Source organism: Micromonospora sp. NBRC 107095 (assembly GCF_030269705.1).
Lineage (GTDB): Bacteria > Actinomycetota > Actinomycetes > Mycobacteriales > Micromonosporaceae > Micromonospora > Micromonospora parva.
The window spans coordinates 795446-1023021 of sequence record NZ_BSTU01000001.1 but is presented as its reverse complement, the minus strand read 5'-3'; the positions used below and the strand labels follow the sequence as shown (position 1 = coordinate 1023021).

At 71.0% G+C, this 227576-nt stretch carries 214 protein-coding genes, 3 tRNA genes and 5 pseudogenes (2 of these 222 running past the window's edge); 90 read left to right on the top strand and 132 right to left on the bottom strand.

The features are described from left to right. On the bottom strand, positions 1-600 hold the start of the coding sequence (gene thrS / locus QSK15_RS04880) for a threonine--tRNA ligase (RefSeq protein WP_285793073.1). Its footprint begins 618 nt before the window's first position; only the first 600 of its 1218 coding nucleotides appear in the window; its start codon is at positions 598-600; the stop codon falls past the left edge of the window. 502 nt (positions 601-1102) lie between these two features. On the opposite strand from thrS, the gene QSK15_RS04875 reads away from it, so the two are divergent. Continuing rightward, positions 1103-1723 carry a DedA family protein gene (locus QSK15_RS04875; protein ID WP_285793072.1) on the top strand — a complete coding sequence of 207 codons (621 nt, stop codon included), beginning with the start codon at positions 1103-1105 and terminating at the stop codon, positions 1721-1723. A gap of 134 nt (positions 1724-1857) precedes the next feature. Then, positions 1858-2493, top strand: coding sequence for a DUF998 domain-containing protein (locus QSK15_RS04870; RefSeq protein ID WP_285793071.1), 636 nt, complete (start codon positions 1858-1860; stop codon positions 2491-2493). Positions 2494-2532: 39 nt separating this feature from the next. Here QSK15_RS04870 and QSK15_RS04865 read toward each other — a convergent pair whose 3' ends face one another. Further along, complete coding sequence (locus QSK15_RS04865; protein ID WP_285793070.1) at positions 2533-3936, bottom strand: NAD(P)H-quinone dehydrogenase; 1404 nt, start codon at positions 3934-3936, stop codon at positions 2533-2535. A gap of 106 nt (positions 3937-4042) precedes the next feature. Between QSK15_RS04865 and QSK15_RS04860 the strand changes: the two genes are divergently transcribed. Then, entirely contained in the window at positions 4043-4498 is a 456-nt protein-coding gene (locus tag QSK15_RS04860) for a gamma-glutamylcyclotransferase family protein (protein ID WP_030328953.1), read from the top strand. 75 nt (positions 4499-4573) lie between these two features. Here the strand turns inward: QSK15_RS04860 and QSK15_RS04855 are convergent, their stop codons facing one another. The 4 genes from QSK15_RS04855 to QSK15_RS04840 all read right to left on the bottom strand — a co-directional run bounded on the left by QSK15_RS04855 (position 4574) and on the right by QSK15_RS04840 (position 8036). Then, a complete protein-coding gene (locus QSK15_RS04855; protein ID WP_285793069.1) occupies positions 4574-5533 on the bottom strand; it encodes a GNAT family N-acetyltransferase in 960 nt (319 codons plus the stop codon). A 61-nt stretch (positions 5534-5594) separates the two neighbouring features. After that, complete coding sequence (locus tag QSK15_RS04850; RefSeq protein WP_285793068.1) at positions 5595-6329, bottom strand: SCO6745 family protein; 735 nt, start codon at positions 6327-6329, stop codon at positions 5595-5597. Between the two features lie 104 nt (positions 6330-6433). Next, positions 6434-7399, bottom strand: coding sequence for a hypothetical protein (locus QSK15_RS04845; RefSeq protein ID WP_285793067.1), 966 nt, complete (start codon positions 7397-7399; stop codon positions 6434-6436). Between the two features lie 4 nt (positions 7400-7403). Then, positions 7404-8036 carry an MBL fold metallo-hydrolase gene (locus QSK15_RS04840; protein ID WP_285793066.1) on the bottom strand — a complete coding sequence of 211 codons (633 nt, stop codon included), beginning with the start codon at positions 8034-8036 and terminating at the stop codon, positions 7404-7406. A gap of 93 nt (positions 8037-8129) precedes the next feature. Between QSK15_RS04840 and QSK15_RS04835 the strand changes: the two genes are divergently transcribed. Then, complete coding sequence (locus tag QSK15_RS04835; RefSeq protein ID WP_285793065.1) at positions 8130-9092, top strand: DUF4349 domain-containing protein; 963 nt, start codon at positions 8130-8132, stop codon at positions 9090-9092. Here the strand turns inward: QSK15_RS04835 and QSK15_RS04830 are convergent. Both QSK15_RS04830 and QSK15_RS04825 read right to left on the bottom strand, forming a co-directional pair. Further along, on the bottom strand, positions 9049-10308 hold the full coding sequence (locus QSK15_RS04830; protein WP_285793064.1) for an amidohydrolase: 1260 nt from the start codon (positions 10306-10308) through the stop codon (positions 9049-9051). The two genes, QSK15_RS04835 and QSK15_RS04830, sit on opposite strands and share 44 nt — an antisense overlap. A gap of 459 nt (positions 10309-10767) precedes the next feature. After that, on the bottom strand, positions 10768-12351 hold the full coding sequence (locus QSK15_RS04825; RefSeq protein ID WP_285793063.1) for an acyl-CoA mutase large subunit family protein: 1584 nt from the start codon (positions 12349-12351) through the stop codon (positions 10768-10770). Between the two features lie 206 nt (positions 12352-12557). Here QSK15_RS04825 and QSK15_RS04820 point away from each other — a divergent pair, with 206 nt between their 5' ends. Both QSK15_RS04820 and QSK15_RS04815 read left to right on the top strand, forming a co-directional pair. After that, positions 12558-14627, top strand: a complete 2070-nt coding sequence (locus QSK15_RS04820; RefSeq protein WP_285793062.1) for a serine/threonine-protein kinase — start codon at positions 12558-12560, stop codon at positions 14625-14627. 48 nt (positions 14628-14675) lie between these two features. Then, positions 14676-16343: a phospho-sugar mutase gene (locus QSK15_RS04815; protein ID WP_285793061.1), complete on the top strand. Its 1668-nt coding sequence runs from the start codon at positions 14676-14678 to the stop codon at positions 16341-16343. 149 nt (positions 16344-16492) lie between these two features. Here the strand turns inward: QSK15_RS04815 and QSK15_RS04810 are convergent, their stop codons facing one another. Together QSK15_RS04810 and upp are read right to left on the bottom strand one after the other, a co-directional pair. Further along, the gene (locus QSK15_RS04810; RefSeq protein ID WP_285793060.1) at positions 16493-17170 is read right to left on the bottom strand and encodes a GOLPH3/VPS74 family protein; all 678 of its coding nucleotides are present in this window, start codon (positions 17168-17170) and stop codon (positions 16493-16495) included. A 72-nt stretch (positions 17171-17242) separates the two neighbouring features. Then, a complete protein-coding gene (gene upp, locus QSK15_RS04805; protein ID WP_285793059.1) occupies positions 17243-17875 on the bottom strand; it encodes a uracil phosphoribosyltransferase in 633 nt (210 codons plus the stop codon). 123 nt (positions 17876-17998) lie between these two features. Here upp and deoC point away from each other — a divergent pair, with 123 nt between their 5' ends. The 10 genes from deoC (at position 17999) to QSK15_RS04755 (ending at position 29869) form a co-directional block, all read left to right on the top strand. After that, positions 17999-18958, top strand: coding sequence for a deoxyribose-phosphate aldolase (gene deoC / locus QSK15_RS04800; RefSeq protein ID WP_285793058.1), 960 nt, complete (start codon positions 17999-18001; stop codon positions 18956-18958). Positions 18959-18964: 6 nt separating this feature from the next. Then, positions 18965-20395 (top strand): aldehyde dehydrogenase family protein, encoded by a 1431-nt coding sequence (locus QSK15_RS04795; RefSeq protein WP_285793057.1) that lies wholly within the window; start codon positions 18965-18967, stop codon positions 20393-20395. Further along, entirely contained in the window at positions 20388-21212 is an 825-nt protein-coding gene (locus tag QSK15_RS04790) for an aldehyde dehydrogenase family protein (RefSeq protein ID WP_285793056.1), read from the top strand. The genes QSK15_RS04795 and QSK15_RS04790 overlap by 8 nt, the downstream gene beginning before the upstream one ends. A 522-nt stretch (positions 21213-21734) precedes the next feature. After that, positions 21735-22208 carry a BlaI/MecI/CopY family transcriptional regulator gene (locus QSK15_RS04785; protein ID WP_285793055.1) on the top strand — a complete coding sequence of 158 codons (474 nt, stop codon included), beginning with the start codon at positions 21735-21737 and terminating at the stop codon, positions 22206-22208. 10 nt (positions 22209-22218) lie between these two features. After that, positions 22219-23124: a M56 family metallopeptidase gene (locus tag QSK15_RS04780; protein ID WP_279515128.1), complete on the top strand. Its 906-nt coding sequence runs from the start codon at positions 22219-22221 to the stop codon at positions 23122-23124. 284 nt (positions 23125-23408) lie between these two features. Then, positions 23409-24662 carry a cytochrome ubiquinol oxidase subunit I gene (locus QSK15_RS04775; RefSeq protein ID WP_285793054.1) on the top strand — a complete coding sequence of 418 codons (1254 nt, stop codon included), beginning with the start codon at positions 23409-23411 and terminating at the stop codon, positions 24660-24662. A 17-nt stretch (positions 24663-24679) separates the two neighbouring features. After that, entirely contained in the window at positions 24680-25687 is a 1008-nt protein-coding gene (locus QSK15_RS04770) for a cytochrome d ubiquinol oxidase subunit II (RefSeq protein WP_285793053.1), read from the top strand. Further along, positions 25684-27360 carry a thiol reductant ABC exporter subunit CydD gene (gene cydD, locus QSK15_RS04765; protein ID WP_285793052.1) on the top strand — a complete coding sequence of 559 codons (1677 nt, stop codon included), beginning with the start codon at positions 25684-25686 and terminating at the stop codon, positions 27358-27360. The genes QSK15_RS04770 and cydD overlap by 4 nt, the downstream gene beginning before the upstream one ends. Then, the gene (gene cydC, locus QSK15_RS04760) at positions 27357-29129 is read left to right on the top strand and encodes a thiol reductant ABC exporter subunit CydC (protein ID WP_352232161.1); all 1773 of its coding nucleotides are present in this window, start codon (positions 27357-27359) and stop codon (positions 29127-29129) included. Before cydD ends, cydC begins: the two co-directional genes overlap by 4 nt. Positions 29130-29197: 68 nt before the next feature. Further along, complete coding sequence (locus QSK15_RS04755) at positions 29198-29869, top strand: permease prefix domain 1-containing protein (protein WP_285793051.1); 672 nt, start codon at positions 29198-29200, stop codon at positions 29867-29869. Positions 29870-29891: 22 nt separating this feature from the next. Here QSK15_RS04755 and QSK15_RS04750 read toward each other — a convergent pair whose 3' ends face one another. Next, the gene (locus tag QSK15_RS04750) at positions 29892-30230 is read right to left on the bottom strand and encodes a PadR family transcriptional regulator (protein WP_285793050.1); all 339 of its coding nucleotides are present in this window, start codon (positions 30228-30230) and stop codon (positions 29892-29894) included. A gap of 159 nt (positions 30231-30389) precedes the next feature. Here QSK15_RS04750 and QSK15_RS04745 point away from each other — a divergent pair, with 159 nt between their 5' ends. The 3 genes and pseudogenes from QSK15_RS04745 to QSK15_RS32585 form a co-directional block, all read left to right on the top strand. Then, positions 30390-31346: a SatS C-terminal domain-containing protein gene (locus QSK15_RS04745; protein WP_285793049.1), complete on the top strand. Its 957-nt coding sequence runs from the start codon at positions 30390-30392 to the stop codon at positions 31344-31346. Positions 31347-31385: 39 nt separating this feature from the next. Beyond that, positions 31386-33095 (top strand): annotated as a pseudogene (locus QSK15_RS04740) (transposase); the annotation flags it as partial. 291 nt (positions 33096-33386) lie between these two features. After that, positions 33387-33857 (top strand): annotated as a pseudogene (locus tag QSK15_RS32585) (transposase); the annotation flags it as partial. A 239-nt stretch (positions 33858-34096) separates the two neighbouring features. Here the strand turns inward: QSK15_RS32585 and QSK15_RS04735 are convergent. From QSK15_RS04735 to QSK15_RS04720, 4 genes are all read right to left on the bottom strand, one after another. Further along, positions 34097-34690 carry a GTP-binding protein gene (locus QSK15_RS04735; RefSeq protein ID WP_007455465.1) on the bottom strand — a complete coding sequence of 198 codons (594 nt, stop codon included), beginning with the start codon at positions 34688-34690 and terminating at the stop codon, positions 34097-34099. Between the two features lies 1 nt (position 34691). Then, positions 34692-35069, bottom strand: a complete 378-nt coding sequence (locus tag QSK15_RS04730) for a DUF742 domain-containing protein (protein ID WP_030329021.1) — start codon at positions 35067-35069, stop codon at positions 34692-34694. Positions 35070-35167: 98 nt separating this feature from the next. After that, complete coding sequence (locus tag QSK15_RS04725; RefSeq protein WP_030329023.1) at positions 35168-35572, bottom strand: roadblock/LC7 domain-containing protein; 405 nt, start codon at positions 35570-35572, stop codon at positions 35168-35170. Further along, complete coding sequence (locus QSK15_RS04720; RefSeq protein WP_285793048.1) at positions 35569-39213, bottom strand: sensor histidine kinase; 3645 nt, start codon at positions 39211-39213, stop codon at positions 35569-35571. Before QSK15_RS04720 ends, QSK15_RS04725 begins: the two co-directional genes overlap by 4 nt. A gap of 502 nt (positions 39214-39715) precedes the next feature. Here QSK15_RS04720 and QSK15_RS04715 point away from each other — a divergent pair. Beyond that, a complete protein-coding gene (locus QSK15_RS04715) occupies positions 39716-40009 on the top strand; it encodes a hypothetical protein (RefSeq protein WP_285793047.1) in 294 nt (97 codons plus the stop codon). Positions 40010-40011: 2 nt separating this feature from the next. Here the strand turns inward: QSK15_RS04715 and QSK15_RS04710 are convergent, their stop codons facing one another. Further along, positions 40012-41085: an adenosine deaminase gene (locus QSK15_RS04710; protein ID WP_285793046.1), complete on the bottom strand. Its 1074-nt coding sequence runs from the start codon at positions 41083-41085 to the stop codon at positions 40012-40014. Positions 41086-41182: 97 nt separating this feature from the next. Here QSK15_RS04710 and QSK15_RS04705 point away from each other — a divergent pair, with 97 nt between their 5' ends. After that, positions 41183-42130, top strand: coding sequence for a putative RNA methyltransferase (locus tag QSK15_RS04705; RefSeq protein WP_285794333.1), 948 nt, complete (start codon positions 41183-41185; stop codon positions 42128-42130). A 2-nt stretch (positions 42131-42132) separates the two neighbouring features. On the opposite strand, the gene QSK15_RS04700 is transcribed toward QSK15_RS04705, so the two are convergent. The 3 genes from QSK15_RS04700 to QSK15_RS04690 form a co-directional block, all read right to left on the bottom strand. Beyond that, positions 42133-42813: a DUF4272 domain-containing protein gene (locus QSK15_RS04700; RefSeq protein ID WP_030329040.1), complete on the bottom strand. Its 681-nt coding sequence runs from the start codon at positions 42811-42813 to the stop codon at positions 42133-42135. Between the two features lie 110 nt (positions 42814-42923). Then, positions 42924-44204 carry a thymidine phosphorylase gene (locus tag QSK15_RS04695; RefSeq protein ID WP_285794332.1) on the bottom strand — a complete coding sequence of 427 codons (1281 nt, stop codon included), beginning with the start codon at positions 44202-44204 and terminating at the stop codon, positions 42924-42926. 141 nt (positions 44205-44345) lie between these two features. Then, complete coding sequence (locus QSK15_RS04690; protein WP_285793045.1) at positions 44346-45050, bottom strand: cytidine deaminase; 705 nt, start codon at positions 45048-45050, stop codon at positions 44346-44348. Positions 45051-45296: 246 nt separating this feature from the next. Here QSK15_RS04690 and QSK15_RS04685 point away from each other — a divergent pair, with 246 nt between their 5' ends. Continuing rightward, positions 45297-45791 (top strand): nitroreductase/quinone reductase family protein, encoded by a 495-nt coding sequence (locus QSK15_RS04685; protein WP_285793044.1) that lies wholly within the window; start codon positions 45297-45299, stop codon positions 45789-45791. Positions 45792-45845: 54 nt separating this feature from the next. Here the strand turns inward: QSK15_RS04685 and QSK15_RS04680 are convergent, their stop codons facing one another. From QSK15_RS04680 to QSK15_RS04630, 11 genes are all read right to left on the bottom strand, one after another. Continuing rightward, positions 45846-47126: an ABC transporter permease gene (locus QSK15_RS04680; RefSeq protein WP_285793043.1), complete on the bottom strand. Its 1281-nt coding sequence runs from the start codon at positions 47124-47126 to the stop codon at positions 45846-45848. 3 nt (positions 47127-47129) lie between these two features. Beyond that, positions 47130-48506 (bottom strand): ABC transporter permease, encoded by a 1377-nt coding sequence (locus QSK15_RS04675; protein WP_285793042.1) that lies wholly within the window; start codon positions 48504-48506, stop codon positions 47130-47132. Further along, complete coding sequence (locus QSK15_RS04670) at positions 48503-50098, bottom strand: ABC transporter ATP-binding protein (protein WP_352232173.1); 1596 nt, start codon at positions 50096-50098, stop codon at positions 48503-48505. The genes QSK15_RS04675 and QSK15_RS04670 overlap by 4 nt, the downstream gene beginning before the upstream one ends. 249 nt (positions 50099-50347) lie before the next feature. Next, positions 50348-51415, bottom strand: coding sequence for a BMP family lipoprotein (locus QSK15_RS04665; RefSeq protein WP_285794330.1), 1068 nt, complete (start codon positions 51413-51415; stop codon positions 50348-50350). Positions 51416-51692: 277 nt separating this feature from the next. Beyond that, the gene (locus QSK15_RS04660; RefSeq protein WP_285793041.1) at positions 51693-52034 is read right to left on the bottom strand and encodes a hypothetical protein; all 342 of its coding nucleotides are present in this window, start codon (positions 52032-52034) and stop codon (positions 51693-51695) included. A 69-nt stretch (positions 52035-52103) separates the two neighbouring features. Next, positions 52104-53474 (bottom strand): hypothetical protein, encoded by a 1371-nt coding sequence (locus QSK15_RS04655; RefSeq protein WP_285793040.1) that lies wholly within the window; start codon positions 53472-53474, stop codon positions 52104-52106. Positions 53475-53478: 4 nt separating this feature from the next. Next, positions 53479-53889 (bottom strand): hypothetical protein, encoded by a 411-nt coding sequence (locus tag QSK15_RS04650; protein WP_285793039.1) that lies wholly within the window; start codon positions 53887-53889, stop codon positions 53479-53481. Further along, positions 53886-54608: a glycosyltransferase family 2 protein gene (locus QSK15_RS04645; protein ID WP_285793038.1), complete on the bottom strand. Its 723-nt coding sequence runs from the start codon at positions 54606-54608 to the stop codon at positions 53886-53888. The genes QSK15_RS04650 and QSK15_RS04645 overlap by 4 nt, the downstream gene beginning before the upstream one ends. A gap of 167 nt (positions 54609-54775) precedes the next feature. Continuing rightward, on the bottom strand, positions 54776-55663 hold the full coding sequence (locus tag QSK15_RS04640; RefSeq protein WP_285793037.1) for a sugar ABC transporter permease: 888 nt from the start codon (positions 55661-55663) through the stop codon (positions 54776-54778). Continuing rightward, positions 55660-57297 (bottom strand): ABC transporter permease subunit, encoded by a 1638-nt coding sequence (locus QSK15_RS04635; RefSeq protein WP_285793036.1) that lies wholly within the window; start codon positions 57295-57297, stop codon positions 55660-55662. The genes QSK15_RS04640 and QSK15_RS04635 overlap by 4 nt, the downstream gene beginning before the upstream one ends. Then, positions 57297-58544 (bottom strand): sugar ABC transporter substrate-binding protein, encoded by a 1248-nt coding sequence (locus QSK15_RS04630; protein ID WP_285793035.1) that lies wholly within the window; start codon positions 58542-58544, stop codon positions 57297-57299. Before QSK15_RS04630 ends, QSK15_RS04635 begins: the two co-directional genes overlap by 1 nt. 196 nt (positions 58545-58740) lie before the next feature. On the opposite strand from QSK15_RS04630, the gene QSK15_RS04625 reads away from it, so the two are divergent. The 3 genes from QSK15_RS04625 to QSK15_RS04615 all read left to right on the top strand — a co-directional run bounded on the left by QSK15_RS04625 (position 58741) and on the right by QSK15_RS04615 (position 62029). Next, entirely contained in the window at positions 58741-59787 is a 1047-nt protein-coding gene (locus QSK15_RS04625; RefSeq protein ID WP_030329071.1) for a LacI family DNA-binding transcriptional regulator, read from the top strand. 32 nt (positions 59788-59819) lie between these two features. Beyond that, a complete protein-coding gene (locus tag QSK15_RS04620) occupies positions 59820-61451 on the top strand; it encodes a glycoside hydrolase family 13 protein (RefSeq protein WP_285793034.1) in 1632 nt (543 codons plus the stop codon). Between the two features lie 206 nt (positions 61452-61657). Further along, positions 61658-62029, top strand: a complete 372-nt coding sequence (locus tag QSK15_RS04615; protein ID WP_285793033.1) for a VOC family protein — start codon at positions 61658-61660, stop codon at positions 62027-62029. Positions 62030-62033: 4 nt separating this feature from the next. Here QSK15_RS04615 and QSK15_RS04610 read toward each other — a convergent pair whose 3' ends face one another. From QSK15_RS04610 to QSK15_RS04585, 6 genes and pseudogenes are all read right to left on the bottom strand, one after another. Further along, positions 62034-62471: a hypothetical protein gene (locus tag QSK15_RS04610; RefSeq protein WP_285793032.1), complete on the bottom strand. Its 438-nt coding sequence runs from the start codon at positions 62469-62471 to the stop codon at positions 62034-62036. 137 nt (positions 62472-62608) lie between these two features. Beyond that, positions 62609-62995, bottom strand: a complete 387-nt coding sequence (locus QSK15_RS04605; protein WP_285793031.1) for a GntR family transcriptional regulator — start codon at positions 62993-62995, stop codon at positions 62609-62611. Next, a complete protein-coding gene (locus QSK15_RS04600) occupies positions 62995-63921 on the bottom strand; it encodes a YihY/virulence factor BrkB family protein (protein WP_285793030.1) in 927 nt (308 codons plus the stop codon). The genes QSK15_RS04605 and QSK15_RS04600 overlap by 1 nt, the downstream gene beginning before the upstream one ends. A 92-nt stretch (positions 63922-64013) precedes the next feature. Continuing rightward, complete coding sequence (locus QSK15_RS04595) at positions 64014-64583, bottom strand: 2'-5' RNA ligase family protein (RefSeq protein WP_285793029.1); 570 nt, start codon at positions 64581-64583, stop codon at positions 64014-64016. A gap of 25 nt (positions 64584-64608) precedes the next feature. Further along, positions 64609-65634 carry a tryptophan--tRNA ligase gene (trpS, locus tag QSK15_RS04590; RefSeq protein ID WP_030329086.1) on the bottom strand — a complete coding sequence of 342 codons (1026 nt, stop codon included), beginning with the start codon at positions 65632-65634 and terminating at the stop codon, positions 64609-64611. A gap of 159 nt (positions 65635-65793) precedes the next feature. Then, a pseudogene (locus QSK15_RS04585) lies at positions 65794-66813 on the bottom strand (hemolysin family protein); the annotation flags it as partial. A gap of 248 nt (positions 66814-67061) precedes the next feature. Between QSK15_RS04585 and galE the strand changes: the two are divergent. Both galE and galK read left to right on the top strand, forming a co-directional pair. After that, positions 67062-67991, top strand: a complete 930-nt coding sequence (galE, locus tag QSK15_RS04580; protein ID WP_377619992.1) for a UDP-glucose 4-epimerase GalE — start codon at positions 67062-67064, stop codon at positions 67989-67991. Between the two features lie 174 nt (positions 67992-68165). Beyond that, positions 68166-69335, top strand: a complete 1170-nt coding sequence (gene galK / locus QSK15_RS04575; RefSeq protein WP_285793027.1) for a galactokinase — start codon at positions 68166-68168, stop codon at positions 69333-69335. 232 nt (positions 69336-69567) lie between these two features. Here galK and QSK15_RS04570 read toward each other — a convergent pair whose 3' ends face one another. The 8 genes from QSK15_RS04570 to QSK15_RS04535 all read right to left on the bottom strand — a co-directional run bounded on the left by QSK15_RS04570 (position 69568) and on the right by QSK15_RS04535 (position 77302). Continuing rightward, on the bottom strand, positions 69568-70881 hold the full coding sequence (locus QSK15_RS04570) for a sulfate adenylyltransferase subunit 1 (protein WP_285793026.1): 1314 nt from the start codon (positions 70879-70881) through the stop codon (positions 69568-69570). After that, complete coding sequence (gene cysD, locus QSK15_RS04565; RefSeq protein ID WP_030329095.1) at positions 70881-71792, bottom strand: sulfate adenylyltransferase subunit CysD; 912 nt, start codon at positions 71790-71792, stop codon at positions 70881-70883. Before cysD (QSK15_RS04565) ends, QSK15_RS04570 begins: the two co-directional genes overlap by 1 nt. A gap of 75 nt (positions 71793-71867) precedes the next feature. Then, positions 71868-72698, bottom strand: a complete 831-nt coding sequence (locus QSK15_RS04560; protein ID WP_285793025.1) for an inositol monophosphatase family protein — start codon at positions 72696-72698, stop codon at positions 71868-71870. A 131-nt stretch (positions 72699-72829) separates the two neighbouring features. Then, a complete protein-coding gene (gene pth, locus QSK15_RS04555) occupies positions 72830-73420 on the bottom strand; it encodes an aminoacyl-tRNA hydrolase (RefSeq protein ID WP_285793024.1) in 591 nt (196 codons plus the stop codon). Positions 73421-73514: 94 nt separating this feature from the next. Further along, complete coding sequence (locus QSK15_RS04550; protein WP_285793023.1) at positions 73515-74213, bottom strand: 50S ribosomal protein L25/general stress protein Ctc; 699 nt, start codon at positions 74211-74213, stop codon at positions 73515-73517. Positions 74214-74545: 332 nt separating this feature from the next. Further along, the gene (locus tag QSK15_RS04545) at positions 74546-75526 is read right to left on the bottom strand and encodes a ribose-phosphate diphosphokinase (protein WP_030329105.1); all 981 of its coding nucleotides are present in this window, start codon (positions 75524-75526) and stop codon (positions 74546-74548) included. Between the two features lie 58 nt (positions 75527-75584). Next, entirely contained in the window at positions 75585-77123 is a 1539-nt protein-coding gene (gene glmU, locus QSK15_RS04540; RefSeq protein WP_285794329.1) for a bifunctional UDP-N-acetylglucosamine diphosphorylase/glucosamine-1-phosphate N-acetyltransferase GlmU, read from the bottom strand. Between the two features lie 107 nt (positions 77124-77230). Further along, positions 77231-77302, bottom strand: a tRNA-Gln gene (locus QSK15_RS04535). Positions 77303-77616: 314 nt separating this feature from the next. Between QSK15_RS04535 and QSK15_RS04530 the strand changes: the two genes are divergently transcribed. Next, positions 77617-78582, top strand: a complete 966-nt coding sequence (locus QSK15_RS04530) for an acyl-CoA desaturase (protein ID WP_285793022.1) — start codon at positions 77617-77619, stop codon at positions 78580-78582. A gap of 224 nt (positions 78583-78806) precedes the next feature. Then, positions 78807-79505: a TetR/AcrR family transcriptional regulator gene (locus QSK15_RS04525; protein WP_285793021.1), complete on the top strand. Its 699-nt coding sequence runs from the start codon at positions 78807-78809 to the stop codon at positions 79503-79505. 6 nt (positions 79506-79511) lie between these two features. Here the strand turns inward: QSK15_RS04525 and QSK15_RS04520 are convergent, their stop codons facing one another. The 6 genes from QSK15_RS04520 to QSK15_RS04495 all read right to left on the bottom strand — a co-directional run bounded on the left by QSK15_RS04520 (position 79512) and on the right by QSK15_RS04495 (position 85526). Beyond that, a complete protein-coding gene (locus QSK15_RS04520) occupies positions 79512-79988 on the bottom strand; it encodes a DUF4383 domain-containing protein (RefSeq protein ID WP_285793020.1) in 477 nt (158 codons plus the stop codon). Between the two features lie 204 nt (positions 79989-80192). Beyond that, positions 80193-80648 carry a DUF4383 domain-containing protein gene (locus QSK15_RS04515; protein WP_285793019.1) on the bottom strand — a complete coding sequence of 152 codons (456 nt, stop codon included), beginning with the start codon at positions 80646-80648 and terminating at the stop codon, positions 80193-80195. A 101-nt stretch (positions 80649-80749) separates the two neighbouring features. Then, positions 80750-82555, bottom strand: coding sequence for an ABC-F family ATP-binding cassette domain-containing protein (locus QSK15_RS04510; protein ID WP_285793018.1), 1806 nt, complete (start codon positions 82553-82555; stop codon positions 80750-80752). A 118-nt stretch (positions 82556-82673) separates the two neighbouring features. Next, positions 82674-83624, bottom strand: a complete 951-nt coding sequence (locus QSK15_RS04505; protein WP_285793017.1) for a 4-(cytidine 5'-diphospho)-2-C-methyl-D-erythritol kinase — start codon at positions 83622-83624, stop codon at positions 82674-82676. An 86-nt stretch (positions 83625-83710) separates the two neighbouring features. Continuing rightward, positions 83711-84580, bottom strand: coding sequence for a 16S rRNA (adenine(1518)-N(6)/adenine(1519)-N(6))-dimethyltransferase RsmA (rsmA, locus tag QSK15_RS04500; protein WP_285793016.1), 870 nt, complete (start codon positions 84578-84580; stop codon positions 83711-83713). Between the two features lie 46 nt (positions 84581-84626). Then, positions 84627-85526: a TatD family hydrolase gene (locus QSK15_RS04495; RefSeq protein ID WP_285793015.1), complete on the bottom strand. Its 900-nt coding sequence runs from the start codon at positions 85524-85526 to the stop codon at positions 84627-84629. 129 nt (positions 85527-85655) lie between these two features. Between QSK15_RS04495 and QSK15_RS04490 the strand changes: the two genes are divergently transcribed. Further along, positions 85656-86903: a hypothetical protein gene (locus QSK15_RS04490; RefSeq protein ID WP_285793014.1), complete on the top strand. Its 1248-nt coding sequence runs from the start codon at positions 85656-85658 to the stop codon at positions 86901-86903. A gap of 43 nt (positions 86904-86946) precedes the next feature. Here QSK15_RS04490 and metG read toward each other — a convergent pair whose 3' ends face one another. Beyond that, positions 86947-88749, bottom strand: a complete 1803-nt coding sequence (metG, locus tag QSK15_RS04485) for a methionine--tRNA ligase (RefSeq protein WP_285793013.1) — start codon at positions 88747-88749, stop codon at positions 86947-86949. A 149-nt stretch (positions 88750-88898) separates the two neighbouring features. Here metG and QSK15_RS04480 point away from each other — a divergent pair, with 149 nt between their 5' ends. Then, positions 88899-89954 (top strand): hypothetical protein, encoded by a 1056-nt coding sequence (locus tag QSK15_RS04480; protein WP_502889478.1) that lies wholly within the window; start codon positions 88899-88901, stop codon positions 89952-89954. Positions 89955-89985: 31 nt separating this feature from the next. Here QSK15_RS04480 and rsmI read toward each other — a convergent pair whose 3' ends face one another. Then, complete coding sequence (gene rsmI, locus QSK15_RS04475; protein WP_377632706.1) at positions 89986-90825, bottom strand: 16S rRNA (cytidine(1402)-2'-O)-methyltransferase; 840 nt, start codon at positions 90823-90825, stop codon at positions 89986-89988. A gap of 140 nt (positions 90826-90965) precedes the next feature. Here rsmI and QSK15_RS04470 point away from each other — a divergent pair, with 140 nt between their 5' ends. The 3 genes from QSK15_RS04470 (at position 90966) to QSK15_RS04460 (ending at position 95059) form a co-directional block, all read left to right on the top strand. Further along, positions 90966-92627 carry a dolichyl-phosphate-mannose--protein mannosyltransferase gene (locus tag QSK15_RS04470; protein WP_502889552.1) on the top strand — a complete coding sequence of 554 codons (1662 nt, stop codon included), beginning with the start codon at positions 90966-90968 and terminating at the stop codon, positions 92625-92627. Between the two features lie 366 nt (positions 92628-92993). Beyond that, positions 92994-94277, top strand: coding sequence for a VWA domain-containing protein (locus QSK15_RS04465; RefSeq protein WP_285793009.1), 1284 nt, complete (start codon positions 92994-92996; stop codon positions 94275-94277). Further along, positions 94277-95059 (top strand): peptidase, encoded by a 783-nt coding sequence (locus tag QSK15_RS04460; RefSeq protein ID WP_285793008.1) that lies wholly within the window; start codon positions 94277-94279, stop codon positions 95057-95059. Before QSK15_RS04465 ends, QSK15_RS04460 begins: the two co-directional genes overlap by 1 nt. A gap of 44 nt (positions 95060-95103) precedes the next feature. Here the strand turns inward: QSK15_RS04460 and QSK15_RS04455 are convergent, their stop codons facing one another. After that, positions 95104-95373 carry a hypothetical protein gene (locus QSK15_RS04455; protein WP_285793007.1) on the bottom strand — a complete coding sequence of 90 codons (270 nt, stop codon included), beginning with the start codon at positions 95371-95373 and terminating at the stop codon, positions 95104-95106. Between the two features lie 192 nt (positions 95374-95565). Here QSK15_RS04455 and QSK15_RS04450 point away from each other — a divergent pair, with 192 nt between their 5' ends. Then, the gene (locus tag QSK15_RS04450; protein WP_285793006.1) at positions 95566-96222 is read left to right on the top strand and encodes a 4'-phosphopantetheinyl transferase family protein; all 657 of its coding nucleotides are present in this window, start codon (positions 95566-95568) and stop codon (positions 96220-96222) included. A gap of 46 nt (positions 96223-96268) precedes the next feature. On the opposite strand, the gene QSK15_RS04445 is transcribed toward QSK15_RS04450, so the two are convergent. Beyond that, positions 96269-97540 carry a ferritin-like domain-containing protein gene (locus tag QSK15_RS04445; protein WP_285793005.1) on the bottom strand — a complete coding sequence of 424 codons (1272 nt, stop codon included), beginning with the start codon at positions 97538-97540 and terminating at the stop codon, positions 96269-96271. 32 nt (positions 97541-97572) lie between these two features. Next, entirely contained in the window at positions 97573-98658 is a 1086-nt protein-coding gene (locus QSK15_RS04440) for a Gfo/Idh/MocA family protein (RefSeq protein WP_285793004.1), read from the bottom strand. Between the two features lie 69 nt (positions 98659-98727). Here QSK15_RS04440 and QSK15_RS04435 point away from each other — a divergent pair, with 69 nt between their 5' ends. Beyond that, positions 98728-99480, top strand: coding sequence for a hypothetical protein (locus tag QSK15_RS04435; RefSeq protein WP_285793003.1), 753 nt, complete (start codon positions 98728-98730; stop codon positions 99478-99480). Between the two features lie 61 nt (positions 99481-99541). Beyond that, a complete protein-coding gene (locus QSK15_RS04430; protein ID WP_285793002.1) occupies positions 99542-100141 on the top strand; it encodes a hypothetical protein in 600 nt (199 codons plus the stop codon). Positions 100142-100366: 225 nt separating this feature from the next. Here QSK15_RS04430 and QSK15_RS04425 read toward each other — a convergent pair whose 3' ends face one another. Next, positions 100367-100540 (bottom strand): hypothetical protein, encoded by a 174-nt coding sequence (locus QSK15_RS04425; RefSeq protein WP_285793001.1) that lies wholly within the window; start codon positions 100538-100540, stop codon positions 100367-100369. Between the two features lie 698 nt (positions 100541-101238). On the opposite strand from QSK15_RS04425, the gene QSK15_RS04420 reads away from it, so the two are divergent. Beyond that, positions 101239-101463, top strand: a complete 225-nt coding sequence (locus QSK15_RS04420; RefSeq protein WP_026268779.1) for a winged helix-turn-helix domain-containing protein — start codon at positions 101239-101241, stop codon at positions 101461-101463. A gap of 479 nt (positions 101464-101942) precedes the next feature. Here the strand turns inward: QSK15_RS04420 and QSK15_RS04415 are convergent, their stop codons facing one another. Beyond that, positions 101943-102569 (bottom strand): hypothetical protein, encoded by a 627-nt coding sequence (locus QSK15_RS04415; protein ID WP_285793000.1) that lies wholly within the window; start codon positions 102567-102569, stop codon positions 101943-101945. A gap of 915 nt (positions 102570-103484) precedes the next feature. Beyond that, on the bottom strand, positions 103485-103793 hold the full coding sequence (locus tag QSK15_RS04410) for a hypothetical protein (protein WP_285792999.1): 309 nt from the start codon (positions 103791-103793) through the stop codon (positions 103485-103487). Between the two features lie 265 nt (positions 103794-104058). Here QSK15_RS04410 and QSK15_RS04405 point away from each other — a divergent pair, with 265 nt between their 5' ends. From QSK15_RS04405 to QSK15_RS04385, 5 genes are all read left to right on the top strand, one after another. Next, complete coding sequence (locus QSK15_RS04405) at positions 104059-104493, top strand: hypothetical protein (protein WP_285792998.1); 435 nt, start codon at positions 104059-104061, stop codon at positions 104491-104493. A 47-nt stretch (positions 104494-104540) separates the two neighbouring features. Beyond that, on the top strand, positions 104541-105497 hold the full coding sequence (locus tag QSK15_RS04400; RefSeq protein ID WP_285792997.1) for a hypothetical protein: 957 nt from the start codon (positions 104541-104543) through the stop codon (positions 105495-105497). A 1092-nt stretch (positions 105498-106589) separates the two neighbouring features. Beyond that, positions 106590-108158: a replication initiator gene (locus QSK15_RS04395; protein ID WP_285792996.1), complete on the top strand. Its 1569-nt coding sequence runs from the start codon at positions 106590-106592 to the stop codon at positions 108156-108158. Then, positions 108155-108352, top strand: a complete 198-nt coding sequence (locus QSK15_RS04390; protein ID WP_285792995.1) for an excisionase family DNA-binding protein — start codon at positions 108155-108157, stop codon at positions 108350-108352. Before QSK15_RS04395 ends, QSK15_RS04390 begins: the two co-directional genes overlap by 4 nt. Further along, the gene (locus QSK15_RS04385) at positions 108352-109569 is read left to right on the top strand and encodes a tyrosine-type recombinase/integrase (RefSeq protein WP_285792994.1); all 1218 of its coding nucleotides are present in this window, start codon (positions 108352-108354) and stop codon (positions 109567-109569) included. Before QSK15_RS04390 ends, QSK15_RS04385 begins: the two co-directional genes overlap by 1 nt. A 12-nt stretch (positions 109570-109581) precedes the next feature. Here the strand turns inward: QSK15_RS04385 and QSK15_RS04380 are convergent, their stop codons facing one another. From QSK15_RS04380 to QSK15_RS04350, 7 genes are all read right to left on the bottom strand, one after another. Continuing rightward, positions 109582-110166: a DUF4304 domain-containing protein gene (locus QSK15_RS04380; RefSeq protein WP_285792993.1), complete on the bottom strand. Its 585-nt coding sequence runs from the start codon at positions 110164-110166 to the stop codon at positions 109582-109584. Positions 110167-110282: 116 nt separating this feature from the next. Then, positions 110283-110356, bottom strand: a tRNA-Ala gene (locus tag QSK15_RS04375). A gap of 287 nt (positions 110357-110643) precedes the next feature. Then, positions 110644-111420 (bottom strand): divisome protein SepX/GlpR, encoded by a 777-nt coding sequence (sepX, locus tag QSK15_RS04370; RefSeq protein ID WP_285792992.1) that lies wholly within the window; start codon positions 111418-111420, stop codon positions 110644-110646. A 206-nt stretch (positions 111421-111626) separates the two neighbouring features. Then, the gene (locus tag QSK15_RS04365) at positions 111627-112277 is read right to left on the bottom strand and encodes a GNAT family N-acetyltransferase (RefSeq protein WP_285792991.1); all 651 of its coding nucleotides are present in this window, start codon (positions 112275-112277) and stop codon (positions 111627-111629) included. A 126-nt stretch (positions 112278-112403) separates the two neighbouring features. After that, positions 112404-113717: a molybdopterin molybdotransferase MoeA gene (locus tag QSK15_RS04360; protein WP_285792990.1), complete on the bottom strand. Its 1314-nt coding sequence runs from the start codon at positions 113715-113717 to the stop codon at positions 112404-112406. Next, the gene (locus QSK15_RS04355) at positions 113714-114676 is read right to left on the bottom strand and encodes a UTP--glucose-1-phosphate uridylyltransferase (RefSeq protein ID WP_285792989.1); all 963 of its coding nucleotides are present in this window, start codon (positions 114674-114676) and stop codon (positions 113714-113716) included. The genes QSK15_RS04360 and QSK15_RS04355 overlap by 4 nt, the downstream gene beginning before the upstream one ends. A 9-nt stretch (positions 114677-114685) precedes the next feature. Beyond that, positions 114686-117082, bottom strand: coding sequence for a diguanylate cyclase (locus QSK15_RS04350; protein WP_285792988.1), 2397 nt, complete (start codon positions 117080-117082; stop codon positions 114686-114688). 85 nt (positions 117083-117167) lie between these two features. Between QSK15_RS04350 and QSK15_RS04345 the strand changes: the two genes are divergently transcribed. Together QSK15_RS04345 and QSK15_RS04340 are read left to right on the top strand one after the other, a co-directional pair. Further along, positions 117168-117845, top strand: coding sequence for a 5-formyltetrahydrofolate cyclo-ligase (locus QSK15_RS04345; protein WP_285792987.1), 678 nt, complete (start codon positions 117168-117170; stop codon positions 117843-117845). Next, positions 117842-118048 (top strand): annotated as a pseudogene (locus tag QSK15_RS04340) (FmdB family zinc ribbon protein); the annotation flags it as partial. The gene QSK15_RS04345 and the pseudogene QSK15_RS04340, both read left to right, overlap by 4 nt. A gap of 14 nt (positions 118049-118062) precedes the next feature. Here the strand turns inward: QSK15_RS04340 and QSK15_RS04335 are convergent. Continuing rightward, entirely contained in the window at positions 118063-118371 is a 309-nt protein-coding gene (locus QSK15_RS04335) for a hypothetical protein (protein ID WP_285794390.1), read from the bottom strand. Positions 118372-118889: 518 nt separating this feature from the next. Between QSK15_RS04335 and QSK15_RS04330 the strand changes: the two genes are divergently transcribed. Continuing rightward, entirely contained in the window at positions 118890-119210 is a 321-nt protein-coding gene (locus QSK15_RS04330; protein WP_285792986.1) for a hypothetical protein, read from the top strand. A 22-nt stretch (positions 119211-119232) separates the two neighbouring features. On the opposite strand, the gene QSK15_RS04325 is transcribed toward QSK15_RS04330, so the two are convergent. After that, positions 119233-119415, bottom strand: a complete 183-nt coding sequence (locus QSK15_RS04325; RefSeq protein ID WP_124863025.1) for a hypothetical protein — start codon at positions 119413-119415, stop codon at positions 119233-119235. Between the two features lie 240 nt (positions 119416-119655). Here QSK15_RS04325 and QSK15_RS04320 point away from each other — a divergent pair, with 240 nt between their 5' ends. Beyond that, complete coding sequence (locus tag QSK15_RS04320; protein ID WP_285792984.1) at positions 119656-120222, top strand: hypothetical protein; 567 nt, start codon at positions 119656-119658, stop codon at positions 120220-120222. A 36-nt stretch (positions 120223-120258) separates the two neighbouring features. Here the strand turns inward: QSK15_RS04320 and QSK15_RS04315 are convergent, their stop codons facing one another. After that, the gene (locus QSK15_RS04315; protein WP_285794328.1) at positions 120259-120741 is read right to left on the bottom strand and encodes a DUF2231 domain-containing protein; all 483 of its coding nucleotides are present in this window, start codon (positions 120739-120741) and stop codon (positions 120259-120261) included. A gap of 201 nt (positions 120742-120942) precedes the next feature. On the opposite strand from QSK15_RS04315, the gene QSK15_RS04310 reads away from it, so the two are divergent. Continuing rightward, positions 120943-121371 (top strand): Fur family transcriptional regulator, encoded by a 429-nt coding sequence (locus tag QSK15_RS04310; protein WP_285792983.1) that lies wholly within the window; start codon positions 120943-120945, stop codon positions 121369-121371. Positions 121372-121441: 70 nt separating this feature from the next. Further along, a complete protein-coding gene (locus QSK15_RS04305; protein WP_285792982.1) occupies positions 121442-122305 on the top strand; it encodes an oxygenase MpaB family protein in 864 nt (287 codons plus the stop codon). 15 nt (positions 122306-122320) lie between these two features. On the opposite strand, the gene QSK15_RS04300 is transcribed toward QSK15_RS04305, so the two are convergent. The 11 genes from QSK15_RS04300 to QSK15_RS04250 form a co-directional block, all read right to left on the bottom strand. Continuing rightward, positions 122321-123271 (bottom strand): RecB family exonuclease, encoded by a 951-nt coding sequence (locus QSK15_RS04300; RefSeq protein ID WP_377619884.1) that lies wholly within the window; start codon positions 123269-123271, stop codon positions 122321-122323. Positions 123272-123284: 13 nt separating this feature from the next. Next, a complete protein-coding gene (locus tag QSK15_RS04295; RefSeq protein ID WP_030329175.1) occupies positions 123285-123899 on the bottom strand; it encodes a MarC family protein in 615 nt (204 codons plus the stop codon). Positions 123900-123940: 41 nt separating this feature from the next. Beyond that, complete coding sequence (locus QSK15_RS04290) at positions 123941-124813, bottom strand: PHP domain-containing protein (RefSeq protein ID WP_285792980.1); 873 nt, start codon at positions 124811-124813, stop codon at positions 123941-123943. Positions 124814-124868: 55 nt separating this feature from the next. Next, positions 124869-126131 carry a hypothetical protein gene (locus QSK15_RS04285; RefSeq protein ID WP_285792979.1) on the bottom strand — a complete coding sequence of 421 codons (1263 nt, stop codon included), beginning with the start codon at positions 126129-126131 and terminating at the stop codon, positions 124869-124871. Then, complete coding sequence (locus QSK15_RS04280; RefSeq protein WP_285792978.1) at positions 126128-126925, bottom strand: SigE family RNA polymerase sigma factor; 798 nt, start codon at positions 126923-126925, stop codon at positions 126128-126130. The genes QSK15_RS04285 and QSK15_RS04280 overlap by 4 nt, the downstream gene beginning before the upstream one ends. 103 nt (positions 126926-127028) lie before the next feature. After that, positions 127029-127904: a PH domain-containing protein gene (locus QSK15_RS04275; protein ID WP_285792977.1), complete on the bottom strand. Its 876-nt coding sequence runs from the start codon at positions 127902-127904 to the stop codon at positions 127029-127031. Between the two features lie 6 nt (positions 127905-127910). Next, complete coding sequence (locus QSK15_RS04270; protein WP_007455302.1) at positions 127911-128069, bottom strand: hypothetical protein; 159 nt, start codon at positions 128067-128069, stop codon at positions 127911-127913. A 116-nt stretch (positions 128070-128185) separates the two neighbouring features. Then, complete coding sequence (locus QSK15_RS04265; RefSeq protein WP_352232159.1) at positions 128186-128863, bottom strand: DUF6758 family protein; 678 nt, start codon at positions 128861-128863, stop codon at positions 128186-128188. A gap of 79 nt (positions 128864-128942) precedes the next feature. Continuing rightward, a complete protein-coding gene (locus tag QSK15_RS04260; RefSeq protein WP_030329184.1) occupies positions 128943-129566 on the bottom strand; it encodes a TrmH family RNA methyltransferase in 624 nt (207 codons plus the stop codon). A 51-nt stretch (positions 129567-129617) separates the two neighbouring features. Then, on the bottom strand, positions 129618-130154 hold the full coding sequence (locus QSK15_RS04255) for a hypothetical protein (protein ID WP_285792975.1): 537 nt from the start codon (positions 130152-130154) through the stop codon (positions 129618-129620). A gap of 93 nt (positions 130155-130247) precedes the next feature. Beyond that, complete coding sequence (locus QSK15_RS04250) at positions 130248-130763, bottom strand: MaoC family dehydratase (protein WP_285792974.1); 516 nt, start codon at positions 130761-130763, stop codon at positions 130248-130250. Positions 130764-131311: 548 nt separating this feature from the next. On the opposite strand from QSK15_RS04250, the gene trxA reads away from it, so the two are divergent. From trxA to QSK15_RS04235, 3 genes are all read left to right on the top strand, one after another. Continuing rightward, a complete protein-coding gene (gene trxA, locus QSK15_RS04245; RefSeq protein ID WP_030329190.1) occupies positions 131312-131674 on the top strand; it encodes a thioredoxin in 363 nt (120 codons plus the stop codon). Positions 131675-131828: 154 nt separating this feature from the next. Next, complete coding sequence (locus tag QSK15_RS04240) at positions 131829-132269, top strand: hypothetical protein (RefSeq protein ID WP_285792973.1); 441 nt, start codon at positions 131829-131831, stop codon at positions 132267-132269. Next, entirely contained in the window at positions 132266-133243 is a 978-nt protein-coding gene (locus QSK15_RS04235; RefSeq protein ID WP_285792972.1) for an HTTM domain-containing protein, read from the top strand. The genes QSK15_RS04240 and QSK15_RS04235 overlap by 4 nt, the downstream gene beginning before the upstream one ends. On the opposite strand, the gene QSK15_RS04230 is transcribed toward QSK15_RS04235, so the two are convergent. After that, positions 133207-133626: a thiol-disulfide oxidoreductase DCC family protein gene (locus QSK15_RS04230; RefSeq protein WP_285792971.1), complete on the bottom strand. Its 420-nt coding sequence runs from the start codon at positions 133624-133626 to the stop codon at positions 133207-133209. The genes QSK15_RS04235 and QSK15_RS04230 overlap by 37 nt on opposite strands. 93 nt (positions 133627-133719) lie before the next feature. Here QSK15_RS04230 and QSK15_RS04225 point away from each other — a divergent pair, with 93 nt between their 5' ends. Beyond that, the gene (locus QSK15_RS04225) at positions 133720-134766 is read left to right on the top strand and encodes an Rv2578c family radical SAM protein (protein WP_285794327.1); all 1047 of its coding nucleotides are present in this window, start codon (positions 133720-133722) and stop codon (positions 134764-134766) included. A 19-nt stretch (positions 134767-134785) separates the two neighbouring features. Continuing rightward, positions 134786-135193 (top strand): CoA-binding protein, encoded by a 408-nt coding sequence (locus QSK15_RS04220; protein ID WP_285792970.1) that lies wholly within the window; start codon positions 134786-134788, stop codon positions 135191-135193. A 168-nt stretch (positions 135194-135361) separates the two neighbouring features. On the opposite strand, the gene QSK15_RS04215 is transcribed toward QSK15_RS04220, so the two are convergent. Further along, positions 135362-136558, bottom strand: a complete 1197-nt coding sequence (locus tag QSK15_RS04215; RefSeq protein ID WP_285792969.1) for an acyl-CoA dehydrogenase family protein — start codon at positions 136556-136558, stop codon at positions 135362-135364. Positions 136559-136735: 177 nt separating this feature from the next. Here QSK15_RS04215 and QSK15_RS04210 point away from each other — a divergent pair, with 177 nt between their 5' ends. Continuing rightward, entirely contained in the window at positions 136736-137272 is a 537-nt protein-coding gene (locus QSK15_RS04210; RefSeq protein ID WP_285792968.1) for a DUF4190 domain-containing protein, read from the top strand. Between the two features lie 27 nt (positions 137273-137299). Here the strand turns inward: QSK15_RS04210 and QSK15_RS04205 are convergent, their stop codons facing one another. After that, positions 137300-138205, bottom strand: coding sequence for an SDR family NAD(P)-dependent oxidoreductase (locus QSK15_RS04205; RefSeq protein ID WP_030329208.1), 906 nt, complete (start codon positions 138203-138205; stop codon positions 137300-137302). A gap of 118 nt (positions 138206-138323) precedes the next feature. Here QSK15_RS04205 and QSK15_RS04200 point away from each other — a divergent pair, with 118 nt between their 5' ends. Beyond that, positions 138324-138881, top strand: coding sequence for a DUF4190 domain-containing protein (locus QSK15_RS04200; RefSeq protein ID WP_285792967.1), 558 nt, complete (start codon positions 138324-138326; stop codon positions 138879-138881). Positions 138882-138956: 75 nt separating this feature from the next. Here QSK15_RS04200 and QSK15_RS04195 read toward each other — a convergent pair whose 3' ends face one another. Next, on the bottom strand, positions 138957-139913 hold the full coding sequence (locus QSK15_RS04195; RefSeq protein WP_285792966.1) for an HpcH/HpaI aldolase/citrate lyase family protein: 957 nt from the start codon (positions 139911-139913) through the stop codon (positions 138957-138959). A 128-nt stretch (positions 139914-140041) separates the two neighbouring features. Between QSK15_RS04195 and QSK15_RS04190 the strand changes: the two genes are divergently transcribed. Next, positions 140042-140866, top strand: a complete 825-nt coding sequence (locus tag QSK15_RS04190) for an SDR family NAD(P)-dependent oxidoreductase (protein ID WP_285794326.1) — start codon at positions 140042-140044, stop codon at positions 140864-140866. A 1-nt stretch (position 140867) separates the two neighbouring features. After that, positions 140868-141152 (top strand): putative antibiotic biosynthesis monooxygenase, encoded by a 285-nt coding sequence (locus QSK15_RS04185; protein WP_285792965.1) that lies wholly within the window; start codon positions 140868-140870, stop codon positions 141150-141152. On the opposite strand, the gene QSK15_RS04180 is transcribed toward QSK15_RS04185, so the two are convergent. After that, a complete protein-coding gene (locus tag QSK15_RS04180) occupies positions 141130-142083 on the bottom strand; it encodes a DMT family transporter (protein ID WP_285792964.1) in 954 nt (317 codons plus the stop codon). The genes QSK15_RS04185 and QSK15_RS04180 overlap by 23 nt on opposite strands. Positions 142084-142189: 106 nt before the next feature. Between QSK15_RS04180 and QSK15_RS04175 the strand changes: the two genes are divergently transcribed. Next, the gene (locus QSK15_RS04175; RefSeq protein WP_285792963.1) at positions 142190-142909 is read left to right on the top strand and encodes an HAD family hydrolase; all 720 of its coding nucleotides are present in this window, start codon (positions 142190-142192) and stop codon (positions 142907-142909) included. Between the two features lie 8 nt (positions 142910-142917). Here QSK15_RS04175 and QSK15_RS04170 read toward each other — a convergent pair whose 3' ends face one another. Together QSK15_RS04170 and QSK15_RS04165 are read right to left on the bottom strand one after the other, a co-directional pair. Next, entirely contained in the window at positions 142918-143448 is a 531-nt protein-coding gene (locus tag QSK15_RS04170; protein WP_051708197.1) for a hypothetical protein, read from the bottom strand. 12 nt (positions 143449-143460) lie between these two features. Continuing rightward, complete coding sequence (locus QSK15_RS04165; protein ID WP_285792962.1) at positions 143461-144330, bottom strand: PhzF family phenazine biosynthesis protein; 870 nt, start codon at positions 144328-144330, stop codon at positions 143461-143463. A 33-nt stretch (positions 144331-144363) separates the two neighbouring features. Between QSK15_RS04165 and QSK15_RS04160 the strand changes: the two genes are divergently transcribed. The 3 genes from QSK15_RS04160 to QSK15_RS04150 all read left to right on the top strand — a co-directional run bounded on the left by QSK15_RS04160 (position 144364) and on the right by QSK15_RS04150 (position 147513). Next, on the top strand, positions 144364-145644 hold the full coding sequence (locus QSK15_RS04160; RefSeq protein ID WP_285792961.1) for a magnesium transporter MgtE N-terminal domain-containing protein: 1281 nt from the start codon (positions 144364-144366) through the stop codon (positions 145642-145644). Further along, entirely contained in the window at positions 145637-146287 is a 651-nt protein-coding gene (locus QSK15_RS04155; RefSeq protein ID WP_285792960.1) for a DUF1003 domain-containing protein, read from the top strand. The genes QSK15_RS04160 and QSK15_RS04155 overlap by 8 nt, the downstream gene beginning before the upstream one ends. Before the next feature lie 77 nt (positions 146288-146364). Beyond that, entirely contained in the window at positions 146365-147513 is a 1149-nt protein-coding gene (locus QSK15_RS04150) for an Mrp/NBP35 family ATP-binding protein (protein ID WP_285792959.1), read from the top strand. 295 nt (positions 147514-147808) lie between these two features. Here QSK15_RS04150 and QSK15_RS04145 read toward each other — a convergent pair whose 3' ends face one another. After that, positions 147809-148231, bottom strand: a complete 423-nt coding sequence (locus tag QSK15_RS04145; protein WP_030329235.1) for a twin-arginine translocase TatA/TatE family subunit — start codon at positions 148229-148231, stop codon at positions 147809-147811. A gap of 76 nt (positions 148232-148307) precedes the next feature. Next, positions 148308-149843 carry a S1C family serine protease gene (locus QSK15_RS04140; protein WP_502889551.1) on the bottom strand — a complete coding sequence of 512 codons (1536 nt, stop codon included), beginning with the start codon at positions 149841-149843 and terminating at the stop codon, positions 148308-148310. A gap of 299 nt (positions 149844-150142) precedes the next feature. On the opposite strand from QSK15_RS04140, the gene QSK15_RS04135 reads away from it, so the two are divergent. Continuing rightward, positions 150143-150712 carry an O-methyltransferase gene (locus QSK15_RS04135; RefSeq protein WP_030329239.1) on the top strand — a complete coding sequence of 190 codons (570 nt, stop codon included), beginning with the start codon at positions 150143-150145 and terminating at the stop codon, positions 150710-150712. A gap of 63 nt (positions 150713-150775) precedes the next feature. On the opposite strand, the gene QSK15_RS04130 is transcribed toward QSK15_RS04135, so the two are convergent. Together QSK15_RS04130 and QSK15_RS04125 are read right to left on the bottom strand one after the other, a co-directional pair. Then, positions 150776-152251 carry a leucyl aminopeptidase family protein gene (locus QSK15_RS04130; RefSeq protein WP_285792957.1) on the bottom strand — a complete coding sequence of 492 codons (1476 nt, stop codon included), beginning with the start codon at positions 152249-152251 and terminating at the stop codon, positions 150776-150778. 146 nt (positions 152252-152397) lie between these two features. Continuing rightward, positions 152398-152565, bottom strand: a complete 168-nt coding sequence (locus QSK15_RS04125; RefSeq protein WP_007455245.1) for a DUF3117 domain-containing protein — start codon at positions 152563-152565, stop codon at positions 152398-152400. Between the two features lie 190 nt (positions 152566-152755). On the opposite strand from QSK15_RS04125, the gene QSK15_RS04120 reads away from it, so the two are divergent. From QSK15_RS04120 to QSK15_RS04105, 4 genes are read left to right on the top strand one after another with little or no spacing between them, the layout of a single operon-like run. Beyond that, positions 152756-153574 (top strand): PaaX family transcriptional regulator, encoded by an 819-nt coding sequence (locus QSK15_RS04120; protein ID WP_279515034.1) that lies wholly within the window; start codon positions 152756-152758, stop codon positions 153572-153574. Positions 153575-153578: 4 nt separating this feature from the next. Further along, positions 153579-154370 carry an enoyl-CoA hydratase-related protein gene (locus QSK15_RS04115; protein WP_285792956.1) on the top strand — a complete coding sequence of 264 codons (792 nt, stop codon included), beginning with the start codon at positions 153579-153581 and terminating at the stop codon, positions 154368-154370. A 59-nt stretch (positions 154371-154429) separates the two neighbouring features. Next, complete coding sequence (locus QSK15_RS04110) at positions 154430-155725, top strand: DUF1800 domain-containing protein (protein WP_285792955.1); 1296 nt, start codon at positions 154430-154432, stop codon at positions 155723-155725. Positions 155726-155739: 14 nt separating this feature from the next. Further along, complete coding sequence (locus QSK15_RS04105) at positions 155740-156981, top strand: DUF1501 domain-containing protein (protein WP_285792954.1); 1242 nt, start codon at positions 155740-155742, stop codon at positions 156979-156981. Here the strand turns inward: QSK15_RS04105 and QSK15_RS04100 are convergent. Together QSK15_RS04100 and QSK15_RS04095 are read right to left on the bottom strand one after the other, a co-directional pair. Continuing rightward, positions 156978-157601, bottom strand: a complete 624-nt coding sequence (locus QSK15_RS04100; RefSeq protein WP_285792953.1) for a hypothetical protein — start codon at positions 157599-157601, stop codon at positions 156978-156980. The genes QSK15_RS04105 and QSK15_RS04100 overlap by 4 nt on opposite strands. A 13-nt stretch (positions 157602-157614) precedes the next feature. Next, on the bottom strand, positions 157615-158196 hold the full coding sequence (locus QSK15_RS04095) for a DNA-3-methyladenine glycosylase I (RefSeq protein ID WP_285792952.1): 582 nt from the start codon (positions 158194-158196) through the stop codon (positions 157615-157617). A gap of 136 nt (positions 158197-158332) precedes the next feature. Between QSK15_RS04095 and QSK15_RS04090 the strand changes: the two genes are divergently transcribed. Further along, on the top strand, positions 158333-159229 hold the full coding sequence (locus QSK15_RS04090; RefSeq protein WP_285792951.1) for a sterol desaturase family protein: 897 nt from the start codon (positions 158333-158335) through the stop codon (positions 159227-159229). Here QSK15_RS04090 and QSK15_RS04085 read toward each other — a convergent pair. Both QSK15_RS04085 and QSK15_RS04080 read right to left on the bottom strand, forming a co-directional pair. Continuing rightward, positions 159174-159671, bottom strand: a complete 498-nt coding sequence (locus QSK15_RS04085) for an SRPBCC family protein (protein ID WP_030329252.1) — start codon at positions 159669-159671, stop codon at positions 159174-159176. The genes QSK15_RS04090 and QSK15_RS04085 overlap by 56 nt on opposite strands. Beyond that, positions 159668-160303 (bottom strand): DivIVA domain-containing protein, encoded by a 636-nt coding sequence (locus QSK15_RS04080; protein ID WP_285792950.1) that lies wholly within the window; start codon positions 160301-160303, stop codon positions 159668-159670. The genes QSK15_RS04085 and QSK15_RS04080 overlap by 4 nt, the downstream gene beginning before the upstream one ends. Positions 160304-160459: 156 nt before the next feature. Here QSK15_RS04080 and folP point away from each other — a divergent pair, with 156 nt between their 5' ends. Then, entirely contained in the window at positions 160460-161329 is an 870-nt protein-coding gene (gene folP / locus QSK15_RS04075; protein WP_030329255.1) for a dihydropteroate synthase, read from the top strand. 67 nt (positions 161330-161396) lie between these two features. Here folP and ndhC read toward each other — a convergent pair whose 3' ends face one another. After that, positions 161397-161774 carry an NADH-quinone oxidoreductase subunit A gene (ndhC, locus tag QSK15_RS04070; RefSeq protein ID WP_285792949.1) on the bottom strand — a complete coding sequence of 126 codons (378 nt, stop codon included), beginning with the start codon at positions 161772-161774 and terminating at the stop codon, positions 161397-161399. A 130-nt stretch (positions 161775-161904) separates the two neighbouring features. On the opposite strand from ndhC, the gene QSK15_RS04065 reads away from it, so the two are divergent. The 3 genes from QSK15_RS04065 (at position 161905) to QSK15_RS04055 (ending at position 166543) form a co-directional block, all read left to right on the top strand. Continuing rightward, the gene (locus QSK15_RS04065; RefSeq protein WP_285792948.1) at positions 161905-163389 is read left to right on the top strand and encodes a hypothetical protein; all 1485 of its coding nucleotides are present in this window, start codon (positions 161905-161907) and stop codon (positions 163387-163389) included. Positions 163390-163668: 279 nt separating this feature from the next. Further along, positions 163669-165516 carry a 2-oxoacid:acceptor oxidoreductase subunit alpha gene (locus tag QSK15_RS04060; RefSeq protein WP_030329258.1) on the top strand — a complete coding sequence of 616 codons (1848 nt, stop codon included), beginning with the start codon at positions 163669-163671 and terminating at the stop codon, positions 165514-165516. Then, the gene (locus QSK15_RS04055) at positions 165509-166543 is read left to right on the top strand and encodes a 2-oxoacid:ferredoxin oxidoreductase subunit beta (RefSeq protein WP_285792947.1); all 1035 of its coding nucleotides are present in this window, start codon (positions 165509-165511) and stop codon (positions 166541-166543) included. The genes QSK15_RS04060 and QSK15_RS04055 overlap by 8 nt, the downstream gene beginning before the upstream one ends. 75 nt (positions 166544-166618) lie before the next feature. Here QSK15_RS04055 and QSK15_RS04050 read toward each other — a convergent pair whose 3' ends face one another. Both QSK15_RS04050 and QSK15_RS04045 read right to left on the bottom strand, forming a co-directional pair. Then, entirely contained in the window at positions 166619-168379 is a 1761-nt protein-coding gene (locus QSK15_RS04050) for a trypsin-like serine protease (RefSeq protein ID WP_285792946.1), read from the bottom strand. 466 nt (positions 168380-168845) lie between these two features. Continuing rightward, positions 168846-169490, bottom strand: coding sequence for an FMN-dependent NADH-azoreductase (locus QSK15_RS04045; RefSeq protein ID WP_285792945.1), 645 nt, complete (start codon positions 169488-169490; stop codon positions 168846-168848). Positions 169491-169572: 82 nt separating this feature from the next. On the opposite strand from QSK15_RS04045, the gene QSK15_RS04040 reads away from it, so the two are divergent. Next, a complete protein-coding gene (locus QSK15_RS04040; RefSeq protein ID WP_285792944.1) occupies positions 169573-170052 on the top strand; it encodes a MarR family winged helix-turn-helix transcriptional regulator in 480 nt (159 codons plus the stop codon). A 102-nt stretch (positions 170053-170154) separates the two neighbouring features. Here the strand turns inward: QSK15_RS04040 and QSK15_RS04035 are convergent, their stop codons facing one another. Continuing rightward, on the bottom strand, positions 170155-171168 hold the full coding sequence (locus tag QSK15_RS04035) for a potassium channel family protein (RefSeq protein ID WP_279515024.1): 1014 nt from the start codon (positions 171166-171168) through the stop codon (positions 170155-170157). Positions 171169-171334: 166 nt separating this feature from the next. Here QSK15_RS04035 and QSK15_RS04030 point away from each other — a divergent pair, with 166 nt between their 5' ends. The 5 genes from QSK15_RS04030 (at position 171335) to QSK15_RS04010 (ending at position 174892) form a co-directional block, all read left to right on the top strand. Beyond that, a complete protein-coding gene (locus tag QSK15_RS04030) occupies positions 171335-171847 on the top strand; it encodes a SigE family RNA polymerase sigma factor (RefSeq protein ID WP_285792943.1) in 513 nt (170 codons plus the stop codon). A gap of 11 nt (positions 171848-171858) precedes the next feature. Next, complete coding sequence (locus QSK15_RS04025) at positions 171859-172971, top strand: hypothetical protein (protein ID WP_285792942.1); 1113 nt, start codon at positions 171859-171861, stop codon at positions 172969-172971. Between the two features lie 111 nt (positions 172972-173082). Beyond that, a complete protein-coding gene (locus QSK15_RS32500) occupies positions 173083-173580 on the top strand; it encodes a helix-turn-helix domain-containing protein (protein ID WP_352232158.1) in 498 nt (165 codons plus the stop codon). Positions 173581-173717: 137 nt separating this feature from the next. Next, positions 173718-174317 (top strand): ClpP family protease, encoded by a 600-nt coding sequence (locus QSK15_RS04015; RefSeq protein WP_285794325.1) that lies wholly within the window; start codon positions 173718-173720, stop codon positions 174315-174317. A gap of 194 nt (positions 174318-174511) precedes the next feature. Next, positions 174512-174892 carry a VOC family protein gene (locus tag QSK15_RS04010; protein ID WP_285792941.1) on the top strand — a complete coding sequence of 127 codons (381 nt, stop codon included), beginning with the start codon at positions 174512-174514 and terminating at the stop codon, positions 174890-174892. Between the two features lie 115 nt (positions 174893-175007). Here QSK15_RS04010 and QSK15_RS04005 read toward each other — a convergent pair. Further along, a tRNA-Arg gene (locus tag QSK15_RS04005) sits at positions 175008-175080 on the bottom strand. Between the two features lie 662 nt (positions 175081-175742). Between QSK15_RS04005 and QSK15_RS04000 the strand changes: the two genes are divergently transcribed. The 3 genes from QSK15_RS04000 to QSK15_RS03990 all read left to right on the top strand — a co-directional run bounded on the left by QSK15_RS04000 (position 175743) and on the right by QSK15_RS03990 (position 179100). Further along, on the top strand, positions 175743-177803 hold the full coding sequence (locus QSK15_RS04000) for a heavy metal translocating P-type ATPase (RefSeq protein ID WP_285792940.1): 2061 nt from the start codon (positions 175743-175745) through the stop codon (positions 177801-177803). Between the two features lie 46 nt (positions 177804-177849). Next, positions 177850-178311 carry a hypothetical protein gene (locus QSK15_RS03995; RefSeq protein WP_285792939.1) on the top strand — a complete coding sequence of 154 codons (462 nt, stop codon included), beginning with the start codon at positions 177850-177852 and terminating at the stop codon, positions 178309-178311. An 81-nt stretch (positions 178312-178392) separates the two neighbouring features. Continuing rightward, the gene (locus QSK15_RS03990) at positions 178393-179100 is read left to right on the top strand and encodes a DUF305 domain-containing protein (protein ID WP_285792938.1); all 708 of its coding nucleotides are present in this window, start codon (positions 178393-178395) and stop codon (positions 179098-179100) included. A 48-nt stretch (positions 179101-179148) separates the two neighbouring features. Here the strand turns inward: QSK15_RS03990 and QSK15_RS03985 are convergent. Next, a pseudogene (locus tag QSK15_RS03985) lies at positions 179149-179387 on the bottom strand (multicopper oxidase domain-containing protein); the annotation flags it as partial. 17 nt (positions 179388-179404) lie between these two features. Here QSK15_RS03985 and QSK15_RS03980 point away from each other — a divergent pair. Both QSK15_RS03980 and QSK15_RS03975 read left to right on the top strand, forming a co-directional pair. Beyond that, positions 179405-179620: a four-helix bundle copper-binding protein gene (locus QSK15_RS03980; protein ID WP_285792937.1), complete on the top strand. Its 216-nt coding sequence runs from the start codon at positions 179405-179407 to the stop codon at positions 179618-179620. A gap of 168 nt (positions 179621-179788) precedes the next feature. Then, the gene (locus QSK15_RS03975) at positions 179789-180511 is read left to right on the top strand and encodes a YdcF family protein (RefSeq protein WP_051708200.1); all 723 of its coding nucleotides are present in this window, start codon (positions 179789-179791) and stop codon (positions 180509-180511) included. Positions 180512-180547: 36 nt separating this feature from the next. Here QSK15_RS03975 and QSK15_RS03970 read toward each other — a convergent pair whose 3' ends face one another. The 11 genes from QSK15_RS03970 to QSK15_RS03920 all read right to left on the bottom strand — a co-directional run bounded on the left by QSK15_RS03970 (position 180548) and on the right by QSK15_RS03920 (position 195304). Continuing rightward, complete coding sequence (locus tag QSK15_RS03970; RefSeq protein ID WP_285792936.1) at positions 180548-181198, bottom strand: CGNR zinc finger domain-containing protein; 651 nt, start codon at positions 181196-181198, stop codon at positions 180548-180550. Positions 181199-181370: 172 nt separating this feature from the next. Then, entirely contained in the window at positions 181371-182378 is a 1008-nt protein-coding gene (locus QSK15_RS03965) for an aldo/keto reductase (protein ID WP_285792935.1), read from the bottom strand. Positions 182379-182665: 287 nt separating this feature from the next. Next, on the bottom strand, positions 182666-183991 hold the full coding sequence (locus QSK15_RS03960; RefSeq protein WP_285792934.1) for a UDP-glucose dehydrogenase family protein: 1326 nt from the start codon (positions 183989-183991) through the stop codon (positions 182666-182668). An 8-nt stretch (positions 183992-183999) separates the two neighbouring features. Continuing rightward, a complete protein-coding gene (locus QSK15_RS03955; protein ID WP_377619855.1) occupies positions 184000-184959 on the bottom strand; it encodes a GDP-mannose 4,6-dehydratase in 960 nt (319 codons plus the stop codon). A gap of 196 nt (positions 184960-185155) precedes the next feature. Next, complete coding sequence (locus QSK15_RS03950) at positions 185156-188098, bottom strand: AfsR/SARP family transcriptional regulator (RefSeq protein WP_285792932.1); 2943 nt, start codon at positions 188096-188098, stop codon at positions 185156-185158. Positions 188099-188753: 655 nt separating this feature from the next. Next, positions 188754-189086, bottom strand: coding sequence for a hydroxyisourate hydrolase (locus QSK15_RS03945; protein ID WP_279515004.1), 333 nt, complete (start codon positions 189084-189086; stop codon positions 188754-188756). Positions 189087-189403: 317 nt separating this feature from the next. After that, on the bottom strand, positions 189404-189751 hold the full coding sequence (locus QSK15_RS03940) for a type II toxin-antitoxin system RatA family toxin (protein WP_285792931.1): 348 nt from the start codon (positions 189749-189751) through the stop codon (positions 189404-189406). After that, a complete protein-coding gene (locus QSK15_RS03935) occupies positions 189748-191301 on the bottom strand; it encodes an aldehyde dehydrogenase family protein (protein ID WP_285792930.1) in 1554 nt (517 codons plus the stop codon). The genes QSK15_RS03940 and QSK15_RS03935 overlap by 4 nt, the downstream gene beginning before the upstream one ends. Continuing rightward, on the bottom strand, positions 191298-192449 hold the full coding sequence (locus tag QSK15_RS03930) for an acyl-CoA dehydrogenase family protein (RefSeq protein ID WP_285792929.1): 1152 nt from the start codon (positions 192447-192449) through the stop codon (positions 191298-191300). The genes QSK15_RS03935 and QSK15_RS03930 overlap by 4 nt, the downstream gene beginning before the upstream one ends. Beyond that, a complete protein-coding gene (locus QSK15_RS03925) occupies positions 192449-194089 on the bottom strand; it encodes an AMP-binding protein (RefSeq protein ID WP_285792928.1) in 1641 nt (546 codons plus the stop codon). The genes QSK15_RS03930 and QSK15_RS03925 overlap by 1 nt, the downstream gene beginning before the upstream one ends. Before the next feature lie 15 nt (positions 194090-194104). Beyond that, a complete protein-coding gene (locus QSK15_RS03920) occupies positions 194105-195304 on the bottom strand; it encodes a glycosyltransferase (protein WP_285792927.1) in 1200 nt (399 codons plus the stop codon). A gap of 255 nt (positions 195305-195559) precedes the next feature. On the opposite strand from QSK15_RS03920, the gene QSK15_RS03915 reads away from it, so the two are divergent. Then, entirely contained in the window at positions 195560-198178 is a 2619-nt protein-coding gene (locus tag QSK15_RS03915) for a helix-turn-helix transcriptional regulator (RefSeq protein ID WP_285792926.1), read from the top strand. A gap of 110 nt (positions 198179-198288) precedes the next feature. Here QSK15_RS03915 and QSK15_RS03910 read toward each other — a convergent pair whose 3' ends face one another. From QSK15_RS03910 to QSK15_RS03855, 12 genes are read right to left on the bottom strand one after another with little or no spacing between them, the layout of a single operon-like run. Beyond that, entirely contained in the window at positions 198289-199530 is a 1242-nt protein-coding gene (locus QSK15_RS03910; protein ID WP_285792925.1) for a sulfate adenylyltransferase subunit 1, read from the bottom strand. A gap of 2 nt (positions 199531-199532) precedes the next feature. Further along, complete coding sequence (gene cysD, locus QSK15_RS03905; RefSeq protein WP_285792924.1) at positions 199533-200423, bottom strand: sulfate adenylyltransferase subunit CysD; 891 nt, start codon at positions 200421-200423, stop codon at positions 199533-199535. Further along, on the bottom strand, positions 200420-201202 hold the full coding sequence (locus tag QSK15_RS03900) for an SDR family oxidoreductase (protein WP_285792923.1): 783 nt from the start codon (positions 201200-201202) through the stop codon (positions 200420-200422). Before QSK15_RS03900 ends, cysD (QSK15_RS03905) begins: the two co-directional genes overlap by 4 nt. Further along, entirely contained in the window at positions 201202-202104 is a 903-nt protein-coding gene (locus QSK15_RS03895; RefSeq protein ID WP_285792922.1) for a sulfotransferase, read from the bottom strand. Before QSK15_RS03895 ends, QSK15_RS03900 begins: the two co-directional genes overlap by 1 nt. Next, the gene (locus tag QSK15_RS03890) at positions 202101-202982 is read right to left on the bottom strand and encodes a family 3 encapsulin nanocompartment shell protein (RefSeq protein WP_285792921.1); all 882 of its coding nucleotides are present in this window, start codon (positions 202980-202982) and stop codon (positions 202101-202103) included. Before QSK15_RS03890 ends, QSK15_RS03895 begins: the two co-directional genes overlap by 4 nt. Further along, complete coding sequence (locus QSK15_RS03885; protein WP_285792919.1) at positions 202982-203887, bottom strand: transketolase family protein; 906 nt, start codon at positions 203885-203887, stop codon at positions 202982-202984. Before QSK15_RS03885 ends, QSK15_RS03890 begins: the two co-directional genes overlap by 1 nt. Further along, complete coding sequence (locus QSK15_RS03880; RefSeq protein ID WP_285792918.1) at positions 203887-204660, bottom strand: thiamine pyrophosphate-binding protein; 774 nt, start codon at positions 204658-204660, stop codon at positions 203887-203889. Before QSK15_RS03880 ends, QSK15_RS03885 begins: the two co-directional genes overlap by 1 nt. Beyond that, positions 204660-206507 (bottom strand): M20/M25/M40 family metallo-hydrolase, encoded by a 1848-nt coding sequence (locus QSK15_RS03875; RefSeq protein ID WP_285792917.1) that lies wholly within the window; start codon positions 206505-206507, stop codon positions 204660-204662. The genes QSK15_RS03880 and QSK15_RS03875 overlap by 1 nt, the downstream gene beginning before the upstream one ends. Beyond that, positions 206498-207526 (bottom strand): N-acetyl-gamma-glutamyl-phosphate reductase, encoded by a 1029-nt coding sequence (gene argC, locus QSK15_RS03870; protein ID WP_285792916.1) that lies wholly within the window; start codon positions 207524-207526, stop codon positions 206498-206500. The genes QSK15_RS03875 and argC overlap by 10 nt, the downstream gene beginning before the upstream one ends. Then, positions 207523-208401 (bottom strand): ATP-grasp domain-containing protein, encoded by an 879-nt coding sequence (locus QSK15_RS03865; RefSeq protein ID WP_285792915.1) that lies wholly within the window; start codon positions 208399-208401, stop codon positions 207523-207525. Before QSK15_RS03865 ends, argC begins: the two co-directional genes overlap by 4 nt. Continuing rightward, entirely contained in the window at positions 208394-208579 is a 186-nt protein-coding gene (locus tag QSK15_RS03860) for a hypothetical protein (RefSeq protein WP_030329330.1), read from the bottom strand. The genes QSK15_RS03865 and QSK15_RS03860 overlap by 8 nt, the downstream gene beginning before the upstream one ends. Before the next feature lie 17 nt (positions 208580-208596). Continuing rightward, entirely contained in the window at positions 208597-209301 is a 705-nt protein-coding gene (locus QSK15_RS03855) for a 2OG-Fe dioxygenase family protein (protein ID WP_285792914.1), read from the bottom strand. Positions 209302-209861: 560 nt separating this feature from the next. Between QSK15_RS03855 and QSK15_RS03850 the strand changes: the two genes are divergently transcribed. The 5 genes from QSK15_RS03850 (at position 209862) to QSK15_RS03830 (ending at position 215629) form a co-directional block, all read left to right on the top strand. Further along, the gene (locus tag QSK15_RS03850) at positions 209862-211085 is read left to right on the top strand and encodes an MFS transporter (RefSeq protein WP_285792913.1); all 1224 of its coding nucleotides are present in this window, start codon (positions 209862-209864) and stop codon (positions 211083-211085) included. Further along, positions 211024-211887: a glycosyltransferase gene (locus tag QSK15_RS03845; RefSeq protein ID WP_285792912.1), complete on the top strand. Its 864-nt coding sequence runs from the start codon at positions 211024-211026 to the stop codon at positions 211885-211887. The genes QSK15_RS03850 and QSK15_RS03845 overlap by 62 nt, the downstream gene beginning before the upstream one ends. Before the next feature lie 675 nt (positions 211888-212562). After that, positions 212563-213822, top strand: coding sequence for a nucleotide sugar dehydrogenase (locus tag QSK15_RS03840; RefSeq protein WP_285794324.1), 1260 nt, complete (start codon positions 212563-212565; stop codon positions 213820-213822). A gap of 49 nt (positions 213823-213871) precedes the next feature. Next, positions 213872-214585, top strand: coding sequence for a PIG-L deacetylase family protein (locus tag QSK15_RS03835; RefSeq protein WP_030329342.1), 714 nt, complete (start codon positions 213872-213874; stop codon positions 214583-214585). Between the two features lie 51 nt (positions 214586-214636). After that, positions 214637-215629 (top strand): NAD-dependent epimerase/dehydratase family protein, encoded by a 993-nt coding sequence (locus QSK15_RS03830; protein WP_285792911.1) that lies wholly within the window; start codon positions 214637-214639, stop codon positions 215627-215629. A gap of 86 nt (positions 215630-215715) precedes the next feature. On the opposite strand, the gene QSK15_RS03825 is transcribed toward QSK15_RS03830, so the two are convergent. Next, complete coding sequence (locus QSK15_RS03825) at positions 215716-217104, bottom strand: glycoside hydrolase family 6 protein (RefSeq protein WP_285794323.1); 1389 nt, start codon at positions 217102-217104, stop codon at positions 215716-215718. Positions 217105-217278: 174 nt separating this feature from the next. After that, on the bottom strand, positions 217279-218673 hold the full coding sequence (locus QSK15_RS03820; RefSeq protein WP_285792910.1) for an aminotransferase-like domain-containing protein: 1395 nt from the start codon (positions 218671-218673) through the stop codon (positions 217279-217281). A 28-nt stretch (positions 218674-218701) separates the two neighbouring features. Between QSK15_RS03820 and QSK15_RS03815 the strand changes: the two genes are divergently transcribed. After that, positions 218702-219625, top strand: coding sequence for a DMT family transporter (locus QSK15_RS03815; protein ID WP_285792909.1), 924 nt, complete (start codon positions 218702-218704; stop codon positions 219623-219625). 58 nt (positions 219626-219683) lie between these two features. Here the strand turns inward: QSK15_RS03815 and QSK15_RS03810 are convergent, their stop codons facing one another. The 7 genes from QSK15_RS03810 to QSK15_RS03780 form a co-directional block, all read right to left on the bottom strand. After that, positions 219684-220661, bottom strand: coding sequence for a carbohydrate kinase family protein (locus QSK15_RS03810; RefSeq protein ID WP_285792908.1), 978 nt, complete (start codon positions 220659-220661; stop codon positions 219684-219686). Between the two features lie 14 nt (positions 220662-220675). After that, positions 220676-222121 (bottom strand): adenosylhomocysteinase, encoded by a 1446-nt coding sequence (ahcY, locus tag QSK15_RS03805; RefSeq protein ID WP_285792907.1) that lies wholly within the window; start codon positions 222119-222121, stop codon positions 220676-220678. 107 nt (positions 222122-222228) lie between these two features. Continuing rightward, entirely contained in the window at positions 222229-223764 is a 1536-nt protein-coding gene (locus tag QSK15_RS03800; protein WP_285792906.1) for a peroxidase family protein, read from the bottom strand. 82 nt (positions 223765-223846) lie between these two features. Further along, complete coding sequence (locus tag QSK15_RS03795) at positions 223847-225232, bottom strand: acetyl-CoA carboxylase biotin carboxylase subunit (RefSeq protein WP_285792905.1); 1386 nt, start codon at positions 225230-225232, stop codon at positions 223847-223849. A 2-nt stretch (positions 225233-225234) separates the two neighbouring features. Continuing rightward, the gene (locus QSK15_RS03790; RefSeq protein ID WP_285792904.1) at positions 225235-225672 is read right to left on the bottom strand and encodes an acetyl-CoA carboxylase biotin carboxyl carrier protein; all 438 of its coding nucleotides are present in this window, start codon (positions 225670-225672) and stop codon (positions 225235-225237) included. Next, on the bottom strand, positions 225659-227320 hold the full coding sequence (locus QSK15_RS03785; protein ID WP_285792903.1) for an acetyl-CoA carboxylase carboxyltransferase subunit alpha: 1662 nt from the start codon (positions 227318-227320) through the stop codon (positions 225659-225661). The genes QSK15_RS03790 and QSK15_RS03785 overlap by 14 nt, the downstream gene beginning before the upstream one ends. Further along, positions 227317-227576, bottom strand: the 3' portion of a protein-coding gene (locus QSK15_RS03780) for an SRPBCC family protein (protein WP_285792902.1). The gene runs 211 nt beyond the window's last position; the window shows 260 of its 471 coding nt (coding positions 212-471); its start codon lies off the right edge, out of view; the stop codon is at positions 227317-227319. Before QSK15_RS03780 ends, QSK15_RS03785 begins: the two co-directional genes overlap by 4 nt.

Here is a 227576-nt window from a genome sequence, read left to right as displayed (position 1 = left end):
GGCCCACTGCGCGTCGTCGCCGACGTACTTCTCGCCCGGCCCGCGCAGCGACAACCGGAACCCGGCCGGACGGACGCCGAGCGCGGCGTGCGCGGCGCGGATCAGCCCGAGGATCTCGACGACCTCCGCGCCGACCTGCTCGGGGGCGCAGAAGGTGTGCGCGTCGTTGAGCGAGATGGCGCGAACCCGGGACAGCCCGCCGAGCACGCCGGAGCGCTCCGAGCGGTACATCCCGCCCAGCTCGGCGATCCGCAACGGCAACTCCCGGTAGGAGCGCCCCCGCGCCCGGAAGACCAGCGCGTGGTGCGGGCAGAGCGCCGGCCGGAGCACGAACTCGTCGTCGGCGCTCAGCCGCATCGGCGGGAACATGTCGTCGGCGAAGTAGCCGAGATGACCGGAGAGTTCGAAGAGTTCCCGCTTACCCAGCGGCGGCGAGTAGACGTGCTGGTGGCCGGAGCGGTGCTCCAACTCCCGGACGTACTCCTCGACGGCGTGCCGGGCGGCGGCGCCCGCCGGCAGCCAGATGGGCAGGCCGGCGCCGGCCAGCGGATCGGAGACGAAGAGGTCCAGCTCGCGGCCGAGCCTACGGTGGTCGATCATGTCGGGCTCCTGGATCGGGTACGACCCGGAGGCGACCTGAGCTCCGTTCGGCGCACTGCCCTCGGGGGCGGATCGCCCCGGGGCCTGGTCGACGGTGGTTACGTCAGAGCGGCGCGCCGGGGATTCCCGGCGTCGTGGTCTGCACTACCGCGCTGCGCATGGGGCGACCGTACCCGCGCGACGATCGGGGACGCACCTGGATTTACGGGGTGGGCCGCCGGCGCGGGACCCGCCGGCGGCCCTGGCGGCCGAATCGTCAGGAACGGGGGACCCGACGGGCGTGGCCGCGCCGACAACGGTACGCCGACGAACGCCGATCCGCCGCCCGCCTCGAACGGGTGGACGGTCCCCTGGACCCGTCACCCGGCAGCGATCAGTCTCGTTGCAGCTGGGTGGCCCGGTGGTGTCGACGGTCACGACGGGCCGGGGCCCTCCACGGTGACGCCGGACACGACGTCAGGCTCAAGACACCCAATCGGCCGCATCCGGCGAGGTGGCAGGCGTGCCCGAACTTCTGACTGACGTCGCGTCGCCGACGTGGGCGTACCTGGTGCTGCTCGCTCTGCTGATCGCGGACGCCTTCGTACCGGTGATTCCCACCCAGATCGTCATGATCACCAGTGGGGCGCTCACCGTCTACGGCGGGCTCAGCCTGCCGGTCACCATCGCCGTCGGCGCGCTCGGCGTGTTCGCCGGTGACCTGGCCTGTTACCTGCTCGGACGGAGCGCGCCGGACCGGCGCCCGCCCCGGCACGCCGAGCTGAGCCGCGCCCGCCGGGTGGCCAGCCGGGTCACCCAGGGGCTGCGACAACCCGGGCCGCTGGTCATCCTGCTCTGCCGGTTCGTGCCCGGCGGCCGGATGGCGGCCTGCTTCTCAGCCGGGCGCAGCCGCTACCCCTACCGCCTGTTCGTGCTCTACGAGGCCGTCGCCGCACTGGGTTGGGCCACCTACGGTGCCCTGGTCGGGCACCTGGGCGGCACCGCGCTGACCGAGTCGGCGTGGCGGCTGGCCATCATCGCCACCGCCGCGGCGGCCGGCTTCGCCGCAGCCGGCTGGGCCATGACTCTGGTCAGCGCCCGCCACGCCCGCGCCGCCGCCGCAGTCGACGTCCCCATCGACTGAGTGTCGCTGGATCCGCGGGAGATCCACGGATGCCCGACGGCGCCATGTCCGGAGGCCTCTAGGGGTGGTCCCGGGGAGAGATTTCGGTGGCTGTCCCGGATCCGGCTGGGGTGCCCACGGCGACAGGCTGAGGCATGCCTGGAACCCGGAGTACCGGTCTGCTGGCCCTGGGCGGGATCGCCCTGGCAGCGCTGCTCACCGTGATCGGCCACCTCGAAGTCAACGACGACCTCAACCCGTGGGCGTTGACCATCAGCGACTTCGCGGTCTCCGACCGGGGTGGCGTCATCGACATCGCCATGGTGGTGCTCGCGCTCGCCACCGTGGCGCTGCTGTACGGACTGCGTCGCGCCGCGCCGGCACGGCCCGCAGCCGAACTGCTGCTCGGCGCGTGGGTGACCGGGCTGCTGCTGGCCGCGGTGGTGCCGACGAACGAACCGGGCACCGCCATGACCACGGCGGCCTACGTGCACCGGTACGCCTCGGTGGTCGCCTTTCTGGCACTGCCGGCGGCCGGTTGGCTGCTCGCCCGTCGATCCGAGCTGGCGCCGATCGCCGGGACGCTCCGCACCCTCGTCCTGTTGAGCCTGGCCCTGGCGGCGGCGATGATCTGGTCCGCCTACCCCGGCGACCGTCTGCTGATCGGCCTGGCCGAGCGACTGCTCATCGTCACCGAGGTGGCAGTGCTGGCGACCATCGCGCTGGCCCAGACCCGCGCGGCCGTCGATCATGGAGTTGCGGCGCCTCACCAAAGGGGCATCGCGGCGTGAACCGCCCACCACAACTCCATGATCGCCGAGAAGGGGCGGTTACTCCAGCTCGTGCAGCATGAGCTGGCGGGCGGCCTCGGTGATCGAGCCGGACAACGACGGGTAGATGGTGATGGTCTGAGCCAACTCGTTGACGGTGAGGTTGTTCTCCACCGCCATGGTGATGGGCAGGATCAGCTCGCTGGCCTTCGGAGCGACCACCACACCACCGATCACCTGTCCACTGGCCGGGCGGCAGAACAGCTTCACGAAACCGTCGGAGAGGTCGTCCATCTTGGCCCGGGCGTTGCCGGACAACGGCAGCATCACCTGTCGGGCCGGCACCTTACCCGCGTCCACCTCGTCCTGCGAGACACCCACCGTGGCCAGCTCAGGATCGGTGAAGACGTTCGCCGCGACGGTCCGCAGCCGCAGCGGGCGGACCGCCTCGCCGAGCGCGTGCCACATGGCGATCCGGCCCTGCATGGCGGCGACACTGGCCAGCAGCAGCACGCCGGTGCAGTCACCGGCGGCGTAGATGCCCGGCACGTTGGTCCGGGAAGCCCTGTCGACCGTCACGTAGCCGCCCCGGCCCAGCTGCACCCCGTACTCGGTCAGGCCCAGGTTGGCCGTGTTCGGGATCGAACCGACGGTGATCAGCGCGTGCGAGCCGGTCACCTTACGGCCGTCGGAGAGTTCCACCTCGACGCCCTCGGCCGTACGCCGGACCGCGTCGGCCCGGGAGTTGTTGAGGATCTCCATGCCCCGGTTGCGGAACACCCGCTCGATCGCGGAGGCGGCGTCGGCGTCCTCGTGGGGCATCACCCGGTCGCGACTGGAGACCAGGGTCACCTCGACCCCCATGGCCAGGTACGCGCTGGCGAACTCCGCACCGGTCACGCCGGACCCGACCACGATCAGGTGCTCGGGCAGCTCCGGCAGGTCGTACACCTGTCGCCAGGTCAGGATGCGCTCACCGTCCGGTACGGCGGTGGGCAGCTGGCGGGGGGTCGAGCCGGTGGCCACCAGCACGGTGGACGCGTCGATCGAGTACTCCTCGCCGCCGTCGGCGGGGCTGACGACGACCCGGTGGGTGTGCCCGAGGGAGTCCTCACCGAGCCGAGCGGTTCCGGCCACGAAGGTGACCCCCGCCTTCAGCAGCTTGGCGTGAATGTCGGCGGACTGCGCCAGGGCGAGCCGCTTGACCCGCTCGTGCACCGCCCGCGCGTCGACGGTGACCGCCTCCAGGCCGTCCGAGTGGACCCCGAACTCCTCGGTGTCCCGGTATCCGGTGACGACCCCCGAGCTGGCGATGAAGGTCTTCGACGGTACGCAGTCGGAGAGCACACAGGCGCCGCCGGCCCCGTCGGCCTCCACCACGGTGACATCGGCATCCAGCTGGGCGGCGACCAGTGCCGCCTCGTACCCGGCCGGCCCCCCACCGATGATCACGATCTGGCTCACAGCGTTCGCCCTTCATCCATGCTCACAGTGACTTTCTTCTCCCGAACGCGTTCGACACGCACTGTCGTATTCTCCCCCACCCGTCGGCCGGGCTATCGTCATCGCCGTGCGTCATCACGCCGCCTACGGCTCAAATCTCGACCCCGCCCGAATGCGCGCCTACTGTCCGCATTCGCCGATGGTGGGCACCGGCTGGCTGGAGGGCTGGCGGCTGACCTTCGCCGGGGCGGACGTGATCGGCTGGGAGGGTGCGGTGAGCACCCTCGTCGAGTCTCCCGGTGACCGGGTCTTCGTGGCGCTCTACGACATCCACCCGTACGACGCCGAGCAGCTCGACGAGCTGGAGGGCGTCGCCGCCGGGACGTACCGCAAGCTGCACGTCCGGGTTTCCACCCTCGACGGCGACGTGACCGCGTGGATCTACGTCTTCAACGGGTACGAGGGTGGCCTGCCGACCTCGTGGTATCTGTCGGAGATCGCGAACGCCGCCGAGAAGGCGGGCGCCCCGGACGACTACGTCACCGAACTGCGGGCCCGCCCCACCGGCACCGCGTCGGCGTAGCAGCGCGTATCGCACCCCTTCAGTCTGCTACCGCTGTCGACCGCGACCCCGGTCGGGCCCGCCCGGGGTCGTCAATCACACACGGGCCGCCGGGACGGACCGTTCGTACATGTCGGTCCAGTGGGTTTCCCGCAGCCCCACCGAGCGGTAGAGCGACAGCGGGGCGGTCGGGTTGGTGAGGTCGACGCCCAGACCAGCCGACTTCCGCCCCTTCTCGGCGTAGCGGGCGAAGGCGCGGCGCAGCAGCGCCGCACCCACACCCCGGCGACGGTACGCGGACAGCACCGAGAGGGCCTTCACCCAGCCCGACTGCTGGTCGAGTGCCTGATCCGAGGACTGCAACGCGCCGACCGGCGCCCCGTCCACCTCGGCGACGAACCACTCGTCCCAGGCGGTCAGGTCGCCGATGCGGGCCCGCCACCGCTCGTACGACAACGGCTCGTGGTCCGGGGTGTCACCGAAGGCGGCCTCGTAGATCCGGTGGAACTCCACCAGGTCGGTCTCGTGGTCCGGGCGGACCTGCCGCACTGTCACGCCCGGAGGTGCGGCCGGCTCGTCGGGCAGGTCGTCCAACGGTCGGCTCATTCGGACGTACCGCTTCACGCGGGCGAAACCGAGCGCGCGCAGCGTCTGTTCCCAGTCGTGTTCGGGGGCGAAGACCGCGCAGCGGACGGTGAGCGACGGCAACCCCCGCTCGGCCGCGCGCTCGGCGACCCGGTCCAGTTGACGAACCAGCAACGGCGCGCGGACGGCGGCGGCCCGCACCGGCTCGACGTAGACCTCCACGAACTCCCTGCCCACCCCGCTCGGGTTGTCCACCGTCGCCCAGCCGACCACTGTGTCGTCCGGGTCGATCGCCAACCAGGAGTCCCGGGTCGGGTCGAAGTGGCTGGCGGTCAGCGACGCCGCGACGTCCTCGGCGTCGAAGTCGGGGTGGCCGATGGCGAAGGTGTCGGCGGCGTGCACCACCGCGAGGATCGCCGGCACGTCGTCGAGGGTGGGGCGGCGCGTTGTCCAACCAGCGGGAAGGGTCACGGCAGGACATCCTGGCAGCCGAGGCGGCGGGGCGCCGCCCATTTTCCGGCTGGCGGAGGCCTCAGCCGAGCTCGACCCGGGTGCGGTGCAGCAACTCCACCAACTCCGCGCCGTCGGCCGGCCCGAGGGCGGTGAACGCCGGCGCGGCCAACCGGTTGGTCACCGCCTCCGCCCAGAGCCGGCGGCGCACCAGCGGCCCGATCGGCGGGTACGGCGGCGGCCACCCGCAGGCCACCGCCCCGGCCTCCCCCTCCGGCCCGGCCAACACCGCCTCCAGCGGGGTCATCCCGGCGGCCCGTACCGCGAGCAGGTACGCGCCGGTGAAGTGTTCCCGGAGCAGCCGCAGCCCGGCGGCGCTGCGGGCCCCGGGAGAGAGATCCGGAAGGGGCATGGCCCGCCACGCGGCGAAAAGCGGCATCCCACTGGTGTCGGCCGCGACGACGGCCCGCTCGACGAGCGCGGACAGGCGTTCGGCACCGGGCAGGGGGCCGAGCTGCTGCGCCCCCCACCGGCAGCATTCGGCGAGGCTCGCGGCGGCCACCTGGAACGGCGGGACGACCCGGGCGGCAGCGTCCCAACCGTCGGCGACAGCGTCCGGTGAGATGAACCCGAGGGCGGCGGCGGCCGTCTCGGCCCGCACATCGCCGAGCGCGCCGGCCCGGCCACTGATGTAGAAGGCCCACCCGGAGATGCCGAGCAGTCGGGCCCGGCGCAACGTGGTCGGGTCCCGGCTGAAGGCGTCGCCCAGGTCGAGCACGACAGGCTTGCTGGCAGCCGCGACCTGCTCCGGGGTCACCGCGGGGCCCCCTTCGCGCGGCCCGACCCGCCGCGCCCGACCACGCCCCGACCCACGGCCACCCACCGTGCACGGCCCGCGCACTCGTCGTCGTCCATCAATGGTCAGTCTGCCGCGCCACCGCCCGCGTCCGCATCCCCCTCTTCGGCCGCCAGTGCCTCGATCGCCGCCTCGACCTCCCCGGCGCGCCGCCGGGCCACGGTGACCGCCCGCTCGGCGGCCCGCCGAGCGAGCTTGGCCCGGCTGAGATCCTGCTCGGCGACCGCGCGCCGCCGCTCCAACTCGGCCAGCTCCGCCTCGAGCCCGTCGAGCACGGCCGCACCGTCGCGCTCCTGCCCGGTCGCCTCGGTCAGTTCCGCCTCGGCCCGCTCCTGGTCGGCCTGGGCCTTCGCCAACTCGCGGTCCAGGGCGCGGCGCTGCCGGGCCCGCTCGGCTCGGGCCGCCCGCTGCGCGGCCCGCTCGGCCCGCTCCGCCGCCCGATCCGTACGGGGTGCCGCCTCGGGTCGCCCCCGCTGGGCGCCCGCCGGGCGTTCCTCGTCGCGCTCCTCGTCATCGCCGCTGACCAGCCGCAGTTGTGGCCGGGGCACCTCACCGAAGCCGGCGTAGCTGGCCGCCCGCAGCAGCCGACCCGCCCGCACCTGCTCGGCGACCTCGACGTCGGAGAACGCCGCGTTCAGCGTCGCCTCCACCTCGGCCAGGGGCAGCCGGTTCGCCGGTGGCGCGTCCGGTTCGGCCGCGGCGAGCTTGCGCACCTCGGCGACCAGAGCGCCGACCACTGCCCGGCGCTGCGCGGACAGCTCCCGCAGTTTGGGCCCGCGCAGCTCCCGTTGGGCGGACCGCAGGGCGTCGGCGAGCTGCACCAGATCGGCGACCAGCTCCGGACGTCGGATGGCGAGCAGATTCACCAACCAGGCGGCCACCGTCGGGCGACGCAGCCGGGCCAGCTCCCGGGCGGTGGCCGGATCACCGGCCCGGCGGGCCTGCGCCACGGCGGCCTCCCGGGCGGCCACGAACCGGTCCGGTGGGGTGCGGTAGAGCTGCTGCACCAGCTCCGCGGAGAGGCCGGGCATCGGGTCAGACGTCCACCCGACTGCCGGGCTCCAGTCGCTGGTACTCGGTGCCGGACATCGCCGCGTACTGCCGGTCCAGCACACCCAGCCCGTTGTCGTTGAGCAGCGCGTCGTGCAGGGCGTACGCGCGCCGCGGCGCGACCGCGCGGATGAAGTCGAGCACCTCGGAGAACTTCGACCAGGGGGCGTGGATCGGCGCGAAGAGCGTGTCGACGGGTGTCTCGTCGGGCACCACCAGGGAGTCGCCTGGGTGGTAGACCACGTCGTTGATCAGGTAACCGAGGTTGTCGATCACCGGGATCTCGGGGTGGATCACGGCGTGCCGTCCCCCGTACGCGCGCACGGCGACCCCGGCGGCGGTGAACGACTCACCGACGTCGACCGGGCGCAGCGCGTCGGCCGCGTCGCCCAGGGCCTCGGCGAGCGACGCGGGGCCGTGGATCGGGAACGGCCGTCGGTCGAGCTGGAGGCGCACCGCTGCCAGGTCGAGGTGGTCGGGGTGTTGGTGAGTGATCAGCACCGCGTCCGCACCGTCCAGCGCCGCCGTGGTGTCACTGAACACCCCGGGATCGACGACGAGGACTCCCCCATCGTGTTCCACCCGGAGGCAGGAATGGGCGTACTTGGTGAGTCGCATCGTGACTCCTCGATTATCGAATCGTGACGTCCTCAGCGCAGTCTGCCGGAACCAGCCGGAGTGTGCGTCGCGTCCGAGCTATCGCCACACCGGTTGACGACGATGGGAGCGGGGATGGACGGACAGGTGGGACGACGCCGCGGTGCACTGCTGGTGGCGACAGCACTGGCGGCCGCGCTGGCGCTGACAGGATGCGGTGCCGGCGACAGTGGGGCACAGGACACGGCCGGCTCGGCGGTCGAGGCGCCGCCGGCGAAGGGCGGCGAGGTGCCCCGGGACGCCGCCGCGGGCGCACCTGAGGCGGCCGGTGCCGGCGCACCGGACCTGCGGGTGGACCAGCGGGCGATCATCTACACCGGAACGATGCGGGTGCAGGTGGACGATGTGGACTCGGCCGCCCGCGAGGCCACCGCCGTGGCCACTCGGGCCGGTGGTTTCGTCGGTGGGGACCAGCGGCGCAGTGCCGACGCCGACGCGGTGGCGGAGCTGGTGCTGCGCGTGCCGGCGGCGAAGTTCACCGGCGTGGTGGAGGAGATCGCGAAGCTCGGTCGGCAGCAGAACCGGGAGATCAACACTCAGGACGTCACCGAGGAGACCGTCGACCTGGATGCGCGGATCACCAGTCAGCGGGCACGGGTGGACAGCGCCCGCCGGTTGCTGGCCCGGGCCACCTCGATCACCGACCTGGTGTCGTTGGAGAACGAATTGGGTCGCCGGGAGGCGGACCTGGCCTCGTTGGAGGCCAAGAAGCGACGCCTGGCCGACCTGACCGCCCTCTCCACGATCACCGTGGCGCTGGCCGGACCGGCGGCGAAGGCCACCGAGGAGAAGGACGAGACCGGCTTCCTGGTGGGGCTCAGGGGCGGCTGGAAGGCGTTCGTCGTCTCGATGACCGTCCTGTTGACGGTGCTGGGCGCGTTGCTGCCGTGGCTGGTGGCGCTCGGCGTACCGCTGGCGGTGCTGTTGGTGGTGCTGCGCCGGCGGCGCAGGTCCCCGGCGCTGGTCGCGCCGGTCAGCGCACCGCCGCCAGTGCCCGCAGCGCGGTCTGGACCATGACCCGGACGCCGACCGGGATGGCCCGCTCGTCCACGTCGAAGCTCGCCCGGTGCAGGTCGACGTTGGGGCCTGAGCGACCCACGCCGAGCCGGGCGAGGGCGCCGGGGACGTACTCCAGATACCAGGAGAAGTCCTCGCCGCCCATGCTCTGCGGTGTCTCGGCGATCCCCTCCGGGCCGAGCGCGGCGGCGGTGGCGGCGGTCAGCACCTGGATGGCGCGGGAGTCGTTGCACACCGGCGGACGGCCGCGCAGGTATTCCAGGTCGACAGTGGCGCCGGTCGGCGCGATCACATCCCGTACCACCTGAGCGACGATCTTGGGAGCCTGCTCCCAGGTGTCGCGGTCCATCACCCGGAGGGTGCCGGAGGCGCTCGCCTCGGACGGGATGACGTTGTAGCGGGTGCCGGCCGAGGCGTGGCCGAAGACCAGCAGCAGGCCGCTGTTGGCCGGCACCCGGCGGCTGACCAGGGCGGGCACCTCGGTGATCAGCCGACCGAGCGCGTCGACCAGGTCGACGGTCAGGTGCGGGCGGGCGGTGTGCCCGCCCGGGCCGGAGAGCCGGACCGTCACGTTGTCGGCGGCCGCGGTGATCGGACCGACCCGCAGGCCGACCTGACCCACCGGCAGGTTCGGATCGCAGTGCAGCGCGAAGATCTGCACCACATCGTCCAGACCGCCGGCCTCAATGACCTCCAGCGAACCGCAGGGCAGGATCTCCTCGGCCGGCTGGAAGATCAGCCGGACCCGGCCGTCCAGCTCCCCGAGGTCGGCGAGCTGGGCCAGCAGCATGCCGACGCCGAGCAGGACCGTGGTGTGCACGTCGTGCCCGCAGGCGTGGCAGACGCCCTCCACGGTCGACCGGTACGGGACGTCCTTGGGGTCGTCGAGCGGCAGGGCGTCGATGTCGGCGCGCAGCGCCACGACCGGGCCGTCCGGCCGGCCGTTGATGTCGCAGATCACGCCGTTGCCCTTGGGCAGCAGGCGCGGGCTCAACCCGGCCAGCGACAACTCCCGGGCGATCAGCGCGGCCGTCTCGAACTCGTTGCCGGAGAGCTCAGGGTGCGAGTGGATGTGACGGCGCGTAGCGATCAGCCCCGGTACCCGGAGCGCGAGAAGGTGATCCAGCTCGCGGGGCAGGGGCTGGGATCCGGATGGCGTCTCCGGCCAGGACGACGCCAGCTGGCCACCCGTGGGCAGCGTCAACGCACTCGTCACGTCGAATTCTCGATCACTAGAGATGGATGGATCATCGGGGACAGCAGACAGCCTAGACCTCCGACGGTGACGCTGCGCAACCTCGTTACGGTAATGATCGGACCGCACAGAGTCACGTATGCCCTGCTGAGGGCGCTCGTCGAGGCGGGGGACAGCAGGTAGATCACGGTCGAACGCCGTCATCGGCCCCTCACCTCCTACAACGCGTAACCAATCGCGGCGGTCACGAATCCCGGCACCAGTCGGAACCCGTTGCCAAATTGTCGCATTAGTCGGGGTGGTGAACTGACACTCCGACAATTAGCCGACCACACTGAGCAACGAGCCGGATAAGGACGCTCACACGCAGCCACCCGCCGTGGGCGCACAGGGTGTGCGTCCCGGCTCAACCGACCGGATACCCGCTCGGCCCGACCGACACACAGTGCCCTCGGGCCGTACAGTCGCGACCGAGCACGCTCAGAAACGGTCGGTGGGCCGGTACAACCCCCACACCTCGCGCAGCGTCCCGCACACCTCGCCCACCGTCGCCCGGGCCCGCAGCGCCTCCTTCATCGGGTACAGCACGTTCTCCGTACCCTCGGCGGCGGCCCGAAGATCGGCCAGCGCCCGCGCCACCGCGTCGGCGTCCCGCTCGGCGCGCAGCCGGGCCAGCCGGTCGGCCTGGGCCGCCTCGATCGCCGGGTCGACCCGCAGCGGCTCGTACGGCTCCTCCTCGTCCACGGTGAACCGGTTGAGCCCGACCACCACCCGCTCCGCCGAGTCGATCTCCTGGGCGATCCGGTACGCGGACTGCTCGATCTCCCGCTTCTGGAAGCCGGCCTCGATCGCGTCCACCGCCGAACCGTGGTCAGCCACCCGCTCCATCAGCTCGACGGCGGCGGCCTCGATCTCGGCGGTCATCGCCTCCACCACGTACGAGCCGGCGAACGGGTCGACGGTGGCGGTCAGGTCCGTCTCGTACGCCAGCACCTGCTGGGTACGCAGCGCGAGCCGGGCCGCCTTCTCGGTGGGCAGCGCGATCGCCTCGTCGAAGCTGTTGGTGTGCAGCGACTGGGTGCCGCCGAGCACCGCTGCCAACCCCTGTACCGCCACCCGGACCAGGTTCACCTCCGGCTGCTGCGCGGTGAGCTGCACGCCGGCGGTCTGGGTGTGGAACCGCAGCATCATCGACTTCGGATCCTTGGCGCCGAAGTCGTCGCGCATCAGTCGGGCCCAGATCCGCCGGGCGGCGCGGAACTTCGCCACCTCCTCCAGCAGCGTGGTGCGGGCCACGAAGAAGAACGACAGCCGGGGCGCGAAGTCGTCGACGGCGAGCCCCGCGGCCAGCGCAGCCCGCACGTACTCCACGCCGTTGGCCAGGGTGAACGCGATCTCCTGCGCGGGCGTCGCGCCGGCCTCCGCCATGTGGTAGCCGGAGATGGAGATGGTGTTCCACTTCGGCACCTCCTTGCGGCAGTACGCGAACGTGTCGGCCACCAGGCGCAGTGACGGCTTCGGCGGGAAGATGTACGTCCCCCGGGCGATGTACTCCTTGAGGATGTCGTTCTGGATGGTGCCGTTGAGTGCCGTGCCCGGCACCCCGTTCTCCTCGGCGACGAGCTGGTAGAGCAGCAGCAGCACCGAACCGGGCGCGTTGATGGTCATCGAGGTGGACACCTTGTCCAGTGGGATGTCGGCGAAGAGCAGCCGCATGTCCTCGATGGAGTCGATGGCGACGCCCACCTTGCCGACCTCGCCGTGCGCGATCGGGTCGTCGGAGTCGTAGCCCATCTGGGTCGGCAGGTCGAACGCGACCGAGAGTCCCATGGTGCCGGCCCGCAACAGCTGGTGGTACCGCGCGTTGGACTCGGTGGCGGTGCCGAAACCGGCGTACTGGCGCATGGTCCACGGGCGGGAGGTGTACATGGTGGGGTAGACGCCCCGGGTGTACGGGAACTCGCCGGGGCTGCCGAGCCGGGAGTCCAGGTCCTCCGGAAGGTCGGCCTCCGAGTAGACGCCGTTGATCGGGAAACCGGACTCACTTGACCGCCGTTGGTTCATCCCCGGATGGTAGGACGCCCGGCCACGTCGTCGGGTGAGGGATACCGCACAGTGCGTCCCGACCGGTCGACACCAGGTGAACGACAGGGCACGTTCTGTTGACTTCGATAAACGTCCGTCGCGTCGGCTTTCGCATCGGGCGTCGGAACCAGCAAGATAGGGGGGTTGTGTCCCAGCCCCCCTCGATTTCCCCCGGTGGCTTTTCTGTGACTCAGATCCCGACGTGGAGCGGCGGACCAGTTAGTCCCGCCAACGGACGAGCGGCGCCCGGCACCACCATTGGTGACCGGTACTCGCTGCGGTCCTCGGTGGGCAACGGCGGCATGGGCACGGTGTGGCGTGCCACAGACACCCTGCTGCGCCGTGACGTGGCGGTGAAGGAGGTCGTCCTGCCCCCAGGGCTGGCCCCCAGCGACCGCGACGCGATGTACGAACGCACCCTGCGCGAGGCCCGCGCCGCCGCCGCCATCCAGCACCCCGCCGTGGTGCAGGTGTACGACGTGGTCACCGAGGCCGGCCGGCCGTGGATCGTGATGGAGCTGCTGGACGCCCGCAGCCTGGCCGACATGGTGATCGAGGACGGGCCGGTCGCGCCCCGCGCCGTCGCCAAGATCGGTATCGCGCTGCTCGGCGCGTTGGAGGTCGCCCACGCGATCGGCGTACTGCACCGCGACGTCAAACCGGCCAACGTGCTGATCTGCTCCGACGGGCGGTGCGTGCTGACCGACTTCGGCGTCGCCCGGATGCCCACGGACGTGCAGCTCACCACCCCCGGCATGGTGCTCGGCTCGCCGCACTTCATCTCGCCCGAGCGGGCCATGGGCCAGGAGTTCGGCCCACCCAGCGACCTCTTCTCGCTGGGTGTGACGCTCTACACCGCTGTCGAGGGGCGGCCCCCGTTCGACAAGGGCGACCCGATCGAGACCATGCACGCGGTGGTGGAGGACCCACCCGCCCCGCCGCAGCGCAGCGGCCCGCTGACCCGCGTGCTGATGGGTCTGCTGGAGAAGGACCCGGCGCGTCGACTGGACGTGCACACCTCCCGGGCCATGCTGCGCGAGCTGCTCGCCGGCCCGCTGGGCAGCACGGCGACGGCGGTGCACTCGGTCACCGACCCGTACGCCGTGGTGCCGGTGCAGCAACGCCCCGTGCCCGTCCTCCCGCCGGCCCAGCCGGAGCCCAAGCCGGACAGCCAGATCGGTGGCCCGGCGATGCTGGCCCCGGGTGAGTCCCTGACCGACCGGCTGTCCTCGTTGCGCCGGGGCAAGCGTCAGCAGGCAGCGTCCGCTGCCGCCGCCACGGGTGGGCTCGACGAGACCAGCGCCGACGCGTTGGCCGGCCCGCTGCACACGCCGACCGGCGCGATGCCGGCCGCCGGCCGACCGGCGGCCGGGCGCACCTACGGCGGCAACGCGGATGCCACCCAGCGGGTGGACGCCGGCAGGCACCCCGACGCCACCCAGCGGGTCAGCTACGGCAACCCGGCCGACGCCACCCAGCAGGTCGGGTACGGCGGCGCACCGGAGGCCACCCAGCGCGTCGGCGGCACCTACGGCGGCAACCAGTGGTCGGTGCCGGGCACCGGCCAGCCCTGGGCCACCGCGCCCGCCACGTCCGGCGGCAGCGCTCTGGACAAGGTCCGGGCCACCGGGGGTCAGCTGGTCACCACGGTCAAGGGCTGGCCGCGCAAGGTCCAGCTCGCCGCTGCCGGCGGGTTGGTCGTCGTGCTGCTGCTCAGCGTGGTGGCGCTCTCCGGCGGCGACGACGACAAGACGTCGCCGAACACCCCGGCCGCGCAGCCCACCCCGTCCGCCCCGGCGGCCCCCACCGTCGAGATGCAGGAGCACACGGCGCGCGGGATCCAGGTCATGGTGCCGAAGGGCTGGAAGAAGGCCACCGGCGGGTCGTACACCGACTACATCGACCCGGAGGACAGCGGCCGCAAGGTCCGCATCATCACCGAGAAGTGGACCAGCAGCTCCGCCCGGTGGGCGGAGACGGCCGAGAACGGCCTCAAGACCAGGAGCACCTCCTGCGTCAAGCCGTACAACCAGGTCTCGGCCTCCACCGAAACCCAGCTGGCCAGCAAGCCGGCCGCCGAATTCGAATACACCTGCGGCGAGGGCGACACCATGCGGCACGGCGTGTGGCGGGGCGTGGCGCAGGACGGCAAGGCGTACTCGTTCTACCTGACCGCCACGGACGCCAAGTTCGCGGAAAGCAAGCCGATCTTCGACGAGATGGCGCGGACGTTCCAGCTCACCGGGGACGGCTGAGCCGGAGGGAACCGACAGGGATGATCCGTCGCCGTGCTATCAAGGGGCATGGCGGCGGACACCACTGACATCGACGACATTCGCGAACAAGCCCGGCGCTGGCTGGCCGACGACCCCGACCCGGCCAGCCGGGACGAGCTGACGGCGGTGCTCGACGGGCTGCCGGCGAGCGCGCCGGAGCTGGCCGACCGGTTCGCCGGCCCGCTGACCTTCGGCACGGCGGGCCTGCGCGGCCCACTGCGCGCCGGCCCGAACGGCATGAACCTCGCCGTGGTCACCCAGGCCGCTGCCGGCCTGGTCACCTGGGTCGCGGCCCAGGGCGGCACCGGCCCGCTGGTGATCGGGTACGACGCCCGGCACGGCTCGCGGCAGTTCGCCGAGCGCACCGCCCAGGTGGCCACCGGCGCTGGCCGCCCGGCGCTGCTGCTGCCCCGCCCGCTGCCCACCCCGGTGCTGGCGTACGCGGTGCGTCAACTGGGTGCGGTGGCCGGCGTGATGGTCACGGCCAGCCACAACCCGCCGCAGGACAACGGCTACAAGGTCTATCTCGGTGCGGAGCTGGGTGGCGAGCTGGGCGCCGGGGCACAGATCGTGCCGCCCGCCGACGCCGGAATCGAGGCGGCCATCCGGGCGGTCGGGCCGCTGACCCAGGTGCCGTTGGGCGAGCCCGGTCAGGTGCTCGGCGACGACCTGGTCGCCTCGTACGTCGAACGGGCCACCGCGGTGATCGACCCGGACGGGTCACGGGACCTGACGGTGGCGTACACCCCGCTGCACGGGGTGGGCGCGGCGGTGCTGACCGCCGCCTTCGCCCGCGCTGGTTTCCCGACCCCCGGGGTGGTGCCCGACCAGGCCGAGCCGGACCCGGCGTTCCCCACCGTGTCGTTCCCCAACCCGGAGGAGCCGGGCGCGGTGGACCGGCTGATCGCCCTGGCCGACTCCACCGGCGCGGACCTCGCCATCGCCAACGACCCGGACGCCGACCGGTGCGCGGTGGTCGTCCGCGACGACCGGCACGGCTGGCGGATGCTGCGCGGCGACGAGGTGGGCGTCCTGCTCGCCGACCATCTGATGCGCCGGGGGGTCACCGGGCTCTACGCCACCACGATCGTGTCGTCGTCCCTGCTGCGGGCGATGTGCGCGGCCCGGGGCCTGCCCTACGACGAGACGCTGACCGGCTTCAAGTGGATCGTGCGGGCCGGCGGCGGGAGCGCGCCGCTGGTCTTCGGGTACGAGGAGGCGCTCGGCTACTGCGTGGCCCCGGAACACGTCCGGGACAAGGACGGCATCACCGCCGCGCTGACCGTGGCGGAGTTGGCCGCTGGCCTGAAGACGCAGGGCCGGACGTTGACCGACCGGCTGGACGAACTGGCCGCCGAGTTCGGCGTGCACCACACCGACCAGCTCTCCGCCCGGGTGGACGACCTGCGGATCATCGCCGACGCGATGACCCGGATCCGGGCGGTCACCCCGACCACGCTGCTCGGGCAGTCGGTGGACAGCGTCAAGGACCTGCTGCCCGAGACGGATGCGGTGATCCTGCGCACCGCGTCGGCCCGAGTGGTGATCCGGCCGTCCGGCACCGAGCCGAAGCTCAAGGCGTACCTCGAGGTGGTGGAGCCGGTGCCCGACGGTGATGTCGCGTCCGCACGAAGCCGGGCCGAAGCGGCGGTCGGGCGGTTGCGCACCGAGGTCGCCGCCGCCCTCGGGTTGTAGGGCCAGGGCACCACCCACCAGCCCGCCTTTGCTCTGCACCCGCCCAGGCACCACCGACGGACGGTCGGGTGGCGCTTCCGCGGGTGCAGAGCAAAGGGCACGTCATGCAGGCCGATCCGCCGCCCGGCGGCGCGCTGACGGTCCGGGCGTCAGCGGCGCGGGCCGAGCGCCTGGTCGACGGCGGTGGCCAGGGCGGCGACGACCAGGCCGACCGACGGGCGGACCACCGAGTCGTCGGTCCTCACCTCGCCGGAGAACCCGGCGCCAGTGGCGATCTCCGACAGCCGGCGGCGGGCGTCGGCGGCGGCCTCTCCGCTCACCCCGAGCGCGGACTCCATCCGGAGCACCACGACCAGGGTGGCCAGCGCGGCGGTGCGCTCGTCCGGGGCCGCCGCGCCGGTCAGCGCCTCGGCCAGCCGCTGCCGGGTCTCCGCCTCGACGGAGGAGTCCACGACCGGGTAGCGGTGCACGTGGATGAAGCCCAGCTCGGTCTCGTCCACGTCCCGGACGACGCCCTGCCGGCACAGGTCGGCGAGGATCCGGTCGCGTAGGCCGTGCCGCAGGCGCTGCACCCAGGACGCCGGGGTGTGCGGGGTGTCGGCGGCGATCCGGCTGAGGACGTCGTCGCTGAACGGCTCGCCCGTCGGCGTCGGGTCGAGCACCGTCAACGCCCCGTCGGCGTACGCGATCCGGCCGGCCAGGGCCAGCTCGACCAGCACCGCGGCGGCCATGCCCAGGTCCAGGCTGATCCGCGGCATGGTCGCCTTGCCGGTCGTGTCGTCGTAGGCGAGGAGCAGCAACTCCTCGGCGAGCGCAACACCAGTCATGGCCGGAGACGGTAGCGGGTCCGCGCACCCCGTGCACGGACCCGCCGAACCCGGTACCGACCGGGTATCGCCTCAGAAGCGGGGCATGCCACCGAACTGACGGTCACCGGCGTCGCCGAGCCCGGGGACGATGAACATGCGGTCGTTGAGCCCTTCGTCGATCGAGGCCGTGACCAGGCGCAACGGCAGGCCGGAGCGCTCCAGCCGCTCGATGCCGACCGGGGCGGCGAGCACGCAGAGCACGGTGATGTCGGTGCAGCCGCGCTCGGCCAACAGCCGACAGGAGTGCTCCAGCGAGCCGCCGGTGGCCAGCATCGGGTCGAGCACCAGGACCGGCAACCCGGTCAGGTCGCGCGGCAACGACTCCATGTACGCGCGCGGCTCGTAGGTCACCTCATCGCGGGCCAGGCCCACGAAACCCATCGAGGACTCCGGCAGCAGGCCCAACGCGGCGTCCGCCATGCCCAGGCCGGCACGCAGCACCGGGACCAGCAGCGGCGGATTGGCCAGCCGGGTGCCCTCGGTGCCGGTGACCGGCGTCTGCACCGGGTACCGCTCGACGGGGAAGGTGCGCGCCGCCTCGTACACCAGCATGGTGGTCAGTTCGTGCAGCGCGGCCCGGAACGTCGAGGAATCGGTGCGCGCGTCCCGCATGGCGGTCAACCTGGACTGGGCCAGCGGGTGGTCAATGACGTGTACGTCCACGATCGCTCAACCTACCGGTCCGGTCGACGTGCCGGTGGGGGTGCGGGCGGACCGGCGATGTCGCTCACGCCGACGCCTGCGTGACCAAGATCACTCGGCGCTTCGGTGCGTAGACTTCTCGGCATGACGGCGACAACGACGTCGGCCCGGTCGGAGCTCTCCGAGCTGGGACGATCCGAGACCGCTCTGCGGACCTTCCTGCACGGCCTGCCCGGCGTGGACCAGGTCGGCGCGGAGCAGCGGGCGGCACAGCTCGGCACCCGCTCCATCAAGACCACCGCCAAGGCCCAGGCGATCGACCTGGCGATCCGGATGGTCGACCTGACCACCCTGGAGGGGGCGGACACCCCCGGCAAGGTGCGTGCGCTCGCCGCGAAGGCGTTGCGCCCCGACCCGGCCGACCCGAGCTGCCCGCACGTCGGCGCCGTCTGCGTCTACCCGGCGATGGTCCCTCACGTCGCCGAGGTGCTCGCCGGGTCCGGCGTGCACCTGGCCAGCGTGGCGACCGCCTTTCCGTCGGGCCAGGCCCCGCTGGAGATCAAGCTCGCCGACACCAGGGCCGCCGTGGCGGCCGGCGCCGACGAGATCGACATGGTGATCAACCGGGGCGCCTTCCTGGCCGGGCGGTACAAGGAGGTCTACGACGAGATCGTGGCCACCAAGGAAGCCTCCGGTGACGCCCACCTCAAGGTGATCCTGGAGACCGGCGAGCTGGCCACCTACGACAACGTGCGGCGGGCCTCCTGGCTGGCCATGCTGGCCGGCGGCGACTTCATCAAGACCTCCACCGGCAAGGTCCCGGTCGCGGCGACGATGCCGGTGACCCTGGTGATGCTCGAAGCGGTCCGCGACTTCCGCGCGGCGACCGGTCGGCAGGTGGGCGTGAAGCCGGCCGGTGGCATCAAGACCACCAAGGACGCGATCAAGTACCTGGTGATGGTCAACGAGACCGTCGGCGCGGACTGGCTCGACCCGGACTGGTTCCGCTTCGGCGCGTCCAGCCTGCTCAACGACCTGCTGATGCAGCGCACCAAGCTGACGACCGGCACCTACTCCGGTCCCGACTACTTCACCCTGGACTGATAGCCGATGTTCGAATACGCCCCCGCCCCCGAGTCCCGCTCGGTGGTGGACCTCAAGCCCTCGTACGGGCTGTTCATCGACGGCACGTTCGTCGACCCGACCGACGGTGGCAGCTTCAAGTCGATCAACCCCGCCTCGGAGGAGGTGCTGGCCGAGATCGCCGAGGCCGGCGCTCAGGACGTGGAGCGCGCGGTACGCGCCGCCCGCAAGGCGTACGACAAGGTCTGGGGTCCGATGCCCGGCCGGGACCGGGCGAAGTACCTGTACCGGATCGCCCGGCTCATCCAGGAGCGCTCCCGCGAGCTGGCCGTGCTGGAGTCGCTGGACAACGGCAAGCCGATCCGGGAGAGCCGGGACGTCGACCTGCCGCTGGTCGCCGCGCACTTCTTCTACTACGCCGGCTGGGCGGACAAGCTGGGTCACGCCGGCTTCGGGCCGAACCCGCAGCCGATCGGGGTGGCCGCGCAGGTCATCCCGTGGAACTTCCCGCTGCTCATGCTGGCCTGGAAGATCGCCCCGGCGCTCGCCGCCGGCAACACCGTGGTGCTGAAGCCGGCCGAGACCACCCCGTTGACCGCGCTGCTCTTCGCCGAGATCTGCCAGCAGGCCGACCTGCCGGCCGGCGTGGTCAACATCCTCACCGGCGCCGGCGACACCGGTCGCGCGCTGGTGGAGCACCCCGGCGTGGACAAGGTCGCCTTCACCGGCTCCACCGACGTGGGTCGGGCCATCGCCCGGTCGGTCGCCGGCACCCGCAAGAAGCTCACCCTGGAACTGGGTGGCAAGGCCGCCAACATCGTCTTCGACGACGCCCCGATCGACCAGGCCGTCGAGGGCATCGTGAACGGCATCTTCTTCAACCAGGGGCACGTCTGCTGCGCCGGCTCCCGACTGCTGGTCCAGGAAAACGTGGCGGACCGGGTGCTGGAGTCGCTGAAGCGGCGGATGGCCCAGCTCCGGGTCGGTGACCCGCTGGACAAGAACACCGACGTCGGCGCGATCAACTCGGCCGCCCAACTGGAGCGGATCCGCGAGCTGTCCGACGCCGGCTCCGCCGAGGGCGCCGAGCGCTGGTCGCCGCCGTGTGAGCTGCCCGACCGGGGCTTCTGGTTCGCGCCGACCATCTTCACCGGCGTCACCCAGGCACACCGGATCGCCCGCGAGGAGATCTTCGGCCCGGTGCTGTCGGTGCTCACCTTCCGCACCCCGGCCGAGGCCGTCGAGAAGGCCAACAACACGCCGTACGGGTTGTCGGCCGGGATCTGGACCGACAAGGGTTCCCGGATCCTGTGGATGGCCGACCGGCTGCGCGCCGGCGTGGTCTGGGCCAACACCTTCAACAAGTTCGACCCCACCTCGCCGTTCGGTGGGTACAAGGAGTCGGGCTACGGTCGCGAGGGCGGCCGGCACGGGCTGGAGGGTTACCTCAATGTCTGAGCGGGTCGCGGTACGCAAGACGTACAAGCTCTTCATCGGCGGGAAGTTCCCGCGCAGCGAGTCGGGACGGTCGTATCTCGTGCAGTCCTCGAATGTGTCACTGGCCTCCCGCAAGGACGCCCGGGACGCGGTGGTCGCCGCCCGCGCCGCCGTGAAGGGCTGGGCCGGCGCGACCGCGTACAACAGGGGTCAGATCCTCTACCGGGCCGCCGAGATGCTGGAGGGCCGCCGCGAGCAGTTCGTCGCCCTGGGCATCCCCGGAGACGAGGTGGACGCGGCAGTGGACCGCTGGGTCTGGTACGCCGGCTGGGCCGACAAGCTCGCCCAGGTGTACGGGGGCGCCAACCCGGTCGCCGGCCCGTACTTCAACATCTCCGCACCCGAGCCGACCGGGGTGGTCGCTGTGGTCGCCCCGGAGCGGCCGGCCCTGCTCGGCCTGGTCAGTGTGATCGCACCGGCGATCGTCACCGGCAACACGGTGGTGGTGGCGGCGTCGCCGTCCGAACCCCTGGCGGCGGTGACGCTGGCCGAGGTGCTGGCCACCTCCGACCTGCCCGGCGGGGTGGTCAACATCCTCACCGGCGCGATCACCGAGACCGCACCGACGCTGGCGGCGCACCTGGACGTCAACGCGATCGACCTGACCGGGGTCACCGACGCCTCGCTCGCCACCGACCTGGAGGTCAAGGCGGCGGAGAACCTCAAGCGGGTGCTCCGACCGGCGTCCGGTGAGGCGGACTGGTTCGCCGACCCGGGCCTGGCCCGGATGACCGCGCTGCTGGAGACGAAGACGGTCTGGCATCCCAAGGGGGTGTGATTCGTCCTCGGCCTTTGGGTTTTCCGGGGGAGCCCGCCCACTCCGGGCGGTCAGGCTTGATCCCTGCGTGGGCGGGCTCCCCCGGAAACCTGACGTGGGCCCGGTCCGTCGGGTGGGTCAGCTTGCGGGTGCTGCCTCGGGTCGGGTTGCCGGTCAACGGTGTCCGCCCGGGCCCCCACCGCCACGCTCGCCCCACGTCACGCCGCTCCGCCCGCGCCACCCCGTCCCGCGCCACCCCGCCCCAAGATCCGCGCAAGTTCCGGGATGTTGCTGTCTCGGGAGCGGCTGAGGCAGCAACATCCCTGTTCTTGTCTGGATCATGAGGGCGTAAAGCGCGGGCGCGGGTCTTGCGGGGGTCTTGCGCCGGTCCGTCCGGCCTCGGTCGGTGATCATGGGGTTGACGGGATGTTTGGTGTCGCGCCACCCGGTCAACCTCATGATCATGTGTGGGGTCGAGTGGGGGTGGGGTGGGGTTGAGGCTCGGGTCGGTGGGGGGTCTACTACCGGGGGTAGGATTGATTCGTGACTCGGTTGGGCGATCTTGAGCGTGCGGTGATGGACGTGCTGTGGGACGTGGTCCCGGGCACGTCGGACGGAGTGACCGTGCGCGAGGTGGCCGACGCGCTCGACGGCCGCGAGCTGGCCTACACCACTGTGATGACAGTGCTGGACCGGCTCGCCGGCAAGGGCATGGTGCAGCGGGAGCGGGAGGGGCGGGCCTGGCGGTACCGGCCGGCGGCCAGCCGCGAGGCGCACATCGCCCAGCTCATGCTCGACGCCCTCGACCTGGGTGGCAGCCGGGACGCCGCGCTGGTGCGGTTCGCCCGCTCGGTGACCGGCACCGAGGCCGAGGTCCTGCGGGCCGCCCTGGGCAGTGAGGCCGGCCTGACCGGGCCGGGTTCCACCGGTGGCGACACGGGCGGCGCCGACGCGCTGACCGATCGGCTGGACGGGCCGGCGGGCCGACGCCCCGCCGGCGAGGCAGCGGAGCGGTAGGGCGCAGGCCATGGCGTACGCCGTGCACTTCGCCGCCACGATGCTGGCCTGTTATCTGACCGCCCAGGTGCTGTCCCGCTCGACCTGGACGTGGCGCAGCCCTCGGGTGGCGATCGTCTGCTGGCAGGCCGTCGGGCTGGCGCTGGGCCTCTCGGCGATGGGCCTGCCGATGGCGCTCGGGCTGAGCGCGTACGACCGGCCGACCGGGTCGGCACTGCTCGCCCTGGCCGACGACCTCGCCCATGGCGCCCTACCGATCGGGGTGGGCACCTTCGAGCTGGCCGGCGTCGGGGTGGGCTTCGGCATCGGGGCGGTGCTGGTCACGACGACAGTGCGCAGCATCCACGGCACCGTACGCGCCCAGCGCCGACACCGGGATCTGCTCTCCCTGGTCGCCCGCAACGACCCGGCCGCGCCGGGCGCGCTGGTGTTGGATCATCCGAGCGCTGCCGCGTACTGCCTGCCGGGGGTGAAGCCGCAGGTGGTGGTCAGCGCCGGCACGCTGAGCCTGTTGGACCGGGCCGAGTTGGCCGCGGTGCTCAGCCACGAGCGGGCGCACGCCAACGAGCGGCACGACCTGGTGCTGCTGCCGTTCACCGCGCTGTGCCGGGCGCTGCCGTGGTTCGGCTGGGTGCGCGACGCGCACGAGCGGGTCGCTCTGCTGGTCGAGATGCGGGCCGACGACAAGGCCCGCGAGCTGCACGCCGAGGCCCCGCTGGCGGGGGCGCTGCGCCAGTTCGCCGCCGCCGGGCACCGGATCACCCCGGCCGGCGCGCTGGGCGTTGGCGACCGGGATCTCGACGTACGGATGCAGCGCCTGCTGGTCAGTGACCGGCCGCCCCGGGTGCTCGGTGCCACCGCCCTCGCGGTCGCCACCATGCTGGTCGCCCTCCCGGTGACGCTCTTCCTGAGCTGACACCCGCAGGGCCCGCCCACGGTCAGGCTGACACCCACCGGGCCCGCCCACGTCAGGCCGGCATCCGCAGGGCACCGCAAGATCGTGCTCGATCCAGGATCGAGTGGCATCCGAGGGTCCACGAGGCCATCACAACCAGGTTCCAGCGCGATCTTCTCTCGATCTCACATCTACTACGCTTTGTCGTAGACTTGTCTACGACCAGGCGTAGTAGGGCTTACATGTAGCCAGCCTACGTGTAGGGTGGCTACGACAAGGGAGCCAACAGCTATGGAGGGCTGGTCATGGACACCCTGCTCCTCGCCCGCCTGCAGTTCGCCACCACCACCTCGATCCACTTCCTGTTCGTCGTCGTCACGCTCGGGCTGGTCACCCTGCTGGTCGGCATGCAGACCGCCTGGGTGCTCACCGGCAACCCGAAGTGGGAGCGGCTGACGCGCTACTGGGGCCAGCTCTACGTGATCAACTACGTGCTCGGCATCGCCACCGGCATCGTGATGGAGTTCCAGTTCGGGCTGAACTGGAGCGGTCTGTCGCGCTACGTCGGCAACGTCTTCGGCGCGCCCCTGGCCATCGAGACGCTGGTGGCGTTCTTCCTGGAGTCCACGTTCCTCGGGATGTGGATCTTCGGCTGGCACCGACTCGGCAAGGGCGTGCACCTCGCGCTGCTCTGGGGCGTGGCGATCACCGCGTACGCGTCCGCGTTCTGGATCATGGTGGCCAACTCCTGGCTGCAGAACCCGGTCGGTTACGAGGTCCGCGACGGGATCGCCCACCTCACCGACTTCGGTGCGCTGCTCACCAACCCCAGCCTCGGCATGGCCCTCGGGCACGTGATCTCGGCGGCGCTGCTGGTCGGCGGGATGCTGATGGCGGCGGTCAGCGCCGGGCACCTGATCCGGCGTACCCCCGACTTCGCGCTCTTCCGCACCTCGCTCCGGATCGGCCTGGTCACCGCGGCGCTGGCCATCACGATGGTGCAGGGCTTCGGTTTCGCCCAGTTCGGCCCGGTCGGCTCGGTGCAGCCGACCAAGTTCGGCGGCGACAGCCCCGAGAGCCGGGCGCTGATCGCCGAGTGGACCACGCGGTTCGGCCCCGGTGACTACACCCCGCCCGCGCTCGCCAGTGTCGGACTGGGCTTCATGATTCTGATCGGCTTCACCCTGGGTTGCGTCTGGCTCCTGCTGCCCCTGCTCTACCGGGACTGGATCATCCGACTGCGCTTTCCGCTCTGGCTGATCCTGATCGGCCTGCCGCTGCCGTTCGTCGCGGTGATCCTCGGTTGGATCTCCCGGGAGGTCGGCCGGCAACCCTGGGTGGCGTACGGGCTGCTCCCCACCGAGCAGGCCGTCTCGCCGGTCAGCGCACCGCTGATGCTCACCTCGCTGATCGGGTTCAGCCTGCTGCTGGGCACTCTCGCCGTCACCAACTGGGTGCTGCTCGTCCGACACGCCAGACGCGGCGCGGCCGACCCGGCGCTCGGACGCCCACCGGCACCGCCCAGCGAGCCCGCCCACCCCGAACCCGCCCTCATCTGAGCACCGAGGAGTAGATCGTGGACCTCGCCTGGTACGCAGTGCTCGGCCTCTTCTTCGCCACCTACCTGGTGCTCGCCGGCTACGACTACGGCGTCGGACTGCTGCTCGCCCGCGGCGTCGGCCCGGCCGGGCGGCGCGAGACGCTCACCGCCCTCGGGCCGTTCTTCCTCGGCAACGAGGTCTGGCTGGTGGCCACCGTGGGCATCCTCTTCGGCGCGTTCCCTCTGCTGGAGGGCGAGTTGCTGGCCGGCTGCTATCCGGCCGTCGTGGGCGCCCTGGTCGGCGTCATCCTGGTCACCGTCGGAGTGCAGTTGCGCAGTCGGCCCGGCAGCGAGCGCGGTCGCGCCCGCTGGGACCGCGTCGTGATGACCGGGAGCGCCCTCGCCGCGCTGGGCTGGGGCGCGCTGCTCGCCGCGCTGTTGCAGGGCGTGCCACTGCGGAGCGACGGGCACGTCGCCGGGGTGACCCACCTGGCCACCCCGTTCGCGGCCGCCGCCGGGATCGCCATGGTCACGGTGGTCGCGGCGCACGGTGCGACCTTCCTCAGTCTGCGCCTCTCCGCCGGGGCCGCCGCCGAGGCGGGCCGTACGGCCCGCCGGCTGGTGCCCGTGGCGCTCACCGCGGTCGCCGTGGCCACCGTCGTGGGCCTGCTCTCCGCCCGGGTACGTGACGCCGTGCAGCAACCGGCGGTGGCCGTACTCCTGCCGGTGTTGCTCGTGGCGGCGCTGCTGGCGGCCCGCGCGGCGCTGGCCCGGCAGCGGCCGGGGTGGGCGGTGGTCGCCACCGGCGCGGCCCTGGCGCTGCCGGTGGTGCTGGTCGGAGCCGCTCTCTGGCCCTACGTGCTGGTGTCCACGACCGACCCGGACGCCTCGTTGCGGGTGGCCGACGCCGCCGCCAGCGCGCCGACCCTGCGGCTGCTGGGCTGGGTGGCGCTGCCGCTACTTCCGGCCCTACTAGGCTTCCAGGCGATGTGCTGGTGGGTTTTCCGAGGAAGAACCGACGGCAGGGCACCGGTGTACTGGTGAGCCGCCGTCCGTTCGACCCGCGTCTGCTGCGCCGGGTCCCCGCGGCCCGGGGCGATCTCGCTGTGCTCGCGCTCCTGGGCGTGCTGGCCGCCGGGTTGATCGTGGCGCAGGCCACCGCGCTCGCGTCGGTGCTGGCCACCGCGATCGACGGCCGGCTGGACCGACCGGCGCTGGCCGGATTCGTGGTCACGGTCGCCGCCCGTTCCGCCCTGGTCTGGGCGCAGGGCACGATCTCCGCGCGGGTCGCCGCCACGGTCAAGGCCACGCTGCGGGCCGACCTGCTCGGCGCGGTGGGCCGGCACGGGCCCGGCTGGGTGGCCGGGCAGCGGGCCGGTGAGATCGCCACGCTGGCCGGGCGCGGATTGGACGCCCTGGACGCGTACTTCACCGGCTACCTGCCGCAACTGGTGCTCAGCGTGACGGTGCCGCTGGCGGTGCTGGCCCGGGTCGTCTTCGCCGACTGGAGCTCGGCGGTGATCATCGCGCTGACGCTGCCGCTGATCCCGGTCTTCGGAGCGTTGCTCGGCTGGCAGGCGCAGGCCGCCACCGAACGGCAGTGGCGGCGACTCGCGTTGCTCGGCGGGCACTTCCTGGACATGGTGGCCGGGCTGCCCACCCTGCGGGCGTTCGGACGGGCAAGGGCACAGACCGACGTGGTACGCCGGATGGCCGACGGTCACCGCGTCGCCACCATGAAGACGCTGCGGATCGCCTTCCTCTCCGCGCTGGTGCTGGAACTGGTCGCCACCCTCTCGGTGGCGCTGGTGGCGGTGCCGGTCGGCATCCGCCTGCTCGGCGGCGGGCTGGCCCTGCAGACCGCGCTGCTGGTGCTGCTGCTGACCCCGGAGGCGTACCTGCCGCTGCGGGCCGCCGGTAGCCGCTTCCACGCCAGCATGGAAGGGCTGACCGCGCTGGACGAGGCGTTGACGCTCTCCGCCGCACCCGCCACGCCCCGGGCCGCCGAAGGCGCCGCCACCCCGGACGCGCGGGCCGAGATCCGGTTCGAGGCGGTGACAGTGGCGTACGAGCGGACCACCGCGCTACGCGACGTGACACTGACCATCCGGCCCGGCGAGCGGATCGCCATCATCGGGCCCAGCGGCGCCGGCAAGAGCACACTGCTCGGCCTGCTACTCGGCTTCGTGGCACCGACCAGCGGCCGGATCACCGTGGACGGGGTCGACCTCGCCACCGTCGACACTGACGCCTGGCGCCGGCAACTCGCCTGGGTGCCGCAGCGGGCGCACCTCTTCGCCACCTCGCTGGCCGACAACATCCGCCTCGGCGCGGCCGACACCCCGGCCGACGTCCTCGCCGCCGCGGTGCACGACGCCGCCCTGGACGACGTGGTGGCCGGCCTGCCCGACGGCCTGGACACAGTGCTCGGTGAACGCGGTCACGGGTTGTCCAGCGGGCAGCGGCAGCGGGTGGCACTGGCCCGGGCGTTCCTCCGGGCCGCCCCGGTGGTGCTGCTCGACGAACCCACCGCCCGGCTCGACAGCGCGGCCGAGGCGGTGGTGCTCGACGCCACCCGTCGCCTTGTCGCCGGGCGGACCGCTGTACTGGTCGCGCACCGACCGGCGTTGCTGGCCGACGCCGACCGGATCCTGCGCGTCGAGGACGGTCGGGTCACCGAGTTGACGCCCGAGCCGACCGGGAGGGTCACCCGATGAGCGGGCAACGCGAGCCGGCCTCGACCGGCCGGGTCGCCGCCGAGCGGGCCGTGCTGCGACTGGCCCGGCCGTACCTGGGTCGGCTCGTCGGGGCCGGGCTGCTGGCGGCCGCCACCGAGTTCGCCGGGCTCGCCCTGATGGCCACCGCCACCTGGCTGCTGATGAGCGCCGCCGGTCAGCCTCCGCTGGACCGGCTCACCGTGGCGATCGTCGCGGTCCGGGCGCTGGCCATCAGCCGGGGCGTGTTCCGCTACACCGAACGGCTCGCCGGCCACGACGCGGTGCTTCGCATGATCACCGACGTCCGCGCCCGGGTCTTCGCCACCCTGGCGGCCCGCCGAGGTGCCACGCACCGCTCGGGGGACGTGCTGAGCCGCCTGGTCTCCGACGTGGAGGCCGTCCAGGACCTGTTGCTGCGGGTGCTGGTCCCCGCTTCGGCGGCGGCGGTGGTCGGTGTGCTGGCGGTCGCCGTGGCGGCGCTGATCTCCGTACCGGCCGCCGGCGCGCTCGCCGTCGGGCTGCTGGTCGCCGGGGTGGCGCTGCCCGCACTGGCCACCGCGATCACCCGCCGCAGCGCGGCCGAGGTGGCCCCGCTGCGGGGCGCACTGGCCACGGACGCGATCGACCTCACGCACGGTGCCGCCGACCTGGCCGCATTCGGGGCGACCGAGGGCGCGCTGCGCGCCGCAGAGCAGCGCGCCCACCGGCTGGCCCGGCTGGAACGTCGGCTGGCCGCCACCGGTTTCGCGGTGGACGCGGCCGGCGTGCTCACCGCCGGCGCGACCGCCGCGGCGGTGGTGCTTGCCGCCCTCGCCGCCGACGTGCCGGGGGTGCTGGTGGGGGTCCTGGCCGTCGGCACGCTGGCCGCCGTCGAGGTGACGCTGGCGCTGGTCACGGCGGCCCGGCAGTGGACGCAGCTGCGGCCCGGCCTGACCCGGGTGGCCGACCTGCTCGACGCGGAGCCGCCGACCGCGCCACCCGTGACCGGCCGTACCGACCTGACCGGCCCGCACGAGCTGCGCTTCGTCGACGTGACAGTGCGGTACCGGGCCGGCGCGGCACCCGCCCTGGACGGCGTCAGCCTGGACCTGCCGGCGGGACGCCGCATCGCGGTCGTCGGCCCGAGCGGCGCCGGCAAGAGCACACTGGCCGCCGTGCTGACCGGCACCGTCGCGCCCGCGTCCGGCCGGGTCACCCTCGACGGTCACGACCTTTCGGCGTACGCCGAGGAGGCGCTTCCCCGCGCGGTCGGCGGGCTGCTGGCCGAGGCGTACGTCTTCCACGCCACGGTGCGGGAGAACCTGCTGCTCGGACGTCCTGCGGCCGGCGAGGAGGAGCTGACCGCCGCCACCGCCGCCGCCGGTCTGCTGGACTGGGTCCAGGCCCAGCCGGCCGGCTGGGACACAGTGGTCGGCGAGGAGGGCGGCCAGCTCTCCGGCGGGCAGCGGCAGCGACTGGCGCTCGCCCGGGCCCTGCTCGCCGCGCCGCCGGTGCTGGTGCTCGACGAACCCACCGAGGGTCTGGACCCGACCGCCGCAGATGCGGTGCTCGCGTCCGCCCTCGCCGCCACCCCCGCCGGGCACTCGGTGCTGCTGATCACCCACCGGCTCAGCGGGCTGGCCGAGCTGGACGAGATCGTGGTGCTCGACGGGGGCCGGGTGATCCAGCGCGGTCGACACGCCGAACTGGTGGCCGCCCCGGGCTGGTACCGGGACCAGTGGCTGCTACAGACCGCCGCCGAACGCGGTTACCTGGCGCTCGCCCCCTGACCCGACTCCGGGGCGGACCAGGGTTCTCCCGGACGTCGACGCGTCGGGCTCCGTGGCAGGGTGGTGCCATGGCGCGCGGTGAGGACGTGATGGTCGACGAGCACCTGCGGGAGCTGGCCGCTCGATTGCAGGGGCCGGCGCGACTCAAGTCCGACCTGCTGACCGAGGCCCGGCACGGGCTGCTGGACGCCGTCGAGGCGTACCGGGAGAGCGGGGTGCCACCGACCGAGGCGCAGCGCCGGGCGGTGGTCGAGTTCGGCTCACCGGCGCAGCTGCTCCCCTCCTGGCAGGCCGAGCTGGCGGTGGGCGCCCTGCGCGGGCTCTCCCTACGGATGCTGGCGATCGCCGGGGTGGGGGTGGTCGCCGGCGATCTGACCTGGCGCGGGTCGAGCTGGAGTGGCGGGCCCCGCCCGCCGGGCGGCTACCTGCTGCTCGCCAGCTCGGTCGACTGGATCTGGATGAGCGCGTTGCTGCTCTCGGTGGCCGGTCTGCTGGTGGTCCGGGCGAGCACGCGGGCGTCGCGGCCGGGCCTGGCTTTGGCGCAGCGTGCGGTGGGCGCCGGCCTGACCGCCGTCCTGATCCTCGGCATGGTGGCCGGCTCCGCGCTCTTCGCCTGGTCCCTCAACCTCTTTGACGCGGCGCTGCAGTGGCCCCCGATGATCATCGGATTGGTGTTGGTGGGCGGCGGTTACTTCTCGCTGACCCGCGCGGCGCGCGGCTGGCTGCTGGCCATCCGCTGATCGGCGACCGGACCGGGGCGGGTCAGGCCGGGGTGGGCGGGCTGTCGGGGTCGAGGAACCGGCCGACGGTCAGTTGGAACTCGCGCCAGCCGGCGCGCTCCCCGGCCAGCGCCCGCCGGCCCGAGTCGGTGAGCTGGTACGTCCGGCGTTCCCGGCCGCTGACAGTGCTCCAGGTGCTCGCCACGTGGCCGGCCCGTTCCAGCCGGCGCAGCGCCGGATAGATGGTGCCGGTGGGTAGGTCCAGACTGCCGTCACTGCGGGCCCGCAGCGCCTCGATGATCGCGTAGCCGTGCAGCGCGCCCTGTTCGAGCACGGCGAGCAGCAGAGCGTCGAGATGGCCGTGCAGCGCCTGGGCCTTCATACGTAGCTACGCTACTTGTCAGACGGCCGCTTCGCCAGCGGTGACCACCAGCAGGTCGGACCCGTGCGTCGGCCGGCCACCGGGGTGCGGGCACCGGTCACCCAGGGCCGCCGACTAGGGTATGTGCCCAGAGTCACTCGCCGGTAGGAGACCCGGTGGGTGGGCAACCCGAAGCACACGGAGGTCAGCGTGGCCCGCCAGTCGCCCCAACGGCCCGACGCCGACGAGCCCGAGCTCGACGACACCACCGGCGCGGCCCAGCCAGACGAGACCGAGGAGACCGACCGCCCGTCGGCGTCGATCGATCGTTCACTCTGGGACGAGCTGCGCATCGACCCAGTGGAGATCGCCCTGCCCGCCGGCACCGGCTTCACGCTGCGGGCGTACCGGCCGGCCAGCTCGCTGACCCCGACCGACGTGACCGAGCGCGACCAGGACGACCCGTTCCTCGCCCGCCGCCAGGCGATCGAGGAGGAGGAGGACGACGAGACCGTCGTCATCCTCGACGAGGAGCTGGCCCAGGAGTTCGCCGCCGAGGACGACGACGAGGACGCCAAGCGCCGCCGGGACGGCGTCGCCGCCGACTCCGACGACGACTCGGACGAGGCCGTCGCGGACGAGGAGAACGACGAGGAGGTGCCGGTCTTCCTCAGCCACCAGGGCAAGCTGCTGCTGTTCAAGACCCCCGAGTCGCTGGTCAGTTTCATCCGATCCGGTGCGCCCAACGATCTGTCCCAACTGGACAGCTGGAATGAATTGTCCGAACGGGTGGAGCCGGCAGATATCGCTCCGCTCGACGAGGACACCTACGAGCTCGACCTGGTCGTGGAGAACCTGCGCGGCGGGCACGACACGTGGGATTCGACCCTGCTGATCGAGGCCGGCGAGGTCGCGCGTGACCTCTCGTACGCATTGCGGCTGCCTGCGGTACTCGACATGCTCTCCGCCGGCTCCAGCCTCGACGACCTGGACGAGGCGCTGCGCGCCACGGCCAACGGTGGGATCGGCGCGTTCATGGGTCGCCGACGGCTGAAGAAGATCGGCGCGCAGACCGCGAGTTTGGGTTGGCGCACCATTGTCGGCAAGATCTCTGCGGTGGTGGACTGGCGCGACTGACCCGTACCGGGGAGCATCAGTTGCTGGCAGAGGAAAGACCTGTCCCGGGAGGAGGACGACGCCGTGGCGCTCGTGCGCGTTTACTGCGGTCTGGCCTCGGCGGATCCGGCTGACCGACCGGCCTCCGCCGGCTCGACGCTGACGTCCGCTGTGGTCGACGACGCAGGCCGTCTGCTGCATGTCTGCGAGATCAGCGATGACGCCGCTGGCTACGCCCAGCTCGTCGCGCTGCTCGTGGAGCGGTCGGGCGGGCCGAGCGGTGCGGCCATCGCCGCCGACAGCGACGACCACACGGTCACCTCGCTGCTGAGCGCGGCCGGGCGGCCCCTGGCGATCGCCGACGACGACTCGGTGGACGACTTCGCCGAGCGGTTCGCCGATGACGATTCCCTTGAGGAGATGCAGTCGCCTCCGGCCGAACGACGGGCGGTCGGCCTGGCCCGCGCGTTGCAGGCGGGGGCGCTCTCCGCCGTCACCCTGCCGGCACCCCGGGACCTCGCCGGCTACAAGCAGGTGCTCTCGGCGCACGCCGCGCTGGCCAGTGGTCGACACTCCGCCGCCGTGGCGCTGCGCGAGGTTCTGCGGGAGCTCTACCCGGCGGCCCTGCGCGCCTACCCGGACCCGGCCGAGCCGGTCTCGCTGGCCGTGCTGGACGCGCTGCCCGAGCCGGGCATGCTCGGCGGCACCGTGGCCCGGGGCCGCGAGGTGTCGGTCGCGGCGGATGCCATCGCGGCGCACCTCGCCGCCGACGGGGTCGCCGACGCCGATGAGATCAACGAAGCGGTCACCGCCCTGCGGGTCGCCATCTCCGAGACCCCCCGACGCGCTGCGGTCAACCGGGCCCTCACGTCCGCGGTGGCCGAGACGGTCCGCCAGGCCGTCGCCTCCGTCCGGGCCTGCGACGCCGGGTGCGAGGCGTTGGTCAGCGCGCTCAGCTCACGGGTCAGCACGCCGGTTCAGGCGCCCGGCCGCCGGGCCGCTGCCCGTCGTGGCGAATCCGTCGGTGAGCTGACCGGCCTGGCCGGCACCAACGCCGGTCTGACCGGCCTGGCCGGCACCAACGCCGGTCTGACCGGCCTCTCCGGCGCCAATGCCGGACTCCGGTCGGTCCGACCCACCCCGCCAGCCGCCGAACCGGCACCCGCCGGGCGGCGCAGCCGCCCCGAGCCGGTCCCCGGTAACGCGCCGCTGGCGTCGCCCCGCCCGCTCGGGCCGCCACCGGTCGCCCCGGCACCGGTCACGCCCCCTCCGGTCGCCCCCGCACCGATGGCTCCGGCGGCGATGGCTGGTCCGCCGTCGTCCACGCTGCCCAGCCGTACCGAGTCGACCTCCAGCCGGATCGACGGCCCGACGAACCGACCGGTCTCCGCACCGCCGCCCCCGCCGCCCGGGATCACCCCGATCGCGCCGGCACAGCGCGGCACGGTGCCTCCGGCCGAGGCCGGCGAGCCGTTCCGGCCGACGCTGACCACCGCCGCGATCAACAACGCGCGGGCCGAACGGCAGCGCACTGTCATTCCGCCCCGCCCCAAGACCAACGGCGAGCCCCGGCCGAGCCACCTGCAACGGCCGGTCGACGAGCCACCCACCGGCGGCTTCAGCGCCACCGACCTCAGCATTCCGGTGCCGACCCCCCGGCCGGGGCAGGAGCCGGCGGCACCGCCCGGCTCCCGCGCCAACTGGCCGCTGGTCAACAACCCGGAGGACCCGTCCGACAGTTCACCGAACAACCCGGTGGCCTACCCGTACGGCGGAAGCCGGGTGGACGCCCCGACCGACCCGGGCCGGGCCGACGGTCGCGTCACCCCGCCCTGGCTGGCGGACGACCTGCCACCGGAGCCGCCGATGCTGCGGTTGGTGGAGCCGCCGCCGCTGGCCGACCGGGCGCTGCGCGAAGGGCTCAACCCTGCCTCGGAGCAGCACCTGGAGACGCCGCCGCTGCGCCTGGTCGACCGCGAGCAGGCCGCCCGCAACGGCCGGGCGGCCCCCCGTACCGAGCGTGCCCCCGAGCACCGGCCGGCTCCCCCGGTCGAGCACCGGCCGCCGCCGATGGAGCACCGGCCGCCGCCGGTCGCCGACGAGGGCGACGGCGACCTGTTGATCTTCGCGCAGGCCAAGTCTGCCTGGTTCGTCGGGCACGCTGACGAGTCCGACCTGGACTGGTCGACCACCGCCGACACCGGTTGGCAGGCCGCGGAGCAGGCCGCCCGCCCGGCGGTGGGCGCCGAGACCAACGCCGGGCTACCGAAGCGTGTGCCGCAGGCCAACCTGGTGCCGGGTTCCCCGCTGCGCGAGGAGCGCCCATTGCGGATAGTGCGTGATGCGGCAAGCCTCGCTGAGAACACGACCGGCTACTTCCGTGGTTGGCGTCGTGGTCAGGAGATCGGCGGTTTCGCGGTGGGCGGTCGGCCCGGTCGTGAGGCGGCCGGCGGCTGGGACTTCAGCCGCGACCACGGGGACCGCGACGATGACCGCGAGTACGAGTACCGTTCGGCGGGCTACCAGTCCTGATCCTGGTCACCATGCGCAAGCGCCCTCAGTCAGCTGACTGAGGGCGCTTGCGTGTCTGCCGGAGAACCCCGGACACGACGACGCCGCCTCCTCGACCACCGAAGACCCCCAGCCGCACCAGGTAGGGGCGGAGAGCTTCCACGGTCGTCAAGGAGGCGGCGTGGCGTACGGTGACGCGGCGGGCAGGGTGCTACGCCCGATGGCGGCCGGAGCCACCACCGGGGCGTGCAGCGCCGCGATCAGGCCGGGGCGACAGCGCGCGTACGGCGCATGGTCAGCACGTACTCGACCAGCGAGATCAGCACGTGCTTCGTCGACTCCCGGTTACGGGCGTCGCAGGCCACCACCGGCACGTCGCTCGAGATCGCCAAGGCGTCCCGGACGTCCTGCGGGTCGTGGTACTGCATCCCGTCGAAGCAGTTGATCGCCACCAGGTACGGCAGGCGTCGGTGCTCGAAGAAGTCGATCGCCGCGAAGCAGTCGGCCAGCCGGCGAGTGTCCACCAGCACGACCGCACCGATCGCACCCCGCACCAGTTCGTCCCACATGAACCAGAAACGGGTCTGACCCGGCGTACCGAACAGGTACAGGATCAGGTCACGGTCGATCGAGATCCGGCCGAAGTCCATGGCCACCGTGGTCGTCGTCTTGCCCGGCACCTGCCGGGTGTCGTCGACGCCCACGCCAGCGGAGGTCATGATGGCCTCGGTGGTCAGCGGCGTGATCTCCGAGACCGAGCCGACCAGCGTCGTCTTGCCGACGCCGAATCCACCGGCGATAACGATCTTCGCCGACGTCACGCGGCCGCTCGGGTTCGGCGGGCGGTGCGACATGTCAGAGCCTGCGAAGTCCACTCAGCACCCTCTCCAGCAGTTCAGTGCCCACCGCGTCGTCGGAGTCGTCCAAAATGGTCGGCTCGTGGACCGCGACCAGGCCGTCCGTCGCCATGTCGGCGATGAGCACCCGGGCCACACCGAGCGGGAGCTGCATCCGCGCCGCGATCTCCGCGAGCGACTGCACGCGTCCGTCACACAGCGCGGCGATGTACTGGTGTTCGCGGCCCTGGCCGCCGTTGCCATTGGCAGCGGCCCGGCCGCGCACCGTCGTCTCGACGAGCGCCTCCAGCGCGATGTCGAGCCGGGGACGGGTGCGACCACGGGTCACGGCGTATGGACGGACCAACGCTCCGGTCGGTTCGTCACGATCGGCCATCTCGCCGCTCACCTCCTTCGCACCCGTTACCGGCTCCCACCGGTGAAACCCGTCGTTGTCGTTGTTGCAGTCGTGCCGACCTCACGATCGGCGGAACGTCAGCCCAGCATGCCCGCAGCCGCACGCGGCTGCGGGGTCAACGCGTCGCCCACCCGGTCGACCAGCAGCGCCATCTCGTAGCCGACCTGGCCCACGTCGGAGCTGCGGGCTGCCAGCACGGCGAAGGACGAGCCGTCCGAGATGGACATCAGGAACAGGAAGCCATTGTCCATCTCCACGACGGTCTGCAACACCGCGCCTCCCTCGAAGCAGCGTGCTGCTCCTTGGGTCAGACTGACCAGACCCGACGAGATCGCGGCGAGCTGGTCTGCCCGGTCGCGCGGCAGATCCCGTGACGACGCGAGGAGTAGGCCGTCCGCCGACACGGCGACCGCATGCGCGACGCCGGGCACCCGGTCGGCGAAGTTGGCGAGCAGCCAACCAAGATCCTGCGTAGTTGTCATCCTTCTTGCTCCTTCTGCCCGCTCCCGGCCACCGGGCCTGAGCCAGACTGCGAGGATTGCCCTCCCGGAGTCGCCTCCGGGCTGGTCGGGTTGTCCGAGGTGCTACGCCCTCGCTGCACGCCCCGATGGTAGGCGGAGAGCAGGCCGCGGACCGCCTCCGGGGAGCGCCGCTGGACCGAGGTGGTGGGCTTCTCCACCGCGCCGGGCACCAGTTGCGCCATCGGCTTGCGCTTCGGCAGACCGGTCGTGGTGGTCTCGCTCACCGGCGCCGCGCCGGCTGCCGCGGAGGCAGCACGCCAACCGTCGTCGGCAGCGGTCTGCCAGCCGTTGCTCTGCGGTTGGGGCCGGCGGTTCGGCAGGCTCTCGGCGAGGCTCGGGCGGGTGCCCTCGTTCGCTGTGGAGCCGTTGTCCCGCGGCGCTCCTCCGGCCGTCGGAGTGTCTGCCATCGGTGTGTTACCTGTCGTCCCGGGTGCTGTCTTGTGGCCTGCCCGACCGGTGGCCTCGACCGTGGCGAACTGCTGGGTCGCGGAGTCGCCGTTCGTCGCCGGCTGGGCGCCAGCCGCGGTCTCCTCGGAGCCCGGGCGACGGGTACGGAACCAGGCCGACTCGAGCTCCCGGAAGATCGGCAGCTCCATCGTCTCGTCCGCGTACCGCTGGCGGTTCTGTGCCGGTGGCTGCTGCGGCGCCGGCCGGGTCTGCGCAGCCGCGGCGGTCGGGGTCTGCGGAGCCGGGGCCTGCGGAGCCTGGGGCTGCGGAGCCGGCTGAGCCGGGGCCGGCTGCTCACCGGGCCGCGGCACCCGCGGCAGTTCCGTCGTCATGTCCAGCGCGGCGGCGAGCCGCTCGGGCACCGGCGGGGTAGCGGTGTCCCGGTCGCTACCCGGCACCGGCGGCCAGGCCGGCGGCGCCGGAGCGCTGGCCGCCTGCGCGGGCGGCGCGGAACGGGGCTCGAACCCGCTGAACGACTGACCCGAGGCGGGCGGCGCCGAGTACGGCTGAGCCGAGGCGGGCGGCGCCGAGTACGGCTGACCCGAGTACGGCTGGCCGGAGGCCGGCGACGCCGACACCGGCGGACCGGCGTACGGCTGACCGGAGGCCGGCGCGGCGGACACCGGGGCGCCACCGTACGGCGCACCCGAGTAGGGCTGCGCGGAGTAGGGCTGACCGGAGGCCGGCGAGGCGGAGACCGGCGCGCCCGAGTACGGCTGCGCGGAGACCGGCGGCGCCGAGTACTGGTGCGTTTCGGGGCTGCTCGGCAGCTGACGCGGGATGGACGGCTGCTGGCCGGTGGTCGAAGGCTCGTCCCCGGCCCGGCGCTGCGGCAGCGGGTCGGTCCCCTGGCCGTTGGCCGACCGGGGGGTGAACCCGTCGCCGCCGTTCGTCCCGGCCGCGCCGGTCAGGTCGGACCAGGCGGGCATCGAACGGTACGTACCACCGTTGGCGGGAGTGCCGGCGCCGTTGCGCGACGCGGGCTCGAACGGACGGCCGCCCAGGGTGACCTGGTTGCCGGACGACTCGCTGGGGCGAGGGCCGTTGCCCAGGGCGGGCAGCGCGCCGAAGACCGGCGTGGGCCCACCCGGCTGCGGACCACCGAACTGCGGTGCACCACCGGCCGCCGGCAGCGCCGGGGGCTGCTGCACCCGGCCGGACAGCGCCCGGGGCACCAGGACCGAGGTGGGCAGGGTCACTTCGGCGACGGTGCCGCGGTCGTTGCCGGGGCGCAGCTCCACCCGGACCCCGTGCCGGGACGCCAGTCGGGCGACCACGACCAGGCCCATCATCCGGGACACAGCCACATCCACCTGGGGCGGCGTCGCGAGCCGCTCGTTCAGGTCGTGCAACTGCTCGGCGCTGATGCCGATGCCACGGTCCTCGACGTACAGCGAGGAGCGGTCGCCGACCCGGCGGGCCTCGACCATGACCTGCGAGTCGGGCGGGGAGAACGCGGTGGCGTTGTCGAACAGCTCCGCGACGAGGTGCACCAGGTCGTTGACCGCGTGCGCGGCGACCTCGATGTCCCGGTCGATGACACCGAACTCGATCCGGGTGTAGTGCTCGACCTCGGACTGCGCGGCGCGCAGCACGTCGATGAGAGCGGCCGGCTCACGCTGCACACGGGTGGAGTCGGCGCCGGCGAGCACCAGCAGGTTCTCGTCGTTGCGGCGCATCCGGGTGGCGAGGTGGTCCAGCTGGAACAGCTCGGCCAACCGGTCCGGGTCCTCCTCGCCGCGCTCCAGCCGGTCGAGGTGCCCGATGAGGCGGTCGACCAGGATCTGTGAACGGCGGGCGAGGTTGACGAACATGGTCGCGACGGAGGCGCGCAGTGCGGCCTGCTCGGCGGCCGTACGGACGGCTTCCAGGTGGACGGCGTTGAACGCCTCGGTCACCTGGCCGAACTCGTCCTTGCTGCGCACCGGTAGCGGCTCGGCGATCTGGTTGGCCAACTGCACCGGGGACAACTGCCCGACGACCTGCGGGTCGCGCAGGCGGGCCACCGCCTGTGGCAGGCCGTACTGGGCGACGGAGAGCGCGCCCTGCCGCAGCTCACGCAGTGAGCGGGCCATCGAGCGGGCCACCAGGTACGCGAAGAGGATGGCCAGCAGCAGCATGCTGAGCAGCAGGCCGGTCTCCAGGAAGACCTGGCGCTGGACGTCTGACCGGAGGTTGTCAGCCTGGTTGACCACTTCGCCGTCGAGTTTCCGCTCGACGGTGCGGATCAGCTTGGCGTTGGCCGTCATGGCGGCTTCCCACTGGTCCGGGCCGAACGGAGCGCCACGCATGTCGCCGGTGGTGTTGCCGTCGATCCAGCCGGTGTAGTTCTGCGCCTGCCGGCGGTCGCCGCCCGCGACCGTCTGGTCGTGGAACTTCGCGTCGTCCGGGGTGGCGACGGCCTTGAAGCTCTGCAGAGCCTGCTGCTGGCCGGTGTCACTGGCGACGTAGTCCCTGCGCAGTGCCGGGGTCAGGCGCTTTCCGCCCTTGACGCCCAGCGCGCGGTGCACCACGACCCGGCGGGCGGCGAGGAACTCCTTCTCCCGGGCGACCGCCGCGGCGGCGCGCATCCGGTCGCTCAGTTGGTTGTCACCGGCGAGCTGCGTGGACGAGTCGCGGATGGCGAGCAGGTCACTGATCAGACCCTCGTACGCCTGCACGGTCTCGGTGAGCGCGAGCTTTCCGTTGAACACCTGGCTGCGGACGCCCGACAGGTCCTGCAGGTTCTGGTCGATGCTGTCGAGCAGACCCTCCAGGCTGCTTGGCAGGTCCTCGATCTCGGCGCGCTGCTGCCGGTAGGGCGCAGCTTCCTGGTCCACCCGGGAGTTCACCCGGTTGTAGGCCTCCTGGTACTGCGCCGTCGGCTGCGTCCCGTCCGCGCCCAGCAGCAGCACGGCGGCGGTCCGCTCGTCCTGCAGGGCGTCGACCAGGTCACCCGAGTAGCTCGACAGGTTGGCCAGGTCGCCAGCTCGGTTGGCATTGTTGAGCGTCTCCAGGTGGTCGACAAGACCACTGGTGCCCACCACGACCGTGGCGATGGTCGGCACGATCATGATGAGACCGAGCTTGGACCAGATCGGCATGTCCCGGAGCCGGCTGGCCGGCCGGCGCAGCCGCGACAGGAAGGAGCCCGCCGTCTTTGGCCGTTTGCTCACGTCACCGCCCTCGCGATTACAGCTTGAACGCGTTGCCCCGGGCAACGCCCAGCGACCGACCCGGCGGGTCGGACCCCCGAGATTCCATCACGCCGGTCGACAAGAAGAAAGCCCAGGTTGTCCCCAACCGAAGGTGTGATGAGATGTTGATGCGATTTGATAGCAGTCTGTCTGGCCGGAGTAACTGAAGGTAATGGAACATCCGCACCGCGTGGTCCTGCTAGCCGGCCCCTCTGGGTCCGGAAAGTCGTACATAGCGCAGCAAACCGGCTTGCCGGTGCTCTGCTTGGACGACTTCTACAAAGACGGCGATGACCCTACGTTGCCGCTACGAAACGGCCAGGTGGATTGGGAATCGCCGCAGTCCTGGGACGCCCCGGGTGCGGTGGAAATCATTGCCCGACTTGCCCGTGATGGTCGAGCCGATGTGCCGGTTTATGCGATCGGCGCTGATCGACGGGTGGCCACCCGGCCATTTGATGTCGCCGGTTCGCCAATTTTCGTGGCCGAAGGGATCTTCGCCGCCGAGATCGTCGAGGAGTGTCGTCGACTCGGCCTGCTCGCCGGGGCGTACGCGCTGCGCCGCCCGCGTGGGGCGACCTTCCTGCGTCGACTCGCCCGCGACCTGTCCGAGCAGCGCAAGGCGCCCCGGGTGCTGATTCGGCGCGGGGTGGCGCTGCTGCGGGCCGAGCCCGCGGTGCTGCGTCGGCAGATGGGCCTGGGCGCGGAGGCGGCCCGCGCCCGGGAGGTGCTGAGCCGGGTGGCCAGCCTGCTCGCCGGCCACCCGCACGACTGAGCTCAGGCCAGCAACTTCGCGTACGCCGGCTTGATCACCTCATCGATGATCCGCAGCCGCTCGTCGAACGGGATGAAGGCGCTCTTCATCGCGTTGATGGTGAACCACTGCAACTCCTTCCACCCGTAGCCGAACGTCTCCACCAGCAGCGACATCTCCCGGGACATGGAGGTGCCGCTCATCAGCCGGTTGTCGGTGTTGACGGTCACCCGGAAGCGCAGGTCCCGGAGCAGGCCGATCGGGTGATCCGCGATCGAGTCCACCGCACCGGTCTGCACGTTCGACGAGGGGCACAACTCCAGCGGGATCCGCTTGTCCCGGACGTACGCGGCCAGACGGCCGAGCGAGCCGTCGGGCGCGATGTCGTCGACGATCCGCACGCCATGGCCGAGCCGGTCCGCTCCGCACCACTGGATCGCCTGCCAGATCGACGGCAGACCGAACGCCTCGCCGGCGTGGATGGTGAAGTGGAAGTTCTCCCGCTGGAGGTACTCGAAGGCGTCCAGGTGCCGGGTGGGCGGGAAGCCCGCCTCGGCGCCGGCGATGTCGAAGCCGACCACCCCGGCGTCCCGGTGCCGCACGGCCAGCTCGGCGATCTCCTGCGAGCGGGCGGCGTGCCGCATCGCGGTCAGCAGGGTGCCCACCCGGATCGTCAGGCCCGCCTCGACCGCCAGAGCGGTGCCCTCGGCGAACCCGGCCAGCACCGCCTCGACCACCTCGTCCAGGCTGAGGTCCCGCTCCAGGTGCTGCTCCGGGGCGAAGCGCACCTCGGCGTAGACCACCCCGTCGGCGGCCAGGTCGAGGGCGCACTCACGGGCCACCCGACGCAGCGCGGGCGCGGTCTGCATGACCGCCACGGTGTGCGCGAACGTCTCCAGGTAGCGCTCCAGGGAGCCGGAGTCCGCCGCGTCAGCGAACCAGCGTCCGAGCGCCTCCGGGTCGGTGGTGGGCAGTTCGTGGCCCACCTCGGCGGCCAGATCGACGATCGTCGCCGGCCGCAGACCACCGTCGAGGTGGTCGTGCAGCAGCGCCTTGGGAACCTTGACGATGTCCTCGTACCGGATAGTTGCGACCATGCTCAGACCCTAGTCAGCCAGCTCAGGCCTGCCGAGCCAGGCCACTAGGCTCGACGACATGGAAGCGTTCCGGGGGTTGGACAAGCCGCAGCCCGGTATGGACCCCCGGGTCCTCTACCGGATGCGCTGCCCGGTCTGCGGCGAACCACTTCAGCAGGCCACCGACACGAGAGCGCTGCGCTGCCCACGCCGGCACAGCTTCGACATCGCGCGCCAGGGCTACGTCAACCTGCTCACCGGGCGCGCCCCGCACGTCGGCGACACCTTCGACATGGTGGCGGCCCGCGCGGACTTCCAGGCCGCCGGGCACTACGACGTCATCTCGGCCGCCCTCGCCGCTGCCGCGACGGACGCCGTCGGCCGTCTCGGCGCGCCGGACACCCCGCACCCGGCACCCAATCCACCCACCCTTTGCTCTGCAAAGGACGCAACAGCAGAGGTACGGGTCGAGCCGACGCCCGACTTCGGGGCGTACCCGCTGGTGGTGGATGCCGGCGCCGGCACCGGCCGGTACCTCGGCGCGGTGCTGGCGGCGCTGCCGGACGCCGTGGGTCTGGCCCTGGACGTGTCCAAGCCGGCGCTGCGCCGCGCGGCCCGCGCGCATCCCCGGGCCGCCGCCGCGCTCGCCGACACCTGGCAACGACTGCCGCTCGCCGACGCCTCGACCGGCGTGCTGCTGAACGTGTTCGCCCCGCGCAACGGTCCGGAGTTCCACCGGGTGCTCGACCCGGCCGGCACATTGCTTGTGGTCACGCCCGACACCGACCACCTCGCCGAGTTGGTGGACGCCCTCGACCTGCTACGGGTGGACCCGGACAAGGCCGACCGGGTGGCCGGCAGCCTGGGCGGGCACTTCACGCCGGTCAGCTCGACCCTGCACCGGGCGGAATTGGCGCTGACCCGGCCGGAGGTCGCCACAGTGGTCGGGATGGGCCCCAGCGCCTGGCACACCGACCCCGAAGCGCTCGCCACCCGGCTGGCCGCGCTGCCCGAACCGGTCCGGGTCACCGTGGCGGTCCGGCTCGACGTCCTGCGACCTCGCTGACCTCAGGTGGAGAGGTCGACCTCTTCCCAGCCGGGCGGCTCGTCGTGGTACGGCCCGCGCAGGATCACCGCCCACTCCAGCGCCCAACGCCGCTGCCCGATCGCGTTCGCGTCGACCAGGCCCGGCGCGCGCCGGCCGCCGCGCTCGGTCTCCAGGTACGCCCAGTCCAGGCAGTAGTGCAGGTCGAGCAGGGCGGCCGCGTCGGCCGGGTGCTGCGGCGCCGTGAGGATCCGGGAGCGCCAGTGCGGGAAGGTCTCCCCCTCGGCGATGTGCGGCAGCCGCTCGATCAGCCGCTCGTCGACGGCCAGGGTGGGGTCGAGCTGCTTGCTCAGGCCGAGCACCCAGGCCAGCGCGAAGAGCGCGTCGTGGTGCAGCACGAACGACCGGTGGTCGCCCTTGCCGCCCATCACGAACTGCCACTCCGGCGGGGTGACCATGTCGACCAGGTGCGAGCCGAGCAGCCAGCTCATCGCCGCCTGCGGGGGCATCCCGAAGCAGCGGGCCAGGATCAGGTGCAGCACCGCGATCCTCGCCTCGATCTCCCCGGTCGGGCGCAGGTCGATCTGGTCACCCGGTTCCCAGACGAGGGGAAACTGGGCCGGCGGCAACGGCAGGCCCAGCCGGGACAGCTCGTCCAGGCTCGCCTCGCGCACCTCACGTGGGTCGGGGGCAGCAACACTCACGGCGGATCTTCCTGTCTGCTCGCGCCGGCGCAAGGCCGGTTGTCCCCCCTTGGCCTGCGACAATAGCGCTCCCAGGTGACCGGCACCACGCCAGGGCGACAGCAGATCGATCAGCCGACGCGCTCGATGACCAACGACGTCGCCGCCGGGGCGGTCGACGCGATCCGCACCGCGTCGGCGGCCTCGGTCAGCGCGGCCGGAATCCGCGTCGCGTCCTCGGCACGCAGCTCGTAGAGCGGGTCACCGGCCCGTACCTCGTCACCCGGGCGCTTGTGCAGCACCACACCGGCCGGCACGCTCACCGGGTCCTCCTTGCGGGCCCGACCCGCGCCGAGCCGCCACGCCGCAACCCCCATGGCGTACGCGTCGACAGCCGCGACGTACCCGTCCCGCTCGGCGCGGACCACCTCCACCTCGGCGGCAGCTGGCATCGGCGCGTCCGGGTCGCCGCCCTGCGCCCGGATCATCGCCCGCCAGGAGTCCATCGCCCGACCATCGCGCAGCGCCGCCGCCGGGTCGGCGTCCGGCAGGCCGGCGGCGTCGAGCATCTCCCGGGCCAGGGCGACTGTCAGCTCCACCACGTCGGCCGGTCCGCCGCCGGCCAGCACCTCGACCGACTCGGTCACCTCGACCGCGTTGCCGATCGCCAGGCCCAGCGGGGTGGACATGTCGGTGAGCAGGGCGACCGTCCGCACGCCGTGCGCACCGCCCAGCTCGACCATGGTGCGCGCCAACTCACGGGCCTGGTCGACGGACTTCATGAAGGCGCCCGAGCCGACCTTGACGTCGAGGACCAGCGCGCCGGTCCCCTCGGCGATCTTCTTACTCATGATCGAGCTGGCGATCAGCGGGATCGCCTCCACGGTGCCGGTCACGTCGCGCAGCGCGTACAGCTTGCGATCGGCGGGCGCAAGCCCGGCACCGGCCGCGCAGATCACCGCACCGACCTCGTCGAGCTGGGCGATGAACTCGTCGTTGCTCACCGTGGCCCGCCAGCCCGGGATGGACTCCAACTTGTCCAACGTGCCGCCGGTGTGCCCGAGACCCCGGCCGCTGAGCTGCGGCACCGCCGCGCCACAGGCCGCCACCAGCGGGGTGAGCGGCAGAGTGATCTTGTCGCCGACGCCGCCGGTGGAGTGCTTGTCGACAGTCGGCCGGCGTACCGCCGACAGGTCCAGCCGCTCACCGCTGGCGATCATCGCGGCGGTCCACCGGGCGATCTCCGGCGCGGTCATGCCGTTGAGCAGGATCGCCATCGCCAACGCGGACATCTGCTCGTCGGCGACAACCCCCCGGGTGTACGCGTCGACCACCCAGTCGATCTGCGCGTCCGACAGCACGCCCCCGTCCCGCTTGACCCGAATAACGTCAACAGCAGCAAAACTCATCAGAAGATCTTCCCTAGTCTGTTGCAGATCCCTACCGACGGCGGTCGACCACGTCGGGGCGGGGGCCGACCGTGCCCGGCGGAGGGATCAAGCCTGACCGCCTGGAGCCGGGCACGGTCGGCCCCCGCCCCCAACCACAACCACTCAAGACCACCGCACCGGAATCTCCACAGGCGGTTCACCCTCACCGGCCCAGAAGATCGTGCCGGTCTCGTCGACCACCACCACCCGGGGCGTCCGGGCCAGACCCCAGGTGATCGCCTCGGCCGGCTGGTCCCAGCTCGGCGCCTCCTCCAGCACCCCGGTCTCGGCGCCGGCGTCGTCTCCGGCCGACCGCTCCCAGTACGCCGTCCAGACCTGCTGACCAGCGGACATGTCCGGGTGCACGAAGACGGTGCCGCGCCCGCGCCAGGCAGCGAGCCGCTCCGGGACCACCGGCACCGGCGTCTCACCGGTGACGGCCTCCAGGTCCTCCACGCCGAAGGCGTGCGGTAGCAGCTCGGCCATCCGCAGTGGCCGGGTCTTGCTCTCGATCAGGCACTCCGGCCCACCGTGCTCCCAGAGCAGCTGCCGGCACCGGCCGCACGGCATCAGCGGCTCGCCGGTGGCGTCGACGCAGGAGAGCGCGACGAGCCGACCGCCACCGGTGGCGTGCAGGCTGGACACGACCCCGCACTCGGCGCAGAGCGTCACCCCGTACGCGGCGTTCTCCACGTTGCAGCCGACCACGATGCGGCCGTCGTCGACCAGCGCGGCGGCGCCGACCGGGAACGTCGAGTACGGCGCGTACGCGTGCCGCATCGCCTCGGTGGCGGCGGCCCGCAACCGCGCCCAGTCAATGTCGGTCATGCCGCCATTCTGCCCAAGCGACCCAGGTCAGAAGCGGGCAGGGCCGGGTCCACGGACAGGCGCGGCCCTGCCGGGTGTGGGACCGGACTCATCGGCCGCGGCTCCGCGGCGGTGGGCAGTTGTCCCCGTCACTACACGCCGGGGATGTCGGCTCGGGGTGGAAGGGACGTCCGGCCCTGCATCTTTCGGTCGGGACGGCCAACTCTGAAGACGAGGACGGACAGGTGCGACCGGGGGGGACATGCGATGGCGAAGTTGGGGAGCTGGCCGTTGTCCGAGGACACTCTTCGTCGGATGTACGCGGGGGGCCGCGGCAACGCGGCGGCCCGCTGGTTCGCCCGGATGTGGGCGGCCGTCTACAGCGCCGGTCTGCACCCGAGGCGCTGGGTGACACTCGAGGTCGTGGGACGCCGTACCGGTCGGATCACCCGGTTCCCACTGGGTATGGCCGACTGGCAGGGCGACTGGTACCTGGTGCCGATGCTGGGCGAGAACTGCAACTGGGTCCGCAACGTACGTGCGGCTGACGGCCTGGTGACCATCCGGCACGGGCGCTCCCGGGTCTGCCGCCTGGTCGAGGTGCCGGTCGACGAGCGTGCACCGATTCTCAAGCGGTATCTGGCGAAGGTCCCCGGAGCCCGGCCGCATCTCCCCGTCGACCGGCACGCGCCCCTGTCCGAGTTCGCGGCGATCGCGGCACAGTACCCCGCGTTCCGTATCGAGACGGCACCCGTGGGATGACCGGCGTGGACCTCGCTGTGCCCGACGGGACTCCCGCCGGGCACAGCTCGGGTGTCAGCCCTTGATGTACGGCTTGCCGTCGGCGGCCGGTGCCCGGACCCGGCCGACCAGCCCGGCGACGGCCAGGATGGTCGCCAGGTAGGGCAGCATGGCCAGGAACTGGCTGGGGATCGAGCTGCTGATCGCGCCCAGGTAGGTCGCGAGCTGGTCGGCGAAACCGAAGAAGAGGGCGGCGAGCAGCGCGCCGGTCGGGTTCCACCGGCCGAAGATCAGCGCGGCCAGGGCGATGAAGCCCTTACCGCCGATCATGTTCTTGGTGAACGAGTACAGCGCCAGCGTGTAGGACGCGCCTCCGATGCCGGCGACCACACCGGCCAGCAGGACGTTGCGGTAGCGCACCCGCAGCACCTTGACGCCGAGCGTGTCGGCCGCGATCGGGTGCTCGCCGACGGACCGGGTACGCAGCCCCCACCGGGTGCGGAAGAGCCCGATGTGGATCACCAGGACCAGGAGCAGCCCGAGGTAGAGGAAGATGTTGCCGCGGAACAACGCCGGCCCGAGCACCGGGATGTCCTTCAGCAGCGGGATCTCCCAGTTGCTGAAGCGGGGCGCGCTGTTGTACCTCGCGGCGTCGGTCTGCATCAGCCGCTCGTAGAGGAACCCGGTGACGCCGACCGCCAGCAGGTTCAGCACGATGCCCATGACGACCTGGTCGACCAGGTACCGGATGGCGAAGACGGCCAGCAGCAGCGAGATGAACGCGCCGCCGATGGCGGCGGCGACCAGGCCCACCCAGACGCTGCCGGAGATGCTGCCGAAGAGGGCGCCGCTGAACGCGCCCATCAGCAGCTGGCCCTCGATCGCCACGTTGACCACGCCGGAGCGTTCGCAGAGCACACCGGCGAGAGCGCCGAAGATCAACGGCAGGGCCAGGATGAAGGTGCCCCGGATGATGTTGACCAGCGGCATGAAGTTCTGCCCGGTCGGCGCGGCGGACACCTGCCAGCAGAGGAACGACAGCACGAAACCGACCAGCCCGACGCCGAGCACGGGAAGGAACCACCGCTTCGGCACCCCGGCGAGGAGCGCCGCACCGGCGGCGATCGCGATGATCCCGAACAGGATCGCCCCGATCGTGCCGTTGATCTCCAGCGCGGCGCCGGCCGCGTCGTCACTGAGGGTGAACCGGGCCTGCTGGTCGGTGGCGAGCGCGCCGAAGAGCACCGCGGACAGCAGGCCGAGCCCCAGCAGCGTGAGGCCGACCTTGCGGCTGCGGGTCCAGAAGCCCTCGTCTACCGGGGCGACGGCGATGTCGGGGACAGCCATGGTGGACATCAGTTACCAGCCCTTCGCCAGGCTCGTCTGCAACCGGGCGGCGCGGGCGGCCCGGAGCTGGAAGATCGCCTTCACCAGGGCCGGCGCGGCGATGAAGATGACGATCAGCGCCTGGAGCACTGTCACCAGCTCCAGCGAGATCCCGGAGTACGACTGCATCCGGTTACCACCGGCCTGTAGCGCCCCGAACAGCAGCGCGGCGAGCAGCACCCCCCAGGGCTTCACCCGTCCGAGCAGCGCCACCAGGATGCCGTCGAAGCCGATCTGCGCCACCACCAGCGGGGTCAACGCGCTGGCGGTCGAGCCGAGCACCATGTTCGAGCCGCCGAGGCCGGCCAGGATGCCGGCGAAGACCATGATCAAAATGTACGTCTTGGTGACGCTGATGCCGGCGGTGCGGGCGGCGTCCGGGTTGGCACCGACCGCGCGCAGCTCGAAGCCGAGCGTCGAGCGGTTGAGCAGCCAGGCGACCGCCCAGGTGGCCAGCACGGCGAGCAGGATGCCGGCGTGCACCCGCAGGTTGTCGCCGAGCAGGCGGGGCAGCTGGGCGGAGCTGTCCACCGCCTTGCTGATCGCGTCGGTACGGGTCGGGTCCTGCACCCCGTTCTGCACGATCAGCCAGGTGAGGAAGTAGGTGGCGACGTAGTTGAGCATGATCGTGTTGATCACCTCGTGCGCGCCGGCCCGGGCCTTGAGGATTCCGGGGATGAAACCCCAGATCGCCCCGCCCAACGCGCCGGCCAGCACCGCCACCAGCACGTGCAGGCCGGGCGGCAGCGGCAGCGCGAAGCCGGCCACCGCCGCCAGGATCACGCCGATGGTGGCCTGGCCCTGCGCGCCGATGTTGAACAGGCCGCCACGGAAGGCCAACGCCACCGACAGACCGGTGAAGACCAGCGGTGCCGCGTAGGTCAGCGTCTCCGAGATCGGCGCGAGCACCGCCTGCCAGCCGTTGGCGCCGTCCAACCAGCCGGAGAACGCCTCGGGGTCGAAGATCGAGCCCTTAAACAGGTTCGCGTACGCCTCGCTGACGAGCGTCCAACTGGAGTTGATCGCGTCGGACGGGCGGGAGGTGATGTACGAGTAGGTGGCGAGCACCTCGGGATCAGAGATGATCATCAGCACCGCGCCGACCACGATCGCCAACACCAACGACAGCAGGGTCACCGTGAAGGTGTTGGCCGCCCAGAGGTTGTCCAGGAACAGCCGACCCAGGCTGGGCTTCGGTTCCGGGGTCTGCTCCGGCTTCGAGGCGGAGGGGTCGGGCTGGGTCGCCGCCTCGGCCCGTTCGGTGTTGCCGAGCGCGTTCTGCGCCGCCTGCGCCTCGCTCGCCGGTTCCTTGTCCGGGGAGCCCGACTGCGGGTTGGAAGCGTTGGTCATGCCTTGTCCTCGCTCGCGGAGCCTGCGTCGCTCGCCGGGTTCCCGTCTGCCGCGTCGGACTTGCCGGCGGCTGCGTCGGGTTGGTCGGCGGCCGGTGCCGCGGCGGAGGTGTCGGCGGCGGGTGCCGCGACGGCCTCGTGTGCCGCGTCCGGGGTGATGCCGGCCATCAGCAGGCCGATCTCCTCACGCGGGGTGTCCGGGCCGACGATGCCGATGATGCGACCGCGGTACATCACCGCGATCCGGTCGGCCAGCCCGATCACCTCGTCGAGTTCGCTGGAGACCACCATGACGGCGGTGCCGACGTCCCGTTCGTGGATGATCTGGCTGTGGATGAACTCGATCGACCCGACGTCGACGCCACGGGTCGGCTGGGCGGCGATGAGGAGCTTCAGCGGCCGGGACAACTCCCGGGCCACGATCACCTTCTGCTGGTTACCGCCGGAGAGGGTGCCCACCGCCGCGTCGGCCGATGACGTGCGGACGTCGAACTGCTCGATCCGCTCCTTCGCCGAGGCGGCGATCGCGTCCGGCTTGAGCGCGAGCCCGGCACCGAACGGAGGCCGGTCGTAGATGTCCAGCACCAGGTTCTCCGCGACGCTGAACTCCTTGACCAGGCCGTCCACGCTGCGGTCCTCGGGCACGTAGCCGACGCCCGCCCGGAGCACCCGCTTGGGCTTCCAGCCGTTGATCCGGTCGCCGGCCAGGCTGACCGTGCCGCCGAGCACCGGGCGCAACCCCATGATCGCCTCGATCAGCTCGGTCTGACCGTTGCCCTGGACGCCCGCCACGCCGAGCACCTCACCCGCCCGCACGGTCAGGTCGATGCCGTCGACGGCGCGGATCTGCCGGTCGTCGTCGACGACCAGCCCGGACACCTCCAGCACCGGCTCGCCCGGGGTGGCCGGGGTCTTGTCGACGGTGAGCCGGACGTTGCGCCCGACCATCAGCGCGGCCAACTCGTCCCGGCTGGCCTCCGGCGAGGCGGTGCCCACCGTCTTTCCGCGCCGGATCACGGTGATCCGGTCGGCGATGGCCTTGACCTCGCCAAGTTTGTGGGTGATGAAGACGATCGACTTGCCGGCCGCCTTGAGCGACCGCATCACCGTCAGTAGTTCCTCGGTTTCCTGGGGGGTGAGCACCGCGGTCGGCTCGTCCAGGATGAGCAGGTCGACGTCGCGGGTAAGCGCCTTGACGATCTCGACGCGTTGCTGGATGCCGACCGGCAGGTCCTCGATCACCGCGTCCGGGTCGACCCGCAGGTTGTAGCGCTCGGACACCTCGGTGACCTCGCGCCGGGCCCGCCGCCGGTCCAGGAAACCGGCGATGCCGCCTCGGACCTGCTCGGCGCCGAGCATGATGTTCTCGGTGACGGTGAAGACGGGCACCAGCATGAAGTGCTGGTGCACCATGCCGATCCCGGCACCGATCGCGTCGGACGGGCCCTTCAGCTTCAACGGCTTGCCGTCGACCAGGATCTCGCCCTCGTCGGGCTGGTAAAGCCCGTAGAGCACGTTCATCAGGGTCGACTTGCCCGCGCCGTTCTCGCCGAGCAGGGCATGGATCTCTCCAGGCTCCACCGTCAGGTCGATGTGGTCGTTGGCGACCAGATCACCGAACCGCTTGGTGATGCCGCGCAGTTCGAGTCTCAGCGCAACCTCCTGGAGTGCGAGCGATGGTGCAGCCTAGCTGCCGTCAACCCGGCCGGAACGGCCCGGCTGACGTGGTGCGCGATCGGCCGCTCCGACCCCACGGTCACCCGCAGGGCCGAAGCGGCCGATCGGTCGTACCTGTCCCCCGCCGACCTCCCCGATGATCTCACCGGAGGAGCCGTGCGGTTGTCACTTGGTCGGCTGAGCCTTCGAGGTGACGGTGATGGTGCCAGCGGCGATGTCCGCCTTGATCTTGTCGACCTCGGCCTTCAGCTCGGCCGGAACCTTGCTGTCGAAGTCGTGGTACGGGGCGATCGAGACACCGTTGTTCGCCAGGGTGCCGACGAAGCCCGGGTTGGCCGGAAGCTTGTCACCGGCGGCGGCCTTCACCACGGCCTCCTTGACGGCGTCCGGGATGTTCTTGACCACGGTGGTGATGATCGCCGAGCAGTCCGGGGTGCTCTCGCAGCCGTCGACGTCCACCCAGATGGTGCTGTACTTGCCACCCGAGGCCTTGGCGGCGGCGGTGGTGCCGAGGCCGGAGCCGCCGGCGACCGGCATGATGATGTCCGCGCCCTGGGCGACCAGCGCGTCAGAGACCTTCTTGCCCTCGTCCTGCTTGTCGAAGGCGTTGGAGAAGGAGCCCTTCTGGGTCTCCTTGTTCCAGCCCAGCGCCTGGACGTTCTTGCCCTTGGTCTTGTTGTAGTGCGCGACGCCGTCGACGAAGCCGTCCATGAAGATCGTCACCGGCGGGATCGGCACCGCACCGTAGGTGGCCACCTTGCCGGACTTGGTCATACCGGCGGCCAGGTAACCGGCCTGGAACGCGGCCTGCGCGGTGTCGAACTGCATCGGGTAGACGTTGGCGTCACCCGGGTTCGCGTCGACGATGCCGAACTCCTGGTTCGGGTTCGCCTTGGCGATCTTCGAGGTGGCGTTGGCCATCAGGCCACCGACCGCCAGGATGAAGTCGCACTTCTGGTTGACGAACTGCGTCAGGTTCGGCTCGTAGTCCGCCTCCGCCTTCGACGCGACGTACTTGATGTCGATGTTGTCGTTGGCGGCCTTGGCCTCCTGCAGGCCCTTCCAGGCCGAAGCGTTGAACGACTTGTCGTCGATGCCGCCGACGTCGGTCACCATGCAGGCGCTGAACTTCTTGGCGCCACTGCCGGCGTTGTTGTCATCCTTGGGCGCCTCGCCACAAGCGGCGGCGGTGAGCGCGAGCCCACCCACCGCGAAGATCGAGGCGATCCGCATCCCACGCACCGAGCGCAAGACGTCTCCTTCCCATTGCTCACCGCGCCTTGTGCGGTGGCAGCCCATCAGCCGGCCTGCGGGTGTGCCGCCGGCTGTCCCACGTTACGGACGGGAGCGTACGCCCGCGTCCACCCACCGGCCGACAATCGTGCACGACTGTTGAGCGCCTGTTACCCGGGTGTAACCCTTGCGTGGGGCAAGTCACTCTTCGTGCTGGTAACAGAGCGCCAAGGTGTCCGCAACGTCCTTTTTCTGGAGGCGTTTCCCTCCCCGGACGTTACCGCCAAAAGACCGCTACCGCCGCGTTGACCAGGGTCAGGCCGACGATCGCGAGGAAGTGACCACGGTTGACCACGTCCCGCTTCCGGGAGAAGAAGACCATGACGAAGATCAGCAGCGCGATCACCAACTTCGTCACAAGTTTCGCTGGCGCTGGCTCGTCGCCGTCGCGTAGCGGCGCGGACAGGCCCAGCCCGGTCAGCAACTGGATCACCGCGCCCCAGAGCATGGCCTGGTTGATCCGCAGCCGACCGCTGGTGTACTGGGCGATCGAGCCGCCGAGCAACAGGGCGAACCCGATCAGATGGACGTAGAGAAGGATGAGTCTGAGAGCTTCCACGCTCGCCATACTTCCTTATGAACGACGGATCGTAGTAGCGGGATCCGCCGACCGGCGTGGATCAAGCGATCAACCGGTCGTTCTCGGGGTGGAACCCGACATGGCCGGCTCGCGCGGCTGGTCGAGCACAGCCTGCGATCCGGCTCGGCTGTCACCGCCGAACGCGACGGCGACCCATCCGGCAAGGCTCACCGCGGCCAGGAGCACCACCGGCAGCGTCACCCGGTGCACCGAGGTCGCCAGCCACCATTGGATCTCGTTCGGGCCGGACAGGTAGGTCCCGATCAGCACCGCCAGGTAGTAGCCGTTGGCCGCCCACACCCAGCCGTCCGCCGCCAGCCCGGCGGCATGACGCCGCCCCCGCAGGAAGAGGGTGCCGACCAACGCCACCACCGCGGCGCCCACCAGCAACGGACCAACCACGTCCCACAACGCCGCGACGGTGAACTGGAACCGTTCCACCACCCCCGCGCCCCGAGCATCCGAGGGGCCGCTGGTGATGTCCGACTGGGCATCCAACACGCGGGCCAGCACCGCCCAGGCACCTCCGGCCAGCACCGGCAGCCACACCAGCGCCGCTCGCCGCAGGTCGGCGCGGGCCCGCACGGTGACCAGCACGGCCAGGCCCGCGACGGCGATCAAGCCCTCGTTCTTACTGAGCGCCGCGACGGTCAACAGCACCAGCGGCAACGCGGGTCGGCGCAGCGGATCCGCACCGAGCAGCAGCGCCACCGCCGCGCCGGCGAAGGCGGTGGACCAGAGCGCGTCGGCGAGACCGCCGGTCACCGCGTACGGGACGTTCGCCCAGGTTGCCAGGCCCACCGCGATGGCCAGCGCCCAGGCCACCCGCGCGGACACCCGGTTCAGCGCCCGCCGGACCAGGTAGACCAGCATCGCGACCGCCGAGACGGTGACCAACGCACCGACGAGCTGGGCGGTACGGAAGTCCGGCTCGACGACGCTCCACACGGCGGCGACAGGCGCGGAGGCGAACGGCGGGTAGTCGGTGTGCGAGAAGACGAAGGCGGGGCTGCCGATCGTCGCCCGCGCGTACTCGCTGCCGTTGGCGAAGTAGCCGGCGTGCAGCCACCAGATGGAGTGGGCGTCCCACTGGAAGGCCGGCTCGAAGATCATGAGGCATGGCGGGAGCAGTGGCAGCGCGATCAGCAGGGCGTGCGACCACCCTCCGTACGGTGCCGACTCGCCGGGGCGGCGCGACAGCCACCAGGCGCCGGCCGCCCCGGCGACCAGCACCAGCACGAGCCAGAGCAGCAGCGGGCCACCGACGACCAGCATCAGGACCACCGCGACGGTGCTCAGGAGCGCCGCCGTCACCGGCGCGAAGAGCACTGCGAGGAAGGGACTGCGCAGCACCGCGAAGGCCAGCGGAAACCCGGCGGCGAGGAGGGCGAGCACGGCGAGCATCGAGGTGAGATCCATGTCGTCAGCCGACCTTCCGGACGACCAGCCGTACGCCCGGACTGGTCGGCTGTTTCCGCTGCACCGTGGTCACGCCCACCGAGTAGTCCCGTGGACCCACCTGGACGACCACACATCCGCGCAGCACGGCAAGCTCACTCAACCGCTGTTGCCAGAGGTCCTTGTTCGCCCGCGCCGGGGTGAGCGAGATCCGGCTGCCGGCGGGGACCTGCTCGACGAACTGCTGCCAGAGCGTCTCCAGGTCCACCTGGTGCTGAAGGGCGGGAAGGTCGTGTTCCCGGTCGGTCATGAAGGCGACGCCACGGCCGGTGGCCTGGACCGCGCCCTGGACGGTCAGCAGGAGGCAGCCCACACCGACGAGCGCCACGACGACCCGGGCGATCGTGGTCGGGTCCCGGCGCTTCGTGCTGGTCATCGGTCAGCGAGGGTCTTGGCGGGGATGCCGCCGGGACGACGTCGGGCCCGTTCCCGGCCCAGGATCCACAACGCCTCGATGCCGTCCCGCCAGGTGATCTTCTTGCCCTCCGCGCGGCCCCGCGCCCGATAGGTGATCGGTACGTCGTAGGGGCGAATCTGCCGGCGCAGCAGTTTGCCGGTCACCTCGGCCTCCATGCCGAACCCGCGGGACCGGATGTTCAGCGACCGGAACAGTTCCACCGGCATCAGTTTGAAGCACGTCTCCACATCGCCGATGTAGGAATTGAAAAGAATGTTCGCCGCCGTGGTGACGCCCCGGTTGCCGACCACGTACCAGAAGCTGTAGGCACTGTGGCTGCCGAAGGTGCGGTTGCCGTAGACGACCGTCGCCTGCCCCTCCAGCACGGGCGCCAACAACTGAGGAATGTCCTGGGGGTCGTACTCCAGGTCGGCGTCCAGGATCACCATGTACTCGCCCCGGGCGTTGTCCACGGCGGTCCGGATCGCCGCGCCCTTACCCGCGTTGCGCGGGTGGGTCACGACCCGCAGCCGCGCGTCATCCATCCCGCCGAGGATCTCCGCGGTCTCGTCAGTACTGCCGTCGTCGACCACCACGATCTCGATCTCGCACGGGTACTGCACGGCGAGGGCCTGCTTCAGGGCCTCCGCGACGCGTTCCGCTTCGTTGTAGACCGGCATCAAGATCGACAGTTGCACGAGAGTCTCCCCGGGAACAGCACCGGACGGCGGATGAAGGGCGGCGGGCCACCAGCGGCCAGTGAAACAAAAGCGCCACACGTTCGCTGGCCCGCTCTCGCTGAGCAACGTCAGCACGGCGCCGGAGCACCCTACCGCGCGCCACCGGAGATCGACCGCCCCCGGTCTCAACCCTTGACGGCTCCCGAGGTCAGCCCGGAGACGATGTACCGCTGGAGAAACTGGAAGACCAGCACCGTCGGGATCGCGGTGAGCAGGGTGCCGGCCGCGAAAATGCCGAAGTTGTTGTTGCGCTCGTTGCCCTGCAACAGGCCGTGCATCCCCACCGCCAGGGTCTTGGAGTCGCTACTGGTGAGGAGGACGTTGGCCATCAGGAACTCGTTGATGGTGCCGATGAAGGCCAACAGCCCGGCCACCGCCAGGATCGGCGCCACCAGCGGCAGCATGATCCGGAAGAAGACCTGGGCGTGCGACGCACCGTCCATGGTCGCCGACTCGTCCAACTCCCGGGGCAACGTGTCGAAGAAACCCTTCATCAGCCAGGTGTTCACCCCGAGCGCACCACCCAGGTAGAGCAGCAGCAGACCCCACGGAGTGTTGAAACCGATCGACGGCCACAGGTCGGTGATCGTGCCGAAGATCAGGTAGATCGCCACGATCGCCAGGAACTGCGGGAACATCTGCACCAGGAGCAGCGAGAGCAGCCCCACCCGGCGGCCGCGGAACCGCATCCGGGAGAAGGCGTACGCGGCGAGCGCGGAGAGGAACACCGACGCGAACGCCGCCACCCCAGCGATCAGCAACGAGTTGAGGAACCACCGCCCGAAAGCGGTCCGCTCGAACAACCCACCGACATTGTCCAGCGACACCCCGCCGGTCGGCACCAACTCGGTGGTGGACAACGTACCGAGTGGGTTGAGTGCCGCGGACACCACGAACACGATCGGGAACAGGCTGAACGACACGGCGAGCAGGGCGACCAGGTGCCGCCAGCCGACCTGGGCGAACCAGCGGCCACGCCGCCGGCCGCCCTGGTTGAGGTTGAGGGTTGTCACGCGTACACCTCTTCCTGTTTGCGGGTCCGCCGGAAGCCGACCGCGGAGACCACCGCGACGATGGCGAAGATGAACACCGAGATGCCGGCGGCGAAGCCGAGCTGCGCCCCCTGGCCGCCGAAGGCGAGCCGATAGGTGTACGTGATCAGCAGGTCGGTGGCGCCGTTCGTCGGGTTGTCGGCGGGGAAGGGCGCACCGTCGGTGGTCAGGTAGATCGCGTTGAAGTTGTTGAAGTTGAACGCGAACGACGAGATCAGCAGCGGCGAGAGCGCTACCAGCAACAGCGGCAGGGTGACCGCGCGGAAGGACTGCCAGGGTGAGGCCCCGTCGACCGAGGTGGCCTCGGTCAGCTCGCGCGGGATGGCCTGCAACGCACCGGTGGCCACCAGGAACATGTACGGGTACCCGAGCCAGAGCTGCACCAGGATGACCGCGAAGCGGGCCGTCCACGCCTGACCGAACCAGTCCACGTCCAGCCCGAACAGGTTGTTGATCAGTCCGAAGTCGGCGTTGAACATGTCCCGCCAGGCCAGCAGCATCGCGAACGACGGCATGGCGTACGGCAGAACCAGCAGCACCCGGTAGAGATTGGTGCCGCGCATCCGGGCCGAGTGCAGCACGACCGCGATCAGCATGCCGAGCAGGAACGTCCCACCGGTGGAGCCGATGGCGAAGGCGAAGTTCCAGATCAGGGTGCTGAGGAAGGGGCCGGAGACGTTCTTGTCGGTGAGCACGCGGGTGAAGTTGGTCAGCCCGGTGTTGACCTTCCAGCCCTGGGCCAGCCGCTCACCGTCGGCGGCGACGAAGGCACCCACCTCGGCGTCGGCGGTCCAGGTCCGCCCGGTCTCGGCCTCCCGGACGCAGTCGCAGGCGGTGTCGTACGCCCGCACCGCCTTGCCCTCGTACGCGCGGGACAGGCCGCTGGAGCGCAGCGCGCCACCGGGCGTGGGCACCACCAGGTCGGTGATCTCCTTGCTGCGGGAGCTGGCCTGGCCGATGTTCAGCACGGTGTACCCGGCGGCGGCGGTGACCCTCCCGCCGGTGGCGACCGTGACGTCGGCGCTGTCGAGTCGGCGCAGCCCGTCACTGTCGCCGACGGAGACCGCGCCGGTGCCCGGGTCGGTGACGAGGAAGACCAGCGCACCGGTGGCCGGGTCGCCGGTGGTGGCGATCGACAGGGCGTACTCGGCGGATCCGGGTACCTGGGTGACCGACGAGGACTCGATGGCGACGATCGCGTCGCCCTTGCTGCCCCGGTGCCCGTCCCCGAAGTTGGTGAAGGCGGTGCTGGCGGTGTAGAGCACCGGGAAGACCTGGAAGGCGATCAGGAACAGGGTTCCCGGGACCAGGTACTTGGCGGGGACGTGCCGACGGGTGAGGTACAGGTAGAACAGCCCGGCGGTGGACGCCACCAGCAGCGCCAGGCCGACCCACATCTCGGCGGCGACGAGCGGGAACGCCGCCCAGACGGCGACACCGGCGGTCAGGCCGAGCAGGAGCACCTTGCCGGCGAGCCCGGTCAGGGTGATCGGCGCGTGGTCACGCGTGGCACGGGAGCGCGGGGGTGGGGAGCCGGCGGGCTCCCGGCCCGGGGCCTGCGTGGCAGACCCCGGGCCGAACAGCGGCGTACTCATTACTTGATCTGGCCGGAGATCGTCTTGCCGGCGGCGGTGATGGTGCTGGTCGGGTCCGCCCCACCGATGACGGCGGCCTCGGCCTTGCCGAACGGGTCCCAGATCGCGGCCATCGCCGGGATGGCCGGGAGCACCTGTCCGTTTCTGCCCGCCTCCTGGAACTTGGCCAGGTCCGCGTCGGCGCCCTTGACCTGGTCGAGGGCGGCGGTCAACGCCGGCGGCCGGGGCTCGGCGTTGTACAGCGCGACGGCCAGCTCGGGCGTGGTGGTGTAGTTGGCCACGAACTCCTGGGCCAGCGCCTTGTTGTTGCCCTTGGCGGCGACGTAGAACGCCTGCACGCCCACGAACGGCTGGGCTTCCTTGCCGCCGGCGAAGCCGGGGATCGCCGAGATGTCGTACGAGATGCCGGCCTTCTTGACGTCGGCCACGGCCCACGGTCCGGAGACCAGGTAGGCGCACTTCTTGCCGGTGAAGGTGGCGATCGAGTTGGTGTCCGCGATGGAGCGCTTGAGCACACCCGCGCCCTTCTCGCCGAGCGCGCCGATCTTCTTGAAGGCCTCGATGGACTCGGGCTTGCCCACGCCCAGGTCCTTCGGGTCGTAGTCACCGTTGGCGGCGGTGCCGAAGAGGTAACCGCCGGCCGAGCTGTAGAGCGGGTAGATGTGGTAGGCGTCGCCGTTCTGGCCGACCTGGAGGCAGAGCGTCTCGGTGACCTTCTTCGACGCCGTGAGCTGCCTGCCCTTGGCGACCAGGTCCTCAATGGTCTTCGGCGCCTCGGGGGCCAGCTCGGTGTTGCGGATCAGCGCCAGGTTCTCCTGCGCGTACGGCACGCCGTAGAGCTGGCCGTTGAAGGTGACCGCCTTGACGGCTGTCGCGTTGAAGGCACTCTTCTGGTCGGCGGCGAGCTGCACCGGGTCGATGGTGCCGTTCTGCACCAGGTTGCCGATCCAGTCGTGTGCGCCGACCACGACGTCCGGCCCGCTGCCCTGCTGGGACGCGGTGACGAAGTTGGTCTGCAGGTCCTTGCTGACGGCCTGGACCTCGACGGTGACACCGTTCTCCTGGCCGAACTTCTCGGCGAACGGCTTGAGGGCGGCGGTCCGCTTGTCGTCCGCCCAGATGACCATCTTGCCGCCGGCGGCCTTGGGGGTGTCCTTCGCGGCCGGCTCGCCGCTGTCGCCACCGCAGCCCGAGGCGGCGAGCGCCAGGGCGAAGAGGGCGACCACACCCGCGGTACGGATGCGCATCGGTGCTCCTGTCGTCATGGCGGGTCCGCCGGGGAAGGGCGGCCGGCCAGTGGAAAGTCTGGAATTTCTTGCCAACCGACGCATGATGTTGCGCCGCTGCTTGCGCATGTTGCGGGGACGTTAGCAAGACGTTGCAGATTATGGAAGGGCTTGCAAAGCACTCCGCAAGAACTTGCCGGTGGGCTAAAGTGCCGCCATGCGCGCTCGACTGTCCGACATCGCCCAGCAGGCCGAAGTCAGCGAGGCCACGGTGTCGCGGGTGCTCAACGACCGCCCCGGCGTGGCAGCGGAGACCCGCCAGGCCGTCCTCACCGCCCTTGACGTGCTCGGATACGAGCGCCCGGCCCGGCTGCGTAAGCGCAGCGCCGGCCTGGTCGGCCTGGTGGTGCCGGAGCTGGACAATCCGATCTTCCCCGCATTCGCCCAGGTCATCGAGTCCACCCTGGCGCAGAGCGGGTTCACCCCGGTGCTCTGCACCCAGACCGCCGGCGGGGTGACCGAGGACGAGTACGTGGAGATGCTGCTGGACCGGCAGGTCTCCGGGATCGTCTTCGTCTCCGGCCTGCACGCCGACACCGCCGCCAACCACGACCGCTACCGGGCGCTGCTCGCCCGGCCGTTGCCGGTCGTGATGATCAACGGGTACGTGCCCGGCATCGGCGCACCCTTCGTCTCCTGCGACGACCGGGAGGCGGCCGAACTCGCCGTCGCCCACCTGGTCGCGCTCGGGCATCGTCGGATCGGCCTGATCACCGGCCCGGACCGGTTCGTCCCGGTGCAGCGCAAGGTCGCCGGCTGGCGATCCGCGATGACCCGGCTGGCCGGCGTCGCCGAAGCCGACCTGGGCCCACTGGCCGAGCTGTCACTGTTCGGAGTGGAGGGTGGCGAGGCGGCGGCCGGGCGACTGCTGGACCGCGGCGTCACCGGTGTGGTCTGCGGCTCCGACCTGATGGCGCTCGGCGCGGTCCGGGCCGCCCGCCAACGCGGCCTCAACGTGCCCGACGGCCTCTCCGTGGTGGGTTACGACGACTCACCGCTGATGGCCTTCACCGATCCGCCACTGACCACCATGCGGCAGCCGGTCACCGCGATGGCGGTGGCCGCCGTCCGGGCACTGGTGGACGAGATCAATGGGCACGGCGCCCCGCATTCGGAGTACCTGTTCCGCCCGGAACTGGTGGTCCGCGGCTCGACGGCTGTCGCACCGAGTTCCGCGCGCCTCTCTTACGCAAGATCTGCTTGACTCTTGCAGCGGCCGGCCGGCATATTGCTCGAATGATCAGCGCCGCCACCCCACCGCCCGCCACCGACGACTGGTGGCGTTCCGCGGTCGTCTACCAGGTGTACGTCCGCAGCTTCGCCGACAGCGACGGCGACGGCATCGGCGACCTCCAGGGCGTCCGGCAGCGCCTGCCGTACCTGCGCGACCTCGGGGTGGACGCGCTCTGGCTGACCCCCTTCTACACCTCGCCCATGATCGACGGCGGGTACGACGTGGCCGACTACCGCGACGTCGATCCGATGTTCGGCACCCTCGACGACTTCGACGCGATGATCGCCGACGCGCACGCCCACGGCCTGCGGATCATCGTCGACCTGGTGCCCAACCACACCTCCAGCGCGCACCAGTGGTTCACCGCCGCGCTCGCCGCCGGCCCCGGCTCACCGGAGCGGGCCCGCTACCTCTTCGCCGACGGCCGGGGCGCGCACGGCGAGCTGCCCCCGAACGACTGGGAGAGCATCTTCGGCGGCCCCGCCTGGACGCGGATCGCCGACGGCCAGTGGTACCTGCACCTGTTCGACCCGTCGCAGCCCGACCTGAACTGGCGCCACCCGGAGGTCCGCGCCGAGTTCGAGGACGTGCTGCGGTTCTGGCTGGACCGGGGCGTGGACGGATTCCGCATCGACGTGGCGCACGGCATGATCAAGGCGGAAGGGCTGCCGGACGTCGGCTTCAGCTCGATGACCACCGGCCAGCGTCAGGTCGAACTGCTCGGCAAGGGCCGGTTGCCGTACTTCGACCAGGACGAGGTGCACGAGATCTACCGCGCCTGGCGGCCCATCCTGGACAGCTACCCGGGCGGCCGGATGGCGGTCGCCGAGGCGTGGGCCGAGACGCCGCAGCGGCTGGCCCGCTACATCGGCCCGGACGAGCTGCACCAGGCGTTCAGCTTCGACTTCCTCGACGCCACCTGGTCGGCCGACTCGTTCCGCAAGGTGATCGACACCGCGTTGGCCGAGGCGACAGTGGTCGGGGCGCCGACCACCTGGGTGTTGTCCAACCACGACAAGCAGCGGCACGTCACCCGCTACGGCGACGGCCCCGAAGGATTGCGCCGAGCCCGCGCCGCCAGCCTGCTGATGCTCGCCCTGCCCGGCTGCGCCTACCTCTACCAGGGCGAGGAGCTGGGCCTGCCGGAGGTCCTCGACCTCCCCGACGAACTACGCCAGGACCCGGCGTTCCTGCGCACCGGCGAGAGCCGGGACGGCTGCCGGGTGCCCATCCCGTGGAGCGGCGAGTTGACCCCGTACGGCTTCGGGCCCGCCGGCAGCGAGCTGAGCTGGCTACCCGCCCCGGCCCTCTGGCAGACGCTCTCCGTCGCCGCGCAGACCGGCGTGCCCGGCTCCACCCTGGAGCTGTACCGGGCGGCACTGCGGATCCGGCACGACCACCCCGCGCTCGCCCTCGACGCCGACGGGGTCACCTGGCGGGAGAGCGAACCGGGCGTGCTGGCCTTCTCCCGCACCGCCGGCACAACCGTGCTGACCTGCGTGGTCAACCTCAGCGGCGCACCGGTCCTGATCCACGGGTACGGCCAGCCGCTCGTCGCCAGCGACGGGCTCACCGAGCAGGGCACCGGTCATCTGCTGCCAATTGACGCGGCAGTCTGGTTGGAACAGCGCTGAACGGGTAACTCGTTCCCGACCTGGTCGTTCGTCGTGCCCCGCGCCGGCGGGCGACTGGGCTACCGACCCCTTGTGGTGGGGGGTGAGGTGCCACCGGCGCCGCGCGGAGTCCGCTCCGCGTGGCGCCGGTGTCCGTAGGCGGCCGGTGGTGTGACCCGCGCTGGTCGCGGGTACGGCATAGGGAACCGTCGTTACGGAGGTGACCCATGGTGGTACGGATCGCCCAGTGCACGCTCGACGTCGAGGACCTGGACGTGATGGTCGCGTTCTGGTCGGCGGCCCTCGGCTACGAGGTCGAGCGGGGCGACGACGGCAGCGCCAAGCTCTGGCCGCCCGGGCCGTCATCCGCCGCAGCGCCCACCGTGTGGTTGCAGGGCTCGGGCACCGCCAAGCGGGGCAAGAACCGGCTGCACCTCGACCTGGTCGCGCACGCGGACCCCCAGGCCGAGGTACGGCGGCTGCTGAGCCTCGGCGCACGGCACGTCGACGTCGGTCAGACCGGGGCCGAACAGTTCACGGTGCTCGCCGATCCGGAGGGCAACGAGTTCTGCGTGCTGGACCGCGCGCCGACCCGCTGACCTCTCACTTCGCGGTGAGCAACGCCGCGATCCGGGTGAAGCCGGCGCGCACCTCGGCCTCGTCCGGCGGTTCGGCGGGCTCACCGTGACCCGCCTCGTCGGCTGCCGCGTCCAACTCCTCGTCGATCATGTCCTCGAAGTCCCCGTACAGGTCGGCCCCCTCCGCCTGCCGGGCCTCGTCCTCGGCGGCGACCTGTGCGGCGGCGATCTCACCGCGGATCTCGTCGGCGGACAGCGCCGGGAGCAACGGCTCCACCACGGCCACCAACTGTTCCTCGGCCACCACCGCCTCGGCCAGGGCCAACGCGTGGGGGCGCTCGTACGGCCCGCAGACCACCGGCTCCCACTCGTCGCGATCACCGAGCGGACCGAAGGTGATGATCCACGGCAGGCCGAGCAGCGGTGAGTCCGCCGGCAGGTCGAGTGTCATGAGTGCGCCCACCGGCTCATCATGGTCCGCGAACGCGAGCGCCGATGCAGTTCTCCGCCGTTGTCGCCCGTCCGGCGCTCGTCGGGCGGTCCTCCGGCGCTCCTTCGGCGCTCGACGGCGTTCGTTCGGCGGCCGTTTCGGCCGGCCGGTCAGCCGGGACGGACAGCGTCCAGAGCGGCGCGGACCAGGGCGAGCGCCGTGGCCGGCGGCACACCGAGCCGAGCCGCCTCCGCCGCGTAGCCGGCCGCCGCCCGCTGCAGACGGTCGACGGCGTCGTCCCGCCCCGGCGCGACGAAGGTGCCGTTGCGTCCCCGGGTCTCCAGCAGCCCGGCCGCCTCCAACTCCCGGTAGGCGCGGGCCACCGTGTTCGCTGCCAACCGCAGGTCAGCGGCGAGCTGCCGGACGGTCGGCAGTCGAGTGCCGACCGGCAACCGGCCGTCGCCGATCAGCTCGGCGAGCTGCACCCGCACCTGCTCGTACGGTGGCACCGACGAGTCCGCGTCGACCGAGATCAGCACCTGCCCGCCTTCCGTCATCAGCCCGCCCCGCCCGGCGTACCGGGGTCGATGCCCTCGTCGACATCCTTCGGCGGCGCCGGGGTCTCCGCGAGATCCACGACCCGACCGGTGGTGCTGGTCGCGAGGAGCGCCGCGCCGAACAGCACCAACTGGTTGAGCAGGTAGAGATAGAGCAGCAGACCGACGGCACCGGCCACCACGGTGTACGCCGGATTCCGCTCGGTCCGCACCACGTAGTATCGCCCGACCGTGTTCAGCAGGGTGATACCGATCGCCACCAGCAACACCACCGGGCGCAGCCGGGAGCGGCTCATCCGCAGCCGGGGCACGGCGAGCAGCAACGCGGTGGCGAGCACGGTGTTGACCAGCACGCTGAGGACCGCGCTGATCGTGGTCAGACCGACCGAGCCGGTGCTGCGGAGCAGGAAACGCAGCAGCGACTCCAACGCGTCCACCGCCGCGACCGACAGGCCGAGCAGCACGAAGACGCCGATCATCACGCCCAGGTCGACGAGCCGCCGCACCACCAGGTTGCCCGGTTGCTGGTTGAGCCGGTACATCAGCCGCTGCGAGGACCGGATGGCCTCCACCCAGCCGATCCCGGTGAAGACCAGGATGACCAGGCCGACCACACCGACGGTGCCGCTGGAGTTGGCGATCTGCTCGGCGTCCAGGAACGGCAGATTCTCCTTGAGGAAGTCGGCCGCCGCCGCGCTGACCTCGTCGTTGTCCTCCAGGATCGCGCCGAAGACGGAGAACGCGACCAGGGCGAGGGCGAACACCGCGAAGAAGCCGTAGTAGGCGATGGCGGCGGCCAACCGACCGGCCAGCACCTCGCCGTACAGCACGCCGGCCCGCCACACGTGGTCGAAGAGGCTCGACCGGTGGCGCGCGCCGCTCACCCAGCGGTCGATGCCCGCCTCGATCCGGCCGATCACGTTCACGCGATCATCCTCGCCGATCTCCCACCGCTGTAGTGGCAACCAGCTTCCCGTGCTCGCCGGCCGGCGCGTCGCCGCGCTCCAGTCGCCGCGCGTCAGCCGCCGAGGCAGAAGTCCCGGCGTGGCTGCCACCTGGCCTGCTCGTTGTGCGAGAAGAGGGTGAACGCGCCGACCTCGAACACCGCGGAGAAGTCGGCGAGATCCTCGTACACCTTGTCCAGGGCCTCCGGTGCCACGTCCTGAGCCACTGTGACGTGCGGATGGTACGGGAACCGGAGTTCCCGGTGCAGGCCGGGCGTCGCGGCGATGGCCGCGGCCAGCAACTCGCACTCGCTGATCCCGGCGGCCACCGCGACGAACACCACCTGGGTGACCGGACGGAACGTGCCGGTGCCCCGCAGGTGCAGCGTGAACGGCAGGTGCGCGGCAGCGACGGCGGCCAGGTGCCGCTCGACCGCAGGCAGGTTGGCCGTGCGGATCTCGGTGGGACCGAGCAGCGTCACGTGCGCGGGCACCGCCAGCGGATCGCCGGCCTCGATCCGTCGACGGGTGAGCTGGGCACCCCACGGCTCGGGGATGTCCACCGCGATGCCGATCTGGATGGTGTCGCCGGTCGGCCGCACCCCGCCACTGCGATCCACGCTTCGCGCCGCCCCTCCGACCACCGACCCGTCCACCTGTACCGCGGACCTACTCGCCGCGCACGGGCGGGAAGAACCCCACCCGCTCGTACGCGGACCGCAGGGTCGCCGCGGCCACCGCACGGGCCTTCTCCGCGCCGGCCGCGAGCAGCTTGTCCAACTGCGCCGGATCGTCGAGATAGGTGCGGGTGCGCTCCTGGATCGGCCGGACGAAGTCCGTCACGACCTCGGCCAGTTCCTTCTTCAGATCGCCGTAGCCGCGGCCCGCGAACGCGGCCACCAACTCGTCGATGCTGCGGCCGCTGAGCGCCGAGTGGATGGTCAACAGGTTGGACACACCCGGCTTGGTCTCGGCGTCGAAGACGATCTCCCGGCCGGTGTCGGTCACCGCCGAACGGATCTTCTTCGCGGACCGGGCCGGATCTTCGAGCAGGTCGATGATGCCGGCCGGCGAGGACGACGACTTCGACATCTTCGCCGTCGGGTCCTGCAGATCGGTGATCTTGGCAGTGTCCTTGACGATGTGTGGCGCGGGCACCGTGAACGTGGCGCCGAACAGCGAGTTGAACCGCTGGGCCAGATCCCGGGAGAGCTCCAGGTGCTGGCGCTGGTCCTCGCCGACCGGAACCGCGTTTGCCTGGTAGAGCAGGATGTCGGCGGCCTGGAGGACCGGATAGGTGAACAGCCCGACGCTGGCCCGCTCGTTACCCTGCTTCTGCGACTTGTCCTTGAACTGGGTCATCCGGCTGGCCTCGCCGAAGCCGGTGATGCAGCCGAGCACCCAGGCCAGCTGCGGGTGCTCGGGCACCTGCGACTGGACGAACAGGGTGCTGCGTTCCGGGTCCAGCCCGACCGCGAAGAGCTGGGCCGCGGCCACCCGGGTCCGCTGGCGCAGCAGCGCCGGGTCGTGCCCCGCGGTGATGGCGTGCAGGTCCACCACGCAGTAGAACGCGTCGTGGGTGTCCTGCAGGGCTACCCAGTGCCGCACCGCGCCCAGATAGTTGCCGAGGTGGAACGAGTCGGCTGTCGGCTGGATGCCGGAGAAGACGCGGGGCCGGGCGGGAACGTCGGACATGGCGATAATTCTGTCAGCAAGCAACCCGGTCCGTCATGACGGGCCGGCGGGTCGGCTCCGGCCCGCCGATGCCGGGGTGCTGACCTCGCGTGCTTCGCCCGCGCCAACCCGGTGCGTCGACCCGAGGGTGACCCGGCGGTGCTGCCCCGCGACCGCCTCCCCGGCCGACTCCGGGCTGCCCGCCGAGGCCGGTGGAGCGTCGTACTCGCGGCGCGGCTCGGTGCCGCGCGCGGCAGAGACGGCGAGTTGGGCCACCCGGCGGCCGTCCAGCGTGAGCACCCGCAGCAGCCAGCCGGCCGGCAACTCCGCCGGATCGGGCGCACCGACGTCGGCGGGCTCAGCGGGCACCGGCACCTCGTCGCCGGTCAGCGGAAGCCGACCCAGCGCGGCCATCACGAACCCGCCCACCGTCTCGTACGGACCGGCGGGTAGCGCCACCCCGGTCCGCTCGGCGAAGTCAGCGAGGTTGAGGCGACCGTCCACCACGGCGGGCAGGCCAGCGTGCACCGGGTCCGGGGCGGCGTCGTACTCGTCGTGGATCTCACCGACCAGCTCCTCGATGAGGTCCTCCAGGGTGACGATCCCGGCCGTGCCGCCGTACTCGTCGACCACCACCGCGAGGTGCTGGCCCTCCCGGCGCATCTCGGTCAGCGCGGCGAGCACCCGTTTGCTGCCGGGGAGCCGCTTCACCTCCCGGGCCAGCTCGCCGACGGTGAGGCACGGGTCGCCGTCCGGGCGCAGCAGCACGTCCCGGAGGTGCACGAAGCCGATCACGTCGTCGTGGGTGGCGTCGGTGACCGGGTAGCGGGTGTGTGTTTCGGCGCGGACCAGTCGGGCGGCTTCGCCGATGGTCAGCCGCGCCGGCAGGAAGACCACCTCGGTGCGCGGCATCATCACCTCGCGGATCAGACTGGCACCGGCCACCAGGACCTCGTCGATGATTCGTCGCTCGTCCGGGTCGAGCACCGTGTTCGCCGCGACCAGGTCCCGCAGATCGGCCTCCGAGATGTGCTCCCGGCCAGCCGTCGGACCGGTCCCGAGCAGGTCGGTGACGAGTCGGGTGGCACCGTCCGCCGCGCGGACCAGCACCCGGGCGACGGCCCGGGCGAGCGGACCGGGGTCGCGGCGGGGATGTGCCCGCGCGCGTCGCCGGAGCCCGGTACGGGCCACTTCCCGCATGACAGAGATGGTAGACACCGTGGGCCCGCCGCACAGGACATCGGACGGAGCGGCCACAGATGTTCGGCTCTGTTTAATCGTGAAAGATTATGATGGAATGGGTTGCCGGTGGTGTCGGCGAGGATGCCGGCCACCGCCCTAGTGTCATCACCCAAAGGGCCACGTCCCGGGCGGGCCAGGCAGGAGGCAACGACGTGAAACTGCTCGTCACCGGGGGCGCCGGCTTCATCGGGAGCGTGGTGACCCGGATGCTGCTCGACGCGGGCCACCAGGTGGTCATCCTGGACGACCTACGTACCGGCCACCGCGAAGCCCTCGCCCCGGACGCCACCCACGTCGAGGCGTCCATCCACGACGCCGCCCGCGTCATCACCGCCGACGCCGGCTTCGACGGGGTGCTGCACTTCGCCGCCCTCATCGCCGCCGGCGAGTCGATGATCAAGCCGGAGTTGTACTGGCGGAACAACACCGTCGGCACGCTCGCCCTGATCGACGCCGTCCGGGCGGCCGGAGTGCCCCGGATGGTCTTCTCCTCCACCGCCGCCGTCTACGGCAACCCCACCGAGCTGCCCATCACCGAAAACGCGGTGAAGGCGCCCACCAACACGTACGGCGCCACCAAACTCGCCGTCGACATGGCACTCACCTCCGAGGCGATCGCGCACGGGCTGGCCGCCGTGTCACTGCGCTACTTCAACGTGGCCGGCGCCCACCTCGACGGCGACATCGCGCTCGGCGAGCGGCACGACCCGGAGACCCACCTGATCCCGATCGCGCTGGACGTCGCCGCCGGCCGGCGGGAGAAACTCCAGCTCTTCGGGGACGACTACCCCACCGTCGACGGCACCTGCGTCCGCGACTACATCCACGTCGCCGACCTGGCCCGCGCGCACCTGCTGGCGCTGGACGCGGCCACCAGCGGCCAGCACCGGATCTACAACCTGGGCAACGGCAACGGCTTCACCAACCGCCAGGTCGTCGACGTGGTCCGCGAGGTCACCGGTCACCACCTGCCCGTCGAGGTCGCCCCACGCCGCGAGGGCGACCCGGCCGAGTTGGTCGCGTCGTCCACGCTCGCCCGCCAGGAGCTGGGCTGGGTGCCACAGAAGCCGACCCTGCACGACATGGTCGGGGATGCCTGGGCGTTCTACCGCACGCACATCCTGGGGCAACCGTGAGCGCGAGGAGTGAGCCGCTTTTGCGAGCCCCGCAGTCGCGAGCAAGGAGGCAACCGTGAGCGCGAGGAGTGAGCCGCTTTTGCGAGCCCCGCAGTCGCGAGCAAGGAGGCAACCGTGAGCGCGAGGAGTGAGCCGGGTCTGCGAGCCCTGCAGTCGCGAACGAAGGGGGAATCCGTGACCCACCCGGCCGATGATGTCGCCGAGCGGGCTGCGGCCGGCTTCTCCGCACAGTTCGGCGGCCAGGCATCCGGGCGCTGGGCGGCCCCGGGCCGGGTCAACCTGATCGGCGAGCACACCGACTACAACGAAGGCTTCGTGCTGCCGTTCGCCCTGCCGATGCGCACCGTCGTGGCGGCCGATCGGCAGGACGGGGAGCACTGGACGGTCTGGTCGGAGCTCTCCGGCGAGACGATCACCTTCGGCGCGGACGACGTCGCCGAGCCGGGCCGGGTCACCGGCTGGGGCGCGTACGTCGCGGGTGTGGTCTGGGCGCTGCGCGAGGCGGGTCATCCCGTGCCGGGCGCCCGGCTGGCGATCGCTTCCGACGTGCCGCTGGGTTCCGGGCTCTCCTCCTCGGCCGCACTGGAGTCAGCCGTACTGGCTGCCCTGCTCGACCTCGGCGGGCTGGAGCTGGCCCCGGAACTGCAACCCCGGCTGGCACAGCGGGCGGAGAACGTCTACGTGGGTGCGCCGACCGGCATCATGGACCAGTCGGCGGCGATCCGTTGCCGGGCCGGGCACGCCCTCTTCCTCGACTGCCGCGACGAGTCGGTCGAGCACATCCCGTTCGACCTGGACGCTGCCGGCCTCGCCGTGCTGGTCATCGACAGTCGGGCACCGCACCGCCACGCCGACGGGGAGTACGCGGCCCGCCGTCGTTCCTGCGAGGCCGGAGCCAGCGCGCTCGGGGTTGCCGCGCTGCGGGATGTGGGCATCGACCAGCTCGACGCCGCGTTGGCTCAGCTCGACGACGAGGAGACCCGGCGTCGGGTCCGACACGTGGTCACCGAGGACCAGCGCGTACTGGACACCGTGGCGCTACTGCGTGCCGCCCGGGTCCGCGACATCGGCCCACTGCTGACGGCCTCCCACGTCTCGATGCGCGACGACTTCGAGATCACCGTGCCGGAGATCGACACCGCCGTCGAGGCGGCGTTGGCAGCCGGCGCGCTGGGCGCCCGGATGACCGGGGGCGGCTTCGGCGGGTGCGTGCTCGCGCTGATCGAAGCCGACCGTGCCGACGAGGTCGCCGCCGCCGTGACCGACGCGTACGCGGCGAAGGGTTTCACCGCCCCCACCACCGTGACGGTCCTCCCCTCCCCCGGCGCCACCCGCCTCCCCTGACCCCCACACCCCAGACTGATCAAGAAGTTCGCGTCACTGTCAGCCCGCATTCTGACGCAAACTTCTTGATCACCGGGCGGGGCCGGGGTGGGGCGGCCGGAGGGATGGAGATCGTGCTTGTTCAGGGAAGTAGTGGCCTCACCCGCTGGGCGAGGCCACTACTTCATGAATCGAGCGCGATCTTGGCGCAGGTGCGCGGGTGGGTGTTCAGGGTGCCGTTGGTGGGGTGGGGTTAGCTGGTTTCGACGATCATGCCGGCGCCTACCGTGCGGTTGGTCGCCTCGTCGATGATGACGAAGCCGCCGGTGGTGCGGTTGCGGCGGTACTCGTCGGCCAGCAGCGGCACGGTCGTGCGCAGCCGCACCCGGCCGATCTCGTTGAGCCGCAGCTCGTCGGCCGACTCGTCGCGGTGCAGCGAGTTGATGTCCAGCCGGTAGTGCAGCCCGCGCACGATCGCCCGAGCCGACCGGGTGGTGTGCTTGATCGCGTACCGGCCTCCGACCCGCAGGGGGGCCGTCTCGTCCATCCAGCAGACCATTGCCTCGATGTCCTGGGCCACCGCCGGCGCGTTGTTCGGCCGGCAGATCAGGTCACCCCGGGAGATGTCGATCTCGTCGGCCAGTCGTACCGTGACCGACATCGGTGGGAACGCCTCCGCGACCGGCCCGTCGGCGGTCTCCACGGCGGCGATCCGGCTGGTGAAGCCGGAGGGCAGCACCATCACCTCGTCACCCGGCTTCAGCACCCCGGAGGCGACCTGACCGGCGTAGCCGCGGTAGTCGGTGACGGTGGTGGACTGCGGACGGATCACGTACTGCACCGGGAACCGGACGTCGACCAGGTTGCGGTCGCTCGCGATGTGCACCCGCTCCAGGTGGTGCAGCAGCGAGGGGCCCTCGTACCACTGCATGTTCTCCGACCGGGACACGATGTTGTCGCCCCGCAGCGCGGAGACCGGCACCACCGTCAGGTCGGGTACGTCGAGCTTCGCCGCGAACGCGGTGAACTCGTCGGCGATCCGCTCGTAGACCTCCTGCGACCAGTCGACCAGGTCCATCTTGTTGACGCAGAGGACCAGGTGCGGCACCCGCAGCAGGGAGCAGAGGAACGCGTGCCGGCGGGACTGCTCGACGAGGCCCTTGCGCGCGTCCACCAGGATCAACGCCAGATCCGCCGTCGATGCTCCGGTGACCATGTTGCGCGTGTACTGGATGTGGCCGGGGGTGTCGGCGATGATGAACTTGCGCCGGGGGGTGGCGAAGTAGCGGTACGCCACGTCGATGGTGATGCCCTGCTCCCGCTCGGCACGCAGGCCGTCGGTGAGCAACGCCAGGTTGGTGTATTCGTCGCCGCGGGCCGCGCTGACCGCCTCCACGGCCGCCAGCTGGTCGGTGAAGAGCGACTTGGTGTCATAGAGCAGCCGCCCGATCAGGGTCGACTTCCCGTCGTCGACGCTGCCGGCGGTGGCGAATCGCAGCAGGTCCATCGGCCGCGCTTCGGGCGCGGTCTCGGTGCCGGCGGCCGGGGCCATGATCTCGGTGCTCATCAGAAGTAGCCCTCCCGCTTGCGGTCCTCCATGGCGGCCTCACTGACCCGGTCGTCACCACGGGTGGCGCCGCGCTCGGTGATCCGGGTGGCTGCCACCTCCTCGATGACCTTCTCCACGGTGTCCGCATCGGAGCGGACCGCAGCGGTGCAGGAGGCGTCACCGACGGTGCGGTAGCGCACCTGGGCCTTGAACCGCTCCTCACCCGCGCGGGGGCGGAAGAACTCGTTGACGGCGTAGAACATGCCGTCCCGTTCGACCACCTCGCGCTCGTGCGCGTAGTAGATCGACGGCAGCGGGATGCGTTCCCGTGCGATGTAGTGCCAGACGTCCAGCTCGGTCCAGTTGGACAGTGGGAAGACCCGGATCGACTCGCCTGGGTGGTGCCGGCCGTTGTACAGCGACCACAGCTCCGGCCGCTGGTTCTTCGGGTCCCACTGACCGAACTCGTCGCGGAAGCTGAACACCCGCTCCTTCGCCCGGGCCTTCTCCTCGTCCCGGCGGGCGCCACCGAACAGCGCGTCGAAGCGGTGCTTCTCCACCGCGTCCAGCAGCACCGGCGTCTGGATCCGGTTGCGCATGCCGTCAGCGGACTCCCGGACCATGCCGCTGGCCAGGGCCTCCGGCACGCTCGCCACGACGAGTTGCAACCCCAGCTCGGCGACCCGCTGGTCGCGGTATTCCAGGACCTCGGGGAAGTTGTGCCCGGTGTCGACGTGCATGACCGGGAAGGGGACGTTGGCGGGGGCGAACGCCTTCTGTGCCAGCCGCAGCATGACGATCGAGTCCTTGCCACCGGAGAAGAGCAGCACCGGCCGTTCCATCTCGGCGACCACCTCGCGCATCACGAAGATGCTCTCCGCTTCGAGGGCATCCAGGTGGGAGACCTGGTACGCCGCGGGGGTGGTCATGACACCGGCTCGATTCGCTCGCTCATCCGATTTCCAGACCTTTCCGGTCGGGCATGTCAAGAAAGTGCGCTCAGGCTACCCGGAATGTTTCTGCAGCGCTGCAAGCAACCGGGCGGCGAGATCCTTGCGACAGACCAGAAGGTCGGGCAGTCGCGGATCCGCCTCGTTGTATTTCAGCGCAGAACCGTCGATCCGGGAAGCGTGCAGTCCGGTGGCCGTCGCCACAGCGACCGGGGCCGCCGAGTCCCACTCGTACTGCCCACCTGCATGGATGTACGCGTCCACTTCGCCGGTGACCACCGCGGCGATTTTCGCTCCGGCCGAACCCATCGGCACCAGGTGGGCGCCGACGTCCTCGGCCAGGTCGGTCAGGAAGACCGGCGGCCGGCTGCGACTCGCCGCCAAGCGGATCTTCCGCTCGCCGGCAGTCGCCGCCTCCACTGTCATCGGCGGGTACGCCGGCGGGTAGTCGGTGCCCAGCACCCGGTGCTGCGCCGGCAACCCCACCGCCCCGGCGATCAGCCCGTGCGGACTCGGCGCGTTGCGTGCCCAGAGCGCCACGTGCACCGCCCAGTCCGAGCGGCCCTCCTCGGAGAACTCCCGGGTGCCGTCCAACGGGTCGACGATCCACACCCGGTCCGCGGTCAACCGCGACACCGCCCCGGTGTTCACCTCCGCGGCCCAGGCCAACCGGGACCCCTCGTCCTCCTCGGAGAGCACCGCGTCACCCGGACGCCACTTCGCCAACTCCGTGCGGATCAGGTCGTGCGACACCTTGTCCCCGGCCGACTTCAGCGCGCCGGTGTCGGCGAAACCCATCTCGGTGCGCAGGTCGAGCAGCGCCTGCCCGGCCCGGGACGCCAACCATCGGGCGAACGCGCCATCGATCATCGGAGGACTGCTCATCTGCCCGCTCCCGTCGCCTCGCCGCGCTGCCCGCACGGGCCGATCCGCCGCGACTCGCGTCGCCGGTCGCGGCACGCCGAAAGGCGCAGACTACCGGGCCGTCGTTTCCGAGTCGGTACGCCCCGCCCGGCTCAACTGCCGTGGTAGAGGTTCTGCGTCGGCTCCACGCCCTTGGTGATCACCGACTCCACCACGTCGGCGGCCCGGTCCACCAGGAAATCCAGCTCCTTGCGTTCTGCCGTGCCGAAATCCGACAGCACATAATCCGCCGGGTCCTGCCGCCCCGGCGGTCGACCGACGCCGAACCGCACCCGGGCGTAGTCCTTCGTCCCCAGGGACTTCGACATCGAGCGCAGGCCGTTGTGCCCGCCCTCACCGCCGCCGAACTTGACCCGCACCTGACCGAACCCGATGTCGAGCTCGTCGTGCACCGCGATCACCTGCGCCGTCGGCACCTTGTAGAACTGCGCCAGCGCCGCGACCGGCCCACCGGAGAGGTTCATGTACGTCAGTGGCTTGACCAGCACCAGCTTCGGCCCACCGAACCCCAGCCGCGCCTCGGCCACCTCGGCCACCGCCCGCTTGTGCCGACCGAACCGGGCACCCACCCGACCGGCCAGCAGTTCGGCCACCATGAACCCGACGTTGTGCCGGTTCCCGGCGTACTCCCGACCGGGGTTGCCCAGGCCGACCACCAGCCACGGCCCCGCCTCGTCCGTCACGACCCGTCCCTTCCGACGCCCAACGCAGCGACTCCCGATATGCCGACAGGCGCCCCCGAACATCCGGGGACGCCTGTCGCACAGTACGAACCGATCAGGCCTCGGTGCGCGCCTCGGTCGTCTCGTCGCCCTCGGCGGCCGGGGCGGCGTCCGCGCCCTCGGAGCCCTCGGTGCCCTCGCCGACCTCGGCCTCAGCCTCGTCGGTGGCAACCTCGACCTCGGGCAGCGTCGCCTCGAGCTGCTCGGCGGTCGGGGCGGCGGTCACCGACGCGACGGTCAGCTCCGAGTCGGCAGCCAGCTCGACGCCGGCCGGCAGCTGGACGTCGCCGGCGGTCACCTGGCTGCCCGCCTCCAGGCCCTCGATCGAGGCCTCGAGGTGGTCGGGGACCTTGGTGGCGTCCGCGGTCACCGAGAGGGTGTCGTGGTCGTGCACGATCAGGGTGTCCCGGGCGGCCTCACCGGTCAGCTGGACCGGAACCTCGACGGTGACCTTCTCGCCCCGGCGGACCAGGATCAGGTCGACGTGCTCGAAGGTGTCGCGGATCGGGTCACGCTGGATCGCCTTCGGCAGCGCCAGCACCTGGGTGCCGTCGGTGATGTCGATCGCGAAGAGCTGGTTGGCACCGCCCTTGCGGATCGCCGCGGCGAACTCCCGCGACGGCAGCGCGATGTGCTTGGGCTTCTCGCCGTGGCCGTACAGCACGGCGGGCACCTTGCCGGCCCGGCGGGTACGGCGGGCACCACCCTTGCCGAACTCGGTGCGGGGCTCGGCGCTGATCTTTACCTCGGACACGGGGAAACTCCTGATGCTTTTCGCTGCGGCGGCTTGTCGTCTGGCGGTGCTGGGGCGAGGGGCTCGCTGGGGCTCATGCGTCATGAACGACTGCCCGGAGCACCGCGTCGATGACGGTGCCTCCGTGCGGCGCTTTTCAGCGGCCCGCCGGGCACCCTCGCCGTGGCAACCGCACCAGTCTACCCGAGCTGTTTCCAGGGTTTCCGGCAGTCCCCGATCACGGCTCAAGACCGGCCCGCCGGTGGTGCCTCCACCAGCGCGCCGGCCCCGTTTCCGCCAGTTTGCCAGCCCCGCCCCGCCAGCGTGTCAGGTGGCGGAAACGGGGCTCGGGTTCAGCTCAGGCCACCGAAGAGGGTGGTCACCGAGCCGTCATCGAAGACCTCCCGGATCGCCCGCGCCAGCAGCGGCGCGATCGACAGCACGGTGAGCTTGTCCAGCTGCTTCTCCGGCGGAAGCGGCAGCGTGTTCGTCACCACGATCTCGCTGATCGAGCTGTTCTTCAGCCGCTCGGTGGCCGGGTCGGACAGCAGTGCGTGGGTGGACGCGACAACGATCTCCGCGGCGCCCGACTCCTTGAGGATGTCGGCGGCCTTGGCGATCGTGCCTCCGGTGTCGATCATGTCGTCGACGATCAGGCAGACCCGGCCCTCGACCTCACCGACCACCCGGTTCGCCACGACCTGGTTCGGCTTCATCGGGTCGCGGGTCTTGTGGATGAACGCCAGCGGGCAGCCGCCCAGCCGGTCGGTCCACCGCTCGGCCACCCGCACCCGGCCGGAGTCCGGTGCCACCACCGTCATCGGCCGGCCGGCGTACTTGTGCTCCACGTACTCGGCCAGGATGTCCATCGCGAAGAGGTGGTCCACCGGGCCGTCGAAGAAGCCCTGGATCTGCGCGGTGTGCAGGTCGACGGTGAGGATGCGGTTGGCACCGGCGGTCTTCAGCAGGTCCGCCACCAGGCGGGCCGAGATCGGCTCCCGGCCGCGGTGCTTCTTGTCCTGGCGGGCGTACGGGTAGAACGGCAGCACCACGGTGATCCGCTTGGCCGACCCCCGCTTCAGCGCGTCGACCATGATCAGGGTCTCCATGACCCAGGTGTTCACCCCGTGCGTGACGGACTGCACCACGAAGGCGTCCGAACCACGTACCGAGTCCTTGAAGCGTACGAAGATCTCGCCGTTGGCGAACTCGTAGGCGTCGGCCGGAGTCGGCGCGACGCCGAGCACCTCGCCGATCTCCTTGGCCAACTCCGGAAAGCCACGTCCGGAAAAGAGCATCAGGCTTTTGCGGTTTTCGGCGACGATGCTGCCCATGGGCCCGTCTGCTCCCGTTTTGTCGGCGGTACCCGACCCGGTGGTGGTGGGTCAGGGACTATTCGGTTGCAGTATCTCCCGGGCCGGATGCGCCGCCCACTGTCTTGGCTCCCCCGTGCATTGCCTCACTGTCGCTTGCGGCACCGGCCACACCCGACGCACCCTCGGCGGCGCGTTGCGCCCGTTCGGCCGCCGCCGCGGAGACCGTTCCGGGGCGCTTGCGCTGCACCCAGCCCTCGATGTTGCGCTGCGGCGCCCGGGTGACCCCGAGCGCGCCCGGCGGGACGTCCTGCGCGATGGCGCTGCCCGCCGCCACGTAGGCACCGGCACCGACCTCGACCGGCGCGATCAGGCTCGTGTCGCAGCCGACGAAGGCGCCCTCACCGACGGTCGTGCGGTGCTTGTTCACCCCGTCGTAGTTCACGAAGATGGTCGCCGCGCCGATGTTGGCCTTCGCGCCGATCGTGGCGTCACCGACGTAGCTGAGGTGCGGAACCTTCGCACCCGCGCCGATCTCGGTGTTCTTCACCTCGACGAACGTGCCGACCTTCGACTTCTCGGCCAGCCGGGCGGCGGGCCGCAGGTACGCGTACGGTCCGACGGTTGCGCCCGCGCCCACTTCGGCGCCGTCGGCGTGGCTGCGGATCACCGAGGCGCCCGGGCCGACGACGGTGTCGATCAGGGTGACGTCCGGGCCGATCACCGCGCCCGCGCCGATCACCGTGCTGCCGCGCAACTGGGTGTTCTGGTCGACCACGGCGTCGCGGTCCAGCGCCACGGTCACGTCGATCCAGGTGGTGACGGGGTCGAGCAGGCTCACCCCGGTGCGCATCCACGCCTCGTTGATCCGGTCGCGCAGCAGTCGGCGCAGCGTCGCCAGCTCCACCCGGTCGTTGCAGCCCAATGTCTCGACGTGGTCCACGGCGACGTGCACCGCCACCGGCTCACCGGCGGAGCGGAGCAGGCCGAAGACGTCGGTGAGGTACTCCTCGCCCTGGTCGTTGTCGGTGGAGAGCTTGCCCAGCGCCTCACGTAGCCGCACCGCGTCGAACGCGTAGATGCCGGCGTTGATCTCCCGGATCCCGCGCTGCGTCGCGTCGGCGTCACGTTCCTCGACGATCTGCTCCAGGCGGCCGTCGGCGTCCCGGACGATCCGGCCGAGGCCGCTGGGGTCGGGCACCGCGGCGGCCAGCACGGTGGCCGCCGCGGCGGCTTCCTCGTGCGCGGTCACCAGCGCGCCGACGGTCTCGGGTCGCAGCAGCGGCACGTCCCCGTTGATCACGACGACCGTGCCGGCGCCGTCCGGTACCGCGTCCAGCGCGATGCGGACGGCGTGCCCGGTGCCGAGCTGCTCGGCCTGGAGCACCGGCGTGGCGTCCGGGGCGACCTCGGACAGGTGCGCCCGGACCTGGTCGGCGCCGTGTCCCACCACCACGACGGTGCGGTCCGCGCCCAGCGGGGCGGCGGCGCTCAGCACGTGACCGAGGAGCGTGCGACCGAGCAGGGGGTGCAGCACCTTGGGCAGTGTCGACTTCATCCGCTTGCCCTCACCGGCGGCGAGCACGACGACGGTACGGAGGTGGGGCTGGGGCACGATGTGGCTCCCGTCGGGACGGCGGACACTCTCGCGGCCATGCTAGCCGCGCAGCCCCGCGCCTTCCCCGCTTACCCCCACCGGGCCCCAAAACGGACCTAGGTGTGCAGCTCGGCCGCCAGGGTTCGAACCTGAAATACGGGTACCAAAGACCCGGGTGTTGCCAATTACACCACGGCCGATCAGCGACGCGAGCACGTCGCTTGAGGGATGGACATCCCGCCGCTACACCTTAGCGCCCCGGCCGCCGGACGCCATCGCTCATCCCGCCGCACGGCTGGCGATCGACCCGGTCGGCACCTCGGGGTGGCCGACCCGCACCTCGGCCGCCGGCCTCCCGGAGCGCACGCGCACCCGGCCACAGCCCTCGGCTGACCTGCGCCTTTGATCAGTTTCGCGAGGGTGATTCGAAACTTCACCGTGCGATCTACGGTGCCGTAAGTTACGGTGACGTAGGCGTAGCTTAGTGATCGTCTTCTTCCCCCTGCGAGGTCCCATGTCCACTGCTCTGCTCGATCCCCACACCGCCGGACCCGGCCCCAAACCACTCACCGACGGCAGCCAGTCCCCCGGCATCCTGGCCGCCCTCTGGGCCTTCGTGGTCATCCCCTTCGTCGCCCTGCTGGTCGCCGTGCCGGTGGCCTGGGGCGGCTGGCTGGGCTGGACCGACGTGATCATCGGCCTGGTCTGGTACGTCGTCTCCGGGCTCGGCATCACCGTCGGCTTCCACCGCTACTTCACCCACGGCTCGTTCAAGGCCAAGCGGTGGCTGCGGGTGACCCTGGCCGTCGCGGGTTCGCTGGCGGTGCAGGGCGAGATCATCCAGTGGGTCGCCGACCACCGACGACACCACGCCTTCTCCGACCTGGAGGGCGACCCGCACTCACCGTGGCGCTTCGGCACCAGCTTCTGGGCGTTGACCCGAGGCCTGTTCCACGCCCACGTGGGCTGGCTGTTCCGCCGGGAGCTGTCCAACCGTGCGCGTTTCGCACCGGACCTCATCGCCGACCGGGACATCAGCCGGGTCGATCGGCTCTTCCCCGCGCTGGTGGCCATCTCGCTGCTCGGCCCGGCGCTGATCGGCGGCCTGGTGACCTGGTCCTGGCAGGGCGCGCTGACCGCGTTCTTCTGGGCCGGGCTGGTCCGGATCGGCCTGCTGCACCACGTCACCTGGGCGATCAACTCGGTCTGCCACGTCTACGGCGAGCGTCCGTTCGCGATGCGCCAGGGCGACCGCGCCTCGAACTTCTGGCCGCTGGCGATCCTGTCGTTCGGCGAGAGCTGGCACAACCTGCACCACGCCGACCCGACCAGCGCCCGGCACGGCGTGCTACGCGGTCAGGTGGACATCTCCGCCCGCGTGATCTGGTTGTTCGAGAAGACCGGCGCGGCGACGCAGGTGCGCTGGCCAAAGCCGGAACGCATCGCCGCCAAGCTCGTGAAGCCGGTCGCACCCCGCTGAAACCGGGCGGTGCTCGGGGACGCCGCCTGGCAGGATGGCCGGATGACCGAGCCAGGCGGGGGGACCGGACGGCTCGGCGGACGGGGGGCCGGGCCTGATCCGGGTACGGTCGAACGGCGCGGCAGGGTGGTCGGACCGCCCGCCAGTGAGGCGACGACGTGAACGGGCACAGCGGAGGAACCATCCCACGGCAGGGCGTCACCGAGCGCCAGCAAGGCGGCGACATGCCTGAGACCAGCGGGGAGGCGGCGGCCGGTGCCGCCGGCCGACGGGCCACGCCGACGGCAGCGCCGAAAGCCAAAGCCACCTCCCGGGTCCGCATGTCGGCGGCCCAACGGCGGGAGCAGTTGATAGCGACCGGGCGGCAACTCTTCGCCGAGCGAGGTTTCGACGCCACCTCCATCGAGGAGGTGGCGGCCCGCGCCAAGGTCTCCAAACCGGTGGTCTACGAGCACTTCGGCGGCAAGGAGGGGCTCTACGCGGTGGTGGTGGACCGGGAGGTCCGGGCCCTGCTGGACCGGATCACCACGGCGTTGACCGCCGGGCACCCACGCGAGCTGCTGGAACAGGCGGCACTGGCCCTGCTGGGCTACATCGAGGAGGAGACCAGCGGGTTCCGGGTGCTGGTCCGCGAGTCACCGCTGATGTCCGGAACCGCCACCTTCAGCAGCGTCATGAACGACGTGGCGCACCAGGTCGAGCACATCCTGGGTGCCGAGTACAAGAGCCGGGGGTACGACCCGAAGCTCGCCGAGTTGTACTCGCAGGCGCTGGTCGGCATGGTGGCGCTGACCGGCCGCTGGTGGTTGGAGGTACGCAAGCCGCGCAAGGAGACGGTGGCGGCGCACCTCGTCAACCTGGCCTGGAACGGGCTGTCGCACCTGGAGGCGAAGCCGACACTGATCACCGCTCGGCGCGGCTGACCCCGATCAGGGGCGGTGCACGTCGGCCACCGGGTGCTTGCGGTGCTCCAACTCCGCCTCGGCGGACTCCGGCGGGCCGACCTTGTCGTACAGGCCGGTGCCGAGCAGGATCAGCCCGAACAGCATCGACACGACCACCGTCGACATCGAGAAGTTGAGGAAGTTCGCCTCGGTCTGCAGCACCGACATCATCAGGATGCTGGTCACCAGGAACACCACACCGGCGGTGAGGTTCATGTAGTGGCCGAGATTGGTGCGCCGCGAGGCCCCGATGATCAGGAAGACCCCGAAGATCAGCGAGGCGAGCGAGAAGGCCAGGTTGGTCCGGAGTCCGAGGGCCCAGGTGCCGTTGCGGGCGAAGAGCGGGTCGCCGATCGTCTCGGCGACGCCCCAGACGCCGAAGACCAGGATGTAGACGCCGATCAGCCCGGAGAGGACCCGGTAGAGCGGCCGAGCCGGATGGTTAACCGGAAAATGCGGCATAGCCCTGAACCCCATCCACCTGAATTGACCGTTTCAGGGGAATTGTCGCCCAGGCCAGACCCAACTGTCCGAAGAACCCCAATGCCGGAAGCGTCCGCCGAAAGGCTGGACCAGGTCAGGTTTTCGCCGGAGCCCGAGCTGCGCAGGGATCAAGCCTGACCGCCCGGAGCAGATCGGGCTCCGGCGAAACCCACAAGCGGAAGATCAGAGCACGAGCCGAGCCTTCTGGAACGCCTCCGCCTCGTCCTCCGTGCCGACCTTGCCGTACATGCCGACCATCAGCAGCACCAGTGCGGCCGACATCACCACGATCACGGTGGTGATGCTGAAGTTGAAGATGTTGGCGTCGGTCCGGATGAACGCGAGACCGGCCAGGCTGATCACCATGAGGCTGTACGCCAGCCACTGGTTGATCGCCACGTCGATGTTGCGGCCGAGCACGGTGCCGACCAGCACGACGATCCCGAGCAGCACGCTGAGCAGCGAGAAGCCCAGGTTGGTGCCCTGACCGAGGACCCGGGTGTCGTCCTGGGCGAGGATCTCGTTGCCCGTGCTCGCGATGATGCCGAGCACCCCGAAGACGACCAGGTACAGACCGGTCAGCCCGCCGATCGCCCGGTAGATCGGCCGCGCGGGGTGGTTGACGGGGGTGTGGGCCATGTCTGTGTCTCCAACGCCGTGAGGTGAGGTGTCGCGGACGATTGTCTCGCATGTGGCGGTGTGACGCCGCACACGGGGGCCGGGCCGGTGCGCCCCGCCCGTCAGCTCTCGGGCAGGTCCTCGGCGAGCGTCATCCAGCTCTCCTCGATCCGTTCCCGCTCGGCGCGCAGATCCTTGAGCTGGGTGTCCAACTCGGCCACCCGGGCGTAGTCGGTGGCGTCCGCCGCGAGCTGGTCGAGCAGCGTGGTCTCCCGCTGGTCGAGCTTGCCGAGTTGCCGCTCCAACCGGGTCAGCTCCTTGCGGGCCTGCCGGACCTCGGCGGCGGACATGCCACTCGCGGTCGCCCCGGTGGCCGCGGCGGTCGGGGTGCCCCCGGCGCGGCTGGTCCCGGCCCGCTCGGCGGTCCGGGCGAGATACTCGTCCACACCGCCCGGCAGGTGCACCAGCCGACCGTCACCGAACATCCCGTACGCCGTGTCGGTGACCCGCTCGATCAGGTACCGGTCGTGGCTGGCCACGATGATCGTGCCAGGCCACGAGTCGAGCAGGTCCTCCAGCGCGGCGAGGGTGTCCGTGTCCAGGTCGTTGGTGGGCTCGTCGAACAGCAGCACGTTGGGCTCGCCGGCCAGCAGCCGCAGCATCTGCAACCGGCGGCGCTCCCCACCGGAGAGGTCACTGACCGGGGTCCAGAGCCGCCGGTCGTCGAAGCCGAACACCTCGGCGAGCTGGGAGGCGGAGACCTCCCGGTCACCGAGCTGCACCCGGCGGGCGACCTCCTCCACCGCTTCCAGCACCCGCAGCTGCCCGGGCAGCTCGGCAAGCTCCTGGGAGAGGAACGCCGGCCGCACCGTGGAGCCGGTGTTGAGGCGGCCACCGTCGGGGCGGGTGATGCCGGCGAGCATCCGCAGCAGGGTGGTCTTGCCGGCGCCGTTGGCCCCGAGGATGGCGATCCGGTCGCCGGGGCCGACCAGCCAGCTGACGTCGCGCAGGATCTCCTTCGGCCCGGCGCGCAGCTCGACGTCGTCCAGCTCGTACACCTGCTTGCCGAGGCGCGAAACCGCCATCCGCTGCAACGACATGGTGTCGCGGGCCGGCGGCACGTCGGCGATCAACGCGTTCGCGGCGTCGATGCGGAACTGCGGCTTGGAGGTGCGGGCCGGTGGGCCACGGCGCAGCCAGGCGATCTCCTTGCGGAGCAGGTTCTGCCGGCGGGCCTCCACGGCGGCGGCGACGCGCTCCCGCTCGGCGCGGGCGAGGGTCCAGGCGGCGAAACCACCCTCGTACGCGCGGACCGTCTGGTCGGCGACCTCCCAGGTGGTGGTGCAGACCGCGTCCAGGAACCACCGGTCGTGGGTGACCACGACCAGGGAGCCCTTGCGGCCGGTGAGGTGCCGGGCCAGCCAGTCGACACCGCCGACGTCCAGGTGGTTGGTGGGCTCGTCGAGGATGAGCAGGTCGGAGTCGCGGACGAGCAGCGCGGCGAGCGCCACCCGCCGTCGTTCGCCGCCGGACATCGGGCCGACCGGCTGGTCGAGGCCGAGGTGCGGCATGCCGAGGCCGTCGAGGATGGCACGCACCCCAGCGTCGCCGGCCCACTCGTGCTCGGCGCCCATCCCCTCGTCGAGCCAGGCGGTGCCGAGCACCACGTCCCGGACGGTGGCGTCGGGGGCGAGGGTGAGCTGCTGCGGCAGCCACAGCACCCGCAGGTCGCGGCGGTGCGTCACCCGGCCGTCGTCCGGGTCCTCCTGCTTGGTGAGCAGCCGCAGCAGGGTGGACTTGCCGGCGCCGTTGAGGCCGACCACGCCGATCCGGTCGGCGTCGTCCAGGCCGAGCGAGACGTCCGTGAGCAGCCGCCCGGCGGCGCCGTACCCCTTGGACACCCGGTCCAGATTGACGATGTTCGCCACGTTCCACCCTTCAATGTCAAGGCGTCCCGGTGCCGGCGGGCACCTGGACGCCTCTCCCCAGGGTACGCGGACGCCCCGAAGGCCCGCGCCGCGTGCCAGCCGCTCGTGGGACGCGTGGTCAGCCGATCCGGGCGCCGGCGACGGGACCGTGCGCGACCCGTGCCTCCCGGCAGACGCCCGCGGCGGTCAGCTCAGCGGCGATCCGCTCCGCGCTGGCCCCGTCGGCGGCGAGAAAGACGCAGGTCGGGCCGGAGCCGGAGACGATGCCGGTGAGCGCACCGGCCGCCTCGCCGGCCTTGAGGGTGTCGGCCAGCGTCGGGCGCATGGCCAGTGCCGCGTCCTGCAGGTCGTTGCCGAGTGTCCGGGCGAGCACCCGTGGGTCCCGCTGGCGCAACGCGCCCAGCAGGGCGTCGGTGCTGCCCAGCGGGGCCCCGGCGGCACCGGAGTCGCGCAGCCGGTCCAGTTCCCGGTACGCGGCCGGGGTGGACAGGCCGACGTCGGCGATCGCCACCACCCAGTGCCACGTGGTGGGGCGGACCAGCACCGGGCTGACCGCCTCGCCCCGGCCGGTGCCCAGCGCGGTGCCGCCGTAGATCAGGAACGGCACGTCGGAACCGAGGTCGGCGGCGATACCGGCCAGCTCGTCGCGGGACAGCCCGGTGCCCCAGAGCGCGTCGCAGGCCACCAGCGCGGCGGCCGCGTCGGCGCTGCCACCGGCCAGCCCACCGGCGAGCGGGATCTGCTTGCGCAGGTGCAGGCGGGCGTGCGGTAGCACACCCGCGTACCCGGCGAGGGCGTGCGCGGCACGGATGATCAGGTTGGAGTCGTCGAGGGCCAGCTCGCCGGTGCCCTCGCCCTCCATGGTCAACGCCAACGTGTCGCCGCGCCGGGCGGTCAGCTCGTCGTAGATGGAGATGGCGTGGTAGACCGTGTTCAGCTCGTGGTAGCCGTCCCGGCGCAGCGGGCCCACCCCGAGGTGCAGGTTGACCTTCGCGGGCACCCGCACCCGCACCGGGCCGGCGGCCCCACGTCGCTCGTCCTCGTCGTCCGGTCGCCAGGCCTCGGTCACGGGGTGATGTCCCGCAGGTGCAGGCGGATGTCGAACGGCTTGGCCACGATCAGCTCCTCGGCGTCCTGGGCGGGCACGGCGTCAGCCTACTTCGCGGCCGGCGTACCGACCGGAGCCGACGCGGCGATGGCAGCGAACTGCTCGACGGTCAGCGACTCCCCACGGGCGCCGGGGTCGACGCCGGCGGCGGTGAGCGCCGCGGCGGCCCGGTCCGGGCCACCGGCCCAGCCGGCCAACGCCGCGCGCAGCGTCTTGCGGCGCTGCGCGAACGCCGCGTCCACCACGGCGAAGACCCGCTCCCGGGGTACGTCGGCGCGGGGCGGCTGGTGGCAGGTGAAGGCGACCAGGCCGGAGTCGACGTTGGGCACCGGCCAGAACACGTTCGGCGGCACCTTGCCGGCACTGCGGGCCTGGGCGTACCAGGCGAGCTTCACCGACGGGATGCCGTACACCTTGGAGCCGGGGCCGGCGACGAGCCGGTCGGCGACCTCCTTCTGCACCATCACCAGGCCGTGCCGCAGGGTGGGCAGCGCGGCGAGCAGGTGCAGCACCACGGGCACCGCGACGTTGTAGGGCAGGTTCGCCACCAACGCGGTCGGCGGCGGGTCGGCCAGCTCGGCGGCGGCGATGCGCAGCGCGTCCGCGCGGTGCACGGTGAGCCGGGCGGCATCGGCCCCGGCGTGCCGCGCGACGGTCTCCGGCAACGCCCCGGCGAGCACCGGGTCGATCTCCACGGCGTGCACGTGCCCGGCGATCGGCAGCAGCCCCAGGGTCAGCGAGCCGAGCCCGGGCCCCACCTCCAGTGCCACGTCGTCGGGGGTCAGGCCGGCGGCGGTGACGATCCGACGCACGGTGTTCGGGTCGTGCACGAAGTTCTGGCCGAGCTTCTTGGTGGGCGCGACGCCAAGCCGGGCGGCGAGTTCCCGGATCTCCGCCGGGCCGAGGAGACCGGTCATGGCAGGCAGCGTAGCGACGGGGTCGGTGCCGACCGTCGGGCCGGGCTCACCACGGGCCGAAGACCCGGTCGCCAGTGGCGGAGATGGCCGCGCACAGCTCGTCCAGGTCGTTGCCGGTGGTCGCGGCGAGCGCCCGGACGGTGAGCGGAATCAGGTACGACGCGTTCGGCCGGCCGCGGTACGGCATCGGGGTGAGGTACGGGGCGTCGGTCTCCACGAGCATCTGGTCCACCGGGGTGAGCGCGGCGGCCCCGCGCAGCGCCGTCGCGCTGCCGAAGGTGACGGTGCCGGCGAAGCTCAGCAGATAGCCGCGGCGGACACACTCGCGGGCGAAGTCGGCGTCACCGGAGAAGCAGTGCAGCACCACCCGGTCCGGGGCGCCCTCGTCGTCGAGGATCCGCAGCACGTCGGCGTGCGCGTCGCGGTCGTGGATGACCAACGTCTTGTCGTACCGCTTGGCGATGGCGATGTGCGCCCGGAAACTCTCCTCCTGCGCGGCACGCCCCTCGTCGCCGGTGCGGAAGAAGTCCATTCCGGTCTCGCCGATCCCCCGGACCCGGTCGCGGGCGGCGAGTGACTCGATCTCCCGCAACGCCTCGTCGAGGTCGTTGAGCCGGGGCGCCTCGTTGGGGTGCAGCGCCACGGTGGCCAGCACGGCGGGGTACCGCTCTGCGGTGTCCGCGCCCCACCGGGAGGAGGCGACGTCCACGCCCACCTGGACCAACCGGTCCACGCCGACCTTCGTGGCCACCGCGATGGCCACGGCTACCGGGTCGTCGGCCGGCCCGCCGCCGGGCACCCCGGCCTCGCTGACGGTGATGTCCAGGTGGGTGTGGCTGTCCAGCACCGCCCGGGGCAACGACTCGGGGGCTGGCGGGAACTCTCCGGCCCGCCGGGCGGCACGGTCGCGGCGGGATTCTCTGGGCTCGCTCATCAGCGACAGCATCACACACCGGGGCTGTCCATCTGCCCGCCACCCGACGTTCACCTCGGCTACGCCGCGCGACTCTACGGTCGCCAACGAGCGGACGCGACAGCGTGCGGACCCCATCCCAGCGAGCAGGGAGGCGACGGCATGAGCGTCACCCCCCAGGCCGGCGGCACGGCCAGCGAACGGACCGGACTGCACGTGGCGTTCGGCGGCGCCGTGTACCCGGCCGAGGAGATCGCCCGAGGTGCCGCGTACGAGTTGTTCAGCGCCGACGAGGTGGCCGGCTTCGAGTGGGCGCCCCGCCCGGGCAGCGCCCTGCCGTGGCGGCGTTTCGTGCACGTCACCGAGGTGACAGCGGTGCACGGTGCGACGGAACCGGCCGACGAGCCGGAGACGCCGCTGCTGATGCCGGCCCATCGCGAGCGGGGTTGGGCGTACCTGCACCAGCTCAGCCAGCAGCCGGCGGCGGCGGGCGACCCGGTGCTGGCGATGGCGCGCGCGTCGGCGGTGGTCCGGCGGGGCACCCGGATGGTGAAGGTGCTCTCGGCCCAGCAGGTCGCCGGTCACCTCCGGGGTTGGCTGCCGCACGGCTTCTGCTACCGGGAGCACGATGTGGCGCACCTGCGTACGCCGGCGACGACGAAGGTGCTGCGTACCGATGGTGACGCCGGCCGGGACGGCCCGGACGTGGCGTACGTGTTGCGCTGGCGCGCGTCCGACAGTGGTGACTACGACGTGCCGGCCGGCCCCGCGCACCGTGGCCTGACCGCGCTGGCCTCCCGGGACCGGGTCGGCGCTCCCGTGCTGGGCACCGGCTTCACGCCCAGCAACGGTCAGCTCATCCCGGAGTTCATCACCCGGGACTTCGCCGACCTGCCGATGCCGGCGAACGCCGCCCTCATCGCCTACCCGGCGGAGGGGGCGGAGGTGGTGCTGTACACCTACCAGGCCGAGCAGCGCGGGTGGCTGCGGATGGTGGGCCCGCAGTGGCGGCACCTGTTGGCCGCGGTGCCGGGTCTCTCCCCGGATCAGGAGTACGTGCCGAACGCCGACGTGCCCCGCTCCACCCAACTGGTCGGCACGTACGGCGACAACGAGTACGAGGCGGTCGCCGACCTGCCCGGCGGGTTCCGGGTGCTGGCGATGACCCGGGCGGCCCGTTACCCGGTGGACGCGGTGGCCCGCCGGGTCCGGTTCGCCCAGTGGCGGGGGGTGCCCTGTCTGGTGCTGCGGGAGGAGGCGGGCTGGCTGCGGGTGCGGCTGCGCCACCCGAACCCGGACGCGGTGCTCAGCACCGGCGCCCAGTGTCAGGAACGCGGCGTCTACGAGGCCTGGGCGCCGGGCGCCGAGGTGACCGACGACCAGGTGATGGACACCCGGTACGCGATGTGACGGCGCGCGGCGGCGGAGCGACCCGCCGCCGCGCGTCGTGCGGTCAATCGGCCAGCCGGGCCAGTTCCTCGTCGACGATCGACGGGTCGAGCTTGCGGAACACCGGCTTCGGCGCGGCCAGCGGTCGGCCCGCCTCGATCGGCACCGACTCCCAGCGCGCGCCGACGGTGTAGTCCCCGGTGAGCACCGGGTACGCCGGGCCGCCGTCCAGGTCGTCGACCTGCTCGATCACCGGCATCGGCGCGTGCACGCCGGTGCCGCCGAGCAGCTCGTGCACCTGCTGCGCCGAGTGCGGCAGGAACGGGGTGAGCAGCGTGTTGGCATCGCTGATCACCTGCAGGGCGACGTGCAGGATGGTGCCCATCCGGGGCTTGTCGGCCTCACCCTTCAGCTTCCACGGCGCCTGCTCGGAGAGGTACTTGTTCGCCTCGGCGACCACCCTCATGGCCTCGCCGATGGCCTGCTTCTGCCGGTGCCGGCCGATCAGGTCGCCGACCGTGCTGAACCCGGCCCGGGCGACGGCGAGCAGGGCCTCGTCGGCCTCGGTGAGCCCGGCCGGGTCGACAGCGGGGATCGCACCGAAGTTCTTCGCGGCCATCGAGACGCACCGGTTGACCAGGTTGCCCCAGCCGGCGACCAACTCGTCGTTGTTGCGGCGGAGGAACTCGGCCCAGGTGAAGTCGGTGTCGTTGCTCTCCGGGCCGGCGGCGGCGATGAAGTAGCGCAGCGCGTCGGCGTCGTAGCGCTCCAGGAAGTCGCGGACGTAGATGACCACCTTGCGGGACGAGGAGAACTTCCGTCCCTCCATGGTCAGGTACTCGCTGGAGACCACCTCGGTGGGCAGGTTGAGCCGGCCCAGCTCGCCCGGCTCACCGTCACGGGAACCCTCGCCGGAGTAGCCGGAGAGCAGCGCCGGCCAGATCACCGAGTGGAAGACGATGTTGTCCTTGCCCATGAAGTAGTAGGACTGGGCGTCCTTACCCGCACCGTCGGCGGACCACCACTTGCGCCACGCCTCGGGGTCGCCGGAGCGGCGGGCCCACTCGATCGAGGCGGACAGGTAGCCGATGACGGCGTCGAACCACACGTAGATCCGCTTGTCCGGCCGGTCCCGCCAGCCGTCCAGCGGAATCGGCACGCCCCACTCCAGGTCCCGGGTGATCGCCCGGGGCTGGAGGTCGTCGAGCAGGTTGCGGGAGAACCGCAGCACGTTGGGCCGCCACCCCTCGCGGGTGTCCAGCCACTGCCGCAGCACCTCGGCCAGCGCCGGCAGGTCCAGGAAGAAGTGCTCGGTCTCGACGAACTTCGGAGTCTCCCCGTTGATCCGCGACTTCGGGTCGATCAGGTCGATCGGGTCGAGCTGGTTGCCGCAGTTGTCGCACTGGTCACCGCGGGCGCTGTCGTACCCGCAGATCGGGCAGGTGCCCTCGATGTACCGGTCGGGCAGGGTGCGCCCGGTGGACGGGGAGATCGCACCCATGGTGGTCTTGGGCACGATGTAGCCGTTGCGGTACATCCCCTCGAACAGCTCCTGCACCACCGCGTAGTGGTTGCGGGTGGTGGTGCGGGTGAACAGGTCGTAGGAGAGGCCGAGGCCGTGCAGGTCTTCGACGATCACCCTGTTGTACCGGTCGGCCAGCTCGCGCGGGGTCACCCCGTCGGCGTCGGCCTGCACCTGGATCGGAGTGCCGTGCTCGTCGGTGCCGGAGACCATGAGCACGTCGTGGCCGGCCATCCGCATGTACCGGGCGAAGACGTCGGAGGGAACGCCGAAACCGGAGACGTGGCCGATGTGGCGGGGGCCGTTGGCGTACGGCCAGGCCACTGCCGCGAGAACGTGACTCATGAGCAGTGAGCCTAGTGACCCGGTCGGGGCGTCCGCGAACCAATGGGGGGTCCCCGACCGGCGGACCGGGCCGACCACCTCGCCCGTTGGTCCGATTTGTCGTCGACACGCGGCTCAGCTGCCCGTTTCGGCTCCTGGGGCGGTGTGCAATGAACGTCGTGACGGGCAGACGAGCGGCGCGGGACCACGAGGACCGTCCCACCGGACCGGCGGTCGGCGACGACCCTGGGCGCGAGCCGGCCACGCCCCGGGTCACCGGGGTCGCGCCCCAGCCCCGGCTGGTGCCCGGCACCGAGCCGGGTGGGCAGCGGCCCACCCCGGCCGGGCGGTCCACCCCGGCCCGACCCACGCCGTCGGCGCCGTCGCCCGCTCCGGCCCGGCCGACCCCGGCGGTACCCGCACCCGGCCCGACCCGGCCCGCCCTGTCCGGTCCGCTCGCCGACTCGGTGCCGGTCGACGGGGAGTCCGTCGAGGTGGAGCCGACCACCGGGGCGCCGGTGGACGCGGTGCCGCGTCGGGTGCCGGTACGGCAGCAGAGCCGCCGCCAGCGGGCCCGCCGGCCGGACGACACGCTGGACGACGACGGTGACACCTTCTGGGCACCGATCGAACAGGTGCACTGGGACGGCACCCCGGTCCGCAAGGACCCCGCACCGGAGCGGTTTCGCGGCTTTCGGCTGGTGCGGCGGCGGGCACCGAGCCGTACGCCCCCACCGCCGGATCCGCTGCCCGGGCTCGCCGTGCTGGTGGTGCTGAGCCTGGTGGCGGCCTTCTTCGCCTGGGTCAGCGCGGGCCCGTTCTGGCTCGCGGTCGGGCATGCCCGGTCGGGCACCGTGGTGATCGACGACTGCTCCGGCGGCGGGCTCACCCAGCGGTGCCGGGGGATCTTCACAGCCGACGACGGGCGGTTCATCGCCCATGGCGTGCGGGTCAGCGGGGTGTCCGTCGAGGGGCGTGCGGCCGGTAGCCGGCTGCCGGCGCGGATGACCGGCCCGGACAGCGGCACCGCGTACGCGGACGTCGGCGTGGGCCGGCACCTGCGGTGGCTGCCCGGTCTGCTGGTGGTGCTGGGCTGCACCGCGGGCATCGTCCGGTGGACCGGTTCGGCCCGGCTGTCCGGCCGCCGGCACCGCCGCTGGGCGGTGGCCGCCGCCGTCGCCGGCCCCACGCTGATCACCGTCGGCTTCCTGGTCGCCGCGTGGTGATCCCGCCGTCAGGGAAGCCCGGCCACCTCGGTCAGCTGTGCACGATCGTGTAGACGTCCCGGCGGCGCAGCGCGTACTCGGTGGCGACGTCGGTGATGGCGTCCCGGCGGGACCGGCCGGCGGCCTCCCGTTCGGCGACGGCGGCGCGCAGGGTGTCGTCGTCGGGGCGTTCTGCGGCGGTCACCGGCGCCCCGGCCACCACCAGCGTGATCTCTCCGCGCGGTTCCCCCTCGGTGGCCCACCGGGCCAGTTCGCCGAGGGGGCGGCGGAGCACCTCCTCGTAGGTCTTGGTGAGTTCGCGGCAGAGCGCGGCCGGCCGGTCCGCCCCGAACGCGTCGGCCAGGTCGGTGAGGGTCGCCCCGATGCGGTGTGGCGCCTCGAAGAAGACCAGGGTGCGCTCCTCCGCGGCGAGCGCGCGCAACCGCGATCGACGCCCGCCGGGGGTGCGGGGCAGGAAGCCCTCGAAGCAGAACCGGTCGCAGGGCAGCCCGGAGACGGCCAGCGCGGTGGTGACCGCGCTGGGACCGGGGGCGACGGTGACCGGCGCCCCGACCTCCAGCGTGGCGCGGACCAGTCGGTAGCCGGGGTCGGAGACGCTCGGCATCCCGCCGTCGGTGACCAGCGCCACCACGTATCCGCCGAGAATGGCCTCGACCAGCTCAGGGGTACGCCGCTCCTCGTTGCCCTCGAAGTAGGAGACGATTCGACCACCGACGGTGAGGTCGAGATCGCGGGCCAGCCGGGTGAGCCGACGGGTGTCCTCGGCGGCGACCACGTCGGCGCTGATCAGCACCTCCCGGAGTCGGGCCGAGGCGTCGGCGGGGTTGCCGAGCGGAGCACCGAGCAGAATCAGGCGCCCAACTTCGGACATTTCACCCACGGATTCGTCTCCTTCATTGCTGGGAATACCGGTATCAGGGACGACGGACGCCACCGGACACCTTGGCAGCCTACGATCGCCGGGTGACGAGTGCGTCGACAGCGCAGAGCCCGAGCGCGGACCCGGACAAGATGATCCAGGTGTCGGGCGAGCCCGGTGCCACCCAGGAGCCGACGGCACCGAGCGCCGAGGGCGGCGGGGTGGCCGCCGCGGTCCGGCGACGGTTCGCCACCGTCGACACCCAGGCGGACCGGTTCTCCTGGCTGGCCACGGCGGTGGTCGTGGCCATCGCGGCGATCGTGCGCTTCGTCGGGCTGTCCAGCCCCAAGGGCAAGATCTTCGACGAGACGTACTACGCCAAGGACGCCTACGGGCTGATCTCCCGCGGCGTGGAGTGGAACTACAAGGACAACGTCCCGTCGTACGTGGTGCACCCGCCGCTGGGCAAATGGCTGATCGGGCTCGGCGAGTGGGCCTTCGGCTACCAGGACGCCGATTCCAGGGTCTCCGTTCCCGGGCACCTGATGACCACCGCGCCGGAGTTCGGCTGGCGCTTCTCGGCCGCGGTGATCGGCACGCTGTCGGTGCTGCTGCTGGTTCGCATCGGTCGGCGGATGTTCCGCTCGACGGTGCTCGGCTGCGCGGCCGGTCTGCTGCTCGCGCTGGACGGCTTCCACCTGGTGCTGTCCCGTGCGGCCCTGCTCGACATCTTCCTGCTCTTCTTCGTGCTGGCCGCGTTCGGCGCGCTGGTGCTCGACCGGGACGCCCGCCGTCGACGCTGGGCACGAGCCCTGGACGACGGGCTCGACCCGAGTCAGCCGGGCCGCGCCGGCCGCCCACCGACCGGTTGGCGCACCTGGCCGTGGTGGCGGCTGGCGGCCGGGGTGCTGATCGGTTGCGCGTGTGCGGTGAAGTGGAGCGCTCTGTACTTCGTGCCGGCCTTCGCGCTGCTGGTGCTCCTCTGGGAGGTCGGCGTCCGCCGCTCGGCGGGGGTCCGCCGGCCCTGGCGGGACGCCCTCGTCGACGAGTTGCCCTGGCTGGTGCTCGCCGGCGTGGTCATGATCGGCACCTACCTGGCCACCTGGTCGGGCTGGCTGCTCACCGACGACGGTTACTACCGGCTCGCGTCGGCCTACCCGAGTGCCCCGCTCAGCGACCGCCCGGTGATCGGCCCGCTGATCAACCTGTACGAGTACCACCGCGCGGCGTACGGCTTCCATGCCCAGCTCGACGACGCGCACAAGTACCAGTCGTGGCCGTGGCAGTGGTTGCTGCTGGGCCGACCGGTGGCGTTCCACTACGCCAACAACGGCGTCTGCGGGGCGCCGACCTGCGCCTCGGAGATTCTGCTGCTCGGCACCCCGCTGCTCTGGTGGTCGTTCCTGCCCGCCCTGGTGGCGCTGGTCTGGCTGGGTGTGGCCCGTCGGGACTGGCGGGCCGGCGCGATCCTGCTGACCGTGGCCGCCGGGCTGCTGCCGTGGTTCTGGTTCGCCCTCGACGGCCGGACGATGTTCTCGTTCTACGCCGCGCCCGTGGTGCCGTTCCTGGTGCTGGCGGTGGTGTACGTGCTGGGCGCGCTGATTGCGCCCGCCGAGGGCGATGTGGGTGCGGTGGCGCCGCTGGTACCCGGTGACCCGAGTTATGAACGCCGGCTGGTGGGCAGCATTGCGGCGGGGGCTTACGTGTTGCTGGTCGGTGTCTGCTTCGCGTACTTCTATCCGATCTTCGTCGGCAAGGTGATTCCGTACTCGGACTGGCTGTCCCGGATGTGGCTCGACGGTCGGTGGATATAGGCATCGACAGCGACGCGCCGCTCAGCGCGACGGAAGAAGGGCCCGCACGCCGAAGCGTGCGGGCCCTTCTCACAAAGACGCGCGCCCCGATCGCCTGCCACGGGGGAAGCGGGCGATTGGGGCGCGCAAGAAGAGCTTAACCACCGGGCACCACCGGCACAACGGGTCGACTTGGGTCAGATTTCCGACGGATGGTGGCCGGACCGACACCTCTCCTTGAACAGTTGACCGAGGGTGACCCGGCGTGGACCCAGAGCGCGGGCACTGCCGGCCCGCGGTGACAGGTGACCAGCCCGACGCCGTCGGGGCTCGGACCGCCGGCAACCCAAGTGATCATCCAAAGTGGATCTCACTACACTGCGGGCCGTGATCAACTTCAGACGATCGACAGCCGTCCTTCTCGGACTGCTGGCGACCACCGCACTGGCCGGGGCCGCCCCGGCGCAGGCCGACGAGGAGCCGGCGCCCGAGCCGCCCCGGGTCGAGCTGGTGCTCGACGTCAGCGGGTCGATGCGCGCCGCCGACATCGACGGGCGCACCCGGATCGCGGTAGCCCAGCAGGCTTTCAACGAGGTGGTGGACGCGCTACCCGAACAGACACAGCTCGGCATCCGGGTGCTCGGCGCCACCTACCGCGGCAAGGACAAGAAGATCGGCTGCCAGGACACCCAACAGATCGTGCCGGTCGGCCCGGTGGACCGGTCCGCCGCCAAGGCGGCGGTGGCGACACTCCGCCCGACCGGGTTCACCCCGGTCGGCTTGGCGCTGCGCTCCGCCGCACAGGACCTGGGCAGCGGGAACACCACCCGGCGGATCGTGCTGATCACCGACGGCGAGGACACCTGCGCTCCGCCGGACCCGTGCGAGGTGGCCCGGGAACTGGCCGCCCAGGGCACGAGCCTGGTCGTCGACACCCTCGGTCTGGCCCCGGACGAGAAGGTCCGCCGGCAGCTGCTCTGCATCGCCAGCGCGACCGGCGGGACCTACACCGCCGCGCAGAGCGCCGAGGAGCTGACCGACCGGATCAAGCAGCTCGTGGAGCGGGCCGGCGACACGCACACCCGGGCCCCGACAGTGGTCGGCGGCACGAACGCGTGCGACTCGGCGCCACTGCTCGCACCCGGCGTCTACGCCGACCGGGAGTCGTTCTCCGAGCACCGCTACTACCGGGTGCCGATCCGCCCCGGGCAGGAGCTGCGGGCTTCGGTGAGCATGGCGTTGGATCGTGCCGTCAACCGGGACTACGGGGTGCTGCTGCGGGCCACCGCGGCCGACGGCAGGGAACTCGTCCGGGGTGCGGACGCCGGCAGCGGACGGGCCGACGTGCTCTCCGCCGGGCTGCGCTGGTCGGCCACCGCCGACGATGAGGATGCCACGGACACCGAGGAGAGTTCGGCGCCGGTCGTCGAGCCCACCACCGTCTGCCTGGTGGTGAGCAACTCGTTCGCTCCGCGTCCCGGCACCGCGGCGACGCCGGGCATGCCGGTGGAGTTGACCATCGACGTGGTCCCCGCCGCGCCCGCACCGGACGGACCGGACCTCGGCCGGGGCTGGGTGCTGCTGGCCCTGCTCACCATCGCGGGGCTGATCACCGGCCTGCTCGCCGGCCTGCTCACCCGCTGGTGGGTCGCCACCTGGAGGGAGAACTGATGCGTAGCGCACTGTTCCGGTCGATGGCGGCGCTACTCGCCGCCGGTGGGGCCGCCCTGCTCCCCGCCGCGGCCGTCGCCGCACCCACCCCCTCCCCGGGTGCCACGCCGGTGAACCGTGCCGGCACGTCGTTCCTCACCGCCACCCCGATCACCGCGGGACAGCCGGTACGGGTGGACGCCTCGATCGGCGACCACCTCTACTGGTCGTTCCCGGCGACGGCCGGTCAGGTGCACGAGATCACCGCCACCGTGACCTTCCCGAAGGGACGCGACGGGGCCTCCACCTGGACCGTCGACGTCTTCGACGGGCTCCGCCGCCGCCAGGCGTGCACGGCGGGGGCCCAGACCCCGACGGTGGACGCGAAGGCGTCGACGGTGGTGCTGGGCTGCACGTTGCGCGAGGTGCGGCCGTGGGCGGAGCCCTGGTCGGCCGACCCACTACCCGGCACGTACGTCATCCGGCTCTCCGTGATCGACCTGCCGGAGCCGGATCTGGGTGCGCCGATCGACGTCGACCTGCTGGTCGGCACCGTCGCCGACCGGGGCAGCTCGGCCGACGACGGGGAGCTGGCCGCCCCGCTGGTGCCGAACACCAGGGCCGGCACGGTGCTCAACGCCGTACCCCCGGTGGACGCGGAGGCCGACGACGAGGGCGACCCGCTGACGGACTGGTTGCCGGATCTCGGCTCGCGCTGGGTCTGGACCGGCATCGGTGGTGCGCTCGCCGCGGTGGCTGGCGTGTTCGGCTTCGCGGTCACCCGGCGGCCCCGACGTCGCTGAACGCCCCTCTGGTGGCCCCGCCCGGTGGTGGGGCCACCAGAGGCTCAGCTGCGCCGGGAGCCGCGCGGCAACCAGCCGATGAAGCGGTCCTGGAGCGACATCACCGGTGCGGCGCGCAGATCCTCGGTGGCGGCGGCGAGGCAGGACCCCAGATAAACGCTGAGCATGGCGCGATCACCGCCGTACTCCGCCAGCAGCCGGGCGCGCTTCGTCGCGCACGGCCACTCGTCACCGCAGGAGCCGCAGCTCCAGCAGGGGGTCTTCGGGGCGTGATCGTCAGCCGGCACCCCCGGCCGTTCCGCACCATCGGTCATCGCACGTCCTTCCAGATGTCCACGGGTCTGGCCGCGCCGGCCAGCGTTGATGGTGGTCCCCCCGGAGCCATCAGGGAGGGCGCTGCGCGTCCCTCCGGTGTTACATCCTTGCGGTACTTTCAGCGGTCGTGGGAGTCGGAAATTTGACGGTTGACCTGATCTGCCATTCCTACCGACCAGTAGGCAATCGGAATGCGTGACCTGCTGCCACCGACGGTCGCGGTTGCCATCGCCGGGCCCGACGACTGGACCGGCGAGTTGCTCCCCGCTGAGCTGGCATGTCTCAACGAACGGGCCGCGCAGACCCGTCGGCGGGACTTTACCGCCGGGAGGATGTGCGCCCGCCGGGCGTTGCGCGACCTCGGCCTGGCGATGACCGCAGTGCCGGCCTCCGCCGACCGCGCGCCGGTCTGGCCAGCCGGGGTGGTCGGCAGCATCACCCACACCGCCGGCTACTGCGCCGCCGCCGCGGCGCACAGCACCGACGTCCGGTCCGTCGGAATGGACGCCGAGCAGCACCACGAGATCAATCCCGGAGTACGCAGACTCGTGCTGCTGCCCGAGGAGGAGACCGCCTGCGCGCGGCTGCCCGGCGGCACCTGCTGGCCGGTCGTGCTGTTCAGCGCGAAGGAGACCGTCTACAAGGTGTGGTACCCGATCGTCCGCGACTGGCTGGGCTTCCACGACGCGCGAGTCGAACTTGATCCGGATGCCGGCACGTTCACCGCCCGGATCGCACCGACCCGGGTGGACGCGGCAGAAGTCGACGACGCGCCCGCGTCGATCACCGGCCGCTTCGTGATCGCCGACGGGCTGGTCCGCACCGCCGCAGTGCTTGGGCGGGGCTGACCCTGCTGGCTACCGCTCCAGCCGGGCAGCCCCGCCTCGGGCGTCGTCAGTGGGCGTAGCGGCCGAGCAGGTACACACTGAGCCGCTTGCCGTCGCGCACCGCCACCACGTGCCCGGTCACCAGGTCCCCCTGGCGCTGGTAGACCTGGTACGACGGCGCGTCGAAGCGCCACCCGATGGTGTCGGGAACAGCTTCTGCGGGAAGCGGGAACCCCGCATCGGTGGGCGCCATCGTCGGTGGCGCCGCCGGTACGGCGGCCCAGCCGTCGAGGATCCGGTCCAGGCACCCCGCGGACGTGGTGAAGTGCAGGTACAACTCACCCATCGGTCCGGTCATGTCCTCGGCGTTGCTGTATCGCAGGCCATCAACGTCACACGGCAGACTGACCTGGTAGTGCGGCAGGATGTCGTCCTCGAAGTCGCCCCGGGTCACCCCGAAGATCCCGTCCGGGTGCCGGTAGGGCCGTGGACCCCAGAAGTGCGCCGGCGGGTAGAGCGCCACCGCCAATCCGACGACCACCAGCGCTATCGCTCCCCAGCGCCAGAGCCGTTGTCGGGAGCTACGCACCGTTGCGGGCTGCGCAGCCGCACTCGTGGCACTGGCGGGGTGAACCTCCCGACCGACGCCGAAGAGCACCTCCCGTACAACCGACCGGAACAGCGTCGCGGTATCGGCGATGAACCGGAGCCGGCCGACACCGAGCAGACGCAACGCGACGCCGTGCCCGAACGCGACCACGACAGCGGCGCCGAACAGCAACACCCACCAACCGGCGGCCACCGCCGCCCGCACCGGTCCAGCACTGTCGGCCCATCCCTGGCGCAACCGCTCGGTGTGGAACGGCACGTGCCTCTCCTCGTCGACCAGGATGCGGGCACCCACGTCCGAGAGCAGTGGATCATCCGTGCCGTCGCGTACGGCTCGGTAGTAGCGCAGGGCGACCACCTCGGCGACCATCAGCGTCATCAGTTCCAGTCGCAGCCCCAGGGCACGCCGGATCGCCACGAACACCCGGTCGGTCCAGTGCCCGTCGATGACGTCGCCGCCCGCGCTGAGCAGCAGGTGCTTGAGGAGCCGGGCGTGGTTCTGCTCCTCGGCGACGAACAGTCGGACCGCCGCCAGATAGGTCGGGTCACCAGCCCGCTCACTCTTGCTGATGAGATTCACGCCGTCGCCGTCTTCACCGGCCTGGAATCGCTGGAGGCTCCGGATCAGCGCCGGCGGCAGCGGGCTCCCCGTGCTCCACTGTGGATCCGGCCCGTCCCGGCGTCGCTCGGCGTTCTCGGTGAACTCACGTACCCAGGCCTCGAAACCCATGTCTCTTCCCCCGTCGTCCCGCAAACATTCGGTTACCGCGCCCACGCCTCGGCGTCGGTGACGACCGGCCGCCCGGTGCGTACCGATTCTTCGATGGCGAGGCTGATCAGGTGGTCCTGGCATGCTTCGGCGAGGGAGTACGGAGCGGGGCCCTCCTCCCGCGCCCACGCCCCGGCGCGGGCGACGATGTCGGCCACCGCGATGTCGTCGTCGGACATCCCGCTACCGACGAAGGGATTGCGGTAGACCACCTCACCGTCGAAGCTGATGTGCTTCAGGTCGAGCCCCTCCAGGTTGAGGTCGAGACCCGTCTGGCGTCGTACCAGTGACGACTCCACCGGCGTGGTCGGGTCGACCAGCCGGACAACCCGGTCGTCCACCAGCTCACCGCGCGAGCCGCGCACCACCAACCGACGGGTACGCAGCGGGTTCCACCACTGGTTGTCGGTGAAGTCGTACAACCCCATCCGCCCGCCGAAGTCGATTGTCGCGAGTGTGGTGGAGAGCTGCTGCGGTGTGTCGTCACCGCTCCAGCCGGTCGGCGAGAGCGGGTTGGCCAGCGGCGCGACGAAGGCGCGCGCGTTGACCTCGGCGGTCTCGTGACCGACGCCGAGCAGGCCACGGACCAGCGACACCGCGTGGTACAGGTGGGTCGACGAGATCTGGACCGAGGTCGGCTCACCGAGGACCCCGGCGCGGACCAGCGCCAGCCGGGCCGCGTGCCCGGGCATCAGCAGGTACTGCTCGGCGACCTGCACCAGACCGCTGCCCCCGACGTCGGCCCAGAGCGAGCGCAGACCCGCCAGGTCGGCGGCGGGCGGCGTCTCGGCGAGCACCGGTACGCCGACCGCTACCAACTCCCGGGTCGCTTCCGGTGTCACGGACCACGGCACCGACACGATGACGAAGTCCGGCCGCTCGTGGGCGAGCAACTCGGCCGTCGTCCGGAAGGTCCGCACACCCCAGTCGGCGGTCACGGCAGCTCCCCGCGACTCGGTACGCGTCACCACCCCGGTCACCCGGAACCGCTCGGGGAGCAGCCTGGCCAGACGAAGGAAGAACTCACCTCGCCAACCACTGCCGACAATGCCGAACCGGGTCTGCGCGACCGACGTCATCTGGGCTCCTCACCTAGAGGTCCGGATGCTAACCGTTGCTGGGGCCTGTTTTTCGCTACGGTTGCCGTGATGACCATCGACTCGTTACCCGCCGGGCGCGCGTCGGCGGCCCTCGAGGTGACCGGCGCGCGGCCGCAGTTGGACTACTACCTGGTTGGAGTCAGCGACTCGACCTCCACCGTGGAGGGCATCGTCGTCGAGGAGTTCACCCGGGACCGCGACCTCGTCACGACAGGGCTGGACAGCGCGGCGTGGACCCCGCAGGCCGGCTGGTGGAGTTCCGGGGCGCTGAGCCGCGACATCCGCACGAACCCCCAGATGCTGGCCCGGGTGGTCCCCACCTCCCGCCGGCAGGCCGAGGACGTCCACCGCGCGCTCGGCGGTGGGCAACTGCCGGACGAGGCGCTGCTCCGTACACACTTTCTCGACCATCAACCGATCGCGAGCGCCCCGCCGCTGCGGCTCGGCCCCGCCCAGCCGCCGGCCGGCTTCCACGAACGGCGGGTGTACCGCGTCCTCTTCGCCAAGGATCTCCGCCCCGAGCAGGTGGCGGCCCTCCGCACGGCCTGGCGGACACCGGCCGCCGGCACGAGCGCATCTCCCGGCACGAGCGCGTCCGTCGCGAGTGGTCACCTCGATGGGCACGGCGACCAGTTCAGCTGGGACCTGCGCCGCGTCGGCCACACCCTCGCCTGGGGCCTCGACGTGACCGCGCTGCTGGCGACCGGTGCCACAGCGGCGCTCGGATCGACAGTGTCCGCGCTGACGAACGTCCTGCGGCAGCACGGCCTGATTCCCGTGACGACCGAACGCTTCTCCTAGACCAGGCACTCCCTGGGCCGGGCACCGACCACCGAACTACCCGACCAGATTGGAGGCGCGCGTGTCAGTCGACCTTGAGGCAACAGTGGCCCGGCCCATCTCGCTCGCCGAGTTGGTGACCGCCGCGCGAGCCACCCTGGCCGAACTGCTCGGCATCACCACGACGCCCGAGCTGAGCGTCGTCACCGACCGACGGTACGAACAGGGACGCCGGGTCGATTCCGGACGCCGCCTCGACGCGGCGGACCTGCGGGCCACCACCATAGGCGACCGCATCGACCGCTTGCCCAACGGGATGCCGGGCTCGATCCACCTGGAGATCGATGTCCCGGGCTTCGAGGACCGTGTCTGGCTCCTGGTCATGGACCACGAGCCGGAGACCGACGGTGGCCCGGAGGCCGTCTTCAGCCCGTACCGCACCTGCGTGAGCGTCGTCGTAGCGCTGTCCCTGGCACTTGCCGTCGCCGACCTCAGCGGCGGACAGTTCACCGACGACCAGATCCGGCTGCTGCGGCCGGGCCACTCCGACCCGCGTCAGGTGGTCACGGCGACTCGACTGCCACCCGAGCCGGGGGAGTTCGCCGAGAGGTGCGAGCGCTACCTTCGCCAGTTCGCGCATCTCGGCGGGTGGCCGCGCGACGTGTCGATGGAGCCCCAGTGACGTCGTACCGCCATCTGGAAGATCGGAAAAGGCCGCCTCCGACTCGCGGAAACGGCCTTTGACCTGGGGTGGAGCTGAGGGGATTTGAACCCCTGACCCCCTCGATGCGAACTGTGGGCGAGCCGGTCGAATCAGGCTTGATGCGAGGTCAGACAGCCCGTTGGTGTGCTGCTCGGCCTGGTTCGGCTGGCACGGTTGCTGTACTTCGCTGCTGTACTGCCGGCATCAGATCAGACGTTGGATGCGGACCTTCGGGCGCTCGTTTCTGAGGTGCCCTTGCTTGTGCCGGCGGACCTGCTCCTTCCAGACCTCCTGGTCGTAGGCCGGGTCCGGCGGGATCCACCTGTGGGAGCCGTCGCTGTAGTGGAACTTCTCGTCGCCGGCTCGAAGGATGCTCATCGCGTCCATCCGAGGAATCGGTAGTGCAGGTGGCCGGCGGAGACGTGGGCCAGGTCGCGGGTGGCGTCGACGAGCTGGGCGGCCAGGTAGAGGGCTAGCGACATGGGGGCGCGATCATATTCAGCTCGCAGTTCCCGCCGCCGAGTTTGGCAGGGCCACTCCCCCGCACAGCCGCCGCAGGACCAGGTCGGTTTGATCGGGTGGTGGGTGGTCATCGCGGGCCGCCCTGGCTGGGCCAGTGGCCGCGGTTGATCGGGATGCGGTGACGACTTCGGCAGGGCAGGTTGCCTCCGCAGCGGCAGACGTGTCGCCAGTGCCGCCATGACCAGACGGGCCGATGACGGCGGGCGAGGGTGAGCGCCACCGCCAGGACGTACTCGTCGTACAAAACTTGCCGGCGGCTGTTGTCCTGCCTCTGGTCGTACCCGGTCCGCGACACGGCGCCTGCGGTCGAACCAGTCGCATCGTTCGGTCTGGTCACCATGCCTCCCGCCGCCCCTTGCGATCCCGTGGGCACCCGGTCAACCGTGTCCGGAAACAGGGCACCCACGGCAGGACGACCCGCCGCCAAGCTGGGTAGCCCCAGGGGCAACTTAGGACGCAATGTGCGCAGAGTCAACAGCTACGACACATAGCGTTGTAAGTCGAGCCGGAGGTGTGGTCTGCTTGCACCAGCCGCCAAGCTGGGAGCACCACCGATGTCTGAAGCTGCATACCTACAGGTCGCCAGGGATATCCGCGAGCAGGTCAGCTCCGGCCAGTTGAAGCCGGGCGACAAGCTGCCCTCGTTCGCCGCCCTCTGCGAGCACTACGAGGTGAGCAACACCGTCATCCGCGCCGCCATGCTGCTGCTCAAAGCCGAAGGGCTGATCGACGGTCGGCAGGGCAAGGGCGTCTACGTCGCCAACCCGCTTCCGCGGTAAGCCGGGGAATCTTCGAGTCCCGACCCCTCGCTTGTAAGTTCTGGGCGCTCTGTCCGGCGAGGTTCGTGCTCGTCTCTGACGTCGGACGGTAGTCCGCAGCCCTCCGTACACGACCTTCAAGGTCCGACCCCGTTGCTGTCACCGTAGCTGTCTGACAGCGCGATATTCGGCTACGTCGGCCGGTTTCGATTGCGGTGGTCCTGCAGCCATGCAACGGCGCTCCCTGTAGCGACCACCGTGCAGGCACCAAAGGTCACCGGCACCCACCACGCGCCACCCTGGTCTAGCGCTGTGGCCACCGTCAGCCAGAGGCAGACCAGCGCAAGCAGGGACCACGCGATCGGGAACCACGGCACACCTCGTCGAGCTGCCAACGCACGCCCCCCTCATCCGGCCAACCGCCTTGCATCGATCCGCGCAAGTCTATAGAAGCTGAACGGCCTGATCTTGATGGGCGTACTGTGCAGGCTTGCCGGGGTTCACCGGGAGACATCCTCCTCCCCCCGTTGCGCGGCTGGCGGTCCATGTTGCACTCCTCGGTGCTGTTGGCCTTCCATACTTAGTTGGCCCCGCTCGTCCCGCCTCCAGTTGGTGCCGCCAGCGTCGGTAAAGTCGATGGCTACTTTGAAGCGCTTAGTGTCCACCCTGCCATCACCCTGCCCGCGGTCCTCTACCTCGTCGATGCCTGCAATGATCACTGGCTCGCTTCCTGGCGGAACGAGACCCGCCCTGCGAATGCCATGCCAGCCGACCTCGTCGTCGTAGTAATGGATGATGACGCCATAGATAGGCACCTCCGTGGCGTTGCGTATCGCTGCTGCGAACGCGTACTCCTTGCTGCCGATCCGCCAGCGCTTGGACGGCTCGTTTGCAAAAACTGGCCATGCGGCTACGGCCGATGCCTGCTTCCGCTGTTCGGCCACTGTTCTCTCGTTTCGATCCGCTTCGGCTCGTTGATCCCGAGCAGACTCGATTCCGTAAACGCGGTGGGCCGCCAAGGCGGCAACTGCGGCGAACGCAAGCGCTAGGAGGCCACCAGCGGCTGAGATCCACGTCGGGACATCACCCCAGGCCGGTGCCTGGGAAAGCAGCATCGACGACAACATGATCGGATCATGGACTAGAACGTCAAGTCTTGCGAGTGGCTTGAGTAGCGATCGGCTGCCAGTAGGCGGGGTGTGGTGGGACGCCCCGGTGACGGCCCAGACGGCCCTGGAGTGCCGCCAGTGTGCTGTCCGACAGGCACCTTCCACTGCTGCTACTTGCCGAGACGATGACGAGTGACGGTCACCCTCTGCCATCCTGGCGCTCATCGGTCTCTCATCGAGCCGCCGCGTGCCAGGCTTAGCAAGCGTCACCTCGTCGAGTTGAAGCGGAACTAAGAGCCGGTGTCCCGCCACCAGCAGGATCGCTAGTCGGTCCCTGGTCACACGCCGTCTCCGGCTGCCATCGTTGGTTGCTGGTTGACGACGTTTGACGGTGTCTTGTGCCCCCTGTGTGCCCCGACCACTGGTGCGGCGTGGTTAGCTGCCGGCACCGGCATCTGATGGCGAGGGGACCGACGTGGCGTTGACCAAGAAGGGCTCTCGGCTCATCACGGTCGACGGCGTGGTCTACAGGTGGCGAGTGCGCGGACGACCCACCTACGCCCAGGCGCTCGGTGAGCGACCACTCGCCCTCGCCGTTGAGCAAGCCGACTGCAAGGGCAGCGTACTGCTAGTCAGCACGCCTCAGGACCACCCGAGCAACTGGTTCGGCGGTCCGTCGATCCCTATTCTTCCCTCGCAGGTCGCGGCAGTCATCCGCAAGGCACTGGGCGAGGGATGGCGGCCTAGCCAGCCGGCGACGGCCTTTCGCACTACTGCGCCCGACGAACCTCAAGCGCCTTCGACTCCTTGACCCCCAGTCAACAATCAGGGCGTCTCCACCTGGTCGGATCAGGGTCAGGCCCTGGCGCTCACGTCCGCTGTCGTCCAGGGGTGTCCGGCCCCGTACACCCCGATCGTCACCCAGTTAGTCACTCAGTGAGGGTTTCGAGTTCCGGCTGGTCGAAGTCTCACCTGCCAATTGTGAGCGACGTGGTCGACGACGACCGCATCGAGCCAGACACCAACAGCCGGAAGCTCGCTGCGGCTCGGGAGCGTGGTGATCTCCATCAGAGCTATCGCATCGGGATGGCCTTCGATGTCGGCGAAGACGCCGAACGGCATCGTCGCAAGCACGCGTGCCCGGACTCGTGCACCCACGGGCAGCGTCGACTTGGTCTCCGACCATGAACGCTCTGCGCGCTCGGCTCTGCCATCGAGCAATTTCCAGTCGTCTGGGCACATGGCCGCACATCCTCGCACGATCAGTTTGGAAGGTGCCTTGACTGGCGGACGCGCCGTTGCGGCGGCGCAGGTAATCGGCTTGGCTCTCTGTCCCTCCCTGTCCTATGCAGTGACGGGCCGGCCTGGTAGGCACTGTTGGTGACCCTTGGTGACTGGCCTTGCGGGCACGTAGCGGGCACGGCGAGCCGGACCATGCCAACCCCTCTCTGCCGTGCTGATGAGCGCAGGAGCTATGTAGCGATCCCAGGAACCCTATGATCACTACGTGACCCGGGACTATGCGGCATTACTTGCGCAGGTTGTACCAGTTGTGGCAATTGCCTTGGGCCTGGAGATCAGGTCCATGACCGCACGCATCCGGGGTTCGCAAGCCGAACGTGTGCCGTCATGGCGGCGCTCTGCCCTATTCTTCCTGTGCGCTAGCCTCTTGGTACTCGCCATCGTCGAGGTGCGGGCACTGGCGGTCGTAGCTGGAGCAAACTTCGTCCGTCCCTGGACCGTCATGTTTATCTTGGCCATTATGGTGGCGTTTGTGGCTCCCGCGCTGGATGCCTTGCCTGAAGCATCTCCGGTCAAGCGTGAGGAGCTGCTCGGCGTCTTCCGTAGTAGGCGCGCTCGCCCAGGCCTGTTGCTAAGCATCGTTGGCCTACTGGTGGTACTGCTCAATCTGCTGGTAGTCGTCCTGTCAGCGATCCAATAGCCGCATCAGCTTGGAATCGGGTTGATCCACGGTAGCGAAGAGGTCATATGAACACGCCAGCGCCGAACACTCCCTCACCTGACCAGATTGTTGAAGCACTAGATCAGACAGGATTTATCCTGGAGCATCGCGTCGCACAAGTTCTGAGGAGTAAGGGGTTTGAGACTGATTTGAATCGCCCCTTCCCAGACGAGGCATCCGGAAAGTCAAGAGAGATAGACGTTTGGGGCTACAAACACTCTTTCGCGAAAAGGGATCCACTCGCTATATACCTGGCCACCCAGGTGATTTGCGAGTGCAAAAACACAAGCAACCCGTTCGTCATTGTCGGCGAGAGCCTGGAGCATTTTGGTTCGAGCGGAAGCGTCCGGGTTGCAAGCGCGTTCGATCCACTAGAATTCGACTTCGATGGCCTCTCCTCGTCCTCCGATTGGGAGCTGAAATTTGGGTCACTTCCGGGGCAGCTGACCAAGCCTGACTTGCTCGGTCGCCAGCTCGTACGCATGAATCGCCAGGGAAGCAGTTGGCGGGCAGACAATTCATCTATCTTCGATAGCATCGTCTACCCTCTTGCCAAGGCGGGCAAGCATATTGTCGACGGCTTTTCAGAGCCGGACCCGGCGGAGATCTCCGCAGACTTCGGATTCTTTCACTTAATCTTGGTAACCAGCGGCCCGTTGTTTGGAGTCAACATAAAGGCCGATGAGCCTGAAGTCAGTGCTTGCAGGTGGGGATCACTCGCCCGGACGTTCCATGCCGGCGACCTTCGCGGTTCTTATATATTTGACGTCGTCAGCTTTCCGCATCTTGCTGAATATCTTGACGAACGAGTCCTCAGTATCCACCAGAGCGCCCTGCAAAAGATCCGCGAAAATATGCATTTGCTTGATCCGGAGTGGCTTCTTGCGAATAAGGGAGAGCCCGGGAAGAAGGCTGAGTTCGGCGCTTGGCTCGGCCTCTATAGGGCGGCTCGCGGAGATCGCCTTGCCAACACCCATGAGTAGTGGCATCTAGCCCTTATGTTCTGACGGGACCTCCTGCCATCCCGTCTGCCGTCGACCCGCCCTCCTGGGGAGCGGGCCGCCGCCCGGCCCGCCACGTCAAGACGGCCTTGACGCACGTTCGGACGCTGGCGGGTTGGGCGGTGGTCTGCTCGGCTTGCCCGGGTCGATGGCAGGCGGGATGGCCCGCGCAACCACCCACGGACCGCAACGCGCCGACGGGGTTGCAACCATCTCGGAGCCCGAGCGCCCCCGCCGGAGGCGCAGTAACCGCGACCCCGCGACCGCCGCCAGCTCGCCGAGGCGGCCGGCGTGCGCTCCCCTACGCCGCCGCGCGGGCTCGTGGCCGCGCGGCCCGGCCGGCTGCCGGCCCACCAACACACCGGCCAACGACCTGTCGTTCTGCGGCGGCCCCTTGGGCTTCTCGCTTCCGCGCCAGCCGCCGGGCGTTGGCGTGTCGGCCGCGTGCGACAGCTAAGCGGCCGGCGCGCGCCCAGGCGGCGGCGCGTGCGGCCCGTCTCGGGCCGCCTTGATGGATGTACAGAAAGTCCTCCCACCGCCGGCAGCCGGCCGGTTCGCCTCCGTCGGCGGGATCACAACCGGTTGACGTGTCGGTACCCAGTGCTACTCTGGCGCTCGTCGAGCACGCCAGCGCAGCCTTTCTGCCGGATCGCTGGACTCGATGTCGGAGATGCCGAGCGGCCTTCCTGCCACTGATGCGGGCCACGTCCCGCCGGCTCTCGATCACACCGGCCGCCCTGCCGGTTCCCGGAATCCGCTGAGCGGCCCAGCGCGGCCTTTCCTGCCGTCCACGATGGCCCGGATTCGCTCATCTCCACGGGTGAGGGCTGCCTGCGGCAACCTGCCGGATGCCGATATCCCGGGCTCCCCACCCGTGCCGGCCCGACTCATTGGCTCGACGAGCGCGAAAGGACATGACCCCATCGGCGGGAAGTGGCATCACCACGATTCCGCCCTCCGGCGTCAGCCGCCTTCCGGCGGTGCCAGGAGACACGACGAACACCACCAGCGGACCTGCGTCCACGGCTGGTGGTGCTTCGTCTTTCGTCCCTGCCACCTGTTGAGGAGGAAGTCGTGTCCACCCCGCTCGACCCGTACCGGCCCGGCGTCGCCGCCGGCCGTGACGCCCAAGTCCTGCACCGCGCCGCCATGCCGGAGTTCTCCGGCTGGCTGGAGCACACCCGCCCCGCCGGCGGCTGCACCCGCCCGATCCGCCTCACCGGCACTCTCGCCGCTGCCGAGCGAGACACCAGCCGGGTTCTGGGCGAGCAGCACACCGACGAGCTGCCCGACCAGGCGCTCTACAAGGCGTGCGGCAACCGCCGCGAAGCCCGGTGCCCGGACTGCGCCTGGGTCTATCAGGGCGACGCCTACCAGGTCGTGCGCTGCGGCCTGACCGGCGGCAAGGGCGTCCCCGTCTCGGTCGCCCGGCACCCGGTCGTCTTCGCTACCTTCACCGCCCCGTCCTTCGGCCCGGTCCACCACCGGCACGTCCCTCGCCACACCTGCGCCACCCGGCAGCGCTGCGACTGCCGCCCCGCCCCCTGCCGTGCCCGGAGCACCGCCGGCACCTGCCCGCACGGGCAGCCCGCTGCGTGCTTCGCCCGCCACGACGCCGACGATCCGCGGCTCGGAAAGCCGTTGTGCCTGGACTGCTACGACCACGACCACCAGGTCGTCTGGAACTACTTCTCCGGCGAACTGTGGCGGCGCACCAAGCAGGCCATCGAACGCCACCTCGCCGCCCTCTGCCGCAAGCGCGGTATCCCCCTCGTCCGGGTCGTCACCGCCTCCGGCAAGGTCCGCTGGGTGCCGCCGGTCCGGGTCGCCCACGGCAAGGTCGCCGAGATGCAACGCCGCGCTGCCGTGCACTTCCACGCCCTGCTGCGCCTCGACGGCATCGACCCCGACGACCCGGACGCCCTCGTGCCGCCACCGGCCGGCTTCACCGTCGACGACTTGGAGGCAGCCGTCCACGCCGCTACCCGCCAGATCACCGTCACCACACCCGCGCACCCCGACCGGTCCGAAGGCTGGGTGGTGGCCTGGGGCAAGCAGGTCGACGTCCGGCGCATCAACACGACCGGCGGCGAGCTGACCGACGGCAAGGTCGCCGCCTACCTCGCCAAGTACGCCACCAAGGCCACCGAAGCTACCGGCCACCAATCCACCCGGCTCACCCCCGCCGCCATCGACGACTACGCCGACCCCGAAGGCGACCACCTCGCCCGCCTCATCGACGCCTGCTGGCGACTCGGCCGCCCCACCCACACCCGCAAGACCAGCGGCGCCGCAACCATCGAGCACCGTCAAGACAGCCTTGACACCAAACCGAACCTCTACGCCGGGCTGCGCCGCTGGGCCCACATGCTCGGCTTCGGCGGCCACTTCCTCACCAAAGCCCGCCGCTACTCCGTCACCTTCAGCCTGCTCCGCGACACCCGCGCCACCCACCGCCGCAAAGAAGACGACGAACCCGCCGGCACGATCACCGTCGGCACCCTCACCTACATCGGGGCCGGCTGGCTCACCGAAGGCGACGCCCTCTTGGCCAACACCGCCGCCCGGCAGCGACGCGAGAGCAGACGCATCGGCCGCGAAGAACTCGCCCACGACGCCTGGCTCACCGGAGCCGCCGCATGAACCAAGACCTCACCCCGCGCTGGTACTCCCCCGCCGAGGTCGCCGTCCTGCTCGGCTTCGGCATCTCCAAGATCAAGATGAAGATCGCCACCGGCGAACTGCGCTCCATCAAGGACGGCAAGTACCGCCGCATCCTCCCCGAATGGGTCGACGACTACATCCGCGAACAGGTCGAACGCCAGGAGGCAGCCTGATGACCGCCCGCGCACGAGCCAACGGCGAAGGCTCCATCTTCCCCTACCGCAACGGCTTTGCCGCCTACGTCTGGGTCACCAAGCCCGATGGCAAGCGCACCCGCAAGTACGTTTACGGGAAGACCCGCGAGGCCGTTCACGACAAGTGGATCAAGCTGCACGGGCAGGCCAAGGCCGGGCCGGTCGTCACCCGCCTGCCCACCCTCTCCGGCTACCTCGACTCGTGGCTCCGCGACATCGTCGAGCCGAACCTGGCCCCCGCCACGGCGGCCAACTACGACATGTTCGTCCGCCTTTACATCGCGCCGGAGCTGGGCTCCCGCCGCCTCGACAAGCTGACGGTCCGGGATGTACAGACCTGGCTCAACCAGCTCCGGTCCGCCTGCCAGTGCTGCCTCCAGGGCAAGGACGCCGCCCGGCTTGAGGGCAAGCGGAAGTGCTGCGCCGCCGGTCGCTGCTGCGGCCGGACCGTCTCCGAACGGACCGCCCGCGACGCCTGGACGACGCTCCGCGCCGCGTTAAACAACGCCGTCCGGGACGAGCTGCTGACCCGTAACCCGGCAGCGTTGCTGCGGGTGGCCAAGCCCCGCGCCCGCACGGACAAGCCGTGGTCCGTCGACGAGGTTCGCCAGTTCCTGGAGTCGGCCCGCGCCGACGGCGACCCGCTCTACGCCGCGTACGTGCTGGTCTTCGTACTGGGGCTGCGCCGGGGTGAGGTGCTGGGCCTTCGGTGGGAGGACGTCGACCTAGCCGCCAACGAGCTGTCGGTGGCCTACCAGCTCCAGCGCATCCGCCGGCAGCTCCTGCACCGGGAGACCAAGACCGAGACGTCGGACGCCACCCTGCCCCTGCCGGCCATCTGCACTGCTGCCCTGCGGTCTCGCCGCGAAGATCAGAAGCGGCACCAGGAGCACTCCGGCCGGGCCTGGCAGGACAACGGCCTGGTCTTCACCACCCGGCTCGGGACGCCGATCGAGCCGAGGAACTTCCACCGGGAGTTCAAGACCCGCTGCCGCAAGGCCGGCGTCCGGGAGATCTCGGTGCACACCACCCGGCGCACCTGTGCCACCCTGCTGGTGGCACTCGACGTCCACCCCCGGGTCATGATGCGGATCCTGCGGCACAGCCAGATCGCCGTGACGATGAACATCTACGCCCAAGTCGCCTCGGAGGCGACCGAGTCAGCTCTCACCCGGCTCGGCGAGCAGTTCCTCTAGCTGGCGCCCTAGCTAGGACCGCCTCGACAGCATCCATGCCACGTATGAGTGGTCAAGCCGACCAAAGTGGTCGATGCCGTTGAGCGGGTCCGACGGCCGAGTATGAAAAAGCGCGGGTAGGTCGTCCTTCCGCCCATTCGCAAGGGCCTCGTCAAGTTGCACGTAATGCGCAAGCAAGGCATCGAAGATCGGAATCACACGCTCCGACAACTCCCGGGCGACTTCGCCTCCGCATACGTCGGCCTCCTCGACCGACCGGATCGCCCAGCGGTCGAACCCGTCGGAGTGCCTGGAGGCTGCCGTGAGCCGCGTCCACCACTGAGCCACCGACGCCGTGGGCCGGTCCCGATGGTTTCCGCCCAACCGCTCCTGGAACCAGTCAAGCCAAGAAGCGGTGGCGACACCGAGGTTGACGTAGAAGAGCGAGGTGTCGCCCCAGCTACCCGTGGATCCTTGGAACTCGATGATCGCCGCATGGCCGGCATCGGAGATCCGGCGGAAGCTGCCGTGCGAGCGTTTGAACCCGTGCCCTCGCAGCACCGGCCCGACCTGCATGGCGATCATGTTCAGGTATGCCTGTCGAACCGGACGCTCCATGCCAAAGATCGTATTGGCGGGTACGACAACGAAGCCGAACGGCGCTGCTGTACTTGACTGCTGTATAAGATCGACAAAGGCCGTCTCCCACCACGGGAAACGGCCTTTGAACTGGGTGGAGCTGAGGGGATTTGAACCCCTGACCCCCTCGATGCGAACGAGGTGCGCTACCAGTCTGCGCCACAGCCCCCCGCCGGCGAACCGGCTTCGGTCCCACCCGGCTTACACCGGGCGGGCCGGCAGCAAGGCTAACAGGTTGCCGGCCCTCACCGCGAATCCGCCCCCTGCGTGGCGCTCCCGTAGACCCGAAGATCGACTTGGCTTCCTGAAAACCGGGGCATCCCGGACGCCACGACACCCCGACTTTCAAGAACCCGAGTCGATCAAGCCAGTCGGGACTGACCCAGGCCGGGGACCGACCCAGGCCGGGGACCGACCCAGGCCGGGGACCGACCCAGGCCGGGGAGGGGCCAGGGGTCAGGCGCCTCGACCGGCCTCGTAGGGACGGCCGCGGAGACCGCCCGCCCGCCGGTACGAGACCGACCCGCCGTTGACCGCCGCCGGCAGGTCTCCCTGTCGGTCCAGGCCCATGGCGGCTCGACGTACGCCCTCACGCTGAGCGGCAAGACGGCGCTGCGCCTCCCGGCGGGCCGCTGCCCGGCGGGCCTGCTCCCGGCGCACCTCGGCCTGCCGGGCGGCCAGCCAGGCGGCCTCCCGGGCGCGGGCCCGACGGCGGCGACGCCCGGCGAGGGCCTGACCCCGCAGGTGGACGACGTACAGGGCCAGGAGCAGAAAGGTGACCCCGAAGCCGACCCAGAAGCCGGGGCTGACGAACAGCACGCCGATCAGCTCGACGACGTTGAGGAGCAGCAGGGCGGCGAGCACCCGGCGACGCCGGTACACGGCGGGGGTGTGCTGTCGGCGCGGCGGTGGCCGGCGTCGGGACCGCTTCGGCGCGGGCGGTACGGCGCGCAGCCGCCCGGAGCGACGGGCGGCCGGAGGGGCGGAGACCGGCGCACCCAACGTGCCGGTAGTCGCATCCTCGCTGAGAGTGACGACGAGTGAGCGCGGCGGGTGGACGGGTCGCCGTCCCGGCACAGTGCGGCGCCGTCGGCGGCGCTGGAGCACCCGCGCCGTCGACTGCGCCCGCTCCGCCACCAGCCGCTCGGTGGCGTCGTACCGGCGAACCAGCGCCGGGGCCAGGGCGAGCAGACCGGCGGCGGCGAGGACGGCGAGGAGCACCGAGGTCGGCACCCTCACCCCTCCCGTCACCGAATTCGAAGCAACCGCCATCCGACCGCAGGATCTTCCACCGATCACGCCTGGGCGCGTGGATCGTCCGGCCGGGGAGCGCTTGCCGCAGCTTGCAGTTACTTGAGGTTACGGCGCGCCGACCGGGATGCCACCGCGCCGCGCCGATCCCGTCCGTGGGACGAGTGGGAGGACGCGGCGAAATCCTCCTACCGCGCGTTGGCGCGTACCCGATGCCAGCGGGCCAACAGGCCACCTTCGGCGGCGATCTCCTCACTCGTCATCGCGTACCCGATGTGGTCCCGCCACGCGCCGTCGATGTGCATGTAGCGCACGTGGTACGACTCCTCGCGGAAGCCCAACTTCTCGACCACCCGCCGGGACGGTTTGTTCTCCGGACGGATGTTGACCTCCACCCGGTGCAACCCGCCTGGGCCGAACGCGTGGTCCACGGCGAGCGCGAGCGCCGTCGGGATCACCCCCTGTCCGGCCACCCGCGCGTCCACCCAGTAGCCGACGTAGCCGGAGCAGAGGGCCCGCCGCACGATGCTGCCCACGTTGATGTGCCCGACCAGCCGGTCCCGGTCGCCCTCGCGCAGGCAGACCGCGAACGGCATGCCCTCACCCTCGCGGGCCGAACGCCGCTGGTCACGGTGCACCCAACGGAACGCGGACGGCGAGTTCATCTCGTCCCAACTGCCGGGCAGCGAGGACTCCCAGGGCGCCAACCAGGCCCGGTTGGCGCGCCGTACCTCCGACCACGCCGCCGCGTCGGAGCGCCGGTAGGGCCGCAGCAGCACCGGGCCGTCGGCCAACTCCACCGGCCAGCCCGGCGACCGCGCGGGTCCGAAGAGACTCACAGGCACAGTCTCCCGCGCGGGACCGTGTCCCGCGCAAGTGGCCCCACCGGGCCGCGCACACCCACCGCTACGACCCGACGGTCGCTCGCCCGGTGACCACCGGGTCGACGGACCGGCCGGGAGACCTCACCGGCGGCGGTCCAGCAGCAGGACGTCCACCGTGGAGCCGGCCGCGGCCGTGGTGACCCGCTCGCCGAGCACCAGCAGACCGTTCGCCTCGGCCAACCCGGAGAGGGTGAACGGGCCGCCGCTGAGCGGCTGGACCGTGTACCCGCCGCCCCGGCGCTCGGCGACGTGCGCCGGCCGGAACTCGCGCAACCCCGCTGGCGACGACACGGTCTCCAGCAGGTGTGCCCGCACGCTGGGCCGGAACACCGGCTCGGCGCCGGCGAGCAGTTGGATGGCGGGGCGGGCCAGCACCTCGAAGCCGATCAGCGCGGCACCGGGGTCGCCGGGCAGGCAGACCACCGGCACCTCCTCCGCGCCGACCGTTCCGAACCCGAGCGCGGTCCCGGGATAGAGCGCCACGTCGGTGAAGGTGACCGGCCCGGCCCGACCGCCCTCGCGACGGGACAGGATCCGGCGCACCATGTCCCCGGGGCCCGTGCCGGTGCCCCCGGTGGTGATGATCAGGTCGGCACGCAGGGTCTGGTCCTCCAGCAGCCCGCGCAGCCCCTCCGGGTCGTCATCGCAGATCCCCACCCGGTACGCCAGTGCTCCCACCTCGGCCGCCGCGGCGGTCAGCGCGTGCGAGTTCGCGTCCACCACCTGACCGGGCTGACTGCCCCGGCCCACGTCGACGAGTTCGTCACCGGTGGCCACGATGACCACCCGTGGGCTGGGCCGGACCACCACGTGCCCGATCCCGGTCGCCGCGAAGACCGCGACCAGGGCCGGGGACACGTAGGCGCCGGCCCGGGCGAGCAGGGTGCCGGCGGGCAGTTCCTCACCGGCGCGGCGTACCCCGTACCCCCGTTTGGGGGTACGGAAGATCTCCACCGCGGCCATGCCCTGGTCGGTCCACTCCACCGGGACCACGACGTCCGCGGCGACCGGCAGGGGCGCCCCGGCGGCCACCGAGAAGCACGAGCCGGGGGTGAGCCGGACCGGCCGCCAGCTCGCCGCGCCGAGATCACCGACAACGTTGAGCCGGATGGTGCGACCACCGGGCGTTCCGGAGGGGGCCGGGACGTAGCTCGGCCCCCGGCCCCCTCCGGAAATGTCCTCCCAGCGCGCGGCGTAGCCGTCCACCGCCGCCTGGTCGAAGGCCGGGAAGGCGTGCGGCGCGACGACGTCCTCGGCGAGGACGTTGCCGTGCGCCTGGGTGAGGTCGAGGTCGAGTGGTGGCAGCGCGCGCAACCTGCGCAGCACGCTGCCCAGGTAGTCGGCGAGCGGCGTCAACTCGTTCGCGGCCGCCTCGGCGTCGGCCGTCGCGGTCATGTACCAGATCCGCCTGCCGCGTCGGCCTTGACGAAGTCGGCCAGCCAGGACCGGAACTCGGCGCCCAGGTCCTCGCGCTCGGCGGCTATCTGCACCACCGTCTGGAGGTACCCCAGCGGCATGCCGGTGTCGTAGCGGGTGCCCCGGTAGACGATCGCGTGGACCGGGGTGCCCTCGCTGCGCAGCAGCTCCATCGCGTCGGTCAGCTGGATCTCGCCGCCGCTGCCCGGCTTGGTCCGGCGGATCGCGTCGAAGATCGTGCCCGGCAACACGTAGCGGCCGAGCACCGCGAGGTTGCTCGGGGCGTCCTCCGGCTGCGGCTTCTCCACCATCCCGGTCACCTTGACGACCTCACCGATGTCGGTGAGCTCCGACTCCGCCGGCTCGACGGAGGCGATCCCGTACCGCTTGGTCTCGGCCGGGTCGACCTCGAAGAAGGCGAGCACCACACCGCCGGTGCGGGCCTGCAATTCCAGCATCGCCGGCAGCAGCGGCTCCGACGGCTTGACGAACTCGTCGCCGAGCAGCACCGCGAAGGGCTGGTCGCCGATGTGCGACTCGGCGTACCCGACGGCGTGGCCGAGCCCGAGCTGCTCGGGCTGCCGCACGGTGTAGATCTCGGCCAGCTCGCTGGGCCCACGCACGGCGGCCAGCCGCTCCGCGTCGCCCTTCTCCTCCAGCCTGGCCTCCAGGTCCGGGCGACGGTCGAAGTGGTCCACCATCGACGTCTTACCCCGGCCGGTGATCAGCAACACGTCGTTGATGCCGGCCTGCGTGGCCTCCTCGACGATGTACTGCAACACCGGCCGGTCCACCACCGGCAGCAGTTCCTTGGGCACCGCCTTGGTGGCCGGCAGGAACCGGGTGGCCAGTCCGGCGGCCGGGATGACGGCTTTGACCGCCAGGGGACGGCCGGTTGCGGCGACCGTCGACGAGGGATTCGCTGAGTGCTCCGACATGCCGCGAGACTATCGGCCACGGCTCTGCCGCGGCGGGTGTGGCCCAGAAGACGCGCCGCCACCCGACCCCGGCCGCGCCGCGTCCGGGCCGGCCCGCGCCCCACCCGGGGCGCTGTCCGGCGTGTCGTCGGCCGGATCAGGTCGGGCGTGCGCCCTGCCCGCAACCGATTCCGGTACGCCCGCCGCCGGGTCGGACCGGGCGGACCCGCCCGGCTCCCGGGTGGCCTGCACCGGCTGGCCGGCACGCGGCAGTCCGTCGGGTGGGCTCACCGCGCACGCGAGAACCGGAATCTCCCGGGTCGGCAGATCCGAGCGCACCTCGGCGACCCGGTACGTGTCGCGGCCGGCCGCCTTGGCCGCGTAGAGCGCGTCGTCGGCGGCCTCCAGCACCTCCCGCCCGGTGCTGCCGTGGTCCGGGAAGACGGCGATGCCCACCGACACGGTCACCAGGATCGGCCCGGCGTCCGCCTCGACGGCGATGGGCGTGTCCCGCACCGCCGCGCCGAGCCGTTCGGCCACGATCGCCGCGCCCCGCGCGTCGGTCTCCGGCAGCAGCAGCACGAACTCCTCACCGCCCTGACGGAAGGCCAGGTCGACCTCGCGGATCTCGCCACGCACCCGCCTGGCGAACTCGGCCAGCACGGTGTCCCCCGCGGCGTGCCCGTACGTGTCGTTGACGTCCTTGAACCGGTCCAGGTCCAACGCGAGGACGCTGAGCATCCGCCCGAAGCGGCTGGCCCGTTCCACCTCCCGCCGGATCGACTCGCGCAGGTAGCGGTAGTTCCACAGCCCGGTGAGCGGGTCGGTGAGGGACAGCCGCTGCGCCTCCTCGTGCACCCGGACGTTGTCCACCGCCACTGCCGCGTGACCGGCGAAGGTGCGCAGGGTGGCCAGGTCGTCGTCGTCGAACTCGTCGGCGCCCAGCCGGTCGTAGAGGGCCAGCACCCCGAGCGCCGCCGCCGCGCCAGCCTCGTCGGCCGACCCCGAGGGTCCACCGGTGGCCGGGGCACCGCCGCCCGGGGCAGCGAACGGAACCGCGACGTACGTGCGGCAGCGTGGCTCACCGGTCGGCGCCTCGGTCGTCTCCGCCCTCCCCCGCTGCGGTTCACCGGTGGCGGCGACCGCACCGACGATGCCGACGCCGACCGGCACCCGCAGCGGCTGCGCCCCGTCGGTCTCTTCGTCCGGCCAGCGCCCGTCCAACCCCTCGGTGCACTGCGCGACGAGCACCCCGCCGGTCTCCACCAGCAGCACGGCACCGGCCCGCGCGCCGGTGGCCCCGATGGCACTTCGCAGGATCACCCGCAGGATGCGTTGCAGGTCGTGCGTGCTGGCCAGGGTGTCGCCGAGCACCGCGAGGTGCCCGCGCAGCTGATCCCTGTTGCTGGTCAGCGCCGCGACGTAGGAGCCGGTCTCCCGGGTCATCCGGTTGAACGCGGCGGCCAACCGCCCCAGCTCGTCGCGGCTGCGGACCGGCACCCGGGCGGTCAGGTCGCCCTGGGCCACCCGGTCCACGGCACCGGCCAACTCGGCGAGCGGCCGGGTGGTCACCCGGGCCAGTCGCCAGGCGGTCAGCACGGCGAGCAGCCCGGCCAGCACGACCACCCCGACCAGCGTGGCGTTCAGCCCCGGTGGCCGTTCACCGGGCACGGAGAGCACCAGTGGCAGCGGCTGCGCGTCGGAGGGCCCGAGCCGGCGCACGTAGCGGCCCTCGTTGGTCTCGGTGACCTGCTCACCCCGGACGGTGACGGCGGCGGCCAGCACCGCGTCGCGTACATCACCGGACTCGGTCGTGTGGGTGACCCGAGCGGCGCGCGCCCCACTGTCGAGCAGGGTGACCGCCACCCCGGTCACCGCGGCCAGCCGCGCCACGAAGGCCGGGTCGACACGTTGCGCGGCGGTCACCGTGCCCAGCCGGGCACCGGCGCGATCGTGCAGGTCGACCTGGGCGGCCAGCGCACGGACCGGGCCGGCCGAACCGTCGGTCGAAGCCGTGCCGGAGCCCCCGTTCGCGCCCCCGTTCGGGCCCTCGGTCGCGCCCCCGTTCGGGCTTTCGGTCGAGCCAGCGCAGTCCCGCCACGGTGTCGACGGCGCACCGGGCGAGACGTAGGTGACCTGGCCGGCCACGTCGGTGATCAACACTGCGGCGGCCAGGCCCCGGCCGACCAGTTGCGCGGCGGCGACAGCCGGCTCGGCGGTAAGCGCCACCGCGTCGGCGGTGGCCCGGAGCTGCTGGCAGAGCGCGTCGACCGAGGTCCGCACCGTGGACGCCGCTACCGCCAGGCGCTCGGTGGAGCGGCTGCGGTCGACCGCCGCGACGGTGGAGGCGACGAAGAGCGCGCCGAGCAGGACCGGCCCGAGCACCACCACGAGGAAGGCTGCCGTCAACCGCCCGCGTAGCGTCACTCGGTCCCCCCGGAAGTTCCGCCTCCGTTGCTTGCGATGCTGACACAGTGCAACCGTGGGAGAGGCGTTGCGTCAGGAGTGTTGCGTGCCGGAATTTTCTGATGAAGCGGAAGTGACCCGGGAGGCGAAGCGGAACAGCCGCGTCGAGCTGCTCGCCCGCCGTCGGTCGCTGCCCGCCGCGACGAGGGCAGCCGCCGCCGGGCGCGTGCAGGCCGAGCTGGTCGCTCTGGTACGCCGGCTGCGCCCACACCGGATGACGGCGTACGTGCCGGTCGGCTCCGAACCGGGCGGCGCCGACCTGCCCGAGGTGCTGCGGGAGGCGCTGTCGGCGGACGCGGAGTTGCTGCTGCCGGTGCTCCTCGCCGACCTGGATCTGGACTGGGCGGCCTATACCGGGCCGGCTGCCTTGATCGCGGCGGGTCGGGGTATCCGTGAACCGACAGGCGCCCGTCTCGGGGTGGCCGCCGTGGCGGAGGCGGAGCTGGTGGTCGTACCGGCTCTCGCTGTCGACCACCACGGTCGGCGGCTCGGGCGCGGCGGCGGCTCGTACGACCGGGCACTCGCCCGGGTGCCCGAGGCAGCCCTGACGGTGGTGCCCCTGCACGACGGTGAACTCGTCGAGGCGCTGCCGGTGGAGCCACATGACCGTCGAGTGCGCGCGGTCGTCACCCCCGCCGACGGGGTGCGTACGCTTGACGGCGGCCCGGGTGCGGCGCACGGTGTCGCGCCCCACACGTCCGCTGGACGAACCCGGGGCGAATGACGCACCATTGGCACTCGAATACGTCGAGTGCCAACTGGCTGAGCCCAGATCCGGAGGAGAACGTGCCCACGTACCAGTACGCCTGCACCACGTGCGGTCACCAGCTCGAGGCGGTGCAGTCCTTCTCTGACGAGCCGCTGACCGAGTGCCCGGCGTGTGAGGGGCGGCTGCGCAAGGTCTTCAACTCGGTAGGGATCGTCTTCAAGGGTTCGGGCTTCTACCGCACCGACTCGCGGGCGTCTGGCTCCGAGACGACGGCCGGCGGCACGGCCAGCAAGCCGGCCAAGTCCGAGTCGTCCTCCGGTGACAGCTCGTCCTCCTCGTCCTCGTCCGGGTCGTCCTCGTCGTCTTCGGGGTCGTCCTCGACGTCCGGGTCGTCCTCGGGCTCGTCGTCCTCCTCGGGGTCGTCCTCGGGTGGATCGGGCGGCGGCAAGACGGCGGCGGCAAGCTCCGCCTCCTGATCGTCAGAGGCCCGACCCCACCCGGGTCGGGCCCAGCCCCCACCCGGGTCGGGCCCAGCCCCCACCCGGGTCGGACCCAGCCCCCACCCGGGTCGGACCCTCGCCCGGGTCGGGCCCAGCCCTCACCCGGGTCGGACCCTCGCCCCCACCAGCCGGGGCATCCGACGTCACGGGTCAGGCCTCGACCCCACGGGGTGAGGCCCCGACCCCACGGGTCACGCCTCGATCCCACGGGTGAGGCCCCGACCTCACGGGTCAGGCCCCGACCTCCACGGGTGAGGCCCCGACCCCACGGGTCAGGCCCCGATCCCCACGAGTCAGGCCCGACGCCACGCGTCGGGTCTCGATCAACTCGGGTTTCAGGAAGTCGGCCCATCCCGGTCGCCTCGATAGGCCGATTTCCTTGAAGGCGAGTCGATCAAGGCCGGTGCCATAGCAAATCGACCCGACGGATGGGCGTTTTCCACAGGCCGGGCGGTTGTCCACAGGCGTCGGCGGTGGGTCGGCCGAGGGGGACGGGAACTGCCTAGCCTGCCGTCCATGGGTGCCGCTGCGGCGCTCGGGGACGGAGGCAGCAGAGGCGATGGTCGATCCGAACTCGGCGCGGGCGTTGCGCCCGCTGCGCCAGCTCGCTCTGCCCCGCTGGCGCACCCTGCTCCGAGCCGGTCTGGTCGCCGCGCTGCTCGCCCTGGCTGCCGCAGTCCTACAGACCCCGGCCGGGTGCCCGCCGACAGTCGTGCCCGCCGACGCACCATCAGTGGCGGACGACCCGCCCCGGCAAGTGCCCTCCAACACGCCTTCCGTGGCGGACGACCCACCCCGGCAGGTCGACGAGGGCCGCTCGGCCACGTCCGGCGGGGCAATCCCTCCCGACACCACCGGCACTGCCGGACCGACCTCGTGAGGGTCCGGCCGAGCCGCCGGGGTCAGTCCCAGTGCGGGGGGCGTTCGGCGAGCAGCCAGTCGTCGTTGCCGCCCGACCGCTCGCCCCAACCACGGTCGGTGTCGTCGGAGGTCTGCTCGGGCAGCACCACGAAGTCTTCGCTCAGGTCGACGGCGCGGTCGTCGTCTCCGCGTGCGCCGTGCGTGCCGGGGTCCTCGGTGCTCACGAGCGGCAAGACTAGCGCAGCTCACGCCAACGGACCGGGCCGCGGACCTCGACCACGCCGACCAGAAAGAACCAGACCGACGAGCTCTCCGCCGATCAGAGACGACCGGACCGCGAGCCACGCCGCCCAGAAACAACCGGACCGCCCAGCCACGCCGCCCAGAAACAACCGGACCGCCGAGCGTAGGCGCGCCGGCCAGAAACGACCGGGCCGCCGGTGGCGTTGGTAGCGTCGGACGGCGTGACGACCCCCAGCGGTGGCAGCATTCCGGACGACTACTGGCGACGGCCCGACACCGGCGACGACGCGGTGGCGGACCAACCTCCCGCCGCATCCGCTACCACACCACCGCCCGGGTCCATGATCCAACCGCCGACCGGGCCCACCAACCCACCCGCGAGTGGGCCCGCCGGCCCATCATCGACGGGACGCACTCCCGGCGGGCACGCCGGCGCACCACCGGTCGGGCAGACCGGCCCCACGTTGCCGGACAGCACTCCCAGCGGGCCTGCCGGACCACCACCAGCCGGGCACGCCGACCCACCCGCTGGACACACCGGCCCACCACCGGCCGGGCACGCTCCCGGTGGGTACTCCGGCCCGCCGCCGAGCGTGCCGCCGCCGGCGGGTTGGCGTCCACCCGTGCACCTGCAACCGGCGCCGCCGCGGCAGCTGCCGCCTCAGGACATGGCCGACCTGGACGCGGCCGAGCAGCGCTCGCAGCGGGTCACCTACGGCTTCGGCGCGGCGGCCGGGGTGGTGCTGCTGGTTCTGCTCTGCATGCTCTGCTCACGGGTCATTTTCTGATCCGCGCCCCTCTGATCCGCGCCCCTCGGTCCGGGCTCAGAGGGTGGTGCCCCACACCGTCTCAGCGCCGGAGTGGCCGGTCAGGTAGACGTAGACCAGGGCGGCGATGGCAAGGGCCACGGCCGCTACCGCCAGTACCGGAGTGACCAGCGCGGGCAGTTGCGGCACCCGGGGATGCCCGCTTGTCGCCACGAGCAGCAGGATGGCCACGATCCCGAGCGGCAGCACGATGCGGAACAGGATGTCGCCGTAGCGGGAGTGCTCGAAGATCTGGTCGAGGATCGGTCCCTGGAAGCCGCGGGCCACCAGCGCGTCGGTGAGCGCCTCACCCGACCTGACCGCGACGTAGGCGGTCACCGGCGCGGCCACGGCGAGGAGGCCCAGGGCCCAGTCCAGCCGGCTGCGCCACCGCGGTAGCCCCACGTACGCGACGGCGAGCACCGCCAGCAGCGGCACGAACACGACGACCGCGTGGACCACCAGGACGTGTACCGGTAGACCCAGGATCTCCTCGAACATCGAACCCTCCAGGTGGATCATGGTCAGGGGTGGTCAGCCTATGGTCCGCCGATCGGCCCCCGGCTCTCGATCGGACACACGCGCGCCGGGTCGATCGGGTTCATCCTTCGGGCCGTACTTCCGATCTTGCCTGGCTGTGTCGGTGGCCACCCGCAGCATGCGACGGTTGTCGATGCAGGCCGGGCGTGCTGTCATTGGCGCATGTCCGGTACCGGGGAGCTGCTGCGGTCGCGGGGCCTGCGAGTGACGCGGCCACGCCTCGCGGTGCTCGACGTGCTGGCCGGCGGCGGCCACCTGGAGGTCGACGAGATCACCCGCCGGGTCCGCGAACGGCTCGACTCGGTCTCCACCCAGGCGGTCTACGACGTGCTGGGCGCGCTGTCCCGGGCCGGGTTGGCGCGCCGGATCGAACCGGCCGGCAGTCCCGCCCGCTACGAGGCGCGCGTGGGCGACAACCACCACCACGTGGTCTGCCGGGGCTGCGGTGAGATCGCCGACATCGACTGCGCGGTGGGCAGCGCCCCGTGCCTGGAGCCGAACATCGCGCACGGGTTCGAGGTGGACGAGGCTGAAGTGACCTTCTGGGGTCTCTGCCCGGACTGCCGGGCCCGCCGCTCCGCCGACGTCTGATCCGTGGTCCCGGCGCGGCACCGACGGCACGTACGCGGCGGGGCCGATCGGAGCGTGGCAGTCTTGAGCGGTGGACACCGATGACCTCGGCCTCTTCGGTCCGGGTTCGGTCACGTGGAAGGTGCACGAGGAGCCGATCCTGATCGTCGCCGGCCTACGCTCGCTCTACCTGCAGGCGTTGCACCCACTGGCCATGGCCGGGGTCGCACAGAACAGCAACTACCGCACCGACGCGTGGGGTCGACTCGTCCGCACCGCCACCTACGTGGCGACCACCGTCTACGGCACCACCGCCGAGGCGCAGGCCGCCGGGGCCCGGTTGCGCCGCGTGCACGACCGGCTGCGGGCCACCGACCCGCGCACTGGCGAGGAGTTCCGGATCGACGACCCGGACCTGCTGCGCTGGGTCCACGTGACGGAGGTCGAGTCGTTCCTGAGCACGGCCCGGCGGGCCGGGCTGCCGCTGAGCGACGACGAGGTGGACGGCTACTACACCGAGCAGCGGCGCGCCGCCGCCCTGGTCGGTCTGGACCCGACCATCGTGCCGGGCACCGCCGCCGAGGTCGCTGACTACTACGAGGCGGTACGGCCACAATTGCGGATGACCCGGGAGGCCGCCGAGACGGCGGTGTTCCTCACCGCCCCGCCGCTGCCGTGGAAGGTCAGCCTGCCGGTCCGGTTGGGGCTCACGTTGGGCCCACCGCGCTGGGCGTACCTGGGCATCGCCGGCACGGCGTTCGCGCTGCTGCCGACGTGGGCACGCCGGATGTACGGGGGGCTCGGCCTACCGACCACAGCGCTGTCGGCGGACCTGACAGTGCGCGCGCTGCGGCTGGCGTTCGCCGCCGTCCCCCGCCGCTACCTGGAGGGGCCGTTGATGCAGGCAGCCAAGGAGCGGGCCGCGCGGCACGCCGCCGCCTCGCTGGCCGGCTGACCCGACCGCCGGAGATCAACCGTCGGCGGGCCGGTCCATGGCCGCCCACGGCTCCTTGCCCGGAACCTGCGCGCCCGCCGGGCAGTGCCGCCGGAAGTCGCACCAGCCACAGCGTGGGCTGGGCGTCACCGGGAACGCCTCGTCCGCGTCGGCGCCGTCGGCGACCGCCCGTTCGGCGGCCATGATGTCGCGGGCTGTCTCTTCCGCACGGGTCAGCTGTCGGGCCAGCGATTCGACGGTGTGGTCGTGGCCGGCGACCGTGCCGGTCGGTAGGTGGTGCAGCTCCACCCGACGGCACGGTCGGCGGAACACCCGCTCGGCGGCGTACGCGTAGAGCGCCAGCGCCTGCGAGCCCCGCGCGTCGTCCGTGTCCAGCCCGGTGCGACCGGTCTTGTAGTCGACGATGACCAGCTCCGGCCCTTCCGGCCCCGGCCGGGAGTCGATCCGGTCGGCGCGGCCGTTGAACGCCAGCACGGCGGTCTTGACCGCCACCACCCGTTCCACACCGAGCGGGTCGGAATCCGGTTCCAGCGTTTCGACGTACGCCTCCAGCCACCCCAACGCCCGCCGGTAGGCGGCCCGCTCCTGCTCGTCGTCGCGGTAGCCCTCGCGGACCCAGGTGCCCTTGAGCAGCGTGGCCAACGCCTCGGGTCGCCGCCGGTCGGCGGGCAACGCGTACCAGTTCTTCAAAGCGGTGTGCACGCTGGCACCCAGCGAGTTGTGCGCCCACGGCGGGCCCTTGGGTGGGGCGGGCCGGTCGACGTAGGAGTAGCGGTAGCGACGCGGGCAGTCCGCGTACGCGCCGAGTTTGCTCGGGGTGCAGACGAACAGCCGCTCCGGCATGCCCTCGAAGCCGAGCTGCTCGGCGTCGCCGGCCCGCTGCCGCGGGGCCCGGCCACCGGCCGCCGGCCGCCCTGCTGATGAGGATCGTCGCACGCCTGCGATCCTGCCATCAGCCCCCGACATCGCGCGCGTGCCGTCAGGTCATGTTCACGTACTGCGTCACGAAGGCTGCCACCGCGTCGGCGATGAGCTGCACGGCGATCGCGGCCAGCAGCAGACCGGCGATCCGGGTCAGCACCTCGATCCCGCCCGGCCGGAGGATCTTCACGATGCCGCCGGAGAAGCGCAGGACGATCCAGACGGCGACCATCACGGCGAGGATCGCGACGGCGATGGCGCTGAACTCCCCCAGCCCGTCGGCCTGCTGGACGAAGAGCATGGTGGCCACGATGGCGCCCGGGCCGGCCAGCAGCGGTGTGCCCAGCGGCACCAGCGCGATGTTGGAGGTGACCTGCTGGCTCGGGTCGTCGGCCTTGCCGGTCAGCAGTTCCAGGGCGACGAGCACCAGCAGCAGCCCACCGGCCGCCTGCAGGGCCGGCAGGTCCACGTGCAGGTAGTCGAGCAGGGTCTGCCCCGCCACCGCGAAGATCACGATGACGCCGAGCGCCAACGCGACCGCCTGCCAGGCGGCCCGGTTACGGTCACGGGCGGGCAGCGGGCCGGTCAGCGCCAGGAAGATCGGCATCATGCCCGGCGGGTCGGTGATCACCAGCAGGGTCACGAAAACCTCGCCGAACAGCTTCAGATCCACGTGATCAAACTAGCCGGGCCGCGATGGGCGAAATACCCGGATCAGCCCGAAGCGACCTCGGTCACCCCGTCGGCGACGATCCGCTCGTACGCCTCGACGCCGGTGCTGAACGCGCCGAGCTGAACGGTCTTGTGGGTGCCATGAAAATCCGAAGAACCGGTGACGAACAGCCCCAACTCGGCGGCGAGCGCCCGCACGTGTTCGCGCTCCGCCGGGCTGTGGTCCTCGTGGTCGGCCTCGAGCCCGGCGAGCCCGGCGGCAGCCAGTTCGGCAATCAACTCGTCGGGCACCACCCGGCCACGTCGGGTGGCGCGCGGGTGGGCGAAGACCGGCACCCCTCCGGCCGCCCGGACCAGTCGGACGCCCCGGAACACGTCGATGTCCTCCTTGGGCAGCCGGTACCGCTCGCCCAGCCAGTTCGGGCCGAACGCCTCCCGGACGCTGCCGACCAGGCCGGCGCGGATGAGCGCCTGCGCGAGGTGCGGACGCCCCACCGTGCCGCCACCCGCGCCGGCCAGGATGTCCGGCCAGCTCACGTCGATGCCGTCGGCCTGCAACAGGGCGACCATCAGTTCGCCGCGCTCTTCCCGGGCGGCCCGGACCCGGGCCAGCTCGGCCACCAGCTCCGGGTGCTCAGGATCGAACAGGTACGCGAGCAGGTGCAGCGGCACCGCCGGCTGCGCGCCGGACCAGCGACACGACAACTCCGCGCCCCGAACGAGACGCAGCCCCGGCGGCAGTGCGTCCACGGCCGGCGCCCAGCCGGCGGTGGTGTCGTGGTCGGTGATCGCCAGCACGTCCAGCCCGGCGTCGAAGGCCGCGCCGACCAGCTCGGCCGGGGTCAGCGTGCCGTCGCTGGCCGTCGAGTGGGCGTGCAGGTCGATCCGGGGGGCGGAGCCGGTACGCGAGGTCACCGCCCGACGCTACCGAGGAAACAGCGAGCCTGGCTCACATGGGTAGCCCTCGGGGTCAGAAGCCCTTCACCAGGATCGGCTGGTCACCGGTTGACACGCCGGGCACTGCGGCGGGGCCGGCGGGCTTTCCCGCCCGCACCTGGCCGACGTCGAGTTGGACCAGCTGACCGGCACCGTCGAGGTAGGAGGCGTTGGTCCCGTCGATCCAGATGACCACCCCGGTCATCGGCGGCCCGGCCGCCACTGCGGTCGCCGCCGGCCCGAGCCGATGCAGGTCGACCAGCAGGGACCGGTCGGCCCCGCCGACCCGTCCGTTCACCAGCAGCCACCGCCCGTCCGGCGAGACGCCGCCGACGCCGTCCTGACTCAGGTCGGGACCGCAGCCGGTGCGTACCTGTTCCAGGTGCGGTGTCGGGGCGAGCACGGCGAGGCAGGTCCGGCTGGGTTCGGTCGTGGCGACCTGGCCGACGAGCCGCCCGTCGGGTAGCTGCCCGTAGACGTTGAGGCTCTGCCGGTCGCGGGAGTCGGGCAGCGGCCCCGCACCGGGCCGCCAGAGGATGTGCCCGGCGCCGGTCGGGTCGAGGCGGACCAGCACGCTGTCGGCGACGAATCGGACGGGCTCGGCCCCCGCTGGTACGGGGGTACGCACCGCCCCGATGAGTTGGGTGCCGACCACGCCCGCCACGAGCAGGTCGCCTCCGTCGCGCCAGGCGACCTGGAGGCTGTCCGGGGCCAGCACGATCCCGCCCGCTCCGGCCAGTAGCACCTGCACCAGGCCGTCGTCCTGCACCACCCACAGGGAGCGTCCCGCGGTGGTCGGCGCGCCGACCACCAGCCAACCGTTGCCGCTGGGCAGTGGCTGGGCGCGTTCGGCCAACCCGACGTCGGGCAGTACGAGTCGCCGCCCGGCGGCGCTGACCAGTGTCTCGCCGACGGGCGGAGCGGCCGACGTCTCGGGCGAGGGGGCGGAGCCGGGGATGCTGACCTTCGGGAGCGGTCGGTTGGTCGGGCCCGGGTCACCGATCACCACGATGGGTGCGCCGTCCCGGCTGGTCTCGGCGCCGAGCTGGGCGATGCCGGCGCTGAGCAGCACGGTGGTGACCGCGGCGAGGGCGACGCCGGCTGCGGCGCGTCGACGCCGGATCCGGTTCGCGCGGCGGATGGCCTTGCCCGCCGGATCGACGCTCAGTGGGCGGGTACGCGCGACCTGGTGCGAGAGGGTCTCCCGCACCGCACCTTCCAGCTCGTCAGGCCGCACCTGGTATGAACGCGGCGGGACGTCCGTCAGGTTGTCGGGCCGGCCGGGGAGTTCAATCACTGCTGCTCCCCGGAGCCGGTGCCGACGGGCACGGCCGCCGGGGCGGTGGGCAGCACGACCTGCGGGGTGATCGAACGGGGCACGGCGGGGCGCGGAGCGGCCGGGCGGGGTGCGGGTCGGCCGACCGACCGCCCCGGCCTGGCTGCGGCGGTGGCATCGGTGACCGAGGGCTGCCCGGTCCGGGTGCCCGGGCCCGTCGTCCGGCCCGCGGCACCTGTCTCTCCCGATCGACTCCCGGCAGCAGGAGATGAGCCGGCGGCAGCAGACCGGCCGGCGAAGCCGGCGGCGGCGAGTTCTGGTGCGTCCGCGCCCAGTCGTCGCCGCAGCGTGGCCAGCGCCCGGGACGTCTGGCTCTTCACCGTGCCCGGTGAGATGTCGAGCAGCGCGGCGGTCTGCGCCTCCGTCATGTCCTCGTAGTAGCGCAGCACCAGCACCGCCCGCTGCCGGTTGGGTAGCTGCCGGAGATGCCGCCAGAGCAGGTCACGGTCAAGTTGCTGCTCGATCTCGTCGACACCGGCGCGCTCGGGTAGCACCTCGGTCGGGCGTTCGCCGTGCCAGCGCCGCCGCCACCAACTGGTCGAGGTGTTGACCATCACACGTCGGGCGTACGGCTCGACGGCCTCGATCCCGCCGAGCCGCTTCCACGCCAGGTAGGTCTTGGTCAGCGCCGTCTGGAGCAGGTCTTCGGCGGTGGCCCAGTCTCCGGTGAGCAGGTAGGCGGTGCGTAGGAGCGCGGCGGAGCGGGCCGCGACGAACTCGCGGAACTGCTCCTCCAACGAGTCCTTGCTCGCCACCGCTCACCTCCACACCCCTGCTGTCCTGGCAGAGTGCCACGTCAGAGGCGCTTCGGTCCATGACGAAAGGTGCGCACTTGCTCCGATGTTCGGTCAGAAACCTTCACGCACCGTCGTCAGCCTTGGCCTCGTCGGCTTCCTTGCCGAGCCGCGCCTCGACCGCCTGCGGCTCGTACATCTCCTCGACGACGCGCAGGTAGAGCTCGTTCGGGTTGGGTAGGTTCTTGATCTCGCGGAGCGCCTGCTCCTGACCGGCGGACTCCAGCACGAAGGTGCCGTAGTTGAGCGCCCGGCCGGTCGGGGTCTGCTCGTACTTCATGTCGGTGACCCGGACCAGCGGCATCATCGCCACCTTGCGGGTGACGATGCCATTGACCACCATGACCCGCTTGTTGGTCAGGATGAACCGGTCATACCACCAGTCCGCGACCTTCCACGCCACCCACCCCATCACCGCGAACCAGAGCAGCACGGCGATGGTGGTCAGCGCGCCGACATCCTGGCCGGCGAGGAAGCCGGAGAGGTAGCCGAGCACGAAGGTCGCTGCGATGCCGATCAACAGCGGGTTGGTGAGGTGGATCCAGTGCCGCTTCCACTCGCCCCGGTAGCGCTCGGTGGGGAAGAGGTAGCGCGCCACCAACGAGCTGGGCTCGTCTTCCAGTGGCAGCACCCGCCGGGGGGTCGAGCCGGTCGCGTCGGCGCGCAACCCGGCCAGCTCGTCCTCGGAGATCTGCGGCGGCTGGTAACCGGCCTCCGGATCCCGGACCCATCCCCGACCGGAACGACCCTGACCGGCATAGCCGGGCCCGTCGCCGTAGCCGACGTCGTCCGAAAGGGACGGACCGTCGGACAGGCCGGGACCGGCCCCGTAATCCGGGCCGTCATCTGGCCCGACCCGGGGGATCGGCTCGGTGTCGCGCTCGCGGCGCTCCCGGTCGGGGTCGTCCGGGTCGAAGGGTGGACCGGAGGGGCTGCCCATCGGCGGCTAGGCGACGAGGCTGGTGAAGAAGTCGCCAAAGCCCTGGGCGATGTCCATGATCCCGCCGCCGAGCGACTTGAACACGTCCGCCGCAGAGTTTGGCCGGTAGGCGACGAAGAAGATCAAGAATGCGATTCCGGCCCAGGTGAGGACCTTCTTGACCATGGCGGGCCATCCTCTCGCGCGGCGCCGGGTCCCATTACCGCAGCGGCACCCAGAGTATCAGTGTGGTGTCGTACAGTGAATATCTGCGTCCGTTCTCCGTCAATCCGGGAGAGTTGTCAAGCTCTCCCGGGTAGATACGGGGACGGTGCGCCGTACACGAGCTCGGGCGGAGTCCACTCGGTCAGGTCGTGCAGCACGACATCTTCCGCGAGCAGGTGACCCGCACTCGCCGGCCAGGCTATCGCATGGAGCCACATTCCCCGAGCCTCGCCGGCGTACGCGCTTCGATCCGTTGGTGAATTCACCAACCACAGTGGAGTCGGGTGCCCGCCGACCTTGATCTTCGCCTGTCCGACGTGGTCAGGATGACCCGACCCGGGGTCGGTCAGCGCGTCGACCAACTCCGGCCCCGGATCCGGGCCGGCCAGACCGGCGAGCCGGGTGCCCAGGCCCACACCGGGTTCCTCGGCCACGAAGACCAGATCGGCCGGACCACCGCCGAGTGGCGCCGGGCCCGCGCAGGCCAACGCCGTCGCCCGCACTCCCGTCCGGTCGTCCCCGGCGTACGCCACACCGGTGAGTGTCCACCCGGGCGGCAGCGGCCACGGGCACCACAACGGCGTCACCGGCGGGTCGGCGGTCGCGGCGATCCGTTCCACCACGCTCGCCACGATCTCCGCTCCGATGTGCTCGGGCACGTGCAACGGCGGCACCGGGCCGCAGTGCACACACCTTGAGTCGGTGTTCATCAGATCCGGCGCCCGTACCGGGCCTCCGCATCTCGGACAACTCACCGCGACACTCACATCCCCACCGTCTCCCCCGACCGGCGGCACGTCAAGCCCGAACGTCCGATTCGGCACCGTACGTGGGTCAGTCCGGCGGCGTGCCGGCGTGCGCACGGATCCAGGCGTGCATCGCGATTCCGCTGGCCACGCCGGCGTTGATCGACCTCGTCGAGCCGTACTGGGCGATGGAGTAGAGCTGGTCGCACGCCGCGCGGGCCGGCGCGGAGAGGCCGGGCCCCTCCTGGCCGAACAGCAGCACGCAGTCCCGTGGCAGGGTGCCGGTCTCCAGCGGACGCGATCCGGGCAGGTTGTCGATGCCGAACACCGGCAGGTGCCGCCCGGCCGCCCAGGCGACGAACTCCTCGATCGTCTCGTGATGCCGTACGTGCTGGTACCGATCGGTCACCATCGCGCCGCGCCGGTTCCACCGTCGTCGTCCGACGATGTGCACCTCGGCGGCGTTGAACGCGTTGGCGTTGCGCACCACCGTGCCGATGTTGAAATCGTGCTGCCAGTTCTCGATCGCGACGTGGAAGCCGTGCCGGTGCCGGTCCAGGTCGGCGACGATCGCCTCGTGCCGCCAGTAGCGGTAGCGGTCGACGACATTGCGCCGGTCCCCCTCAGCCAGTAGCTGCGGGTCGTAACGGGGGTCGTCCGGTGGGTCACCCGGCCAGGGGCCCACGCCCACCTCAAGCTGGTCGTCGGTCACGGTCATCAGAGGGTACGGACCGCGTCGGCGCCGGCCGCGACGACCTGCCGGTCAGCCCAGGTCGAGGGCGGCACCGAGCCGGTCCAGGAAGCGCCGGTCCGCCGGGCTGGCCGGTGGGTCCACCCGAGGCCCGCCGGCGCCGGGCACCGCGCGACAGACCCGGGCCGCGACCGACTGCACCCACTGGCGGTACGCGGCCGAGTCGGCCGGATCGGCCCGCCGGCGGAGGACCCGGCTCGCCGCCCGGCAGGCGGCCAGCAGGTCCACCAGGTCGGTCAGCCGCTCGGCGGGTTGCGGGGTGCCGTCATGGCGGGCGTAGATCGCGGCGACCACCGCGCGGACCAGATCACTGTCGGAGGCCCGGCCGGCGGCCACGGCGTCCAGGCCGGCCAGGCCCGCCGTGACCCCACGCTCGATCCGGCCGGGACCGGGCGCCGCGGCGGCCACGAGAACCCGGCCGGGCAGGCTGGTGAGCAGATTCCACTCGGCGGCGGAGTAGACAGCGGTGGTCAAGGGCGTGGCTCGGCGGCCGGCAGAGGACGGCTCTCCCGCTACGGAGTGGCTCATCGGAACCTCCGGCGTCAGCATAAGCCCCGAGACGGGCACCGGGCCCCTTCCCCAGCAGACCCGCGGCCAGGGAGGGAGCCCGGTGTCCGGCGACGGTCGAGCCCGCCGCGACGGTCAGCGCGGCTCGGGGAAGCTGGGCCGCTCGGGGTCCACGCCGTCGGGCACCGCAGCGGTCGCGTACTCCCGCTTCGGGACCATGACCTTGCGCCGGAAGACGCAGACCATCGTGCCGTCCTGGTTGTAGCCGCGCGTCTCCACGGACACCACGCCCCGGTCGGGTTTCGAGCCGGACTCCCGCTTGTCCAGCACCGTGGTCTCGCCGTAGATGGTGTCGCCGTGGAAGGTCGGCGCGACATGTCGTAGCGACTCGACCTCCAGGTTGGCGATCGCCTTGCCACTCACGTCCGGCACCGACATGCCGAGCAGCAGCGAGTAGATGTAGTTGCCGACCACCACGTTGCGCTTGAACTGGCTGGCCGTCGCGGCGTAGTGGGCGTCCATGTGTAGCGGGTGGTGGTTCATGGTGAGCAGGCAGAAGAGGTGGTCGTCGTACTCGGTCACGGTCTTGCCCGGCCAGTGCCGGTAGACCGCGCCGACCTCGAACTCCTCGTAGTAGCGACCGAACTGCATGCTGGTCCCTTCGACGGGCGGCGATGGAGTTCGGCACAGCATGCCTTACCGATGGTTAAGGCGACCGGCGGGGCGCGGCGGCGGCGGAAATGTCACACCGGTCACACGCCCCGGGGGGAGACGCAATGAGCGGCGGGGCCCTCCCCGGCACCCGCCGCCCACGCTCTGATGTGAGGAATTCTGCCCTACGCCTGCGTAGGTTCAACAGAGATCGCGGTCACATTTATCTTTTTGTAACATTACTCTCCGTCACCAATCGGAGGTTGATCAGCGATCTCTGCAGGCCGGATACCTCCTTGTCAATGCCCAAGTTACCGATTCGTAGTGCTCAATCGGGTGGATCTCCCTGGAAACGCTCCCATTACCGCTGGTCACGCAAGTGCGTCGTGCACTTGCGATCCGCAGCTCGGGTGTGAACAGACGTACGTCGATGACCGCAGTGTCGCCCGGCAGCCCCGAGCACGTTTCGCGCCCCACCGCCCGGGAATTCGATACGGTCAGCCCTGGTTCTACGGGACGTAGACAAACCGCGGTGATCGGAGAGTGCAATGGCAACCGTTGAGCTGACCTCGGCGAACTTCGACGAGGTGACCGGCAACGACGGCATCGTCCTGGTCGACTTCTGGGCCGACTGGTGTGGTCCGTGCAAGCGGTTCGCCCCGGTCTACGAGCGCTCCTCGGAGAAGCACCAGAACATCGTCTTCGGGAAGGTCGACACCGAGGCTCAGCAGGAGCTGGGCGCCAAGTTCGACATCCGCTCGATCCCGACGATCATGGCGATCCGGGACGGCGTCATCGTCTTCGCCCAGCCGGGCGCCCTGCCCGAGTCCGCACTGGAGAACCTGATCGAGCAGGTCGAGGCGCTGGACATGGACGACGTCCGCAAGCAGCTGGCCGAGCACAACCACTGAGTCGTCCCGCTGACGACACGCGAGGCCGGGCCCGACACGGGCCCGGCCCTCGTCGTACCGCCACCCGCCCGCCCATGATCGCCTGCCTGGTCAGGCCGAACTGGCCGTCGGAGGGACCCGAAGCAGTCGGTACATCCCGTATCGTCACGACCCGATGGAGAACCTGACCACCCGCGGGCGCGTGACCCGGCTGGGCGTGACCGCACTGGGTCTCGTCCTGCTCGTCCTCGGCACCTTCTGGGGCAGCGACGACGACTTCCCGTTCGGCCCGTTCCGGATGTACTCCACCTCGAACCCGCCGAACGCACCCGCGCCCGACACCCGCGTCGAGGGGGTGAACGCCTCCGGGGCGGTGATCGACCTCGATCAGAACGCGACCGGCATCCGCCGCGCCGAGATCGAGGGTCAGCAGGCCCGATACGCCGCCGACCCGACGCTGCTCACCGAGGTCGCCGACGCGTACGCCGAACGCCACCCGGACGCCCCCGCGTTGGTGGAGGTCCGCATCGTCATCCGCTGGCACGGCATTCGCGCCGGCCGACCGACCGGCCAACACACCGATGAGACAGTCGTCCGCTGGCAGGCCGCCCGATGAGCCGCTGGTTGACCGAGGCGGTGCCCCGGGGCCGGGTGGCCGCGTTCCGCACACTGATCTACCTGTTCGTCGCCGCCGACCTGGTGATCTTCACCCCCTGGGTACGCACTCGGGTCAGCGTGCCCGGCGACCTGTACCAACCGCTCCTGATCGGCCGCCTGCTCCCACTGCCGACGCCGACCGAGACGCTGGTGACGGTGATCTTCTGGGCGTTGCTGCTGCTCGCCCTCCTCGCCGCCACCGGACGGGCGCCCCGACTGCTCGGCTGGGCGGTGTGCGCGCTGTACCTGGAGTGGATGATCATCGCGATGAGCTACGGCAAGGTCGACCACGACCGGTTCGGGCTGCTCGTCGCGCTGGCCGTGCTGCCCACCGCCGGCCGCGCCCGCCACGGCGACACCACCCGCACCGAGGCCGGCGGCTGGGCCCTGCGAGTCACCCAGATCGCGGTGATCTGCACGTACTTCCTGGCCGCCTTCGCCAAGCTGCGCTTCGGCGGTCTGGACTGGCTGACCGGCTCGGTCCTGGCCCGCGCGATCATCCGGCGCGGCACCGACCTGGCGGACCTGATCGCCCAGGTGCCGTACCTGCTCATCGTCGCCCAGTTCGGCATCGTGGCGTTCGAGCTGCTGAGCCCGGTGGTCTTCCTGTTGCCACCCCGGTGGCGGCTCGCCATGGTCGGCTTCTTCTACTCGTTCCACGCGGTCACCATCGCGACCATCACGATCTCGTTCGCACCGCACCTGGCCGCGATGACCAGCTTCCTACCGCTGGAACGGGTACGCCCGCTGGTCTGGGCCCGTCGGCTCGTCGGCCGCGACAGGTCCGGTTCGGCGCCGACGGACGCCCCGGAGGCGAGCCCGGCGGACACCGACACCGGGCCGGTGCCACCCGACCGGGGTCCGGTGGGAGCCGGCGCGGAGCGGGCGTTCGACGATCAGGCTCCGGTGCTCGGGCGGCCGGCCGGGCCGTAGAGCCGCTCCCGCGCCTCCTGCGGCAGGGAACAAGCCGCAGTGCCGCCCGGCAGGCGGTGCCGGTTACGCGCCACCCAGCGGTACAACGGCCAGGCCGCGGCCCGTACGGGAGGGATCCGCAGGCCGGCACCGGCGACCCGCCAGAGCGGACCACTCGCGGCGAGGAGCTTCGCGATGGCGTCCGGGCCGGCGGCACGCGCGCCGTCCGCGCCGACCCACTGCACGGCCTCCTCGCACTCGGCCACGGTGAGGGCGAGCGCGTCCAGGTCGGCGAACTGCCACGGCACCACCCGGGCGGTGGTGGGGATGCGGCGCTCGATGAACTGCGCGCAGCTCGTGCAGAACGCGCAGTCCCCGTCGTAGACGAAGGTCGACGTCTCCATGGCGTCCATCCTCCCCTCTCCGACCGCCCGAACGCCCACCGGTGTACGGCGGGTCACTTGCGCTCGCCTCGTACACATGTTCGAATAGTGTCCATGCGCTGGGACAACCTCACCGCTCCCCCGGTCGAGGGAGACCCCGAGCGGGCAGCGCCAGCGACGCCACCCCTGCCGCTGGCGCTGCCCGGCGCCGTCGCCCGCACCTTCGACACCCCCGAGTTCGCCGGGATGACCTTCTACGAGGTGCAGGCCAAGTCCATCCTCAACCGGGTGCCCGGGCAGTCCCGCGTCCCGTTCGAGTGGACGATCAACCCGTACCGGGGCTGTTCCCATGCGTGCCGTTACTGTTTCGCGAGAAATACTCACACTTATCTCGACCTCGACGCCGGTGCTGACTTCGACCGGAAGGTGATCGTCAAGGTCAACGCCGGCGAGTTGGTCCGGCGGGAGCTGGCCGCGCCGAAATGGCGGGGCGCGCACGTGGCGATGGGCACCAACGTGGACTGCTACCAGCGGGCCGAGGGCCGCTACCGGCTGATGCCGCAGATCATCGCCGCCCTGCGGGACTTCGCCAACCCGTTCTCGATCCTCACCAAAGGCACGCTGATCCTGCGCGACCTGCCGCTGCTGCGCCAGGCCGCCGAGGTGACAACGGTGGGCATCTCGTTCTCGGTGGGGTTCGTCGACGAGCACCTCTGGCGCACCGTCGAGCCGGGCACACCGCACCCCCGCCGCCGGCTGGACGCCGTCCGGGCGCTCTCCGACGCGGGCTTCTCCGTGGGCGTGCTGATGGCCCCGATCCTGCCCGGCCTCAGCGACAGCGACGAGTCGATCGAAGCCACCGTGTCGGCGATCGCCGCCGCCGGTGCCACCAGCGTGACGGCCCTGCCCCTGCACCTGCGTCCCGGTGCCCGGGAGTGGTACGCGCACTGGCTCGCCCGCGAGCACCCGCACCTCGTGCCCCGCTACCGCGAGCTCTACCGAGCCGGCGCGTACGCCCCGCAGGCGTACCAGCGGGAGTTGACCGCGCGGGTGCGGATCGCCTCCCGCCGGCACGGGCTGCACCGCGGGGAGCGGGGCGACAACCGCAACCTGCCCGAACCGTCGCCACCGTCGGCAGCCGAGCAGCTGACACTGCTGTAGTCGGAGCTACAGTCGGCGGGTGCGTACCGCTCAGCAGATCCTCGCCGACTCCGCCGTGATCGCCGTCGTGGGCGCGTCCCGCGACCCGTTCAAGGCCGCCCACGGCGTGCCATTGCAGATGCAGCAGTACGGCTGGCGGATCATCCCGGTCAACCCGACTGTCGACGAACTGTTCGGGGAACGGGCCTACCCGACGTTGGCCGACATCCCGCACCCCGTCGACCTGGTGGACGTGTTCCGGCCGGCGGCCGACGCCGTGCAGGTGGTCCGGGACGCGGCGGCGATCGGCGCTCCGGCGGTCTGGCTTCAACTGGGCATCGTCTCGGCCGAGGCGCGGCGGATCGCCGAGGAGGCCGGCATGGACTACGTCGAAGACCGCTGTCTCATCGTCGAACGCGCCGCCGCAAACCTGACCCGCCTCCCCTAATCAGCTATCGCGGGAGGACCGGCTGATCGCCGCGTCCGCACGCGCGGACAAGCTCCGCAGAGAGCGTGATGCCGCTGGGACATATTGATGCCTCACAGTCATCACGCTCTCGACCGACGGTGCGGACACGGCCGGCCGGACAACGAGCAACCGATCAGCAGGCGCGGGTCAGAGCTTGTACTCCTTGAGGAGGCCTCGGCTGATGATGGTCTTCTGGATCTCCGAGGTGCCCTCGCCGATGAGCAGGAACGGGGCCTCCCGCATCAGCCGCTCGATCTCGTACTCCTTGGAGTAGCCGTAGCCGCCGTGGATGCGGAACGCCTCCTGGACGACCTCGGCGCAGTACTCCGAGGCGAGCAGCTTGGCCATCCCGGCCTCGACGTCGTTGCGCTGACCGGCGTCCTTGAGCCGGGCGGCGTTGACCATGAGAGCGTGCGCGGCCTCGATCTTCGTGCCCATCTCGGCAAGCTTGAACGCGATCGCCTGGTGCCTGGCGAGCGGCTGGCCGAAGGTCTTGCGCTGCTGGGCGTACTGCACTGCCAGCTCGAAGGCGCGGATGGAGATGCCGCAGGCGCGGGCGGCCACGTTGACCCGGCCCACCTCGATGCCGTCCATCATCTGGTAGAAACCACGGCCCACCCGGTCAGCGCCGCCGAGGATCGCGGAGTCGGGCACCGTCACCCCGTCGAGCACCATCTCGGTGGTCTCGACGCCCTTGTAACCCATCTTCTCGATCTTGCCGGGAATCGTCAGGCCGGGGGCGGTCTCCCCGAAGCCCGGCTCCTTCTCCAGCAGGAAGGTGCTCATGTTGCCGTACACCGACTCGGCGCCGGTGTCGGTCTTGACCAGGGTGGCCACCACCGAGGAGTACGCCCCGTTGGTGAGCCACATCTTCTGCCCGTTGAGCACGTAGCTGTCGCCGTCGCGAACGGCCCGGGACTTGATCGCCGAGACGTCGGAGCCGGTCTCGGGCTCGGACATGGAGAAAGCGCCGCGCACCTCGCCGGTGGCCATCTTCGGCAGGAGGCGGGCCTTCTGCTCGGCGGAACCGTGCTGGGAGATCAGGTACGCCACGATGAAGTGGGTGTTGACGATGCCGGAGATCGACATCCAGCCTCGGGACAGTTGCTCCACCACCAGCGCGTAGGTGAGCAGCGATTCGCCGAGCCCGCCGTACTCCTCGTCGATGGTGAGGCCGAAGAGCCCCATCTCGCGCATGCCGTCGAGAATGTCGGTGGGGTACTCGTCGGCGTGCTCCAGCCGCTGCGCGTGCGGGATGATCTCCTTGTCGGCGAAGTCCCGAACGGTCTCCAGGATCGACTGTTGCACATCGGTCAGGCCGGGCGTCTGGGCGAGTCGAGCCATCACAGCCTCCGGGGATCCGCGCACTACTCGTGGGTAACTGAACGCTGGGTCAGTATCGGTCTCCCGGGTCGACGAGGCCAAGGTGACCAGTCCACACAACCGCTGTGAAAAGGTTCACCGCTGCGGGTAGCGTCCGGCAAGAGGGACTTTTCCGGCACCGGCAGGAGGAGGACAGCTGTGAGCCACCCGCCGCCGTCGGGACCACCCGGCGACGAGCCGCCGCCGTCGCCGTACGAACCACCAGCCGACCAGTCGCCGTACGCGCCACCGCCGGCCGGCCAACAGCCGTACGCGACGCAGCCGGACCAACCGGCGTACGAGCTACCAGCGGAACGCTCACCGTACGGGCCACCCGGCGACCAGCCGTCGTACGGTGACCAGCGGCCGCAGCAGTCGGCGCACTGGAGCCAGCAGCCGCCGTACCCCCCGCAGGGCCCCTACGGTCAGTACGGCCCACCGCCGTCCGGGCCGGGGCGGCGCACCAATGTGCTGGCGATCCTGTCGCTGGTGTTCGCCTTCGTGTTCCCGCCGGCCGGCGCCGTCCTCGGCCACGTGGCCAAACGGCAGATCCGCACCAGCGGCGAGGACGGCGACCAGCTCGCCACCTGGGGGCTGATCCTGGGCTACGTCTTCACCGTGCTCACCGTGCTGGCCTGCTGTGGCTGGCTGGCGCTGGTGGCCTTCGCCAACAACGGCGACAGCGGCCGCTACTGACCGGCGCGCCGGTGCGGAGCGTGCCGGTCAGCGGAAACGGGCCTCGCGGACGCTGTTGCCACCGTCCACCACCAGCATCTGCCCGGTGATGTACGAGGCAGCCGGCGAGCAGAGGAAGCTGATCGCCGCGGCGACCTCGTCCGGCGTGCCCGGTCGCCCCACCGGCGTGCCCAGCCCCTGCTTGATCTCGGCCATGGTGGACGCCGCTGTGTAGATGGTGCCGGGCGCCACCGCGTTCACCGTCACGCCGTCGGCGATCATCTCCATGGCCAGGGCCCGGGTCAGCCCGACCACCCCGGCCTTCGCCGCGGCGTACGCGGCCTCGGTGGGCAGGGCGTTGACCGGGCCGGCAGTGGCCGCCAGGTTGACGATCCGACCCCAGCCCCGCTCGGCCATCCCCCCGATGAACGCCCTGCTGCACAGGAACGCGGTGGAGAGGTTGCGGTCGATCTCACCACGCCACTCGTCGTAGCTCAGCTGGGCCACCGGTCGCAGCACGCCCTGGCTGGCCCGGCTGGCCAGGCCGGCGTTGTTGACCAGCACCTCGACGTCGCCCAACTGCTCGGCGACCGCATCGGCCAGTGCGCCGACCTCGGACTCGTCGGTCAGGTCCGCGACGAAACCGGTCACGCCCAGCTCGGTCGCCCGCTCGTGGATGCGTCGGGTGGTCGAGACGATCGCCACCCGGGCACCGAGGTCGGCGAGTCGCCGGGCGGTCGCGTACCCGATGCCGTCCGGGCTGCCCGCCCCGGTGACCAGGGCGACCCGCCCGTCGAGACGCATGGTCACCGGGTCGGCGAGCGCGACCGGCTCGTCACTGCCGGAGCTGCCCGCCGGAGCGGCCGTCCGGGCCCGCCGGGCCGCGCCCGGACGGCTGACGTCCCGTCGGGGTCGACTGCCGGAGCGGTCCGCGGCGCGCGCGTCGAATGCCATGCCAGGGATCCTGCCCGTTACGACCGGCCCGAGCAACGCGGCACCCGGAAGCAGGGGCATCGGGTTTGGGTGGCTGTGGCTACCCTGTCTCCGCACCCCGACCTGACGGAGAGTTCGCATGACAAATCCCCCGCCGCCCGGCAACTGGAGCGATCCCACCTGGTCGGCCCCGCCATCGAGCCCCACACCTGACCCGACCCTGGTGGCCGGTCAGCCGGTGCCCCCACAGCCTGGCCCGGTCGACCCGTACGCCCCGACCAACCCCTATGCCCCGGCCAACCCGTACGCGCCGGTCGACCCGTACGCCGGCGCGCAGGCGCCAGCCACCCAGCCGATGGCCGAGTACGCCGCGCCCGGGTACGCCCCGGCCGGGTACCCGCAGCAGTACCCCGGCTACGGCTACCCGCAGCCGCCGAAGACCAACGGACTGGCCATCGCCGCGTTCGTGCTGGCCATGATCGGTTTCACGTCCTGCATCACCGCGCCGATCGGCGCGATCCTCGGGCACGTCGCGCAGAAGCAGATCCGCATCAGCGGCGAGGGCGGCGCGGGGATGGCGAAGGCCGCCATCATCATCGGCTGGATCCTCACCGGGTTCCTGGTGCTGGTGCTCGCCTTCTACGCCGCCGCGATCATCTACGCGATCGCGACGAGCAACAACAGCGGCAGCTACTGACCGGCGGGAGGGCCGGCGTACCGCCGGTTGTCGGGCCGGGTCGACAAGCCGGCCGCCGCCGACCCGGCCGGCCCGTCACTGCTCCGGCGGGGTGAACGACGAGGTACGGCTCATCCCGGCGGCCCGGCCCTTGGCGGCGACCACCAGCGCCATCTTCCGGGACGCCTCGTCGATCATCTCGTCGCCGAGCATCACCGCGCCGAGCTTGCCACCGGCCTCCGAGGTGTAGTGCTCGTACGCGTCGAGGATCAGCTCGGCGTGGTCGTAGTCGGCCTGCGCCGGCTGGTAGACCTCGTTGGCGGCGTCGATCTGGCCGGGGTGCAGCACCCACTTGCCGTCGAAGCCCAGCGCGGCCGAACGCTTGGCCACCTCACGGAACCCGTCCACGTCGCGGATCTGCAGGAACGGGCCGTCGATGGCCTGCTTGTCGTGCATCCGGGCGGCCATCAGGATCCGCATCAGGATGTAGTGGTACGGGTCGCCCGGGTAGTCCGGGATCAGCGCACCGACCACAAGCGACTTCATGTTGATCGACGCCATGAAGTCGGCCGGGCCGAAGATGATGGTCTCCACCCGGGGCGACGCGCCCGCGATGGCGTCCACGTTGACCAGGCCGGCGGCGTTCTCGATCTGCGCCTCGATGCCGATCCGGCCGACCTCCAGGCCGAGGGTCTTCTCGATCTGGGTGAGCAGCAGGTCCAGCCAGTGCACCTGCTCGGCCGTCTGCACCTTCGGCAGCATGATGCAGTCCAGGTTGGCGCCGGCACCCTCGACGACCTCGATGACGTCCCGGTAGGTCCACGGGGTGGTCAGGTCGTTGACCCGGACCACCCGGGTCTTGCCGGCCCAGTCACCCTCGTTGAGCGCGGCCACGATGTTCTTGCGCGCGTCCGGCTTGGCCAGCGGGGCGACGGCGTCCTCCAGGTCGAGGAAGACCTGGTCGGCCGGGAGCCCCTGGGCCTTGCCGAGCATCTTCACGCTGGAACCCGGTACGGCGAGGCAGGACCTGCGGGGGCGACCGACTGCGGCCATGGATGCGCTCCTTCCAGCGTCCGGCGGGCACGCCGACGCCACCTGACGACAGATCCGAAAACTTAACGATCCCAAAGGGCGTTGTGACGCCACGGTAACCTCGCGCCATGACCGGGGTGAATGGACCTGTGGAAGATCTCACTGGGCGTCGACTGGTGGTGGTGACCGGGGCCAGCTCCGGCATCGGGTTGGCCGCTGCCGTGCACCTCGCCTGCCGTGGCGACCAGGTGGTGCTGGTCGGGCGGGACCCGGCCCGGCTGCAGGCCGCAGCCGAACGGGTCCGGGAAACCTCCGGCGAGCGGCCGGAGCTGTTCCGGGCCGACTTCGCGGTCCTCGACGACGTACGCCGACTGGCCGCCCAGCTCCGGGCCGCGTACGACCGGATCGACGTGCTCGCCAACAACGCCGGCGCGATCGCGCTGCAACCACTGAGCACCGTCGACGGCTTCGAGATGTCGATCCAGGCCAACCACCTGGCCCCGTTCCTGCTGACCAATCTGCTCGCCGACCGGGTGGGCCGGGTGGTGGTGACCGCCTCTGGCGCGCACCGCTTCGGCGCACTGGACCCGGACGACCTCAACAGGCCGCTTCGTGACTACCGGCCGATGGGCGCGTACGGCACCAGCAAGCAGGCGAACATCCTGTTCACCGCCGAGGCCGCCCGGCGCTGGCCGGACATCTCCGCGTACTGCTACCACCCCGGGGTGGTCCGCACCCGGTTCGCCAACGACAGCAGGCTGGTCGCGTTCGGCATGCGTTTCATGCCGTTCCGCAGCCCGGACAAGGGCGCCGAGACGCTGGTGTGGCTGGCCAACCAGGACCGCGCCCGGCTGATCAACGGCGGTTACTACGTCGACCGGCGGCCGCGTCGGCCCCTGCGGAAGGCGGCCGATCCGCAGCTCGCCGCCCGGCTGTGGGCGGCGAGCGCCAAGGCCGTCGGTCTGGACACCTGAGGTGGCCGGTGGGCTGACACTCGTCGCGGTCGTCGGGTTCCCCGTCGGGGCGGAGGCCGCCGGGCGGCGTTACGAGGATGCCGTGCTGGCCCTGCTGGGGCGGCACGGCGGCCACCTCGACCGGCGGCTGCACGGCACCGACGGCCAGACCGAGGTGCACGTGATCCGGTTCGACTCCCGGGCCGGGTACGAGTCGTTCCTCGCCGACCCGGACCGGGCGGCCCTGCGCGGCGAGCTGGGTGAAGCGGCCCCGGCGACCCGGGTCATTGAGGTGCGGGAGGGCTAGCCAACCGCGCGGGAGACGCCGCCCGGCGCGCGGCCCGACCGCCGCCGAGCACCACCACCGCCACGCCGGCCAGCAGCAACGCCATCCCGAGCAGCGCGTACGGGCGGGGCACCTGACCCAGCCAGGCCCAGCCGAGCACTGCCGCACCGGGCGCCTCCAGCAGGATCAGCACGCTCACCGTGGTCGCCGGGATCTTCCGCAGGGCGTAGTTGAACATCGAGTGCCCGAGCAGTTGGGCACCCGCCACCAGGGCCAGGATGGCCAGCCAGGTGCGCCCGTCGAACCCGGTCAGTCGTACGCCACCGACCAGGCACAGGGCCAGCAGGATCAGCGCGCAGATCCCGTAGCAGATGGTGGTGTAGGTGGTGGTGCTGATGCTGGTCCGGGCCCGTTCGCCGAAGGCGGTGTAGACGGCGGCGAACATGGCGCCGGTCAGCGCCAGCACGTCGCCGAGGACGGCCCGGCCGGAGACGCCCACGTCCACACCGGTGGCGATCGCCGCGCCGCCGACCGCCACCGCGATGCCGATCCACACCACCCGGGGCAGCGGTCGCCCCTGGGCACGGGCGATCAGCCCCTGCCAGACCGGCTGGGTGGCGACCAGCGCGGTGGAGGTGGCGACCGTGGTGAGCTGGGCGCTCGGCACCCAGGTCGCGAAGTGCCCGGCCAACGCGACCCCGGACAGGACGCAGAACAGTCCCTCCCGTCGGCCCGCGCCCACCGTCAACCGGCGGAACTCGGCGCGGCGCCGGGCCAGTGCGACAGGGCCCAGTACGGCCACCGCGAGCAGGTTGCGCCAGAACGCGATGGCCAGGGCGGGGGCAGCGGCGTACGCGATGAGCGGCGCTGACGACGACACGGCGACCACTGCCAGTCCGACCGCGCCGGTGGTCAACGGATCCACTGTCGGTCGAGGTGAAGGTGGGGGCACGGGACGTAATCCTCACACGTATGACGGTCGACACGGAGGGTCATCACTCCGTTACGATCACGCGGGTCCGCGCCGGCGACCCTCGACCGCCCGGAGGCGTTCCCCCATGTCCAGCTACCAGGCGGTGCTGTTCGATTTCTTCGGCACCCTGACCCGTTCGGTGCAACGCGGTGCCGCGCACGCCGGCACCGCCGAGCTGCTCGGGTGCCCCACCGACGCGTTGTCTGAGGTGCTGAACCGCACCTACTACGAGCGGGCCAGTGGCCGGTTCGGCAACGCGGAGGCGACCCTGCGCTGGGTGTGCGGCCAGGTCGGCGTACACCCCAGTGACCAGGCGGTGCGGGCGGCGGTGGCGTCCCGGCACCTGGCGGTCCGCGCGGACACCTGGCTGCGGGCCGACGCGGTGCCGGTGCTGGCGGCCCTGCGCCAACGCGGCCTGCGCACCGGCGTGATCAGCGACTGTACGCACGAACTGCCGGCCTTCCTGCCCCAGCTGGCGGTCGCCCCGCTGCTCGACGTACAGGTCTTCTCGGTGCAGGTCGGGCGGTGCAAGCCGGATCCGGCGCTCTACCTGACCGCCTGCCAGCGGCTCGGGCTCACCCCGGGCGACTGTCTCTACGTCGGCGACGGCGGCAGCCAGGAGTTGACCGGCGCCGAGCGGGCCGGAATGACAGCCGTCCGGCTCGCCGCACCGGATCTGGCCACCCACATGGTGTTCAACGCCGACCGGGACTGGCGCGGCCCGACGCTCGGGACCCTGGCTGAGGTGCTCGCCCTCGTCGACAGCGACACGGCGGTGGCCGGCGTCGGCGGTCGGGCAGACTGATCCGTTGATCAGCGGCGGCGGACCCGGTGCAGCCGGAACGGCTTGCGGGTGGCCCGCACCGCCGGAGTCGCCCGGGGCGGCTCGGCCTGCGCGTCGGCCGGCAACTCCGCGCCGGCCAGCGGCGTACCGGCCGGGACGAGGCGGTTCACCGCGCAACCGTCGGCGGCCCAGCGGGCCACCAGGTCGGCGGTCGGTCCGGGCGCGTTGAGGCGCTTCGCCGCCACCAGCGGGGCGGTGGTGTCCCACGCCTCGGTGCCCGGCTGCAACCGGCTCACCCGGGCTGGCCAGGTGACGATCCGACCGCCGTGGTCGCCGCGCAGGGTGACCTGGGCCTCGGTCGCGTCGGCCAGACCCGGCGCGGCCTGCTCACCCGGCCCGCTGACCACCAGGAGCGCGCCCTCCAGCGGGGCGCACCAGAGCGCGAGCGCCGGCCCACCGGCAACGCTGACCCAGGCCACGGCGGCCTTCTTCATCGCCTCGTCGACCAGTGGGGTGCCCCCGGGGGCGTCCTTGTCCGTCACACCCGCATCCTCCCGCATCGGCGCCTGCGCTCAGCCCACGAACGGCGGCACGGCGATCTCGCCGCGGGCCACCGCCATCACCTGACCGGTGACCGTCGCGCCGACCGCCACGCCGTCCGCCGCGGTGACCGTGCAGGCCAACGCGGAGGGGCGGTTCATCTCCACACCCTGACGGACCGCGTACTCCGACCGTCCCTCGCCGGGCAGCAGACCACTCGCCACCAGCCAGACACCCAGGCCGAGCGCTGCCGAGCCGGTCGCCGGGTCCTCCGGAACGCCGATCCCCGGCACGAAGACACGGGCGTGCGCGGTTTGCGCTGCCGCGTCCCAGGAGAAGACGCTGACGTGCGACACCCCGTACCGCTCCGCCGCCGCCGGGTTCACCCGGGCGCGGGCCACCGACTCCGGCCGCACCGGCAGGTACGGAAACTCCAGCCCGCAGCCGGCGACACGTGGGGCGGGCCCGATGTGGTCGTCGGCGGCCAGCCCGGCGATCTCCAGCAGCGGCTCCGGATCCAGCTCCGGTCCGAGGGTAGGGGTGCCACCGGTCAACGTCGCCCCGGACGCGGTCACCTCGATCGGCAGCACACCGGCCCCGCACTCCTGGGTGACCTGCCCCACACCGAACATCCCCCGCCGGCACGCGGTGACCGCCGCGCCGACGCTGGGGTGCCCGGCGAACGGCAGCTCCTCCACCGGGGTGAAGATCCTGGCGCGGTAGGTGACGCCGACCTGGGTCGACGGCAGCACGAACACCGTCTCGGAAAGGTTGAACTCCAGCGCGAGCGCCTGCATCTGCTCGGTGGCCAGCGCCTCCGCGCCGAACACCACCGCCAGCGGGTTGCCGGCGAAGGGGCGATCGGTGAAGACGTCCACGATCTCGTAGGCCAAGGTCGACATGTTGATAAACAGTAGGCGCTTAGGCTGGTGCGTGTGAGCACGCCGACCCGGGTCTACATCGCCCGTCTCGCCGGAGTCGCCGTCTTCGACCCGAACGGTGACCAGGTGGGCCGGGTCCGTGACGCCGTGGCACGGCTCCGGGCGACCAAGCGTCCACCGGAGGTGGTGGGGCTGGTCGCCGAGATGCCGATGCGTCGTCGGATCTTCCTGTCCATCAACCGGATCACCTCCATCGACGCGGACGCCGTCGTGCTCGGCTCCGGCACCCTCAACCTGCGCCGCTTCGAGAAGCGACCGAACGAGCTGCTGGTGCTCCAGGAACTGCTCGACCGGCGTGTGCAACTGGACCCGGGCGGCCAGCCGGGCGCGGTCGTGGACGTCGCCATGGAGTGCACCAGGGGTGGCGAGTGGTCGCTGACCCGCGTCGCCGTACGCGAGCAGACCGGTCGGCTCACTCGCCGCGGCCACCTGCACCAGGTCGATTGGGACCGGGTGCGCGGGCTCAGCGGCATCGCCGACAACCGGGGTACGGCGAACCTGCTCGCCGTACTGGAGGACATGCGCCCCGCCGACCTGGCCAACGCGTTGCAGGACCTGCCCGACGCCCGGCGCAACGAGGTCGCGGCCGCGTTGAACGACGAGCGACTGGCCGACGTGCTCAGCGAACTGCCCGAGCACGACCAGGTGGAGATCCTCGCCGCCCTCGACCGGGAGCGGGCCGCCGACGTCCTGGAGGAGATGGACCCGGACGACGCCGCGGACCTGCTCAACGAACTGCCCCCACCCGAGCAGGACGTGCTGCTGGACCTGATGGAGCCGGACGAGGCCGACCCGGTACGTCAGCTGCTGAAGTACACCCCTGGCACGGCGGGCAGTGTGATGACCTCGGAGCCGGTCATCCTTCCGCCGGACGCCACCGTCGCCGAGGCACTGGCCCGGATCCGGGAGCCCCAGCTCTCCCCCGCCGTCGCCGCGCAGGTCTTCGTGACCCGGGCGCCGCAGAACACCCCGACCGGCCGCTACCTGGGCATGGTGCACTTCCAGGCGCTGCTGCGCGAACCGCCGGCCGATCTGCTGGGCAAGGTGGTGGTCAACGACATCGACCCGCTCCGTCCCACCACACCGCTGCCGGAGATCACCCGTCGGATGGCCACCTACGACCTGGTCGCCATGCCGGTGATCGACCGCAACAACCGGCTGGTCGGCGCGGTGACGGTGGACGACGTACTGGACCACTCTCTACCCCGCGACTGGCGGGACCGTGACGCGCTGACCGCCTCGGGCGGCACCGAGCTGGACGGTACGGATGGCTGACCAGCGGCGGACGGAGCGCCTCGACCAGCCACGCGAGCCCCGGGGTGTCAAGCTGCCCCGGTTCGACGCGGAGGCGTTCGGCCGGTGGTCCGAGGGCATCGCCCGGGGCATGGGCACGGCGAACTTCATCGTCGTGATGACCGTGGTGATCACGATCTGGTTCGTCTGGAACACGTTGGCCCCGGCGAACCTGCGCTTCGACCCGTACACCTTCACGTTCCTGACCCTGGTGCTGTCGTTGCAGGCCAGCTACGCGGCCCCGTTGATCCTGCTGGCCCAGAACCGGCAGGCCGACCGGGATCGGGTGGCCCTGGAGGAGGACCGGCGGCGAGCCACCGCGCAGAAGGCGGACACCGAGTACCTGGCCCGGGAGATCGCGGCCCTGCGGATCGCCCTGGGTGAGGTCGCCACCCGTGACTTCCTCCGCTCCGAGCTGGCCCGGCTGGCCGAGGAGCTGGACGAGATGGGCCAACGCCGGCAGCGACTGGAACGCCGCCAACAGGAGAAGGACAACCGGCAGGAACGGCGTGGCCACCGCCCGACCGACGGTGTCGGCCTGGACGAACCCCGCGACGACCTGGACGGCGACCTCACCCGGGACCCCCGGCCGGACGGCACCGCCCCGCGCCGGTCAGAGGGCTGACCCAACGGCTCATCGATTGGCTCACACCGCCCCGGGCAGCGGCGGCAACGGATGCCCCGCGACGTAGCATTGCGGGCATGTCAGCACCCGTGAGCACCGTCGAGGACGCGATCCAGGCCGCCCTGGCCACCGTCAACGACCCGGAGATCCGCCGGCCCATCACCGAGCTGGGCATGGTCCGCTCCGCCACGATCGGTGCCAGCGGTGTCGTACGCGTCGAACTGCTGCTCACCGTCGCCGGCTGCCCGCTGAAGGACAAGCTGCGCACCGACATCACCGCCGCCGTCGCCGCGGTGCCCGGCGTCACCGGTGTGGAGATCGACTTCGGTGTGATGACCCCGGAGCAGCGGCAGTCGTTGCAGTCGCAGCTGCGTGGCGGCGGCGCCACCGAGGAGCCGGTCATCCCGTTCGCCCAGCCCGGCTCGCGCACCCGCGTGTACGCGGTGGCCAGCGGCAAGGGTGGCGTCGGCAAGTCCAGCGTGACCGTCAACCTGGCGGCGGCGCTCGCCGCCCGGGGGCTCTCCGTCGGGGTGGTCGACGCGGACATCTACGGCCACTCGGTGCCCCGGATGCTCGGTGCGGACGGCCGACCCACCCGGGTCGAAGACATGATCATGCCGCCGCAGTCGCACGGCGTGAAGGTCATTTCCATCGGCATGTTCACGTCCGGCAACGCCGCCGTCGTGTGGCGCGGCCCGATGCTGCACCGGGCGCTGCAGCAGTTCCTGGCCGACGTCTACTGGGGCGACCTGGACGTGCTCCTGCTCGACCTGCCGCCGGGCACCGGTGACGTGGCCATCTCGTTGGCCCAGCTGCTGCCCAACTCGGAGATCCTGATCGTCACCACCCCGCAGACCGCCGCCGCCGAGGTGGCGGAACGGGCCGGGGCGATCGCCCTGCAGACCCACCAGCGGGTGGTCGGCGTCATCGAGAACATGTCCTGGCTGGAGCTGCCGGACGGCTCCCGGATGGAGATCTTCGGCGCCGGTGGTGGTGCGGCGGTGTCCGAGTCGCTGAGCCGGACCATCGGCGCGCAGGTGCCGCTGCTCGGTCAGATTCCCCTGGACACCCGGGTCCGCGAGGCCGGCGACGCCGGCAATCCGGTCGTGCTGGCCGAGCCGGAGTCCCCGGCCGCGCAGGCACTCGGCGCGGTCGCCGACCGGCTCGCCGTACGCCGCGAGTCGCTGCTCGGCAAGCCCCTCGGCCTCAAGCCGGCCGGTCGCTGACCAACAACGAACACCGCCAGCCCGTCGGCCGCTGTTGGCCGGCGGGCTGAGTCGTCTCCAGGGCATGGCCTGCGGGCTGCGGGCTGCGGGCATGGCCTGCGGGCTGCGGGCTGCGGGCTGCGGGCTGCGGGCTGCGGGCTGCGGGCTGCGGGCATGATCGACTCGGGTTTCCGGAAGTCGCGGTATCCGGCGCCGGTTGACGGGCCGGCTTCCTGAAAACCGAGTCGATCAGAGCGGCTGTCCGGCCCGGGCGGACATCAGCCGGCCGAGCCCTGGCCGCGCGGGTACCAGCCGGTCAGGTGGCGTCGTCGTAGCTGACGCGGGGGGCCGGCGCGGAGGGGCTGCTGGTGGCCGTGCCGGAGCGGGCCCCGTCGGACCGCAGGTCGGCGGCGTTCGCCACGTCCTTCAGGTCGTCGTGTACGCCGCTGACGTCCGCGCGCAGGTTGTCGTAAACGCCCTGCAGCGGCTTGCGGATGGCCGCCTCGTCCTCCTCGCTGAGGAGGTGCTTGCGGATGAACGCCTTCGGGTGCAGGTCTTCCAGCTGGATGTCGGTGCCCAGCTCACGGCTCAGGTCGCCGGTGGCGTTGCGGGCCATGTTGCGCAGGTTGCGCACCAACCGCAGGCCGTCGGTGATCACGGCGGGGAGCCGGTCGCCGAAGATCAGCAGAGCCAGGAGCAGCAGCGCACCGATCTCCCACCAGTTCAGGTTGTCGAGCATCCCGCGGGCCTCCTCTCGGCGTCAGCAGCAAGACTACGCACGCCAGGCGGCTTTCGGGCAAGGGGTGCGCCGCTGTTCACTTAGCGTCCGCGGCGAGAGTTACCGAGGTGTTCTGCCGGGCGGAGCCCCGCCGATACTCGACCGTCACGACCGAGCCCGGCGCATACTTGCGGACCAACGCGGTCAGGTCCGTCGGCTCGGTCATCGGTCGTCCGTTGATCTTGAGGATCACGTCGCCGACCTTCAACCCGGCACCGTCCGCCGGGCCGGAAGGCTCCACCTCGGCCAGCCGCAGACCACCCCCGACAACCCCGGTCGGGCCGTCCGCCCGGGCGCCGATCACCGTACGGCGGGCCTTGCCGGTGCCGATGATGTCCTGGGTCACCCGCTTGGCCTGGTTGATCGGGATGGCGAAGGCGAGCCCGATGTTGCCCGCCTCCTGGCCCTCGGCGACGAGTGACTTGATGGTGGAGTTCACCCCGACCACCCGGCCCGCGCCATCGACGAGTGGGCCGCCCGAGTTGCCGTGGTTGACGGCCGCGTCGGTCTGGATGGCGGCGTAGTAACGCACCGGTCCGCCCGGCTCGCCGGCCTGCATCGTCCGGTCCAGGGCGCTCACGATGCCGGCGGTCACCGTGTTGGCCAGCGACAACGGCGAACCGATGGCGAGCACGGGGTCGCCGACCGCCAGCGCGTCGGAGTCGCCGAACTCCACAGGTCGCAAGCCGGGACGACTTACCTTGATCACGGCGATGTCCGACTCGGCGTCCTGCCCCACGATGGTCGCCGGCGCGGTGCTGCCGTCGTTGAAGACCACCGAGGCCTTGCCGGTGCCGCCGGCCACCACGTGGTCGTTCGTGATCACATGGCCGTCGGCGGTGGCGATGAACCCGGAGCCCTCACTGGTCCCGCCGAGGCTGCTCACGCGTACGGTCACCACGCTGGGCAGGACCCGTTCGGCGACCCCGGCCAGCGACTCCGGTTTGCGCTGCGCCAGTGCCGGCACTTCGGCGGGCGCAGCACCGAGAACCGCGGCACCGGCGCCGCCGCGTACCGCGAACGCGTAGCCCAGCGCACCACCGAGGGTGCCGGCCAGGAGTGCGGTGATCACGGGAATGAGCAGCAGGTGGCGCAGCGTCGGCCGGCCCGGCGCATCGGGGTCGGTGACCGGCTCGGGCTCGGTGCCGGGGGCGACCATCCCGGGCACCAGCACCGCTGTCGGTGCCGCCGGGTCGCGCCACGGGTCGGCGAGGGCGTCCGACCACCAGGGCGACGCGTCGGCCGGGTTGGGCCCGCCCGCAGCCGGTGCCGGCCAGCCCGGTGCCGGTCCGACCGGGGGCGCCGTCCCCGCAGGAGAGGCCGGCCAGCCCGAAGCCGGCCCAGCCGAGGACGCCGGCCCCACGGGAGACGGCGACCAGCCCGGTGCCGACCCCACGGGAGAGGCCGGCCAGCCCGGTGTCGGCCCACCACCTGGCGAGGCGAGGGGCGCGCGGTCAGTCCCCGGCATGGTCGGCCCCACCGGCGGGGCTCCTGCCCCGGGCGGTCGCGCCGGATCCGGAGTCTCACCGCCCCGGCGCCAGTCCCAGCCGTCGGTCACGTCGGTGCCTCCCAGTCCGTCCCCGGATCCCGCGCCGCCTCGCCCGGCCACGGGCCGGTCTGATCGCGCCTGACGGGATACCGCCTCCAGGATTGCACGGATGTACGCGACGCAGTCAGCGGTTGCCCCGGTGATCGCTTCCGGCGGAGGCGCGGCTGCGCCCCACGACCGTCGCCTCTACGCTCACAGTGCCAACCCGCCCCCGCACCACGCACCGCCCCCGGAGGTGCCCCATCGCCACGGTCGCCGGTTCCGGCAGTTCGACGACGCACGCCCAGCAGTTCGCGGAGTCGTACGTCACCGAGGATCTCGTCCTGCGTACCGCCCGTAGCCTGGCCCGGGAAGTGGGCCTCGACGCGGTCACCCCCGGCGCGGGGGCGGCGTTGCGGCTGCTGGCCGCCGCCGGCAATGCCCGTGCGGTGGTGGAGATCGGCACCGGTACCGGGGTGAGTGGCGTCTGGTTGCTGCGCGGCATGCGTGCCGACGGCGTGCTCACCACGATCGACGTCGAGGTGGAGCACCAGCGGATCGCCCGGCGGATCTTCGCCGAGGCGGGCTTCGCGGCCGGGCGTACGCGGATCATCACCGGTCGCGCGCTCGACGTGCTGCCCCGGCTCGCCGACGGCGCGTACGACCTGGTCTTCGTGGACGCGGAGGCGACCGGCTTCCACGCCTGCGTGGAGGCGGCGCTGCGGCTGTTGCGGCCGGGGGGCGTGCTGGCGCTCAACGGCGTGCTGGCCAGCGACCGGATCGGCGACCCGGCCGCCCGGGACGCGGAGACGGTGACGGTCCGCGAGACGATCAAGGCGGTCCGGGAGTCGGAGCACTGGATCCCAGCGTTGCTTCCGGTCGGGCACGGGCTGCTCGCCGCGGTGAAGTGCTGACCCCGGCCGGTGCCGGATCGGGCCGAGTCCCCGACCCCACGCCCTAGTTGACGTTCCCCACGCCTAGTTGACGTCGGCGAGCCAGCGCAGCAGCGACCGGACGCCCCAGCCGGTGGCGCCGCGGCTGACCTCGGCCTGGTCGCCGTCGGCCCAGGACGGGGCCGACATGTCCAGGTGCAGCCAGCGGTCGCGGAGCTCGCCGGTGAACTCGCGCAGGTAGAGCGCGGCCAGCACCGAGCCGGCACCCTGTGCCGGTGCGCTGTACAGGTCGGCGATCTCGCTGCCGAGGTACTCGACGTAGTCGGTGTGCAGCGGCATCCGCCACGCCGATTCGCCGGCCGCCTCGGCCGCCGCCAGCACGCCGGCAGCCAGCTCGTCGTTCTCGCTGTACAGGGCGGCGGTGCGCTTGCCCAGCGCCACCGAGTTCGCGCCGGTGAGCGTGGCCAGGTCGAGCAGCAGGTCCGGTTTGAGCTGCTGCACCGCGTACGCCAGCGCGTCGGCGAGGACCAGTCGACCCTCGGCGTCGGAGTTGGTCGTCTCGCTGGTCGTGCCGCCGTAGTGCCGGATGACGTCCCCGGGGCGGAACGCCGAGCCGCTGACCATGTTCTCGGCGAGCGGGGCCAACGTGGTGACCCGGACCGGCAGTCGCAGCGCGGCAGCGCCCAGGGTGGCGGCGACGACAGCGGCCGCGCCGGCCATGTCCTTGCGCATCAGCTTCATCGACGCGACCGGCTTGATCGAGATGCCGCCGGTGTCGAAGGTGATGCCCTTGCCGATCAGCACCACGTGGGTACGCGCGGTGGCGGGGTGCCAGTCCAGTTCGACGAGCCGGGGTCCGCTGGCGGAGCCACCGCCGACGGCGAGGATCCCGCCGAAACCCTCGGTGGTCAGCTCAGCCGGGCCACGGACCCGCAACCGCAGATCCGGAAGATCGGCCGCGGCGGACGCCACCTGGTCGGCGAACCACTGCGGGTTCTTCACCGAGGAGGGGGTGTTGGTCAGGTCCCGGGCGAGATGGGTCATCGCGGCGGTGGTCCGGGCCGTGGCGACGCTGTCCTCGTACCGGGTCGGATCGGTGATCAGCAGGTCGACGCCCGCGAGCGCCGGTCGGTCGCCGGCCTCGGTGAGCCGGAACCGGTACGCGGCGAGCAGCAGACCCTCGGCCAACCCGCGCACGGCGGCCGGGGTCACCTCGGCCGGCAGCGCGATGGTGATATGCGTCTCAGCCGGGGCGGAGCGGGCCACTGTCGCGCCGGCCGTCCGCCAGGCCGCCTCGTCGCCGTCACCGATGCCGAGCAGCACCAGCCGGTCGGGGGTACGCCCGGGGCGCAGCTGGGTGTGGATCTCACCCGCCCGGCCCGTCAGTCGGGCCGCTGGCGCCAGCGCGACGGCCTCCTCGGCAATGCCGTCCGGGGGTGCCACGGCGGTCGACAGGGGCGCGGCCGAGGTGTCACCGCCCGCCGTCGAGTCGGCGGGTCGGACAGGCAGGACGAGGGCGTCGAGCCGGTCCGGCTCGGCGATCAGACGGATGGCGAGCACGCGGAACCGTACCTCCAGGAAATGTCACGGACCGGAAGCGAACCCACCTGCCCGCAGCGTTGAAGACCCTGAGCCACCGGCGATTCCGGTGGCTCAGGGTCCGAAGAACGGTCCGGGCGGCTCACGCCGCCCGGAGCACTCCTTACTCAGCCGGCCGCTGCCTTCAGTGCGTCACCGAGCGCGTTGGCCTCGTCGGGAGTCATCTCGACGACGAGCCGGCCACCGCCCTCCAGCGGGACCCGCATGACGATGCCCCGCCCCTCCTTGGTGACTTCCAGCGGACCGTCGCCCGTCCGCGGCTTCATCGCCGCCATGTTGTCTCCCCTCAGACCTACACCAGGGTCGGTGGGTTGCCCCACAGCCACTTCGTCACGACCACCCGCAACGCTCACGGGGGTGTCGACAAACGATTTTCCCTGATGAACACCGCCGGACCCAAACCGGAGCAGCATTGATGTAACAGCATCTAGCTTATCTTGAGAAGGCCTGTCACAATGTGCGGTCATGCAGGCACGGTCGGCACTCTTCGACCTGTACGGCGACCACCTCCGTCCCAGGGGTGGCCGGGCACCGGTTGCTGCCCTGGTCAAGCTGCTGGCGCCGCTGGGAATCGCGCCGCCGGCAGTTCGCACCGCCGTGTCCCGGATGGTGCGCCAGGGTTGGCTCGAGCCACTCCGGTTGGTCTCCGGGCCGGGATATTCGATCACACCGAAAGCCGCCCGGCGACTCGACGAGGCAGCCGCCCGGATCTACCGGACCGGCCGGGTCACCTGGGACGGCCGGTTCGATCTGCTGGTGTTGGAGGCCCCGGGCTCCCGACGCGACCGCCAGCGGCTCGCCGCCAACCTGAGCTTCCTCGGCTACGGGACGCTCGACGAGCAGACCTGGGTCGCCACCCGCCCCGCCGAGGATGTCGACCTGCTCCTCGCCGAGACGGGCATCCGGTTCGAGCGGTTCACCGCCTCGCACTTCTCCGGCACTCCCGGCGCGATGGGCGTGGTCCGACGAGCGTGGAACCTGACCGAGATCGGCCACGCGTACGAACGGTTCGTCGCGGACCAACGCCCGCTGCTCGCCCAGATCACCGTGCGCAGCACCGACGAGGAGGCGTACGCGGCGCGGTTCCGCCTCGTGCACGCGTGGCGTACGTTCCTCTTCCAGGACCCGCAGCTGCCCCCGGCGCTGCTGCCCGAGCGGTGGCCCGGCACCGCCGCAGCCAGCTTTTTCGACCGGCACGCGGCCCGCCTGCGTCCGGCCGCCGACCGGTACGTCGAGCAGTGCCTCGACGCCGGCAACCGCATCGTCCGACAGAAGGGTCGTTAGACACGTGACCGAGCCGTTGCTCGTCGACCGGACCGACGCCGTCGTCACCCTCACGCTGAACCGGCCGAACGCGATGAACGCGCTCGACGTCGCGTTGAAGGAGGCGCTGCGGGACACCCTGGCGGAGCTGGAGGCCGACCGGTCCTGCCGGGCGGTCGTGCTGGCCGGGGCGGGCGGCTCTTTCAGTGCCGGGCAGGACCTGCGCGAGCACGTGTCGACACTCGAGAACGGCTCGACCGACCCGCTGGGCACCGTCCGGGTGCACTACAACCCGATCGCCGCCCGGCTGGCCAACCTGCCCAAGCCGGTGGTGGCCGCCGTGCGCGGGATGGCCGCCGGGGCGGGCGCGTCGCTGGCCTTCCTTGCCGACATCCGCATCGGCGGGCCGAGCACCAGCTTCCTGATGGCCTTCGCCAAGGTCGGTCTGGCCGCCGACACCGGCGCGTCCTGGACGCTGCCCCGGCTGGTCGGCCACGCCAAGGCGGTGGAGCTGCTGATGCTGGCGGAACCGGTCCGCGCCGAGGAGGCCTGCCGGTTGGGGCTGCTCACCCGGCTGACGGACGACGACGAACAGGTGCTGCCGACCGCGCAGGAGCTGGCCGCCCGCCTCGCGGCCGGCCCCACCGTCGCGTACGGGGCGATCAAGCGGCAACTCTCCATCGCCGACGCCGGCACTCTCGCCGACGCCCTCGCCGCCGAGGCGCAGGCCCAGTCGATCTGCGGTGCGACCGCCGACCACCGGGCGGCCACCCTCGCCTTCGTCGCCAAGCAGAAACCGGTCTTCGAGGGACGCTGAACGCGATTCGGACGCCGCCCTTACCGTCCTCGAACACCCGCCGCCTAGCGTCGGCCGGTATGAGCGATCGTGAAGCGGTGGCGCACCTGCTGCGCCGGGCCACTTTCGGGCCGACCGCCGACGAGGTGGACGCGGCCGAGCGGGCGGGGCTGGCGGCGACCCTGGACCGGGTCACCGCGTCCCGGGCCGACCCGGGGGCGGCGGCCACGCCGATCCCGGCGCTGCCCGCCGACCCGTACGCCGAGCTGACCAAGGACTCCACCCGGGAGCAGCGACAGAAGGCCAACGCCGAGCGCCGCGAGCAACTCCAGCAGGTCACCGCATGGTGGCTGGACCGGATGGTGGCGGCCGAGGACGGGCTGACCGAGAAGTTGCTGTTCTTCTGGCACGGTCACTGGGCCACCAGCGTGCAGAAGGTCAAGTCGGCGCGGGTGATGCTGGGCCAGTTGGAGACGCTGCGCCGGCACGGTCGCGGGCCGCTGGGCCCGCTGGTCGCCGCGATGGTGCGCGACCCCGCCTTGATCATCTGGCTGGACGGACAGAAGAACACCCGCAAGGCACCCAACGAGAACCTGGCCCGTGAGCTGATGGAGCTGTTCACCCTCGGCATCGGCAACTACGGCGAGGCCGACGTGAAGGCCGGCGCGCGAGCGTTGACCGGCTGGGTGGTCGACCGGCGTACCGGTGTCGCCCGATTCGAGGCGCGCCGGCACGACCCCGGCGAGAAGACCATCCTCGGGCAGAGCGGCCGGTTCGACGCCGAGGCGTACGCGAGTCTGCTGGCCGCCCAGCCCGCGGCGGCGACATTCGTGGCCGGGCGGCTCTGGGCCCGCTACGCCGGCACCGACACGCCGGCACCGGACGGTCTGGCCGGTACGGACACCATCGCGACCCTGCGCGGGATCTTCTCCGCACCGGCCTTCGCGCAGACCCGGGGCACGCTGGTCAAGCAGCCGGTGGAGTGGCTGGTCGGCGCACTCCGGCAGCTCGGCATCCGACCGTCCGCGCTGCCCGAGCAGCAACGCAAACAACTGCTGGCCGGTCTGAACGCTCTGGACCAGGTGCCGCTGAGGCCGCCCAGCGTGGGCGGCTGGCCGGCCGGGGCCGCCTGGCTGACCACCTCGTCGTTGCAGGCCCGGCTGCGCACGGCCGGGGCGCTCGCCGCAGCCACCGCGCCAGCGGTGCTGGCCCGATTGACCGCCGCGCCCACCGCCGGCCGACCGGACGCGCTGGCGCGACTGCTGGTGGTCGACGGCTGGGGCGCCCGCACCCGTGCCGCCCTCACCCCGCTGGCCGGTGAGCCGCGCAAGCTGCTGGCCGCCGGCCTGGTCAGCCCCGAATACACAGTCAGCTGAGCGGAGGAGTCGACATGGACACAGTGACCCGACGCAGGTTCCTGGTGACCAGCGGGGTGGTCGGCGCGGGCGCGCTGGCCGCCGGGGCTGGCGCGTACGGCCTGCGGGACCTGCTGGACACCAGCGGCGACCGCGACCCGCAGTCCCGCACGCTGGTGCTGGTGACCCTCTACGGCGGCAACGACGGGCTCAACACGGTCATCCCGTTCGGCGACCCGGCCTACCGGGCGGCCCGCCCCGAGCTGGCGTACCCGGACGGGGAGGTACGGCGGCTGGACGACGACTTCGGCCTCAACCCGGCGCTGGAGGGTCTGCACCAGCGCTGGTCGAAGGGTGGGCTGGCGATCGTGCGCGGGGTCGGCTACCCGAAGCCGGACCGCAGCCACTTCCGGTCGATGGACATCTGGCACACCGCGCAGCCGGACCGGCCGGGCAACACCGGGTGGCTGGGGCGTTGGCTGGACCGGGTCGGCGGCGATCCCCGGCTGGCGGTCTCCTTCGAACCGGCGCTGCCACCGCTGCTGGCCGGGGCGCAGAGCGCCGGCGCCGCGGTGCCGATGACCGACCGGAAGGCCGCCAAGGGGCTGCCGGCGCAGACGCTCACCGCGTTCGAAGCCGCCGAGCCGGGTGAGTCCGCCGCGCGAGCCCGGGCCGCCGCCTGCTTCGCCGACCTGCGATCGGTGGACGAGATGATCCGCCAGGTACGCGACTCCGCCGACCCGGACACGGCCGACCCGGACGGCGAGCAGGCCCCCGCGACGGCCACCGGTGGGGCACGTACACCGCTGGACGCGCAGCTCGACCTGGTCGCGCAGTGTGTCGAGGCCGAGGTGTCCACCCGGGTCTTCTCGGTGTCGCTGGGCGGCTTCGACACGCACGCCGACGAGAAACAGTTGCAGGCCGTCCTGCTGGGTCAGCTGGACCGGGCGTTGACCGGGTTCGCCGACCGGATGAGTCGCACCGAGGCGGGCCGGAAGGTGGTGGTGGCGGTCTACTCCGAGTTCGGCCGTCGGGTCAGGGCCAACGCCTCGGACGGCACCGACCACGGCACCGCCTCCGACATGCTGCTGCTCGGCGCGGGCGTTCGCGGCGGCTGGCACGGCGCACCACCGAGCCTCACCGACCTCGACGACGGCGATCTGAAATACACCACCGACTTCCGGGACGTTTACGCCACGCTGCTGGAGCGGGTGCTGGACACCGACCCGGGCCCGATCCTCGCCGACTGGCGGGGGCGGGTGGACAAGCTCTTCTAGTCGTCCTCTTCCGGGTCCTGATTCGCCTGCTCGCCCAGCACGAACGCCTGCATGGCCAGCTCGTCACCGGACGGCGAGACGAAGGCGGGCAGCTCACGCGGCCCCAGCTCCTGCACGTAGGACCAGAACAGTCGGACCGCCTCGGCGGGCGTGCCGGCCTCGATCGGCAGGTCGAGGCTGACCAGCCAGGTGCGCCGCGCCGGGGGCGGGCCGAGCTGGTCGGTCAGCGCCCGGAAGACCGCCGGCTCCAGTGCGGTGAGCGGCCCGTCGAGGGTCAGCAGGTCGGCCGGCACCGGCTCGTCGAAGGCCCGTCGGGTGTACGCGACGACGAGCGTCCCCGGCTCGGTCGGCGACTGCGGGTCGTCCGGGTCTTCGCGGTGGCGTTGCCCCGGCGCGGTGACCCGACCGAGGGCCACCAGCCGGGGCGGCGCGTCGACAAACACCGCCACCTGGTCTCCCGGCCCCGGCCGGGCGGCGTCGGTCAGCCCGGTCAACTCCAGCGTGTCGTGGTGCACGAGCCGCTCGGCGTCGTACCGCTCGGCGGGCAGCAGCACGGCCCAGGTGCCCACCCTGTCGGCGTTGCCGGCCGCACCGGCCCGGTGCGCGGTCTCGGTCGTCATGTCTGTCATCTCATCACGCCGTCGGTGCGACGGTGACGTGACAGCCGACGATGTGATCGTCGACCATTCCGGTGGCCTGCATCAGTGCGTACGCGGTGGTGGGGCCGACGAACCGGAAGCCGCGCTTCTTCAGGGCCTTGGCCATCGCCGTCGACTCCGGGGTGATCGGCGCGAGCTCCGCGAACGAGGCCGGGCGGGCCGGGCGGGGTTCCGGCGCGAAGGACCAGAGCAGCGCGGACAAGCCCTCGGGCAGCTCCAGGGCGGCGCGGGCGTTGGCGATCGCCGCCTCGATCTTGGCCCGGTTGCGGACGATGCCGGCGTCGGCGAGCAGCCGGGTCACGTCGGCGTCGCCGTAGCGGGCGACGGTCGGGAGGTGGAACTCGTCGAAGGCCAGCCGGAACGCCGGACGCTTGCGCAGGATGGTCAGCCAGGACAACCCGGACTGGAACGCCTCCAGCGTCATCCGCTCGTAGAGCGCGTCGTCGCCGTGCAGCGGTCGCCCCCACTCGGTGTCGTGGTAGACGGCGTAGTCGGGGGTGCTCGACCCCCAGGCGCAGCGAGCCAGCCCGTCAGCGCCGATCACCAGGTCAGTCACCTCGTACACGCTAGGGCATCAGTCCGACACCCCATTGCCACCGGCCGTCCGGCTGCCTATCGTGCTTGTTACCGACCGGTAGGTCGAGGTCACCCGACGGTGCGCCCCCGACCGGTGACGGCGAGCGGAGGCCACGGTGAAGGAATTCCCGGACATCATCGCCTGGTCGATCCCGGCCTTCGTGCTGCTCATCGTGCTGGAACGGGTCTCCTACCTGCTGCACCGCGACGACGACGAGGTCGGCTACGGCGGAGCCGACACCGCTACCAGCTTGACGATGGGGCTGGGCAGCCTCGTCGCCGACCTGCTCTGGAAGGTGCCGATCGCCGCCGCGTACGCGCTGCTCTACGCACTCACCCCGCTGCGGGTCGCCGAACTCTGGTGGACCTGGCCGCTGATCCTGCTCGCGCAGGACTTCTGCTACTACTGGTCGCACCGCAGCCACCACGTGATCCGCATCCTCTGGGCCTCCCACGTGGTGCACCACTCGTCGCAGCGGTTCAACCTCTCCACCGCACTGCGCCAGCCGTGGACCGGCCTCACCAGCTGGGTGTTCTACCTCCCGCTGATCGTGGCCGGCGTCCATCCGGCCGTGCTCGCGTTCTGCGGCTCGATCAACCTGCTGTACCAGTTCTGGATCCACACCGAACGGATCGACAAGATGCCGCGCTGGTACGAGGCGGTGTTCAACACCCCGTCGCACCACCGGGTGCACCACGCGTCACAGGGCAGCTACCTGGACCGCAACTTCGGTGGCATCCTCATCGTCTGGGACCGGCTCTTCGGGTCGTTCGCGCCGGAACGGGAGCGCTGCGTGTACGGCCTGACCAAGAACGTCGGCAGCTACAACCCGGTCCGGGTGGCCTTCCACGAGTACGCCTCGATCGCCCGCGACCTGCGCGCCGCGGCGGGCTGGCGGCACCGCGCCGGGTATCTCTTCCGGGCACCGGGCTGGCAACCGGCACCGGGCCGCACAGTCAGGGCAGCCGGCCCTGCTCGACCAGACGGGCAAACCTCTTCAGTGCCTGGGTGAGGCCGAGCTTGGAGCCGGGCCAGAGCACCGGCCAGGCCAGTCGACCGGCCCGCCCACCCGGCAGGTGGAACCACTCGTGCCAGACGACCTGGGTGCGGTCCCGGCCCAGCTGGGTGCAACGCAGCACCCCCGGGCCACGCAGCAGTTGGCCGTGGTGCACCACGCCGATCTCGTACGGCTCGTCGACCCGGACCACCCGCATCTCGTCGCGCAGCGTCGCCCGGCCGAGCGCGGTCACCGCCTCGATCCGGCTGCCCTCCCGCCCGTCGCCCTCGACCACCCGTACCCGGGTGAACGGGATCCAGTCCGACTGACGTTCCCAGGCGAGCAGCGCGGCGAAGACCCGCTCCGCCGGGGCGTCCACGATCACCGTGGCGGTCACCTCGCCGGCACCGGGCTGGGCCGCCTCCCGAAGATCGTCAGCGCCCGCCGGATCGGTCACGCCGACTCCGACCGAACCACCGCGTCGCGCTGCTCGGTGCCGTCGGTGGACGCGGCTGCGGTCGGCCCACGATCGGCCGACTCGTCGACGGCGGGCGCCACCCCGTCGGAGTCCGCGGCGGACGAGGTGGCGGCGGGGATCGGGCCGGGGGCCGTCGAGCCGACCGGGGCCGAGCCGGCCTCGTCGGTCAGCGGCGCGTCCGTACCCGGCTCGGCGGTCTCACCGGGCTCGGCCGCCTCGGTCGGCTCTGCCGCGTCGGCGGTCGCCACCTTGCTGGTGGACTGTTCGCGGGCCTGGCGCAGCGCGTCCGCGTCGTCGGTGCGTCCCTCACGCAACGCGATGACCTCCGACTCCAGTACGCCGATCAGCTCGGACTTGTAACCGATGTCGTAGGCGGCGCGGCGCATCGCCTGATCGACCTGGTCCATCCGGTACCCGCGCAGCCCGGTGTCGAAACGGACCGCCCCCACATCGGATTCGCGTAACGGGCGGGTGCCGGGCAGCGCCACGGCCTGCGAATCCGGCTCGGCCGGCACCAGGCCGGGATCACGGCCGCTGACCAGCACCGTCACGCCGAATATCACCGCCGCGACGGTCAACGCCACGACCAGGAGGAGCAGAAGCTGACCCATGTACTGATCGTGGCACGGCAGCCGGCCCGGAGCGACCCCGCCACCCGCCTCGATCACGATCGACGCCGACGCCCGCCCGGAATCGCAGACGGGCGACCGACTAGCGTCGGGACCGGCCGACGCGGCGGCGACGGCGAGAACTTCCAGGAGGCGGGCATGGCCGGGGCGCTTCGGCTCGGTGGGCACACGTTCGCCCCCGGCGAACTGGTGGTGATGGCGATCATCAACCGCACGCCGGACTCGTTCTTCGATCGAGGGGCCACCTACGCCGCCGACAGCGCGCTCCGCGCCGTGGAGCGGGCGGTGGACGAGGGCGCGGCCATCATCGACATCGGCGGGGTCAAGGCCGGCCCCGGCGCGGAGGTCGGCGTCGCCGAGGAGATCCGGCGCACCGTGGACACCATCGCCGCCGTCCGGGCCGCGTTTCCGCAGGTGGTCATCTCCATCGACACCTGGCGTGCCGAGGTCGCGACGGAGGCTGTGGCGGCCGGTGCCGACCTGCTCAACGACACCTGGTCGGGTGCCGACCCGGCCCTGGTGCGGGTGGCCGCGCGAACCGGCGCCGGCCTGGTCTGTTCGCACGCCGGCGGCCTGACCCCGCGGACCAGGCCGCACCGGGCCGCCTTCACCGACGTGGTTGCCGACGTGGTCGCGACGGTGACCGGGCTCGCCGAGCGCGCGGTGGCGGCAGGGGTACGCCCCGACGGCATCCTCATCGACCCGGCGCACGACTTCGGCAAGAACACCCGGCACTCGTTGGAGATCACCCGCCGGCTGGACGAGCTGACCGGGACCGACTGGCCGGTGCTGGTGGCGCTGTCCAACAAGGACTTCATCGGCGAGACGTTGGGTCTGCCGGTGGCCGAACGGCTGGAGGGGACACTCGCCGCGACGGCGGTCTCGGCCTGGCTGGGCGCCCGGGTGTTCCGGGCCCACCAGGTCGGCCCCACCCGCCGGGTGCTGGACATGGTGGCCTCGATCCGGGGCGACCGCCCGCCCACCGCGACCCGCCGAGGGCTCGCCTGACCGGTTGTCGCCGTAACCGACCTCGTTCGGCCGGACGGGCCGACACGATCGCCGGAGGCCGGTGCGCTCAGGTCCAGCGGAGGATGTTCCTACGCCAGGCGTAGAGGATGCCGAGCGCGAGCACCGCCACGAACACCGCCATCTCGACCACCGTCACCAGGCCGAAGCCCGGCCGGTCGAAGACCACCGCCCAGGGGAAGAGGAACACCGCCTCGACCGCGAACAGCACGTACAGGTAGGCGTACACGTAGTAGCGGATCTGCATCTGCGCCCAGTCGGCGCCGACCGGATCGAGCCCGCACTCGTAGCTGGCCCGCTTGCCCGGCGGGTCGGCCGGACGCTTCGGGCGTAACACCCGGTTGGCGGAGAACGCCGTAACGAAGAAGAGAACGCTGGCGAGCAACAGCAGCCCGAGCGTCGCGTACGAGCCCAGGTATCCGGTCACAGTCGGCAGCCTACCGTCCGCCCCGGACGGGCTGTCCCCAACACGTTACGAATTTGTTTCCAGATGGGACTAGTGCACTGGGGCAACTGTTACCGAATATTGGACACCCACCCATGGCACCGGAGGACAGATGGCCCGCGTGAAGGCACCGCCCGGTAACCGGGCGGAGAGGCGGCGCCGCACGCCGGTGCTGGCGCTCGCGCTCGGCCTGTTCGCGGCGCTCGCCCTGGGAACGGCCGGCGCCAGTGCGGCCACACCGGACACCGAACCGGTCCTCACCTCGGCCGGCCCGGTCGACGAGCCGGGAGACGGCCCCCCGACCACGCCGGCGCAGGAGCCCACCCCGACCGAGGCGCCGGGCGGCGAACCGGGGCCGACCGAACCGGCCCCGGAGACCACCGCGCCACCACCGGAGACGACGCCACCGGCACCGGTGACCACCGCACCGGAGATCCCGCCGGTGCCGACCACCGTCGCGCCCGCGCCCGGCGGCACCACCCGACCGCCCAGCCCGGCTCCCCCGGTGCCGCCGACACCTGCGGCCCCGCCGACGCCGCCGGCTCCCGCGACACCCCCGGCCCCGCCGGTCCACCCGTCCGCGCCGGGTTCGGCCACGCCACCGCAGAGCCCGCTGGGCGTGCAGGTCACCACCGGCGACGTCACCCTCAGCGAGGGGTACTGGAACGCGGCGAGCACGGCGGCCAGCCTGCAGGTCACCGTGCGGAACACGGGCACCACCACGCAACGGATCCGGCTCTCGTACACGCTGCCCGTCGGGCTGAGCGACGCCGGCACCAAGGGCTGCGCCGCCGCCGGTGGTGGTGCGTACCGCTGCGGGTCCTGGACCGCGGGGGCGGGCGTCCGGTTCAGCACGGTGCTGCGCCTGCGGGTCGCCGGCACGGCGTGGAAGCAGATGCCGCTCAGCGGCTCCGTCCGGGTCGTCGCGGACGCGCCCGGAGTCGCCGGCGAGGCGACCGACGACCAGGGCTTCGCGGTGCTCTTCCCACCCGGTCCGCCGGTGCCCGGGATCGCGCTCGCCGCCGACGAGGTGGCCTTCGACATCAGCGGCAGCCCCGGCACCCTCACGCTCCGGCTGGGCAACACCGGCGCGGTGGACGCCGCCGGCCGGGTCGAGGTCGTCCTGCCGGCCGGGGTGACGGTGCCGACCCCGCCGTCCGGCTGTGTGGCGGTCGACCCGTCGCGTACCCGGTGCGACGCCGGGATGGTGCTGGCCGGCACGACCGCCGAGGTGCGGCTGCCGGTGGAGGCGACACCGCAGGCCCAGCGGGAGGCTCCGTTGTCCGGTGCCGTGATCGGTCAGCTCGATCCCCGCAGCGGCCCGACCCGTCGGGTGCAGATGAGCTTCCGGATCACCGCGGCGGCCGCCCTGGCCACGCCGGTGGTCTCCCCGCCCGCACCGACCGGCTCGCAGGGCGTCCTGCCGGCCGGCGCGGCGGGCGGAGACGGCGGGTTGACCTCGGTGCAGCGCACCGCTGTCATCCTGATCGTGGTCTCCACGCTGTTGGTGGTGCTGGCCCTCACGCTGGCCACGACCTCGCTGCGCCGCAGGTTCGGCGGCCCCCCGCCCGAGCCCGCCACCAACCCCGCCGACTGATCGACGGACGACACCGGCCCGCCCGGCCGGGGGTCGTCGACGCGTCCGGGGGTGATCTGAATTACGGCGGGCGGGGCGTAATACCGCAAAGGTGGGCATTTTTCATCACCGCCTGGTCCCAGTCGGCGGACCTCCGGCGATAGTTAGGGCTCCCTTAGACGTAGGCTCTCAGGTGAGGAACGACAGCGGCCGGACCAGCCTGGGGCGGTGCGGTGAAGCGTTGCGTCAAGGAGGTTCCGTGGCCGGGCAAGCCCCGCAGTCGCGAACGAAGGTGGCACAGTGACCAAGCAGATCCGTCAACTCGACCGGGTCGTCATCCGGTTCGCCGGCGACTCCGGCGACGGCATGCAGCTGACCGGCGACCGGTTCACCTCGGAGACGGCGCAGCTCGGCAACGACATCTCCACGCTGCCGAACTTCCCCGCCGAGATCCGGGCTCCCGCCGGGACCCTGCCGGGTGTGTCGAGCTTCCAGGTGCACTTCGCTGACTACGACATCCTCACGCCGGGTGACGCGCCCAACGTGCTGGTGGCGATGAACCCGGCGGCGCTCAAGGCCAACCTGGCCGACCTACCGCGCGGCGCGGACATCATCGTCAACACCGACGAGTTCACCAAGCGCAACCTCGCCAAGGTCGGCTACCAGACCAGCCCGCTGGACGACGACTCGCTGGCCGGCTACGTGGTGCACCCGGTGGCGCTGACTTCGATGACGGTCGGCGCGCTCGCCGCCCACCAGGTGTCCAAGAAGGACGCCGAGCGGTCGAAGAACATGTTCGCGCTCGGCCTGCTCTCGTGGATGTACTCCCGGCCCTTCGAGTCGACGCTGCGCTTCCTGGAGCGCAAGTTCGCGGCCCGTCCGGAGCTGGTCGCCGCGAACGTCGCCGCCTTCAAGGCCGGCTGGAACTTCGGCGAGACCACCGAGGACTTCGCGGTCCGCTACGAGGTCAAGCCGGCGAAGATGCAGCCGGGCACGTACCGCAACATCACCGGCAACGCGGCCCTCTCGCTGGGGCTGGTCGCCGCCGGGGTCCGCTCCGGGCTGCCGGTCTTCCTGGGCGCATACCCGATCACGCCCGCGTCGGACATCCTGCACGAGCTGAGCAAGCACAAGCGCTTCGGTGTTCTCACCATGCAGGCCGAGGACGAGATCGCCGCGGTCGGCGCCGCACTCGGCGCCTCCTACGGCGGGTCGCTCGGCGTGACCACCACCAGCGGCCCCGGTGTGGCGCTCAAGAGCGAGACGATCTCGCTAGCGGTGGCGCTGGAGCTGCCGCTGGTGATCGTCGACGTGCAGCGCGCCGGCCCGTCGACAGGCATGCCGACCAAGACCGAGCAGGCCGACCTCAACATGGCGCTCTACGGTCGGCACGGTGAGGCGCCGATCGCGGTGATCGCGCCCCGCTCACCGTCGGACTGCTTCTTCGCGGCGCTGGAAGCGGCCCGGATCGCGCTCACCTACCGCACCCCGGTGATCCTGCTGTCCGACAACTACGTCGCCAACGGCTCCGAGCCCTGGCTGCTGCCCGACGTGGAGTCGCTGCCCGACCTGCGGGTCGAGTTCGCCACCAAGCCCAACGGCGAGGACGGCACCACCTTCCTGCCCTACCTGCGTGACCCGGAGACCCTGGCCCGGCCGTGGGCGATCCCCGGCACGGCGGGCCTGGAGCACCGGATCGGCGGTCTGGAGAAGGCCGACAAGACCGGTGACATCTCCTACGACCCGGCCAACCACGACTTCATGGTGCGCACCCGGGCCGCCCGGATCGAGACGATCCCGGTGCCGGACATCGAGGTGGAGGACCCGGACGGCGACGCCCGGGTGCTGGTCCTCGGCTGGGGCTCGACGTACGGGCCGATCGGCGCGGCGTGCCGCGGCGTCCGCCAGCGCGGCCTCTCCATCGCCCAGGCGCACCTGCGGCACCTGGCACCGATGCCGGCCAACCTCGGCGAGGTGCTGCGCTCGTACGACAAGGTGGTCATCCCGGAGATGAACCTGGGCCAGCTCGCCCACGTCATCCGGGCCCGCTACCTGGTCGACGCGATCAGCTACAACCAGGTCCGCGGCCTTCCGTTCACGGCCGCCGAGCTGGAGACGACGCTGGAAGAGGTGCTGAAGAATGTCTGAGCCCGTCGCCATCAAGCTCACCGCGAAGGACTTCAAGTCCGACCAGGAGGTGCGCTGGTGCCCCGGCTGCGGTGACTACGCGATCCTGGCGGCCATCCAGCAGTTCATGCCGGAGCTGAACATCCCCAGGGAAAACACCGTCTTCGTCTCCGGGATCGGCTGCTCGTCCCGCTTCCCGTACTACATGAACACGTACGGGATGCACTCGATCCACGGTCGGGCCCCGGCGATCGCGACCGGCCTGTCGGTGTCCCGGCCGGACCTGTCGGTCTGGGTGGTCACCGGCGACGGCGACGCGCTCTCCATCGGCGGCAACCACCTGATCCACGCGCTGCGGCGCAACGTCAACCTCAAGATCCTGCTGTTCAACAACCGGATCTACGGTCTGACCAAGGGCCAGTATTCTCCGACGTCCGAGGTCGGCAAGATCACCAAGTCCACGCCGGCCGGCTCGGCGGACGCCCCGTTCAACCCGCTCTCGCTCGCCCTCGGCGCGGAGGCCAGCTTCGTCGGCCGGACCATCGACTCCGACCGCAAGCACCTGCAGTCGGTGCTGCGGGCCGCCGCGGAACACGAGGGCTCGGCCTTCGTGGAGATCTACCAGAACTGCAACATCTTCAACGACGGGGCGTTCGACCAGCTGAAGGACCCGTCCACCCGGGACGACTACCTGATCCGCCTGGAGCACGGGCAGCCGATCACCTTCGGTGCCGACGGGCGGTTCTGCGTGGTGCACCCGCCGGGCGGCTTCGGCCTCGAAGTGCGGGACACCAGCTCGGTGCGCCCGGAGGAGATCGTCGTGCACGACGCGACGGTCACCGACCCGGCGTACGCCTTCGCGCTGTCCCGGCTGCCCGGTCTGGACCTGCGCAACACCCCGATCGGGGTGTTCCGCTCGGTGGACCGGCCGTCCTACGACAGCGTGGTGCAGGGCCAGCTGGCGGCCGCCAAGGCGACTGTCACCGAGACCCCCGAGCAGCAGCTCGCCGGCCTGCTGGGCAGCGGCGACACCTGGACGATCGTCTGACGGTGCGACAACGGGAAGGGCCCGCAACCGGTTGGTTGCGGGCCCTTCCGTTTCGTTACCGCTGGAGCAACCTGATCAGAAGACCAGGTTGAAGCCGCCCCAGCCGGTGCCGACGACCTTGCCGCTCGCGTCGATCCACTGGCCGTAGCCGTTGGTCGTGTAGAGCCGCATGTCGCCCTTGCTGTTGACGCCCAGCATGTCGACCATGTTGTCGCCGCTCCAGTCGCCCGGAACGATGATGTTCTTGAAGCCCTGCCAGCCGCTACCGATCTTGGTGCCGAGCGGGTTGGTCCAGCCGCCCTTGTTGTCGGACTGGTACAGCTTTAGGTCGCCGGTCGAGGTGCGACCGATCAGCACCTCACGCCCGTCGCCCTTCCAGGCCCCAGGGGTGAGGAACAGGTTGAAGCCGTTCCAGCCGTTGCCGATCTTGGTGCCCAGCGGGTTCTCCCAGCCGCCCGCACCATTGCTGGTGTAGCGGATCAGGTCGCCGTTGGACTTGCGCACCAGAAGGCTCGGCCGGTTGTTGCCCAGCCAGTTGTTCGTCACCATGAGCGCGGTGAAGCCCTGCCACCCGGTGCCGATCTTCTTCGCACCCCCGACGAATTCACCCTTGCCATCGGTGTCGTAGATGAACAGATCACCGTTGGGCTTCATCGCCATGATCGAGGGCTTCTTGTCGCCCTTCCAGTTGTAGACCCGGAAGACCCGGCTGTAGATGCCCCAGCCGTTGCCGATCTTCTTGCTCAGGTAGAAGCCGCCGAGACCGTCGTTGGCGAAGCCACTGCCCATGTACAGCTTGAGGTTGCCGGCGCTGTCACGGGTCAGCAGGTCCGAGTGACCATCGCCGGTCCAGTCCGCGTTGATCAGCGGCGGACGCGTCAGGTCCGCCTTGATCGTGTTGGCGTAGTAGCTCAGCCGCTCGTAGTAGCCGGCGTACGAGCCACACGGCCGGAAGCCCCAGTCGGTGATGCCGACCTGGACCCCGTTGACGAGCAGCGGACCACCCGAGTCACCGGAGCAGGTGTCGCTGCTCGGCATGGAGGGCGTGCCCGAGCCCGCGCAGATCATCCGGTTGGCGTCGTAGAGCCCCGGCACGTCGCAGTCGGCATTCGACCGCATCGCCACAGTGGCCTTACGCAGCCGGCTGTCGGGGAACTCGTCGTCCGACGAGGTGATGCCGAAGCCGGCGATCTGGGCCGAGGTGCCGGCCGCGTACGGCTTCTGGTCGCCCTGGGCGCTCAGCGACACCGGCTTGTACTCGCTGGGCAGGTTCTGCTTGAGCGTGAGAACCGAGACGTCGTCCAGGATCGGGGCGTCCGGGTCCGCGTACTGCTGGGCGATGTTCCAGCCCGGGTGGGTCCAGGTCGAGCCGACCTCGGCGACGAAGCCGCTGCCGCCAACGATCTGACCGTTGCTGTCGACCAGCCGGTCGTTGCCGGCGATGACCCGGGTGGTGCCGGGACCGTCGGCGGTGCAGTGCGCGGCCGTCAGCACCTTGTTGGGGGCGATGATCGTGCCGGTGCACCAGTACCAGTAGAAGACGCCTTCGAACTGGAGCGTGGTGACGACACCGACGATGTACGGGAACTCCGAGGCGCTCGCGAGGTTACCCCCGAAGATCTTCGGAGTCGCGCCGGTGCCGGACTGGAACCGTCGGCCCTTGGCACCCGGCTCGGGAAGCACGAGCTTTCCCTTGTGGAGGTTGCGCAGCTTGCTCTCTTGGCCGGTGCGAGAGGCACCGGTCACCGCGTTGAACACGCCGTCCCCCGCGGGGGCGGCCTGAGCTGCCGTCGCGGGCACGAACGCCGCCACGCCGAGGAGAGCAAGGCTCGCCACGGCCCCGGCGGCCCATCGCCGTCGGGCTCCTGCGGATGTTGCCACTTCAGCCACTGATTGTTTCCCGTCGTTCGACTACGAGGCGCTCGGAGCTGCCGGGATGGCCTGCCGGGGGACGCGACGCGTGAACGACGAAACACACCAGGGCGAATCCGCCCGTATTGAAGATTTTCCCCGTCGTGCCTGCGCCAACGACGCCGCGCCGACAACTCCCGGCAGCGACACCCATTGACAGCTCTAAGCCGGGACACCGTAGCAAGGGTTCGGTCAGGAAGCTGCCCGGTAAGGGGTTTTCTCCATGATCCGAAACCGGACCGCGACGAAACCGATGGGGTCAGGGCAGCCACGACTCATCCGGACGGGTTGCGGCCCTCAGCCACCCGGTGCACAGAACTGGATGTCCCGGGCCGGAGGGTGGCCGTCCGGTGTGGACCGCCACCCTCCGCCACGACGAGGCGACCGACAGTCAGCGGGTGCCACCGGCCGGCGGCCAGAGATTGTCGATCTCCTTCTCGGCCTGCGCGAGGCTCGCCTCGTGCAGCGGGATCAGCTCGGCCATCGCCGGCACCGACGGCGCCAGGGTCAGCTCGGCACTGATGAAGCGCGGCTGCAGGCCGGTCAGCGACAGGCCGTGCGGGAGCCACGGCTCCGCATGGTCCCAGCCGTTGCGCGGGGCTCCATCGCCGTATCCGCCACCTCGGGTGGCGAGCACCACGAACTCGCGGTCGCCGAGCAGGCCCTCCTGGGTCGTCGGGTCGTACGCCAGCCCAGGGACGATCAGGTGGTCGACCCAGGACTTGACACTGCTGGGCGCGCCGTAGTTGTAGAGCGGCAGCCCGAGCAGCACCACGTCGGCCTGCTTCACCTCGTCGACCAACCGCTCGCTGAGCTCCCAGGACTCGCGCTGGGCCGGCGTGTGCTGGTCCGGCGGCGTCATCCGCGCCAGCCCGCCGGCGGCGTCCAGGTGCGGCAGCGGGTCGGCGCCCAGATCCCGGTAGGCCACGGTGCCGCCCGGGTGGGCCGCACGCCATGCGTCGACCGCGCGGGCGGTGAGCCGCCGACTGACGGACCAGTCACCTCGGATGCTCGAATCAATATGCAACAGATGCATTATTCCTCCTCCAGGAATCGTCTGTGCAGCACCAACTATTTATAGCAAGCCGATGTTCCGCCCGCTCGGTAGACTGGGTCACATGTCCGCCCAGCCGCTCGACCCCTCGGAGCACCGCTCGGGCGCCCTCCTGGACCACCTGGCCCGGCGGATACGGCTGCGGTCGGAGTCGGTACTGGCACCGCTGGGGCTACGCCCCCGGCACCTGGTCGCGCTCACCGTGCTGCGCGCCGGCGGCGACACCGGTCAGCAGGCGCTCGCCACCACCCTCGAAATGGACAGCACCAACATCGTCGGGCTGCTCAACGACCTCGAAGCGAAGCAGCTGATCGAGCGCCGGCGCTCCCCCGAGGACCGCCGTCGACACGTCGTCGGACTCACCGACGATGGGGCGAAACGCCTCAGCGAGGCCGAATGCGCCCTGGCCGGCGCCGAGGACGAGGTGCTGGGCGCGCTGAATCCCGCCGAGCGGGAGACGCTCTACGAGTTGCTCAACCGGGCCGCCACCGGCACGTCGGTCAACTGCGCCGAGGTGATCTGCGGCGCCGACGACCCCCGCTGACGCCGCGCCCCTGCTGACGCTGCCGCATTTCAGCGGCGCGGCTGTCCAGCAGGGGTCACGCCGACGGCGGGGCGGTCACACCGCACAACAGCGGTGCCACGATCAGGCGGTCGTGGCCGACTGCGGGCGGTCGTCGCGTACGTGCACCAGCATGTCGCCGGTCTCGATCACTGCTCCGGCCCGGTCGGCCAGGGTCACCACCTTGCCCCGCCGTACCAGGGCGATCACCAACGAGTCCAGCTCACGCGGTGAACGGCCCACCTCGTCCCGCTCCGCGGAACGCATCGCCAGCGCCATGCCCTGGCCGGGGGTGAGCAGATCCTCCACCACGTCGATCAGCGGCGGCGCCGAGGTGGACAGGCCGAGCAGCCGGCCCGCCGTGGCCGAGGAGACGATCACGTGGTGCGCACCGCTCTGCTTGAGCAGGGGGGCGTTCTCCGCCTCCCGGGCCGCCGCGATGATCCGGACCTGCCCGGCGGTGAGCTGCCGCACCGTCAGCGCGACCAGCACCGACGCGTCGTCGCTGTCGGTCGCGATGATCACGGCCTTGGCGCTCTTGACGTGCGCCTCGTTCAGCACCGACGAGCGGGTCGCCGAGCCCTCGATCGCCACCAGTCCGGCGGAGGTGGCCTGCCGCAGGGCGGCGGCGCTGCGCTCCACCACCACGATCCGCGAGCGGTCCAGACCGTTCTCCAGCAGGGCGGAGACCGCGCTGCGTCCCTTGGTGCCGTAGCCGCAGATGATGACGTGGTCCTTCACGGCTCTCCTCCACCGCGACAGGCGACGGCCGGTCCGGTACTGCTCGGTCAGAACTTCCAGGGTGGTACCGACCAGGATGATAAGGAAGATCACTCGGGCCGGGGTGATGAAGAGGACGTTGACCAGCCGAGCCGACGGCGCAGCCGGGGTGATGTCCCCGTAGCCGGTGGTCGAGAGCGACACCACCGCGTAGTAGAAGCAGTCCAGGAGGGTGAGGCCGTCCTCATTGACATCGCGGTAGCCGTCCCGGCCCAGGTAGACCGCGGCGACCACGGCGAAGACCAGGCCCAGGGCGGCGGCGAGCCGGAGGCTCAGCGCGCTCAGCGGGCCCCGACGCTGCGCGGGAAAATGGATCACTGTCGAACCTGCTCCCCCGCCGTCGCCTGCACGCCCACAACATAGCGGGTACACCGGCGACCGCACGTCGGGGTCGCAGCGGACAACCGGCGGCCCGCCCACACCCGACTACCGGACGACAACGACGACCCGGTGCAGGCCGGCAGACGGAGGGGGCGCGACCCTCGTGACGACGAGCGGCGGACGGCGAGCCGAGGCCGACGACGAATACACCGAGTACGTCCGGTCCCGGATGGCGCAGTGGCGACGCACCGCCTACCTGATGTGCGGGGACTGGGACCGGGGCGACGACATCCTGCAACGGGTGCTCACCGAGCTGTACCGCAACTGGGCCAAGGCCCGCCAGGCCGACCACCTGGATGCGCTGGTGCGCACCATGCTGCTGCGGCGGCTGATCGACGAGCGGCGGTTGCGGTGGGCGCGGGTCCGCCTCGGCACCGCGCTGCCCGACGCCTCCACCGCCTTTCCCGACCCGAGCGACCGGATCACGTTGGTGGGCGCACTGCGCCAGGTACCGCCACGGCAACGCGCGGTGTTGGTGCTGCGGTACTTCCAGGACCTCAGCGTCGAGGAGACCGCCCAAGCCCTGAACTGCTCGACGGGGACGGTGAAGAGCCAGACCGCCAAGGGCCTGGCCACCCTGCGCACCCTGCTCACCCCCACCCTGACCGGCAACTGAGAGGAGCGACGATGCTGGACGAACGCCACATTGGCGACCTGATGCTGACCGAGATCGAATCGGCCGAGCGGCCCTCCGAGGTGCTGGACGTACGGCGGGCGATGCGTACCGCACGGCGGCAACGCCGCCTCGCCCACGGAGCCGGCGCCGCGTTGCTGGCGGTGGCGCTGACCGTCGGCGGGCTCACCGTCCCCGAGCTGCTGACCCCGGACCGGCCGCCGGCCCCGTTGGGCACCGCGGCCGGCGCGGGCCGGACCGGGCTACCGGCCGCGCTCACCATGGTCGACCCGCAACGGGTGTACGTCCGGTTCGGCTGGCTGCCGGAGGGGCTGCGCAATCTCCAGTACCAGGCCGGACTGCTGCTCTCCGGTCCGGGCGTGTACCTCAGCGCGTCCAACGCCCCCGGCGGTGGCCAGTGGAAGGGCGTCGCGGTCACCCTCTATCCGAAGGGGGTGCAACCTCCGGCCCCACAGCGGGACAGCGGCGAACCGGCCCGGCCCGGCAAGACCACGCCCGGCCCGGAACTGAACGGCGGCACCAGCAGCTTCGCCTCCTACAGCGGGGCCGAGCAGCCGGAGGCGATCCTGCGCTGGCGGTACGCCCCGGACGGCTGGGCACAGCTCAAGGTGGTTGGCGTCGGAGGCGACGTCCGGAGCACCGCTGCCCAGGTGGCCAGGGCGCTGCGGTTCGGCGACGAGCCGACCCCGATGCCGGCCACCGTGGCGGGTGTACCGGCATCGCTACGGGTGATCACGGTCGACGTGCAGGAGTCGCTGGACGAGCCGAACGACTGGTACGCATCGACCACCTGGGCACCACGGTCCAGCACCGGCGATCCTGGCCAGCAGCAGGCTCGCACGATGACGGTGAGCGTCTCCCGCTACCGGAACATCACCGATCCCACCGACAACAAGTACGTCGAACCCAACACCACCATCGCCGGACACCCGGCACGGTTCGGCGGGCAGAACGGCAACGAGTCGCTGACCGTCTACGACGTGAACGGGGCGAACGTGACGATCGACGACAGCGCGCTGCTGCCCGCCGGCGGCACCAGGGCACTGTTCCCGTCGGTCACGCTGGTGCCCGAGCCGGCCAGTTGGCGCACCCACCTGGGTCGGTGACGTGTCGGGCCCGCACCGTGCGGCGGTGCGGGCCCGCACGGGCAACCGTCGGGTCCGGCAGCGGGCATGATGGGGGTGTTCCCCGACGACGACCGCGAGAGTGAGGCCCGCATGTCGTTACTGCGACGAGTGATCGGTGGGGTGTTGCGCCGCCACCGCCAGCGTCAGGGCCGCACGTTGCGCGAGGTGGCCGCGTCGGCCGACGTCTCCGTGCCCTACCTCTCGGAGGTCGAGCGGGGCCGGAAAGAGGCCTCGTCGGAGGTGCTGGCGGCGATCTGCCGAGCGCTCGGCATCAGCCTCGCCGACCTGCTCGGCGAGGCCCGCGACGACATGCGCCGAGTCGAGCCCCGACTGCCGGCCGCACCGCGGGCCGCGCTCACCCACCTGGAAAGGGTCGATGCGACCCGGCGGGAGATCGGCAACGCCACCCTGCTGGTGGGTCCCCGTGTCAGTGGGTTCGTCCTGCACCGCGGGTCGATCGCGAGCGATCCGACCCTCAGCGTTCACGAAAAAGCCTCCGCTGGCGGCTCCCGCCCCGGTCCGCGTACCGCCGCAGTGGCTGACTGCGCACAGACCCGGCTGGGCCTGCGGCGGCTGACCGTCGCGTAGGCCGCGCGGGTTCTGCCGTCGGCGGATCTGCCGCCGGCAGAATCACTGGGTCAATCACCGCCGTCGTGCCCACGCTGGAGGGGCCGGTCCACCGGGCGGTCCTCACCGCCCGCCGGCACCGTGGGAGGCGGCGGCACATGATGAGGTACGGCGTACAGATGCTGGATGGCGGGCAACCGACCTTTGGTGATCACGTGTTCGAGCGGCTGCTGCGGGAGCGGATCGTCTTCCTCGGCACCGAGGTGACGGAGGAGTCTGCCAACCAGATCTGCGCGCAGATCCTGCTGCTCGCCGCCGAGGACGCCGACGGGGACATCTACCTCTACATCAACTCGCCGGGCGGTTCGGTGAGCGCGGGGATGGCGGTCTACGACACGATGCGCTACGTCCGCAACGACGTGGCGACGCTGGCGCTCGGATTCGCCGGGTCGATGGGACAGTTCCTGCTCTGTGCGGGCGCGGCCGGCAAGCGGTACGCGCTGCCGCACTCGCGGATCATGATGCACCAGCCGTCCGGCGGGATGGGCGGAACCGCCTCGGACATCACCATCCAGGCGGAGAACATGCTGCACGTGAAGCGGACGATGCAGGAGCTGATCGCCCAGCACAGTGGACGCACGCTCGACGAGATCCAGCGCGACTGGGACCGGGACCGCTGGTTCACCGCCCAGCAGGCCCGGGAGTACGGCCTCATCGACCAGGTGATCACCCGAGCCGAACAACTGCCGACGCTCTGACCAACAGGACATGCCTCCGGCAGGATTCGAACTCGGCCCGCGCCTCGCGACCTGGTCAGGCGAAGCGCTGGAATCAGTTCGAGCCCGACCGGCCTCAGCCGGTACGATCGCGATCTTGTTCGCACCGCAGGGAGCCCCATGAGATCCTCATGCGGCCGCCCCGGCAACTCCCGTGCTGAGAGTAGGTTTCGTCAATGGCATGCCGTATCGGTGAGATCGTGCTCAAGTGCCGCGACCTTGAGGTGCAGGCGCGGTTCTGGTCCGAGGTCCTGGACTTCGTCGAGCTCGATCGCGAAGAGGGCGTCTACATCGAGATAGGCCCGCGCGAAGGGTTCGGCGGCCCGCAGCCGACCATCTTCCTCATCCGCAACGACGATCCGAAGAGCGGGCACGCCCGGCTGCACATCGACGTCAACCCCACCGACCGCGATCAGGCCGCCGAGCTCGAGCGCCTCCTGGCCGCCGGGGCCGTACCCGTCGACATCGGTCAGCCTGCGGATGCGTCCTGGCACGTGCTCGCCGATCCAGAAGGAAACGAGTTCTGCCTGCTCAACAGCCGCCTCGACCCACTCTGACGGCGCTCGCCCACGCTGCCTGACCGGACTGCGACCCACCGACGTCCGCACATCTGTTCCCCGCGAACAGCATGCGAACGAGCAGGTCGGGTGACGTTTCGGCTGCTTGTCGAGGTGCCCCCGGCAGGATTCGAACCTGCGACACACGGTTTAGGAAACCGATGCTCTATCCCCTGAGCTACGGGGGCGCGAGGGCACAGTCTAGCGACCTGGGCGCTCACCTGAGGTGGCAGGGAGTGGCCCACTTTCGCCCACGTTCCCCGGACCCCTGTTCGCCCAGCCCAGGGAGTCTCTACGCGAGTTTGCACAGCACCACCCCTGCCGATCTTGCTCGTTTGGGCTGGTAGGGGTCTTGTCGCAAATGCAGGCCCAGAGGACGTTGAGGCGTTGTCTGGATAGGGCGACGGCTTGGCGGTGGGCCTTTCCCTCGGCTCTCTTCCTGTCGTGGTAGGCGCGAGATCGTGGGCAGTGGGTCAGGGCGGTGAAGCTGGACAGGCTCAACACCCGACGCAGACCACGGTGACAGCGGTGTGGCCGCTGCGACCTTGCCGGCGGCCGGAGTCCCGGGAGATCGGTGCGAGGCCCGTGTTCGCGGCGAGTGCCGCGGGGCCGGCGTAGGTGGTGAGGTTGCCGGCGTGGCGAGGAACTCGGCGGCGAGGGCGGCGCCGATGCCGAGCAGGCTGGTGACAATCTCTCCCAACTCGTGCTCGGCGACAACCGCGGCGATCCAGCCCGCCGTCGCCGGGGTGGCGACCCTCGGGCGTCACGCCGCCCGCCCGCCGCGGCGAGTGGCGAGATGCCGGCGGATACCCCGGGGGGGTATATTCTTGTGGCGAGGGGAGGTGCCGAGATGTCCCAAGAGACCTCTGAGCAGGAGAGTCACCCGACGGCGCACCACGGTGGGCACGACAAGCACGCCGGGCACGACCCGGAGGCGTTCCGGCGCAAGTTCTGGCTGACCCTGGTCCTCACGGTGCCGATCGTGGTGACCAGTCACATGGTGATGAACTGGTTCGGCTACCGCGTGGACTTTCCCGGCATCGAGCTGGTCGGGCCAGTGTTGGGAACCGTTGTTTTCGTGTACGGCGGCTCGCCGTTCCTGCAGGGCGCGGTCCGGGAGGTACGGGACCGGGCGCCGGGCATGATGCTGCTGATCGCGATGGCGATCACGGTGGCCTACGTGGCGTCGCTGACCACCGCGGTCGGCGCGTTCGACCTGGACTTCTGGTGGGAGCTGGCCGCCCTGGCGACCATCATGCTGCTCGGTCACTGGCAGGAGATGAAGGCCATCGGCCAGGCCCAGGGGGCACTCTCCGCGCTGGCCGCACTGCTGCCCGACGACGCCGAACGCATCGGTGAGGACGGCCAGCCGCAGGCGGTGTCGGTCACCGACCTGCGCGTCGGCGACGTGGTGCTGGTCCGCCCGGGTGGCCGGGTGCCGGCCGACGGGAAGATCGTCGACGGGGCCGCCGAACTGGACGAGTCGATGATCACCGGAGAGTCCAGGCCGGTGGCACGGAGCGTCGACGACCGGGTGGTGGCCGGCACCATCGCCACCGACGCGGCGATCCGGGTCCGGGTGGACGCGGTCGGCGACGACACCGCCCTCGCGGGCATCCAACGGCTGGTCGCGCAGGCGCAACAGTCCAGCGGTAGGGCACAGGTGCTCGCCGACCGGTTCGCCGCCTGGCTGTTCTACATCGCCACCGCCACCGCGGCGGTCACCCTGGCTGTCTGGACCGTCGTCGGGAATCTCGACGAGGCCGTCGTACGCACCGTGACCGTGCTGGTGATCGCCTGCCCGCACGCCCTCGGCCTGGCCATCCCCCTGGTGATCGCCCTGTCCACCGCCGTGGCGGCCAAGGGCGGCATCCTGGTCAAGGACCGACTCGCGCTGGAGCGGATGCGCACCGTGGACGCGGTGCTGTTCGACAAGACCGGCACCCTGACCCGCGGGGAGCACGTCGTGACCGGGGTGGCCGGCACCGGCGGCACCGGCGATGACGAGGTGCTCGCCGTCGCGGGCGCGGTCGAGGCGGACAGCGAGCATCCCCTGGCCCGGGCGATCGTCGCCGCCGCGCAGCAGCGGCAACTGTCCCGCCGGGCGTCCGGGTTCCGGTCGCTGACCGGACGCGGCGTCCAGGCGGAGGTCGACGGCGTCACGTACGCCGTGGGCGGCCCGGCGCTGCTGCGCGAGGTAAACGCGACGGTACCCGAGGACCTATCCGTCCGTACCCGGGAATGGGCCGGCCGGGGATCGGCGGTACTGCACCTGCTGCGGACCGACGGCGACCGGGTGGCCGTGGTCGGTGCCCTCGCGCTGGCCGACGAGGTCCGGCCGGAGGCCCGGCAGGCCATCGCCGACCTGCGCGCCCAGGGTGTCCGGAAAATTGTGATGATCACCGGGGATGCCCGGCCGGTCGCCGACGCGGTCGCCGCCGACCTCGGCTTCCGGGCCGGCGAGGACGAGGTGTACGCCGAGGTGCTGCCCGCCGACAAGGACGACGCCGTGGCCGACCTGCAGAAACGGGGCCTGCGGGTGGCCATGGTCGGCGACGGGGTCAACGACGCCCCGGCCCTGGCCCGCGCCGACGTGGGCATCGCCATCGGCGCCGGCACCGACGTGGCCATCGAGTCCGCCGGAGTGGTGCTGGCCTCGTCGGATCCACGCGGGGTGACCGGGGTGATCGCGCTGTCCCGCGCCTCCTACCGCAAGATGATCCAGAACCTGGCGTGGGCCGCCGGCTACAACGTGGTCGCCCTGCCCCTCGCGGCGGGCGCGCTGGCCTGGGCCGGGGTGACGCTCAGCCCCGCCGTCGGCGCGGTGCTGATGTCGGCGTCGACGATCGTGGTGGCCCTCAACGCCCAACTGCTGCGCCGGGTGCGGCTGCGCCCGCAGGAGACGAGGTGACCGGGTTCGCGACGCGGGCCGGCCGGCCGCCGGTAGCGTGGTCGGCATGACTGGCATGTCGGCGGTGCGAGGCGGACGTCTCGTCCGTCTCGTGCTGCTGACCGCCACCCTGATCGGCCTCGCGGCGATGCACAGTCTGGGCCACCAGCCAGCCGTGGCCGGCCCGCACCACGGGGCGGCCATGGCACCGGAGGCGCAACGGGGAGCGATCCTGACGGCGGTTGCCGCGATGAACGACGCGGGCCCGCATGGGTGTGCCGGGGACGGGTGCGAGGGAGTGACCGCCGCGCCGGGTGGCACGCCCGGACACATGCCCGGGTGGGCGCTGTGCCTGGCGGTCGTCGGCGCGTTCGGGGTTTCGCTGGCGTTGACGGCGGCCCTGCTGCTGGGCCGAACGGGCGTCACCTCCCGCGACCGCAGCCAGCCGTCCGTGGCGGTTCCCCGAGGCCCGCCAGCGTGGTCCCCGATGGGCCAACGCGTCGCCGCGGTGTCGGTGTTGCGCCTATAGAAGCGCCCGCGACGGTCACCTCCCGGTGACCCCGCGCCCGCTTCCGCGCACGTTCACCGACTCCGAAAGGCTTACCTCACCATGTCCCGTACCCTCCTGCGCCGTGCCCTCGTGGCCGGCGTGAGCCTCACCGCCACCGCCGTCCTGGCCGGCTGCGGCAGCAGCGACGACCACGGCGCGGGCGGTGGCGGCCACGGCTCGCCCACCGCCACCGCCCCGGCCGACGGCACCTCGGCCGCGGCGCACAACGCGGCGGACGTGATGTTCGCGCAGATGATGATTCCGCACCACCAGCAGGCTGTGGCCATGGCCGACCTGGCCGCCACGAGGGCCGCCGACTCGCAGGTCAAGCAGCTCGCCGCCCAGATCAAAGAGGCCCAGGCGCCGGAGATCGCCACCATGAGCGGCTGGCTGACCGCCTGGGGCACGCCGACGCCGAGCGGTGCGCCCACCACCATGCCGGGCATGGACCACGGCGGCACCGCCATGCCGGGGATGGACCACGGCGGTAGCGGCGCCCCGACCCGCTCCGCCATGCCCGGGATGGATCACGGCATGCCCGGCATGATGTCCGACGCCGACATGACCCGGCTGTCGGCGGCCTCGGGCCGGGACTTCGACCGGCAGTTCCTCACCATGATGATCGCCCACCACGAGGGAGCGATCACCATGGCCCGGACCGAGGCCGCCCAGGGCGCCAACAGCGACGCCAAGGCACTCGCCGGACGGATCGCCACCACCCAGCAGACCGAGATCGACACGATGAAGACCCTGCTGGCCCGGATCTGATCGGTGCGTCGCGGTGCGGTGGCCGGACCCGTCCGGCCACCGCACCCGTCACGACAGGTACGCCAGATTGATCATCATGCCGACCTCGGCGTGATAGGCGTTATGGCAGTGGGTCATCCACTCACCCGGGTTGTCGGCGTCGAGGCCGACGGTGACGGTCTGCCGGGCCGGCACGACCACCGTGTCCTTACGGGTGCCCGAGCCGACCACGCGAAGGTGTGCCCGTGCACGTGCATGGGATGGAACATGGTGCCGCGGTTGACCAGCCGCAGTCGTACCCGCCCCCCGCCGCACGGTCAGCGGCATGATGCCGAGCACGACGATGCCGATGCTGGAGACGTACCCGAAGTCGGTCAACCTGGACCGAGCGAAGCTGGCGGCGGCGATCGACGCCCTCAACGACTGCGCGCAGGCGTGTACCGCGTGCGCGGGCGCCTGCCTGAGTGAGGACATGGTCGCCGAGTTGGCCAGGTGCGTCCGAACGAACCTGGACTCCGCCGACACACGCCAGCGTGCCTGATCGCGGCCGGGGTCTGCCCCACCGCCGTCCGCCCATCCGGCGAGGGGTGCGGGTTCGGCGTGGTCAGTGCGGATGCCGGCGGCCAGCACCACCTACGTGTTGAAATGGATCTACTCAATACCGAGTAGAGTCCATGCTTCGAACTACAGGATGAGGCCGAGGGATTTGATGAGCCCGAGCAGCACGACTCCTCGGATCGCAAGGGAAGACGACCTCGCGGGCTTCACGGCCGGCCAGTTCCTGGCCGTGACGAAAGCCCTCACGATGATTCTGGCTCTCCCGCCGTCAGCCGCCGACCACGTCGATGCGCTCGTCATCGCCAGTGGCCAGGGCGAGGAATGGCGCTTCACCCATGCGATCCGCAGCTGGGAGACGAACCTCGATCTCCGCTACCTCCTGGTGGCCAACGGCAACCCGACCGAGAAGACCTACGTCGACATCACACTCGGCTACCTGCGCAGCCTCGGCCTCCGTCGCGTCGGTGGAGTCCACGTCCAGGCCGAGCCGGCTCCCAACACGGCCCTGCAGGCCGCGTGGATCGTCAACCAGGTCAAGGCCCACGGCATCACGAGCCTGGCGCTCGCCGTCTCTCCCTACCACCTGCCCCGCGCCTACCTCACGCTCCTCAAAGCGTTCACCGAGTCAGGCGTTCGCCTTCCCATCATTCCGGTGCCGGTGGCGGTGCCCCCGGACCGGCTGGTCCCGGAAACCGGAGCCACCGCCTACGACCTCGTGCCCGGGGAGGTGAAGCGCATGCTGACGTACGCGGACCAGGGGTGGATCGCCACGCTTGAGGAGCTGCAGCAGTACCTGCAGTGGCTGTGGAGTCATCACGAGCCGCTTCTCCGAGGGGGCTCGCGACGGTCTGTCGAGGATGGCGTGTCGGCCTGACATCCATCGAGGACGCCGGTGCAGCAGGCCGGCAGCCTACGAGCGCGGGAGTCGGGCGGCGCGGCGACGCTCGGTGAGCCGTCGCGCCTTCACCGCGTTGCCGCAGTCGGCCATCCGGCACCAGCGGCGGGAACCGTTGCGGCTCTGGTCGAGGAACAGCCAGCCACAGCCACCTTCGAGCACCGGGCAGCGGCGCACCCGGGTCAGGTCGGCCGTCAGCATGACGTCGAAGGCGGCCTCGGCGATCCGGTCGGGCACCAACATGGCCGGCACCGTGCCGTACGCCAGCCGCACCCGAGACGAGTCGAGCACTAATCGCGCCCGGGCTGCCGCGCCGGACCAACGCTGGTGCAGGGCGACGAGTGCGGCACCGGCCGCGATGGGGTCGCCCGGCCTACCACCGTCGGGGTCGATGATCGCCGCAAGCAGCACGAGGTGCAGCCCTTCGCGGATGTCTCGCACGGCGGCCAAACCGGCGTGCGCCGCTGCGGGCTCGTCGCGCCACGCCTGAGCAACCTGGTCGGCCTCCGCGTCGCTGATCAGACCCACCCGGACCGACCAGCGCAGCAGGGCGGAGCTGTCGGACAGGAAGTCGTGCTGCGACTCGCCCCCTCGCTCAAGTGTGTTGACCAGATCGAGCACAGGGTGCCCGCCGACCAATGGCAGCTGACACACGTCGAGTGGCATGCCGACAAGGCTACCACCTAAACCCCCGAAGGAGGTTATGCTGCGGCCGGGCCCAGGGTCGGTGACGGCGGCGCGGCCCGCCGCCACGTCATCCCGGTCGGACCGCAGCGGGGGGCTCAGGCGATCGGCACAGAACCGGTGAGGTGAGCGAACGCGTACGCCACTGCCCTGATCACGAGGCATGGGCGCCGGCGGCGTCGAGCCGCTCGACGTGTGCGGCGTCGAGCTTGACGTCGATCGCCGACATGGCAGCCGCGTACTGGTCGAGGGTCCGCGGCCCGATCAGCGGCACGATGCTCGGCGACGTCTGATGCATCAGCCACGCGAGCACCAACTGGTTGGGCTTGACCCCCAGCTCGGCGGCGAGTGCGGTGAGGGCCGTGAGGCGCGCCTCGGCATCCGGGCCCTGGTACGGATCCATGATGTCGTGGTTCCGCCGCTTCGCCGGATCATCGTAGACCCCCTTGAGGATCGGCGAGTACGCGACCAGGGTCAGGTCGTCGTGCGTCCGCAGATAGTCGAGCTGCTCGTCGTCGACGATGGACTTGTGGTCGAGCCCGGCGCGGCGACGGAGGTAGCTGTGTTGTTGCTGTACTGCTACCGGCGCGGGCCAACCATGGCGGTCACAGAGCTGCCGGATGCGTTCCAGCCGCCAGGTGCGCACGTTGCTCCAGCCGATGTACCGCGCCTTGCCGTCGCGGACGATCTCCGCCAGGGCGGCCAGCGTCTCCACCAGCGGCGTCGACCGGTCGTCGACGTGCACGTAGAACAGGTCGACGTGGTCGGTGCCGAGCCGTCGCAGACTGTCGTCGATGCCCCGGCGTACGGTGTCGGCGCTGGCACCCTCGAAACGGGCCTGGACCTCTTCCCACGTCTTGCCACGGGCCTCTTCCGGATCGGCCAACCGCGCACCGCACTTGGTGGCGAGAAAGACCTTGTCGCGCCGACCGCCGCGGGCGAGCCAACGGCCTATCAGCTCCTCACTCTCGCCACCGGTGTTGCCCGGCGACGGCCACCACGCATAGCAGTTGGCGGTGTCGACAAAATTGCCCCCGGCATCGAGGTAACGGTCCAGCATCTCCACCGACGACGCCTCGTCGGTGAGCGTTCCCATCAACATGCACCCGAGAGCGATCTGACTGACCTGCTCACCCGTACGCCCCAATTCCACAGTCCTCATGGCGGGAAAGCTATCTGTTCTCGCGTCCTCCACGTCAACCCGTTGCGCTACTCGAAAAGCGCGCCGGTCATACGCCTCTGCGGAACGGAAAAGGGCGAGCTGCGCCGCTGTCGGAGCCTGAGATTGGCCGATGCCCGCATACCGACGCATCGTGGTAGCCACCGGTGGCTACCACGATGACTCAGGTCAACGGCGTCCGCGCCAATGGCGCGGTGGAACATCCCGACGGCGACGGGTGGCTGGTTCAGCAACTCGACGCCGTCGGGCACGTCCGCGACGCGGCACCGTCAGTTCTGCAGCGCGGGGCGGCCGGGCGCGACGTACTGCCACCCTGCCTGCTGCCACTCCTCGGCGTTGAGCAGGTGCCGCCCGTCCACGATGTTGCGGCTCTTGACCTCCTTGCCCAGCACCCGGGGGTCGAGGGTGGCGAATTCCTGCCAGTCGGTCAACAGGGCCACCGCGTCGGCACCGCGGGCCGCGTCCAGCGGGCTGGTGGCGTAGGTCAGGTGGGGGAAGGCACGCCGGGCGTTCTCCATCGCCCGCGGGTCGTAGACAGCGGCGACACCGCCCTCTCGGCTGATCAGCTCGGCCACGTACAGCGCGGGCGAGTCGCGGATGTCGTCGGTGTTGGGCTTGAACGCGGCGCCGAGCACCGCCACCCGCCGCCCGCTGAACCCGCCGCCGCACTGCTTGCGGAGCAACTCCACCACCCGGTCGCGGCACCGCAGGTTCACCGCGTCGACCTCGGCCAGGAAGGCCAGGGCGTGGCCGACGCCGAGGTCGTGGGCGCGGGCCCGGAAGGCCCGGATGTCCTTCGAGATGCAACCGCCGCCGAAGCCGAGGCCGGCCTTGAGGAACTGCTCGCCGATGCGCGGGTCACGTCCGAGCGCTTCGGCGACGACTGTGACGTCGGCGCCGCTCGCGTCGCAGAACTCGGCGATCGCGTTGATGAAGGAGATCTTCGTGGCCATGAAGGAGTTGGCGGCGGTCTTGATGACTTCGGCGGTGGGAAGATCGGCCACCACCACCGGAACGCCCGCCTCGATCAGCGGCGCGTAGACCTCGCGGAGCACCGCCTCGGCGGACGTATCGGCCACGCCGAGCACGAGGCGGTCCGGGCGCAGGGTGTCGGCCACCGCCGTGCCCTCGCGCAGGAACTCCGGGTTCCAGGCGACCGCCACCTTCTCGCGGTCGGGCGCCAGAACGCGGAGCATCTCGGCCAGGTGAGCCGCCGTGCCGACCGGCACGGTGGACTTGCCGACGACCAGGCACCCGTCCGCCAGCGACGGTGCCAGACCCTCGATGGCCGCGTGCAGGTGGCTGAGGTCGGCGGCGCTGGTGTCGCTGCGCTGCGGCGTGCCCACGCAGATGAAGTGCACATCGGCCGTCGCGGCGTCCTCGTACGCGGTGCTGAACCGCAGACGCCCCTCGGCGAGGTTGCGGGTGATCAGCTCGTCCAGCCCAGGCTCGAAGAACGGCACCCGGCCGTCTGCCAGCGCGGCGATCTTCTCCGGGTCGATGTCGATCCCGATGACCTGATGCCCCAACTCGGCCATACCGGCGGCGTGTGTGACACCGAGATACCCGCAGCCCAGCACGGAGATCGTAAGCACTGTGCCTCCTAATTCCAGTCCGCTGATGGTTTGCTGGCGGCCGCTGCCGTCCGCCGTAGGCCTTCTTTGAGGGCGACCTGTGGCCGCCAGCCCAGTTCCCGCTCCGCCCGAGTGATGTCGGGGCAGCGCTGCCGAGGGTCGTCCTCGTCGGCCTCGATGAACTTCAGCGGTGACCGGCTGCCCGTCACCTCGAGGATCATCTGGGCCAGGTCGCGGATGGTGACCTCGTCGACGTTGCCGATGTTGACCGGTTGCCCGTAGTCGCTCTCCGCGATCGCCAACAGGCCTCGTGCGGTGTCCTCGGCGTAGCAGGGCGACCGCGTCTGGTTGCCGTCGCCGTGGATCGTCAGGGGGACGCCGTCGAGGGCCTGGGCGATGAAACCGGAGATAACCCGACCATCCGGGCGCATCCGCGGCCCGTAGCTGTTGAAGATGCGCGCGATACCCACGCTCACGTCGTGCTTCTTGCCGTAGGCCGTGGTGAAGGCCTCGGCGAACCGCTTCGCCTCGTCGTAGACCGATCGCGCACCGATCGGGTTGACGTTGCCCCAGTACCCTTCGTCCTGCGGATGCTTCAGCGGGTCGCCGTACACCTCCGAAGTGGAGGCCAGCACGAAGCGGGCTCCGCATCGGCGGGCGATGCGCAGCGCGTTGTGTGTGCCGTAGCTACCGACGAGCATGGTCTCGATCGGCAGCCGATAGAATTCGGGAATCGACGCCGGCGACGCCAGATGCATCACCAGGTCGACCGATCCCGGCGTGTCGAATTCCTCGGAGACATCCGCCTCCACGAGCGTGAAACCCGGCCGGCCCATCAGGTGCTCGATGTAACTGCGGTGCCCGGTGGAGAAGTTGTCGACGCCAATCACCTCCACGCCGGCGGAGAGGAGCTGCTCGCAGACGTACGAGCCGAGAAATCCTCCACCGCCGGTCACCAAGGCTCGTCGGAATCTGCTGGATTGCGACACGGGAACCTCCAATCCCTGTCGAAAGTGGGTTTGGACCTCGGCTACGCGGAGCCTTATCGCACCGCCGCGTCAATGCTGCGACGGCTGAGCCCACTCTCCGGTGGGATGAACGTACTGTCGGCCGGGTACTCTGCACGCGGCTCGACCAGCACTCAACGGGCCCGCACGCCTACCGTTGCGACGGACTGGCGCTACCTCAGACAGCGGGCGGAAGAACAGCTTGTTCGCGCACGTCGTGTCGGCCGGCCGCCTCGTCGCGGATCTGCCCGAGTAGCTCGTCGGCCTCCAGGCGACCCAGCAGTGCGTGGAACTGGTCGAAGATCCCGAGCGCCTGGGAGGCCCACTCCAGTGCGGAGGAGTAGTCCCGTCGAGCCCGGTGTACCCGCGCGAGCGCCAGGCAGAATCGCGCGGTGGCGAGCCGGTCGCCGTTTCGGCGGGCGATCGCGTACCCGTGGTTCAGCGTCACCGCCGCTTGGTGATGCTGGTGCTGCCGCAATTTCACGAGACCGAGCCCGTGCAGCACGTGTGCCTCGCCTGCGCGGTCGTGGCCGCCGCGTACCAGTTTCAGGGCCTTGGTCAGCTCTTCCTCGGCCCGGGTCAGGTCGCCGTCCTCGAAGTGCAGTTCACCCAGCCGGTGCAGCACCATCGCCTGGACCCGGGTGCTGTTGACCTCGGTCACCTTCCGCAGCGCCTCGGCCAGCAGTTCGGCGGCGGAGCCGCGCTCGCTCCATTCCAGCTTGATGCGCGCCATGCCGCTGAGGATGTGCGCGGTGCCAGCCGCGTCCCCGAGCGGATGCAACGCGGCAAGTGCCTCGCTGTAGCGCGCCCACGCCTGATCGAGGTCACCGTGCACCCGGTCGAGGAAGGCGAGGTGCCGTAGGGCGAGGGCGCGGCCCCGGGCCTCGCCGATCTCGTCAAACACCTCAAGCGCCTGGGTCAGCCGGGCGCGCGCGTCGTCGAAGCGCTGCTCGACGATGTCCACCGCGCCCAGCGAGTACAGCATCGCGGCAGTGCCGAGTCGGTCGTCAGCCTGCCGCGCGGTGAGCAGGGCGATCTCGTGAGTGGCTCGCCAGTCGTCGAGGTAGCTGCCGGTCTCGAAGAGCGCCACCATGGTGATCGCCAGGTCCCAGCAGTAGTCGGGAGCGCCGGCTTGGGATGCCTGGCCCACTGCGGCCACCGCGGCGGCTCGCTCGCTCTCGAACCACATCAGCGGATCGCGCAGCAGGTCGTGGACGAGGTTTCCAGGCAGACTCCAACGCTCCGCCCTGCTGTGGATCACGGTGTAGTCGCCGCCGTAGAGGATGCGGTGCGCCTCGTCGGCGAGGAACAGCCACGCACCGAGGAGACGCCGAGCGGCCTCGAGCCGGACCGGTGCGGTCTCCTCGGCCGCGAGCCGCTCACGGGCGTAGACCCGGACCAGGTCGTGCAGCCGGTAGCGGGTGTCGACGCCGAATCCGCCCACGACCTCCAGCAGCTGCGCGTCCACCAGCGCGTCGAGCGTGTCCGACGCGGTGGACACGTCGATGTCGAGCAGCGGCGCGGCGGTCCAGCTCGGGAAGTCGTGGGTCTCGAGCAGGCCGAGCCGCCGTAACAGCCGTTGCGCCTGCTCGTCGAGGCCCTCGTAGCTGATCGCGATGTTGGTCCGCACATCCAGGCCGCCGTGCGCCAGCTCGTCCAGACGCCGACCCTCGTCCTCAAGTCGCTCGGTCAGCTGCGCCATCCGCCAGTGCGGACGGGCGATCAGCCTCGCGGCCGCGATCCGCAGCGCCAGCGGCAACCGACCGCACAGCTCGACAAGGCGCAGGGCCTCGCGCGGTTCGGCGGAGGCCCGTTCGGAGCCGATCATCCGGGTCAGCAGTTCGACGGCGTCGCGCTGTTCGAGTGCACTCACCTCGACGAGGCGGGAGCCGGGGATGCCGGCCAGGCGGCGCCGACTGGTCACGATCACGCCGCAGCTGGGGCTGCCCGGCAGGAGAGGGTAGACCTGTCGCTCGTCGACGACGTCGTCCAGGACGATCAGCACCCGGGACGCGGCGATCTGGCTTCGAAAGGTCGCTGCGCGCGCCTCCAGCCCCTCCGGTATCGAGGACCCGGGCATGCCGAGCGCGCGGAGAAAACCGTCGAGGATCTGGGAAACACCGCCGCTGTGTGACCGCTCCGGACCCAACCGGGTGAACAGCAGCCCGTCCGAGAATTCCCCGGCCAACTCGTGCGCCAGATGCACGGCGAGGGTCGTCTTTCCCGCGCCGCCGCGGCCGGTGATGGTCAGGACCGGCACGGAGTCGTGGTCGGAATGGCCGCTGCCATAGCGCAAGAAGTCGCCCAACTCGGTCACGAGCTCGCCGTACCCGGTGAAGTCCGGTATGTCGGCAGGCGCCATTCGGGGCACCGGGGGCGCCGGCTCGATCGGATTCGGCCATTCCGGCTCCACTGCCGGGCCGGGCTCGAGGTCTCCGTTGAGGATGGCCCGCTCCAACAACCGGAGCGGCTCACTCGGCTCCAACCCGAGGTCGTCGATCGAGGCCTGCCGTGCCGACCGGTATGCCGCCAACGCCTCCGCCTGCCGACCGGCCCGGTAGAGCGCGGTGATCAGCTGTTGCCACAGCCGTTCACGCAGCGGGTGCTCGGTGACGAGCGCCATCAGTTCGTCGATGGTCTCGCGATGCCGGCCGAGGTGCAGCTCCAGTTCCAGACAGTCCTCGACGACGGCGAGCCGTCGCTCAGCGATCCGGGTTGCCGCCGCCTCGACCAGCCGGCTGTCCACGCCGCTGAGCGGAACTCCGCGGTACAGCGCCAGGGCCTGCCGAAAACCCGACGCGGCATCCTCCAGCCGTTGCTCCCGCAGCGCCGTGCGGGCTTCGCTCAGAAGGTCGTTGAAGATGTGCAGGTCCAGCTCACCCTCGGCGATTCTGATCTGGTAGCCGGCCGGGTTGGTGACGATCCGATCGTCGAGACCCGTGCCTCGCAGCGCACGTCGTACCGCCGATATACAGATCTGAATCTGACTTTTGGCTGTCGATGGCGGCGATTCCTCCCATACCGCCTCGATAAGCCGGCCGAGCGGGACCACATTATTGGCCTCCAGTAGCAGCATGGCGAGCACTGTCTGCTGCCGGGAGGCGGTGATGCTGGCGTTCACAACGTGCAAGGGTCCAAGTATGCGGAAAACCTGCAAATTTCCTCCCCGTCGACAAGCTTCCTCCCCGTCGACAACGACACATCGCCAGCCCAACGGCGCCCCCCGGAGCTGGCCGGATGATCGTTTGACGCCCCGCATAGGAGAACGTTTTACATGGTAGCGAAGCATGCAGGCCGGCACCAGGCGAGATTCGGGATCGCCGATGTTTCAGAGCGTCTATGAGATGACGTGTTGGCCAGGCGCAGGTGAACGCACGAGACGGTGATTCGACGGGTCACGCCGGCGGTGCCAGCCCGGCGGGCGCGGCGTCAACGTGCACCCGATGACGCTCGCAGTTCCGCGTCAGCAGACGACGGCGGGTGCGTCAGGCCGGGGCTCGCTCGACGGTCCACCCAGCCGCGAGTTGGGCAGCGAAGTCCCGCGAGCCGAAGCCTCGCTGGCGCCGAGCATTCTCGGGTCACCGCCGCCGCAGCCCCTCTCAACCGGGACGGCGGGTCAGCGCGCGGAAAACGCCCCGGTCGACGCTGATCCGACACCGCCGACCCAGGGGCAACCACGCGAGCAGACACCGCGCCATCCTGCTCGCGACACCGATCGACGACCACCACGCGTGCCGTCCACAAACGACCCGCTCAAGCCCGCTCCGGACGGTGCACTATCCACGTTCTCCGTAGACGGCGAAACCCGCAGCGTTGAGGTAGACGGCCATCCGCAGGTCGAGCTCGATCTCGCGTACCTGGATGGACACCGAAAAGTCGCGGTACTCCGCGACAGTCCCGAGGCCGGCGAAGTAACTGGAGGGATCGAACGTGAGCTGATGGGCGCCGCGCTTCACCTGAAGCTCCTCCAACGCCGGCAGCCGGCCGTCATTTGCCGTGAACCCGGACATCAATGGCGCCCAGCCTCGATCGTCGCGGCTGTGCAGCCGCACCAGCACGCCTGGAACAGGTCGACCCGACGCGCCATCAATAATGCGAACACCAATCATTTGACATCCAAGTCCCTCCATTTATGGCAGCGGCTCGCGTGAGCTTACAGCTGACCGCTTTCATCCCGCTATCAAGTCGGCAAGCGCTCTCCCCGGCTTGCGCTAAGCGAATCGAGGACGGATCGACAGCCATCAGATATCAGGTCGACAGCGGGCGCTGGTGGACTCGGTCCGTAGTCGAGATCGAAGGGGGAACGAGATTATGCGCCGTGATACCAACTGGGGCTGACGACTTGGGCCGGGTGCCCACAACGAGAGGTGGTCCCTCGAGTCGGAAACCGATTCGAGGGACCACCTTCATGCTGCGCGGGAAGCGCCTAGAAGTCAGAAACCGCCCTCCGGACAGCCCTCGACAGCACCCGTTCGATCAGCGGGTCGAGGATCCGGTCGTATATCGGCACCCCGACGTCGTACGTCACCTCGAAAAGCACCTCGCAGCCCTTGGCCGCGGGTACTGTCCGCCACACGCCGGACATGCTTCGGAAATCGCCATCGGTCTGGGTGAACGAAATACGGCGCTCACTCGGCGCCGGTTCAGACCGCTGCCGCCAGTGAATCGCCCCACCGCGGAACGGCACCGTCCACTCGTCGTCGAACTGCCTGATCCGATCGAACGCGGCATCCGGCGACACCCTGCTTCCGATTGTCACCCGAATCGTCCTCATGAGCCGCTCCTCAGTGAGACCGCCTGCAGATGCGTCGTCCGGATCATCATGTAGCTGGCCTCGCCGAAGACGCCGCCGGTGAGGCCGGTGCCGCCGTGCGAGGGCAGGTACGGGAAGAAGCCGGAGTGCGATTCGTCGTTCACCTTGATGACGCCGCCATTGGTCACGCCACCCACGAAGCGCTCCACCGCCGCTTCGTCAGCCGACCAGAACGAGTTGCGGAGGCCGTACGCGTTGGTGTTGACGAAGTCGAGCACATCCTCGAGCAGCGCGTCGTCACTGCGGTCCGGCTCAGGAACCACCACCGGTAGCAGCGGGAAAAACGTCTCGGCGCGGACCACCGACAGCTCGCGGCTGCGCGCCAGGCCGTCGACGCGCACCACGGTCGGTTCCAGGAAGTAGCCGGTGTCGGACGGCGACCCGTCCACCTCCAGTTGGCGTCCGCCGCACACCAACTGGGCTCCACCGGCCAGTGCCTCCTCGAGCACCGCGAAGAAGCTCCGCTGGGCCAGGACCGGCGTGAGCTCCACGCCCTCGTCGTCGGGGTATCCGGGTCGGATCTGCCCGGCGGCGGCCCTGAGCCGGTCAAGCAGCTCGTCGGCGATCGCCGGATGCGCCACGACCTGATTGGGCACGTTGCAGATCTGCCCCGAGGCGTTGAACGCCTCGGTCAGCGCGCGGACCGCCACGTCGAGATCGGCATCCCGCCAGACCACGGCGCAGTCGTTACCGGCCAGCTCCAGGATGGGCTTCTTGCCGGCGGCGATGCAGTCGTTCTGGAAGGCCAGCCCCTTCTCGCTGCCGCCGAAGTAGATGATGTCGTCGACGTGCGGGCTGGCCAGCCAGTCGTCGAGCATCGGCGGTCCGCACACGACGTTGACGGTGCCCGGTGGCGCACCCACCTCGTCGAGGGCCGGGGCGATGATCTCCCGGATCGCGTACATCACACCCAGCGGCAGACTGCGCGGTGCCCTGATCACCACGGTGTTGCCGGAGAGCAGGGCGGCCGCGCCGTAGATGGCGTTCGAGTGCGGCGCGTTCTGCGGCGGCGCCACGCAGACGACCCCGTCCGGACGGCGGCGCACCACGATACGCCTGCCGTCGTGGGAGAACTCGCGGTGCAGCAGCTCCGCGCACCACGAGAGGGTCTGCTCGCTGAAGATGTGCAGCAACCCGTCGATCTCGGCGTACGACGGGGTCCGCGGCCGCCCCTCGGCGACCATCAGCTCCACGAACTCCTCGCGGGTCGCGACGAGCCGCCGGCGGATCGCCTCGCCCAGACGCAGCCGGGTACGCAGGGGCGTCCTGCCCCACTCCGGCTGGGCGGCGGCGGCCGCGGCCAACGCCTGCTGGACGGTCTGCGGATCGGCCAACGCGCACCGTCCGACAATGCGCGGGTCGTCCTCGGCACCGGACTCACCGGCCTCCAGCCGCCGCTTCAGGCGCAGCGCACCGAAGGTGTCCTCCAGCGCCGCGCGCGCCGAGATGCCGTAGACGTGCCGGTCCGACTCGACGTCCTTGCCGGCCACGTAGGACGGGAAGGTTCTCATGGCGCGTACTCCCGCCCGAGCAGTTCCCGTGCGACCACCAGCTTGGTGGCGTTGGCGGTGCCGTCGGCGAGCTGGGTGCCGATCAGGTCACGGAGCCGCTGGGCGATCGGCTGCTCCTCGCTGTAACCGAAGTGACCGAGGGTCAGCAACGCCTGGTGCGCCGCCTCGACGGCCACCTTCGGCGCCCACCACTTGGCCATGTTCGCCGCCAGACGGTGCTCCAGCCCGGCGTCGTTGCGCCACAGCGCCTCGTACGCGACGAGGCGGGCCGCGTGCAGATAGGTGGCGCACTCCGCGAGCGGGAAGGCGATCCCCTGGAACTGGCCGAGCGGCTTGTCGAACGCCCGCCGGTGCTGAGCGTGCGAGATGGCGTCGTCCAGCGCGGCCTGTGCCACGCTGACCGCCATGAGCGCGATGAGCGCCCGCGAGTAGTCGAAGCCGCGCATGCCCTGGGCGAAGCCGAGTCCGGTTTCGCCGACCACGTCCGACACCTGGACCGGCAGGCCGTCGAAGACCAGAGTTGACCGGCCGCCGGAACGGCTGCCCAGGTCACGCAGGGTTGAACGCACGACGTGCTGGTCGTCCAACCGGGCGTAGAAGGCGGTGACTCCACGGGCACGTGGCGCGTCGCTGGTACGGGCAAAGATCATGCCGTGGGTGGCGTACGCACCCAGCATGATCGAGGTCTTCTCGCCGACGAGCCGCCAGTCGTGCGGACCGTTCGGCTCGGCTCGCAGCTTGACGGCGGCCGCGTCGGTCCCGTGGCTGGGCTCGGTCATGCAGAACGCCACCACGGCGTCCCCGCGAGCGATCTCCGGCAGCCAGCGCGCGCGTTGCTCCGCGGTCCCGTTGGCGGTGATGATGCCGGCCACCAGGGCGGCGTTCAGCACCGGGTAGCACGCGGTGAGGTCGCCCCGGGCCAACTCCTCCAGCGCGACGCCGGTGCTGACCGCGTCCAACCCCAACCCGCCGTACTCGACCGGGACGCGCAGTGCGAACAGGCCCTCGGCGGCCAGCTCCGGCAGGAGATCGGGGCGGAACTGACCCTGCCGGTCGCTGTCCTGATAGAACGGCGTTATCCGCTTCTCGGTGAAGGTGCGCACCCGTTCCGCCAGCGCGCGCTGATCAGCAGTAAGAGAGAAATCCATCACGTCGCCTTCAATCGTTCCCGCAGAACGAACTTCTGGACCTTTCCCGACGGCGTCTTCGGCAGCTCGTCAACCGTGCTGATCCGCTCCGGCCAATACGGCTTGGCCATGCCCAGCTCGGTGAGATGGGCACGCAATTCGTCGAGGGAGGGCGCCTCGCCGTCCGGCACGATGACCGCGCACGCCCGTTCCCCGAGCCGAGGGTCCGGATAACCGACGACGGCCGCCTCCCGGATCGCCGGGTGGCGCAGCAGCGCTGCCTCCACCTCGACCACCGGCACCTTCTCGGCTCCCCGGACGATGACGTCCTTCAGGCGGCCGACCATGCGGATGCCGCCGTGTCCGTCGTCGCGCGCCAGGTCGCCGGTGTCGAACCACCCGTCAGGTGTCAGCGACTGGCGGTACAGGTTCGGACGGCGGTAGTAGCCCAGGCACTGGTTGTCGCCCCGCACCTGGAGCCGCCCGACCTCACCCTTCTCGACGGGTCTGCCGGTCTTCTCGTCGACGATGCGGATCTCCATGCCGGGCACCGGTGTGCCGTCGCTCTCCGCGGCCCGCATCGGTGGGTCCTCCGGGCGGGTGACGGTGACGCAGCCGTTCTCCGTCATGCCCCAGACGGCGTAGACCCGGCAGCCGAGAACCTCCCGCGCCTCCTCCACGAGGACCGGTGGCACCGGCGCGCTGCCGGTGCCGAACGCCTTGAGGGCGCCGACGTCCCGCCCGCTGCGCCGCTGCTCGTGGATCAGGTCGCTGAGGAACGTCGGCGCGCCGTAGAAGAACGTCACCCGCTCCGCCTCGAAGATCCGCAGCATCAGCGCCGGGTCCCACGTGTCCAGTTGCACCGCGCTCGCGCCCAGCAGCAGCGGCATGACGAAGTTCCAGGTGTATCCACCCTGCAGGGTGGTGGGCGACCCCATCGCCGTCACCTCGTCGCTGGTCAGCCCCAGCACCTCGATCTGCCGTTGGTTGATCGCGTAGAGCGTCCGGTGACTGTGCATGACGCCCTTCGGCTCACCGGTGGTGCCGGAGGTGAACATGACCTGGGCCAGGTCGTCGGGGCCGGCTTCGCGGCCGTCCAGCTCACCGGGCGGCACCTCGTCTTCCCAGGCCCGGCTGAGCAGGTCGGTGTCGAAATCGAGGGCGCCTGGAGTGCTCGGCTCACCGATGAGGATGCGATGGCCGAGGGAGGGCACCGCCGCGGCCACCTCCGCGCTCATCTCGTCGTACGAGAAGCCGCGGTAGGAGGCCGCGCCCACGTACACCGGGCTCTCGGTGAGCCGGGTCATGAATTCCAGCTCACGCCGGCGCATGATCGGCGCCACCGGACCGGCGACCGCGCCGATCCGCGCGCAGGCGAGGGCGAGGGCGACGAGCTGCCACGAGTTGGGCAGCTGCAGCGTCACCACCTCGCCGCGGCGGACGCCGAGCCTCGCCAGCCCGGCCGCCAACCGCTCGACCGTCGCACCCAACTGTGCGTAGGTCAGCCGTTCGGTCGCCCGGCCGTCGGCGTGCCAGCAGATCACCGCGGACCGCTGAGGATGCCGGGCCACGGCCTCCCGGAGATGGTCGAGCATGGTCCTGTCGTCGTGCGGTCCGGCGGGTTGCAGTCGCCGGACCGCCGTACTTGTCTCTGTGGTCACGCCGTCCTCCGAACGTCAGACGCTGGCCGGGGTGAACTGGTCGAGCTGACCGATCGGCCGGGTCGGCTGCCAGCTGCCCGGCACGAGGTGCGCGTTGATCAACTTGCCGTCACCGCGAAGCTCGGAGTAGGACGGGTGCCGCATGTGCAGCAGCGGCTCGTCGAAGGCGTCGTACGCCGCGTCGAAACCGAAGCGGTAGTTGAACTCGATGTCCTCGCCGCCCCAGCCCTGGAAGCGCTCGTCCATGCCGCCGGTCCGGTAGTACAGCTCGGCGCGGGCGAAGAAGCACAGCCCTGGCCCACGGCGCAGCGTGAAGGCGCGCAGCCGCCGCGGGTCGGGCGCCGCCGCGCCGCCGTGCAGCCGTTCGCGGATCGCCCGCCAGGTGGCGGGGTAGTCCATCGCCACCATGTCCCGGTACGGCAGGTGCCCCATCGTGCCGGGTTCGCGCATGCGGTCGACGTTGCGCGCCAGGAAGTCACGGTCGGCCAGCACGTCGGCGTCCATGTGGCAGATGATCTCGGTATCTCCGGGCGTGTTCGCGACGCCGACGTTCATCGCCCAGGACTTGTTGAACACCCCACTCTTGGGGGCGAAGATGTAGTTGTCGGCGAACCGGCTGATCACGTCACGCCAGCGGGACTGCTCGTCGCTCTCCACGACCGTCACCTGATACTGATCACGCGGCAGCGACTGGTCACGCAGCGAGCGCAGGCACGCCAGGAGGTTGCGCAGCCGCTCGCCGCCGCCCTCCAGCCGGCTGTGGAACGGGATCACCACGAGGACCTCGGGCGCGGCGCCCTCAGGCAGCCGCGGCCCCGGGTCGAACGCGGCCATCTCCTCCACCGTCACCGGGACGGCGTCGTTCGTGTAGTCCTCGTTCAGCACGTGGCCCAGGCGCGAGTTGCACTCCGCACGCCAGCCCAGGTGCATGATGTTGTCGATTGCGGAGTCGCGGCCGTGCCGCTCCGCCAGCGCCGCGTGCAGCGCCCAGTACCGTCGGTGGTCCGTCGGGTCGGCCAGCAGGCTCTCACCCAGCGTACGGATCGCGTCGGCTCCACACGTCCGGACCGCGTCGACGACCTTGTCCCGCCAGGGCCGGGAGATCTCCCAGTAGTAGAGGCCCGAGGCGGGTGCATCGGGGTCGGCCGCGACGACGAGGTTGTCAGCGACGGCCTTCGCCAGTACGGCAGGATCGGTCGGCTTCAGATACGACATTATCGCCCCAATTCACGAGAGCTGATTCTGGTCGGGCTTGCCGGCAGTGGCGACGATACGGGGAAACCGCTGCGGGAAAGGCTCGCTCATCGCTACCGGGTTATCGCGACGAAGTACTCAACCGGTCCGGCTGCTCGATACACAGGGACCGCATTCGGTACTCAGGAGCGCGCTGGCCTCGCGGTTCGGCGATAGGCGACCGGAGTGATGGTTTGACGAAAGCCGATCGATAGCGGCCAATAAGACAGTGGGCCGGTGGATTCCACCGAGGTAACGATCAGGGACCGCCTCCGAGATGTCTTCGCTGGCCGGCACTCAGAGCTGCGGCGCATCTGCGCAGCGACCGACCGGCGCGGATCCGCCGGCATCGCGTTGATCGGCCCGGAAGGCGTGGGCAAGAGCCGGCTGCAGACCGAGGCCGCCCACCGGGCGGACCCCGCGCGACACCACGTCATCCGGGCCGTCACCACCGTGGCGACCGCCAACGTCCCGTTCGGCGCGCTCGCCGAACACCTGCCGTCCGGGCTGCTCCGCTCACCGTTCACGGGCGACGCGCTCCGGGTCGCGGCCGAGGCGCTGCTCAAGCCGGCCGGCAAACGCCGTCTGACGCTCGTCGTGGACGACGCTCCCCTGCTGGACGAGGCATCCGCCGCACTGGCGGTGCAGCTCGCCCGGCGCGGCGAACTCTTCCTCCTCGCCGCGGTGCGTCCCGACCGGCGGCTGCCGCGCCCGATCGCGGACCTGTGGACCGACGGGCTGGCCGAGTGGATCGAGGTTGGTCCGCTCAGCCGTGACGACGTCCACCAGATCCTCGGTGAGGCACTGTCCGGCCAGGTGGAAGGTGCTCTGGTTCAGCGCTTCTGGGAGGCCACCGCGGGCAACGCGTTGCTGGTACGTGAGCTGCTGACCGCGCAGCTGGAGGCGAACCGGCTGGTGACCGAGGACGGCATGTGGATGCTCCGTGGCCCGTTCGCCATCCCGTCCTGGCTCACCGGGCTGATCGACGAACGGCTCGCGGCGGTGTCGCCGGAATGCCGTTCCGCCATGGAGCTGCTCGCCGTCACGGAGCCGATCGGCCCGAACGTGCTCGGCGAGATGGTCTCCGCTGACGTGCTCGAAGCAGCGGAAGCGCACGGTCTCATCACCATCGAGCGAAGCGGTGGCCAGGACCTCGCCCGTCTGACGTACCCGATCTACGGAGACGTCCTGCGTGCGGTCACGCCGCGTCTGCGCGCGCGGCGGTGGCTCGGTCAGTGCGCCAGCCTGATGGAGGCCAGCAGCCACGACCCGGTCGACCTCGCGCGGACCGTACGGTGGCAGCTGGCCTGTGGCCAGCGGCCGTCCCCGGAGAACACGGCGGTCGCCGCCAGGGCCGCACGGTCGGCACTGGACTTCGAGCTCGCCGGGCAGCTCGCCCAGCGCGAGCTGGCCGCCGGTCGGGGGACGGCGGTGATCGAACCGCTCGGCTACGGCCTGCTGTTCGCCGGCCGCCCGGCGGAAGCCGAGTCGGCGCTGTCCGGTCTCGGTCAGCTGGACTGCGACTTCGACCGCGCCCGAGTCGCCATGGTGCGCGCGTTCAACCTCTACTTCGGACTCGACCGGCAGGGGCCCGCCGAGGCGCTGCTGGCGGCGGCGGTCGACGACGCCGTCGACCCGGTCGCCCGTCGGCGGCTGGTCGCCCGGCAGGCGCTGCTGCGTGCTCTCTCGGACGCCCCGAAGGACGCCCTGGAGTTCGCGGCCGGGGCACCGGACGAGCCGGAAGCCCAGGTGGCCGCCGGCCTGGCCATGGTCTTCTCCGGCCGCCCACACGAGGGACTCGACCTGCTGGCCGGCGAGTGGCCGGACGAGGCACCGTGGCTTTCCGTCCTCGCCGACCTGGGCACCGTCCACGGCATGCTGTGGACCGCGCAGTTCGCCGCTGCCGAGGAGCGGGCCCGCACCAGCTACGAACGGGCGCTCGCCAACCGGTGGCAGTTCGCGACCCTGGTGTCGTGCCTGCTGCGCGGCCTGGTCGCCCGGATGCGCGGGCAGCTGCGGGACCAGGCGTCCTGGTGCCGTGAGGGCATCTCGATCGCCCGCGAGCAGAGGTCGAACAACATGCTGGCGGTGCTGCTGGGGCTGCTCGCGCACAGCTACGCGCTGACCGGCGAACCCGACGCCGCCGCCAGCACGTTGGCCGAGGCCGACCGGTTGGACGGGGTGTCCCTGCGGCTGCTGAGCCCCTGGACGGAACTCAACCGCGCCTGGGTCATCGGCGCGCGGCACGGCGACGCCGCCGCGCACGCGCAGTGGACCGCGCGTCTGGCCCGGGACCGGGGTTCGGCCGGTTTCGAGACGCTGGCCCTGCACGACGCGGCGCGGCTGGGCGCTCCGCGGCACGCCGCCGACCGGCTGCGGACGCTCGCGGGCCAGTCCGGGCGACTCCTCGGGAAGTCCTACGCCCTGCACGCCCGGGCGATGGCGGAGGGCGACGCGGCGGCGCTCGCGGAGGCCTCCGCCGACTTCGCCGAAATGGGCAGCCCGCTGCTGGCGGCGGAGGCCGCCGCCGAGGAGTCCGAGCGGCACCGGTCCGATGGCCGTCTGGCCATGGCGTCCACCGCCGCCGCCCGCGCCCTCATGTTCATGCGCCACTGCGACGAGATCCCCCGCTCGCCCGCGTTGGCCGCGCTGGCGCCGCCGCGCCTCACGCCCCGGGAGGGTGAGATCGCCGAGCTCGCCGCCGGAGGGCTGTCCAGCCGTGAGATTGCCCGAACCCTCGTGCTGTCGGTGCGGACAGTGGAGAACCACCTGCACCGGGTCTACCGCAAGCTCGGCATCACCAACCGGGGCGAGCTCGGCGCGCTGAGCGTTCTGCTCACCCGACCGCAGACCTGAGGCTGATCCGCCGCTCAGGTGACCGGAGCCGGTCGCGATCCGAGCCCGCGGCCGTCCCCACCAGATTTCCCTGGTGGGGACGGCCGCGGGCTCGGACGATGTGTCGGGCGTCAGTTGATGACGCCGGCACCCACCGTGTGATTCGTCCCCTCGTCGATGAGGATGAAGGAACCGGTGAGCCGATTGCGGGAGTACGAGTCACACAACAGCGGCTGGGTCACCCGCAGTTGGAGCCGGCTGATCTCGTTGCACCGCAACTCGGTCGGATCGGGATCGCGCCGCAGTGTGTTGACGTCGAGCCGGTAGTGCAGGTCCCGGATGACCGCGCGCACGGTTCGGGTGGTGTGCTTGAGCAGCAACCGAGCCGGCGGTCGGAGGGCCCGTTCGTTCATCCAGACCACCATGGCGTCGATGTCCTGGACCACGGCCGGCGCGTTGTGCGGCCGGCAGATCATGTCCCCACGGGACACGTCCAGGTCGTCGGCGAGCCGCAGCACCACCGACATCGGCGGCGTGGCCTCGTCGACCGGCCCGTCCGGACCGTCGATGGCGGCGACCCGGGTGGTCAGCCCGGAGGGCAGGTGCATGACCTCGTCACCGGGGCGCAGCACCCCACCGGCAACCTGACCGGCGTAACCGCGGTAGTCGGGGCAGGCACTGGACTGCGGGCGGATCACGTACTGCACCGGGAATCGGACGTCGACCAGGTTGCGGTCCGAGGCGATGTGCACGTTCTCCAGGTGGTGCAGCAGCGAGGTGCCTTCGTACCAGGGCATCTCGGTTGACCGACTCACCACGTTGTCCCCGTGCAGCGCGCTGATCGGCACGAAGGTGACGTCCCTCGTGGCCATCCTCGTGGTGAACGCCGAGAACTCCGCCCGGATACTGTCGAACACGCCCTGGTCGTACCCGACCAGATCCATCTTGTTGACGCAGACCACCAGATGCGGCACGCCCAGCAGGCCGAGCAGGAACGTGTGCCGACGGCTCTGCTCGACCATGCCCTTCGTCGCGTCCACCAGGACGATGGCCAGGTCCGCCGTGGAGGCGCCGGTCACCATGTTCCGGGTGTACTGGGCGTGGCCGGGAGTGTCGGCGAGGATGAACTTGCGCTTGGGCGTGGCGAAGTAGCCGTACGCCACGTCGATGGTGATGCCCTGCTCACGTTCCGCCCGCAGGCCGTCCATCAGCAGTGCGAGGTTGGTGTACTCGTCGCCACGCCGACGGCTGACGTCCTCGACCGCGGCGAGCCGGTCGGTGAAGGTGGACTTGGAGTCGTAGAGCAGCCGTCCGATGAGTGTGCTCTTGCCGTCGTCCACCGAGCCGGCGGTGGCGAACCGGAGGATGTCCATGATCAGAAGTACCCTTCCCGCTTGCGGTCCTCCATGGCGGCTTCGCTGGTCCGGTCGTCCGCCCGGGTCGCGCCGCGTTCGGTGATCCTGGTGGTCGCCACCTCCTGGATGATGTCGGCGACCGTCCGCGCGCCGGAGAGGACCGCTCCCGTGCAGGTCATGTCGCCGACCGTCCGGTACCGCACGGTCTCCTCGGACACCACCTCAGTGGGGTCCGGCGCCTGGTACGGGTTCTCGGCCAGCAACATGCCGTCCCGCTCGAACACTCGCCGCCGGTGCGCGAAGTAGATCGGCGGCACGTCGAGCTCGTCCCGGGCGATGTAGCGCCAGACGTCGAGCTCCGTCCAGTTGGACAGCGGAAAGACCCGGATGTGCTCGCCCGGCCGGATGCGGGTGTTGAACAGGTTCCACAGCTCCGGGCGCTGGTTCCTCGGGTCCCACTGGCCGATCTCGTCCCGGAAGGAGAAGATGCGCTCCTTGGCCCGGGCCTTCTCCTCGTCGCGTCGGGCTCCGCCGAACGCCACGTCGAAGCGGTGTTCGGCGATGACGTCCAGCAGCGTGGTGGTCTGCAACCGGTTGCGGCTGGCCCGGCGGCCGGTCTGCTCGATCACCCGCCCGGAGTCGATCGAGTCCTGCACCGAGGCCACGATCAGCCGCACGCCCAGCTCGGCGACGCGCTTGTCGCGGTAGTCGAGGACCTCCGGGAAGTTGTGCCCGGTGTCGACGTGGACCAACGCGAACGGCATCGGTGCCGGCCGGAACGCCTTCTCCGCCAGACGGAGCATGACGATCGAGTCCTTGCCGCCGGAGAACAGCAGCGCCGGCCGCTCGAACTCGGAGGCCACCTCGCGGATGATGTGGATCGACTCTGCTTCCAGCATTTCCAGACTCATGTGACACCTCGCGTGTTTCCGCCGTCGACCAGCAGCACCGTGCCGGTCACGAAGCCCGCCTGCTCGCTGGCGAGGAAGGCGGCGAGCGCACCGAAGTCCGCCGGCTGCCCGACCCGGCCGAGCGGCACCTCGGCGATGATCTCCTTGAGCGCGGCCTCGCCGTCGACGGCGGACCGCGCCGCCACGAACCCGTCGAAGGCCGGCGTCTGATGCACGCCGGGGGCCAGCACGTTCACCGTGATACCGCTGGCGCCGACCGCGTGGACCACGCCCTTGGCGAAACCGAGCACGCCCAACCGGGCGGTCGCGGACATCGCGGTTCCGGGCAGCGGCTGACGTACGGCCTCCGAGGTGATCAGCAGGATCCGTCCCCAACCGGCCCGGCGCAGGTGTGGCAGGGCCGCCAACGTGATCGAGATGTGGGGCAGCAACGACCCCTCGACGCCCTGCCGGTAGTCGTCCACGGTGAACGTGTCGGCCTGGCCGTGCGGCACGCCGGGAGAGTTGGTGACCACGACGTGCAGCGCGCCGAACTCCTCGGCCGTCCGGTTCACCCAGCGCGTCACGTCCGCGTCGTCACGGACGTCCACCTCGACGGAGAGCACCTGCCCAGGACCGGCCTCATCGACCAGCTTGTGCGCCGCGGCCAGTCGCTGCGGGTCGCGGGCCGCGATGGACACGTTCGCGCCCTCGGCCGCCAACGCGCGAGCGACCGCCAGCCCGAGGCCGCTGCTGGCGGCGGCCACCAGCGCCGTCCGCCCGGACAATCCGAGATCCATCACGCCACCTTTCGCGCCAGCGTCGGATACCCGTAGCGGCGTAGCAGGGGCAGGGCGAGCGCCGTGGTCGTGGCGGTGGGCAACGGCGGCAGTTCGGTACGCCAGCGGTCGTCGGGCCGGATCAACACCGTGCCCTGGCCGAGCCGATCCGGGTTGCCGGTGACCGTGTGGTTGGTGCCGAGGGTCACCTTGCCCTCCTCGGTCACCGGTGGCTCGTCGTCGAGCCCCGCGAAACGCAGCACATCGGCCAGCACCTCCCGGGGCTGCCGGGTCAGGTCCTCGTGTCGGATCCGGAGATAACGGCCCGCCGCGGCCCGGCCGACGTACTCGGAGGCCACGTTGAAGCCCACCCAGTTCGCCGTGCTCTGGGCCGGGCTCATCGGCTCGATGTACCGCTTGCCGCGCTGGTACGAGTAGGTGGTGGCCCGCGGGTCACGGACGATGTGCAGCACCCTTGCGTCCACATCGGAGCGCCGCAGCAGAGCGGCAGCCTCGGCCGGGTACTTGGAGCTGTCCACCACCGCCCGCTCCGCGCCCCGCCGCGCCAGCTCCCGGTAGACCGCGACGGTGCGGTCCAGGACCGCGGTGACGTGCGCGGGCGTACCGGCGAGGCGGGCGCGGGTGTGCCGGGTCCGCAGGCCGGCCTGCTGCGCCGACATCATCTGGCGGGCGAGCTTGGTGGGCTCGGCGTCGCCGAACGTGGCGATCACCGACGACCACAGCGTGCACTGCCGGATCTGCTCGCCGCACCCGCACAGGGAGTTCGTGCCGCTGTCCAGCAGGCCGTTCTTCCACAGGTAGTGCAGCTCGCCGGCGTGCAGCACGCCGGGCAACTCGTTGAGGACGTTCCCGAGAATGGTGCTGCCGCTACGCAGCCAGCCCGTGATGTAGATGACCTTCATCGCTGACCGTCCGTCAACAGCAGGAAGTGCTGGGGCAGGTGCACGGCCAGGCCCACGGAGGTGCGGGCCTCGACGACGTCGCCGTGCAGCGTCAGCGACGACCGGCTGGGGTCGAGCAGCGTCACGGCGGCCCGGAAATCACCGAGCAGCGCCTGACCGCGCGGCATCATCCGGGTACGCGAGACCTTGATGCCGGCCTCGGCGAGTCGGCCGAGCAGCCCGTCGCGGACCAGGTCCCAGTAGTGGGCGGGGTGCACGACGACGCCGTCGCAGGAACCACCGGTCTCCTCGACCGCCCCCGCCGCGGCGGTCAACGCCGCACCGAGGTCGCCGCCAATGGTCGACCTGCGCATCTCGGGCAGCTTGAGCAGCCCCGCGATCCGACCGTCGGCGGTGCCGTGCAGCAGGGCCTGGTTCTCCACCACGCCCATCCGGACCAGCACCCGGTAGTCGATGAACGCGGCGAGCAACGCGGGCTCGTGCCGCAGGTCGGCGGGCAGCGGCACCGACACACTCAGCTCGGTCAGCTCGGCGTACTCGACGGTCGGCTCGAAGGTGGCCTCCGGGGTGCTGGCGTACGCCGTGCCCGCGTTCCCGTACTCGTTCTTCGGGGCCTCGCGTACGTAGGCGAGCGTCTGGTCGGAGACCGAGGCCACCTTCAACAGGTGCCGCACGGTGTAGCGCGGGCGGCTCTTGAACAGCGGGAACGAGGCGGTCAGGTGTGCCCGGATCGGCACCGCCACGTCGTCGCCGTTCTGCACCCGGGCGACCGACATGGCGAATTCCTCACCTGGACTGCGTCGGGCGAGCGTGGGGTCCGCAAGCGTCTGTCGGGTCACTTCCAGCGCGCTGGCGCTGGGTTGCATCGTGGTGGTCATCATTTCCCCTTCAGGACAGCGCTGAGAACCGCGGATGTCGTGAGCCCCAACGCGGCGAGTGTCTCGTCGTGGTTGCCGCCCTCGGCCGGCCAGTCGGCGCCGGCGTTCACACTCAGCACCTCGCGGTCGGGCAGCAGCAGCGCGAGGGTGGAGGCCACGCTGCCGGCGGCGCGGTGCTCCTCGACGACGACCAGCCGTCGCGCATCGGCCAGCTGCGGCAGGGCGAGCGTCAGGCTCTCCTCGTCCACCCAGCACAGGTGCGCGTGGCCGAGGTCCGGCTGCTGCTCGGTGGCGGCCTGGCACAGTGCCGTCGGCTTCTCCCCGATGGATACGACGCAGGTGTCACCACCCATCGGGTTCAACCAGGTGACAGCGCCCCGGCCGGCCGGGGCGAACGACGCATCGAACACCTCGTTGCGGCCCAGCCGCACGTAGCACGGCCAGTCGCCGTCGGCGGCGGCCCGGATCGCCTCGCGGGTCTCGGCCTCACCGGCGGGTACGGCGATCCGCACACCCGGCAGGCTCTGCATCACCGCCAGGTCCTCCAGGCAGTGGTGGGTCGGCCCGAACCACGCGCCGGACACCCCGCCGTACGGGCTGACCAGGACCACGGGAGCCCCGAGGTACCCGAGGCCGAGCTTGACACTCTCCCCCGCGCGGAGCGCCGCGAACGTGGCGAACGTGCTCACGAACGGCCGCAGCCCGGCGGAGGCGAGGCCCACCGCGATGTCCACGGCGGACGCCTCGGCGATGCCGAGGTTCAGGAACCGGTCGGGAAACTGATCTTGGAAACAGTGCTTGGGGCCGCCGAGGTCCGCCTCAAGGCACACAATGCGCGGGTCGTCTGCGGCCAGCTCGGTCAGCTCGAGCCGGTACGCCTCCCGCGCGGACACCGTGGCCGTCATCACCGGATCGCCGCCTTCCACTGCCGCGCCCGCGCGGGACTGATCTTCACGTAGTGCGAGCCGGCCTTGCCCTCGGTCGCCGGCACGCCCTTGCCCTTCACGGTGGTGGCCAGCACCGCGAGCGGCCGGTCGGTCGGTGCCATCGTCCGCACCAACTTCTCGATGTCGTGCCCGTCGACCTCGGCCACCTCGAACCCGAACGCGGCCAGCCGGGCCGGCAGGTCGGTCAGCGGCGAGATGTCCGAGACGTAACCGTCGTTCTGGCCACCGTTGAGGTCCACCACCACAGTGAGCCCGCCGACCCGCTTGGCCTGGGCCACCTGTAGCGCCTCCCAGACCAGGCCCTCCTGCAACTCACCGTCACCGACCACCGCGATGGCCCCGCCCGGACGGTTCAGCAACCGTCGGGAGAGGGCCCAGCCGACCGCGTACGCGAGCCCGTGGCCGAGACTGCCGGTGGGGAACCGGACGCCGGGCACCTTCGGGCCGGGATGTCCGGTGTAGGGCGACCCGGCGCGGCCGTACCGGGGCGCCGGGTTCTCCTCGATGACGCCGACCTCGTGCAGCACCGCGTAGAGGGCGGCCGCCGCGTGGCCCTTGCTCAGGACGACCTCCGTGCCCGGCTGGGACCGGGCAACGGCATACGCGGCGACCAGGATGTCCACCACCGAGAGGCTGCCGCCGAGGTGACAGCCGACCTCGCTGGCCGCCATGTCGACCACCAGCCGGCGAGCCTGGCTGGCCTGTTCGCGAAGCAGATCGATCTCGTCCATCACCGCACACACCAATCCCGTACGGCAGCGGACAACACCGTCCGCGCCCGTCGGTACTCGTCGGCTGGCAGCCGCTCGTCGGGCGTGTGGTCCAGGTGGGCATCTCCCGGCCCGTACGCCACCATCGGAACGCCGCGCCACCGGGTGGCGAGCGTGTTCATGTCGCTGCTGCCCTTCTTCGCGAGCAGCCGCGGGGCGTCACCGGTCGCCGCGCGCAGCGCCCGGGTGAACGCCCGTACCAGCGGATCGGTCCGAGGTGTGCTCACCGGTGGCGTGGCGAGCAGCAGCTCACCGTCCTCGAAGACGGACAGCATGCTGTCCAGTTCGGTTCCTGGCGGGACCCGTACATCCAGCACCGCCGAGGCGGTCTGCGTGCCACCGGAGCCGCCCGAGGCCAGGTTGAGAACCGCGAACAACGCTTCCGGACTGCACTTGCCGACCTCGGCCTCGACCTCGCCGATGAGGTCGACGAGGGAACTGGCGGCGGTCCGCCGTTCCTTGCCCGCCGTGTGACCGGTGGTCCGGGCGACATCCATCCGTACCTTGCAGACGCCGTGGTAGCCGATGGTCACCGCGCCGGCGCCGCTGGGCTCGCCGATGATGACCGCGTCCGCCGGGTAGTGGTCACGCGCGTAGAGCGATCCGGACGCCGTCCGCTCCTCCTCCACGGTGCCGACCACCCGAACCGTGACACCCTCGGGTGGTTCGAACTCCACGAGCGTCTGCAGGAACACGGCCAGGCTGGCCTTGGCGTCCACGCAGCCCCGGCCGGTCAGCGCGGCACCGTCCCAGGCCACCGGCCAGCGGTAGGGGACGGTGTCCAGGTGGCCGACCATCAGCAGCCGGCGCGGCCCGCTGCCGCGCGTGGCGACCAGGTTGCCGGCTGGGTCGATGACCGCGTGCACGCCCTTCTCGGTCAGCCACTTCAGCAGGTACAGCGCCAGTTCCCGTTCGCCGCCGGAGACCGAGGAGATCTCCACCATGCGGGTCAGCAGGTCCAGGTCCGGCTCTGGTGCGGCGGCGCGCCAGAACCGGGTACCGCCATGGGTGTTGGCGGTGTGCGGGCCGGTGATGGCGACGTCCGCGGTCCCCTTCAGGGCCAGCTCCGCCGCCCGGACCTTCTGCCGCATCCGTCCGCCCGCGTACGTCATTCCCTCGCCACGGAACAGGTGCGGCAGGGTGCTGGTGCGGTCGGACGGGTCGGCGAGCAGGCCCGGGGTGCCGGTCACCAGGCGCAGGTGATCGGCGTCGAGCGCGTTCGCCACTTCGGCGGCGAGCACGTCGGCATCGACGTTGATCGGCGCGCCGCCGTCGCTCGCGGTCACCGGCGGTGACACGCAGACCACGTCGAAGGTGTCCAGCAGGGAAAGCAGCCGCGACACGTCCACCGCGGAGACCGCGCCGGCCCGGTGGTCGCGGACCAGCCGCTGCCGGTCACCCTCGACCACCCGCAGCGGCCGGTTCGGGGTACCCGTGACCAGCCCCTCCGGCGTGGCCGTCGCGGCGAACACCGTCAACTCACGCTGGCCCAGGTTCTCTCGGATCCGAGGGAGGGTCAGCTGTTCGTACGCGGCGACGATGTGCGGCATCTCCTCGGGCGGGCAGTAGCGCACCTCGTCGCCGGAGGCCAGTCGCAGCATCCGCATCGGGCGCTCGATACCGGCGTAGTAGTCAGCGATGTCGGCCGCGCCGCCGGCGACCAGCAACAGCCGGGCACCGCCCGCGCTCAGCGCGGCCAGGTCGTCGTAGACGGAGGCGTGACGCAGGCTCGAACTGCCCACCTTGACCACGTACAGCGGCCGGTAGGGGAAGATCCCCGCCAACGCCTCGTTATTCATCACGGCCATCCGCCGGCCTCCGGGAGTCCTAGCCGTTCGTCCATTCCGTGGATTCGGTTCACCGTCTGCACCGCCTGGCCGGCGCCGCCCTTGATGAGGTTGTCCAGGGCGGACACCACCACCCAGCGGTCACCGGACACCGCCGCCGCGACCTCGGCGACGTTGGCGCCCACGACCGTCTTGAGCATCGGCATCCCCATCGGGGACCGCCCGGCCGCCACCCGCACGAACGGCGCGTCGGCGTACGCCCGGGCGAACGCCCGGCGCACGTCGCTCTCCCCCGCACCGGGCTTCAGCCGCCCGTACGCCGAGACCATGACGCCGCGCGCGACCGGCAGGCTGAAGGTGGAGAACTGCAGGTCCGGAGCCCGACCGGTCAGGTCGTTGAGGGCCTGGCGCACCTCGGGGGCGTGCCGGTGCCCGTGCAGCCGGTGCACCCGGACGTTCCCGTCGCGTACGGCCGGATGCTCGACACTGCCGGTGCCGCTGCCGCTCGACCCCGACTTGGCGTCCACCACCACGTCCTCCGCCGCCAGGTCAGCCTTGAACAGCGGGTAGAGCGCGTAGATGGTGGCCGCCGCCATGCAGCCCGGCAGGTTGAGCACCGGCTCTGTCGGGGTGGGCGCGAACTCAGGGATGTAGTAGGGGATGGGCTGGCGCCAGCCGCCAGCCGACGCGGGATAGTGGCGTTCGACCTGGTCCGTCTGGCGCAGCCGGTAATCGCCGGCCAGGTTGATCACGACTTTGGCGCGGTTGGCCACGTCGTCGAGCACGGACGGCAGTACGCCGTTGGGCAGGCAGGCGAACGCGACGTCCACGTCCGGCATCTCGTCGAGCTTGCGCATGTGGTGCCCGCCGATCGACGTGTTGCGCAACCCCGGCACGACCTGCCCGACGCGCTGACCGGCGTGCCGGGCCGAGGACACGAACGTCGGCACCACCCGGGGGTGGGCGGCCAGCAGCCGGATCAGCTCGGCTCCGATGAACCCGCTGCCGCCGAGGACGGCGGCGCTGATGTGTTCGCTCACGCCGCCACCCCCGCCCGTGCGAACACCGCGTCGCGCACGTACGCGGCGACGTGGCCGGCGATGTCGACGCCGTGGATCTTCGAGGACTGGGCGAAGTCCGGGTTGGTGTTGACCTCCAGCACGTACATCTCGCCGGTCTCCCTGGACTCGGCCAGGTCGACGCCGTAGAACCCGGGGCCGAAGCACGCCACGACCCGGGCGCACAGTTCGCGGGCGCGGTCCGAGATCGGGATGGGCTCCACGGCGCCGCCCTGGTGGGTGTTGGTGCGCAGACCGGCACCCACCTGGCGGTAGGCAACGATCGGACGGTCCCCCACCACGTGCACCCGCTCGTTGAAGCCGGGCTTGGGGACGTACTGCTGCACCACGACGGGGAACTCCTTGCCGGCCGGGTCCAACGCCTCCCGGCCGCCGGCCCAGGCGTCGAACTGCGCCTCGTCGGTGATGCGGACGATCCCGCGTCCCCACGAGCCGCTGATCGGCTTGACGACCGCGTCCCCGCCGAGCTCGTCGACGTAGGCACGGACCTGCTCGACGGTGAACGCGACGTGCGTCGTCGGGTGCGGGACGTCGTGGTTGGCGAAGGCGATCGCCTGGAGGTCCTTGGCGAGACACAGCCGCACCGCGTGCGGCGTGTTCAGCGTCTCGATGTCGGCGTGCTCGAACCGGGCCGCCATCGAGGCCAGTTCCCGGTGGGACACGTTGCGCAGCAGCACCATGCGGGGCCGCGGCGCGGCGTTGTTGAGAATGGCGGCGGTATGGCGGGGCAGCGCCGACTGCGCGGTCAGCCCGGTCGCCCGGAGCGCCCCCAGGAGCAGCCGCTCCTCCGGGCGCACCATGGTCACGGAGACCAGCACATCGGCCGTCTCACTCACCCCAGTCCTCCTCGATCTCCGGTGCGCGGTCGAGCCGGATCGCGGGCGTGACCTCGACTACCTCGTGTTCCTGGCCGCAGCCGCGGCACGACAGGATGTCGCCCAGCTCCGCCTCGGTCGACACGACGACCTCGGTGTCGCACTCCAGGCAGACCGGTGCGGTGGTCAGATTGGACATGGGATCCCTCCGGAAGACTAGGCTCGCTCGAAATCGATGATCATCATGTCGCGGGTCGCGACTGTCGCACCCTCGGGTCCGATCGGGGTAACTTCGTGTTCCATTGCGCGATCGTCGAGCAGAATGGTTTCCATCGGATTCACCATCGCGTGCTCGAACAACGGCTCGTTCTCACCCTTGCGGAAGACACGGCTGATGCCACCGGCACAATTCTGCCGGCCGACCAGATGGATGGCCACATAGTCGTGGCCGTCGCTGTGCCGCCCCTCCGGGGCCGGTGCCGAAGTGCCTTCACTGTCGGCCGTCACACGGATCATGTGGACGGTTATCAACCAGTCGCTGTCAATTCCGCTGGCACGGCCGACAGAGCCCAGGTCGTGTGTGATGACGGCTTGGAAGTTCGCGTTCTCGTACGCCTCCGGCGTGATCGGCGCGAACTGCCTGGCCTGTCCACCGTAGACCCGGTTCACGTCCGTCGCCTGGTAGAACGGCTGGGCGGGCAGCGTTTCCAGGCCACCTCCGGCGCGTCCCAGCAGCCGCCCCAACCGGCGGTATCGGCGTGTCCGGTGGCTCGGTTGGACGTACGGGTCGATCGGAAGGTCCTCCCATAATTTCGCGAATTCATACCACCCGTCACTGACGGAAACGGGTAGTTGCTCGTGGGCCCACCCGTTCTTCACGATGTCCTGCGCGCGGAGCAGGGCGAAATTGTTGATAGGCATTGCGTGCCTCCCTTCTTATCCAGGAATGAACGTACTCGCGGGGCGGTACTCTGCACCCGACTGAGCTCCACTCAAGACCTCGGTAAATGGCACCCAGAACCCGTTTGAGCCGCCACCCACGCCGTTGTGCGTCGAGCTGCCGCCGGCGGGTTCGCGAGCCGACGGGTTCGCAAGCCGTCGGGCGGCACAGCGAGCGTCGTGCTGGCCGGCCTCGCCCGCACTGTCCACTGACGCCCGCCCGCGTAGGCCGGCCGCCGCACTCTGCGCTCAGACCCGGCCAGACCAGCAAAGCTTCCTGCCAGTCGACTATCGGTAGTAGCTAGCCGACTTGCCCCCCATCACGCGCGCCGCTCCGACACGTAGTTGAGGTGCACAAACATCTCTAGTGTGGACATGGCGAGGGATGACGGTCCGGATATGCTACCTTCAAAACCCGGTTAGCCGGTATCACGTAAGCGGACCTGCGGTTGAGTAGCGCCGTCGAGACGAACGAGTGTCTGTTGTGTACCGCTTGCGTGGCGACTTCTTGCTACACCTTGTCCAGGAATTGGGAGGTAGCCATGGTGCACCAACGACGCGCGGTCTATGCCCTCGCCGCGTTGTCCGCCGCCACTTTCTGTTACGTCACCACCGAAGTGCTTCCGATCGGTCTGCTCACGCTGATCGCGCCGGACCTGGGACGCTCCAGGTCGGAAACCGGTCTGCTGGTGACCGGGTACGCGGTGGTGGTCATGATCGTGGCGCTTCCGCTGACCCGGGTCACTCGACGGGTACCCCGACGTCCGCTGCTCGCCGGCGCCCTCGGCGTGTTCGCCGCGGCGACGGCGGTGTCAGCCCTCGCCACCTCGTACGAGGTGCTGCTCGCCGCCCGGCTGGTCTCCGCCATCACCAACGGCGTCTTCTGGGCGGTGGTGTTCCCCGTGGCGATCTCGATGTTCCCCGAGAACATCCGGGGCCGCATCGTGGCGAGACTGTCGATAGGTAACGCTCTCGGCCCGGTCCTCGGCGTACCGCTGGGCACCTGGCTGGGCGGACAGGCCGGCTGGCGGACCGCCTTCGTCGCGATGGCCGCCCTCGGCTTCGTCACCTGCATCGCGGTCGCCCTGCTCCTGCCGAGGAGCGTCGCACCGCAACAGAGCGCGAGCGACGTGGGGCCGATGCCGGACCGGCAGCGTTTCGTGGTGCTCCTCGTCGCCACCATCCTCGCGGTCACCGGCGCCATGGGCGCGTTCACCTACATGACCGTGTTCCTCCTCGACGTGAGCGGGTTCGCCGCGGCATCCCTCGGCCTGCTGCTCTTCGTCCAGGGCTCGTTCGGCGTCGCCGGCACCTGGGCGGTCGGTCGGGTCCTGGACCGGTTCCCACTCGGTGTCGTGCTGGGCCTGCTCGGGCTCATCACCGCGGCGATGCTCGGCCTCTACGGGGTTGGTTCGAGCAAGATATTGACGATCCCGTTGCTCGCCGTGGCGGGCATGTCGTTCAGTTCGCTGATCGCGGGAATCCAGCACCGAATCATGCAGGTGGCCCCGTCGACCACCGACATGGCGTCCGCCAGCCTCAGCGTCGCGTTCAACTTCGGTCTCGCGGCCGGCTCGTTCATCGGCGCGGGCCTGCTGGCGACGGCCGGGGTCCGCATCATCCCGTTGTTCGGTGGCCTGCTGACGGCCGCCGCGTTCGCGCTGCTCGCCTTCCACGAAATGTCCCGCAAGAAGAGGAGAGGCCATGAAACTGTCCGTCGTAATCCCGACCTACAACCGGTCGGACATTCTGCAGCTCACCCTTGAGTCCCTGGTCCACCAGGACCTGGATCACGACGACTACGAGGTGCTGGTGGTCGACGACGGATCGTCGGACGACACCGCGGACGTCGTGAAGAAGTACATGGACCAGATGAACCTTCGCTACTTCTTCCAGGAGGACGAGGGTTACCGGGCCGCCGGGGCCCGCAACCTCGGCATCAGCCACGCCGAGGGCGAGATCACCGTCTTCATGGACGCGGGAGTGATGGCCCATTCCAGCCTCCTGCGCGTCCACCTCGCCACCCACGAGGCCCACAGCGAACCGGTCGCCGTGTGCGGGTACGTCTTCGGCTACAGCCTGAACAACGAGAATGCCGACGAGGTCCTGGCCGACCTCGACGTCAACGATGTGGACGGCACCATCGAGCAGTGGCGCGAGAAGGGCCTGCACCCCGACATCAGGGAGGACTTCTTCATCCGGGAGGGCGACGACTTCTCCGCCGCGCCGGCACCCTGGCTCATGTACTGGACGTTCAACTCCTCGGTGCGCACCGAACAGCTACGGCGGGTCGGCATGTTCGACGACGCGTTCCGCGCCTGGGGCGGCGAGGACGTCGACCTCGGCTACCGACTGCACCGCGACGGTGCCCGCATGTTCCTCAACCGCGACGCGGTGTCGCTGCACTGGCCGCACGCCCGGGACGGCGAAGGCGCCGACGCGGTCGCCAACTACCAGTACATGGCCCGCAAGTACGACACCCCCATCACGCGACTGCTGGACATCGTCCCGACCATCAACTTCTTCGTCATCAACGACGTCATCCGGGGCAGGAAGCTGACCCACTGACCTGATCGCAGCTGGTACGCGGCCCGCACGGGCCACGTACCTTCGCGGCGCCCCCTGCGCGCCGGCCACCGTCAATGCGACACCGGCCGGCGCGCTCGCGTGTCCACCGACTTCCGCCCTCTCGCCCCATGGCACTTCTGCCGACTCGGCGAAATCTCCTCAGTAGTAAATCCCCGTTCTGATGAGCAGTTCCACAGAATGTATTGAGTAATCCTGAGAACGCTAATGCGGTACCGCCGCCGGAGTACGTTGCTGCTACGAATATAAAGGAACTGCGGAAGGGCGGGATCGCGTTCAGCCTATCGGGAGAGCGGACACGAATTGTGCGCTCTCCCGTCACTGGTTCCGACGAGTCGAGCAGCAAGCGCGTACGAGATGGTCCGACGTCCACCAGGGGCTGGCACCCGGCGATCGACCAGGAAGGTCGACCCTTTGGCCGCCGGACTCTCAATAGGCAGGTCCGGCGCACCGAAAGGAGCTCGGGCGCAGCCGGGACGCGGCCCGGTCGCGGGCACGCGGACCGGCGGACGGTAGAAGTCTGGTCGAAATGAGGCGGTCATGGGACAAGAGTCGGTTACCTCCATGATATTGGACGATGCCCGGTTGCATCGGTCGTTCGAGAAGGACTATTCACCAACCTCAATAGCCGAGGGATCAACAGGTGAGAGTTCGCGCGTGTCGTACGATCTGGCGGTTGTTGGTCTTGGCTATGTGGGCCTACCTCTGCTGAAAGAGGCGGCCGCTGCCGGACTGCGCGTCATCGGAGTGGATATCGACGCCAGTCGCGTCGATATGCTGAACAGCGGGAAATCCTACATCGACGACATCTCCAAGGACGATCTCGGCGAGATGCTCGCCGCCGGCTTCCGGGCGACGACGGACCCGGCGTCGTTCGCCGAGAGCGCGGTCATCATCGTCTGCGTGCCGACGCCACTCAGCGACGATCACGGGCCGGACCTGTCGGCGGTGCGCAGCGCGGCACACATGGTTGCCGCCTGCCTGACGCCGGGCACCCTGGTCGTGCTCGAATCCACCACGTATCCCGGAACGACCGAGGAGGTCGTCCGGCCGATCCTGGAGACGTCGGGCCTCACGGCGGGACGCGACTTCAGCCTGGCGTACTCGCCCGAGCGCATCGATCCGGGCAACGGCCAGTTCGGACTGCGGAACACACCGAAGGTCGTCGGCGGCCTCACCGAGAGCTGCCGTGACCAGGCGGCCACCTTCTACGGCAAGCTCGTGTCCCGGGTGGTGCCCACCTCCGGCCTGCGCGAAGCCGAAATGGCGAAGCTGCTGGAGAACACCTACCGCAACGTGAACATCGCCCTGGTCAACGAGATGGCGATCTTCTGCGAGGAGCTGGGCATCGACCTGTGGGAGACCATCGAGGCCGCGGCCACCAAGCCCTTCGGCTTCCACAAGTTCCTCCCCGGCCCGGGAGTCGGCGGCCACTGCATCCCGGTCGACCCCTCCTACCTGTCGCACACCGTCCGCAAGCTCGGCTACACCTTCCGGCTGGCCGAGACGGCTGACGAGATCAACGGGCGGATGCCGAAGTACGTCGCCAGCCGCCTGCAGCGGGCGCTCAACCGGGAGCGGAAGTCGGTCAACGGCGCGCGCGTGATGCTGCTGGGTGTGACGTACAAGCCGGACATCGCCGACGACCGCGAGACCCCGGCCCTGCCCCTGGCTCGGGAACTGCTCGGCCTCGGCGCCGAGTTGTGTTTCGCCGATCCCTACGTACGGACCTGGACCGTCGACGGGGTGAGCATCACTCCGGTCGAGGCACCCCTGTACGCGGTCCACGACTGCGACGCCGTCGTGCTGCTGCAACCGCACTCGGCGTTCGACCTCGCGGCCATTGCCCGGCGCTCCCGGCTGGTGCTCGACACAAGTGGCCGCATGGGCCGCTACGACAACGTCGAACGACTCTGAACCGCGCTTCAGAAGACCCTCGGATGACTCACGGAAACGGACACCCACGATGACGTTCAGCTGGTCGCAGCAGCGCATTCTCATCCTTTCGCCGCACCCCGACGACGAGGTTCTCGGCTGTGGCGGATTGATCCACAAGGCGAAGTCCGCAGGCGCCGAGGTCTTCGTCCAGTTCCTCACGGTCGGCAACACCACCGACCAGTCCTCGTCGGTCTCCACCAGCCCCGAGGACCGCAACGACGAGATCAAGCGGGTCGCCGACCACCAACAGTGGGACGGCTGGCACATGGCCTTTCCGGGCGACGAGTACCACCTCCGGCTCGACCAGCTTCCCCGACTCGAACTCGCCAACATGGTGGAGCAGGAGAGTCCACTCGCCATCGCCAGGCTGCGGCCCACGATGCTGATCGCCCCGCACCGTTCGAGCTACAACCAGGACCACCAGGCCGTGGCTGAGGCAGCCCACACCGCGACGCGGCCGTCCAACAACCGGCTACGCCATCACCCCGACTTCGTGCTGGCCTACGAGGAGGCGGCGGATCAATGGCGAACCGATTCGGTTCCCATGCCCAACCTCCTGGTCGAGCTCACCGAGGAAGACCTCGGCAGCAAACTCGAAGCCATGCGGCAGTACGCCACCCAGATACACGAGCATCCACATACACGGTCCGAAGAGACCCTCCGCAGCCTCGCGGTCCTGCGCGGCATGCAGGCCGGCGTACCGCTGGCCGAGGCGTACCACATCATGCGGTGCCTGGCCTGACCGGCCGCGCCGGACACCCGCACCCCACCTGCTGCCGAAAGGAAGCGAGCAATGCGAATTCTTGTCACCGGGGGCGCCGGATTCATCGGCTCCCACCTCTGTGAGTTCCTGGTTGAGCAACAACACGACGTCACAGTGCTCGACGAGCTGTCCACTGGTTCGGTGGCAAACCTCGCCAGTTGCCTGGACGCCGGCACCGTACGCCTGGTTGAGGGGTCGATCCTCGACCGGGACCTGGTGAACGAGTGCGTCCGCGGCAAGGATGCGGTCTTCCATCTCGCCGCCGCCGTCGGCGTGCGAACCATCGTCGACAGCCCCCTGCACTCACTGCGGGTCAACCTGTACGGCACGGAGAACGTCGTCGAGGCGGCGGTCACGCACGGCGTGCCGTTCGGCGTCACGTCGACCAGCGAGGTGTACGGCAAGAACGACGCCGACGGGCTCCGCGAGGACGCCGACCGGATCCTGGGGTCCCCTCTGCTCAGCCGGTGGTCGTACGCGGCGGCCAAGGGCCTTGACGAGTTGGTGGCGCACATCCGCGCGTCCGAGACGGGCACCCCCTGCGTGAGTTACCGACTGTTCAACGTCGTCGGGCCGCGGCAGACCGGCCGGTACGGCATGGTCCTGCCGCGGTTCGTCACGCAGGCGCTCAATCACGAACCGATCACCGTGTACGGCGACGGCACGCAGCGCCGGTGCTTCGGGTCGGTCTACGACGTGGTGCCCGCGATGGTCAAGCTGCTGCAGACCCCTGCGGCGCACGGTAGGGCGGTGAACCTCGGCGGGCGTGAGGAGGTCTCCATCCGCGGGCTGGCCGAGAAGATCAAGGATTTCACCGGCTCGACCAGCGACATCCAGACGGTGCCGTACGAGGTCGCCTACGGTAGCGGCTTCGAGGACATGGCTCGTCGCATGCCGGATCTGTCACTGGCCCACGAACTCATCGGCTACACCGCCCGCTACGACCTCGACGACATCGTGCGGTCAGTCGTCACCGACATGCAGCGCGCGGGCGAACGCGAGTCGCTGCTGGCCGCTCCGTAAGGCCGGATTCCCGGCCGCGTCGCCATGACAGGGACCGGCCCGGCGCGGAGAGTGTCCTCCGCGCCGGGCCGTGACATCGGATCGGGTCAGGCGGTCACACACTCCGCCAGCACACCCGGGCCGGTGCCGGTGCCCTGGAAGCCGAAGTTGGTCGACTGCCGGCCCGCGACCCGGCCGTTGTAGCTCACGTTGGTGAACTCGACAGTGCCGCTGGAGCCGCTGGCCTGGGCGTTCCAGGTGCCGGTGACTGCGGCGCCGCCGGGCAGCACGATGGTCACGGTCCAGCCGTTGATGTCCGACTTGCCGGCGGTGACCGTCACGCTCGCGGTGAAGCCCCCGGCCCACTGGTTGATCGCCACCGACGCGTAACAGCCGTCACCGGCCGGCGGCGTGGTGTTCGGCGGGGTGGTCGGCGGAGTCGTGGTCGGGGGAGTCGTGGTCGGCGGCGTGGTCGTGGGCGGGGTGGTGGTCGGCGGGGTGGTGGTCGGCGGGTTCGGTGCGCCGTTGGCCAGGCTGAAGGCCAGATCGGGCTGGAACGAACCGGCAGTGAAGCGGCAGCCGTCCGCCTCACCCGGCGGCTTCACCCAGAGGTACGCGTCGATGTTGTTGTCGCCGGTGTTGGTCGTCGGGTACTGACCGATGCGCCGGTCGGTGTTGTCGTCGCCGCACCAGTCCCCGCTGGCGCCCCCGTTGCGGCTGGTGTCGATGACCTGGCGCTTGCCCGAGATCCCCATGCCGTTGAGGGAGGAGATGACCGCCCGGCCGAAGTTCGCCTCGTTGGAGGTGGAGTTGTAGTTCGACACGTTGGTGAAGAAGCCGTCGGCGTACTGCACGCCGGCTGCCCGGAGCCGGTTGGCCGTCTCACCGGCGCTGTTCCAGGTGGAGTGGCCGCCGTCGAGGTACACCTTGGCGTTGGGGTTGCCCGACTTGATGGTGCGGGTGGCCGTCGAGATCGCCTGGTTGCGCGCGTTGATCTCGCTGGTGTTCAGGCAGGTCAGCAGCGCGAGCGAGTCGGTTTCCAGGATGATGATGACGGTCTGGTTGCCGAGTCCCCTGGCGAAGTTGGACACCCACGTCTGGTACTGGTTGAGGTCCGGCGCCCCACCGGCGCTGGCCCCGCCGCAGTCCCGGTTGGTGATCTCGTAGACCGCCAGCACCGGGATCTGCTGCGCCGCGTTGGCGGCGCCGATGAACCCGGAGACCTCGGACTGCACCGTGGAGGGATTGAAGTTGGCGAACCAGCGCGCCTGCGGCTGACTCGCGATCTTGTCGCGGATGACGGCGGCACGCGAGTCACCGGGGTTGGCGGCGACCCAGCGGACGACTGCCGAACTCGGGTCGCGGTAGAGCGAGCCGGACAGTGTGCCGGCGGATGCGCTGCTGACGGCGAGGCAGACGCCGACAGCGGTGGCGCCCGCGACGGCCGCCACACCGATGGCCGCCGATCTGCGGCGGAGTGAGGAGAGGATGGCCACGTCGTGTTGCCTCCAGATCACATAGATGTATCTAAGTTAATGGGAGCGTTCCCATGGACGTTAGCGGAGGCGCGCACCACTGCCAAGATGTGAACGGTCGTCGATGAGACGATGCAGCGGTTCGGACGGCACAGCCGCCGCCGCCGGCCTCGCGATCCCGCGCGACGCCGGGCGCTACGGGCGGCCGAGTGCGACAGCGAGCCGGCGGACCGCTTCGCCCATCAACTCCGCCGGGGCGGCTGCGTAGGTGAGGCGCAGGTGGGGCGCTGGAGCCTCGGCGGCGTACCAGGGCCGGCCGGGGAAGACGATGACGCCGGCGGCGGCAGCGGAGGCGGCCAACGCCACGTCGTCAGTGCCGTCGGGCAGCCGGACCCACAGGTGCAGCCCACCGCGGGGAACGCCCTGCGGGGTCAGCGACGGCAGGTGCCGCGCCAGCGCGGACAGCAGCGCCTCGCGCCGGGAGCGCAGCTCGTTTCGCAGGGTACGACGATGCCGGGCCCAGGCAGGTGCGGTGACGAACTCCAGCGTGGCCTGTTGCAGCGGCCCGGCGACGAAGAAGTCGTCGAGCAGCCGGGCAGCGCGCAGTCGGACGCCAGCCGGGCCGCGCGCACCGATCGCGGCGACCCGGAGACCGGGTGCGGCGGATTTGGTCAGCGAGCGCAGGTAGATGACGTGCCCGTCCGGGTCGTCGGCGGCCAGTGGCGGCGGCGGCTCGCCGTCGATGGCCAGGTCGCGGGCGTAGTCGTCCTCGATCAGGAACGCCCCGGCGGCGCGAACCTCGGCGGCGACCGCTGCTCGGCGCTGGACGGCGAGCGTCGCGCCGTGCGGGTTGGCGTAGAGCGGCTGGCAGTAGAACAGCCGGGCGCCGGTACGGGCGAACGCGACGGCGAGCTGGTCGGGCCGCACGCCATCAATGTCGGCGGGCACGGGTACCACCCGCAGCCCCGCTGCGCGGGCGGCGGCCAGCGCGCCCAGGTAGGTCGGGGACTCCACGAGCACTGCGTCGCCGGGCGTGGTCAGCGCGCGCAGCGTCGACGACAGTGCGGCTTGCCCGCCAGGGCAGATGACCATGTCGTCGGGGCGCAGCCCCGTGCCGGCCTCGCGGGCGAACCAGGCACGCAGATCCCCGCGCCCCTCGGCCGGTCCGCGCTCCCAGGAGGACGGCTGCCGGGCCGCGCGGGCCAACGCCGCGCCGAGCGCGCCGGCGGGCTGAAGATTCGGCTCCAGATAACCACCGGACAGCGGAATAGCCCCTGCGGGCGGTAACGCGAGTAACGCCTGCATCTCCTCCTCACCCGGCCGGCGGGGGCCGAGCGCCACCGTCTGCCACGACAGGTCGGGCGCGCTCCGCTGGGCTGGCGGACTGGCCACAAAGGTGCCTCGGCCCGATCGGGTCTCGATCAGGCCCTCCGTAACGAGCTGCCGGATCGCCGCTGCCACCGTCACCGGGGAGGCGTGGTGGCGGGCGGTCAGCTCGCGCACCGAGGGCAGGCGCGTGCCTGGTGCCGCCGCGTCCACCAGGTTCCGTAGATCTTGAACCACAGAATCAACAGCGCTACCGTTACCCATGACAGCAGAGAGTAGCGCTACTATCCCCGTGACGATAACACCAGGACGCGGCGCCGGCCTCGCCCTCGGCGCACTGGGGGTGCTCGCCTTCAGCATGTCGCTGCCGGCCACCCGCGTCGCGGTGCAGGATCTCGACCCGTGGTTCGTCGCCTTCGGCCGGGCGGTCGGCGCGGCGCTGCTGGCGTACGCGTACCTGCGGTTCACCACAGCGCCGCGACCCACCCGGGGCCAGTGGCAGCGGCTCTCGATCGTCGCGCTCGGCGTCGTCGTCGGCTTTCCACTGTTCACGTCGCTCGCGCTCACCACGCAGACCTCCGCGCACGGCGCGGTGGTCATCACGGTGCTGCCCGCCATGACGGCGGTCTTCGCGGTGCTGCGGTCGAACGAGCGCCCGCCACCGTTGTTCTGGATCGCCACTGTCGCTGGACTGCTGTCGGTGCTCACGTTCCTCGCCGCCAGCGGCGCGGTGCACGGTGACCTGTCCCTCGCCGACCTGTTCCTGCTGGCGGCGGTCGTGCTCTGCGGCCTCGGGTACGCCGAGGGCGGGGTGCTCGCCCGCGAGCTCGGCGGCGCCCGGACGATCTGCTGGGCGTTGCTGCTCTCCCTGCCTGCCACGGTGCCCATCACGGCCGTGGCGGCCGTCGCCCGTCCCCCGCAGGCGGACGCCGTCGTCTGGTCGGCGTTCGGTTACCTCACCGTCGTCTCGATGTTCCTCGGCTTCTTCGCCTGGTACGCGGGTCTCGCCCGGGGCGGCATCGCCAAGGTCGGCCAGATTCAGCTGGCCCAGCCCGTACTGACCCTGATCTGGTCGGCGCTGCTGCTCGGCGAGACCGTCACACCCGCCTCGATCGCGGCGGCGGTGGTGGTGCTGGCCTGCGTCGTGCTGATCCAGCGAACCCGGGCCAGCACCCAGGTGACAGTGCCCGCGTCGCCGACACAGCCCGGTCGCTGACCATCGGGACGGCGGATCCGTGCTCCTCGCCGGAGGCCAGCAACGCCGGCCGGCCCGGTCAGACCCGGGCAAGCCCCAACACGCGTACGTCGACAGCGACGTCCGGGCCGTACGACTCGGCAATGCGGCGCTCGAAGACGTCGGCGTCGACGGTGTACTCCTGCGGGCCCTCGACCTCCAGCACGTGCGCCGCCAGCACGCAGCCCACCTGCGCCGCCCGCTCGATGGGCAGGTCCGCGGCGAGCGCGGCGAAGAAGCCGGCCCGGAAGCCGTCGCCGACGCCGGTCGGGTCGACGATGGCGCCCACCCGCGCCGCCGGGACCAGGAACTCGCCGTCGCGCCCGGTGATCCGTACCCCGTTGGCGCCCAGGGTCACGACCCGTACGCCCACCCGGCGCAGGATGTCGTCCTCGCTCAGCCCGGTCTTCGACTCCAGCAGCGCCGCCTCGTACTCGTTCGTCAACAGATAGCGAGCACCGGTGATCATCGCCTCGATGTCGGCCGACGGCATCCGGGCCAGCTGCTGCGACGGGTCGGCGGCGAAGGGCAGACCCAGTCGGCGGCAGGCGGCAGCACGGGCGAGCATGGTGTCCGGATTCTCCGCGGCGACGATGACGAGCCGGAGGGCACCGGCCCGGGCGGCGACACCGTCGAGGCTGATCCGGTCGGGCTCGCCCATCGCACCCGGATAGAACGACGCGATCTGGCAGAGGTCGGTGTCGGTGGTGCAGATGAACCGTGCGGTATGGGCGATGGAGCTGACCTGGACCTCCGAGCAGTCGACCCCGTTGCGCTCCAGCCAGCTGCGGTAGTCGCCGAAGTCGCCACCGACCGCGCCGAGCAGCACCGGCCGGTGCCCGAGTTGAGCCAGCCCGAAGGCGATGTTGGCAGCGACCCCGCCGCGACGGACGACGAGGTCGTCGACGAGGAACGAGAGCGAGACGGCGTCGAGGCTGCCGGCGATGAACTGCTCGGCGAACCGCCCCGGGAAGCGCATCAGATGGTCGGTCGCGATCGAACCGGATACGGCGATCATGCGGACGGGCCCTCTCAGTAGCGGTAGTGGTCGGGCTTGTAGGGCCCTTCGACCGGGACACCGAGGTAGTTGGCTTGTTCCTTGGTCAGCTCGGTGAGGCGCACACCCAACGCGGCGAGGTGGAGTCGGGCGACCTTCTCGTCCAGGTGCTTGGGCAGGGTGTGGACGCCGACCGGATACTGGTCGGTGCGGGTGAACAGCTCGATCTGCGCGATCGTCTGGTTGGCGAAGCTGTTCGACATCACGAAACTCGGATGTCCGGTGGCGTTGCCGAGGTTCAGCAGCCGCCCCTCGGACAACACGATGATCGAGTGGCCGTCCGCGAACCGCCACTCGTCCACCTGCGGCTTCACCGTGATCCGCTCGACGTCCCCGCGTTTCGCGAGGCCGGCCATGTCGATCTCGTTGTCGAAGTGACCGATGTTCCCCACTATCGCCTGGTGCTTCATCCGGGCCATGTGCTCGTTGGTGATCACACTGAAGCAGCCCGTCGCGGTCACGAAGATGTCAGCGGTCTCGACAACGTCATCGATGGTCGCGACCTGGTAGCCGTCCATCGCCGCCTGGAGGGCGCAGATCGGGTCCACTTCGGTCACGATGACCCGCGCGCCCTGACCACGCAGACTCTCGGCGCAGCCCTTGCCAACGTCGCCGTAACCGAAGACGACGGCGACCTTCCCGCCGATCAGCACATCGGTGGCCCGGTTGATCCCGTCGATCAGCGAGTGTCGGCAGCCGTACTTGTTGTCGAACTTGCTCTTGGTCACCGAGTCGTTGACGTTGATCGCCGGGAACAGCAGGCTCCCCGCCTGCTGCATCTCGTACAGCCGGTGCACACCGGTGGTGGTCTCCTCGGTCACCCCCCGGATCCCGGCGGCGACCCGCGTCCAGCGGCGGTTGTCCTCCCGCATCGACCTGGTCAACACACCGAGGATGACCTCGTACTCCTCGGAGTCCGCGCTCTCCGGCGCCGGCACCGCCCCGATCGCCTCGAACTCGGCGCCCTTGTGCACCAGCAACGTGGCGTCACCACCATCGTCGAGGATCATGTTCGGGCCCTGTCCGTCCGGCCAGAGCAGCACCTGCTGGGTGCACCACCAGTACTCGTCGAGGGACTCACCCTTCCAGGCGTAGACCGGGACCCCCGCCGGGGCGTCCGGGGTGCCGGTCGGACCGACCACGATCGCTGCCGCCGCGTGGTCCTGGGTCGAGAAGATGTTGCAGGACGCCCACCTGACCTGCGCGCCGAGCGCCACCAGCGTCTCGATCAGCACCGCCGTCTGAATCGTCACGTGCAGCGAGCCGGTGATCCGCGCACCCTTCAGCGGCTGCCGCGAGGCGAACTCCCGCCGGATCGACATCAAACCCGGCATCTCATGCTCGGCCAGCTCGATCTCCTTACGCCCGAAGGCCGCCAACGACAGGTCCGCCACCTTGAAATCGCTGAAGTTGCCAGTCATGCCCGCACCCTCCCCCAGCGGCGTCGAGGACCGTTGGAGTCCGGTTCAACAGTGGTCATGCTCCGCACCCGGGCCGCCCCGGAACCCCGGGTGCGGAGCAGGAGCCGTCAGGAGTTGCGGCTGGCCGGGTCGACCCGGGCGTACGTGAGCAGGTCCGCCATCGTGAACTGGCCGGAGAAGCGGGCGGGCAGGGTCGGGCGCCAGCTGGGCTGTACGGTCAGGTAGCTCGCCGGGTCGAGTTGGGCGATGCCGATGAGCACTTCCGCCACGATCCGCCCACCCACCGCGCCCAACGAGCCGCCGCCGGCCTGGAGCTGCGCCTCCTTGAGGATGTAGTAGAAGAGCGGGGTGTTGGCGTCCAGGCCGAGGCCGTACCCACTGAGCTCGGGGAAGTTGAAGCTGCCGAGCGCGGGTGCCCCGATGTGGGCGGCGATCCGCTGGCCCGACGGGATGCCGAAGGTCAACTGCCGGAGCAGGTCGCGGCCGAGCAGGTTGGCCGACGGCGAGCCGGACGGCGGCGGTGGCAGCGGGAAACCGAACAGCGGCGTCGAGTTGCGTACGTCGATCCACTTGCTCCAGCGCACCTGGCCGTCGAAGAACTGGAACCAGAACTGGTAGTCGAGGTAGCGGCGGGCGGCCCGTTTTCCGCCGCGCAGGTCGGCCGGGTCCGCGCCACCCAGCGCCGAGTCGAAGAGCATGGCGTAGAACTCGTCGCCGCCGTTGCCGGTGCGGTTGACCAGGTACGCCGGTCGCGGTTGGCTGTGACCGAAGCGGAACGCCGCCGCGGTGAACTCGACCGGGATGAACGTCGCGTTCGGCTCCGGCCGGTAGAAGCGCCGACCTCCGCTGAGCACTGTGGAGACGGTGCCCGGCCCGGCGATCAGCGGGAGGAACTCGTTGAGCACGATCCACTGGTAGTGCCAGGTGACAAGCCTGCGGGCGGCGGCGAAGACCTGCGACTCCGCTGTGCCCTGGGCACGCACCAGGTCGACCACCCGGTTGTGGAAGAGGATGAACGCGGCAGTGATCTGCGCGATCGGCAGGTTCTCGTCGTTGCGGGGGTCGAAGACGATCGCCCTACCGCTGGAGTTGCGCGGCAGGTCCTCGAAGCGCCCGCCCGACTCGATTCTCAGTTTGGCGGGGTCGGATGAGGTGTAGAGCTCCGGGTTCCCGGTCGGCCCGGCACCGTAGAGCGAATCCAGGTCGAGGGCCGGCGTCCGGGGATTGGGCACCGTGGTCGGGTCGACCGGCGTGCCCAGCGGCGCCGTCGTCTCGAAGGCCAGGTCGTGGTCGACGAACTGCCCGAAGTACGTCATGCCCTGCGGGATCGAGAAGTTGTCGGGGTTGTTGATGCTGTGTTGCTGCAGGTCGGAGAGGGCCTCGGCGCCGACACCGAGCGGGTCGCGGGCGTCCATCGGGCCACCGACGCGGGACAGGTCGATCAGCGCGTTCCGCATCTGGGTCGTCGCCGACCCGAACGCCGGTAACGACGGGAACATCCGACCGAACCGGTTGGAGAACGCGGCCGCTGCCGGCGCCGCGTCGAGCAGGACTCCCCCGGTGCCGGCGAGGAGCGCGCCCGCGCCGACGCCGGCCAACAGTCGCCGTCGGCTGACACCTGGAGAAGCGTTGCCAATTGCCATGTCGGCCACCTTCCGTCCGCGGGCGCCCGCGTGGACGCACGGGCGGTAAACCCGCGAACCGGCAGCAGTGTGGACCCTGCCCTTAGTGGCGCTCTGGAGCTTCGGTGGTGTCCGGCTGGAGACCGGTGAGCATGGTGTCGACAAGCGAGGTGTCGTGTTTGGCAGCGCGGAACAGCGGGTGGTCGAGCGTCGATCGGAGGAAGTCCCGGGTCGTGGCCACACCCGGCCCTTCGACGGCACACTCGTCGAGGGCGCGGGTCATCCGGGCCAGCGCCTGGGTCCGGTCAGGCGCCCAGACGACCACCTTCGCAAGCAGCGAGTCGTAGTCGGCCGGCACCCGGTAGCCGGCGTACCCGTGCGTGTCGACCCGGACGAACGGCCCGCCGGGCAGGTCGAAGCGGGTCAGCTCACCCGGGGTCGGAACGAAGCCACGCGCCGGGTCCTCGACGTTGAGGCGGCACTCGATCGCCGTACCACGCGGCACCACCTCGGCCTGGGTCAGCGCGAGCCGTTCGCCGGCCGCGACGAGGATCTGTTGCCGCACCAGGTCGACGCCGGTCACCAACTCGGAGACCGGGTGTTCGACCTGGAGCCGGCAGTTGACCTCCATGAGATGGAAGTCGTCGCCGCCGCCGACCAGGAACTCGAACGTGCCGGCCCCCACATAGCCGACGCCGAGCGCACCGGTGACCGCGGCGGCGGTCATCCGGTCGACAAGGTGCTGCGGCAAACCGGGCGCGGGCGACTCCTCGATCAGCTTCTGGTGACGCCGCTGCACCGAGCAGTCGCGCTCGCCGAGGTGGACGCCGTTTCCGTAACGGTCGGTGAGCACCTGCACCTCGACGTGGCGCGCCGATTCGAGGTAACGCTCGATGTAGACCCGGTTGTCCCCGAAGAGCAGCTGCGCCTCGGCCCGCGCGGTGGCGAACTCGCCCAGGAACGAGGCCGGGTCGCGGACCACCCGTACGCCCCGGCCACCACCACCGGCGACCGCCTTGATGATCAGCGGAAAGCCGATCTCCTCCGCGACCGCGCGGGCGTGGGCCGCCGACTCGACGGCGTCGGTCGTGCCGGGGAGCACCGGCAGGCCGAGGCCCGCCATGATGCCCCGCGTCCGGGCCTTGTCGCCCAGCGCGGCCATCACGGCGGGCGGCGGCCCGATGAACGTGATCCCGTCGGCCGCACAGATCTCGGCGAAGTCCGGGTCCTCGGAGAGGAAGCCGTAACCCGGATGGATCGCGTCGGCCCCCGTGCGGCGGGCCGCTTCGATGATGGCCGGGGCGCTCAGGTAGCTGCGCCGGCTCGGGCCCGGCCCGATCTGGACGGCTTCGTCCGCCAGACGCACCACCGCCGAGTCGCGGTCGACAGTCGAGTAGACCGCAACTGTCCGCAGCCCCATCTCCCGGCAGGTCCGCGCGATCCGGACCGCGATCTCGCCCCGGTTGGCGATCAGCACCGACTCGAACACCGTCAGTCCTCCGACACAGCTAAGGCGATCAGCCGCTCGCCGTACTCGACCGGCGTCGCGTTGGGCACCAGCACCTTCACGACCTCGCCCGCGCGGTCGGCCTCAACCGGGATCATCATCTTCATCGCTTCCAGGATCGCGACCTGCTGGCCGGGCACGACCTGGTCGCCCTCCCGGACGAACGGGTCAGCGCCGGGCGACGGCGCGAGGTAGAGCGTCGCGACCATCGGCGCGCAGACGTAGTGCAGTCCGGCGTCGGCCTCCACCGGCGGGGCCGCCGGGGCCGCCGCCACCACAGCTGCGCCGTCCGGCCACTCCACCTCGACCACCAGGTCGCCGTGCTGGAGCCGGGCGCGACGGACCGGGCCCGGCGTCGACCCGATCAGCCGCGCGAGGCTGCGGACCGCGGCGTCCAGCGGATCCGCGTTACCCTCCGGCATTCGTGACACCTCCGATCTGTCGGAAGCGGGCCCGACGATGGACCCGCACCTCCTCGCGGTGCAGACCGGCCAGCTCCGCCAACGCGTCGACGACCGCCCGGTGTACGGCCGACGCGGTCGCACCGGGATCGGCCGGCGCCCCGCCGGGCGGTTCGGGAACCACCCCGTCGACGATGCCGAGCGCGAGCAGGTCGCCGGCCTGGAGTTTGAGCTGCGCGGCGGCCTCGTCGGCCCGACCGGAGTCGTTCCAGAGGATCGCGGCGCAACCCTCCGGGCTGATCACCGAGTACGTCGCGTTCTCGAGCATCAGCACCCGGTTGCCGACGCCGAGGGCGAGCGCACCCCCGCTGCCGCCCTCGCCGGTCACCACCGCGACGACCGGCACCGTCAGCCCGGCCATCAGTCGGATGTTGTCGGCGATGGCGAGGGCCTGCCCGTTCTCCTCCGCCGAGATGCCGTGGTAGGCGCCTGGAGTGTCGATCAGCGTCACGATCGGCACGCCGAGCTTCTCGGCCAGGCGCATCAACCGGGCCGCCTTGCGGTAGCCGGCCGGTGTCGCCATGCCGAAGTTGCGGCTGGCCACCTCGGCGACCGTGTGGCCCTTCTGGTGACCGATCACCACGACTGGCCGCCCGTCGATCAGGCCGGCACCGCCGACGATCGCCGGGCAGTCACTCGCGAGCCGGTCGCCGTGCAGCTCCACGAAGCCGTCCACGAAGTGGCCGATGTAGTCGAGTGTGGAAGGGCGACCGAGAGCACGCGATCGTGCCACGACCGTCCACGGGTCCGCGGGGTCGGCGGGCGCGGTCGCCCGTACCCGGGAGGGATCCGGGGTGAACGGCCCGGCCGCCGCGAAGGCCAGTAGCCGGGCGATGGTCGACCGCAGGTTCGACCGGGGTACCAGGTCGTCGAGCATGCCGCGGGCAAAGAGGTACTCGGCGGTCTGGAAGCCGGCCGGCAGTGGCTGGCGCAGCGTCTGCTGGATCACCCTCGGCCCGGCGAAGCCGAGGCGGGCCCCCGGCTCGGCGAGGATGACGTCGCAGAGGGTCGCGAACGATGCCGCGACGCCACCGTAGGTCGGGTCGCTGACCAGCGAGATCGTCAGGACCCCCGCCTCGTCGAGGGCACCGAGCGCCGCGCTGGTCTTGGCCATCTGCATGAGCGACAGGGCGCCCTCCTGCATCCGGGCACCGCCGGAGGCGCTGACGATCAGCAGCGGCGTACGGGTTTCCAGCGCCAACTCGGCGGCCCGGGTGATCCGCTCACCGACACCCGCGCCGAGGCTGCCGCCGAGGAACCGGAAGTCCATCACCGCGGCGATCAACGGCTGCCCCTCGACAGTGCCCCGGACACAGACGACTGCCTCGTCCAGCCCGGTACGCCGACGGGCGGCTTCGAGCCGCTGCGGGTAGGGCTTGGTGTCGACGAACCCGAGCGGATCACCGAACGCACCGACCGGGGGCAACTCCTCGACCGAGTCGAGATCGAAGAGCTGCTCGATCCGCTGGTGCGCGGTGACCTGGTCGTGGTGGTCGCACTCCGGGCAGACGCCCAGGTTGCGCTCGACCCGGCGCTGGTAGAGCAACGCCCGGCAACCCGGGCAGACCAGCCAGCTCTTACCGACGGGCGTGTTGACGGTGGCGGTCATGACTGCCCGCGTTCGGCCGCGGCCTTCTCCACGATCTCCCGGATGCGTGCCTGCTGCTCACGTGTGGTCCGGTTGAGGTGGGCGGTCATGCCCTCGTCGTCGGCGTGCCCGCCCGGCCGCATCTCGAAGTCCTGCACCCACCGCATCCGCACGCCGCCGTCCGGGATCTCGGTGTATTCCCAGAACAGGTTCATGTACTTGAACGCGCCGGTCTCCAGCCGTCGGGCCCGCACCACCCGGTCGGCGCGGTCGGGTA

What these genes read in the sequence shown, in the direction of transcription:
- QSK15_RS04845 (WP_285793067.1), bottom strand. Translation starts at nt 7,399, where the DNA reads ATGCCCGGCCTCTCCGCGGAGCTGGTGCAGCAGCTCTACCGCACCCCA.
- QSK15_RS04450 (WP_285793006.1), top strand. Translation starts at nt 95,566, where the DNA reads ATGCGTGACCTGCTGCCACCGACGGTCGCGGTTGCCATCGCCGGGCCC.
- cysD (WP_030329095.1), bottom strand. Translation starts at nt 71,792, where the DNA reads ATGACCACCCCCGCGGCGTACCAGGTCTCCCACCTGGATGCCCTCGAA.
- cydC (WP_352232161.1), top strand. Translation starts at nt 27,357, where the DNA reads ATGAGCGGGCAACGCGAGCCGGCCTCGACCGGCCGGGTCGCCGCCGAG.
- QSK15_RS04045 (WP_285792945.1), bottom strand. Translation starts at nt 169,490, where the DNA reads ATGCATCTGTTGCATATTGATTCGAGCATCCGAGGTGACTGGTCCGTC.
- QSK15_RS04040 (WP_285792944.1), top strand. Translation starts at nt 169,573, where the DNA reads ATGTCCGCCCAGCCGCTCGACCCCTCGGAGCACCGCTCGGGCGCCCTC.
- QSK15_RS04080 (WP_285792950.1), bottom strand. Translation starts at nt 160,303, where the DNA reads ATGGGTCAGCTTCTGCTCCTCCTGGTCGTGGCGTTGACCGTCGCGGCG.
- QSK15_RS03875 (WP_285792917.1), bottom strand. Translation starts at nt 206,507, where the DNA reads ATGGCCGTGATGAATAACGAGGCGTTGGCGGGGATCTTCCCCTACCGG.
- galE (WP_377619992.1), top strand. Translation starts at nt 67,062, where the DNA reads ATGCTGCTCGACGCGGGCCACCAGGTGGTCATCCTGGACGACCTACGT.
- QSK15_RS04215 (WP_285792969.1), bottom strand. Translation starts at nt 136,558, where the DNA reads ATGGCTCGACTCGCCCAGACGCCCGGCCTGACCGATGTGCAACAGTCG.
- QSK15_RS04570 (WP_285793026.1), bottom strand. Translation starts at nt 70,881, where the DNA reads ATGAGCACCGAGATCATGGCCCCGGCCGCCGGCACCGAGACCGCGCCC.
- QSK15_RS03945 (WP_279515004.1), bottom strand. Translation starts at nt 189,086, where the DNA reads ATGATTGGTGTTCGCATTATTGATGGCGCGTCGGGTCGACCTGTTCCA.
- QSK15_RS04110 (WP_285792955.1), top strand. Translation starts at nt 154,430, where the DNA reads ATGAGCGATCGTGAAGCGGTGGCGCACCTGCTGCGCCGGGCCACTTTC.
- QSK15_RS03920 (WP_285792927.1), bottom strand. Translation starts at nt 195,304, where the DNA reads ATGTCGTATCTGAAGCCGACCGATCCTGCCGTACTGGCGAAGGCCGTC.
- QSK15_RS04275 (WP_285792977.1), bottom strand. Translation starts at nt 127,904, where the DNA reads ATGGGCAGCCCCTCCGGTCCACCCTTCGACCCGGACGACCCCGACCGG.
- QSK15_RS04300 (WP_377619884.1), bottom strand. Translation starts at nt 123,271, where the DNA reads ATGTCGGGGGCTGATGGCAGGATCGCAGGCGTGCGACGATCCTCATCA.
- QSK15_RS03930 (WP_285792929.1), bottom strand. Translation starts at nt 192,449, where the DNA reads ATGGATTTCTCTCTTACTGCTGATCAGCGCGCGCTGGCGGAACGGGTG.
- folP (WP_030329255.1), top strand. Translation starts at nt 160,460, where the DNA reads ATGGCCGGGGCGCTTCGGCTCGGTGGGCACACGTTCGCCCCCGGCGAA.
- QSK15_RS04515 (WP_285793019.1), bottom strand. Translation starts at nt 80,648, where the DNA reads ATGGCCCACACCCCCGTCAACCACCCCGCGCGGCCGATCTACCGGGCG.
- QSK15_RS04435 (WP_285793003.1), top strand. Translation starts at nt 98,728, where the DNA reads ATGACCATCGACTCGTTACCCGCCGGGCGCGCGTCGGCGGCCCTCGAG.
- trxA (WP_030329190.1), top strand. Translation starts at nt 131,312, where the DNA reads ATGGCAACCGTTGAGCTGACCTCGGCGAACTTCGACGAGGTGACCGGC.
- rsmI (WP_377632706.1), bottom strand. Translation starts at nt 90,825, where the DNA reads ATGTCCGAAGTTGGGCGCCTGATTCTGCTCGGTGCTCCGCTCGGCAAC.
- QSK15_RS04525 (WP_285793021.1), top strand. Translation starts at nt 78,807, where the DNA reads ATGCCTGAGACCAGCGGGGAGGCGGCGGCCGGTGCCGCCGGCCGACGG.
- QSK15_RS04620 (WP_285793034.1), top strand. Translation starts at nt 59,820, where the DNA reads ATGATCAGCGCCGCCACCCCACCGCCCGCCACCGACGACTGGTGGCGT.
- QSK15_RS04315 (WP_285794328.1), bottom strand. Translation starts at nt 120,741, where the DNA reads ATGTTCGAGGAGATCCTGGGTCTACCGGTACACGTCCTGGTGGTCCAC.
- QSK15_RS04270 (WP_007455302.1), bottom strand. Translation starts at nt 128,069, where the DNA reads ATGGTCAAGAAGGTCCTCACCTGGGCCGGAATCGCATTCTTGATCTTC.
- QSK15_RS03810 (WP_285792908.1), bottom strand. Translation starts at nt 220,661, where the DNA reads ATGATCGCCGTATCCGGTTCGATCGCGACCGACCATCTGATGCGCTTC.
- QSK15_RS04665 (WP_285794330.1), bottom strand. Translation starts at nt 51,415, where the DNA reads ATGCGGATCGCCTCGATCTTCGCGGTGGGTGGGCTCGCGCTCACCGCC.
- QSK15_RS03830 (WP_285792911.1), top strand. Translation starts at nt 214,637, where the DNA reads ATGCGAATTCTTGTCACCGGGGGCGCCGGATTCATCGGCTCCCACCTC.
- QSK15_RS04605 (WP_285793031.1), bottom strand. Translation starts at nt 62,995, where the DNA reads ATGACGGAAGGCGGGCAGGTGCTGATCTCGGTCGACGCGGACTCGTCG.
- QSK15_RS03790 (WP_285792904.1), bottom strand. Translation starts at nt 225,672, where the DNA reads ATGCCGGAGGGTAACGCGGATCCGCTGGACGCCGCGGTCCGCAGCCTC.
- QSK15_RS04380 (WP_285792993.1), bottom strand. Translation starts at nt 110,166, where the DNA reads ATGGAGCGTCCGGTTCGACAGGCATACCTGAACATGATCGCCATGCAG.
- QSK15_RS04730 (WP_030329021.1), bottom strand. Translation starts at nt 35,069, where the DNA reads ATGGCCGATCGTGACGAACCGACCGGAGCGTTGGTCCGTCCATACGCC.
- deoC (WP_285793058.1), top strand. Translation starts at nt 17,999, where the DNA reads ATGACGGCGACAACGACGTCGGCCCGGTCGGAGCTCTCCGAGCTGGGA.
- QSK15_RS04795 (WP_285793057.1), top strand. Translation starts at nt 18,965, where the DNA reads ATGTTCGAATACGCCCCCGCCCCCGAGTCCCGCTCGGTGGTGGACCTC.
- QSK15_RS03820 (WP_285792910.1), bottom strand. Translation starts at nt 218,673, where the DNA reads ATGGGTAACGGTAGCGCTGTTGATTCTGTGGTTCAAGATCTACGGAAC.
- QSK15_RS03835 (WP_030329342.1), top strand. Translation starts at nt 213,872, where the DNA reads ATGACGTTCAGCTGGTCGCAGCAGCGCATTCTCATCCTTTCGCCGCAC.
- QSK15_RS04385 (WP_285792994.1), top strand. Translation starts at nt 108,352, where the DNA reads ATGACCGCCCGCGCACGAGCCAACGGCGAAGGCTCCATCTTCCCCTAC.
- QSK15_RS04250 (WP_285792974.1), bottom strand. Translation starts at nt 130,763, where the DNA reads ATGCAGTTCGGTCGCTACTACGAGGAGTTCGAGGTCGGCGCGGTCTAC.
- QSK15_RS04655 (WP_285793040.1), bottom strand. Translation starts at nt 53,474, where the DNA reads ATGGATCTCACCTCGATGCTCGCCGTGCTCGCCCTCCTCGCCGCCGGG.
- QSK15_RS04425 (WP_285793001.1), bottom strand. Translation starts at nt 100,540, where the DNA reads ATGAGCATCCTTCGAGCCGGCGACGAGAAGTTCCACTACAGCGACGGC.
- QSK15_RS03890 (WP_285792921.1), bottom strand. Translation starts at nt 202,982, where the DNA reads ATGACCACCACGATGCAACCCAGCGCCAGCGCGCTGGAAGTGACCCGA.
- QSK15_RS04415 (WP_285793000.1), bottom strand. Translation starts at nt 102,569, where the DNA reads ATGTTGTCGTCGATGCTGCTTTCCCAGGCACCGGCCTGGGGTGATGTC.
- QSK15_RS04690 (WP_285793045.1), bottom strand. Translation starts at nt 45,050, where the DNA reads ATGACCGACATTGACTGGGCGCGGTTGCGGGCCGCCGCCACCGAGGCG.
- QSK15_RS04495 (WP_285793015.1), bottom strand. Translation starts at nt 85,526, where the DNA reads ATGCTGTCGCTGATGAGCGAGCCCAGAGAATCCCGCCGCGACCGTGCC.
- QSK15_RS03995 (WP_285792939.1), top strand. Translation starts at nt 177,850, where the DNA reads ATGACTGGCATGTCGGCGGTGCGAGGCGGACGTCTCGTCCGTCTCGTG.
- QSK15_RS04125 (WP_007455245.1), bottom strand. Translation starts at nt 152,565, where the DNA reads ATGGCGGCGATGAAGCCGCGGACGGGCGACGGTCCGCTGGAAGTCACC.
- QSK15_RS04755 (WP_285793051.1), top strand. Translation starts at nt 29,198, where the DNA reads ATGGCGCGCGGTGAGGACGTGATGGTCGACGAGCACCTGCGGGAGCTG.
- trpS (WP_030329086.1), bottom strand. Translation starts at nt 65,634, where the DNA reads ATGTCCGACGTTCCCGCCCGGCCCCGCGTCTTCTCCGGCATCCAGCCG.
- QSK15_RS04685 (WP_285793044.1), top strand. Translation starts at nt 45,297, where the DNA reads ATGGCGAAGTTGGGGAGCTGGCCGTTGTCCGAGGACACTCTTCGTCGG.
- QSK15_RS04840 (WP_285793066.1), bottom strand. Translation starts at nt 8,036, where the DNA reads ATGCGACTCACCAAGTACGCCCATTCCTGCCTCCGGGTGGAACACGAT.
- QSK15_RS04705 (WP_285794333.1), top strand. Translation starts at nt 41,183, where the DNA reads ATGGACCCCCGGGTCCTCTACCGGATGCGCTGCCCGGTCTGCGGCGAA.
- QSK15_RS04815 (WP_285793061.1), top strand. Translation starts at nt 14,676, where the DNA reads ATGGCGGCGGACACCACTGACATCGACGACATTCGCGAACAAGCCCGG.
- QSK15_RS04355 (WP_285792989.1), bottom strand. Translation starts at nt 114,676, where the DNA reads ATGTCGGAGCACTCAGCGAATCCCTCGTCGACGGTCGCCGCAACCGGC.
- QSK15_RS04200 (WP_285792967.1), top strand. Translation starts at nt 138,324, where the DNA reads ATGACAAATCCCCCGCCGCCCGGCAACTGGAGCGATCCCACCTGGTCG.
- QSK15_RS04710 (WP_285793046.1), bottom strand. Translation starts at nt 41,085, where the DNA reads ATGGTCGCAACTATCCGGTACGAGGACATCGTCAAGGTTCCCAAGGCG.
- QSK15_RS04065 (WP_285792948.1), top strand. Translation starts at nt 161,905, where the DNA reads ATGGCCCGCGTGAAGGCACCGCCCGGTAACCGGGCGGAGAGGCGGCGC.
- QSK15_RS04145 (WP_030329235.1), bottom strand. Translation starts at nt 148,231, where the DNA reads ATGCTCGACAACCTGAACTGGTGGGAGATCGGTGCGCTGCTGCTCCTG.
- QSK15_RS03975 (WP_051708200.1), top strand. Translation starts at nt 179,789, where the DNA reads ATGAGCCCGAGCAGCACGACTCCTCGGATCGCAAGGGAAGACGACCTC.
- QSK15_RS04825 (WP_285793063.1), bottom strand. Translation starts at nt 12,351, where the DNA reads ATGAACCAACGGCGGTCAAGTGAGTCCGGTTTCCCGATCAACGGCGTC.
- QSK15_RS03940 (WP_285792931.1), bottom strand. Translation starts at nt 189,751, where the DNA reads ATGAGGACGATTCGGGTGACAATCGGAAGCAGGGTGTCGCCGGATGCC.
- QSK15_RS04170 (WP_051708197.1), bottom strand. Translation starts at nt 143,448, where the DNA reads ATGCGGGAGGATGCGGGTGTGACGGACAAGGACGCCCCCGGGGGCACC.
- QSK15_RS04520 (WP_285793020.1), bottom strand. Translation starts at nt 79,988, where the DNA reads ATGCCGCATTTTCCGGTTAACCATCCGGCTCGGCCGCTCTACCGGGTC.
- QSK15_RS04750 (WP_285793050.1), bottom strand. Translation starts at nt 30,230, where the DNA reads ATGAAGGCCCAGGCGCTGCACGGCCATCTCGACGCTCTGCTGCTCGCC.
- QSK15_RS04790 (WP_285793056.1), top strand. Translation starts at nt 20,388, where the DNA reads ATGTCTGAGCGGGTCGCGGTACGCAAGACGTACAAGCTCTTCATCGGC.
- QSK15_RS04530 (WP_285793022.1), top strand. Translation starts at nt 77,617, where the DNA reads ATGTCCACTGCTCTGCTCGATCCCCACACCGCCGGACCCGGCCCCAAA.
- QSK15_RS04235 (WP_285792972.1), top strand. Translation starts at nt 132,266, where the DNA reads ATGAGCCGCTGGTTGACCGAGGCGGTGCCCCGGGGCCGGGTGGCCGCG.
- QSK15_RS04025 (WP_285792942.1), top strand. Translation starts at nt 171,859, where the DNA reads ATGCTGGACGAACGCCACATTGGCGACCTGATGCTGACCGAGATCGAA.
- QSK15_RS04195 (WP_285792966.1), bottom strand. Translation starts at nt 139,913, where the DNA reads ATGGCCGCAGTCGGTCGCCCCCGCAGGTCCTGCCTCGCCGTACCGGGT.
- QSK15_RS04150 (WP_285792959.1), top strand. Translation starts at nt 146,365, where the DNA reads ATGTCAGCACCCGTGAGCACCGTCGAGGACGCGATCCAGGCCGCCCTG.
- QSK15_RS04870 (WP_285793071.1), top strand. Translation starts at nt 1,858, where the DNA reads ATGCCTGGAACCCGGAGTACCGGTCTGCTGGCCCTGGGCGGGATCGCC.
- cysD (WP_285792924.1), bottom strand. Translation starts at nt 200,423, where the DNA reads ATGAGTCTGGAAATGCTGGAAGCAGAGTCGATCCACATCATCCGCGAG.
- QSK15_RS04545 (WP_030329105.1), bottom strand. Translation starts at nt 75,526, where the DNA reads ATGGGCAGCATCGTCGCCGAAAACCGCAAAAGCCTGATGCTCTTTTCC.
- QSK15_RS03850 (WP_285792913.1), top strand. Translation starts at nt 209,862, where the DNA reads ATGGTGCACCAACGACGCGCGGTCTATGCCCTCGCCGCGTTGTCCGCC.
- QSK15_RS04100 (WP_285792953.1), bottom strand. Translation starts at nt 157,601, where the DNA reads ATGACGACCGAGACCGCGCACCGGGCCGGTGCGGCCGGCAACGCCGAC.
- QSK15_RS04420 (WP_026268779.1), top strand. Translation starts at nt 101,239, where the DNA reads ATGTCTGAAGCTGCATACCTACAGGTCGCCAGGGATATCCGCGAGCAG.
- QSK15_RS04725 (WP_030329023.1), bottom strand. Translation starts at nt 35,572, where the DNA reads ATGACAACTACGCAGGATCTTGGTTGGCTGCTCGCCAACTTCGCCGAC.
- QSK15_RS04400 (WP_285792997.1), top strand. Translation starts at nt 104,541, where the DNA reads ATGAACACGCCAGCGCCGAACACTCCCTCACCTGACCAGATTGTTGAA.
- QSK15_RS04330 (WP_285792986.1), top strand. Translation starts at nt 118,890, where the DNA reads ATGGTCGATCCGAACTCGGCGCGGGCGTTGCGCCCGCTGCGCCAGCTC.
- QSK15_RS03980 (WP_285792937.1), top strand. Translation starts at nt 179,405, where the DNA reads ATGATGCCGAGCACGACGATGCCGATGCTGGAGACGTACCCGAAGTCG.
- QSK15_RS04410 (WP_285792999.1), bottom strand. Translation starts at nt 103,793, where the DNA reads ATGTGCCCAGACGACTGGAAATTGCTCGATGGCAGAGCCGAGCGCGCA.
- QSK15_RS03845 (WP_285792912.1), top strand. Translation starts at nt 211,024, where the DNA reads ATGAAACTGTCCGTCGTAATCCCGACCTACAACCGGTCGGACATTCTG.
- QSK15_RS04445 (WP_285793005.1), bottom strand. Translation starts at nt 97,540, where the DNA reads ATGGGTTTCGAGGCCTGGGTACGTGAGTTCACCGAGAACGCCGAGCGA.
- QSK15_RS04460 (WP_285793008.1), top strand. Translation starts at nt 94,277, where the DNA reads ATGCGTAGCGCACTGTTCCGGTCGATGGCGGCGCTACTCGCCGCCGGT.
- QSK15_RS03910 (WP_285792925.1), bottom strand. Translation starts at nt 199,530, where the DNA reads ATGGACATCCTCCGGTTCGCCACCGCCGGCTCGGTGGACGACGGCAAG.
- QSK15_RS04630 (WP_285793035.1), bottom strand. Translation starts at nt 58,544, where the DNA reads ATGCGCATCCGTACCGCGGGTGTGGTCGCCCTCTTCGCCCTGGCGCTC.
- QSK15_RS04470 (WP_502889552.1), top strand. Translation starts at nt 90,966, where the DNA reads ATGATCCAGGTGTCGGGCGAGCCCGGTGCCACCCAGGAGCCGACGGCA.
- QSK15_RS04810 (WP_285793060.1), bottom strand. Translation starts at nt 17,170, where the DNA reads ATGACTGGTGTTGCGCTCGCCGAGGAGTTGCTGCTCCTCGCCTACGAC.
- QSK15_RS04480 (WP_502889478.1), top strand. Translation starts at nt 88,899, where the DNA reads ATGAACGTCGTGACGGGCAGACGAGCGGCGCGGGACCACGAGGACCGT.
- QSK15_RS03885 (WP_285792919.1), bottom strand. Translation starts at nt 203,887, where the DNA reads ATGACGGCCACGGTGTCCGCGCGGGAGGCGTACCGGCTCGAGCTGACC.
- QSK15_RS04635 (WP_285793036.1), bottom strand. Translation starts at nt 57,297, where the DNA reads ATGAGTACGCCGCTGTTCGGCCCGGGGTCTGCCACGCAGGCCCCGGGC.
- QSK15_RS04015 (WP_285794325.1), top strand. Translation starts at nt 173,718, where the DNA reads ATGATGAGGTACGGCGTACAGATGCTGGATGGCGGGCAACCGACCTTT.
- QSK15_RS03990 (WP_285792938.1), top strand. Translation starts at nt 178,393, where the DNA reads ATGTCCCGTACCCTCCTGCGCCGTGCCCTCGTGGCCGGCGTGAGCCTC.
- QSK15_RS03970 (WP_285792936.1), bottom strand. Translation starts at nt 181,198, where the DNA reads ATGCCACTCGACGTGTGTCAGCTGCCATTGGTCGGCGGGCACCCTGTG.
- QSK15_RS03935 (WP_285792930.1), bottom strand. Translation starts at nt 191,301, where the DNA reads ATGAGAACCTTCCCGTCCTACGTGGCCGGCAAGGACGTCGAGTCGGAC.
- QSK15_RS04120 (WP_279515034.1), top strand. Translation starts at nt 152,756, where the DNA reads ATGCAGGCACGGTCGGCACTCTTCGACCTGTACGGCGACCACCTCCGT.
- QSK15_RS04175 (WP_285792963.1), top strand. Translation starts at nt 142,190, where the DNA reads ATGTCCAGCTACCAGGCGGTGCTGTTCGATTTCTTCGGCACCCTGACC.
- QSK15_RS04165 (WP_285792962.1), bottom strand. Translation starts at nt 144,330, where the DNA reads ATGTCGACCTTGGCCTACGAGATCGTGGACGTCTTCACCGATCGCCCC.
- QSK15_RS03895 (WP_285792922.1), bottom strand. Translation starts at nt 202,104, where the DNA reads ATGAAGGTCATCTACATCACGGGCTGGCTGCGTAGCGGCAGCACCATT.
- ahcY (WP_285792907.1), bottom strand. Translation starts at nt 222,121, where the DNA reads ATGACTGGCAACTTCAGCGATTTCAAGGTGGCGGACCTGTCGTTGGCG.
- QSK15_RS03855 (WP_285792914.1), bottom strand. Translation starts at nt 209,301, where the DNA reads ATGCCTATCAACAATTTCGCCCTGCTCCGCGCGCAGGACATCGTGAAG.
- QSK15_RS04155 (WP_285792960.1), top strand. Translation starts at nt 145,637, where the DNA reads ATGGCTGACCAGCGGCGGACGGAGCGCCTCGACCAGCCACGCGAGCCC.
- QSK15_RS03965 (WP_285792935.1), bottom strand. Translation starts at nt 182,378, where the DNA reads ATGAGGACTGTGGAATTGGGGCGTACGGGTGAGCAGGTCAGTCAGATC.
- QSK15_RS04010 (WP_285792941.1), top strand. Translation starts at nt 174,512, where the DNA reads ATGGCATGCCGTATCGGTGAGATCGTGCTCAAGTGCCGCGACCTTGAG.
- QSK15_RS04105 (WP_285792954.1), top strand. Translation starts at nt 155,740, where the DNA reads ATGGACACAGTGACCCGACGCAGGTTCCTGGTGACCAGCGGGGTGGTC.
- QSK15_RS04560 (WP_285793025.1), bottom strand. Translation starts at nt 72,698, where the DNA reads ATGAGCAGTCCTCCGATGATCGATGGCGCGTTCGCCCGATGGTTGGCG.
- QSK15_RS04780 (WP_279515128.1), top strand. Translation starts at nt 22,219, where the DNA reads ATGGCGTACGCCGTGCACTTCGCCGCCACGATGCTGGCCTGTTATCTG.
- QSK15_RS03860 (WP_030329330.1), bottom strand. Translation starts at nt 208,579, where the DNA reads ATGTCCAATCTGACCACCGCACCGGTCTGCCTGGAGTGCGACACCGAG.
- QSK15_RS04735 (WP_007455465.1), bottom strand. Translation starts at nt 34,690, where the DNA reads ATGTCGCACCGCCCGCCGAACCCGAGCGGCCGCGTGACGTCGGCGAAG.
- QSK15_RS03800 (WP_285792906.1), bottom strand. Translation starts at nt 223,764, where the DNA reads ATGGCAATTGGCAACGCTTCTCCAGGTGTCAGCCGACGGCGACTGTTG.
- QSK15_RS04310 (WP_285792983.1), top strand. Translation starts at nt 120,943, where the DNA reads ATGTCCGGTACCGGGGAGCTGCTGCGGTCGCGGGGCCTGCGAGTGACG.
- QSK15_RS04490 (WP_285793014.1), top strand. Translation starts at nt 85,656, where the DNA reads ATGAGCGTCACCCCCCAGGCCGGCGGCACGGCCAGCGAACGGACCGGA.
- QSK15_RS04205 (WP_030329208.1), bottom strand. Translation starts at nt 138,205, where the DNA reads ATGGCATTCGACGCGCGCGCCGCGGACCGCTCCGGCAGTCGACCCCGA.
- QSK15_RS32500 (WP_352232158.1), top strand. Translation starts at nt 173,083, where the DNA reads ATGTCGTTACTGCGACGAGTGATCGGTGGGGTGTTGCGCCGCCACCGC.
- QSK15_RS04255 (WP_285792975.1), bottom strand. Translation starts at nt 130,154, where the DNA reads ATGCTGACGCCGGAGGTTCCGATGAGCCACTCCGTAGCGGGAGAGCCG.
- QSK15_RS04390 (WP_285792995.1), top strand. Translation starts at nt 108,155, where the DNA reads ATGAACCAAGACCTCACCCCGCGCTGGTACTCCCCCGCCGAGGTCGCC.
- QSK15_RS04240 (WP_285792973.1), top strand. Translation starts at nt 131,829, where the DNA reads ATGGAGAACCTGACCACCCGCGGGCGCGTGACCCGGCTGGGCGTGACC.
- QSK15_RS04360 (WP_285792990.1), bottom strand. Translation starts at nt 113,717, where the DNA reads ATGACCGCGACGGCCGACGCCGAGGCGGCCGCGAACGAGTTGACGCCG.
- QSK15_RS04440 (WP_285793004.1), bottom strand. Translation starts at nt 98,658, where the DNA reads ATGACGTCGGTCGCGCAGACCCGGTTCGGCATTGTCGGCAGTGGTTGG.
- QSK15_RS04000 (WP_285792940.1), top strand. Translation starts at nt 175,743, where the DNA reads ATGTCCCAAGAGACCTCTGAGCAGGAGAGTCACCCGACGGCGCACCAC.
- QSK15_RS04775 (WP_285793054.1), top strand. Translation starts at nt 23,409, where the DNA reads ATGGACACCCTGCTCCTCGCCCGCCTGCAGTTCGCCACCACCACCTCG.
- QSK15_RS04055 (WP_285792947.1), top strand. Translation starts at nt 165,509, where the DNA reads ATGTCTGAGCCCGTCGCCATCAAGCTCACCGCGAAGGACTTCAAGTCC.
- QSK15_RS03880 (WP_285792918.1), bottom strand. Translation starts at nt 204,660, where the DNA reads ATGGACGAGATCGATCTGCTTCGCGAACAGGCCAGCCAGGCTCGCCGG.
- QSK15_RS03900 (WP_285792923.1), bottom strand. Translation starts at nt 201,202, where the DNA reads ATGGATCTCGGATTGTCCGGGCGGACGGCGCTGGTGGCCGCCGCCAGC.
- QSK15_RS04615 (WP_285793033.1), top strand. Translation starts at nt 61,658, where the DNA reads ATGGTGGTACGGATCGCCCAGTGCACGCTCGACGTCGAGGACCTGGAC.
- QSK15_RS04225 (WP_285794327.1), top strand. Translation starts at nt 133,720, where the DNA reads ATGCGCTGGGACAACCTCACCGCTCCCCCGGTCGAGGGAGACCCCGAG.
- QSK15_RS04625 (WP_030329071.1), top strand. Translation starts at nt 58,741, where the DNA reads ATGCGCGCTCGACTGTCCGACATCGCCCAGCAGGCCGAAGTCAGCGAG.
- QSK15_RS04455 (WP_285793007.1), bottom strand. Translation starts at nt 95,373, where the DNA reads ATGACCGATGGTGCGGAACGGCCGGGGGTGCCGGCTGACGATCACGCC.
- QSK15_RS04650 (WP_285793039.1), bottom strand. Translation starts at nt 53,889, where the DNA reads ATGACCAGCACGAAGCGCCGGGACCCGACCACGATCGCCCGGGTCGTC.
- QSK15_RS04675 (WP_285793042.1), bottom strand. Translation starts at nt 48,506, where the DNA reads ATGACCAACGCTTCCAACCCGCAGTCGGGCTCCCCGGACAAGGAACCG.
- rsmA (WP_285793016.1), bottom strand. Translation starts at nt 84,580, where the DNA reads ATGACCGGTCTCCTCGGCCCGGCGGAGATCCGGGAACTCGCCGCCCGG.
- QSK15_RS04680 (WP_285793043.1), bottom strand. Translation starts at nt 47,126, where the DNA reads ATGTCCACCATGGCTGTCCCCGACATCGCCGTCGCCCCGGTAGACGAG.
- QSK15_RS03785 (WP_285792903.1), bottom strand. Translation starts at nt 227,320, where the DNA reads ATGACCGCCACCGTCAACACGCCCGTCGGTAAGAGCTGGCTGGTCTGC.
- metG (WP_285793013.1), bottom strand. Translation starts at nt 88,749, where the DNA reads ATGAGTCACGTTCTCGCGGCAGTGGCCTGGCCGTACGCCAACGGCCCC.
- QSK15_RS04230 (WP_285792971.1), bottom strand. Translation starts at nt 133,626, where the DNA reads ATGGAGACGTCGACCTTCGTCTACGACGGGGACTGCGCGTTCTGCACG.